The sequence below is a fragment of the Hominimerdicola alba 8 genome (genome assembly GCF_000178155.2).
Lineage (GTDB): Bacteria > Bacillota > Clostridia > Oscillospirales > Ruminococcaceae > Hominimerdicola > Hominimerdicola alba_C.
Map to the genome: position 1 here is coordinate 56,830 of NZ_ADKM02000122.1, position 180,091 is coordinate 236,920.

The 180,091-nt window shown below is 44.6% G+C and carries 161 protein-coding genes, 2 tRNA genes, 3 pseudogenes and 1 other annotated feature; of the genes and pseudogenes, 103 read left to right on the forward strand and 63 right to left on the reverse strand.

Going from position 1 to position 180,091, the window contains the following annotated elements:
• Nucleotides 1-116 precede the first annotated feature (116 nt).
• Nucleotides 117-548, forward strand: a complete 432-nt coding sequence (locus tag CUS_RS14420; RefSeq protein WP_002852129.1) for an NEAT domain-containing protein — start codon at nucleotides 117-119, stop codon at nucleotides 546-548.
• A 274-nt stretch (nucleotides 549-822) separates the two neighbouring features.
• On the opposite strand, the gene CUS_RS19915 is transcribed toward CUS_RS14420, so the two are convergent.
• The 5 genes and pseudogenes from CUS_RS19915 to CUS_RS14440 all read right to left on the reverse strand — a co-directional run bounded on the left by CUS_RS19915 (nucleotide 823) and on the right by CUS_RS14440 (nucleotide 2,634).
• A complete protein-coding gene (locus CUS_RS19915) occupies nucleotides 823-996 on the reverse strand; it encodes a hypothetical protein (protein WP_157769539.1) in 174 nt (57 codons plus the stop codon).
• Nucleotides 997-1,010: 14 nt separating this feature from the next.
• Nucleotides 1,011-1,199 carry a hypothetical protein gene (locus CUS_RS14425; RefSeq protein ID WP_002852361.1) on the reverse strand — a complete coding sequence of 63 codons (189 nt, stop codon included), beginning with the start codon at nucleotides 1,197-1,199 and terminating at the stop codon, nucleotides 1,011-1,013.
• Nucleotides 1,186-1,476, reverse strand: a pseudogene (locus CUS_RS14430) (sensor histidine kinase); the annotation flags it as partial. The gene CUS_RS14425 and the pseudogene CUS_RS14430, both read right to left, overlap by 14 nt.
• A 66-nt stretch (nucleotides 1,477-1,542) precedes the next feature.
• Nucleotides 1,543-2,148, reverse strand: a complete 606-nt coding sequence (locus CUS_RS14435) for a response regulator transcription factor (RefSeq protein WP_002851962.1) — start codon at nucleotides 2,146-2,148, stop codon at nucleotides 1,543-1,545.
• Between the two features lie 252 nt (nucleotides 2,149-2,400).
• On the reverse strand, nucleotides 2,401-2,634 hold the full coding sequence (locus tag CUS_RS14440; RefSeq protein ID WP_002852284.1) for a DUF6809 family protein: 234 nt from the start codon (nucleotides 2,632-2,634) through the stop codon (nucleotides 2,401-2,403).
• Nucleotides 2,635-2,720: 86 nt separating this feature from the next.
• Here CUS_RS14440 and CUS_RS14445 point away from each other — a divergent pair.
• Nucleotides 2,721-3,020, forward strand: a pseudogene (locus CUS_RS14445) (recombinase family protein); the annotation flags it as partial.
• Between the two features lie 310 nt (nucleotides 3,021-3,330).
• Here the strand turns inward: CUS_RS14445 and CUS_RS14450 are convergent.
• The 7 genes from CUS_RS14450 to CUS_RS14480 form a co-directional block, all read right to left on the reverse strand.
• The gene (locus tag CUS_RS14450; protein ID WP_157769540.1) at nucleotides 3,331-3,948 is read right to left on the reverse strand and encodes a CPBP family intramembrane glutamic endopeptidase; all 618 of its coding nucleotides are present in this window, start codon (nucleotides 3,946-3,948) and stop codon (nucleotides 3,331-3,333) included.
• 110 nt (nucleotides 3,949-4,058) lie between these two features.
• Nucleotides 4,059-4,289 carry a sensor histidine kinase gene (locus CUS_RS20515; protein WP_002852296.1) on the reverse strand — a complete coding sequence of 77 codons (231 nt, stop codon included), beginning with the start codon at nucleotides 4,287-4,289 and terminating at the stop codon, nucleotides 4,059-4,061.
• A 15-nt stretch (nucleotides 4,290-4,304) separates the two neighbouring features.
• A complete protein-coding gene (locus CUS_RS14455) occupies nucleotides 4,305-5,270 on the reverse strand; it encodes a sensor histidine kinase (RefSeq protein WP_002852017.1) in 966 nt (321 codons plus the stop codon).
• On the reverse strand, nucleotides 5,267-5,929 hold the full coding sequence (locus CUS_RS14460) for a response regulator transcription factor (RefSeq protein ID WP_002852183.1): 663 nt from the start codon (nucleotides 5,927-5,929) through the stop codon (nucleotides 5,267-5,269). The genes CUS_RS14455 and CUS_RS14460 overlap by 4 nt, the downstream gene beginning before the upstream one ends.
• Before the next feature lie 53 nt (nucleotides 5,930-5,982).
• Nucleotides 5,983-6,753 (reverse strand): ABC transporter ATP-binding protein, encoded by a 771-nt coding sequence (locus CUS_RS14465; protein ID WP_002851940.1) that lies wholly within the window; start codon nucleotides 6,751-6,753, stop codon nucleotides 5,983-5,985.
• A 13-nt stretch (nucleotides 6,754-6,766) separates the two neighbouring features.
• Nucleotides 6,767-9,148, reverse strand: a complete 2,382-nt coding sequence (locus CUS_RS14470; RefSeq protein ID WP_002852123.1) for an ABC transporter permease — start codon at nucleotides 9,146-9,148, stop codon at nucleotides 6,767-6,769.
• A 393-nt stretch (nucleotides 9,149-9,541) separates the two neighbouring features.
• Nucleotides 9,542-9,730, reverse strand: a complete 189-nt coding sequence (locus CUS_RS14480; protein WP_002852156.1) for a hypothetical protein — start codon at nucleotides 9,728-9,730, stop codon at nucleotides 9,542-9,544.
• 196 nt (nucleotides 9,731-9,926) lie between these two features.
• Here CUS_RS14480 and CUS_RS14485 point away from each other — a divergent pair, with 196 nt between their 5' ends.
• From CUS_RS14485 to glgA, 3 genes are all read left to right on the forward strand, one after another.
• Nucleotides 9,927-11,102, forward strand: coding sequence for a serine hydrolase domain-containing protein (locus tag CUS_RS14485; RefSeq protein WP_002852025.1), 1,176 nt, complete (start codon nucleotides 9,927-9,929; stop codon nucleotides 11,100-11,102).
• A 20-nt stretch (nucleotides 11,103-11,122) separates the two neighbouring features.
• Nucleotides 11,123-12,187 (forward strand): hypothetical protein, encoded by a 1,065-nt coding sequence (locus tag CUS_RS18815; protein WP_002852113.1) that lies wholly within the window; start codon nucleotides 11,123-11,125, stop codon nucleotides 12,185-12,187.
• A gap of 117 nt (nucleotides 12,188-12,304) precedes the next feature.
• Entirely contained in the window at nucleotides 12,305-13,747 is a 1,443-nt protein-coding gene (glgA, locus tag CUS_RS14495; protein ID WP_002852322.1) for a glycogen synthase GlgA, read from the forward strand.
• A gap of 43 nt (nucleotides 13,748-13,790) precedes the next feature.
• Here the strand turns inward: glgA and CUS_RS14500 are convergent, their stop codons facing one another.
• The 5 genes from CUS_RS14500 to nrdD form a co-directional block, all read right to left on the reverse strand.
• The gene (locus CUS_RS14500) at nucleotides 13,791-14,834 is read right to left on the reverse strand and encodes a TraB/GumN family protein (RefSeq protein ID WP_002852084.1); all 1,044 of its coding nucleotides are present in this window, start codon (nucleotides 14,832-14,834) and stop codon (nucleotides 13,791-13,793) included.
• Between the two features lie 15 nt (nucleotides 14,835-14,849).
• Complete coding sequence (locus tag CUS_RS14505) at nucleotides 14,850-15,944, reverse strand: sensor histidine kinase (protein WP_002852240.1); 1,095 nt, start codon at nucleotides 15,942-15,944, stop codon at nucleotides 14,850-14,852.
• Between the two features lie 224 nt (nucleotides 15,945-16,168).
• Nucleotides 16,169-17,488 (reverse strand): aspartate kinase, encoded by a 1,320-nt coding sequence (locus CUS_RS14510; protein WP_037277617.1) that lies wholly within the window; start codon nucleotides 17,486-17,488, stop codon nucleotides 16,169-16,171.
• 223 nt (nucleotides 17,489-17,711) lie between these two features.
• Nucleotides 17,712-18,236, reverse strand: coding sequence for an anaerobic ribonucleoside-triphosphate reductase activating protein (nrdG, locus tag CUS_RS14515; protein WP_002852124.1), 525 nt, complete (start codon nucleotides 18,234-18,236; stop codon nucleotides 17,712-17,714).
• A gap of 35 nt (nucleotides 18,237-18,271) precedes the next feature.
• Nucleotides 18,272-20,443, reverse strand: coding sequence for an anaerobic ribonucleoside-triphosphate reductase (gene nrdD, locus CUS_RS14520; RefSeq protein WP_002852343.1), 2,172 nt, complete (start codon nucleotides 20,441-20,443; stop codon nucleotides 18,272-18,274).
• Nucleotides 20,444-20,608: 165 nt separating this feature from the next.
• Between nrdD and CUS_RS14525 the strand changes: the two genes are divergently transcribed.
• Nucleotides 20,609-21,250 (forward strand): Crp/Fnr family transcriptional regulator, encoded by a 642-nt coding sequence (locus tag CUS_RS14525; protein ID WP_415753099.1) that lies wholly within the window; start codon nucleotides 20,609-20,611, stop codon nucleotides 21,248-21,250.
• A gap of 99 nt (nucleotides 21,251-21,349) precedes the next feature.
• On the opposite strand, the gene CUS_RS14530 is transcribed toward CUS_RS14525, so the two are convergent.
• On the reverse strand, nucleotides 21,350-22,642 hold the full coding sequence (locus tag CUS_RS14530) for an adenylosuccinate synthase (protein WP_002852300.1): 1,293 nt from the start codon (nucleotides 22,640-22,642) through the stop codon (nucleotides 21,350-21,352).
• Nucleotides 22,643-22,944: 302 nt separating this feature from the next.
• On the opposite strand from CUS_RS14530, the gene CUS_RS14535 reads away from it, so the two are divergent.
• The 16 genes from CUS_RS14535 (at nucleotide 22,945) to CUS_RS18820 (ending at nucleotide 44,622) form a co-directional block, all read left to right on the forward strand.
• The gene (locus CUS_RS14535; protein ID WP_002852143.1) at nucleotides 22,945-24,081 is read left to right on the forward strand and encodes a hypothetical protein; all 1,137 of its coding nucleotides are present in this window, start codon (nucleotides 22,945-22,947) and stop codon (nucleotides 24,079-24,081) included.
• A 173-nt stretch (nucleotides 24,082-24,254) separates the two neighbouring features.
• The gene (locus tag CUS_RS14540) at nucleotides 24,255-24,944 is read left to right on the forward strand and encodes a ClpP family protease (protein WP_002852230.1); all 690 of its coding nucleotides are present in this window, start codon (nucleotides 24,255-24,257) and stop codon (nucleotides 24,942-24,944) included.
• 13 nt (nucleotides 24,945-24,957) lie between these two features.
• Entirely contained in the window at nucleotides 24,958-25,842 is an 885-nt protein-coding gene (locus CUS_RS14545; protein ID WP_037277619.1) for an undecaprenyl-diphosphate phosphatase, read from the forward strand.
• 114 nt (nucleotides 25,843-25,956) lie between these two features.
• The gene (locus tag CUS_RS14550; RefSeq protein WP_002852103.1) at nucleotides 25,957-28,623 is read left to right on the forward strand and encodes a DNA translocase FtsK; all 2,667 of its coding nucleotides are present in this window, start codon (nucleotides 25,957-25,959) and stop codon (nucleotides 28,621-28,623) included.
• Nucleotides 28,596-29,615: a ComEC/Rec2 family competence protein gene (locus tag CUS_RS14555; protein WP_002852329.1), complete on the forward strand. Its 1,020-nt coding sequence runs from the start codon at nucleotides 28,596-28,598 to the stop codon at nucleotides 29,613-29,615. The genes CUS_RS14550 and CUS_RS14555 overlap by 28 nt, the downstream gene beginning before the upstream one ends.
• Nucleotides 29,594-29,827, forward strand: coding sequence for a DUF3006 domain-containing protein (locus tag CUS_RS14560; protein WP_227945477.1), 234 nt, complete (start codon nucleotides 29,594-29,596; stop codon nucleotides 29,825-29,827). The genes CUS_RS14555 and CUS_RS14560 overlap by 22 nt, the downstream gene beginning before the upstream one ends.
• Before the next feature lie 30 nt (nucleotides 29,828-29,857).
• Entirely contained in the window at nucleotides 29,858-30,754 is an 897-nt protein-coding gene (locus CUS_RS14565) for a MurR/RpiR family transcriptional regulator (RefSeq protein ID WP_002852374.1), read from the forward strand.
• A complete protein-coding gene (locus CUS_RS14570; RefSeq protein ID WP_227945500.1) occupies nucleotides 30,702-31,982 on the forward strand; it encodes an NAD(P)/FAD-dependent oxidoreductase in 1,281 nt (426 codons plus the stop codon). The genes CUS_RS14565 and CUS_RS14570 overlap by 53 nt, the downstream gene beginning before the upstream one ends.
• Nucleotides 31,983-32,027: 45 nt before the next feature.
• Nucleotides 32,028-33,392, forward strand: coding sequence for a (d)CMP kinase (gene cmk, locus CUS_RS20735; RefSeq protein ID WP_002852037.1), 1,365 nt, complete (start codon nucleotides 32,028-32,030; stop codon nucleotides 33,390-33,392).
• Entirely contained in the window at nucleotides 33,392-35,350 is a 1,959-nt protein-coding gene (locus CUS_RS14580; protein WP_037277622.1) for a bifunctional 4-hydroxy-3-methylbut-2-enyl diphosphate reductase/30S ribosomal protein S1, read from the forward strand. Before cmk ends, CUS_RS14580 begins: the two co-directional genes overlap by 1 nt.
• A gap of 364 nt (nucleotides 35,351-35,714) precedes the next feature.
• Nucleotides 35,715-37,775, forward strand: a complete 2,061-nt coding sequence (locus CUS_RS14585; RefSeq protein ID WP_227945478.1) for a transglycosylase domain-containing protein — start codon at nucleotides 35,715-35,717, stop codon at nucleotides 37,773-37,775.
• Between the two features lie 54 nt (nucleotides 37,776-37,829).
• The gene (locus CUS_RS14590) at nucleotides 37,830-38,945 is read left to right on the forward strand and encodes a THUMP domain-containing class I SAM-dependent RNA methyltransferase (RefSeq protein ID WP_002852096.1); all 1,116 of its coding nucleotides are present in this window, start codon (nucleotides 37,830-37,832) and stop codon (nucleotides 38,943-38,945) included.
• Nucleotides 38,946-39,090: 145 nt separating this feature from the next.
• Entirely contained in the window at nucleotides 39,091-39,762 is a 672-nt protein-coding gene (locus CUS_RS14595) for an HAD family hydrolase (protein WP_002852345.1), read from the forward strand.
• A 27-nt stretch (nucleotides 39,763-39,789) separates the two neighbouring features.
• On the forward strand, nucleotides 39,790-40,467 hold the full coding sequence (locus CUS_RS14600; protein ID WP_002852033.1) for a TIGR00266 family protein: 678 nt from the start codon (nucleotides 39,790-39,792) through the stop codon (nucleotides 40,465-40,467).
• 195 nt (nucleotides 40,468-40,662) lie between these two features.
• Nucleotides 40,663-41,271: a helix-turn-helix domain-containing protein gene (locus CUS_RS14605; protein WP_037277625.1), complete on the forward strand. Its 609-nt coding sequence runs from the start codon at nucleotides 40,663-40,665 to the stop codon at nucleotides 41,269-41,271.
• Between the two features lie 543 nt (nucleotides 41,272-41,814).
• A complete protein-coding gene (locus CUS_RS18820; protein ID WP_002852185.1) occupies nucleotides 41,815-44,622 on the forward strand; it encodes a DUF6055 domain-containing protein in 2,808 nt (935 codons plus the stop codon).
• Nucleotides 44,623-44,884: 262 nt separating this feature from the next.
• Here CUS_RS18820 and CUS_RS14615 read toward each other — a convergent pair whose 3' ends face one another.
• On the reverse strand, nucleotides 44,885-45,673 hold the full coding sequence (locus tag CUS_RS14615; RefSeq protein ID WP_002851946.1) for a helix-turn-helix transcriptional regulator: 789 nt from the start codon (nucleotides 45,671-45,673) through the stop codon (nucleotides 44,885-44,887).
• 301 nt (nucleotides 45,674-45,974) lie between these two features.
• On the opposite strand from CUS_RS14615, the gene CUS_RS14620 reads away from it, so the two are divergent.
• Nucleotides 45,975-48,239: a cellulase family glycosylhydrolase gene (locus tag CUS_RS14620; protein ID WP_002852224.1), complete on the forward strand. Its 2,265-nt coding sequence runs from the start codon at nucleotides 45,975-45,977 to the stop codon at nucleotides 48,237-48,239.
• Nucleotides 48,240-48,489: 250 nt separating this feature from the next.
• Here CUS_RS14620 and CUS_RS14625 read toward each other — a convergent pair whose 3' ends face one another.
• On the reverse strand, nucleotides 48,490-48,795 hold the full coding sequence (locus CUS_RS14625) for a hypothetical protein (protein WP_002852088.1): 306 nt from the start codon (nucleotides 48,793-48,795) through the stop codon (nucleotides 48,490-48,492).
• A gap of 324 nt (nucleotides 48,796-49,119) precedes the next feature.
• On the opposite strand from CUS_RS14625, the gene CUS_RS14630 reads away from it, so the two are divergent.
• The 14 genes from CUS_RS14630 (at nucleotide 49,120) to thrC (ending at nucleotide 67,612) form a co-directional block, all read left to right on the forward strand.
• Entirely contained in the window at nucleotides 49,120-49,809 is a 690-nt protein-coding gene (locus tag CUS_RS14630; protein ID WP_002852359.1) for a vitamin B12 dependent-methionine synthase activation domain-containing protein, read from the forward strand.
• Nucleotides 49,799-52,165 (forward strand): homocysteine S-methyltransferase family protein, encoded by a 2,367-nt coding sequence (locus CUS_RS14635; protein ID WP_002851957.1) that lies wholly within the window; start codon nucleotides 49,799-49,801, stop codon nucleotides 52,163-52,165. Before CUS_RS14630 ends, CUS_RS14635 begins: the two co-directional genes overlap by 11 nt.
• Nucleotides 52,166-52,224: 59 nt before the next feature.
• On the forward strand, nucleotides 52,225-52,458 hold the full coding sequence (locus tag CUS_RS14640) for a hypothetical protein (RefSeq protein WP_002852265.1): 234 nt from the start codon (nucleotides 52,225-52,227) through the stop codon (nucleotides 52,456-52,458).
• An 88-nt stretch (nucleotides 52,459-52,546) separates the two neighbouring features.
• The gene (locus CUS_RS14645) at nucleotides 52,547-55,894 is read left to right on the forward strand and encodes a PD-(D/E)XK nuclease family protein (protein WP_002851976.1); all 3,348 of its coding nucleotides are present in this window, start codon (nucleotides 52,547-52,549) and stop codon (nucleotides 55,892-55,894) included.
• Nucleotides 55,891-59,595, forward strand: a complete 3,705-nt coding sequence (locus CUS_RS14650) for a UvrD-helicase domain-containing protein (RefSeq protein WP_002852174.1) — start codon at nucleotides 55,891-55,893, stop codon at nucleotides 59,593-59,595. Before CUS_RS14645 ends, CUS_RS14650 begins: the two co-directional genes overlap by 4 nt.
• A gap of 104 nt (nucleotides 59,596-59,699) precedes the next feature.
• A complete protein-coding gene (locus tag CUS_RS14655; RefSeq protein ID WP_002852053.1) occupies nucleotides 59,700-61,565 on the forward strand; it encodes a TIGR03960 family B12-binding radical SAM protein in 1,866 nt (621 codons plus the stop codon).
• Nucleotides 61,540-62,247: a TIGR03936 family radical SAM-associated protein gene (locus tag CUS_RS14660; RefSeq protein ID WP_002852287.1), complete on the forward strand. Its 708-nt coding sequence runs from the start codon at nucleotides 61,540-61,542 to the stop codon at nucleotides 62,245-62,247. Before CUS_RS14655 ends, CUS_RS14660 begins: the two co-directional genes overlap by 26 nt.
• A gap of 178 nt (nucleotides 62,248-62,425) precedes the next feature.
• On the forward strand, nucleotides 62,426-62,767 hold the full coding sequence (gene rplS, locus CUS_RS14665; protein ID WP_002852304.1) for a 50S ribosomal protein L19: 342 nt from the start codon (nucleotides 62,426-62,428) through the stop codon (nucleotides 62,765-62,767).
• A gap of 175 nt (nucleotides 62,768-62,942) precedes the next feature.
• Nucleotides 62,943-63,602 carry a signal peptidase I gene (gene lepB, locus CUS_RS14670; RefSeq protein WP_002852273.1) on the forward strand — a complete coding sequence of 220 codons (660 nt, stop codon included), beginning with the start codon at nucleotides 62,943-62,945 and terminating at the stop codon, nucleotides 63,600-63,602.
• Nucleotides 63,603-63,604: 2 nt separating this feature from the next.
• The gene (gene lepB, locus CUS_RS14675) at nucleotides 63,605-64,192 is read left to right on the forward strand and encodes a signal peptidase I (protein ID WP_002852000.1); all 588 of its coding nucleotides are present in this window, start codon (nucleotides 63,605-63,607) and stop codon (nucleotides 64,190-64,192) included.
• Nucleotides 64,193-64,210: 18 nt separating this feature from the next.
• On the forward strand, nucleotides 64,211-65,104 hold the full coding sequence (gene ylqF, locus CUS_RS14680) for a ribosome biogenesis GTPase YlqF (RefSeq protein WP_002852231.1): 894 nt from the start codon (nucleotides 64,211-64,213) through the stop codon (nucleotides 65,102-65,104).
• A 4-nt stretch (nucleotides 65,105-65,108) separates the two neighbouring features.
• A complete protein-coding gene (locus CUS_RS14685) occupies nucleotides 65,109-65,723 on the forward strand; it encodes a ribonuclease HII (protein ID WP_002852371.1) in 615 nt (204 codons plus the stop codon).
• On the forward strand, nucleotides 65,698-66,075 hold the full coding sequence (locus CUS_RS14690; protein WP_037277627.1) for a YraN family protein: 378 nt from the start codon (nucleotides 65,698-65,700) through the stop codon (nucleotides 66,073-66,075). Before CUS_RS14685 ends, CUS_RS14690 begins: the two co-directional genes overlap by 26 nt.
• Before the next feature lie 43 nt (nucleotides 66,076-66,118).
• A complete protein-coding gene (gene thrC, locus CUS_RS14695; RefSeq protein ID WP_002852269.1) occupies nucleotides 66,119-67,612 on the forward strand; it encodes a threonine synthase in 1,494 nt (497 codons plus the stop codon).
• Between the two features lie 31 nt (nucleotides 67,613-67,643).
• On the opposite strand, the gene CUS_RS19350 is transcribed toward thrC, so the two are convergent.
• Nucleotides 67,644-67,817 (reverse strand): DUF1540 domain-containing protein, encoded by a 174-nt coding sequence (locus CUS_RS19350; protein ID WP_002852032.1) that lies wholly within the window; start codon nucleotides 67,815-67,817, stop codon nucleotides 67,644-67,646.
• A 95-nt stretch (nucleotides 67,818-67,912) separates the two neighbouring features.
• On the opposite strand from CUS_RS19350, the gene CUS_RS14700 reads away from it, so the two are divergent.
• The 4 genes from CUS_RS14700 (at nucleotide 67,913) to clpX (ending at nucleotide 71,976) form a co-directional block, all read left to right on the forward strand.
• The gene (locus tag CUS_RS14700) at nucleotides 67,913-68,623 is read left to right on the forward strand and encodes a metallophosphoesterase (RefSeq protein WP_002852107.1); all 711 of its coding nucleotides are present in this window, start codon (nucleotides 67,913-67,915) and stop codon (nucleotides 68,621-68,623) included.
• Nucleotides 68,624-68,695: 72 nt separating this feature from the next.
• Complete coding sequence (gene tig / locus CUS_RS14705; RefSeq protein ID WP_002852027.1) at nucleotides 68,696-69,976, forward strand: trigger factor; 1,281 nt, start codon at nucleotides 68,696-68,698, stop codon at nucleotides 69,974-69,976.
• A gap of 122 nt (nucleotides 69,977-70,098) precedes the next feature.
• Entirely contained in the window at nucleotides 70,099-70,689 is a 591-nt protein-coding gene (clpP, locus tag CUS_RS14710; RefSeq protein ID WP_002852191.1) for an ATP-dependent Clp endopeptidase proteolytic subunit ClpP, read from the forward strand.
• A gap of 12 nt (nucleotides 70,690-70,701) precedes the next feature.
• Nucleotides 70,702-71,976 (forward strand): ATP-dependent Clp protease ATP-binding subunit ClpX, encoded by a 1,275-nt coding sequence (gene clpX / locus CUS_RS14715; RefSeq protein ID WP_002851968.1) that lies wholly within the window; start codon nucleotides 70,702-70,704, stop codon nucleotides 71,974-71,976.
• Nucleotides 71,977-72,023: 47 nt separating this feature from the next.
• Here clpX and CUS_RS18825 read toward each other — a convergent pair whose 3' ends face one another.
• Nucleotides 72,024-73,091, reverse strand: coding sequence for a MerR family transcriptional regulator (locus CUS_RS18825; RefSeq protein ID WP_002852247.1), 1,068 nt, complete (start codon nucleotides 73,089-73,091; stop codon nucleotides 72,024-72,026).
• A 288-nt stretch (nucleotides 73,092-73,379) separates the two neighbouring features.
• Here CUS_RS18825 and CUS_RS14725 point away from each other — a divergent pair, with 288 nt between their 5' ends.
• The 33 genes from CUS_RS14725 (at nucleotide 73,380) to CUS_RS14885 (ending at nucleotide 102,994) form a co-directional block, all read left to right on the forward strand.
• Nucleotides 73,380-74,264, forward strand: a complete 885-nt coding sequence (locus CUS_RS14725) for a hypothetical protein (RefSeq protein WP_002852031.1) — start codon at nucleotides 73,380-73,382, stop codon at nucleotides 74,262-74,264.
• Nucleotides 74,249-74,722 (forward strand): stage III sporulation protein AB, encoded by a 474-nt coding sequence (locus tag CUS_RS14730; RefSeq protein ID WP_002852098.1) that lies wholly within the window; start codon nucleotides 74,249-74,251, stop codon nucleotides 74,720-74,722. Before CUS_RS14725 ends, CUS_RS14730 begins: the two co-directional genes overlap by 16 nt.
• A 9-nt stretch (nucleotides 74,723-74,731) precedes the next feature.
• Nucleotides 74,732-74,929, forward strand: a complete 198-nt coding sequence (gene spoIIIAC / locus CUS_RS14735; protein ID WP_002852282.1) for a stage III sporulation protein AC — start codon at nucleotides 74,732-74,734, stop codon at nucleotides 74,927-74,929.
• The gene (locus CUS_RS14740) at nucleotides 74,929-75,315 is read left to right on the forward strand and encodes a SpoIIIAC/SpoIIIAD family protein (RefSeq protein ID WP_002852040.1); all 387 of its coding nucleotides are present in this window, start codon (nucleotides 74,929-74,931) and stop codon (nucleotides 75,313-75,315) included. Before spoIIIAC ends, CUS_RS14740 begins: the two co-directional genes overlap by 1 nt.
• Before the next feature lie 9 nt (nucleotides 75,316-75,324).
• Nucleotides 75,325-76,455: a stage III sporulation protein AE gene (locus tag CUS_RS14745; protein ID WP_002852237.1), complete on the forward strand. Its 1,131-nt coding sequence runs from the start codon at nucleotides 75,325-75,327 to the stop codon at nucleotides 76,453-76,455.
• 1 nt (nucleotide 76,456) lies between these two features.
• Nucleotides 76,457-76,981, forward strand: a complete 525-nt coding sequence (locus tag CUS_RS14750) for a hypothetical protein (protein WP_002851954.1) — start codon at nucleotides 76,457-76,459, stop codon at nucleotides 76,979-76,981.
• Nucleotides 76,935-77,480, forward strand: a complete 546-nt coding sequence (locus CUS_RS14755) for a hypothetical protein (RefSeq protein ID WP_002852170.1) — start codon at nucleotides 76,935-76,937, stop codon at nucleotides 77,478-77,480. The genes CUS_RS14750 and CUS_RS14755 overlap by 47 nt, the downstream gene beginning before the upstream one ends.
• 16 nt (nucleotides 77,481-77,496) lie before the next feature.
• Nucleotides 77,497-78,042, forward strand: a complete 546-nt coding sequence (locus tag CUS_RS14760) for a SpoIIIAH-like family protein (RefSeq protein WP_002852068.1) — start codon at nucleotides 77,497-77,499, stop codon at nucleotides 78,040-78,042.
• Between the two features lie 206 nt (nucleotides 78,043-78,248).
• The gene (locus CUS_RS14765; protein ID WP_002852288.1) at nucleotides 78,249-78,599 is read left to right on the forward strand and encodes an Asp23/Gls24 family envelope stress response protein; all 351 of its coding nucleotides are present in this window, start codon (nucleotides 78,249-78,251) and stop codon (nucleotides 78,597-78,599) included.
• Between the two features lie 23 nt (nucleotides 78,600-78,622).
• The gene (nusB, locus tag CUS_RS14770; RefSeq protein WP_002851956.1) at nucleotides 78,623-79,036 is read left to right on the forward strand and encodes a transcription antitermination factor NusB; all 414 of its coding nucleotides are present in this window, start codon (nucleotides 78,623-78,625) and stop codon (nucleotides 79,034-79,036) included.
• Complete coding sequence (locus CUS_RS14775) at nucleotides 79,036-79,977, forward strand: peptidase M22 (protein WP_002852216.1); 942 nt, start codon at nucleotides 79,036-79,038, stop codon at nucleotides 79,975-79,977. Before nusB ends, CUS_RS14775 begins: the two co-directional genes overlap by 1 nt.
• Nucleotides 79,974-81,164: an exodeoxyribonuclease VII large subunit gene (xseA, locus tag CUS_RS14780; RefSeq protein WP_002852213.1), complete on the forward strand. Its 1,191-nt coding sequence runs from the start codon at nucleotides 79,974-79,976 to the stop codon at nucleotides 81,162-81,164. The genes CUS_RS14775 and xseA overlap by 4 nt, the downstream gene beginning before the upstream one ends.
• Before the next feature lie 63 nt (nucleotides 81,165-81,227).
• Entirely contained in the window at nucleotides 81,228-81,416 is a 189-nt protein-coding gene (xseB, locus tag CUS_RS14785) for an exodeoxyribonuclease VII small subunit (protein ID WP_002851958.1), read from the forward strand.
• Entirely contained in the window at nucleotides 81,409-82,302 is an 894-nt protein-coding gene (locus CUS_RS14790; protein WP_002852066.1) for a polyprenyl synthetase family protein, read from the forward strand. The genes xseB and CUS_RS14790 overlap by 8 nt, the downstream gene beginning before the upstream one ends.
• A gap of 24 nt (nucleotides 82,303-82,326) precedes the next feature.
• On the forward strand, nucleotides 82,327-84,177 hold the full coding sequence (gene dxs / locus CUS_RS14795) for a 1-deoxy-D-xylulose-5-phosphate synthase (protein WP_002852336.1): 1,851 nt from the start codon (nucleotides 82,327-82,329) through the stop codon (nucleotides 84,175-84,177).
• Nucleotides 84,167-84,958, forward strand: coding sequence for a TlyA family RNA methyltransferase (locus tag CUS_RS14800; protein ID WP_002852228.1), 792 nt, complete (start codon nucleotides 84,167-84,169; stop codon nucleotides 84,956-84,958). Before dxs ends, CUS_RS14800 begins: the two co-directional genes overlap by 11 nt.
• Nucleotide 84,959: 1 nt before the next feature.
• Nucleotides 84,960-85,823 (forward strand): NAD(+)/NADH kinase, encoded by an 864-nt coding sequence (locus CUS_RS14805; protein WP_002851983.1) that lies wholly within the window; start codon nucleotides 84,960-84,962, stop codon nucleotides 85,821-85,823.
• On the forward strand, nucleotides 85,823-86,299 hold the full coding sequence (gene argR, locus CUS_RS14810) for an arginine repressor (protein WP_227945480.1): 477 nt from the start codon (nucleotides 85,823-85,825) through the stop codon (nucleotides 86,297-86,299). Before CUS_RS14805 ends, argR begins: the two co-directional genes overlap by 1 nt.
• Nucleotides 86,300-87,967 (forward strand): DNA repair protein RecN, encoded by a 1,668-nt coding sequence (recN, locus tag CUS_RS14815; RefSeq protein ID WP_002852141.1) that lies wholly within the window; start codon nucleotides 86,300-86,302, stop codon nucleotides 87,965-87,967.
• A gap of 144 nt (nucleotides 87,968-88,111) precedes the next feature.
• The gene (gene thyX, locus CUS_RS14820; protein WP_002852347.1) at nucleotides 88,112-88,891 is read left to right on the forward strand and encodes an FAD-dependent thymidylate synthase; all 780 of its coding nucleotides are present in this window, start codon (nucleotides 88,112-88,114) and stop codon (nucleotides 88,889-88,891) included.
• Nucleotides 88,884-89,537, forward strand: a complete 654-nt coding sequence (locus CUS_RS14825; RefSeq protein WP_002852204.1) for a dTMP kinase — start codon at nucleotides 88,884-88,886, stop codon at nucleotides 89,535-89,537. Before thyX ends, CUS_RS14825 begins: the two co-directional genes overlap by 8 nt.
• Nucleotides 89,538-89,539: 2 nt before the next feature.
• Nucleotides 89,540-90,442, forward strand: a complete 903-nt coding sequence (locus tag CUS_RS14830; RefSeq protein ID WP_002852189.1) for a DUF2156 domain-containing protein — start codon at nucleotides 89,540-89,542, stop codon at nucleotides 90,440-90,442.
• 15 nt (nucleotides 90,443-90,457) lie between these two features.
• Complete coding sequence (locus CUS_RS14835; RefSeq protein WP_002851955.1) at nucleotides 90,458-91,003, forward strand: DJ-1 family glyoxalase III; 546 nt, start codon at nucleotides 90,458-90,460, stop codon at nucleotides 91,001-91,003.
• Nucleotides 90,991-91,608: a 5-formyltetrahydrofolate cyclo-ligase gene (locus CUS_RS14840; protein ID WP_002852360.1), complete on the forward strand. Its 618-nt coding sequence runs from the start codon at nucleotides 90,991-90,993 to the stop codon at nucleotides 91,606-91,608. The genes CUS_RS14835 and CUS_RS14840 overlap by 13 nt, the downstream gene beginning before the upstream one ends.
• Complete coding sequence (gene mltG, locus CUS_RS14845; protein WP_050792244.1) at nucleotides 91,608-93,188, forward strand: endolytic transglycosylase MltG; 1,581 nt, start codon at nucleotides 91,608-91,610, stop codon at nucleotides 93,186-93,188. The genes CUS_RS14840 and mltG overlap by 1 nt, the downstream gene beginning before the upstream one ends.
• A gap of 12 nt (nucleotides 93,189-93,200) precedes the next feature.
• Nucleotides 93,201-94,418, forward strand: coding sequence for a peptidase U32 family protein (locus CUS_RS14850; RefSeq protein WP_002852339.1), 1,218 nt, complete (start codon nucleotides 93,201-93,203; stop codon nucleotides 94,416-94,418).
• Between the two features lie 184 nt (nucleotides 94,419-94,602).
• On the forward strand, nucleotides 94,603-95,376 hold the full coding sequence (larB, locus tag CUS_RS14855; RefSeq protein ID WP_002852086.1) for a nickel pincer cofactor biosynthesis protein LarB: 774 nt from the start codon (nucleotides 94,603-94,605) through the stop codon (nucleotides 95,374-95,376).
• A complete protein-coding gene (gene larC / locus CUS_RS14860; protein ID WP_002852285.1) occupies nucleotides 95,357-96,589 on the forward strand; it encodes a nickel pincer cofactor biosynthesis protein LarC in 1,233 nt (410 codons plus the stop codon). The genes larB and larC overlap by 20 nt, the downstream gene beginning before the upstream one ends.
• A gap of 4 nt (nucleotides 96,590-96,593) precedes the next feature.
• A complete protein-coding gene (locus tag CUS_RS14865) occupies nucleotides 96,594-97,238 on the forward strand; it encodes a flavodoxin family protein (protein WP_002852044.1) in 645 nt (214 codons plus the stop codon).
• A 30-nt stretch (nucleotides 97,239-97,268) separates the two neighbouring features.
• On the forward strand, nucleotides 97,269-98,783 hold the full coding sequence (locus CUS_RS14870; protein ID WP_002852090.1) for a CotH kinase family protein: 1,515 nt from the start codon (nucleotides 97,269-97,271) through the stop codon (nucleotides 98,781-98,783).
• Nucleotides 98,784-98,863: 80 nt separating this feature from the next.
• Nucleotides 98,864-99,256, forward strand: coding sequence for a pyridoxamine 5'-phosphate oxidase family protein (locus tag CUS_RS14875; protein ID WP_002852338.1), 393 nt, complete (start codon nucleotides 98,864-98,866; stop codon nucleotides 99,254-99,256).
• 137 nt (nucleotides 99,257-99,393) lie between these two features.
• Nucleotides 99,394-101,217: an ABC transporter ATP-binding protein gene (locus CUS_RS14880; RefSeq protein ID WP_037277671.1), complete on the forward strand. Its 1,824-nt coding sequence runs from the start codon at nucleotides 99,394-99,396 to the stop codon at nucleotides 101,215-101,217.
• A complete protein-coding gene (locus CUS_RS14885) occupies nucleotides 101,189-102,994 on the forward strand; it encodes an ABC transporter ATP-binding protein (protein ID WP_100084600.1) in 1,806 nt (601 codons plus the stop codon). Before CUS_RS14880 ends, CUS_RS14885 begins: the two co-directional genes overlap by 29 nt.
• 119 nt (nucleotides 102,995-103,113) lie before the next feature.
• Here the strand turns inward: CUS_RS14885 and CUS_RS14890 are convergent, their stop codons facing one another.
• Together CUS_RS14890 and CUS_RS14895 are read right to left on the reverse strand one after the other, a co-directional pair.
• The gene (locus tag CUS_RS14890; protein WP_002852340.1) at nucleotides 103,114-103,743 is read right to left on the reverse strand and encodes a hypothetical protein; all 630 of its coding nucleotides are present in this window, start codon (nucleotides 103,741-103,743) and stop codon (nucleotides 103,114-103,116) included.
• A 161-nt stretch (nucleotides 103,744-103,904) separates the two neighbouring features.
• A complete protein-coding gene (locus tag CUS_RS14895) occupies nucleotides 103,905-104,360 on the reverse strand; it encodes a hypothetical protein (protein WP_157769541.1) in 456 nt (151 codons plus the stop codon).
• A 154-nt stretch (nucleotides 104,361-104,514) separates the two neighbouring features.
• Between CUS_RS14895 and CUS_RS18830 the strand changes: the two genes are divergently transcribed.
• The 4 genes from CUS_RS18830 (at nucleotide 104,515) to CUS_RS14915 (ending at nucleotide 108,197) form a co-directional block, all read left to right on the forward strand.
• A complete protein-coding gene (locus tag CUS_RS18830; RefSeq protein ID WP_050792245.1) occupies nucleotides 104,515-105,027 on the forward strand; it encodes a DUF3916 domain-containing protein in 513 nt (170 codons plus the stop codon).
• Between the two features lie 22 nt (nucleotides 105,028-105,049).
• Nucleotides 105,050-106,057, forward strand: a complete 1,008-nt coding sequence (locus CUS_RS18835) for a DUF6892 domain-containing protein (RefSeq protein WP_002852176.1) — start codon at nucleotides 105,050-105,052, stop codon at nucleotides 106,055-106,057.
• A gap of 41 nt (nucleotides 106,058-106,098) precedes the next feature.
• Complete coding sequence (locus CUS_RS14910) at nucleotides 106,099-106,488, forward strand: hypothetical protein (RefSeq protein ID WP_002852199.1); 390 nt, start codon at nucleotides 106,099-106,101, stop codon at nucleotides 106,486-106,488.
• Between the two features lie 200 nt (nucleotides 106,489-106,688).
• Nucleotides 106,689-108,197, forward strand: a complete 1,509-nt coding sequence (locus CUS_RS14915) for an SMI1/KNR4 family protein (RefSeq protein ID WP_002851997.1) — start codon at nucleotides 106,689-106,691, stop codon at nucleotides 108,195-108,197.
• 907 nt (nucleotides 108,198-109,104) lie between these two features.
• Here CUS_RS14915 and trpA read toward each other — a convergent pair.
• Genes trpA through trpE form a run of 5 tightly spaced genes read right to left on the reverse strand, consistent with a single transcriptional unit; the run spans nucleotide 109,105 to nucleotide 115,011 of the window.
• Entirely contained in the window at nucleotides 109,105-109,896 is a 792-nt protein-coding gene (trpA, locus tag CUS_RS14920) for a tryptophan synthase subunit alpha (protein ID WP_002852100.1), read from the reverse strand.
• Complete coding sequence (gene trpB / locus CUS_RS14925) at nucleotides 109,886-111,076, reverse strand: tryptophan synthase subunit beta (protein WP_002852303.1); 1,191 nt, start codon at nucleotides 111,074-111,076, stop codon at nucleotides 109,886-109,888. Before trpB ends, trpA begins: the two co-directional genes overlap by 11 nt.
• A gap of 11 nt (nucleotides 111,077-111,087) precedes the next feature.
• On the reverse strand, nucleotides 111,088-111,876 hold the full coding sequence (trpC, locus tag CUS_RS14930) for an indole-3-glycerol phosphate synthase TrpC (RefSeq protein ID WP_002852267.1): 789 nt from the start codon (nucleotides 111,874-111,876) through the stop codon (nucleotides 111,088-111,090).
• Nucleotides 111,877-111,880: 4 nt separating this feature from the next.
• The gene (locus tag CUS_RS14935; RefSeq protein ID WP_002851981.1) at nucleotides 111,881-113,515 is read right to left on the reverse strand and encodes a bifunctional anthranilate synthase component II/anthranilate phosphoribosyltransferase; all 1,635 of its coding nucleotides are present in this window, start codon (nucleotides 113,513-113,515) and stop codon (nucleotides 111,881-111,883) included.
• A gap of 20 nt (nucleotides 113,516-113,535) precedes the next feature.
• Complete coding sequence (trpE, locus tag CUS_RS14940) at nucleotides 113,536-115,011, reverse strand: anthranilate synthase component I (protein WP_002852358.1); 1,476 nt, start codon at nucleotides 115,009-115,011, stop codon at nucleotides 113,536-113,538.
• 79 nt (nucleotides 115,012-115,090) lie between these two features.
• Nucleotides 115,091-115,349: a binding site (T-box leader), on the reverse strand.
• 186 nt (nucleotides 115,350-115,535) lie between these two features.
• On the opposite strand from trpE, the gene CUS_RS14945 reads away from it, so the two are divergent.
• From CUS_RS14945 to CUS_RS14970, 6 genes are all read left to right on the forward strand, one after another.
• Nucleotides 115,536-116,855: an AI-2E family transporter gene (locus CUS_RS14945; protein WP_002852357.1), complete on the forward strand. Its 1,320-nt coding sequence runs from the start codon at nucleotides 115,536-115,538 to the stop codon at nucleotides 116,853-116,855.
• A gap of 145 nt (nucleotides 116,856-117,000) precedes the next feature.
• The gene (locus CUS_RS14950) at nucleotides 117,001-119,964 is read left to right on the forward strand and encodes an acyl-CoA dehydratase activase (RefSeq protein ID WP_002852055.1); all 2,964 of its coding nucleotides are present in this window, start codon (nucleotides 117,001-117,003) and stop codon (nucleotides 119,962-119,964) included.
• Nucleotides 119,965-119,983: 19 nt separating this feature from the next.
• Nucleotides 119,984-121,258: a 2-hydroxyacyl-CoA dehydratase gene (locus tag CUS_RS14955; protein ID WP_002851960.1), complete on the forward strand. Its 1,275-nt coding sequence runs from the start codon at nucleotides 119,984-119,986 to the stop codon at nucleotides 121,256-121,258.
• A 145-nt stretch (nucleotides 121,259-121,403) separates the two neighbouring features.
• Entirely contained in the window at nucleotides 121,404-123,308 is a 1,905-nt protein-coding gene (locus CUS_RS14960) for a GGDEF domain-containing protein (RefSeq protein WP_002852197.1), read from the forward strand.
• 12 nt (nucleotides 123,309-123,320) lie between these two features.
• Nucleotides 123,321-123,854: a nitroreductase family protein gene (locus tag CUS_RS14965; protein ID WP_002852301.1), complete on the forward strand. Its 534-nt coding sequence runs from the start codon at nucleotides 123,321-123,323 to the stop codon at nucleotides 123,852-123,854.
• 137 nt (nucleotides 123,855-123,991) lie between these two features.
• The gene (locus CUS_RS14970; RefSeq protein WP_037277637.1) at nucleotides 123,992-126,247 is read left to right on the forward strand and encodes an N-acetylmuramoyl-L-alanine amidase family protein; all 2,256 of its coding nucleotides are present in this window, start codon (nucleotides 123,992-123,994) and stop codon (nucleotides 126,245-126,247) included.
• Nucleotides 126,248-126,324: 77 nt separating this feature from the next.
• On the opposite strand, the gene CUS_RS20530 is transcribed toward CUS_RS14970, so the two are convergent.
• The 15 genes from CUS_RS20530 to CUS_RS15045 all read right to left on the reverse strand — a co-directional run bounded on the left by CUS_RS20530 (nucleotide 126,325) and on the right by CUS_RS15045 (nucleotide 140,298).
• On the reverse strand, nucleotides 126,325-127,191 hold the full coding sequence (locus tag CUS_RS20530) for a cyclophilin-like fold protein (RefSeq protein WP_002852162.1): 867 nt from the start codon (nucleotides 127,189-127,191) through the stop codon (nucleotides 126,325-126,327).
• A 127-nt stretch (nucleotides 127,192-127,318) separates the two neighbouring features.
• Nucleotides 127,319-128,236: an ornithine carbamoyltransferase gene (gene argF, locus CUS_RS14980; RefSeq protein WP_002852373.1), complete on the reverse strand. Its 918-nt coding sequence runs from the start codon at nucleotides 128,234-128,236 to the stop codon at nucleotides 127,319-127,321.
• Nucleotides 128,237-128,302: 66 nt separating this feature from the next.
• Nucleotides 128,303-129,484, reverse strand: coding sequence for an aspartate aminotransferase family protein (locus tag CUS_RS14985; RefSeq protein ID WP_002852051.1), 1,182 nt, complete (start codon nucleotides 129,482-129,484; stop codon nucleotides 128,303-128,305).
• A 19-nt stretch (nucleotides 129,485-129,503) separates the two neighbouring features.
• Entirely contained in the window at nucleotides 129,504-130,049 is a 546-nt protein-coding gene (locus tag CUS_RS14990; protein WP_002851966.1) for a YcxB family protein, read from the reverse strand.
• A 172-nt stretch (nucleotides 130,050-130,221) separates the two neighbouring features.
• On the reverse strand, nucleotides 130,222-131,085 hold the full coding sequence (argB, locus tag CUS_RS14995) for an acetylglutamate kinase (RefSeq protein ID WP_002852078.1): 864 nt from the start codon (nucleotides 131,083-131,085) through the stop codon (nucleotides 130,222-130,224).
• A 42-nt stretch (nucleotides 131,086-131,127) separates the two neighbouring features.
• Entirely contained in the window at nucleotides 131,128-131,757 is a 630-nt protein-coding gene (locus CUS_RS15000) for a GyrI-like domain-containing protein (RefSeq protein ID WP_002852350.1), read from the reverse strand.
• 14 nt (nucleotides 131,758-131,771) lie between these two features.
• Nucleotides 131,772-132,212: a GNAT family N-acetyltransferase gene (locus tag CUS_RS15005; protein WP_002852348.1), complete on the reverse strand. Its 441-nt coding sequence runs from the start codon at nucleotides 132,210-132,212 to the stop codon at nucleotides 131,772-131,774.
• A 9-nt stretch (nucleotides 132,213-132,221) separates the two neighbouring features.
• A complete protein-coding gene (locus CUS_RS15010) occupies nucleotides 132,222-132,968 on the reverse strand; it encodes a TraX family protein (protein ID WP_002852152.1) in 747 nt (248 codons plus the stop codon).
• Nucleotides 132,969-133,001: 33 nt separating this feature from the next.
• On the reverse strand, nucleotides 133,002-134,300 hold the full coding sequence (argJ, locus tag CUS_RS15015) for a bifunctional glutamate N-acetyltransferase/amino-acid acetyltransferase ArgJ (protein ID WP_002852290.1): 1,299 nt from the start codon (nucleotides 134,298-134,300) through the stop codon (nucleotides 133,002-133,004).
• Nucleotides 134,301-134,305: 5 nt separating this feature from the next.
• Nucleotides 134,306-135,592, reverse strand: a complete 1,287-nt coding sequence (locus tag CUS_RS15020; protein WP_002852013.1) for a glycoside hydrolase family 3 N-terminal domain-containing protein — start codon at nucleotides 135,590-135,592, stop codon at nucleotides 134,306-134,308.
• A 54-nt stretch (nucleotides 135,593-135,646) separates the two neighbouring features.
• A complete protein-coding gene (gene argC, locus CUS_RS15025; RefSeq protein WP_002852148.1) occupies nucleotides 135,647-136,600 on the reverse strand; it encodes an N-acetyl-gamma-glutamyl-phosphate reductase in 954 nt (317 codons plus the stop codon).
• Between the two features lie 12 nt (nucleotides 136,601-136,612).
• Entirely contained in the window at nucleotides 136,613-137,086 is a 474-nt protein-coding gene (locus CUS_RS15030; protein WP_037277638.1) for a hypothetical protein, read from the reverse strand.
• Complete coding sequence (argH, locus tag CUS_RS15035; protein ID WP_002852045.1) at nucleotides 137,067-138,440, reverse strand: argininosuccinate lyase; 1,374 nt, start codon at nucleotides 138,438-138,440, stop codon at nucleotides 137,067-137,069. Before argH ends, CUS_RS15030 begins: the two co-directional genes overlap by 20 nt.
• Before the next feature lie 158 nt (nucleotides 138,441-138,598).
• Nucleotides 138,599-139,030, reverse strand: a complete 432-nt coding sequence (locus CUS_RS15040; protein ID WP_002852242.1) for a pentapeptide repeat-containing protein — start codon at nucleotides 139,028-139,030, stop codon at nucleotides 138,599-138,601.
• 35 nt (nucleotides 139,031-139,065) lie between these two features.
• Nucleotides 139,066-140,298: an argininosuccinate synthase gene (locus tag CUS_RS15045; protein ID WP_002852294.1), complete on the reverse strand. Its 1,233-nt coding sequence runs from the start codon at nucleotides 140,296-140,298 to the stop codon at nucleotides 139,066-139,068.
• A gap of 365 nt (nucleotides 140,299-140,663) precedes the next feature.
• Here CUS_RS15045 and CUS_RS15050 point away from each other — a divergent pair, with 365 nt between their 5' ends.
• From CUS_RS15050 to CUS_RS15085, 8 genes are all read left to right on the forward strand, one after another.
• Entirely contained in the window at nucleotides 140,664-141,197 is a 534-nt protein-coding gene (locus CUS_RS15050; protein WP_002852102.1) for a flavin reductase, read from the forward strand.
• A 221-nt stretch (nucleotides 141,198-141,418) separates the two neighbouring features.
• Nucleotides 141,419-141,859, forward strand: a complete 441-nt coding sequence (locus CUS_RS15055) for an NfeD family protein (RefSeq protein ID WP_002851959.1) — start codon at nucleotides 141,419-141,421, stop codon at nucleotides 141,857-141,859.
• A gap of 84 nt (nucleotides 141,860-141,943) precedes the next feature.
• On the forward strand, nucleotides 141,944-142,906 hold the full coding sequence (locus CUS_RS15060) for an SPFH domain-containing protein (protein WP_002852049.1): 963 nt from the start codon (nucleotides 141,944-141,946) through the stop codon (nucleotides 142,904-142,906).
• A 97-nt stretch (nucleotides 142,907-143,003) separates the two neighbouring features.
• Nucleotides 143,004-143,606, forward strand: coding sequence for a pentapeptide repeat-containing protein (locus tag CUS_RS15065; RefSeq protein WP_002852039.1), 603 nt, complete (start codon nucleotides 143,004-143,006; stop codon nucleotides 143,604-143,606).
• 10 nt (nucleotides 143,607-143,616) lie between these two features.
• A complete protein-coding gene (locus CUS_RS15070) occupies nucleotides 143,617-144,447 on the forward strand; it encodes a TIGR02452 family protein (RefSeq protein WP_002852195.1) in 831 nt (276 codons plus the stop codon).
• Between the two features lie 137 nt (nucleotides 144,448-144,584).
• Nucleotides 144,585-146,681, forward strand: coding sequence for a glycogen debranching protein (locus tag CUS_RS15075; RefSeq protein ID WP_002852064.1), 2,097 nt, complete (start codon nucleotides 144,585-144,587; stop codon nucleotides 146,679-146,681).
• A 4-nt stretch (nucleotides 146,682-146,685) separates the two neighbouring features.
• Nucleotides 146,686-147,861 carry a DNA polymerase beta superfamily protein gene (locus CUS_RS15080; RefSeq protein WP_002852214.1) on the forward strand — a complete coding sequence of 392 codons (1,176 nt, stop codon included), beginning with the start codon at nucleotides 146,686-146,688 and terminating at the stop codon, nucleotides 147,859-147,861.
• An 11-nt stretch (nucleotides 147,862-147,872) separates the two neighbouring features.
• On the forward strand, nucleotides 147,873-148,361 hold the full coding sequence (locus CUS_RS15085; protein ID WP_002852298.1) for an acyl-CoA thioesterase: 489 nt from the start codon (nucleotides 147,873-147,875) through the stop codon (nucleotides 148,359-148,361).
• A 48-nt stretch (nucleotides 148,362-148,409) separates the two neighbouring features.
• Here CUS_RS15085 and CUS_RS15090 read toward each other — a convergent pair whose 3' ends face one another.
• Entirely contained in the window at nucleotides 148,410-149,342 is a 933-nt protein-coding gene (locus CUS_RS15090) for a hypothetical protein (RefSeq protein WP_002852034.1), read from the reverse strand.
• A 237-nt stretch (nucleotides 149,343-149,579) separates the two neighbouring features.
• Between CUS_RS15090 and CUS_RS15095 the strand changes: the two genes are divergently transcribed.
• Complete coding sequence (locus CUS_RS15095; RefSeq protein ID WP_050792246.1) at nucleotides 149,580-150,056, forward strand: DUF1810 family protein; 477 nt, start codon at nucleotides 149,580-149,582, stop codon at nucleotides 150,054-150,056.
• A 51-nt stretch (nucleotides 150,057-150,107) separates the two neighbouring features.
• Here the strand turns inward: CUS_RS15095 and CUS_RS15100 are convergent, their stop codons facing one another.
• The 7 genes from CUS_RS15100 to CUS_RS15130 form a co-directional block, all read right to left on the reverse strand.
• Nucleotides 150,108-150,332, reverse strand: coding sequence for a hypothetical protein (locus tag CUS_RS15100; protein ID WP_002851980.1), 225 nt, complete (start codon nucleotides 150,330-150,332; stop codon nucleotides 150,108-150,110).
• A gap of 24 nt (nucleotides 150,333-150,356) precedes the next feature.
• Nucleotides 150,357-150,791, reverse strand: coding sequence for a hypothetical protein (locus CUS_RS15105; protein ID WP_227945481.1), 435 nt, complete (start codon nucleotides 150,789-150,791; stop codon nucleotides 150,357-150,359).
• Nucleotides 150,781-153,768: a signal peptidase I gene (locus CUS_RS15110; protein ID WP_227945482.1), complete on the reverse strand. Its 2,988-nt coding sequence runs from the start codon at nucleotides 153,766-153,768 to the stop codon at nucleotides 150,781-150,783. The genes CUS_RS15105 and CUS_RS15110 overlap by 11 nt, the downstream gene beginning before the upstream one ends.
• Nucleotides 153,769-153,808: 40 nt before the next feature.
• Nucleotides 153,809-155,389: a hypothetical protein gene (locus tag CUS_RS15115; RefSeq protein WP_002852337.1), complete on the reverse strand. Its 1,581-nt coding sequence runs from the start codon at nucleotides 155,387-155,389 to the stop codon at nucleotides 153,809-153,811.
• Between the two features lie 47 nt (nucleotides 155,390-155,436).
• The gene (locus CUS_RS15120) at nucleotides 155,437-156,102 is read right to left on the reverse strand and encodes a signal peptidase I (RefSeq protein WP_002852101.1); all 666 of its coding nucleotides are present in this window, start codon (nucleotides 156,100-156,102) and stop codon (nucleotides 155,437-155,439) included.
• A 23-nt stretch (nucleotides 156,103-156,125) separates the two neighbouring features.
• Nucleotides 156,126-156,842, reverse strand: a complete 717-nt coding sequence (locus tag CUS_RS15125) for a hypothetical protein (RefSeq protein ID WP_037277640.1) — start codon at nucleotides 156,840-156,842, stop codon at nucleotides 156,126-156,128.
• Between the two features lie 72 nt (nucleotides 156,843-156,914).
• Entirely contained in the window at nucleotides 156,915-157,673 is a 759-nt protein-coding gene (locus CUS_RS15130; protein WP_002852263.1) for an EAL domain-containing protein, read from the reverse strand.
• Nucleotides 157,674-158,199: 526 nt separating this feature from the next.
• On the opposite strand from CUS_RS15130, the gene CUS_RS15135 reads away from it, so the two are divergent.
• The 7 genes from CUS_RS15135 to CUS_RS15165 all read left to right on the forward strand — a co-directional run bounded on the left by CUS_RS15135 (nucleotide 158,200) and on the right by CUS_RS15165 (nucleotide 163,875).
• Nucleotides 158,200-159,189, forward strand: a complete 990-nt coding sequence (locus CUS_RS15135; protein WP_002852072.1) for a hypothetical protein — start codon at nucleotides 158,200-158,202, stop codon at nucleotides 159,187-159,189.
• 345 nt (nucleotides 159,190-159,534) lie between these two features.
• Nucleotides 159,535-161,067 carry an asparagine synthetase B family protein gene (locus tag CUS_RS15140; protein ID WP_002852036.1) on the forward strand — a complete coding sequence of 511 codons (1,533 nt, stop codon included), beginning with the start codon at nucleotides 159,535-159,537 and terminating at the stop codon, nucleotides 161,065-161,067.
• A gap of 174 nt (nucleotides 161,068-161,241) precedes the next feature.
• A tRNA-Pro gene (locus CUS_RS15145) sits at nucleotides 161,242-161,314 on the forward strand.
• 48 nt (nucleotides 161,315-161,362) lie between these two features.
• Nucleotides 161,363-161,436, forward strand: a tRNA-Pro gene (locus CUS_RS15150).
• 56 nt (nucleotides 161,437-161,492) lie between these two features.
• Nucleotides 161,493-161,744: a DUF6171 family protein gene (locus tag CUS_RS15155; protein WP_002852042.1), complete on the forward strand. Its 252-nt coding sequence runs from the start codon at nucleotides 161,493-161,495 to the stop codon at nucleotides 161,742-161,744.
• Between the two features lie 87 nt (nucleotides 161,745-161,831).
• On the forward strand, nucleotides 161,832-162,392 hold the full coding sequence (locus CUS_RS15160) for a biotin transporter BioY (protein ID WP_002852280.1): 561 nt from the start codon (nucleotides 161,832-161,834) through the stop codon (nucleotides 162,390-162,392).
• A gap of 91 nt (nucleotides 162,393-162,483) precedes the next feature.
• Entirely contained in the window at nucleotides 162,484-163,875 is a 1,392-nt protein-coding gene (locus CUS_RS15165; protein WP_050792247.1) for a glycoside hydrolase family 3 protein, read from the forward strand.
• Nucleotides 163,876-164,062: 187 nt separating this feature from the next.
• On the opposite strand, the gene CUS_RS15170 is transcribed toward CUS_RS15165, so the two are convergent.
• The 7 genes from CUS_RS15170 to CUS_RS15200 all read right to left on the reverse strand — a co-directional run bounded on the left by CUS_RS15170 (nucleotide 164,063) and on the right by CUS_RS15200 (nucleotide 170,677).
• Nucleotides 164,063-165,322 carry a recombinase family protein gene (locus tag CUS_RS15170; RefSeq protein ID WP_002852344.1) on the reverse strand — a complete coding sequence of 420 codons (1,260 nt, stop codon included), beginning with the start codon at nucleotides 165,320-165,322 and terminating at the stop codon, nucleotides 164,063-164,065.
• 44 nt (nucleotides 165,323-165,366) lie between these two features.
• Complete coding sequence (locus CUS_RS15175; protein WP_002852059.1) at nucleotides 165,367-167,019, reverse strand: recombinase family protein; 1,653 nt, start codon at nucleotides 167,017-167,019, stop codon at nucleotides 165,367-165,369.
• A 90-nt stretch (nucleotides 167,020-167,109) separates the two neighbouring features.
• Nucleotides 167,110-167,310, reverse strand: coding sequence for a hypothetical protein (locus tag CUS_RS15180; RefSeq protein ID WP_002852080.1), 201 nt, complete (start codon nucleotides 167,308-167,310; stop codon nucleotides 167,110-167,112).
• A 176-nt stretch (nucleotides 167,311-167,486) separates the two neighbouring features.
• Nucleotides 167,487-167,804: a hypothetical protein gene (locus tag CUS_RS15185; protein WP_002852030.1), complete on the reverse strand. Its 318-nt coding sequence runs from the start codon at nucleotides 167,802-167,804 to the stop codon at nucleotides 167,487-167,489.
• Between the two features lie 460 nt (nucleotides 167,805-168,264).
• A complete protein-coding gene (locus CUS_RS15190; protein ID WP_002852077.1) occupies nucleotides 168,265-169,887 on the reverse strand; it encodes a recombinase family protein in 1,623 nt (540 codons plus the stop codon).
• Between the two features lie 92 nt (nucleotides 169,888-169,979).
• Complete coding sequence (locus tag CUS_RS15195; RefSeq protein WP_002852181.1) at nucleotides 169,980-170,216, reverse strand: hypothetical protein; 237 nt, start codon at nucleotides 170,214-170,216, stop codon at nucleotides 169,980-169,982.
• A gap of 152 nt (nucleotides 170,217-170,368) precedes the next feature.
• Nucleotides 170,369-170,677, reverse strand: coding sequence for a hypothetical protein (locus CUS_RS15200; protein ID WP_002852004.1), 309 nt, complete (start codon nucleotides 170,675-170,677; stop codon nucleotides 170,369-170,371).
• 677 nt (nucleotides 170,678-171,354) lie between these two features.
• On the opposite strand from CUS_RS15200, the gene CUS_RS20740 reads away from it, so the two are divergent.
• The 3 genes and pseudogenes from CUS_RS20740 to CUS_RS15215 all read left to right on the forward strand — a co-directional run bounded on the left by CUS_RS20740 (nucleotide 171,355) and on the right by CUS_RS15215 (nucleotide 173,975).
• On the forward strand, nucleotides 171,355-172,026 hold the full coding sequence (locus CUS_RS20740; RefSeq protein WP_002852160.1) for a plasmid mobilization protein: 672 nt from the start codon (nucleotides 171,355-171,357) through the stop codon (nucleotides 172,024-172,026).
• Nucleotides 171,942-173,510 (forward strand): annotated as a pseudogene (locus tag CUS_RS15210) (relaxase/mobilization nuclease domain-containing protein); the annotation flags it as partial. The gene CUS_RS20740 and the pseudogene CUS_RS15210, both read left to right, overlap by 85 nt.
• A 252-nt stretch (nucleotides 173,511-173,762) precedes the next feature.
• On the forward strand, nucleotides 173,763-173,975 hold the full coding sequence (locus tag CUS_RS15215) for a hypothetical protein (protein WP_002852007.1): 213 nt from the start codon (nucleotides 173,763-173,765) through the stop codon (nucleotides 173,973-173,975).
• Between the two features lie 42 nt (nucleotides 173,976-174,017).
• On the opposite strand, the gene CUS_RS15220 is transcribed toward CUS_RS15215, so the two are convergent.
• From CUS_RS15220 to CUS_RS15235, 4 genes are read right to left on the reverse strand one after another with little or no spacing between them, the layout of a single operon-like run.
• A complete protein-coding gene (locus tag CUS_RS15220) occupies nucleotides 174,018-175,685 on the reverse strand; it encodes an AIPR family protein (RefSeq protein ID WP_002852372.1) in 1,668 nt (555 codons plus the stop codon).
• A gap of 54 nt (nucleotides 175,686-175,739) precedes the next feature.
• Nucleotides 175,740-177,443 (reverse strand): AlwI family type II restriction endonuclease, encoded by a 1,704-nt coding sequence (locus tag CUS_RS15225; protein WP_002851991.1) that lies wholly within the window; start codon nucleotides 177,441-177,443, stop codon nucleotides 175,740-175,742.
• A gap of 14 nt (nucleotides 177,444-177,457) precedes the next feature.
• Nucleotides 177,458-179,338, reverse strand: a complete 1,881-nt coding sequence (locus CUS_RS15230) for a Dam family site-specific DNA-(adenine-N6)-methyltransferase (protein WP_002852355.1) — start codon at nucleotides 179,336-179,338, stop codon at nucleotides 177,458-177,460.
• Entirely contained in the window at nucleotides 179,338-179,565 is a 228-nt protein-coding gene (locus CUS_RS15235; RefSeq protein WP_002852076.1) for a helix-turn-helix domain-containing protein, read from the reverse strand. Before CUS_RS15235 ends, CUS_RS15230 begins: the two co-directional genes overlap by 1 nt.
• Between the last annotated feature and the right edge of the window lie 526 nt (nucleotides 179,566-180,091).

Consider the following 180,091-nt stretch of genomic DNA (forward strand, 5'->3'; position numbering starts at 1 on the left):
TTTTTGCCTTGTTAGTACCCGAATGATCTGTTCGGGTACATATCCGTGTTTCGGGTGCAGAATAACGTTCCCGAGATACGGATATGTAGAATTTAATCAAATTCAGGAGGTATATCATGAAAAAATTTGCAGCAATACTGGCGGCAATGGTGCTGACCCTCGGCGGAGCAGCCATGACAGTCACCGCCACGGACACCCAGATCCCGGATACTTCCGTTACGGCGGAGGAAGGCATCGCAGACGGCATTTACACCATGTCAGCCGAGATGATACAGCTGAACAAAACGGACAAGTCAATGGCTAACGAGGCTATCGACCACACAGTCATCTTAGAGGTCGAGAACGGCGAGTGCTACATAACAGTGACCTTCAAAAGCCTGAAATTTCTGGGACAGGAGGGCTATTTGCAGTCGCTGAGCTATTTTGACGCAGGCTATGAGATCAGTCAATATGGTAAGATCATTCTCCACCGCATAAAAATCACCCTCGTGCTCCTCATATCTTACCTTGAAATAAGGGTAGCGCTCTATTGCGAGAGCAAGCGCTGATTCCAGAGCACTGTGTTCCACATTGTCATTCATTCTTATCTCATATACTTCACTGGGGAGGCCGTTTTTTCTGTAAAGATAGGGCTGACCTGCTCTTACTTTTTCCGCTGTTACTATATTTTTCATAATATATTCCTCGCTTTCGGTTCGATGTTGTTTGTTTCTATGTCTGAGTATACTGCCCGACCGTTTGCGAGTTGTTTCAGAAATGTTTGAGAAATGTTAATGTGCACGCATAAGAAAACCGTCTGCCTTTTCAGACAGACGGTGATCGTCAATTTCCATTTTTGATCTTTTCACTCAGCGCAAGTATCTCATCACGGTATTTTTCACGGCTGCGTTTTGTGACTGCCTTGCTGACAGGCGTAGCCAATGCCGCCAGAATAAAACCAACTGCTCCCGCTGCTGCTCCTGCCGCAAAGTGCGAAAAGCTCAGGAGCAGTATCACACCGCCAGTCAGTATCAGAACACCGTAAGCCCCACAGCAATGCCTGCAAAGGTGCCGGGCAGCTCTGCCTTACGATCAAGTCGCTTTAGCCTGGCAAGATCGCTGTCGGGCTTTTTAGGAACTGAGATATATTTGGCAGCTATCCTGTCTGCCACGCTGCTTTTTGCGGGTGAATAGCTGTATGTAAATTTATCCTCGCTCATCGTCGTTACCTCCGCTCTCATTATGCAGTATCACCGTAAATGTGCTGCCCTTTCCCAACTCGGAGCTTACTGTTATCTCTCCGCCGATGATGTCGATGATCCTTTTGACAAGTGCAAGACCGAGACCGTTTCCTTTTGATGCATGGGAAGTGTCACCCTGATAGAACTTGTCGAAAATGTGTCTGCCCGTTTCGCTGTCAATGCCGCAGCCTGTGTCTGAAATGCTCACGGCTGCACCGCCGTTCATTCGCTTCACCGCAACCGACACACTGCCGCCCTTCACTTCAGCATCGCCTTGTAGCCTAAGCCGTGAACTGTGACGATTTCAAATTCATCACAGTTTTCAAACTTCTCTCAATTTTCGCATATATACATCCACCGAGTGCAAGCCCGAAGTTGCCTCGATATCCCAGAATTCTTTCATCAGCTGGGAGCGTGTGAAGGTTTTTTTGGGATTTGAGAGCAGTTTGAACAGAAAATTGAACTCACGAACTGTCAATGTGATCTCCTCGCCGTCATAGATACAGCTCTGCTCGTCTTCGTTCATGGTGAGACTGCTAATGGTCAGCAACTTGTTTGCACTGATATTGGCACGGCGGAGGATCGCACCTATTTTCAAAATCAGTTCCTCTAAATTGACAGGCTTCACGAGATAATCGTCAATACCGAGCTTGTAGCCCCTCTGCATCGAACGCATATCGTCCTTTGTGGTCATGAACAGAATCGGGATATCCTTGTTGAGCCCTCTTACTGTTTCAGCAAACTCAAAGCCGTCAATCTTCGGCATCATGATATCTGAAATGATCAAATCAAAGCTCGCACCATACATCTCATTATAGGCATCAACAGCATTCAGACATCCCACCGCTTCATAGCCATTCAGACACAGATATTTGCATACAGTTGCGTTCAGCTCCTTGTCACCCTCAACCACAAGGATCCGTATCATATCATCAGCTCTTTAGAGATATTCTGATTTTATTATACCACACCCGCCCTCTGATTTCAATATCTCTGCACTATTTTAACCTTTCTCAAACATTTTGTCTTTGCACTGTAGGCAGGAGAAATACAGATGAGCAGTACAGGTCAATACGAAACCATGTTGATCACAAATTAATGGGCATCTGAAAAGAAAAACAGAGCTATGCCTTCAGTACACGGTCATGGAGGACATAGCCCTTTCCTTATGCTATGATATTTATCTGTCCTGAATTTCCTGCATCATATTTGCCCCATCCTTGAAGCCGACCTTGTAGGCAGCTCTCATCTCAGCGGCGGCGGTATCGCTCACGCAGTCGAAGAGCTTGTGAAACACATCAATCTGCTCCTCGCTCAACGAATCTTCAAACGGTATGCAGAGTTTGTTAAACTCGTCAGAAAACTCAGCGGAGTGGATTTCACCCTGTCTGTAACCCAACATCGCATCAATCATTTGTATCTGCCCTTTCGGTTTTATTGCTGTAAAATCAACCGTCCAAACATAACCCAAATAATCGTTGTTAAGGTGTTGCTTACGGCACTCCTACGGGCAAATTCATGTTGACCGTGTTTGCCGCCCTCTCTCAGTTGAAGCGTGAGCAGCTCAAACAGCGTCAGCGTGAGGGCATCGAGATCGCTAAGGCACAGGGCAAGTACACAGGGCGAAAGCCTATCCCCACCGACTGGACAAGGTTCGGGCAGCTCTATGGGGAATTGAAGTCGAAGAATATCTCTGGCAGAGATTTTATGCGGAGAATGGATATGTCAGCAAACACATTCTACCGCCGTGTGCGTGAGTATGAAATCCGTCACGGCATCATCGAGCAGACCTCAGCTTGACCGTCTGGCGAACGGAAATGCCCCACAGCACCGTCTGAGCTTGCGGTTATTCAGTTCCAATAGGGTTTGTGCCTGTTGTGGTATGCTCCACAATTCTGATTATGACTTATGCGGAACGGAAAACAGGTGTGCCAGTAGGCTATGGTTTATTGCCATTACATCAAAATACCTGATTATTCTTCTGCAAAAAAGTCATATCATTTCTTTCTGCCATTGCCGAATTTTGCATAATACATCTCAGCACCTGACGAGAGCATTACTGTTTTATTTTTAGCATCATACATCCTACGATAACCTCCACTGTCTGCTCTTACTTCAGCATCATCAATAGACCAAAAGAGTTTGTGAGGATATGCGCTCCTATCGGTACACAGATATTCCTTGATCTTGCATAAAGAAAGGCGAAGATCAGCCCTGCTATGATATAGCCGGGCATATTTATAAGTTGAGCTGTATCTCCTCCCCATATACCGGCTTCGGCAACGTGCTGGAAAGCAAACAACAGAGAAGGTACAATATATGCTAAAAGCCTGTTCTTCCCATACAGCATTCCAAAAGCTGTATATCTATACAGAAGTTCCTCCAGCACCGGACCATAGATACAAGCCATGAATCCCATGAATATCGGAGATTTTTTTATCATCTCTGTAACATTGGTCGTATTAGCATTGTCTGCTGTGATACCAATGGCAGATCTTATTATGCCCATTATGATGTTGTCCCACAGGATACCCTGCAAGCCGACGATCATAACTGCACCGAGCGGGATAAGCAGCAGACTTTTCTTATTATCTCTAAATTTCTTCGCTTCACCTGCAATATCAGGAAGCATTACAATGACAAGAAGAATATTCAATATATCCCGTATAGTGTCTATAACAGGAATGCCAAGTGGTACGCTGATATTGCTGAAATAGAAAAACAGCATGATAAGGCAAAATATCTTCTTCCATTTTGCCGAAGTATTGAGTGTACTATGATCCATGATATATCATTCCCTGCTTGAACGTTTATTTGGTCAATTGGTTGAAATCGTGTTTACGCTAACTTTACCACCAGCGTTACACTAAAGCAATCCTCATGTATCTCTGCATAGACCTCTCCGCCCATGAGCGACATGAGGCGTTTGCAGATGAACAGTCCCAGACCGTTGCCTTGTATCTTATCGGCATTGCTGCCACGATGAAAACTCCCGAATATCTGCGGAAGTTCCTTTTCTTCAAGGGTACAGCCTGTGTTTGTCACTGTGATAAGCTCACAGCCGTCCATTTTATCATAATTTATTTATATACGTCTGCCGTCACCGTATTTGATTGCATTTTCGATCAGGTTTTGCAGACATTCAGCCAAGCGGTCAGCATCGCAGGAGAGGATACAGTCATCGTATTTGTGTATGACAAATTCTGTTCCCGAAATACCGAGCTGAGGTGCATACCTCGCATGGATCTTTGTGATGATGTGACTGAGGAACGCTTCACCCTGCGTGACCTCAAAGCTCATGAAGTCCTCACTTGCCGCTCTGGTGATCTCGCTGACAAATCGCTCGATCTCATCCGCGCGGGCATTGATACTCTCTGCGGCACTGCGGCGTTTTTCCTCGTCGCTGTATATTCCCTTTGCAAGCGCCTTTGCATTCAGCTTGATCGCAGAAAGGGGCGTTTTGATGTCATGAGAGAGGGAGAGCAGCAGCAGCTTTTTGTCACGCTGCATGGAAATCTCCTTCTTTCTGTCGTCCTCGATCTTTTCACGCAACAGATTTACACCCCATGTGAATTTCCCGAAGAAACGGCTTTTCTGTTCGGGTATCGGTACTGCAAGATTGCCCCTTGCAAGCTCCTGTGGGACATCGTTTAAGCTGCCAAAGGGTTGTATCACATTATGCCAGATATATGCAAATACACCGCATAACAGCAAAAACAGGACACCCAAAATACAATTTGCAGCGATCAATAAGCTATCATCGTTACCGAGCGAGTATTCCACACGGTACAGCGTTCCGTTTGCTTCTATGATGACATAGTGTTCATCGCTTTTGTAGAGATCATCGCCCGTATACACCCCTGTGAGATGGGGATAGTCTGCAAGGTCATAGCTGCCTGTTTCAGCTATCTCGTCCGCAAGACGTTTTGCTTCTACACGGTACCCACCGTCAGCATATTTCCGATTCTGTAACATGACGATATTCAGCACCGCCGCAAGTATCAGAAATATCGTAAGCACTGCAATACACAGCCTTTTGAACGTCCTCATACAAACTTATACCCCACGCCCCATACGGTCAGCAGACGCTTGGCATTTTTGGGATCATCGCCCAGCTTCTGCCGCAGACGGTTGATATGCACATGGAGAGTTTGAAGCTCCGAATCGCTGTCGCTGCCCCATACTGTCGAAAACAGGTACTCCTTTTTCAGAGCCTTGCCCTGATTCTCGATGAGGAGTGCCAATAAGTCAAATTCCTTTGCGGAAAGCTGTACAGGATTGCCGTCGATCTCTGCGGTCTTATTTGCAAGATTGAGCGTAACACCGCTTGCGGAGAGCATACTTCGCTGATACCTGCGCTTGAAAATGCCTTTGATCTTTGCAAGCAGAATATCTATATCATAGGGCTTCTCGATGTAATCGTCAGCCCCTAAGTCCAATCCGTTCAGCTTATCTTCCTTGTCTGTCCTTGCACTGACGATCAAAATCGGCGTATCGGCATTCTCACGCAGCTTGGAACATACGGCAAACCCATTCATATCAGGCAGATTGATGTCCAGCACCACAAGCCTTGTACCGTATCGCTCAAAAAGCTCCACGGCACGCTCACCGTTTTCCACCGCTGACACGGTATACCCCTCCGCACGGAGAAAATCCGTCAGCAGTGAGCTTAGTTCCTTATCGTCCTCAACGATCAGAATATCGGTCATAAAAAATCACCACCTACCACTATTGTACCATATCGGCGGCAATATTACAAGTATCACCAGCCCTGTTCCATCAGCCAGTTATTCAGTTCTCTTTCACGGTCACGCAGTTCCTTTTCTCCGCCGTCAAAGTGTCCCATTTCCTTTTCTCCCATGATTCCGCCGTCAACAATATACAGAATACGGCTGCATTTGGCGGCTACTTTGGGATCGTGTGTCACGCACATGATCGTTGTGCCATCACGGTTGAGGGACAAAAGCTCGTTCATGACCTCATCAGAGCTGGAACGGTTCAGCGCTCCTGTAGGTTCATCGGCAAAAATCATCTTCGGTGAATTTATCATACTGCGGCAGATACACGCCCTTTGAAGCTGACCGCCCGACACTTCGTTGATGTCATTATCTCCCACATCGTCAATGCCGAGCCTGCGCATGAGTTTACGCCCGCGCTCCTCAGTCTCCTTGCGGCTTTCGGTGTTTTTCTTGGATTTCACCGCAGGCAGAATGATGTTATCCAGCACCGAAAGATTTTTCATCATATACATCTGCTGGAAAATAAAGCCCATTTCATCGAGTCTGAGCCGTGCAAGCTCCTTGTCCGAGAGCTTTGCGGTTTCTTTGCCGTTGAAAACGACCTCGCCTGCGGTCACTCTGTCCATTCCCGAAACGCAGTACAGCAGCGTGGATTTTCCGGAGCCGGACGGTCCCATGATCGCTACCATTTCGCCCTCGAAAATAGTCAGGTCGATATTTTTCAGTACGTTGTTCTGACGCTTGTTCACTATATAAGTCTTGCAAAGTCCCTTTGTCTGTAAAACGGTATTCATGATAATATCCTCCTTATTCAATGGAAGCGGTATCGCTTGCCTTGATGGTTTTCGTATAAAGTGCGGTCAGAAACGTGCCAATTACTGTCACACCGATCAGAATGGCAGGACAAACGGCAAATATCTCCACTGCATCAAAAGCTATTCCTGTTGAAGAAACGCTTCCGATCTGAGCAAAAACAAATGTGAGAAGAGCCTTACTCATCGGAAGTACGATCACAGATGCGAGAATGACCGCAATGACCGCAGTCATAACAAACCGCAGAGTATGCTGTCCGATCACAGAGCCATTCTGAAAGCCCACCGCCTTCATCAGTGCGATTTCGCTCTTTTCCTTTGAGATGAAGCTGCGCTCCATGAGTATCACGATCAGCGCCGTTACGATCACAGTCATGAGCATCATCATCTGCTTGACGCTGTTCAGTGTGCCGGACATTTCGGTAAAGGTCTCTACCATCTGTGCATTGGAGTATATCTTTTCGGTACCTGTTACATCTTTGAGCTTTTCTATTCTTCTTCCGATCTCTTCCTCATTCGGTGAATCATCAAACTCTATCTGGATACCCATGTTATTATTGATCTTCTCCAGATTTAGCTCTGCATCTTCACAAAGGCGGGCAGCCAAGCCGCCCATCATAAAGGTAGAGAATGTTCCTGTAATGATAAGCTCTTCTTCTTTTCCGCCCGTATTGATCTTGATCCTGTCGCCAATTTTGGCATCCAGTTTTTCCATTGCAGCAGCGGTCAAAGCGACTTCATCGGGTTTCCTTGGAGCAGTGCCTTCATCGTAAATAAATTTGTCCGCAGGTGTGTTCCTTGTGACATGGTAGGAGATGCCGACACTTTTGTCACCGTGTACAGTGGTGTACAGACAGCTCATTGTTACGGTGGCTTTTCCCGGCATACCATTCTCATCAAGCATCTTTTCCGTTTCTTTCACAAGAGACTTCCAGCCGTCATTGGATGTGATAAATTCTCCAAGGGCTTGTTTGATCGCATCATTGCCGGAAATATCATTGTCAAGGATAGAAGCATCTGTTTCAACAGGAATACCAAACAGAAAGATCGGTTTGTCGCTGGACAGTGTATTTGCCATGTTGGACATGACGGTCATCATCAGTACGCACAGCGTGAACACCACTGTGATAATCGCAAACTGCTTCGGTGCGCTGAGAACGTCATTGAGAGCCATAAAGACCGTTGCAGGGAGCTTGGAGCGACCCAGATGTATCACGCTTCGTTTCCCGAAACGTTCTCCCGTCTGACCGCTGCGCACTGCATCAATTGGAGACATTTTATTGATTCCTCTTGTACAACCGTAGCTGAATAACAGTATCAGCACAATTACTGCGGCAGAACCGGCAATGCCGATCATGGTGTTGTTTCTGTTGAATACGATACTCCCTTGTACCGATTTCAGAAGATAACTGCTGAGGGGTATTGAGGCTGCATATCCGATAACTGAGCCTATCAAAGAGATCGCTGCATATTTTGTGATATAAATACTGCGGATACCGCTGTTCTGAATGCCCACCGCTTTCATAACGCCTATCTCACGAAATTCCTCCGATATCGTAAAGCCAATGGCAAAGCGGAGTGTCACAAACGCCGCTGCCATGAGGATCACACAAGCCGCCAGCAGTATGTAAGCTGTGATCATATCATACATGAAAATTTTTTTGAACGTATCCCTTGTGTAGCAGGAAATACCCTCCGTCTCAGCAGCCGCAGATATGACCGCATCCGGATCATTGGTCTTCACATACAGGATCTTTGCTTTCGTGAAAGCAGAAGCTGTTGCTGCCTTGTTCATTTTATCCCAGTCAGTGCCATTGAGTATAATATAGGGTGAGGAAGAATTATTAGTGTCAAGGGCGGCTGTTTTGTATATTCCCTCAAACCTGAGATCGAAAGTGCCTTCGTCTGTAGTGACAGTAAGGATATCTCCCTTTTTAAAAACAGCACCCTGAAGGAAATTCTTTGTGCAGTAGAAGCCGCCATCGGGAACGCCTGTTATTTCCCGATTCTCATCATCAAAATACTTGCAGCCAAATTCCTTGCCGGAAATAAAACCTGTTCCGGTGATAAGGTCTTTGTGCTTTTCACCGTTGAGCTTGAGATGATCCGAAGTAAGATAGAACATCTCCTCCACCTTCAAATGACCCACTTCAGGGAGAGTAATGAGTTCCTTGTCAAGCTCCTGGTCAAGCGGCATAATTATCATGACATCAGGCGCATCGGATATTTCAATGAAGTGTTCAATGCCGCCTGTTACTGCAATGATATTGTTCAGACTTGCAGCAGCAAGCATCGAACACAGTATCACGAACAGGAGTAAGATGATATTCATGGTTTTCTTGCGTTTCAGATCTTTTTTCAGTATTCTCCAAAACATAGTGCATTCCTCCGTATCTTGTATTGGTATCCTCTATGCTTTGATTATAGCACAGAAATTCTTAACAAGTCTTTAACTTTTGAAAAGCTGCCATAAAAAAGCAGACGCTCCATAAAAATGAAGCATCTGCCATAAAAGATTTTTACCATTTTCTGTATTCTTCAAAAACTCAAAGCATCTCGGGTATTTCTTTTCAATATCCTTAGTCAGACGGTTTTTCTTGACTCCCTCTATCGTATGGATAACGAGGAAAGCAAGAATATCAAGCACATCTGTCTGGTCAGTGATCCTCGGCACTAAGCCTGCAAAATGGACTGCACGGACTTTCAGCAGGAGCAGACTTTCTATTTTAGCGATATACAGAATGATATTGGACTAGCTGTTATCCGTTATCTACTCCAACCTGCCGATAATGTCCGTGACCTTTGGGAGACCGTAGGAATCATTATTGATCCAGTCCTCGTCAAGACCTTTTTCCTCAGCGACCTCACGGATCAGCTCCTGCACTTCTTCCGACATATCATTTGTTGCTGTATCTACGTCCATTGTATATCCGCCGCTGCGGAGCTTGTTGTAAAGCATTGCAAAACCGCCGATAGCCCTGATCTCAATGGTGATATGACGAGTTTTCAATTTTTCATTCTATGCTTCAAGTGCGTCTTTCAAATCATCGAGTGTACATTCAATTCCGATCATTATACACTGTATATAATTGACTTGAAATTAAGGCAGTATTATGATATAATATCAGTGGAATCGGACGAAAGGAAATGATCCTATGGATATAAAAACAAAGGCTGAAAAGCTGATATATCAGGCGGCTGAGCGCGGTGACATCGCGGGCGCGAATATACTTGTGCTGAAAAACGGCAGGGAAGTCCTCTATGCTGAGGGCGGTTTGCGGGATATCGAGAACAGCGTGCCGATGTCGCGCGATACTATTTTCAGGCTTTATTCGCAGACCAAGCCTGTAACGGCAGCGGCGGCAATACTTATGGCGAGCAGGGGAGATATAGACCTCGCCGCTGATATTGCAGATTATCTGCCTGAGTTTGCAGAGCAGTTCGTTATTAAGGACGGCGAGAAAAAGCCTGTCAGCAGGCGCATAACAGTGCGTGACCTGCTGAATATGACATCGGGACTGCCATACCCATTTGAGGGGCATCCCAGCGGTGAAAAATCGGGGGAAGTTTTCTGGAAGATGACCCGCAGTCTGTATGATGGCGAGCCGGTCACCACGAAAAAGTTTTGTGAGATGGCGGCTGAGATACCTTGCATGTTCGAGCCGGGAAGTGAATTTCAGTACGGCATCGGCGCTGACCTTATCGGCGGGCTGATCGAGCGTATCAGCGGAATGACCTTTGGGGAATATCTGAGAGAGAATTTTTTTGAACCGCTGGGCATGGAGGACACTGATTTTTATGTTCCCACTGAAAAGCAGTCAAGGCTTGCAAAGGTCTATGATTACAGTGAAAACGGTCTTAAAGAGAATAAGACCGACAATCTTTCGATGCGCTACATGCGTGAAGTAAAGCCTGCTTTTGAGTCGGGCGGTGCGGGGCTTTGTTCGACTCTTGATGACTACGGCAAATTCGCTTCGATGCTGATAAACGGGGGCGAATTTGAGGGAAAGCGCATAATGCCCGAATATGCAGTCGAATATCTTACGCGAGGCGGTATTTTGCCTGAACAGCGGGCAAATCTATGGTTCTGGTGGGACTGGATGCGCGGATACGGTTACGGTAATTTTATGCGCGTATGCGAGGACGAAAACAACACCACGCTGTTCTCGTCAAAGGGTGAATACGGTTGGGACGGCTGGCTGGGTACTTTTTTCTCAAACGAGCCGAAGTATGGTCTGACATTCCTGCTGGGTGTTCAGCAAACCGGTATAGGCAAGGCGGGTACACTGACCAGAAAGCTGAAAAATCTGGTAATGGGCGAGTTTGTCTGAGTGTACAGAAAAGGAGAAACGTGCGAAATTTTGAATTTGATGATATAGAAGAACACATCTACCATGACGGCATAGTCAGCACAGCGAAATGCGCTGTGTGGGGCGAATTTCCCGAAGAAGAAACAGAATTGAGCGGACTGAGATATTTTGATATGGTTTTTTCGCCGCGCCCCGAATGTGATGACGGGTCATATCTGCCGAAGCTGGAAGACTGTAGTTTGCTTGACTTTAGTATAACCAAAAGTGACGGCAGATATGAAGTTACGCTGAACTGCATAGACGATGGACGCGGCAGGAACGATTTTAGTCATCTGCATTTTTTCTGTGATGAAATCAGCGTCATGCTAAGCAGATACGAAGATTTTTCATATAAGAACATTTTTAGTGATGATATGCCCTCTGCTGAGGAAAGGGCTTATCTGAAAGACGAATGTCATCTGTCTTCGGAGGAATATGTGCTTGGTGACGGCATTACAGTAATATACGATATTTATGGTGAAGATGATGGCAGTCACTACATTTACAGCACTGCTAAGATAGCGCGGTGCAGTTATTTCAAAGACGGCATAAAGTTTTTTGAGCATTTATGTGACAGGCATCATCTTCGACCTGCAAAGGAATTGATACACCATGCGAACGGTCACAGTTATCTGCCGTATCATGTTGACCTGTATGGGCTGAGTATTCTGGAGATAGACACAGGCAGACATTATGACTATGTTCCCGAAGGAATGGAACATGATTTTCGCTTTTCGGCAGGGGAGTCGTTCATAGTTACAGATGTTCATTATGACCCGGAAAGCAGTCTGCTTGTCTGTGGGGGCTGTTACTGGGCTTGTCCCGATGAGGTGATGGTCATGGACTTTTCCGAACCGCTTCACTATGACCCTCGTATGGTAAAGCTGCATGATGAGATACCAATGGACTACGATGAATATGATGATATAGAATTTCTTCGCTGGGAAAAGGACAGCCTTATAGTAAAAGGCGAAGATGGGAACGAGTATGCAGTCACGAAAAAACGGCTGCGTGAGATGCTTAGTGAAAAGCGAAAGGAATATTCTTTGGAAGAATTTGATAAATAATTTCGTAAAAATCATGAATTTACTATTGACGAAAGCGACAAAACGTGTTATAATTAACTAAAATAGTTTGTCTACATTTGATTATAAAAAAATTCAAATAAGGAAGGGATCATAGCTATGAAAAAAGTATTATTTGCAGCTTCCGAAGTAGTTCCATTTATCAAGACGGGTGGTCTGGCTGATGTGGTCGGCTCTCTGCCGAAGTGCTTTGACAAGCGGTATTATGATGTACGTGTTATATTGCCTAAGTATGCCTGCATGGCTCAGAAATGGAAAGATCAGCTGGAGTATATCACAAACTTCTATATGGACTTTGCGGGTCAGAGCCGATATGTAGGTCTGCTGAAAATGGTATATGAGGGCGTGACATTCTATTTCATCGACAACGAGTATTATTTCAGCGGAGAAAAGCCTTACGGCGACTGGCACTGGGATATCGAAAAATTCATGTATTTTGACAGGGCTGTACTGTCTGCTCTGCCTGTGCTGGATTTCAGACCCGATGTTATCCACTGCCATGACTGGCAGACGGGTCTTATACCCGTGTATCTGCACGATTCGTTTCAGGGCGGCGAATTCTTCCGCGGCATAAAGACGGTAATGACGATACACAACCTGAAATTCCAGGGCAACGACAACGCGGCAAGGTTCATGGGATTATCGGGGCTGTCATCTTATTACATGACTTACGATAAGCTGCTCAAAGATGTTGACGGCAACATGCTCAAGGGCGGTCTGGTGTATGCTGATGCCATCACCACTGTTTCGGAGTCTTACGCTGAGGAGATAAAGACTGAGTTTTACGGCGAGGGTCTTGATGGTCTGATGCGCGCAAGAAAAAATGACCTGCGCGGTATCGTCAACGGTATCGACTATGACGACTATAATCCTGCCACCGACAAGATGATACCCTGCAACTATGACATAAACAGTGTGTTTGAGAGGAAGATAGAGAACAAGCGTGCGCTTCAGCAGGAACTTGGACTTTGCCGTGATGACAACAAGTTTATGATAGGCATTGTCAGCAGACTTACCGACCAGAAGGGCTTTGACCTTATCGCGTACATGATGGAAAGGCTTTGTCAGCAGGACGTGCAGATAGTTGTTCTCGGTACAGGTGAGCAGAAGTATGAGGATATGTTCCGTTACTTTGCTTGGAAGTTCCCTGACAAGGTATCGGCAAACATCTATTACAGCGAGGCTATGAGCCACAAGATATATGCGGCGTGTGATGCTTTCCTAATGCCGTCACTGTTTGAGCCTTGCGGTCTTTCTCAGCTTATGTCGCTGAGATACGGTACACTGCCTATCGTAAGGGAAACTGGCGGTCTGCGTGACACTGTACAGCCTTACAATCAGTTTGAAAAGACAGGCACAGGTTTCAGCTTTGCGAACTACAACGCACATGAAATGTACAACACTGTGATGTTTGCACACTACATCTATGTTGACAGGCGTGATGAATGGAACAGCATAGTTAAGCAGGCGATGTCAAAGGATTTTTCATGGCAGGCTTCTGCGAAGAAATATCAGGAGATGTACGACTGGCTCATCGGTTGATAAAAATATCGGCACAGTGCAGAAATGCGCTGTGCCGTTTGTTTTAGTATTCTATTCTTTCGACCGTATAGCCATCGTTTTCAAGCAGAGCGATTATACCTTTTTCACCGACAAAATGCGCTGCGCCCACGATAAAGAACACATCTTTGCCCTCGTTTATGAAATTTTCGGCTGCTTCTGTCATGACTTTGTTGCGGTCATAAAGAAATTGGTTAGAATATTCTTCCATCAAAGCTGCGTCAGTTTCACTGACCTCCTTTTCTTCGGAGTCTATCTTTTCAATAGTATCTGTGTCACCTGTTGCCCATGCTTCGTGAGTAGTCATAAGAAGTTCAAGCTGATCCTCTTTTGTCTTGCCTTTGTAGCCCCTGAACAGCATATCATAGATATCGTCCGAAAAATTCATCAGCAGATCCATCTGAAATTCTATGCCTTCTACTTCGAATATCTCCTTGCCGTCCTCGCGTGCTTTGTCGAGAAAATACCTGTCTATGCCTATATCTCCCGACAGTCCGCTTTCCTGCATAGCTATCGTGTCAGCGATATTTCCGACAGCCCACGGTCTTGTATGTTTGTACATTGAAAGGTCAAGTGAGAACTGAGCAAGATAATCACTTAACGCATCATAGGCTTCTTTGGAGATATGTTTATCAAGGCTGTCATCAGGGTCATCGTAATACATGCTTGCCAGCAAAGCAGACTGGAATGTTATCGAGTCGCCCGAAGCAAGGTCTGCTTCAACAGCGAGGATATCTGAATCATTAAAAGCATCCATCATTTTCTGCGGCAGAGGATAGTCGCTTTCTTCCAGCGCGTGCATTGAGCCGACAAGTGTTACAACTGCTCCGTTATCACAATTTACCTTCCACATGGCAGGTGTTATGTCTGACTCAGCTGTAGTTTCGCTGTCGGTGACGGAAATATCTGTTTCAGATGGTTCATCGGTTTCTGACGAAGCTGACTGTGCCGACTCAGATGATGATTTTTCTGTTTCAGAAGATTCAGCTTTGTCGTTTTGTCCGCAGGCGCACAAAGAACATGCAGCGATAGCAGCCGCGCACAATAATGAAAGTATTTTTTTATTCATTTTTTTCTCCTCACTTTACGTGTGCTTATAATAATCATCGTTATAATAGCCGAAGCACTTCGACAAGATACAGCCTGTATTGTCCATAGCAAAGATGATAGGCGGATAATACTGTCTGAATTCACGCGGCATCTCATAGCCAAGATCATCGAAAGTCAATGTTACTTTTGTATATTCGCCAACTTTGCTCTCGATGTCGTAAGTACCACCGAAACGTTGGCAATAAAGCATGACGATAGAAAGTCCCAATGATTCATTCATATCATCGAGAGTGAAATAATCCATTGGTTTTTTCAGCCTTTTGAGTTTTTCTTCGGGTATACCGTTGCCGTTATCGGTGACAGTCAACCTTATCTTTTTGCCATCTGATCTCAGTTCGATACTGCATTTTTTTTCAGGCTTTGAATTGTACATGTAAGAGTTGATGACCAGATTTGAGATAGCAGCTTCAAATCTGCCTACATTCATCTCGGCATGTATCATAGACTGAATATCACATTCAAATATATATCCGAATTTTTCTGCGCGGCATCTTATACGCTTTGCCAGATCATCAAGTACGACCGACATAAATTTCTTTTCCGCCTTGACATTTTCACTGAGATAAATACTTAGTTCTTCGTAGTTAGCGGTCGCTGACAATACTCCAAGTACTCTGTCCCTTGAAGTAGTTTCAAACTTAGTAAACAATTCTCCGGCCTCTGACATTTCTTCTTTGTTCAGGCTAAGCATAGTTGTGATGCTGGCTGCTCTAAATCTAATGGTATCGAGGTCTTTTCTGAGTCTGTCATTAAGCGTTGACTGCATGGCGAGCCTGTCCACCTCATGTTCGGTCATGCAGTGGAAAAGGTAGCCTACGGTAACTCCGTTTTCGGACATCGGAGTTATCTTAAGTGTTAGTTCATACTGTTCATCTTTGTATCGGCATATTGTGCTTTTTTTTATCGGAAAAGCTACAGGTTCGAAACGAGAGAGCATTATTTTGTCGGTGCGGAGAAATTCTGGTAAGTCATTACTATTTTTCCATAGTACTTTCAGGTAGCTGTCTGTATAAATAACTTTATCGGAATTGTTTTCATACAGAGTCTTAACTGCTTCAATGATCTCCATAACAGTCCTCCTGTGTATATATCAAATACAATTATACACCATTTAGAAATATTAGTCAACAGGTTTAACATGTATAAATATGTAATAATAATTCTATTGACAAATTATTATGTAGAAGACTGTTATGTGTGAATTGATATTAGAATGTGCTTGTTAAAAATATTCCCGCTGAATTATTATACAGCGGGAATATTTTACCTATACTTCGCAAAAATACGGAAAAATCAAAGTTTTGTTTCAACGAAAATATCGTAGATAGCGCGGTTAGCAGCCTCGAAGTCGCTTTCGCTGACACCTATGATGATATTAAGTTCGCTTGAACCCTGATCGATCATCTTAACATTTACATGAGCGTGTGCCAGTGCCGAGAAGATCCTGCCTGCGGTACCTCTGTTGGACTTCATGGCTCTGCCCACAACGGCGATCAGTGCCAGATCGGTTTCGATATCGATGGAATCCGGGTGGCAGTTGCGGTGGATACCTGCGAGTATCTCCTGTTCCTTTTCAGCGAATTCTTCCTGATGAACAACGATGGACATAGTATCGATACCCGAAGGCATATGCTCGAAGTTTACGCCGTTCTTCTCGAATACTTCCAGCACTCTTCTGCCGAAGCCCAACTCAGCGTTCATCATATCCTTCTCGATATTGATAACGGTGAAGCCCTTCTTGCCTGCGATACCTGTGATGGTATACTTAGGCTTCTGCGATGTGGACTCAACTATCAGTGTGCCGACATCTTCGGGCTTATTGGTGTTCTTGATATTTATCGGGATACCTGCTTTTCTGACAGGGAAGATAGCATCTTCATGCAGAACGGTCGCGCCCATGTAGGAAAGCTCTCTCAACTCCTTATAAGTGATGGTGGTGATAGGAGCGGGATCATCGATGATCCTGGGGTCACAGGTCAGGAAGCCCGAAACATCTGTCCAGTTCTCATAGAGGTCTGCATTTACAGCAGCAGCAACGATAGAGCCTGTTATATCAGAACCGCCTCTGGAGAAAGTCTTGATAGTGTCATTAGGCATAGAACCATAGAAACCGGGGATAACTGCGTTATCAAGTCCTTCCAGCTTTTCGCTGAGAGCCTTGTTGGTGTGTGCAGCATCGAATATGCCTCTTTCATCAAAATAGATAACATCAGCGGCATCGATGAAATTGTAACCTAAGAAGTTAGCCAGTACGATACCGTTGAGGAATTCACCTCTGGAAGCTGCATAATCTCTGCCTGCCTTACCGATGAAGCAAGCCTTGATGACATCGAACTCGCCGTCAAGCAAAAGGTCAAGACCAAGTTCGCTGATTATGCCGTTGTATCTTTCCTTGATAGCGTCGAACTCCTTAGTGAAGTCCTTGCCCTTAGCAGCCAGATCATAGCAGCCATAGAGCATATCTGTTACCTTTGTGTCAGCAGAAAATCTCTTGCCGGGTGCAGATGGAACTACGAACCTTCTGGAATCCTCAGCTGTGATTATATTCTTTACCTTGCGGAACTGCTCAGCGCTTGCCAGTGAACTGCCGCCGAATTTTACTACCTTAGTCATTACGTGATACCCCTTCTCAGATAAATAGTACACTGAAATAAGTTAAATTACCTTTTTTCAGCACCTTAAAAAGTATACCTAATTTCTCGAAATTAGTCAATAGTCAAATATACAAACTTTCCTAAAGATTTGAATGTGCGTTTGTGGAATACGCTTGTATTTCTGGGACGGACAAACATATAAAAACTCCCGACAAACGCCTTTTGCGCTTGTCGGGATGATATCAGTCAAGTTCAAGGACTCGTGTTCTGCCTTCTGAAAGAGTGCTTTTCAGGTCTATGATACGCTGATTGTCAGATCCTCTGAATGCCAGCGAGATATTCCGCTTTTCCAGTACGAATCGCCCGTCCACCAGCACATCTATCATTGAAAGCATCTCATCGGTTACTTCACAGCGCCACTGACTTTCGCCCAGAAGCTCGCTTTCAAGTACACAGCCTGTGTAGCACCATATGTTTTTATCAGGGAAATGCTCTCTGACCTTGTGCAGGAACGGCACAAGCACCCGCTGATTTTCAGGTTCAAAAGGTTCGCCGCCCAGAATCGTCAGACCGTTGATATAGTCGTGGTCAAGCATATGCAACAGCTGTTGCACCGTTGCCGAAGTAAATGGCTGACCGTATGAAAAATCCCATGTCATTTCATTGAAACAGCCCTTACAGCAATGTCTGCACCCCGAAACGAACAGGCTGACTCGCACGCCGACACCGTCAGCAATATCACAGTTTTTTATCTCACCGTAGAACATATCGGTCACCTTATAAAATGAAGTTGTTTTGCATATCAAAGATGCAGGACTCTGTCGCGGATCTCCTGTGTGCGCCCCTGATTCCAGTACTGAGTGCCGATGTAGCCGCATGTGCGTCTTGCGACGTTCATCTTATTTTGGTCACGGTTGTGGCACTGGGGACATTCCCATACCAGTTTGCCGTCGTCTTCGACTATCTGTATCTCACCGTCAAAGCCGCAGACCTGACAGTAATCGCTCTTGGTATTCAGTTCTGCATACATTATATTATCGTAAATGAACCTGATAACATTCAGCACAGCGGGAATATTCTTCTGCATATTGGGAACTTCAACATAGCTTATAGCACCGCCGGGAGAAAGATGCTGGAACTCGCTCTCGAATTTCAGCTTGGTGAAAGCGTCTATCTTTTCAGTTACATGTACGTGATAGCTGTTTGTAATATAACTCTTGTCTGTTATACCTTCTATTATGCCGAAACGCTTTTGCAGACATCTTGCGAACTTGTATGTGGTAGACTCCAGCGGAGTGCCGTAGATAGAGAAGTCGATGTTCTCTTTTTCCTTCCACTTCTTGCAGGCATCGTTCATGTACTGCATTATCTCCAGTGCGAAAGGTTTGGCTTCGGGGTCGGTGTGGCTTTTGCCCGTCATGTACTTCACGCATTCATACAGACCCGCATAGCCAAGCGAGATAGTAGAATAGCCGCCGTAGAGGAGTTTGTCTATCGGCTCGCCCTTTTTAAGCCTTGCCAGAGCGCCATACTGCCATAGTATCGGTGCGGCATCGGAGAGTGTGCCTTTCAGCCTTTCGTGTCTGCACATAAGTGCCTTATAGCAAAGCTGTAGTCTTTCATCGAACACTTTCCAGAATGTTTCAACATTTCTGCCGCTGGACAGTGCAACATCGACCAGATTGATAGTGACAACGCCCTGATTGAATCTGCCGTAATACTTTGGTTTGCCGTTCTCGTCAATATAAGGTGTCAGGAAACTTCTGCATCCCATGCAGGTATAGCAGTGACCCTCACCGTTCTTATCAACTTTCAGTTTAAGCATTACCTTTTCGGAGATATAATCGGGCACCATGCGTTTTGCGGTGCATTTTGCCGCCAGTTTTGTCAGGTAGAAATACGGTGTGCCTTCTTCAACATTGTCTTCTTCAAGAACATATATCAGCTTCGGAAATGCAGGTGTGACCCAAACGCCCGACTCATTCTTTACGCCTTCAGTTCGCTGTTTCAGCGTTTCCTCGATTATCATGGCGAGGTCTTTTTTCTCCTGCTCGTTCTTAGCTTCGTTGAGGTACATAAATACTGTCACGAACGGTGCCTGACCGTTGGTCGTCAGCAGTGTAACGACCTGATACTGAATGGTCTGTACGCCGCGAGTTATTTCTTTGCGGAGTCTTTCTTCGGTTATCATGTCGAGTTTTTCCTGTGTCGGGCTGACGCCCAGTTTAGCCATCTCGACTTCCAGTTCTTTCCTTATTTTCACCCTTGACACCTGTACAAAAGGTGCCAGATGTGCCAGACTTATGCTCTGACCGCCGTACTGGTTAGATGCGACCTGCGCGATTATCTGCGTTGCGATATTGCAGGCGGTAGAGAAACTGTGTGGCTTTTCTATCAGCGTTTCGCTGATAACTGTGCCGTTCTGGAGCATATCTTCGAGGTTGACAAGATCGCAGTTGTGCATATGCTGTGCATAATAGTCGGTATCATGGAAATGGATTATGCCCTGCTCATGAGCTTCAACTATATCCGGAGGCAGAAGAAGCCTTTTGGTGAGGTCACGGCTGACTTCGCCCGCCATGTAATCGCGCTGAACGCTGTTTACAGCGGGATTCTTGTTGGAATTTTCCTGCTTGACTTCTTCATTGGCACACTCGATAAGGCTGAGTATCTTGTTATCGGTGGTGTTCGACTTTCTTACCAGCGACCTTGTGTAGCGGTATCTTACATACCTCCTTGCCAGCTCGAAAGCGCCCTTTGCCATAAGCTGGTTTTCCACCATATCCTGTATCTCCTCGACGGATACGGCTCTGCCCAGCTTGTTGCACTTGTATTCAACGTAATCGGTCACATCTGCGATCTCTTCGTCACTGATACGACCTTTTTCACCTGCGAAATTAGCTTTTTTAACGGCATTGATTATCTTGCTCTGGTCAAATATCTCTTCCGCGCCGTTTCTCTTGATTATCTTCATTTACTTGCCCTCCGAAGTAGTTACATTCTCAAATTTTCTTTTCTCTTAAACTGTAATTTTGATTATACTACAAAAAGTTTCCGATGTCTGTTGCAAAAAGCACATTTTTGTGATATAATACAAGATATAGTATTTCTTTATAAATATGAACACATTATGGAGTGAGTGAACTTGAATAAACTTTTGGTCGAAAACGGCTTTTCTGACGAGCCTAAAGGCAGTGCCAACGCATGTTATATGGCACATACGCACAAATATGTAAAAGGTGAGATGTTTCTGCGGCATTTGCGTGACACCAACGAAACTGCCATCGTTCTGGAAGGGACAGTGCTTCTTGTGAATGTAAATGCCGATGGTCAGAAGAGCATACTTGATATCTGCCGTGAGGGTGATGCTTTCGGCGGGGGGATCTTCCCGGAGCAGGGGTTGGGGGCTTGTTATGCAGTTGCTAAGACGGCTTGTCTGATATCATATGTTGATTATGGCAGACTTATACACTGCTGCGAGAACAGTTGTGACAAACACGCCGACCTTATCGATTATCTGCTGGGGACAGCCGCCAGAAGAAGTGTCGCGCATATTGACATTCTCAGCCGCAGGAGCATTCGAGAAAAGCTGATGACCGCTTTCGGGTATCTGCTTGACCGTGACAACAACAGCGAGCAGACTTTGCCTCTGTCACTCTCTGAACTGGCAGACTATCTCTGCTGTGACCGCAGCGCCATGATGCGCGAACTGAAAAAGCTAAACTCAGAGGGGTTTATTCGTTCACACGGCAACAAGATAACTATCATCGAATTGAAGTAGGATCTTACTGACAGGGGAGCGCTTTGTGACTTATCACATAGAAAAAGATGATATACAATAAAAAACGGGACAGCCGCACGACTGTCCCGTAATATTTTATTATTTGCTCAGCTTGCTCTCTCTGAAAATGATATCCTCTCTCTTAGGACCATTTGATACCATTGTTATAGGGAAGCCTATCTTCTCCTCAACGAATTCGATGTACTTGCGGCAGTTCTCAGGAAGATCCTCATACTTGCGGATACCCTTGATGTCGCAGTTCCAGCCGTCCAGCACTTCCAGAACAGGCTTAGCTTTTTCTAGTTTCTGGGTGGTGGGGAAGTCAGTGGTAACTTCGCCGTCGATCTCATAGCCAACGCATACAGGTATCTTCTCAAGATAGCCCAGTGCATCAACAACAGTGAAAGCCACATCGGTGGTACCCTGAATGCGGCAGCCATACTTCGATGCCACACAGTCGAACCAGCCCATTCTTCTGGGTCTGCCTGTGGTAGCTCCGTACTCGCCCTTGTCACCGCCGCGCTTTCTCAGTTCCTCAGCTTCATCGCCAAATATCTCGGAAACGAATGCGCCTGCGCCTACTGCGGAAGAGTATGCCTTGCAGACAGTAACTATCTTCTTGATCTCATAAGGAGGTATACCAGCGCCGATAGCGCCGTAAGCCGCCAGAGTGGAGGAAGAAGTCACCATAGGATAGATGCCGTGATCGGGATCTTTCAGTGAACCCAGCTGACCTTCCAGCAGAATGTTCTTGCCTTCTTTGATAGCGTTCCACAGATAAGCGGAAACATCACATACGTAAGGCTCGACCATCTTTCTGTATTCCATCAGTGTGTTAAACAGCTGGTCTTCATCTATGGCAGGCTTGTTGTAGAGATATTTCAGCAGAATGTTCTTCTGCTCACAAACCCTGTGTATCTTTACTTTCAGTGCCTCTTCATCGAAAAGTTCCTGCACCTGGAAGCCTATCTTTGCATACTTGTCAGAGTAGAAAGGTGCGATGCCTGACTTGGTCGAACCAAAACTAGCCTTGCCCAGTCTTTCTTCCTCGAATTTATCAAAATCAACATGGTAAGGCATTATCATCTGCACTCTGTCAGAGATGAGCAGTTTGGGCATCGGCACGCCCTGAGAAGTGACCTCATTCAGTTCTTTGAAGAACTTGGGGATATCAAATGCCACGCCGTTGCCGATTATATTGGTGGTATGGTCATAGAAAATGCCGGAAGGGAGAGTGTGGAGTGCAAATCTGCCATAGTGGTTATGTATGGTGTGACCTGCATTTGCGCCGCCCTGAAATCTTATAACGATATCAGATTCCTGCGCCATCATGTCTGTGAGCTTGCCCTTGCCCTCGTCGCCCCAGTTTGCGCCAACAATTGCTCTTACCATTTGTAAATGTCCTCCTTGCTGTTAAGCAGAATAACTAAGTTGTGATGATTTAGCGTGGTGCTATGTGAAATTATTTCACACCAACACCAATATATTATAGCACACAAAATCAGTTTTGTAAACACCTTGAAAAATCTTTAACAATTTGATAACATTTATCACAAGACTTGATTTTAAAATGTTCTTAAGAAAACTTTTTGATATAAACCCCTTGAAAAATGCTGCGTATTATATTATAATAGTATTTGACAGTTTGCGGCGAACATATCAAAAAAAGCCGCATATCTTTTAAGGAGAGTAAAATGAGAGCAAACAGAATGGCGGTCCTGCTTATGACAGGCGCGATGGTTTTCTCGCTTTTCGGCTGTTCACAGAAAAATGACAGCGAAAGCGGGAAGGATACAGCTTCTTCGGGTAAAGAAACTAAGGCTGTGCCGGATAAGGTCGAACTAAAAAATTATAAATTTCCTGAGTTTTTGAAAGATATCAAACAGCCTGATGTGCTGAGCAGTCCTGTATATGTAAGTTTTGCAGAGTCAGATTACATAACGGGTATAGCAGAACAGCCATTTGAAGGCTATAACTGTTCTGCGATGATAGGCAATTCGCTCTATGTGTATGAGGATGGCAAGTTCAAGGGGCTTCTTGATACAAACGGCAAGGTCGTGCTGGCGGCAGACACATATACTTCGATCTCGCCATGCAGTAGGGGCACTCTTGTACTTTCGCGCGACAAAGAGTTGAATGCGCCAGATGACTATATGACATTTAACGGTCTGGGTATAGTAACGCTGATAGATCAGCCTGAGTTCAAGCAGGACAAGATATCTGTGGCGCAGGAAGTTAGATCTGTAAAGCCTGAGGACGATAAGCATGAAGAATCATATAATGTGCAAAATCTAAAGATATCTGAAAGTGAAGTTGTGGGTGAAGGTACTGTTTACTGTGACTGGGATAAGGTTGAGGCGGTATCTGCACAGTCGATAAATACTTTGCGGCCTTATAGTGCATACTACAGGGCTGAAAAAAACGGAGAGTTCTATTATATTTGTTTTGACAGATTTTACAATTATACCATTTACAACGGCGCATACGGTTATGTCAGGCTGAAAGTCGGTGAAGGCTATGGTGAATGCTATATCCTTGATTATGATGATTATACCGAATTGACAAAACTGATAGAGAGTTTTGGAGAAACAAGTTCTGTAAAAAGCCCAAGCAAGGACGAGAGCCTTGATTATATCCAGCTTGAAACAGGTTATGGCACAGAAGATGTTGTATCCATGACCATATCTGCTGATGGTTACTGTCTGACAGATCACACGGTCACAGGTGAACAGCAGACTAATAACAAATTTTTCTCCATTCTTGATAAGGAGAGCTTTGTAAGTCTTGTAAAATGGGTAGATCAGGTGCTTTCGACGGAATATGTAAGATAAATCATTATTTTGCAGGAAATTGCAGTATTTCCTGCAAAATTTTCTTTTTTTGGTCAAAATTATGATTGACAAGTACGTTTTTTAGTGCTATGATATATAAGTATAGTTGTGCGCTGAATAGTTTTGCTGTCTGTGCGTAAAATATCTTTATAGATGTTATGGAGGTGTTTTAGGTGGACGGTGAGATCGGAGAGGGCGCAATTACTTCTGAAAGACAGGATACAGATCTTGGCAGTATAACGCTGTCGGGTGACGGACATATCATTCATTGTCTTAATATCATCGGGCAGGTGGAGGGGCACTATATCCTTCCGCCATCGAACAAGACTACAAAGTATGAGCATATAATCCCGGCACTGGTGGCAGTTGAGCAGGACAGCGACATAGAGGGTCTGCTGATAGTGCTGAACACGGTGGGCGGTGATGTCGAGGCGGGGCTTGCGATAGCTGAACTTATCGCGGGCATGAGCACACCGACCGTTTCTCTGGTAGTGGGCGGCGGTCATTCGATAGGGGTGCCGCTGGCTGTATGTGCAGACAGGTCATTCATTGTACCGACTGCGACCATGACCATTCACCCTGTACGCATGAGCGGGACTGTTCTGGGAGTTCCGCAGACGATGTCGTACTTTTACAAGATGCAGGAGCGGATAGTGAGTTTTGTGTGCGGCAATTCATCGATAAAGCCCGAAAGATTCCGCGAACTGATGATGTCAACAGGTGAATTGATGACTGATATCGGTACGGTACTTGAAGGCGATGAGGCTGTAAAAGAAGGTCTTATAGACAGTTCTGGCGGGCTGGCAGATGCCATATCCTGCCTTTACGGACTTATAGATAAAAGCCGCATCAGCGGCGAGTAGTATGGAGGATAAAATGAGTTTTTTTGACGTTATCGCACAGGCTGTTCTGCAAGGTCTGACAGAGTTTCTGCCTGTTTCCAGTTCAGGTCACCTTTCGCTGTACCAGCATTTTACAGGCAACAGCGGTGAGGGTGCGCTGATGTTTTCAGCTATACTTCATCTGGGGACGCTTGTGGCGGTATTCATAGCATTCCGCAAAGACATACTTGCGCTTATAAAGGAACTGGGAAATATCTTCAAGGATATCTTCAAAAGGCAGTTCACCCTTAAGAACATGAATCCGGAACGCAGAATGATAGTTATGATAATACTGTCTTGCTTCTGCCTTGCACCGTTCGTTATTTTTAAGGACTGGTTCGAATCGATAGCAGAAGACGGCTCTGTCTTTGCAGAGGGACTTTGCTTTTTATATACTTCTGCCATACTGTTCATGTCTGACAGATGCACAAAAGGCGAGAAGAAAGCCGGTGACATAACCTATAAGGATTCCGTTACGGTGGGACTTTTTCAGGGTGTGGCACTGCTTCCCGGCGTTTCAAGGTCGGGTTCGACCATTTCGGCAGGATTGTTTTCGGGATTTTCGCGTGAAACTTCGGTGAAATATTCTTTCATACTGGGCATACCTGTAATATTCCTCAGTTGTCTGATGGAGATATTGGAATATTTCAAAAACACCATAGATTCAAATGTTGTGAATGATAAGTCTGTAGGATTTATGAACTGTTTTGTCGGTTTTGTGGTAGCGGCGGCAGTCGGCGTATTTGCGATAAAGCTGGTGAACTGGCTGGTCAAGACAGACAGATTCAAGGTATTTGCACTGTATACATTCGTGCTGGGCTGTGTTGTGCTGGTCGTCAGCTTCATAGAGTTCTGCATGGGTCATGCGATAACATTCTGATACAGCAAGTTACATATCGACAATAGAGCTTGGGTCGTGTATCCGGGCTTTTTGCGGTTTATCGATACTGATTTATAAGTATCATAAGAAAGTCAAGGAAAGGAAAGAGTTTCAATGGCGGCGGGTGCCACTAAGAACAAGACAGGCAGTAAAACGCCTTCTAAGTCAAATAATACTGCCAAAACAAGTCAGCCTAAGGTGAGCAAGGCTGCGCAGGATGCGCTGAGTGCTGCCAAAGAACGTGAAATAAGGCGTTTCTGGTCGTACATATTGTTTTTCTGGGGCATACTGGAACTGCTTATCACCTTCATCAAGGGTGACGGGCTATGGCGGTCGTTCCATAACTTTAATCGGGGAATGTTCGGTGTATCGGTTTTCCTTTTTGCTCCGATAATGATATATGTGGCGCTTATGATAGCTTCCAATACCAAGAAAAACACGGTTGTCGCCAAGTGTGTTGAAGGCGGTATGCTGATGCTGCTGGCGAGCGGCATGATACAGATATTGCAGGTCGGCTCGGTCGATGGCGGCAGCTTTTTCAAGAAGCTGCGCGGACTCTATGATGACGGTGTCGAACTGCGCGGCGGCGGGCTTGCCAGTGCTGTGCTGGGCTGGCCTCTGCTGGCTGCTTTCAAGAGAGTGGGTGCGGCTATCATCATATTTCTGATAGCTTTCTTGTTCATTCTCCTGCTTACTGACCTTACTTTGCCACAGTTTTTTAAGCTGATGACCAAACCGTTCGTGGTTTCTGTTGAAGCAGTCCATACCGACAGAGTCGAGCGTATCGCCGCAAGACAGGAGCGCGAGGAACGCATAGCGGCTGAAAGAAGAGAAAATACTACTGAACAGCGGAAGAAAAAAACTGTTCAGGAAGATTTCTGCGAACAGCTGTCTGAGCAGAAACAGCGCGTAGATTTTGCAAGATTTCTGCCTAAAAATGAGCAGACAGAAGAAAATGCTGAAACCGAAGAAGAGAAGGACATCATCGATGTTGAAGTCATTGAGCCTGTCATAGATGAAACTCCACGCAGCAACAAGCGGAAGAAAAAGTCTGAAAATGCAGAAAGTGAAGAACCAGCTGATGTGACAGAGGATATCGATGAAGAAAAGGAAAGTGCTGATGCAGACCTGAAAAAAATCATTGAGCAGGCTGTCAGCAGAAAAATGGCAGCTAGGACGCAGGAAAGCGAAGATGAATCTGATGCGGCTGCTGATGATGCGGAGAGCAACGGTCAGGATACGGCGTTTGAAGGTGATGAAGAGGCAGCCGTATACGTTTATCCTCCCATCGAACTGCTGCAATATCCCAAGAAAAAAATCGATAAAGATGTTATAGAAGCTGAGATACAGGAAAAATCGCAGAAACTGGTGGAAACTCTGGAAGTATACGGGGTCAAGACCCGCATAACGGGAATTTTCAGAGGTCCGTCTGTTACCAGATATGAATTGCAGCCTGCGGCGGGAGTTAAGGTATCAAAGATACTCAATCTTGCTGATGACATAGCACTTAATCTGGCGGCACTTAGCATACGTATAGAAGCGCCTGTTCCAGGAAAGCCATGTGTCGGTATCGAAGTGCCGAACGATGTGAGAGATCCTGTTTCTTTGCGTGAACTTATTGACAGTGACGAGTATCGAAAAGCAAAGGGTAAGCTGACATTTGCTGTCGGCAAGGACATCGAGGGCAAGATCGTTATAGGTAATATCGCCAAGATGCCTCATCTGCTGGTAGCAGGTACTACAGGTTCGGGTAAATCTGTATTTACGAACTCGATAATACTTAGTGTGCTGTATCATGCTGCGCCCGATGAAGTCAAGCTGATACTTATCGACCCGAAGATGGTCGAATTCAAGCCGTATAACAGCATACCGCATCTGCTGATACCTGTTGTCACAGATCCGCTTAAAGCCGCAGGTGCACTGGGCTGGGCGGTCAATGAGATGAACAAGCGCTATAAGCAGTTTGAGGCTAACAATGTTAAAAATCTTGAAGAGTTCAACGATATGCTTGCAAAGGAACAGGCAAAACCTGTGGATATGCAGGATCCTGTTTACACAAAGATGAAGCCGCTGCCGCAGATACTCATAGTTATAGACGAGTTTGCCGATCTTATGATGGTAGCAGGCAGTGAGGTCGAAGATTCGGTCATCAGATTGGGACAGCTGGCGCGTGCAGCGGGTATCCATATGATAATCGCAACGCAGTCGCCGCGAAAGGATGTTATCACGGGTCTTATCAAATCAAATATACCATCGCGCGTTTCGCTGAGTGTTTCAAGCAATATCGACTCGCGAGTTATCATGGATCAGGGCGGCGCTGAAAAACTGCTGGGTTACGGAGATATGCTGTACAAGCCTGTCGGTGTAAAAACGCCCATCAGAATACAGTCGGGTTATGCTGATACTAAGGAAATAGTTGAGATAGTCAAATTCCTTAAGAGTGAACACACTGCCGAATACAGTGAATCCGTCATGGCTGAGGTAGAAGAGAACATGCCGAAGCCTAAGGAAGATAAGAAGAACAGCGGCAATTCTGAAATGGAAGATGTCGTTGTCAACCCCGATGATGATCTTATTGATCAGGCGATAACCGTTATCGTCCGTACCGGAAATGCTTCTACCTCATATCTTCAGCGCAAGCTGAAACTCGGATTTTCACGCGCATCAAGGATAATGGATCAGATCGAGGAAATGGGGATAATCGGACCGCAGGACGGCGCTAAACCCAGAAAGATCAATCTTACGGAAGCTGAATGGCTGGAAATGCGGGCAAGAAGATAATGGCTGTATTCAAAAAAGCTAAAAAGCCTGCCAACACTCCGCCGCCGAAACCTGTCGGCGGCAAGAAGAAACTGAGCGTGAAGACTCGTTTTCAGCTTATATTGCTTGTTCTTGCTGCGTTTGCGGCAGGAGTCATATATCTGCTTAACTATACGGGTATAATGCCCTTTCAGGATATCCTTGTGCGGCTGGGACTTTCCGAAAGACCTGCCACCCGCGCTGACCTTGAAGTGCATTTTATAGATGTTGGTCAGGGGGACTGCGCGCTGATAATGTCGCAGGGTGAGGTAATGCTGATAGACAGTGGTGACAGGGATGAAAGCAATACGGTCGAAAGATACCTGATGAAACAGGGAGTAAAACGAATAAATTACCTTATCGCTACTCACCCGCACGCAGATCATATAGGAGAAATGGCAGAGATAATCGGGCAGTTTGAGGTCGATAACTTCATAATGCCGCGTTTTCCTGCTGAATACACACCCACCACGCAGGTGTATGAGAATATGCTGAACATGCTCAGTGCAAAAGATATGACTGTCACACCCGCAGAAGACAGTGAGTTCACGCTCGGCTTCTGTAAGGTGCAGCTTTATGCTTCGGGCATTAAGGATTCTGAAAATCTGAACGACTATTCGGTCATTGTAAGACTTGTTCACGGTGATAACAGTTTCCTGTTCACGGGTGACTGTGAAAATACAGAAGAGAAGGACCTGCTTTCGCGTGACCTTAAACTTGATGCTAAAGTACTCAAGGCAGGGCATCATGGCAGTTATACTTCCTCTTCAGCGGAATTTCTGGATGCTGTCAAGCCTGACTATGCAGTTATCTCATGCGGGCGTAACAATGATTATGGTCATCCGCATGATGCAACTCTTCGCAGGCTGAAAAAGTACGCGGATAACATTTACCTGACGCCGCGTGACGGCAATATCGTGTTTATTTCTGACGGGACGGGGCTGAGTGTGGAATGTTCAAAAGGAAAGAAATGATAGCTACAGTTGACAGAATGGAAGGCGGATATGCTGTTTGTGAGAAAGAAAATGGCAGTATGGTCAGGCTTCCGCTGGATAAACTGCCCGCTGATGTGAGAGCGGGGGATATATTGGTGTATGCTGATGGCGCTTATCATATCGATCGTGAGGCTGCTGAAGAGCGCCGAAAGAAGATCATCGCGCTGCAGGAAAGTCTGTGGAGCAAGTGAGGGCTGCACCATGAAATGGAGTGATTTTAGTTGAACAGAGATCTGTTTTCTGTAATTAAAGCAAAGCTGCCGAACCTTTCAAAGGGGCACAAGCTGATCGCAAACTACATACTCTCGCAGTATGACAAAGCTGCTTTCATGACGGCACAAAAGCTGGGGAAGACGGTGGGTGTAAGTGAATCGACTGTGGTGCGCTTTGCATCTGAGCTTGGTTATGACGGTTACCCCGAACTGCAAAGGCAGCTGCAGGATCTTATGCGAAACAAGCTGACGGCTGTTCAGCGTATCGAGGTAAGTTCTGAACAGATGAACAGTGAAGATGTTCTGCAGAGAGTGCTGAATCAGGATATCGATCGTATCAGGGCAACGCTAAATGCTACGAACAAAGATGATTTCAATCATGCAGTAGACCTTATAACCTCTGCCAACACAATATATATCATCGGTACAAGAAGTTCTGCGGCACTGGCGTATTTTCTGAATTATTATCTCAATCTGCTTTTTCCGCATGTCAAGCTGGTGCCCAGCACTACAACTTCTGAGCTGTTTGAACGTATCATGCGAATCGACAGCAATGATGTCATGATAGGTATATCTTTCCCGCGATATTCAAATCAGACAGTCAAAGCGCTCAAATACTCAAAGACCAACGGAGCAAGGGTGATAGCTATCACAGATTCCACCAGTTCACCGCTGGCTGATTATGCAGATGCTCTGCTGCTTGCCAAGAGCGATATGGCTTCATTTGCAGACTCTCTGGTCGCACCGCTAAGTCTGGTCAATGCGCTTATAGCAGCGATATCTATAAGAAATGTTGACCTTGTGACACAGACTTTCGGCAAGTTGGAAAAAGTCTGGGAAGACTTTGATGTATATGCGAAAAACACTGAAACTACTGAGCGTAACGAAGATGATGAAGATGTATGATGCTGTAATAGTCGGCGGCGGTGCCGCAGGACTTTTTTGCGGAGCGCAGTTGGGACTGCTTGGCAAAAGTGCTGTTATCATCGAGAAAAACGAACGTTTCGGGCGGAAGCTGCGCATAACAGGTAAGGGACGCTGTAATGTTACCAATAATTGTGATGCACAGACGGTAATGAAGAATATCACCAGAAACGAGCGTTTTATGTACTCTTCGCTGAGCCGATTTGCACCCGAAGATGTGATGGCTTTTTTTGAGGGGTTGGGTGTTGCGCTTAAGACTGAGCGCGGAAACAGGGTATTTCCTGTAAGTGACAGCGCGCATGACATTGCAGATGCACTGGTGAAGTGCTGTCTTGATTGTGGAACAGAACTGGTCAGCGGGGAAGTGACCGAACTGCTTGTTGAAGACGGCAAGGTTTTAGGTGCAAAGTGCGGTGTTAAAGAATATCACGGCGGAAGTGTTATAATCGCAACAGGCGGGCGTTCCTATCCAAAGACAGGTTCGGACGGATTTGGGTATAAGCTGGCTAAGTCGCTGGGGCATCATGTGACTCCGATAGTGCCGTCACTATGCCCGATAGTTACCGCCGAACGTGAAGAATGCGCAGAAATGATGGGATTGAGCCTTAAAAACTGCACCCTTTCGCTGCGGGAAGATAACAAGACCAAGCCTTTATATGAAGAACTTGGCGAGATGCTGTTCACACATTTCGGACTTTCGGGACCGCTGGTGCTTTCTGCCAGTGCACATATCGGTGATATCGATAAGCATAGCTATCACATCGATATAGACCTGAAACCCGCGCTTTCAAAAGAACAGCTCGATGCGCGGATATTGCGTGATCTCGGAGATTTTCCGAACCGCGAATTCGGCAATTCACTGGGAAAACTTCTGCCTGCTAAGATGATACCTGTTATCGTGAAACGGAGCGGGATACCATCTGATAAGCGGGTCAATCAGATAACGAAGGAAGAGCGCCGTGATCTGGTGGAACTGCTGAAAAAACTTACATACAAGGTTGACAGGCTGAGGTCGATAGATGAAGCTATAATAACACGCGGCGGTGTGGAAGTTTCCGAGATAGACCCTAAAACAATGGGTTCAAAGCTGTGCAAGGGTCTTTATTTTATCGGTGAGGTGCTTGACCTTGATGCCTACACGGGTGGTTTCAATTTGCAGATAGCGTGGTCTACCGCTTATGCGTGTGCGCAGGCTGTTGAATACCTTTGAAAAGGTGAATATATGAAATAAACTTTGAAAAAGGAGTTGTAATATATGGGAATAAATATTGCACTTGACGGACCGTCGGGAGCGGGAAAATCCACGATCGCTAAGGCTGTTGCGGCAAAAATGCAGTACGTATATGTGGATACAGGCGCTATGTATCGCTCGGTTGCCTGCTATATGGTAACAAATGGTGTTGACCTTGACAACACTGAGGAAATAATCAGCAAGCTGTCTGAGATAAGCATAAAGCTGGAGTATAAAGACGGCGCACAGCATGTAATACTGAACGGTGAAGATGTTTCCGATAAGATAAGAACGCCTGAGATATCTATGGCGGCATCGAAGACATCAGCTATACCTGAGGTAAGAGCATTTTTGTTTGATTTACAGCAGACGATGGCGAAAGAGAATAATATCATCATGGACGGAAGAGATATCGGCACAGTTGTTCTGCCGAATGCCGATGTGAAGATATTCCTGACCGCTTCAGCTGAGGCAAGGGCACAGCGCCGTTTAAAGGAACTACAGGAAAAGGGTGATCCATCGACTTTTGAGGAAGTTCTGAGAGATATCGAACAGCGTGATTACAACGATACCCACCGCGAAACAGCACCTCTTAAAAAGGCAGATGATGCGGTAGAAGTCGATACGACATCGCTTGATCTTCAGCAGTCTATTGACGAGATATGCAGGGTCATAAATGAGAAGCTGGGCGTAAAAAAAAACGATGATGACGGTGCGGTAAAAAAAGAGCGGACTCCCAGAGTGCTGATGGAAGTTCAGCCGATATCGAAAACTCACCATGTCAACCCGCTGAAAGTGCTGGTTTATGGGATCCTGAGGTGGGCAGTCATCGGTATTTATCATTTATATTATGATATCAGGTGGGAGGGTACAGAGAATGTTCCAAAGGACGGCGGAAACATTTTCGCATCAAATCACCGAAGCTATCAGGATCCTGTCTTTATAGCGCTCCATGCCCGCGTACCGTTGTCATATATGGCTAAGGAAGAGCTTTTTCAGGGAAATAAGGCTTTTAAATGGCTGATATCCAATCTTGGTGCGTTCCCTGTGACAAGAGGAAAGGGCGATACGGCTGTTATAGACACATCTATAGAAAAGCTGGAGAGCGGCAGAAATCTTGCCATATTCCCTGAGGGGACACGCTCTAAAGACGGCAAAGTCGGCAAGGGCAAGACAGGCGTTGCGCTGATCGCGGCAGTTGCTCAGACAAAGGTCATACCTGTAGGCATAACTTTTGAAGGGAAGCTGAAATTCCGCAGTAAAGTCATCGTGCGTTACGGTGAACCTATAGTGCCCGCCGAGATAGGTGCATCTAATACCGACAGCAAGTCGCTGAGGGTGCTTAAAAATAAAGTAATGGAAGAAATAACCAGTCTGGTGCATGAATAATGTTAACTAAATGTAAACTTTTTGTAGCTAAAAGCGCAGGTTTCTGTTTTGGTGTAGACAGAGCGATAAAAATGGTGTATAATGAATTGGATAACCGAAATAATATTGTGACGCTGGGTCCGATCATACACAATCAGAATGTTGTTGATGACCTAAAGTCTAAAGGTGTTTATCCTGTTGAACTTTCCGAAGTCAGGGAAGGACAGACTGTTATCATCAGATCACACGGAGTAGGAAAGGCTGTTTATGACACGCTGGACAAGCTGGGTGCAGAGGTGGTAGATGCAACTTGTCCTTTTGTGACGAAGATACACAATATCGCGAAGGAAAGATCAGCCGACGGATATACCGTCTTTATCGCAGGCGACAAGTCACATCCTGAGGTACAGGGCATCATGGGACACTGCACAGGTGAGTGTTTTGTGTTTGAAAACTGTGACGAGTTTGAAAATTTGGTGAAAAATAGAGATTTTTCGTCAAAAAAGCTTGCAATTTTGGCTCAAACAACGTATAATAAGAATATGTGGAAAGATTGTGTGCCGCTTTTCAGAAAGTATCTGCCGCAGGCTGAGATCTGCGAAACTATCTGCAATGCCACCAATATCCGTCAGAATGAGGCTGAAGAACTGGCTCAAAAGGCTGACCTTATGGTGATAGTGGGCGGAAGACACAGTTCAAATACACATAAGCTTAAGGCTATCTGCGAAAAGCACTGCAAATGTGTGCTCGTAGAAACAGCTGATGAATTAAAGAAGCTCGGTCTTGACCTGAGCGGCGCAAGATTTATCGGAATCTCTGCCGGTGCTTCGACACCCGGCTATATTATAAAGGAGGTACAGGACACTATGAGTGAACTGCTGAACAATGTTGACAATACTGTTGACGAAGAATTTAATCTGGAGGCGATCGATAAGACCCTCAAAAAAATATATCCGGGAGCGAAGGTTGAAGGCACTGTCGAATCTGTGAACGATACCGAGGTCATTGTTGACATCGGCACCAAGCACACCGGCTATGTTTCTCTGAACGAGCTGACTGATGATCCTACCAAGAAGCCCTCTGATATCGTAAGCGTTGGTGATACCATCGAACTGATCGTAATCAAGACCAGCGATACTGACGGTACCGTTCTCCTCTCCAAGAAGAGAGTTGACGCTGTTAAGAGTTTCCAGAAGATCAAGGATGCTGCTGAGAGCGGCGAGATACTGGAAGGCGTTGTTACCAATGTTGTAAAGGGCGGCGTACTGGTTTCTTCTGATGGCGTTAAGGTATTTGTACCTGCTTCACAGGCTGCACCCAGAAGAGATTATGACCTCAATGAACTGCTGAAGCAGACTGTTAAGTTCAAGATCCTTGAAGTTAACGACGCTAAGCAGAGAGCTGTTGGTTCTGTAAGAGCTGTAGCAAGAGAAGAAAAGGCTGCTGCACAGAGCAAGTTCTTTGAAACTGCTGTTCCCGGCACTGAGATGGAAGGCGTTGTTAAGTCTATCACTGACTACGGCGTATTCGTTGATCTTGGCGGCGTAGATGGTCTGGTAAGAAGAGCAGACCTCAGCTGGAACAGGATCAAGCATCCTTCTGATGTTGTTTCTATTGGTGACAAGGTAACTGTTACTATCAAGGATATCGATCCTGAAACTAAGAAGGTTTCTCTTACATACAAGAAGGATTCCGAAAATCCTTGGGAGATCTTTGTTAACAACTACAAAGAGGGTCAGGACGTTAAGGCAACTATCGTTTCCATCACTTCTTTCGGTGCATTCGCGCAGATCATTGATGGTATCGATGGTCTTATCCACATCTCTCAGATCGCAAATCAGAGAGTAAACAATGTGGCTGATATACTGGCTGTTGGTGATGTTGTTGATTGCCGCATCACTGAGATCGATTCTGAAAAGAAGAGGATCAGTCTGTCCAGAAGAGCTCTGCTCGATGACGAGGACGAGAGCGCTGAATAATCGGCATTTATCATGGGGACGATTATTCGTCCCCATTTTTTATTACAGAAAGATGAACCTGCAATGGTATTATTGTACTGTTTTAAGCGCCTGTCTGCGTCATAATTTGTGTGCGTTGGGGTTGCATTATTCTTAAAAATATGGTATAATAATATAAGTGTTGATGTTTGTGTGTTAATGCGCATACAATAACGAAAGGTCTGACTTTATGGAACAAAAAAGAAGAAATACAACAAGAACAAAGAAAAGACACGGCACCAGTCCTGTGGTGCACATTTTTAAGGCTTTTGGTACTTTACTGCTATCGATTTTTTTGATAGTTATTATCACGATGTCTATATTTGGCACCGTTTTGACGATATATGTGCTGAATTTTGCGGATACTACAACTACAGTAACACTTGAAAAGAATCCGCAGAGCAATATTAGCCGCTTTCTTTATGATAATCCTGATTATGATGAGGAAACTGATGACCCGATAGATCAGTATGTGCTTTACTATTCAATGAGAAATGAATATAAGCACTATATCTGGGTCGACCTTGAAGATATTCCGCAGGTAGTTCAGGACGCTTTTGTGTATACAGAGGACGAGCGTTTTTACAGCCATGACGGTGTTGACTTCAAGAGTACGTTTGCTGCATTTGTAAATATATTCCTGCCGAATAACAGAACAAGAGGTGGTTCGACCATCACCCAGCAGACTATAAAAAACCTGACAGGTGATGCTGCAACTGAAGGTGTTCAGGGTATTGAGCGTAAGATACGCGAAGTATTCCGCGCTATTAATGTTGAGAAAACCTATACTAAGGATGTAATTCTTGAAAGCTATCTGAACATCGTTCCTCAGGGTACTCAGAAGGAAGATATAATCGGCATTCAGGCAGCAGCTAATTTCTATTTTGGCAAAGATGTTTCCGAACTTGACCTTGCTGAGGCGGCTTGCCTTGCGGGTTTGAATAATGCTCCCGCGTACAACAATCCAATAGATAATATTGACAATAACAATATCAGACGTAAGTACTGCCTCAAAAAAATGTTTGATAACGGTGCTATCTCAGAGCAGGAGTACAACGAGGCGCTCCATGAAGAGCTCGAATTGGCAGGTAATTTCAATTACTCAAGTGAAACAGTTTATGATGGTGAACTTGAAGATCAGGGAATAACCGACTGGTATCTTGATGCTGCGATAGAAGAAGCTATCAGCAGGATAGCAGAAGAGGCAGGCTGCACATATGAAGATGCTCAGACGAGGCTCTATAATGGCGGTTATACTGTTTATACTAACGTTGATATAGACATGCAACGCCGTGTGGAAAAGTCGATGCAGGATGCAAGTAATTTTACGACTTATGATATGGATCCTGAAGAAGATACTCTTTGGTCTGCTTTTATTTGTATGGACTATAAGGGAAATGTCAGATCAGTCGTCAGCAGCCGTTCTGAAAAGACTGATATACGTGGCTACAATCAGGCAACACAAGGTTCACGATCACCGGGTTCGTGTATTAAACCGATAGCTTCTTACGCACCCGCGTTGGATCAGGATCTGATAACCATGTCATCGCTTTATAATGATAAACCTCTTATGGAAGTGGAGCAGGAAGACGGCACTAAATCACAGTGGCCTGTAAACTACTCTGAAGATGGTTTGTCGGGTAACTGGTCATATAAAGACCTTTTCACTTATCAGATGTTGCTCAAATCGCTCAATACTATGCCTGCACAGCTGGTAGACAAGCTGACTCCTGCTTACTGTTTTAATTTCCTCAAGACAAAGCTGGATGTCACATCGCTTCGTGATTCTGAATCTGACTACTCGGCTATGACTGTCGGAAGCCTGGGTATGAGCCTTGATGAACTTGTGGGCGCTTATATGATATTCGGTAACGGCGGCAGAAAATATGATGTCAGCTTCGTTTATAAGATCGAAGATTCTGCGGGCAAGGTCATTTACGAAAAGAATGACGGATATAAGCAGGCGATCTCTGACAGCACAGCTTATATAATGAACCGTATGATGCAGTACGTTATCAATGATAAGGAAGGTACAGGCAGATACGCAAAACTTAAGAAGACCGATCTGGTCGGCAAGACAGGTACTTCGGAAAAATGGGAGGATCTGAACTTTGTAGGCTGCACACCTGACTATGTTTCAGGTATATGGATAGGTTATGAGAACCCTGAAACGATACCGACAAATGATTATGAGAATATCGGTCAGATATGGAAAAATGTATTCGGTGATATTGCTGATTCGTCAGAACACAAGAGTTTTGATGAAACATTCCCGATGCCTGACACAGTTGTAAAACAAGATTTCTGTTCAAGAACAGGTCTGCTGGCATCAAATGGCTGCTCAAGCAGAACAACAGGATACTTTAAGACATCAAATACACCTGATTATTGCTACGGCGGACATTAAATTATCCGTGACCTCCGTACTGATGTGCGGAGGTCATTTTTTGAAAGGTTAAATATGAATAAATTAAGACTAGCTGTCCCATGTCATTTCGGACTGGAAAAAACGTTAAAATTCGAGGTCGAAAGGATAGGCGGAGAGAATATTACTGTGACTGATGGCAGAGTCAGCTTTGACGGTGACTTTGAAACTGTTGCAAAAGCAAACCTCTGGATATCAACAGGGGAGAGAGTTTTGATCGAACTGACCAGCTTTACAGCCAGAACATTTGAAGAAATGTTTCAGGGCGTTCAGAAGATACCGCTGGAGGAATTTATCGGCAAGTTCGATGCTTTCCCTGTTAAAGGGCATTCACTGGATTCACAGCTTCATTCAGTTCCCGACTGCCAGAAGATAATCAAAAAGGCTTGCGTCAAACGCCTTGAAAAAGTCTACGGTATTTCGTATTTTGAGGAAACAGGCGCTAAACATCAGCTTCAGTTCTCTCTTATCAAGGATGTTTTCACACTTTATCTAGATACATCGGGCGCAGGACTTCACAAGCGCGGCTACAGAAGAAATTCAAATGCGGCGCCGATAAAAGAAACTCTGGCTGCGGGTATAATCGATCTCGGAAGAGTAAGGGCGAATTCCATCGTTTGCGACCCAATGTGCGGTTCGGGTACTTTTCTGATCGAATCCGCTTATAAGGCGCTGAAAGTTGCACCCGGTATCAGGAGAAATTTTGCAGCCCAGCAGTGGGATCAGATACCTGATAAGATATGGCAGAATGCTCGAACCGAAGCGATGGATATGCTCGACAGAGAGGGAAGTTTTAAGGCATTTGGCTTTGATATCGATGATATCGCAGTAGAACTTAGCCGTGATAATGCTAAGAAGGCAGGTGTCGGCTCAAAGATAACTGTTAAGCAGCAGGATATCAGCAAATTTGTTCAGCCTGAGGAGTGCATCACTTTCTGCAACCCTCCTTATGGTGAGCGTCTGCTTGAAATACGCGATGCTGAAGAGTTATATAAGCGTCTTGGGGACAGGCTGCAGCCGTCAAGGGAAAGACCTTGCTATATAATCTCGCCACATGAAGAGTTCGAGAAATTCTTCGGTAAAAAGGCTGATAAAAAACGTAAGCTATACAACGGAATGATAAAATGTGACTTATACATGTATTTTAAATGATGAATATAGAAAAAGCAAAACAAATTTCGCCACATGACTCAGCTGTGCTTCACGGGCTGCCCGAAAATTACAGTTAACTTATCGAACAGCTTGAATATGCACAGATAATTTATCTTCGGAAAACAACTTGAAACAGGGAGATTAGATGTACACTTTAAAGAATATTGACGGCATCATCTTTGATATGGACGGTGTTATTTTCGATACGGAAGCGCTCAGCATGCGATGCTGGAAAAAGGTCGGTGAACGACATGGGCTTGAAAATGTCGAGGAGAATATCCGTCTATGTATCGGCAGAAGCACTAAGGATACTAAGCGTATAATCGAAGAGGCTTACGGTGATAAGGTCGATCTGGATGCTCTTTATGCTGAGTCCAGACAGGTCATACGCGAGGCTTTTGCACATGATGGGATACCGCTTAAGGCAGGCGCCAGAGAGGTGCTTGAGTGGCTGTATAACAGCGGTGTCAAGGTCGGACTTGCATCTTCGACCAGCTATGACACCGTTGTAAGTGAGATGAAAGAGGTCGGACTGATACATTGCTTTGATATCATCGTTGGCGGCGATATGATAGAGAATTCAAAGCCTGACCCTGAGATATATCTGTTGGCTTGTGACAAATTGGGAGTTGACCCTGAAAATACTCTGGCGGTGGAAGATTCGCGCAATGGTATTATCTCAGCAAGTGCGGCAGGAATGATACCTGTTCTTATACCCGATCTCATTGAACCTGATGCTGAAATGCTTACCAGATCACATGTCAAGTTAAAATGCTTGGCGGATTTTAAAGATAAATTGTTAAGTACAGGCATATAGCCTGACAAATAAAGGAGGTACAAAAATATGCGTTACGAGATCCAAGGAGAGCCGCTGCCCGTAGTTATCTGCTATCTGGCAAACGGCGAGGCTATCAAGTGCCAGCAGGGTGCTATGAGCTGGATGAGTCCCAACATGAACATGTCCACCAATGCAGGCGGCGGAATAGGAAAGGCTTTATCGAGAGCTTTCTCGGGTGAGTCTATTTTCCAGAATGTCTACACTGCCATGAATGGCGACGGCATGATCGCGATGGCATCTAATTTCCCGGGTTCTATCAAACCGATGGATGTTTCACAGATGCCGATCGTTGCTCAGAAATCAGCTTTTCTTGCCTCTGAGATGGGTGTCAACATGGAGATATTCTTCCAGAAGAGGTTTGGCGCGGGTTTCTTCGGCGGTGAAGGCTTCATTATGCAGAAGTTCTCAGGCAATGGCACAGTATTTCTTGAACTTGACGGTTCTATCATCGAATATCAGCTGGCTGCAGGTCAGTCGATGCTGGTTGACACAGGTTGTCTTGCAGCAATGGAGGCATCTTGCTCTATCGATATTGAACAGGTTTCAGGTCTGAAGAATATGTTCTTCGGCGGTGAGGGCTTCTTTAATACCAGAATTACAGGTCCGGGTCATGTTTGGCTCCAGACAATGCCTGTCAGCAATCTTGCAGGCGCTATCAGACCTTTTATACCTACGAGCGGCTAAAAGCAGTCTGCTCTGTTTTATGAGTGTTTTTGTCCCTGATCTTTTCGGTCGGGGACATTGTTTTGACTTTCCCAACCAACGGTTGAGTTGTCTGTAAATGCCCGATTTATCGGAATTTTTTGCAACTCAACCAACAGTTCGTGTACAAAAATGAAATTCTGTGCTATGATAGGCACAGAAAGGAGGATAAGGCGTATGGATCAGATAATGATAGGTAAATTCATAGCCGCTTGCAGAAAGGAAAAGAAAATGACACAGGCTCAGCTTGCTGAGAAACTCGGTATATCTGACCGCGCTGTTTCAAAATGGGAAACGGGCAAATGTATGCCTGATGCTTCGCTTATGCCTGAGCTTTGCGAACAGCTTGGCATAAGCATCAACGATCTGTTCAACGGAAGGAGAGTCACTATGGAGAACTATAAGGAAGCTGCTGAGGCAGCGATGCTGCAATTAAAGGAAAATGAAGAGAAGAAGAACCGTATGATGCTTGACCTTGAAATTGGGATGGGAATTCCGTCTGTGATCACGTTTGTGGTGCTTTTGGGTGTCGCGGCATATGCGGACATACCGAATGTGCTGAAAGCTGTTCTGTTGATCGTCGGCGCGGTGCAGTTTTTCTTTTACCTGTATCACGCGCTGAAGATCGAAACGGAAGCGGGTTATTACAAGTGCCAGAACTGCGGAAACACGTATGTTCCCGAGTTTAAGGACGTTGTGATGGCGATGCACAGCGGACGTTCAAGGAAAATGAAATGCCCTGCCTGCGGTGAGAAATGCTGGCACAAGAAAGTAATATACAAGTAACAATAAACGCTCACTGCATTTTACGGTGAGCGTTTATTGTTTGATCACTAACATCAGATCATATATCATAAATTTGTAGTCGGCTGTTTGCACCGTACAATATAGGCATTGAGTCGTTTTGTCGGGGAAGTGTTTTTGATCGCCAGATTCGTAAAAAAGGTCAAAACTCCCCGTATGTGCATACATAAAGTTTTTTACGGCAAATATGATCGGGGGATTAAACAACTTTGCTATTTTAGCGAAGTTGTTTCAGCTGTATGTTCAGGTTATAGTAAAAGCATGTTAAGCCATCTTATTTATATAAATTATTGTGCTGAATTACTATAAAAATGTCTGATTTTGAAATAAATATATCCACTTTTGTAATTGAAGCCAACTCTCTTTTAATGTATCATAAAAGTGGAATAGTATATATTTCTATGGCTATCACGCTGATATATCAAGCTAAACATCGTTTGAATGGCTGATATAGAAATGCGTCGGCTTTTCGTGGAGCATTAAATTTTGCAGCCATATAATCAAATTATTTAGGAGGAGATCCGAATGTCAAGTCTGTTCAAAAGAATAACCGCAATTGCATCAGCAGGTGCAATAATGTCAACGGCTCTTGCCGCTTTTCCCTACAGCTGTGTCGCGGAGGTCACTACATCTCTGAGTACACGCGACCCCTGGTGTGCGCGAGAGGATGTAAATCGCTGGGAGTCTGAACACTTTCAGTTCATCTGGGGCAAGACCGGTGCCGATTCAGGCAAGGTAACGCAGGCGTTCCTTGAGGAGAATGCGAAAAACCTTGAGGCATGCTGGGATGTTTACATGAATGAACTCCATATGGAGCCGCCTACGCAGTCCACCAACCGTTCGCTGCGTGACGGTAATCAGTATAAGGTAAATATATATATTTCCGGTACAGGTATCTCGAAATTCCCTGATGACTGGGCGTGGATGGGATATGATAATCAGGGATACGCTTTCATGTTCTGCTGTGTCGGTGCTATGCAGAATTCTCCAAACCCGTCATGGGTACTGCCTCATGAGTTCGGACATGTTGTTACAGCACATCAGATCGGTTGGAATAATAACAAGTATGTCGGCGCACTTTGGGAAGCGATAGGCAACTGGTTCCGTGAGCAGTTCCTTTACTCTGATTACTACAAGCAGTGGGGAAATGTTTCGGGTGTAACTGACTATTTTGAAACATACAGCAAAAATCTTTGCTTTACGCCCATTCTCGGACGTGACAATTATGCCGCATGGCTTTTCCTGCAATATCTGACAGAGAACCCCGATGGTCTTCAGGGCTATGGCAGCAGTTTTGTTAAAGATCTTATGCAGCAGGGCAAGGTCGATGAATATCCGTATCATGAGATCGAACGTCTTTCGGGTGCAGATATAAAGGATACGCTCGGACATTATGCTAAGCGTCTGGCTACACTTGATTTTAAGCACAAGCGCGATTATCTGAAACGTCAGGAAGAACTTTTTGATCGCGGTGAATGGAACTGGGGCGAGATATATACACTTCTCGAAAAAAGCACCGATACGGATAATTTTTATACCGTTCCGACCGAGCGTGCGCCTCAGCAGTTCGGTGTGAACGTTGTTCCCCTTGAAGTAACAGGAAATAAAATAAGTATAACACTCAAAGGTCTTACCGATATCAAGGGTGCTGACTGGCGTGCTTGTATCGCAGTGGAAGACATTAACGGCAATACGCGCTACTCTGACCTCTTCAAGTCGGGCGAGACTATGACTATGGACTACGGCAACAATGATTCCGCAGCATATCTTACAGTCACAGCCACTCCTGATTCTGATACATGGCAGCAATATGGCGTGCAGTATATGTTCAGCGAAGGTGAATTTGATGAAAATCACGCGCCGTTTCTTGGCAAGAACCGTTATCCTTACGGTGTGACGATAACAGGTGCAGGTATAAAGCAAGCCCGTGACAATTCATCTACAGCATATGGCAGAAGACATTCAAACGGCGGCGGTTTTGTGGCATATACTGCAAAGGTCGACGATTCTGTTTATGTTGGCGAGAATGCCAGAGTTCTCGGATATGCTACTGTCAAGGGCAATGCAAGGATAGAAGATCATGCGATCGTCACGGGTTCTGCTTCGGTTTCGGGAAATGCTATCGTAAAAGGTCATGCTGTCGTAGCTGAAAGAGCGACTGTTAAGGATAATGCAATAATCGCTGACTATGCAGGTGTAATGGGCAATTCCGTTATTTCTGACAATGCCCGTGTGATCGAAAGCGGACTTGTGTTCAATAACTATAATGTAAGCGGCAATGCAACAGTCAAAGGTGTTGCATACGGACTTGCAGGCGGCAGTGCCTCAGGTCAGGCTATTCCCGATGGTGATTACTATGATGACACGGGAAGAAATCTGCAAAAGGGTGCTATATACGGTTGGGCAAGCTATGAGGGATATGCTCTCAATCGTCCGTTCACTGACGGTCAGTATGCAGGACTTGAATTTAGTTCCGAAAGCAAGAATATTGCCGCTGATACTTATACATCAACTTACGCCATGAACTTCGGTACTCCCGAATGGAATAATAAACTTACAAGCGCAAATGGCGTTCTGACATTCAACAACAACAGTTATATGGTCGGTGACAGTTCCTATGCAGCTTTGCACGATGCGGATTATCAGACAGCGATACTGCTCAGGGATAACAGCAAAAACACTATCTTCCGTTTTGGTGATGATGAAAAGTATATGTCACTGACTGCCGAGAACGGAGATCTTACCTTTACAATCGACAACGGAAGCGGCGTGCAGTCGGTGAAGGCTGAAAATTCCTATAAAGTCGGACACTGGGCAACGGTAAGCGTGATACTGGACGGCGATAATGCAAAACTGGTTGTAAACGACGGAAGCGGAGCGAAATCTGTGTATGCGACAGTTACGGCGGATCCGATAGATATCGTCAGTGATGATGCTTCATACCTGATCGCTGACAAAATGAACGGTTCAATGGACTTTTTCAGAGTGAATTTCAAGGAAGTTGCTGAGCCGACTTACTATTATACCGAACATGAAGAGATAACTCCCGCAGTTGAGTATCCAAGAGTTACCAATATCATATACAACGAACAGTACCACCAGTTCAGAATGACATGGAGTCCTGTTGCCGGTGCTCAGAATTACGGCATCGCTGTATATCTTGCAGGCAAATGGAAAGTCCAGACCCAGACTATACCCGCAGGTACTACATATTTTACCTCGCCAAAGCTGAGAGCAGGACAGACTTACAAAGTAGTGGTTGCCGCTAAAGTCAATGGCAAGTGGGATATATCCTCACTCAACAGCAGGGCTGTTACCGTTACGATCAAATAAACATGATCACCGGTAAACGAGTTTACAGAAAGATCTTGATCTAAGCAAAAAATGTAGGATCAAACTATATAATTTGCTGATATTAAATCAAAATACTTCGTAACATATCGGTGATATGACCTTATATCTCCAATACCAAAAGACCCGCAGATGCAATTTGTATCCGCGGGTCTTGCTGTATTATTTGTGGAATGTTTTGTGCTGACATATGATACTGTGGAATATTCTTCACTTGTTCCAATGATCGGGAATTATGAATTTATCAATTCTGTGTTTTCATTCTGCGATATTCCAGCGGAGTTATGCCGCACCTTTCTTTGAACTGGCGAGCGAAGTGCTCATAGTTTCGATATCCGCATTTTTCTGAGATATCGTGGGCGTTCAGGTCGGTAGTCGTCAGAAGCATCATGGCATATTCAGTCTTGGCGTTGATGAAATCCTGTACGAATGTCACGCCAAAAGTCTTTTTGTAGTAGTATTGGAAAGATGCGGGACTCATGCGTATCTCATGTGCCGCCCATGTTATCGAGCGCGGAACATACGGCTCGGCATATATCTTGCGGCGTATCGTCAGCAGCATCTCATACTCAGGACCGTGTGCCTGAACTTGCGGCAGGTGAAGAAGATCGCTGACGCGGTTGAATATCAGCCACATATAATGCTGCATGTTCTCCTGTGCGTATGGCGAATGTGAGGCATATTCATCGGCTACAGCCTTTATGCACCAGCTGAGAAAACCAGCGTGAGTTGTTGTTATGCCCTGCGCGTATGGTATATCTCGTTTGAGAAACTCCTCTTCCTCGCCTTGACCGAATTGGAAATGCACCCAGTCGTTGGCAAATTCGTGCTTTGGTACGCATCTGTAAAACTGCGGCATTCCCTGCGGGTAAAGAAAGAACGAGTCTTTTGGGATAATAACATCTTTTCCGTCAAGCGTGAAGACAGCATCAGTCCTCAGTACCAACAGCAGAAAGTCACCACTGCCGCAGGGGCGTTCAATAAAGAAATCAGCATCGTGTTTGTGCCCATACCCTACATTGTTTATTTTCATTATATCCACCTGCCTGATAAGTATAGGAAAAATTGCCGTATTTTTTTCATATTGTTAGCAAAATGTAAAAAGGTGAGTTTTTTAAAAAACATCATCTAAGTTATATTATATATCATTGTAAAGCCCGATGTCAATAGTATATAATATTTTTGGCGGAACGGATAAATTATTATATACATTATCCACAAGCCGATGCTCACGGTCGGCACTGCTGTGAGCAATGATGAAGCAGTCTGCTGACACATCACCCAAAATTATCGGCAGACTCAGAACCAAAGTTTAATAATGAGGTGAACGTATCATGAAAACAAAAAGCAGAAGGGCACTGACACTTTCAACTGTTTGTGCTATGGCACTTTCATGTCTGGCTTTTGCTGAACCCACAAGGGCAGAAGCCGCTTTCGAGAAAGATGCCAAACAGACCGTCGCAGACATGGGGCTGGGCTGGAATCTCGGCAACTCGCTGGACAGCTATTCCGGCACGACCATAGGCGGCAACAGGGGAAGCACATCTTCCGAAACTGCATGGGGCAACCCTGCGACCACCAAAGCCATGATAGATATGGTCAGGGACTCGGGCGTCAAGACAGTGCGTGTACCTGTCACCTGGTATGAACACATGGATCCCAACACATACAAGATCGATGATGTCTGGATGAACAGAGTCGAGGAAGTTGTCAATTATGTACTCGAAGATGACATGTACTGCATACTGAATGTACACCATGACACAGGTGAGAATGGCTGGCTGAAAGCCAACAGCAACAATTTGCAGAACAAAGAAGCGATGTTCAGGTCTATCTGGGAGCAGATAAGCGAGAACTTTGCTGACTATGGCGATAAACTGGTGTTCGAGGGCTTCAACGAGATACTTGACGAAAGTTCAAACCAGTGGTGGAACCCAAGTTCGGAAGCCTGCCCCATTTCCAATGAACTCAACCAGATATTCGTTGATGTTGTAAGAAATTCGGGCGGCAACAATGCCAGAAGAAATCTTATCTGCAACACATACTGCGCAGGTGCAAATAATGAGATCACCAGTCAGTTCGTTCTGCCGAGAGATACCGTCAGCAACAGGCTGATAGTAGAAGCGCACGTTTACCAGCCATTTGAATTCACCCATGAGAGCTACCCTGAGATAACTACATGGACAAGCTCGCCGCTGGATATGGTGCTCAACAATCTCAACAGCACTTTCGTGCAGAGAGGAATACCCGTTATAGTCGGTGAATTCGGCTGTGCAAACAAGAACAACATGAGCGAGATAACTTCTTGGTCGAAGTACCTTGTCGAGAAATGCACCCGATATGGCATGGGCTGTATCTGGTGGGACAACGGTTCGCAGTACAAGATCTACAACCGCCGCACGCTGAAAATTTCTCAGCCCGAACTGCTCAATGCAATGTTGGAAGCATCAGGTTCGGCTATTCCTTCGACTTCGCAGAAGGTCATCGCAGGCGATGCAAACGGCAACGGCAAGCTGGACGAGAACGATGCAGAACTGATACAGGACTATGTGGTCAGAAAGATCTCGACCATCAGCCAGAATGCTGATATCGATCTGGACGGCAAAGTTACCATTATCGATCTGGTACATCTGAAACAGGCGCTTGCAAATCCCGACCCTGTAAATGACCCCGCAAATCTCTGCTCAAATGAAGATAACTGGACAAGCTGGACTGACACCTCCAACGGTGGTCAGGGCGAGATGTTCTATGTTGACAACGGCGTTTCCATGCAGGTAAACAGAGGCGGCAAGAACGAGTGGGATACACAGTTCTTCTATGAGGGCATCACCCTTGAACAGGGCGCAAAGTATCAGATATCCTTTGATTATGTCAGCGATAAACCTCAGACCACTGCTTTCATAGTAAATCAGGGTCACGATGATTATCTTCCCTATTTCAGCGAGAACCTCAGCTGGTCAACGAATGTTCAGCACTACAAAGCGACCTTTGACTACACTTCAAAGACCGACAACATGTGCCGCGTTACATTCAATCTGGGCGGCAGCAGCGTGAATGTTCCTTACAAGGCAACCGTCACCAACCTCTCGCTTATCAAGCTGAGCGGCGGTTCATCTTCGTCATCTTCCTCTTCTTCTTCTTCACAGAACGACCCGCCTGTATCGACAGGTACAAATCTTGCGGCTGATGTTTCTAAATACACAAGCTGGGCAAACACTGAGGGTGGTGCATCAGCATCGTTCAAGTCGCTTAACAACGGTCTTCAGATATCTGTAAACAGAGCAGGTTCGGAAGAATGGTATGTTCAGGGAATATACCCATCTGTTAAATTTGAAAAAGGCGCGACTTACGACATTTCATTCGACTATCAGGCAGACAGGAATGCGAAGTTCGGTTTCAAGATACAGCAGAACTACGAACCTTACGGTCAGTATTTCAACGAGTCTGTTTATGCTTCATCTCAGAAACAGCACTATTCCACAAAATTCACTATGACCGAACCGACAGATGACAACACAGCCTGCGTATTCAACTGCGGCGCTGTCGATGCACCTGTGAACATAACCATCACAGACTTGGTCATCACAAAGAGCAACTGATATATCAAACTAAGTCGTAGAAAAAATAGAAGCAAGACCTCCTGCGTTATCATCTCCCTGCGCAGGAGGTTTTTGCTGTACGGATATTATTCAGGGAGATTTTTTGGTATAAGCAAGACAAAAAGTTGCTTTATCGGATCCTGCCAAAAACTGCTTGAAAGATTCGGAATAGCAAAATTCGGGTTTCATGACAGTGCGCATAAGAAAATGATAACAGCCCTCTCCAACATGACAGGAAAGGGCTGATTTTTTAGTCAAATCTCAATGTTTTTCGTATCTCTTTGAAATGCTCAAATTCTTCGGTGAGATGGGCTAGACAGGCTTCAAGACCTTCAGCAGAATAATCTTCGCTGTACTGGGCGACAAGTTCTTCTGCCATATCAAAGCATTTTGTTCCGTACCAGACAGCCATTTTCAACTCACTTTTTTCATTGCTGTCTTTTTTTGCCTTTTTTGGAACTATTCGATAATTGAAATTTGTGTAAAGACTGCCTGACCAGATGTTGCCTTCTTCAAAGAAGTAAAAAGTCGGCAGGTCAAAATAACCATGAAGCATAATATCGACTCCTTGAACTGATGATCAACTTGATGATAATTATAACACATGTTTGATGATTTTGCAAGTGCATGTTCTAATAAACTGCGAAGATCATATTTCGGAAAACTAAGAAATACGAATAAGCGTAACGATGAGAAATCATGGCGTTGAATGTATTCCCCGCCTGCGGCGGGGAAGAATAGACAAAAATACAGCAATATTATGTCAAAATTTATTTCCGTGATAATAAACTAAAAAATAATGGTTAAATTTGGTCGATATGTATATTGGACAATGTTTTCAAATGTGATATAATAATTTGGATAGGGGGCGGTTTGTGCTATGAACGGTTATTTGCAGGTCTGTCTTGAAAAACTTGATAAAAGTGAAGCGCTGCGTTATATGGGTTATGGCAGGACTGTGCCTGATGAGCGCATTCTTTCGATGATGGATGAGTGCGAAAAGGTTCTGCTAGGTGTTATAAAGCCATGTGCCATATATCATGTTTTTGATATACAGCCGCTGGAAGATGGAGTTGCTGTATGCGGGACTTCTTTGGTGCTAAGGGGCAAGGCGATATCTGAACATCTTGCAGGGTGTGTGAAATGTGTATTGCTGGCGGCAACTCTTTCTGCACAGGCTGACAGGGTCATACGCCGTTATGAAGCAACAGATATGACACGCGCTGTTATGGCTGATTTTTTGGCAAGTGCAGCGGTCGAACAAATCTGTGATAAAGTGGACGAGCAGGTGCGTGGTGAGTTCGAGGAATTTTTTCAGACATGGAGGTTCTCTCCGGGATACGGAGATCTTCCGCTGGATATTCAGGGAGAATTTCTTGATATTTTGCAGGCGCAGAAGCGCATCGGGCTGAATGCAACAGAAAACAACATCTTAACGCCGAGAAAATCCGTAACTGCGGTGATAGGGCTTAGCGATCACGATATACCTAAGGGCAGACAGGGCTGTGCTGCGTGCAACATGCGTGAGGTCTGCCAATTCAGAAAACGAGGAGATCATTGTGGGATTTAGAGAACTTTTAAAACAGAAAGAATTTGTTATACTGGACGGTGCGATGGGTACCATGCTTCAGGCTAAAGGTCTGAAAATGGGTGAAACGCCTGAAGTAATGAATATTGAGAAACCAGAATGGCTGATGGATATCCACAGGCAGTACATTGAAGCGGGTTCTGATATTATATACGCCAACACCTTTGGTGCGAACAGACACAAGCTGGCAAAAAGCGGCTTTTCCGTTGATAAAATAATAGGTGAGGGCATAAAGCTGGCACGTAAAGCAGTCGAGGGTACAGACACACTGGTCGCGCTGGATATCGGTTCAATCGGGCAGATGCTTGAACCTACAGGCACGCTGACATTTGAGGAAGCCTACGACATTTTCAAAGAAATGGTCATAGCAGGCAGAGAAGCTGACCTTGTGGTATTTGAAACTATGACTGATCTTTATGAATTCAAGGCGGCAATACTTGCGGCTAAGGAAAACAGCGACCTGCCGATAATGTGTACCATGACTTTCGAGGAGAATATGCGTACTTTCACAGGCGTTGATATCAGCGCAATGTGCCTGACTGCTGAAGGTCTGGGCGTTGATGCTGTTGGCGTTAACTGCTCACTGGGACCAAAGGAACTTTATCCTGTTGTTGAGAAGATATGTCAATGGACGAACCTGCCTGTTGTGGTCAAGCCGAATGCAGGTCTGCCTGACCCTGTTACCAATGAATATAACTGTTCTGCCGAGGAATTTGCTGAGTTTGCCGAAGCACTGATACCGCTGGGCATAAAGGTCATTGGCGGCTGCTGCGGTACCGATCCCACTTATATAGCGTGCCTAAAAAAGATGCTCGATGGTAAAAAATGTGTACAGAGAAATGTACATATCCCCGCAGTGTGCTGTTCCGCGACTGATGTTGTGGTCATTGACCAGCCGCGCATAATCGGTGAGCGTATCAACCCTACAGGCAAAAAACGTTTCAAACAGGCACTTCTGGAGGGCGATATCGACTACATTCTTGGGCAGGCTATAGAGCAGATAGATGCGGGCGCTGATATACTTGATGTCAATGTTGGTCTGCCTGCGATAGATGAAAAAGCTATGATGGTCAAGGCGGTAAAGGCTTTGCAGGGGGTCGTTGATGTGCCGCTGCAGCTTGATTCGACCATACCTGAGGTCATGGAAGCTGCGTTGAGAGTCTACAACGGCAAGCCTATAGTCAATTCGGTCAATGCTGAGGAAAAGTCGCTGAATACCGTTCTGCCGCTGGTAAAAAAGTACGGCGCGGCTGTTGTCGGTCTGACACTTGATGAGAACGGCATACCAAAGACTGCCGATGAACGTTTCAACCTTGCTAAGAAGATACTTGACCGCGCTATGGCGATCGGGATACGCAAAGAAGATGTTTATATTGACTGCCTTACGCTGACTGCATCTGCCGAACAGGAAAACGTTATGCAGACAGTAAATGCTGTACGCCGTGTAAAGGAAGAACTGGGACTTAGAACAGTGCTGGGCGTTTCAAATATCAGCTTCGGTCTGCCAAGCAGAGAGATAGTGAACCATAACTTCCTTATGATGTGTCTTACAAGCGGTCTTGACCTGCCGATAATGAATCCGAATATCGCTTCGATGACTGCAACCGTAAGGACTTACAAGCTGCTGACAAATATCGACAAGAATTCGGTGGACTTCATCGCTCATTACGGGGGAGATACTTCTTCACCTATGCAAAAGGCTGAGAAAAAGTCAGATATCGACCTGCCGTATGCCATTGAGCATGGTCTTAAGGGTGAGGGTGCTGAGATAACTGCTAAACTCCTTGAAACTACTGATTCAATGGTCATAATCAACGAAATGCTGGTGCCTGCTCTCGATAAAGCGGGTGAGCAGTTTGAAAAGGGCAAGATATTCCTGCCGCAGCTGATACAGACCGCAGGTGTTGCGCAGGCATGTTTTGAAGTCATAAAGCAGAAAATGCTGGCTGACGGCGGCAACAGTGTTTCAAAGGGAAAGATAATCCTTGCGACAGTCAAGGGAGATATACATGACATCGGTAAAAATATCGTAAAGGTGCTGCTTGAAAATTACGGTTATGAAGTTATCGATCTCGGAAAGGATGTTGACTATCAGACAGTAGTTGATGCGGCTATCGAAAATGATGTGCATCTGGTCGGGCTTTCGGCGCTGATGACGACTACGCTTGTCAGCATGGAAGAAACCATCAAGCTGCTGAGGGCGAATAACGTTGACTGCAAGATAATGGTCGGCGGTGCGGTGGTCACGCCCGATTATGCCGAGCAGATAGGTGCAGACTTCTATTCTAAGGATGCAAAACAGTCAGTAGATATTGCAAGACAAGTTTTCGGAAACTGAATAAAACCTGAATACACTCCCATAATCAGTATGAAAATACTTTTGTGGGAGTGTTGTTTATGTCAAAATTTACACGTTTCAAACTATGTGCTGCCGCAGCACTTGTGTTTACTGCGATGTCTGACAGTTGTGAAAAACTTGAACTGCTAAAACAGAATACATTTTTTCCGTCACAGGCGCTGGAATTTGATGCAGAAGAAAAGTCGCCTCATGGCGAACTGGTAGTCATATCACCAAAAGGGAAGATCGAGATATCTTTCAAGATAGCAGAACTGCTTCAAAATTTGCTATAAGTACAGTAAAATGTACTTGCTGCGTTTGACAAAACTATCGAACGGTGCTATACTGTAGTAGAGTTTATTTACACAGGAGGCGCTGATAATGCTTGAGATACTCACAGGCGGTATAAAAAGCCGCAGGGAAGAACTTTTTATAGATAAGATATGTTCAGCGGCAGCGGAAGAAAAGGACGTGCTTGTGATCGTACCCGATCAGTTTTCATTTGAGTATGACAAGATGCTTTATGAAAGATTGGGCGCACAGCTGTTCAATAAGATAGAAACGAACGGCTTCAATCGTCTTGCAGAGGAGATAGTTGACGAATTCGGCAGCAAAGCTAAGGACTCAGCTAACGACAATGCGCAGATGATCCTTATGTACCGCGCTGTGAAGAAATTCAGCAGAGAGGGTGCGGTGAGGTATTATAAGAACAGTCTTAACAAGTCATCGTTCATAGCTGAACTTCTCAGACTTCTTCCGCAGCTAAGACAAAGCGGCATTACGCCTGAGGTCTTGCAGCTTGCAGGCGAAAGGCTTGAGGGTTCAGTATCGCTGAAACTTCTTGACCTTACTCAGATATTCACCTATTATCTTGAAGAACTTGAACGTGCGAATATGACCGACTCACTTTCTATAATGGAAGAAGCGGTAGAACTTGCTGATATCAACAATTTGTTTGACGGCAGACAGGTATTTGTTTCTGCATTCACAGACTTCTCTTATGATGAGCGCAGAATGCTTGAGATATGTGTGAGAAAGGCTGAGAAGCTGACTGTTTCGCTGCTGCTTGATGATAATTTTGTAAAGCGCTGCCGCACTCATCCGTTTGATGTGACTGTGGGTACTCAGCAAAAGCTGGTCGATATGGCAAAAGACCATAACAAAGAGATACGCTTTACCCATGCAGAAGATGCAGTATGCGAGTCGTGGGATATAATGCTGCTTTCAGAGCGCCTTTATGATCTTGACCGCAAAGAATACCATACTGCAAACGACAGCGTGCAGGTAATGGCGGCAGATGATATGTATGAAGAAGCTGACTACATCTGTGCTGAGATATGTCAGCTTGTCAGCAGCAAAAAATATGTTTACAATGATATAGTTGTGGCAGTGCGCGATATGAGCAATTTCGGCAGTGTCATAGCAAGCGCACTGGAAAAATACGATATACCTTATTTTCTTGACAAGCGCGACAGTGTTGATGCGTCAGCTATAGTTCATTATATCTGCAATATTTTCAAGACTGTCCTTACAAGAAAATTCAGGACGGAGAATATTCTTAAACTGATAAAATCGCCGCTGTTCGGTCTGCTTAACTACGAGATATGTGATCTTGAGGATTACTGTGTACGATGGGGCGTTGACGGCGACATGTGGCTTGAACCATTCACTGCTGAGCCTGATGGTGTCGGACTTGAAAGAATAAATGACCTGAGGGCTAAAGTCATAGAACCATTGATAAAATTCAAAAACGCCTGCAAAGATACCACCGCAGAACAGATCTCGCTGGCGTTTTATGAGTTGCTGGGCGAACTTAAGATCTCTGAGCAGACCTATTCACTGGTGAAAAGAGTTAGTACTTCTGACAACGAGAGCGACCTTGAAATGTCACGCGGACTTAAACAGCTGTGGACGATGAGCCTTTCTGCCGTAAAATCGATACATAATATACTCGGCAAGGAGAAAATCTCGCTTAGGTCATATTTTGATCTTTATGAACTTATGCTCTCACAGATGAAAGTATCTTCTCCGCCGCAGAAACTCGACTGTGTGCGTGTTATAGATGCAGGTCATTCGAGGATAGGCGAAGTGAGGGTCGTTTTTGCCGCAGAAGTAAATGATGGTATCTTCCCGTCATCGGTAAAGAACGGCGGACTGATGACAGAGCATGAAAAAAATCTGCTAAAGCTGAAAGAGAACATTCTGATAGAGTCAAATGCCCTGAGTGATCTTATGCACGAAAAACTTGCGGCATATTCTGTGCTGTGTGCGCCTGATGACAGGCTGTATGTCACCTATTCCCGCGCTGACCTGCTGGGCAACAGAAAAAGACCTTCTTCTCTTGTAAGGGAAGTCAAGGAAGTTCTGGGCGTAAAGGAAAAGAGCATAAACACTCTTCCTGTGGATTTCTTCTGCACTTCCATGAAGACTGCTTACAGCAAGTATATCGAACATTCGCGTGACAACACAGCGGCTGTAAGCAGTATCAGGGATTCACTGATGGTATCGCGTGAATACTATGAAAAGCTGTCTGCACTGAAACAGGCGAATGCCAAAGAACCTTTCAGGCTTTCAAAAGAGTCCGCTAAAGAAGCGTTTTTTGCAGGTGAAACAGCGGAAGTTTCTCCTACAAAGCTGGATAATTATTTCAAGTGTCCGTTTATGTACTTCTGCAACTACGGGCTTCACCTCAGCCGTTCAGAAAAGCTGGATATGGACGGGCTGAACAAGGGTCTTATGATACATGAAGTGCTTGAAAAAGCGATCAGCACAGAGAATATCACACCTGAAGAGAGCCGCAGGCAGTTCCTTGAAATGGATGAGGAAAAGATCACCGAACTTGTCGAGAACAGTTTCAACAACTACTACAGCGAAGTTTTCTGCGGCGATTTCGGCAAGACAAAAACATTTGTCTATCGCTTTGAATCTATGAAAAAGCAAGCATTCAACATAGTGAAATATGTTCAGAAAGAACTGGCGGCAGGCAGTTTTGCACCTGTTGTTACTGAATACAAACTGAAAAATGAAGAGGGTGAAGACCATCTTGACCTGACTTTGAAAGACGGCAGGCATATCGTACTGATAGGTACCATCGACCGCGCTGATATCCTGGAGGAAGACGGCAAAAAGTATGTGCGGATAATCGACTACAAATTCCGCAAACATGCTAAATTTGATCTTGGCGAACTTTACTGCGGACTAAATCTGCAAATGCTGATATACCTGTCGATACTGCTTGAAACAGGCAATCCGATCAACACGGATATGGAATTGCATCAGGCGGGCGTGTTCTACCTCAAACTTATCGGTGACGGCAGTGATTATTCTGCTGACAGGGAGATATCAGAAGACGAACTTTACAAGGCAGCCTGTGTTTCTGCGATCAATTCTTTCTCGCGAAAGGGCAGGATATCTGATGTGGCGGCGATCAATCAGAAGCTGGACAGTGAGATCGGCAAAACTGCACTGGGCAACCTGACTATGAGCGACCCGATGTTTACGGCAATGAGGATATTTGCAAAACGAAAGGTCATTGAGTATGGCGACAGGCTTTTAGACGGAGATATAAATGCCGACCCGCTGGAAGACATCTGCGGCTACTGCCGATATTCAGGTATTTGCGGCAGAGCTTTCCCCGATGAGCCGCGCAAGGGCAGTGCTGAGCAAATGAAAGAAGTTCTTGAAGATATAGTAAAGGAAAACGAAGATAAAGGGGAGGGAGAAGCATGAAAGTCAACTGGACAGAAGATCAGGAAAAAGCCATAAAATCTTTCGGCAGGGGAGTGACCGTTTCGGCGGCGGCAGGAAGCGGCAAGACGGCTGTTCTTATAGAGAGGATAATCCGCCTGCTGACCGACAAGGAAAAAAAGATACCTGCCGATAAACTGCTTGCTGTGACTTTTACCATAGATGCAGCCGCACAGATGCGTGACAAGCTGAATGCAGCCTTTGAGAAAAAACTCAGGGAAGATCCAAATGACACTTGGGTACTTCAGCAGCAGGAACTTGTTCAGCTGGCGCGTATCTCGACCATAGACTCCTTCTGTTTTGACATGGTAAAGGAAAACCTTAATCAGTTTGCGTTCACGGGAGGTCTGAAAATTCTGGGTGATGCTGAGCGTGAACTGGTATTCGATACAGCTTTTGAGCAGGCTGCAGAAGAACTATGCGGTGATGACCACGATACATATGCGTTTATAGACAATTATTTTTCTGTGGAAAAAGGCGAACTGAAAAGCGCTGTAAGATCGCTGTATGAACATTTGCAGTCGATATGTCACACCGATAAGTGGATAAGGGAAACTTCTGAGAAATACCACAGTGAAAGATATTTTGAAGAGTTATACAACAACGCTTTTGAGCGTTTTGATAAAAAACTTGCAGAAGCCAAAAGGCTGCTGGAAGATGCGAGATACTGCTTTAACTACACTGTAACTGCGGGTACTGATACTTTCCGTTTTTGCGATGCTTTCAAAGCTGCTGAAGAAAACTTTGTCAGATGCAGTGACCTGTACAGCGGTTATGAACTTGCAGCAAAGCACCGTGACGGTGAGGCTTTCGGAAAAATAGGATTTGACAAGTACAAACCTCTTCGGATATCAGGCAAACAGCCCGAAGATGTCAAAGCTATACTTACAGATGTAAAGGAACGATTCAAGCAGGATATAGGCGATGTTGCATCGATACTGCGTAGTGCAGCTTTCGGGCTTGATTTGTCAAAAGAACATCTCAGAGCAAGTCTTGATGAAGCTGAGAAGCTGTTCAGCGCAATGTGTGACCTTGAAAGGCGCGTTGAGGAGATATCATATGATATCAAGCTGGAGAGAAATGCAGTGGATTTCAGCGATATCGAACTGATGACTAAAAATCTTCTGGTAAAAGAAACAGAGGACGGTTTTGAGCGCACCGAACTTGCAGAGGAGATACGATCGGGTAATTTCTATGAGATAATTATGATCGATGAATATCAGGACGTCAACGACATACAGGAAATGATATTCAAGGCGGTATCTGATACTGACGATCTGCGTTTTATGGGCAAGAACACCTTTATAGTCGGTGATATGAAACAGGCTATATACGGCTTCCGCAAGACAAATCCGGAACTTTTCAAGACCTGCATCGAACTTGCACGCGACCATGCTGAGGAAAGGTCACTTGAACATATCAGTCTGCAAAAGAACTTCCGAAGCAGGAAAGAGGTCATTGCTCTGTCAAATTATCTCTTTGAAACGCTTATGAGCGAGGGCTGCGGTCAGGTGGACTACGACGATGGTGAGAGGCTCGAAGCAGGTGCAAAATACACCGAGCGTGATTGCCCGGCTGAGGTCATGCTGGTAGATGTGCCGGATGATAAGAGCGGCAGTATACCTGCGGAATTTGAGCGAGTGGCTGTGCGAATCAAAAAGATGATCGATAATGGCGATCCCGTTTGTGAAGATGGCGTAGACAGACCTTGCAGGCAGTCGGATTTCTGCATACTCGTCAATACAAACGACAATATCAGACAGGCGGCTGATGCGCTTTCTGCGGTCGGGCTGAGGGCTTTTTGCGAAGACACTGACGGTTACATAAAATCCCGTGAGATATCGCTGGCTCTTGATGTGCTGAGAAGTGTTGACAACCCGATGAACGACATAGCACTGGCAGCTGTGATGATGTCGCCAATAATGGGATTTACGCCTGATGACATGACAAGAGTGAGGATAAAGTGCCGTTCGGATAAAACAAAAAAACTCAACCACATTTATCAGATACTCAGTGGCGCTTCGAGAGAACCGAACACTGATGAAAAGTATGCCAAATACGTTGACATGGGCGATGAAGTACTTCAGGCAAAGTGCCGCGAAGCATTTGATATGATAGAATCGCTGCGTTACTGTTCGATGAGCATGAGCCTTGAAAGGCTGATAAGGCAGATCTTCGACAAGACCGACCTTATGGGTATCACCTCGCTTTATCTTGACTCGGCAAAAAAGCGTGCAAATCTTCGCCTGCTCCTACAGTACGCGGGTGATTACGAACGAAGCGGAAATGAGGGTGTGACAGGCTTTCTTCGGTTCATCGACTCGGTTTCGGGGAATGACAAAGCGTTCAAAAATGCCGTGTCTGTTACATCTGACGGTGATTCGGTAAACATAAAGACATACCACAAATCAAAGGGTCTGGAATACCCATTTGTGTTTCTGTGTACGCTTTCTAAAAAGCTGGTGCGTGATGATGCGCGCGGCGACATGATAAGGCTTCATAAATCCGAAGGCTGTGCGTTCAGGCTGAAAAACACAAGGCTCAACGTTGAACGTGTCAATCTCTACTATGACTACTTGACAGAACTGCTCGACCGTGAGCAGAAGAGCGAAAAAATGCGTCTTTTCTATGTGGGCTGCACAAGGGCAAAAGAGAAGCTGATACTTGTCTTCTCAAACGAAAAAACAGGCAGGACGAACCATGATAGGATAAGACAGATGTTATGTGATGCGGTCAGGGATTCTGAGATATTTGATAAGATCCCTGCCAATATTGCAGCTGAACAGGACAGTATGCTGGCGTGGGCAGTAATGGCTCTGGCTAAGCTGGACGGCTGCGGACATCTTGAAGAATGGCTGGGTATGGCGCTTGACGATGTAAAGAAAATATCACCGAAAGAGCAGGTCAGCCTGACATATTATGAAGATGATACAGAGGCAGTACGGAAAGGTGATGATGAGGAAGATGCTGAGGTCATCCGTGTGGGTGCTGACCCCGCTATAGTCGCTCGGCTGCTGAAAAAATATAAGACAGCATACAGCACATCAGAAAGTCTTCTCCCGGCAAAGCTGACAGTTACAGAGATAGTCACAGCTGAAAAGACAAAGGAATTTGGCAGTAAAAATCCCGAATTTTTCCCGAACCTGCCGAAATTGACAGAAGAACTTGACAAGCTGACAGCTGCCGAGCGCGGAACTTACACCCATAAGTTCATGGAACTTGCAGACTACAAAAAAGCGGCGGAAAATGTCAGGAACGAACTAGAAAGGCTCAAAAACATTGGCAGAATGACTGAGCGCGAAGCAAAGGGCGTTTATGTTGACAGGCTTGAAAAGTTTGTCAAGACAGATTTTTTTGCACGAATGATGGCTTCGTCGGATCTTCGCCGTGAGCAAAAATTCTTAGCTTCGGTAAAAGACTTGAAACTTGGCGATAAACTGAAAGACTATACGACTGAAAACGGCTACATACAGGGCATCGCTGACTGCATCTTCAAGGAAGAGGACGGCTGGGTGCTTGTAGATTACAAGACCGACAACTTCAAAGACAAAGATGACATGAGAAAGTACGGCACACAGCTTATGCTTTACAAGGCTGCGTTTGAACTGCTGTTCGGGGAACGTGTGAAGAGCAGTTATATCTATTCGTTCAAGCTGGGCGAGGGGCTTGAATTTGATCTTTAAATTTTTTCCGATGTTCTGTGGGGCATCGGAAATTTTTTTGTTGATTTTTGCGGACGGTCATGTTATAATATAATAAATATCTATCATAAGCGGGAGTGAGAAGTATGGAAGAGATCAAAAACAAACTTGAAAAGATACTGTTAAAAGCGAACAAACCAGCCCGCTATATTGGCGGTGAGATAGGCAGTGTCGTAAAAGACAGGGAAAAGGTAGATGTGCGCTTCGCATTCTGTTTTCCTGATACTTATGATGTCGGTATGTCGCATCTCGGTATGAAGATACTGTACGGTCTGAAAAATCAGGTGCCCAACTGGTGGTGTGAGCGCGTTTTTATGCCTGAAAAAGACTTTGAAATGCTGATGCGTGAGAACGATATCCCTCTCTATGGGCTGGAAAGCCTTGACCCTATAAAGGATTTTGACTTTATAGGCTTCACATTGCAGTATGAACTTTCTTATAATAATGTACTGCAAATGCTTGACCTTGCGGGACTTCCCGTACTTGCAAAAGAGAGGACTTCATTGACACCGCTTGTGGTGGGCGGAGGTCCTTGTGTCTGCAATCCTGAACCAATGACTGATTTCTTTGACCTGTTCATTCTGGGAGAGGGCGAAGAGGTCAACCTTGAACTGCTGAGATTATATGAAAAAATGAAGCCTTCATGTCCTACAAAAGAGGAATTCCTGCGGGAAGCTGCAAAAATAGAGGGCATTTATGTGCCGCGCTTTTACGATGTGGATTACAATGAAGACGGCACTGTAAAAAGCATAACACCAAATGTTCCCGAAACGCCTGCAAGGGTCAGAAAGCGCGTTATCGCTGACTTTGACAAGGTGTATTACCCTGACAGCTTTGTTGTGCCTTTCAGCGAGATAGTCCACGACCGCTCGGTAGTTGAGGTGCTTCGCGGCTGTATAAGAGGGTGTCGTTTCTGTCAGGCAGGATTTATTTACAGACCGTTTCGTGAAAAAAATATTGACACAATAAAAAATGAAACAAAGTCGCTGTGTGAGCAGACCGGTTATGAAGAAGTTTCGCTGTCATCACTTTCGACCAGTGACCACACAAAGATAAACGAACTGCTGACCAGTCTTTCCGAGTACACTGACGGTGAAAAAGTCAACCTTGCACTGCCGTCACTCAGACTTGACAGCTTCAATGAAGAACTTCTGGAAAGGATACAGGCTGTACGAAAAAGCGGACTGACTTTCGCACCTGAAGCGGGCACTCAGCGGCTTCGTGATGTCATCAACAAGAACATTACCGAAGAAGAGATAATGAGCACCTGCAAAATGGCTTTTGAGTGGGGGTATACGCAGGTAAAGCTGTATTTTATGATGGGGCAGCCCACCGAGACAGATGACGATATACGCGGAATAGCTGAACTTTCAGACAAAATATTGCAGCTATACTTTGAAACGCCTATGGAAAAGCGCGGGCGTTCGGTACAGATAGCGGTATCAACTGCTACTTTTGTGCCAAAGCCTTTTACGCCTTTTGAGTTTGAGCCGCAGGCAACGGAAGAACAGATACATCACAAGCAGGAAGTTCTTAAGTCTGCTGTACGCAGCAAGAAGATACGTCTGAGTCTGCATTATTCAAACACTTCGGTGCTGGAGGCGGTGCTTGCACGCGGCGACAGACGTGTCGGCAAGGCAATATACTCAGCGTGGAAAAAGGGCTGCTATATGGACAGCTGGGATGAGCATTTTCAGTTTGACAAATGGCTTGAGGCTTTTGCTGAAACAGGCATAGATACAGCTTTTTACGCAAACCGCACCAGAAGCTACGATGAGGTCGCACCGTGGTCGCACCTTGATTATCTGGTGTCGCACGAATTTCTTGTACGTGAGAATAAAAAGGCTCACCTTGCACAAACGACCCGCAACTGCAAAGAAGGCTGTTCGGGTTGTGGTGTAAGACCCGAATGCGGAGGTGTTTATTGTGGCAGACAAAAGACTTCAACCTAAAAATGTCAATCTGCGTCCCGACAGATTTGAGAGGCGGGTGGTATACGAAAAGTGCGGCAGAGCGAAATATATATCACACCTTGACCTGATGCGCGCGATGCAGAGAGCGATAAAGCGCTCAAAACTGCCCATCTGGTATACACAAGGATTCAATCCGCGCATATATATAATGTTCCCGCTGACCCTTTCGCTGGGATTTGAAAGCAAGGTGGAGGTAATGGATATCGCTCTGCTTGAAGATATTGATTTCGATGAAGTTGTGAAAGCACTGGATGCGCAGATGCCTGAGGGCATGAAGATAGTCAGCTGCGGAATACCTGTCCACAGCCATACCGAGATAACTTATGCTGAATACAGCATAAGAATGGTCACTGACAGGTCATCGGAAGAAACGATGGGACTTTTTGAAGACTTTCTGTCAAAGGATAAGATAGAAATAGAGAAGCGCAGCAAGAAAAAGACTGTCAATATCGTTGATATCAGACCATCTTTGGATGTAAAGGAAATGTCAGCTGATACCGATGGGTTCAGGCTGTCGATAAGGCTGCCCGCAGGCGGAAATTTTAACCTGAATGCAAATGTAGTGGCTGAAACATTTCTTGGCATGTATGGTCTTAACAATGAAGAGATTTGTATAGAACGCACAAAAATCCTTTTGGCTGATGGCGAAGATTTTTGCTGACAGACTCTTGAAAATCAAGCAGGAATATGATATAATATTTAAGCATTTGAATGACCGTCGGCATCCCCGACGAGAGTTAATGCCTGCCTAAGGGCAAGACATTGAAGAGGACGGTCCTCTGGCTGCATATGTTAATGGCAGCGAATGAACGTCTGTAAATTAAAGGAGGAATTTTAAAGTGGATGCTTTAAAGCAGATCGCACAGGCAAGCATGAAGAAAGACGCACCCGTAGTTAACGTAGGTGATACCGTTAAGGTACACGTACAGATCACTGAGGGTGACAAGTCCAGAATCCAGGTATTCGAGGGCACAGTTATTGCTAAGAAGCATGGCGGCATCAGCGAGACCTTCACTGTTAGAAGAGTAGCACACGGCTGCGGTATCGAGAGAGTATTCCCTGTACATTCGCCTGCTGTTGCTAAGGTTGAGGTAGTTAGAAGCGGTAAGGTTCGCAGAGCTAAGCTGTACTATCTCCGTGACAGAGTTGGTAAGGCTGCCAAGGTCAAGGAAGCAAGATAATTCTTCTTATAAAAGAGTCGGCGTATGTCGGCTCTTTTTGTTTATACGGAAAAGTTTAACAAAATAAGTATAAAAATCATTTTTTTTGAAAAAACACTTGTAATTTCTGTTTGGATTTGTTATAATGTAGTGTATATGAGTAATTTTGTATTCATACAGAAAAAGGAGAATTACTATGAGCGATAAGGTAGAAAAGACAAACGAAGAAGAGCAGAAGATAAATAAAGTTACCGAAGAAGAGATAGAGGCAGTTAAAAAGGCTGAACCCGATGACATAAAAGCGAAAGAGCCACTGGATATTAAGAACGAGATACTCGAATGGTTCGAGTCATTCGTGTTTGCCATGCTGATAGTTCAGTTGGTGTTCATATTCATTTTCAGGATCGTTATGGTAGACGGCAGGTCGATGAACAACACACTTTCTGACGGCGACAGACTGATAATGACCCATGTTAACTATACACCTGAACGAGATGATGTTGTAGTCGTTGACAGTGATGCAGCGGGTAAGATACTCATAAAGCGCGTTATAGGTATTGAGGGTGACAAAATAAAGATCGACTACACAAATAACCATGTATATGTAAACGGTCAGCAGATCTCCAACGAACATATCAAGGAGATAATGATAGATAACGGCTATTTTGACCGTACATACATGACCGAAAACGGCGTGTATGAATATGAAGTACCTGAAAACTGCGTTTTTGTTATGGGTGATAACAGAAATGACTCAAAAGACAGCAGAAGCATCGGTTATGTACCCGAAGAGTCTATAATGGGCAAGGCTGTTTTCAGGATATTCCCGCTGAACCAGCTGGGCAAAGTTGACTGATAATGCACTGCATTTCGGGCAGAAAGAATGAGGCGGCATCGCAGGCAGAAAGCAATTTTCTTGATCGGCTCACTGCTTTTGTGAATGCTGTGCTCGCTGTTATGCTGGTGTATTCTTTCCTGCTTGAACCCGTTAGAGTTGACGGCGTTTCTATGGAAGATACGCTCTTTGATAACGACAGGCTTATTATCAGAACGCTCTTTTACAAGCCGGCGAGGGGCGATGTCGTAGTCTGCCGGAGTGATATGCTGGGTGAACTGATAATAAAACGTGTTATCGCGCTGGGCGGTCAACGGGTGACTATAGACTATGAAGAAGGTGTAGTCACGGTGGACGGTGAGGCGATAGCTGAACCTTATGTAAAGTATCATTCCTTTGATGACAACGGCAGCTTTGATACGAAATATTATGACCCCGAAAGGGGAGTTTACGAATATGAAGTACCTGCGGGAAGCGTGTTCCTGATGGGTGATAATCGCAATCATTCAAATGACAGCAGAAAATTTGGTGCTGTCAGTGAAAGTGATGTGGTCGGCAAAGCTGTGTTCAGATTTTATTCGGAACGCGCTAAAACAGGTAAGATAAAGTGATGAAAGGAGGCGGCTGAGATGAGTGAAGCTGCTAAAGTGCAGTGGTTTCCGGGACACATGTCAAAGACCCGAAGAATAATGGCTTCAAATCTTAAGCTGGTAGATGCGGTGGTGGAGATCACCGATGCAAGGATACCTTATTCCAGCCGTAACCCTGAAATAAAGAAGATATGCGGCAGTAAGCCGAGAATGGTCTTGCTGAACAAGGCAGACTCGGCTGACCCTGATATAACTTCCATGTGGATAGAATATTATAAAAAACAGGGTGTTCCTGCATTGGCAACTGACTGCCGAAGCGGAAGGAATGTCAGCAAATTCTACCCCATGCTGAAAGAACTGCTGAGTGAACAGATAGAAAAATGGGATACTCGCGGTATGACGGGCAGACCTATCAGAATGATGATAGTCGGTATACCGAATGTGGGCAAGTCATCTTTTATAAACAGACTGGCAGGTGCAAAACTGGCAAAGGTCGAGGACAGACCGGGTGTCACACGCGGCAAACAATGGGTCGCACTTGATGAAGGTTTTGAGCTGCTGGATATGCCCGGCGTTCTTTGGCCAAAATTCGATGATAAGCTGGTGGGTGAGCGGTTGGCGTTCACAGGGGCAGTCAAGGACGTTATACTTGATACCGAGTATCTGGCTTGCAGGTTACTGGAATATCTTAATGATGATTATCCGGAACTGCTGACCGATCGTTATGGCATATCACTTGATGACCTGCCTGAACCTATGGACGAGATGCAGGGCTGTGTCAAAGGCTATGAACTGCTGGAGCGTGTTGGCAGAAAGCGCGGTTTTCTGATATCAGGCGGCGAGATAAATACCGAACGTGCAGCAAATACTGTACTTGATGAATTTCGCGGCGGAAAACTCGGCAGATTGTCACTTGAAAAGCCGAAGGGGTGATTATATGACACTCAATGAATTTGACAATACTTACCGCGATAAGTATGATGTGGTATGCGGCTGTGACGAAGCGGGCAGAGGACCTCTTGCGGGAGATGTTTTTGCAGCGGCGGTGGTCTTTGATAAGGACACTGTTATCGAAGGTATAAATGACAGCAAAAAGCTGACCGCCAAAAAGCGTGAAGAGTTATTTGAAGTCATAGTCGAAAAGGCGCTGGATTTTTCAATACAATGTGCAACAGTTGAAGAGATTGAAAAGTTCAATATACTCAACTGTGCAATGCTTGCCATGAAGCGCGCTGTCGAGAGCATGAAGATAAAGCCCGATGTCTGCCTGATAGACGGCAACAAAACTCCAGAACTTGAATGTGATGCGATAGCTGTTGTAAAGGGCGATGCACAGTCACAGGCGATAGCGGCGGCTTCGATACTTGCTAAGGTGGCAAGGGACAGATACATGCTTGAAATGGCAAAGAAGTTCCCTGAGTGGCAGTTTGAGAAGCACAAGGGCTACGGCACAAAGCTGCACTATCAGATGATAGACAAGTACGGTGAAAGTCCGATACACCGTCCCAGCTTTCTGAAAAAATATTATGCAAAACTTGCAGAGCAGCCGTAGCATCGGTGATATAGGCGAGGATTATGTCTGCGGTTTTCTCAAAGAGAACGGTTATGAGATACTCGCACGCAACTTCACAGTAAGGGGCGGCGAGATAGACATTATTGCCGCGCAAGGGAACAGGCTGGCTTTCGTTGAAGTCAAGACCCGAAAGGTCGGGGCACTGACCAGCGGTGAGTCGGCAATAACATATACAAAAAAGCAAAGACTCATCAAAACGGCAAGGGCTTATCTTTACAAAACTAAGATAAAAGCATATTGTCGGTTTGATGTAGCAGTGGTGCATCACGAAAACGGCAGAGTGGTATATTTCAAGTATTACCGCGCTGCGTTTGATGCGAGCAGTAAGTAGTTTCTACCCGAAAAGGGAAATATAACAGAAGGGTTGTTGTTTTATGTTTTACAGAAGTACAAGAAACAGCGGTGTAAATGTTACATCGGCACAGGCTATTGCACAGGGAATATCCGAGGACGGCGGTCTGTTCGTCCCCTCCGAGATACCCGCTATCTCGATGGACGATATAAAGAAGCTGGGTGAGATGTCCTACGCTGAGAGAGCGCTTTTTGTTTTCTCAAAGTTCCTGACAGACTACACTGAGGCTGAGATACGCTACTGTGTTGAGGGTGCCTACAACACCAAGAATTTTGATACGGAAAACATCGCAGAACTGGCACACCTGTTTGACGGCACTTATATGCTGGAACTCTGGCATGGTCCGACCTGCGCATTCAAGGATATGGCACTTCAGATACTGCCTTATCTGCTGACAACTGCCACCAAGAAGATAAACCTTGACAAGAAGGTAGTTATTCTTGTTGCTACTTCGGGCGACACAGGCAAAGCGGCACTGGAAGGATTCAAGGATGTTCCCGGTACCGAGATACTGGTATTCTATCCTGACAACGGCGTATCTGCTATGCAGAAGAAGCAGATGACTACTCAGGAAGGTCAGAATGTCGGCGTGTGCGCTATCAAGGGCAACTTTGATGATGCACAGAACGGCGTCAAGGCTATTTTTACTAATAAGGAGATAGGTGAAAAGCTGGCTGAGAACGGCATGATGTTCTCCTCTGCAAACTCCATCAACTGGGGCAGACTTGCACCTCAGATCATATACTATGTTTCCAGCTATGCACAGCTGCTCAAAGATGGCGAGATCGCTGAGGGCGACAAGATCAATATCGTTGTTCCTACAGGCAACTTCGGCAACATTCTGGCAGGATACTATGCTAAGAAGATGGGCGTGCCCGTTAACAAGCTGATCTGCGCTTCAAACGCAAACAATGTCCTGACTGATTTCATCAAGACAGGCGTTTATGATAGAAACAGACAGTTCTATGCGACTATCTCACCTTCGATGGATATACTCATCTCTTCAAATCTTGAAAGACTGCTATATCACCTCTGCGGCGAAAACGATGCTCAGATCAGAGAGTGGTTCGGCAAGCTGGCAAGCGAGGGCAGGTATGAAGTTACCGATGAGGTGAAGAAGATCCTGGCTGAAGAGTTCTACGCAGGCTGCTGCGATGACGAAAAGACTAAGGCTACGATCAAGGAGTACTATGACAAGTATTCTTATACCTGCGACACCCACACTGCTGTGGCTGTTTCAGTTTACGAGGAATATGTGAAAGCAACAGGCGACAAGACCAAGACCGTTATCGCTTCCACTGCAAGCCCATATAAGTTCAGCGGTTCTGTACTGAGCGCACTGGGCAAGGACAACGGCAGCGACGAGTTCACTCTGGTCGAGGAACTTGGCAAGGCTTCAGGCATGCCTATACCTGCATCGCTGGCATCACTTAAAGATAAGGAAATAAGGTTCTCTGAGGTCATCGCAAAGGACGAAATGAAAGACTTCGTATTCAGAGCGCTGAATGTAAAATAATATATGTACCGCCCGTATGGGGCGGCACAGTTCAGTGACAGCTGTCGCATGCCTTGAAGGTCTTGCAGACAGTTTCGTCACAGCAGTTTGGGTCGGAACAAGTGCTGCACACCTGTATCCTGCCTGCGGTGCATTCGCTGCCGTTCTGATTGTGAACGCAGTTTTCCACATCACAATGAATACCATAGATCTTATCCTTTTCCATGACTGTACACTCCTTTTCTTCGGGTAATGCTAGTGTACGCGGCTTCAGGCTGTTTATAACAGGAAAAATTTACCGATATAGAACAGGAGTATACAATGAAACTATACACGATCGCTGATCTGCATCTCTCGTTCGGTGTCGATAAGCCGATGAATATTTTCGGAGGCTGGGACGACCATGTTAACAGGATACAGCAGAACTGGCAGAAAAAGGTCAGACCTGAGGATATTGTGGTACTGCCCGGTGATCTGTCATGGGGCATGAATTTTGAGCAGACCGAGAAGGATCTTGATTTTCTCAATAAACTCAACGGCACTAAGATCATTTCAAAAGGCAATCATGATTACTGGTGGAGCACTGTGTCGAAAATGCAGAGATTTTTTGATGAAAAAGGCTTCAATACACTGAATATACTGCATAATAACCATTATGCTTTCGGCGGTATCGGCATTTGCGGAACGCGCGGATGGGTCAATGATAATAGTGAGCCTGCCAGTGCAAAAGTCATCGCCCGCGAGGCGATACGTTTGGAACTGTCAATAAAATCTGCAATAGCCGCCGGGCTAAGACCTGTAGTATTTCTGCATTATCCACCTGTATATGGAGAGAGCAGAAACTTTGAGATACTTGACGTTCTTTATAAGTACGGGATCAAAAGGGTCTTTTACGGACATTTGCATGGCAAAGCACATGGTTATGCAGTGAATGGTGTATACGATGGTATTAATTATCGCCTGATATCAAGTGATTTTTTGCATTTTGACCCATTGGATATTACTGAAATTGTGCAAAGTGACAATTTCTAAAAAAGTACTGGAAATAACAGCAAAAGTATGCTATAATATTAAAGATATATTTTTATTTGGAGGAATTCTAAAATGAGTTTAAAGGCTACAAATAATGTTGGAACTAACAGCTATGAGCTGGAGATCGAGATACCTGCAAAGGATTTTGAGGAAGCACTGCAGAAGGCATACCTCAGAGCAAGAAAGAATATTTCTATGCCCGGTTTCCGTAAGGGTAAGGCTCCCAGAAAGCTGATCGAGAAGGAGTACGGCGAGGAAGTATTCTATGAGGATGCTGTTAATCTGCTGTATGCACCTGTTGTTAACGGTGCTATCGATGAGTCAGGTCTTGACCTTGTTACTCAGCCTGAGGTCGAGGTAGTTGCGATCAGCAAGGAAGAGGGCGTTCAGCTTAAGGCTAAGTGCACCACCAGACCTGAGGTAGAAGTTAAGGACTACAAGGGTATAGAGGTTGAAAAAGTTGTCAATGCTGTAACTGATGAAGATGTTCAGAAGAAGCTCGACGAACTGAGAGAGAAGAATGTCAGGATCGTGACTGTTGATGACAGAGCTGCTGAGAACGGCGATACTGTAAAGATCGACTTTGAGGGCTTCAAGGACGATGTTGCATTTGAGGGCGGCAAGGCGGAAGACTTCGATCTTGAACTGGGCAGCGGTCAGTTCATCCCCGGTTTCGAGGATCAGATCGTTGGTCACAGTGCTGGTGAGTCTTTTGACATCAATGTTACTTTCCCTGAGGAGTATCAGGTAAAGGATCTTGCAGGCGCACCCGCAGTATTCAAGATCAATCTGAAGAGCATTTCAAAGAAGGAACTGCCTGAACTCGATGATGATATGGTAAAGGATTCTACCGATTTCGATACTGTTGACGAGTACAAGGCTGATATAAAGGCTAAGCTGGAAGAGGCTGCTGAAAAGGCTGCTGACGCTAAGGTCGAGGGTGACATCTTTGATAAGGTCATCGAGAACATGACTGCTGAGATACCGGAAGTAATGTATGATAACAGAGTTAACGAGATGGTTGCTGAGCTTGAGCAGAGAATGGCTCCTCAGGGCATTTCTCTGGATATGTACATGCAGTTCACAGGTCAGACTATCGATACTATCAAGAAGGGTTATGCTGAGCAGGCTGAGAAGCAGGTCAAGCTGAGACTGGCTCTCGAGAAGATCGCTGAACTGGAAAAGGTTGAGGTAACAGATGAGGAACTGGAGGAAGAGTTCAAGAATCTGTCCGAAACATACAAGATGGAAGTTGATCAGATCAAGGCTCTGATTCCCGCTGAGAATCTGAAGATGGATCTGTCCGTTGGCAAGGCTGTTGATATAATCAAGGAGTCTGCTGTTATCAAGTAAGAGATATATCGCCTGCATTCGTCGCCACGAAATGTGGACGGCTTTTGCGGGCGAATACTTATATTTATCCCGAACGCGTATCAAGGCGTTTAGGTATCAGATTTTGTTTAGGAGGCATTTTTATGGCACTTGTACCTTATGTAGTAGAACAGACCAGCAGGGGAGAACGCAGTATGGATATATTCTCCCGTCTGCTTAACGACAGGATAATAATGCTCTGTGAGCCTATAGACGATCATGTTGCCAGTCTCGTTACAGCTCAGCTGCTATTTCTGGAGAGTCAGGATCCGGAAAAGGATATCGATCTATATATAAACAGCCCAGGAGGTTCGGTCACCGCAGGTATGGCTATCTATGACACAATGAATTATATCAAGTGTGATGTCAACACGATCTGCATGGGCATGGCTGCTTCTATGGGCGCATTTCTGCTTTCCTGCGGTACTAAGGGCAAGCGTTTCTCTCTTCCTAACAGTGAGATAATGATCCATCAGCCTCTTATCGGCGGCGGCGGTATATCGGGTCAGTGTACAGATGTTAAGATCCATTCCGACCATCTGGTAGCTACAAGAGAAAAACTCAACAAAATACTTGCTGAGAATACCGGCAAGAGCATAGAGCAGATAGCCATAGATACTGAGCGTGACAACTACCTGTCTGCGCAGGAAGCTATGGAGTACGGCCTTATCGACAAGGTTATTTCAAAAAGATAGGTTGTGAGCTAAATGGCTAATGAAACACTCAAAAGATGCCTTTTTTGCGGAAAAACTGAAAATAAAGTCAGAAACATGTTTTCTGCGGGCAATAACCACATCTGCGATGAATGCGTTCTTTTCTGCTATGACATTCTGGAAGAGCAGGGAAGCGTTTCACCAAGAGTAAAAATGGCTGAGAAGCCCCCGAAAAAAGTTAAGACTGCATCTGCAGAAGACGGCATCACCCTTAAAAAGCCCGCTGAGATCAAGGCTGTGCTTGACGAATACGTTGTCGGTCAGGACGAAGCTAAGATCGCACTTTCTGTTGCGGTCTACAATCACTATAAGCGCATTCTGACGCTTGACGATGATTTTGATGATGTTGAGATACAGAAGAGCAATGTGCTGCTGCTGGGTCCTACAGGTACAGGTAAAACGCTGCTTGCTCAAACACTTGCAAGACTGCTGAATGTACCTTTCGCAATTGCCGATGCTACCACTCTTACAGAGGCGGGTTATGTCGGTGATGATGTTGAGAACGTACTGACAAGACTAATACAGGCTGCTAACTACAATGTTGAGGAAGCCTCTCACGGTATAATTTATATCGACGAGATAGATAAGATAGCAAGAAAGTCTGAAAACACTTCCATCACTCGTGATGTAAGCGGTGAAGGTGTGCAGCAGGCTCTGCTTAAGATAGTTGAGGGCACTGTTTCCAATGTTCCTCCGCAGGGCGGAAGAAAGCATCCCCATCAGGAGTTCATTCAGATCGACACCAAGAACATACTGTTCATCTGCGGCGGTGCTTTTGATGGACTCGAAGCTGTAATCAAAAAGCGTACAGACTCGTCGTCTATGGGCTTTGGCGGCACTGTTAAGAATAAGTCTTCCGACTTCAATGTGCTTAAAAAGGTCGTTCCGCACGATCTGGTCAAGTTCGGCATCGTACCTGAACTTGTTGGTCGTCTGCCTGTAATAACTGTTCTTGACGAGTTGGACGAAAGTGCGCTCTGCAAGATTCTTACAGAGCCTAAGAACTCGCTGATAAAGCAGTATACCAAACTGTTCAGACTGGACGATATTGATTTTGAGGTCACACCTGATGCGCTCACTGAGATAGCTAAGGTGACTATCGAGCAGAAGACCGGTGCAAGAGGTCTGCGATCGGTCGTTGAGAGGATACTCACAAAGCTGATGTTCGATGCACCGTCTGACAGCACTATCAAAGGTATCAAGATCACTGCTGAATGCGTTCGCGACGGCGCTGAGCCTGAGATAATAAGAGAAAAGGACACTGTTTAGATCTAATATATGAAAAGATCTCCGTATCATAGGTACGGAGATTTTTTTTATGCCCTGACCATCACATAGTAGTTGGTATCATATCCACCGAAACGGTAGTCACCGCTTTTCCATTCGATGATAAGGTATTCTATACCATCAAATGTTTTTATTTCGTATGCACAAGCACTGCTGTTATATTTGCGAAGCCAGAAGCCGCGTGTCCATGTGTGCAAGTCATCACCTGTAATAATCTCATCGCCCAGTATAGCTGTAACATGCCCGCCTTCGCTGAAGGTTATCTCTTTGAAGTAGTTCACATTGTATTCAGGACTTCCATCAGGCGGTACGATCTTTGGAATAAACTCCGAAGCATGAATTTCGGCAGTGTCAAGAAAACAATATGTTATCCATTTTCCGATAACTCTGCTGTCGGGAACGAATGGTTTGTTTATGTCGTCCCTTCGTGCTATCTGTCCTTTGGTGTAGTGAATATTGTCGATCTTGCGAAGTGCGATCGGTGTTATCTCACCTGTTTCAATATAGTCCTGTGACTTGTGGTCAATTATCATATACAGATCATCACCGTGTTGTTCAAGACGGCAGTCATCAGCAAATCGACTTTCTCCATCATCGTAGATCAGTTTTCCTTTAGTCCAACCATAGCACCAGTATCTCTCACCCTTTGGCAGAAAGTATATCATCTTCTTTTTGTCACCAAGTATTTCTTTGCCATTCTCGCTTACTATCAGCCACTTGCCTATCATTTGTTCATCGTTCTCAAATGTTATATCGATATCTTCGATCAATGGCTTGAATTTTGACTCCATTTTTGTACCTCCGTTGTTTATCAGTCTTTCGAGGTCATAAAGCTGCTTTTCAAGTGTTTTTTTGCGTGAATTGAATATTTCCTCAGTGTTCTTATCCGAGTATAGTATCTCGCAGATCTCTGTAAGAGAAAATCCTACCGTTTTCAACTCTGAAATACGCTCAAATACTGCGATCTGTGAGCGGTCATAGTAACGGTATTCTGTAAATCGGTCGATATATACGGGTCTTAACAGTCCCAGCTTGTCATAATGCCTCAGTACTGATATCCGTGTTCCGCATGCTTTTGCAAAGTCACCTATCTTCATGATCTCAACTCCTTTAATATTTTAAGGTACCTTATGTGAATATTATAAGCCTGAAGTAAGGTTAAGAGTCAATAGCTTCAGCAAATCAAGTTGCACACCATCTTAAAAGTTGGCGGAATATGCCACTTTATATATCTGCTATATGGCTTAATTATGATCTGTCAGCGTGATAGCCATAAATCATAATTAATGATACAGCATTTTCATACACATGTCAATAATTCTCAAGGCATTAAAACGTATGCGGCAGCATATTATTTATTAAGGACAAGCAAGGAGGGACATGGATTGGAAAAATCAAAAGGTCTTGAAAGCGTTTTCAGACTGCTGCCCGCATGTATCGCTGACAATATCAGAGGTATGGATCTGTCTTTTGACGAAATAAGACTGCGTATCGGCAGACCTGTGACGCTGACAACTTCATCCGGTCAGAAATCTGTCGGAGGGTATACTGTTACGGAAGATGACATCGAAATTGTCATGACAAGAGCGCTGAAAAATTCTGTACACAGTTCAGCAAAACAGCTGCGTGCAGGATATGTCAGCTTTGAAAACGGCTGCCGCGTAGGTTTTGCGGGAACATATGCGGAAAAAGATGGTGCTGTCACAAACATCAGGCTAATCAATTCTGTTTGTATACGTGTTCCGCGAGAAGTCAAAGGCTGTGCTTCTGATATCTTCTGTAAATGTTTTTCAGACAGACCTTCCTCTGTGCTTATATTTGGTGCGCCTTCTTCGGGCAAGACTACCATTCTGCGTGACCTGACAAGAATGTGCGGAATGGTCTACAGGACGACACTTATTGACGAACGCGGAGAACTAGCTGCTGTTTATCTCGGCAGACCGATGAATGATGTGGGGTTACTGACTGATGTCTTTGACAAATATCCACGCAAAAATGCTATTGAAACGGCAGTGCGGGTCATGTCCCCGCAGATAATCGTTTGTGATGAGATAGGTTCTTCAGAAGATGTTTTATCGCTGACTTATGCGCTTGATTCAGGCGTAAAGCTGGTATGCAGCTGTCATTGTGACAGCTTTGAGGAACTAAATTCAAAGGCAAATATCTGTGAACTTCTGAGTGCGGGTATATTTGACTATACGGTACACCTTGATAAAAACAGAAATATCAGCATAAAATGCAGAGGGCATCGGCAATGCTTAAATTTATAGGTGCCGTACTTGTTACGGCGGCGGGTGCTTTTGCGGGTGAAATGGAAGTATGCAGGCTGAAAGACCGCGTGATCCAGCTCACAGAACTTGTGGAACTTCTTGAACAGATACAGCTTTATCTGTCAGCTTACGGGGCATCGACAGAAGAACTTTTTAAGATGTTGTCTTCAAAGCAAGGTGAATATCACAGCTGTTTTCAGACAAGCAGCAGCGAACTGACACAGGAGGTCTGCGCTGCGCTGAGAGAAAGCAGCCTTGAAATGAAAGACGCTCTGGCAGACTATATATATGATTTCGGTAAAACGACTCTGGACGGTCAGCTGCAAAAGACGTCTATATTGATGTCTGATGTCAATGCGGTGCTTCGGTCTGTCAAGGAAAAATGCGAGAAAAACACAAAACTTTACAGGGCGGCAGGCTTTTCGATCGGAATGATGGCGGCTGTGCTGCTGATCTAGGTGAAATCGATGGATATTGATCTTATATTCAAAATAGCTGCGGTAGGAATTATCGTTGCTGTGCTCAATCAGCTTTTAAAGCGTGCCGAACGCGATGAACAGGCGATGATGACCACATTGGCAGGACTTGTTGTGGTACTTATGATGGTCGTCAGCAAGATCGGTGAACTTTTTGACACGATAAAGAACATTTTCGGGCTTTACTGATGGATATAGTCGGTATATGTGCTTTTGCGCTGACTGCGGTTTTTGTATGCAAGTCTGTTGAATCTGATGCGCGTGAGATAAAACTGCTGCTGGTGACAGTGGCTGCTGTGATAATATTTGTAAAAGCGGCGGGTTCGCTCGGCTCGATCTTTGCAGAGATCCGTTCGCTGTTTTATGAGGGAGATGCTGACCCGCAATATGTGAGGATATTGCTTAAAGCACTGGGGATATGCTATCTGACTGACTTCGCTTCGGGCATCTGCCGTGACAGCGGTGAGAACACACTCGCTTCGCAGACGCTTATGGCTGGCAAGACAGCACTGCTGATAACCTCACTGCCGATGCTGGAAGCACTTATAGGTGTGATAAAAACACTGCTTGTCTGAGGGATAGAAATGAAAAATATACTGACTGTTATAATAACATTTTTGATGGTGATAGTTTTCTGTCCGCACGTTTATGCTGAAATGAATAATAAACAGCTTGATGACCTGAAATATAAGATAGAAGAGCGAATAAGTTCGGCGCTTGATGATGATACTGAAAACGAACTGAGAGATGCAGGTATCACACCTACAGACATCGACAGTCTGACAGGGCTTGACCAGCGCAGTTTTTTCGCTTCACTATGGGATAAGTTCACCGAGATGCTGACAAAACCGCTCGTGATGTTGGGGCGTATACTGGCTGTTTCGCTTATATATTCGGCTATGAACATGCTGTGTACTGAAAACAGCGAACTTACTGATGTTTTCGGTACTTTGTGCGTTATCTGCGTGGTGACTGTTATGGCTGAAAGTCTTTCTGACAGCTTTGAGAGGCTGCAAAACTCGGTAAACAGTATCAATACCTTTATGATATCCTATATACCGATTTTTTCTGCTGTTACAACAGCAGGCGGTCATGCTGCGACTGCGGGTGTGTACAGCGCATCAACAGTACTTGTTTGCGAAGCTGCCGAGTTAATTTCTTCAAAGCTGCTTATACCGCTTTTATCGACCATAACAGCACTGTCAGTGGTTTCAGTGACCGACCCTAAACTTAAGATATCAGGATTTACTGATGCTTTACGCAAGCTGACAACATGGCTGCTTTCTACAGTGATGCTGGTTTTTGTCGGGCTGCTGACAATACAGGGGGTGACAGGCAAGGCGGCTGATGACCTTGTGTCACGTACATTGAGGTTCACAGCCTCCAGCTTTATACCTGTTATCGGCAGTTCTGTATCAGACGCATTCCTTGCGGTTAAAAGCGGTGCAGGGGTGATAAAAGCGGCAGTTGGCGGTTTCGGTATGATCGCCGTTTTTCTGATAGCTTTGCGTCCGTTCATGCTGATCATCTCAATGAAACTGACCATATGGGCTGGGCGGATCGCCAACGAACTTCTTGGTATACAGAGGACAGCAGAGTTCTTAAAGAATATAAACTCGGTACTGTCGATAGGGCTTAGCATTCTCATTGCCATAACAGCCGCTTTTTTGATAGCTACAGCGGCACTGATGGCTGTGATGACAGGGGGCGGCTAAAATGACTGCGATACGAACGGCAATTATGACAGCTTGTTTTATGGGGATAGTCAGTACAGTTTTGAATATCCTGTCACCTGTGAACAGTCTTAGGAAACACCTTATGTCGATACTCGGTTTGATATCGCTTCTGGCTGTGATAAGACCTTTTATGGCTGAGGGCTTTGAACTTTCGTTTGACGAGATAGATTTCGGGAACAGCATAAGGTCTGAAACGGAAAGTGTTGACCGCAGTTTTGAAGATATATTTCTGGAACAAGCTGAGGTGGAATACGATGAATATTTCTATGAACTGCTGAATAAGAATGATATCAGAACAGAAAAAGTCAGATGCACGCTCAGACTAAACGGTGATAATGAACTTGAACTTGTATCGGTGGAGATAAAAATAAGAGATATCTCTCAGCGTGAGAGCGCAAGATATCTGATAGAGAATGAAACATCTGGGACAGAGATAATAATATTACAGGCGGAAAACGATGGAACAGCTGAAATTACTGATAAACAAACTGAAGAACAGTCCTAACAAAATAAGGATAGCAATGGTGATGGGTATTGCAGGTATGATACTTATAATGATCTCGGAAGTCATACCTGACAAAAAGAGAGCACCTGAGCCTGAAAGCGGATCTGAAACGACTTCCGATGAAGCAGATACTTTCAGAAAAAGCACTGAGAATGAACTGAGATCACTTCTGGAAAAGATAGAAGGCGTTGGTGAGTGCGAGGTAATGGTGTCGGTTGAGGGTACTACAGAATATGTCTATGCTCAAAATATAAGCCGATATACTGATGAAGATGCCGACAGAAAAAGCGATAAACTTGACGAGAACATAGTCATAATTGAAAACAGCAGCGGCAGGCAGGCACTTGTCAGACGAGTAATTCGTCCGCAGATAAGCGGGGTAGTGGTAGTATGTGAGGGAGGAGGGGACATAAGGGTAAATGAGAGGGTGCTCAAAGCAGTATCGACCGCCCTGAACATTTCTTCGGGCAGGGTGTGTGTTGAATCTAAAAGCAAATAGAAAGAGGTACATATTTATGAGAAAGCCAAGTTTGGTAATAGGTAAGAAACAGATCGTACTTGCAGGCATGACACTGATGCTGGGCATAGCGGTGTATGCAAACTATGCAGTGTCTTCTTCGGGGGTGGATATCAAGGCTACGGACAAGATAGAACGCCAGAGCATAAATTACGGGGAAGCTGAACTTGTCAGCGCTGACAAGAACAGTGAGGACTATTTCTCGCAAGCGCGTATCGACCGAATGAATGCAAGAGATGAAGCAAAGGAAACGCTAAAGACCATAATCGGCGGCGGAGATGCCACTGAAGAAGAAAAGGCAGTCGCAGCAGAAGAAGCCGCAGCGATGACAGGTCTTATGGAGTCAGAGAATAAAATAGAGTCACTGGTGAAAGCGGCAGGTTTTACCGACTGTGTGTGCTACCTTGATGGCGACAACGCGAATATCGTAGTCAAGGCAGGTCCCGACGGACTTATCGCCAGCGAAGCCGCACAGATAAAAGATATCCTGTTAAGCGAAATAACTGTACCCACAGAAAATATACGTATTTTTGATGTTGCCTGAAAAGGTAAATACTCCTGAATACCCGCACCGACGATGATAATGTATCAGCGTGGTGCGGGGCTTTTTTTGCACAAAAATAAAAAATTGTTAACTTATAAAAAAAACACGTAAAAATACTTGTATCTATGAGAAAAATATGTTATAATAATCTCAAGTATACAGTTATAGGGTGCTGTGCCCTCAGCTTAATGACGGGAGGTCTAATTATGTCAGAAAATACCAATAAGGTCGAGAAAAGTCTTCACATAAATCAGGACGTTATCGCGCAGATAATTACCAACTCTATTACCGAGATAGACGGCGTTTACGGCGTTGCGCCTGTAATGAAGACCCCCAGACAGATCTGGCTCAGACAGGAGAGTATGGGAAATATAAGGATAGGTCTGGTCGATGATGTGCTTTCTGTTTCCATCGGCGTTATACTCAACAACGGTACTAATGCCATAGCTGCTGCTGAGCAGATACAGGAGCAGATCAAGAGTTCGGTGCAGACCATGCTGGGGCTCACTGTCGCAAAAGTCAATGTAACTGTTTGCGGTGTACATTTTACCGAATAATAAATTTTGTTAGGAGTGTTCGTGTGGCAAGTAGACATGATATAAGACAGGCTGCTTTTTTGCTGTCTTTTGAAAAACTCTTTTTAGACGAGGAGCTGGAATCTCTATTTGAAGGTGCTGAGGAACTTGGCGAATTTTTACTGTTGAATGACGATGTAAAGGATCTTGTTCGCTGTGTCTTCGATAAGCAGGAAGAACTTGATTCAATAATCTCAAAGTATTCCGACAAACGTGCGCTGAACCGTATACCTAAAGTTGATCTGGCTGTGCTTAGGATAGCTATATATGAGGCACTTTATGATGATAAAGTCCCGGTTAACGTGGCTATAAGTGAAGCTGTCAGCCTGACTGAGAAGTATGCGCTGGAACCGGATGTTTCATTCGTTAACGGTCTGTTGGGTGCTTTTTCAAAAGAACTTAAAAAGGACGAGGGCTGATGGGGCTCTATCTTGGGATAGATACAAGTAATTACAGGACAAGCTGTGCGCTGTATGACAGTGTTACAGGTGATAACAAGTCATGCAGAAGACTGTTGCCCGTAAAGCAAGGTGAACGCGGACTGCGTCAGAGCGACGCTGTTTTCCATCATACAAAACAGCTGCCCGAACTAATGGAAGAACTGTTTGAGGAGCGCCGTACTCTTACGGGGTGTGCATATTCGTATGCACCAAGAGAAGTTGAGGGTTCTTATATGCCATGTTTTCTTGTGGGCGAGAATGTTTGCAGAGCGGTGGCGGCAGCTGAATGTCTGCCAATAAGCTGCACATCTCACCAGAAAGGTCATGTACTGGCAGCACTCTATTCCTGCGGTAAGCTGGGGCTTCTTGATAATGACGAACCTTTTCTTGCATTTCATGTCAGCGGCGGCACGACAGATATGCTGCTTTGCAGACGGGATGAAGTAAAGGTCGTTTCTTTGACTGAGATAGGACATTCGTCTGACCTTAAGGCGGGGCAGTGCATAGACCGGCTTGCAGTAAGGCTCGGATTGCCGTTTCCCGGCGGCGAAGAACTTGAAAAACTCGCGCGAAACAGCAGCAGAGATTTTAAGATCAGACCTTCTGTAAAGGGGCTTGACTGCTCGCTGTCAGGTGTCGAGAACAAGTGCTGTAAGATGCTTGAAGCAGGTGAACCCCCCGAAGATGCTGCTAAATTCTGTCTGACATATATTTATGAAACGATACGCGCGATGACATCCGCGGGTATTGAAAAGTACGGCAGAATGCCTGTTATCTACGCGGGCGGAGTCATGGCAGACAGACTTATCGCTGATAAACTTGCAGAGCAGTTCGATGCTTATTTTGCATCTCCCGAACTGTCGGGCGACAATGCTGTCGGCATAGCAATATATGCGGCACTGAAAGGAAAAAAAGTATGAGCGTTCTGACAGTCAGCCAGCTAAACAAGCTGCTGGCGTTCAAAATAAAGCAAGAGTTGAAATTCAAAGGGGTTGCCGTCAAAGGCGAAATAGCTAATTTCAATGTGCATTACAAGACAGGTCACGCATTTTTCAGCATCAAGGACGAATCAAGTTCTATCAGATGTGTGATGTTTGCGGGTCGTGTAAAAAAACTTAAAGCGCTGCCTGCTGACGGAATGAGTGTGCTGGTGATGGGCGCCGCTGATGTATATGAACGTGACGGGATTTGTCAGATCAATGTGACGGATATCGCTGTTCTGGGTGACGAAGGCATAGTTCATGCACAGAATGAACTTGTCAAAGAAAAGCTGAAAAAACAGGGAGTTTTTGATCGATCACGCAAAAAGCCGATCCCGCTTGTGCCAAAGAAACTGGCGATAGTGACTTCACTTACAGGTGCGGCTTTACAGGATATACTGAATGTTGTCGGCAGGCGTTACCCTTTGTGCGTGGTGGAGGTCTATCCCGCAACAGTTCAGGGCGATACTGCACCCGAATCAGTTTGTAGGGCTTTGTATGCGGCTGATCTTAGCGGGGCAGATACGATAATATTGTCGCGCGGCGGCGGCTCTGCCGAAAGTCTTGAGGCGTTCAATGACGAGTCGGTAGTGCTGGCGGTAGCTGCCTGCAAAACGCCTGTCATTTCCGCTGTGGGGCATGAGATCAACACTACATTATCCGACTATGCAGCAGATATGCGTGCCCCAACGCCATCAGCGGCAGCTGAGATAGCTACGCCCGATATCAGTGAGATGTATTCGGCGCTGAGCGTTATGAGGGCGCGTCTTGACAGCAGTCTGGGCATTTATCTGCGCGGCAGGATGATAGATGTTGAAAGACTTGATACAAGGCTGAGATCTGTATCTCCTGCCAGAAGGGTCAACGAGTCCGAGAAGCGTCTGAGTGAGTTGGAAAAACATCTTAGAATGCTTATGGAAAACAGACTGAAAATATGCGATATGCGCCTTGAAAGAGGTGTATCTCAGCTTCAGATGCTAAGCCCTTTTAATGTTTTGAACAGGGGATATACACTGGTCGAGCGTGATGACAGGGCTGTCACGGCAGCATGTGAACTCAGTGATGGAGATGCCGTGAAAATCAGATTTGCTGACGGAAGTGTTGATGCTGTGATAAAAAAGAATTAGAAGATCTCCCAAGAAATGCGTTGAATGTACGCGTGAGATCTGTAGACCGAGAGGCTGATATAAATGACTTTTGAAGATAATCTTAAAAGACTTGACGAGATCGTCAGACAGCTTGAAAGTGACAAGCTGCCACTTGACGAAGCACTTGAACTCTACAAAGAGGGCGTAGGGTTGACGGTGGAGAGCAAAAAGGCTCTTGAAAACGCTAAGCTGACCGTAAAAACTATGAACGGAGATAACGAAAATGACTGAGAATAACAAGCTGCTGATGAAAGCATATGCTGATAAAGTCGATGAGCAGCTGCTGAAATTTACAGAAAATAAGCCCGAATTGCAGGGCGTTGTGCTCGAAGCTATGGAGTATTCACTGACAGCCGGCGGCAAGCGCTTAAGACCTATGCTGATGCTGGAATTTTATCGTATGTGCGGCGGCGAAGACCTTGATAAAATGTTGAAACTCGCATGTTCGGTCGAACTTATACACACCTATTCGCTGATACATGACGATCTGCCCTGTATGGACGATGATGATTACAGGCGCGGCAAACCATCGTGTCACAAGGCTTTTCCTGAGAATATCGCGCTGCTTGCCGGTGATGCACTGAACACCCTGGCATTTGAAGTTATCTCTGAATGTGCAATGGAAGGTACTATTTCTGCTGACAAGGCTGTTATGCTGATATCAGTGCTTTCCAAAGCCATCGGCACTGACGGCATGATCGGCGGTCAGGTCATCGATCTGCAAACTGAGAATGAGGAGATAAGCATAGAAACGCTGAACACTCTTCAGTCTTGCAAGACAGGTGCGCTGATAGAAGCTGCCTGCGTTATGGGTGTTATCGCAGCAGGAAGGCTTGACCTGATACCTGCGGCGGCAGACTATGCACAGGCTATGGGCAGGGCTTTTCAGATAGTTGATGATATCCTCGATGTCACAGGCACTTTTGAAGAGCTTGGCAAGCCGATCGGCAGCGACAGCGAACAGCACAAGAACACTTATGTTTCTTTGCTGGGTCTTGAAAGGTCAAAACAGGTAGCATCTCAGCTGACTGTTCAAGCGCTGGCACATATCAAAAAGTTTGATAATAGTGAATTTATGTATGAGCTGACACAGGAACTGCTTGACAGACGCTCATGATCTGTACGGAGGGATTTTAAGATTATGGCTGAAAACAAAGCAGATCTTTACAGATTGAAACTGCCGGAAGACCTGAAAAAGCTGAGTTTTGCGCAGTGTGATGATCTTTGCAGACAGATAAGGACACTGCTTATCAAGACCGTTTCAAAAAATGGCGGTCATCTTGCATCAAATCTTGGTACAGTTGAACTGACTGTTGCTCTGCACAGAGTATTTGAGTCACCTAAGGACAAGATAGTCTGGGATGTCGGGCATCAGGCATACACTCACAAGATAGTGACAGGCAGGCTCGACAAATTTGCCACACTCCGTCAGGAGGGAGGTATATCAGGTTTTTGCAGACCCGATGAATCTGAGCATGACGCATTTATCAGCGGTCACAGTTCAAATTCTATCTCAGCTGCACTGGGTATAGCTTATGCCAAAAAGCTGCAAGGTGACGAACATCATGCCATTGCTGTTCTGGGCGATGGCGCAATGTCTGGCGGATTGAGTTATGAAGGACTCAATAACGCGGGCAAAAGTGAAACAAACATTATCGTTATACTCAATTATAACGAGATGTCTATTTCACGCAACGTTGGCAGTATGGCAAAATATCTTTCGCAGATGCGCACAAAAAGTTCCTATTTAAAGACAAAGACTGCCGTTGAACGGGTACTTGATGTGACTCCTGTAGTGGGTCAGCCTGTAAAGAAAGTCGTGCGTTCGTCGAAGAACGCATTCAAGAACATGCTGCTTCACAGCACATTCTTTGAAGATATGGGCTTTGAGTTCATCGGACCTCTCGATGGTCACAACATTGAAGAACTTGAGGCAGGACTCAGGACAGCAAAAGCGATGCACAAGCCTGTTTTCGTGCATGTGAATACTGTCAAGGGCAAGGGCTATGCTCCTGCTGAAGCAAATCCGGGTGAGTTTCACGGAGTCGGTTCATTCGAGATATCAACAGGTAATCCTGATGTTGTCAGCGCCGACAGCTTTTCATCTGTAATGGGCAAAGAACTTTGCAGGCTGGCAAGAGCTGACAAGCACATTTGTGCTATAACTGCCGCAATGAAATACGGCACCGGTCTGCAATATTTTGCGAAAAATTTCCCGGAAAGATTTTTTGATGTAGGTATTGCTGAGGAACATGCAGTGACATTCTGCGGAGGACTCGCTTCTTCCGGTATGATACCTGTTTTTGCAGTCTACTCGACTTTTTTACAGCGCAGCTACGACCAGATCATACACGATCTCTCAATTGGAGGACTTCATGCCGTCATCTGTGTTGACCGCGCGGGTATAGTCGGAAGTGACGGCGAAACACATCAGGGTATTTTTGATATTTCTTACCTGACATCGATCCCGAATGTTACTGTTTATTCTCCGTCAAACTATGATGAACTTCGGCTTTGTCTAAAAAAGGCTGTACTGGAGGATAAGGCTATCTCTGTAGTCAGATATCCGCGCGGACGCGAGGCTTCAAACAAAGTGCTTGACAGTGCAGGTACGGGTCATGTTCATATAAAAAATGGCGGAAATTCGCTGATACTGACTTATGGCAGAATGTTTGATAATGTATCTGCCGCTGTCGGAAAGCTGGGCAAAGACGGCTTAAAATGTGATGTGCTCAAACTTGTAAAAATATTCCCTATAGAAGATGAGATCGTTAAGATAATCAAAGAGTATGATAAGGTATACTTCTTTGAAGAAGCCTATAAGTTCGGATCGTTATCTGAAAAAATTGCGGCAGAGTGCGGTAACATAGAAGCATTCGCTATCGGTGATTATGTTCATCATGGTGAAACGGCTGATCTGCTTGACGAACTTGGGCTGTCTGCTGAAAAGATCTATAGAGTGATGAAAGAGAGGTCAAGCCATGCGACTTGACATTTATCTGACCGAAAAAGGTCTGGCAAAGAGCCGTGAACGTGCAAAGACGATGATAAAAGCAGGTTGTGTAAAAGTAAGCGGAACTGTTTGCACAAAGCCGTCGGCTGATGTGGCTGATGGTGCTGAGATCGAAGTCGATGACAGTGATTTCGGCTATGTCGGGCGTGGGCTGATAAAGCTGGAAACTGCTTTTCAGGCATTTTCGCTTGATATAAGCAGGATGGTATGTGCTGATATAGGCGCTTCTACAGGCGGGTTTACACAGTGTATGCTCAGTCGCGGTGCAAGACTTGTATATGCGGTAGATGTAGGTCACGGTCAGCTTGACGAAAGCCTTGTCTGTGACGAACGGGTGGTCAATATGGAGGGTGTAAATGCAAGATACCTGACTGCTTCTGATTTCTCCGAACTTCCCGATCTTATCAGCGTTGACCTGTCATTTATCTCGCTGACACTTGTGATGCCTGCGCTGGCAGACTGCCTTAAGGTCGGCGGAAAGATGGCTGTACTTATAAAACCTCAGTTTGAAGCAGGCAAGTCAGCACTGAACAAAAAGGGTGTTGTCAAAGATAAAAAAGACCACATCAGGGTCATAAACTGCATGCTTTCACTTTTTGAACGCTGTGGACTTTCGGTGGCAGGAATTGTGCCGTCTGAGATAACAGGCGGCGATGGCAACAGGGAGTATCTGGCATGCCTTGAAAAGAACATCGATCTGAAAACGGCGGCGATTGACGTGAAAAAGCTGGTTGATAAGGCTTTTTTAGTAGGTGAGTAAAATGAAAGTTTTTTTATATCCAAATCTCGGTAAGACTAACTGCGGCGAATATACAGTCGAGGCTTGTAATGTGCTGCGAAGCTGTGGTATAGAATATTCTGTCAGCGAAAAGTACAAAGAGGTATTTGCTGATGTTCACGGAATGAACTTTGGTTCGACCGAAGAGTGTATGGACAATGCAGATATCATCATAGCCATCGGCGGCGATGGTACGATACTTAAGTGTGCGGGCAGGGCTTCAAAGCTGAAAACACCTATTCTCGGTATAAACTGCGGAAGGCTCGGCTTTATGGCTTCACTTGAACATTCGCAATTGCATCTGCTAAGAAATCTTACTGACGGCAATTACACAATCAGCAGACGAATGATGCTTAAAGCATCTGCCAGCGGCGGTGAAGAAATCTACACGGCACTTAACGATGTGGTCGTGTCACGCTCGGACGACTGTAAAATATCGGATTTTGAAGTCATAAAGGACGATCAGACAGTTTCGCTGCTGAGGGCAAATGGAGTTATATTCTCCACCGCCACAGGTGCGACTGCCTACTCAATGTCTGCCGGCGGACCTATAATCGAGCCTGAGATGGAGTGCATCGAATTTACACAGATATGCCCACACTCGCTTTTTGCACGTTCTATGATCTTCAAATCTGACAGTCAGATCACTGTCAGATGTCATACTGCCGACAACGCCCACGTTCACCTCAATGTGGACGGAAACATCGTATACAGGCTATCTGACGGTGACGAGATCAACATCAGCCGCGCAGATGAAAGTCTGGATATAATCGATATAAGCGGCGGCAGCTTTTTCTCGTCAGTCAATTCAAAACTGATGAGACCCCTTAAAGATACGGAGGGATAGTGTTGAAATCTAAAAGACATGAACTTATTCTCCAGCTTGTTCAGAACAGCTATATCGACACGCAGGAGAGTCTTCGGGCTGAACTTGAAAAGAGCGGAATGTTCGTTACACAGGCAACACTCTCCAGAGATATCAAAGAACTCTCGCTGATAAAGATAACCGACGATATGGGCAACAGCCGCTATGCAGTCCCAAAACTAAGAAAAGAGGGGCTTAAACGCGGAAACAGTGAAACTTTCAGTCTGCTGCATTCTGCAGTGGTAAGTGTAGACCATGCTATGAACACGGTGGTGATAAAGTGCCATGTGGGTATGGCACAGGCGGTATGTGCAAAGCTGGACGGAACGGATATCGAGAATTCTGTGGGTACTATTGCAGGAGATGACACTATCTTTATGCTCATGCGTACACAGAAGGACGCTGAACGGCTTGTACGTGAGCTGAATATTATTTTGTACAGCAAGGACGAAAAATAAATGTTAAGTGAACTTTATATCGAAAATCTTGCAGTTATTGAAAAAGCATCTATCGAATTTACATCGAGTTTCAACGCATTCACGGGCGAAACAGGTGCAGGTAAATCCATACTGATAAACGGCATAAATGCCATTCTCGGACAGCGTGTTACAAAGGATATCGTCAGGACCGGTGCCGATAAAGCAATAATTTCAGGGCTTTTTACCGATATCGGAAAGGATATCGCAGAGCATCTGGCAGAAATGGGTATAGATTGTGAAGAAGGACAGCTTTTCCTGACCCGTGAGATACGGTCTGACGGGGGAAGTGTTGCGCGGATAAATCAGCGTGCTGTGAATATTTCTCTGCTGAGAGATATAGGTGGCATGCTTGTGAATATTCATGGTCAGCATGACAATCAAATACTTATGGCACCTGAAAAGCACATAAATATCCTTGACAGTTATGCCGAAGCTGACGGGCTGATCGAGGATTACAGGCAGTCTTTCCACGAACTGCAAAATGTTGCAAAGCAGATCAACAGACTGAACAAAGAGCAAGGCAGGAAAGAGTTCAGGATAGCCGAACTGGAGGAGATCATCTCTGAGATAAACGCTCTGGATATCACCGATCCCGATGAAGAAAAACTTATTGCATCAGAACTGGAGATATCTAAAAACTCAGTCGCAATATCGGAGGCTGTCTATGCGGCAGACATGATGCTTTCGGGGGATGATGAAAATAAAGGTATATCAGAACTTGTCTCCGAATGCTCGGACAGGCTTGACGATTTTACTGATATAATGGCAGAACTGACACCGCTCTATGAACGACTCAACTCTGCTGCGATAGAACTTGATGATATCTCAAGAGAACTTTCAGGGATCCTTGACAGCCTTGATGTTGACCCAAAAAGATTTGATTGGCTCAATCAGCGTTCTGATGATCTGAGAAAGATTTGCAAAAAGTACGGACCTGAGCTTAGTGATGTCATGGAAACTCTGCGTAAAAGTGAAGAAGAACTTGCAGAACTGACAGGTTCCGAGCAAAGCATACAGGCGCTTGCTGACGAAAAGAATCGTCTGCTGACGGAAGTTTCACATAAAGCAAAGGTGCTTTCAGAATTCAGACGTGAGGCGGCAAAACGTTTTGTAAAACAGGTGACAGATGAACTGGAATTTTTGAATATGCCTAATGTCAGGCTGATAGTCAGCCAGGAAACAGGTAAACTTACCCTTAACGGAATGGACAGTGTAGAATTTCTGATCTCAGCAAACGTGGGAGAAGACCCGCGTCCGATAGCTAAGATCGCATCGGGCGGTGAACTCTCGCGTATTATGTTGGCACTTAAGAATGTCATCGCCGAGAAAGACTCTATCGATACGCTGATATTTGACGAGATAGACACAGGTGTCAGCGGGCGCGCAGCGCAAAAGATAGGTTTGAAACTGCGGCAGATCTCACGTCACAGACAGGTGCTTTGTGTAACTCATCTGGCGCAGATCGCTGTAATGGCAGATAATCACCTGCTGATCGAAAAAAATATTGTCGGTGACAGGACATCTACCAGCGTGAGAAAGCTGGATCACGAGGGCAGAAAGTACGAAATTGCCCGTATAATGGGCGGTGACAATATCACCGAACTTATGCTGGAAAACGCAGATGAATTGCTGAACAGTGTAAAATAAAAATGTTTTCATTCAAGCGGCAGAGTTTAACTGTCGCTTTTTTGTGTAATTTTCAGAAATTTTGACGCAAGTCACAATTTTAGTTGACTTAACACTGAAAAAGTGCTATAATAAAGTATCTATGAAATGAGGGGTGGAAGATTTATGAAGGTAATGCTGATAGCACATACGCCCGAACCTGAAAAAGTTATTGCTACTGCTGCAAAACTTTGTTATTCCAGCAGTGACATAGGTTCGCTGAAAGATGGGCTTGACGAGGAGAAGACTGCTGAATTTGTCAATATGCTGGCGATGATCGGGCATGAGAGCGTCATGGAACATGTCAGTTTCACCTTTGGTATAGAGGGTATATCCCGCGCATGTTCGCATCAGCTGGTGCGCCACAGGATAGCTTCCTATTCTCAGAAAAGTCAGCGTTATGTAAACGAGGACGGCTTTGATTTTATCATTCCGCCAGAGATAGAAGCCGTACCTGAGGCTAAGGCGATGTTTGAACAGTCTATGGCAGATGCGACTGCAAACTACAATAAGCTGGCTGATATACTTACTGAAAAACACAAAGCCGATCTAATTGCTATGGGGCAGGACGAGAAGACTGCATCAAGAAATGCTCGCAAAAAGGCAAATGAAGATGCAAGATTTGTTCTGCCGAACGCCTGCGAAACAAAGATAGTTGTAACAATGAATGTCAGAACGCTCTTCAATTTTTTTAAACACCGCTGCTGCAACCGCGCACAGTGGGAGATAAAAGCTGTAGCTGACGAGATGCTCAGACTTTGCTATGAAGCTGCACCAAATGTTTTCAGAAATGCAGGACCTTCATGTGTTATGACAGGACGATGTCCTGAAGGTAAAATGAGCTGCGGAAAAGTCAAGCAGATGCAGGAAGAATATAAAAATATGAAAGATGGTTTCAATGTCTGAATTGATAGTATTAGAAGGACTTGACGGCAGCGGAAAGTCCACTCAATTTGAAAAGCTGACGGAATATCTCAAAGGGAAAGACGTGAAGCTGAAAGCTATCAGCTTTCCTGATTATAATGATCCGTCTTCTACACTGGTACAGATGTATCTCAATGGTGAGATAGCAGGCAGTGCTGAGGCTGTTAATGCTTATGCGGCTTCCAGTTTCTATGCGGCAGACAGATATGTCAGCTACAAGAAATACTGGGAGAAGGATCACGCTGAGGGTAGTCTTATACTGGCGGCGAGGTATGTTACATCGAACTGTATCTATCAGATGACTAAGCTGCCCGAAGAACAGTGGGAGAGTTATCTCGAATGGCTGGAAGACTATGAGTATGAGAAACTCGGTCTGCCGAAGCCCACCAAAGTTATTTTTCTGGACATGCCTATCGAGATATCCCAGAAGCTTTTATCTGCCAGATATGACGGCGATGAGAGCAAAAAGGATATACACGAAAAGAATATAGAATTTCTTTATAAGTGCCGCAGTGCTGCACTTTTTACTGCCAAAAGACAGGGCTGGCATATCATTGAATGCGGCAGGGACGGCGAACCTCTCAGCATAGAGGAAATATTCGGTAAAATCATAGAATTGATAGGTTAAATATGTTTGATTTCAGAAAGATCAGGCTGTCAGACAGGGAAGAGGTAGTCAAAAGACTCAGTATATCCGACTTTAGAGGCTGTGAATACAGCTTTGCGAACAATTTCGCATGGCATCGGCTGAATGATTCTGTGGTCTGCATACATGGTGACTTTTACATTCTGATGGGTTTTGACAGCGGAGTACCGTATGTGATCTTCCCTGTGGGTGTAAGAAAAGATGATGATGGCAAAAAGCGTATAATAGCGCTCTTTGATGAACTTGAAGAGCACTTTGCATCAATGGGTCACAAGCTGATGATCTGTTCAGTGTCAGAGGAGGATATCCCTTGGCTCAAAGATGTTTATGGCGACAGAGTCAGTTTTGAATATGACAGAGGAAATTCCGATTACATCTACAAAGCGCAGGATCTTATAGAATTTGCAGGCAAGAGATTTCATGGTAAGCGAAACCACGTAAAGCGGTTTATGGATAATAACTGGAGTTTTGAAGCTATGACATCTGACAGCATAGATGAATGTGTGCTTTTTGCCGCAGAATTCTACAACAGCAGTGAAGATGAAAGCCGTTCTGCGGCGATAGAGCAGTTTGCAATACACAATTTTCTGATGAATTTTGATGAACTGGAACTTAAAGGCGGTATTCTCAGGGTCGATGGCAAGATCGTCGGTATGACCATTGGCGAACAGCTAAACAGTGATACCTTTGTGGTACATATCGAAAAGGCGAGAAGTGACATTAACGGTGCTTATCCAATGCTTTGCCAGCAGTTTGCCAGACTGAATGCGGCTGATCTAAGATATATAAACAGGGAAGAGGATATGGGCATCGAGGGACTCAGAAAGTCTAAAATGTCTTATCACCCTGAATTTTTGCTTAATAAGTATGTTGCGATCTTTAAATAGACGGAGGTTCAAATTATGGTATATGTTTTTCTTGCAAACGGTTTTGAAGAGTTGGAAGCTCTTGCTCCGATAGATATTCTCAGACGCGCAGGCGTTGAGGTGGTCACTGTCGGTGTTGACAGCACCGAGATAACTGCTTCGCATAAGGTTGTCTTTAACGCAGATACTACAGTTGACAAGATCACACTTGATGATAAGCTCGAAATGATAGTTTTGCCGGGCGGCATGCCGGGTACGCTGAACCTTGAAAACAATGACTATGTTCAGGCGGCGATAGACTACTGTGTAAAGAACGATAAATACGTATCAGCAATATGTGCGGCACCAAGCATACTGGGGCATAAAGGTCTGCTAAAAGGCAGAAAAGCTGTGTGCTTTCCGGGTTTTGAAAAGGATTTGGAAGGCGCTGAGATCGCTGAGATCGGTGTTGCTGAGGACGGAAAGTTCATTACAGCAAAGGGTGCAGGTGTCTGCATTGAGTTCGCACTGAAACTTGTTGAGAAGCTGGTATCTGCTGAAAAGGCTGATGAGATCAAAAGGGGGATACAATGTCAGAACTGACAAAAGCTGAATTGCGTGAATATTACAAAAAGATAAGAAAGAGCCTTACAAAAGAAGAGATGGATTACATCGAAAAAATGGTGTTCATCTGCTTTACTCAAAACGGACATTCCCATATTGACGGAGATAAATTGATCTATGTTTCAGGTGAGTTTGAGATAGGCACAAGGAAACTGATGGAGTTTTACCTGAAAGATGCTAAGCGCGGTTTGGGCAGAGTTCTTTGTCCGAGATGTGAAAAAGACTCTAATATAATGCACTTTTATGTCATAAACAGCTTTGATGATTTGGAAGTAGGCAGTTACGGGATCCTTGAACCGAAGTCTTACTGCGAACGTGTGGATGTATTTGATCGGCCGGTGTGCTTTGTGCCTGCGCTGAGTTGCGACAATAAAGGCTACAGACTGGGTTTCGGCAAAGGCTTTTATGACAGATTCCTTGCTGATTTCAAAGGCATTACTGTAGGTCTGTGCTGCGAACGCTGTGTAGCTGACGGAGAACTTCCTCATGATGAACATGATATCAATCTTGACTATGTTATCACTGAGCGTGGTTGGATAAAAGACCTGTGGACAAGATTAATAGAGAAAGGGTTACTAATATAATGAGTGATAAAAAGTTTGATATAGACGATCTTTTTAATGAGGATAACGACGACATTTCAAACAATAGCGAAAAAAAACATCAGAAGATCAGTTCTGATGAGATAGACGAACTGCTGGCATCTGTCAAAAAGAAGAACAGACCTTCTGAAATAAAAACTGATGAAGTTGTTGAGAACGTTATCGAAGAAACCGTCCCCGATGTTGCTGATAGTGAGTCTGATGTAGTTGCAGCAGTTCCTGTGATAGGTGATGAAAAGATACTGCCTGACGAAGCAAAGAAAGACAGTGAACTGAAAAAGCATTTCGGCAAAAACTCTGATGACGAAGAAGCTGAGGAAGAGGACGAAGACGAGGAGGAAACAAACAATACTCCCGTCAAAAAGGAAAACGAAAAGCATACCGATACCCCGAAAAAGAGAAAAAAACGTTCTAAAAAGGGCAGAAAGAAAAAGAAAAAAGGCGGTATAGGGTTCAATGGCTCTATATTTGGAGGTATAATCCTTGTTACCATAATACTGACTGTTTCGATGCTGCTGGCAGTTGGCGGTCTGACTGTAGGTATGGAATTCTATGGTATAGGTAAGGACGAGAACGATATCTCTTTCAATATACCCGAAGGTTCTACTAATGAGGAGATAGCGGATCTGCTTTTTGAGAACGGCATTATCAAGAACAAGGATCTTTTCCTAATGGCCGTAAAACTTATGAAGCCTAAGAAGATCTATCCCGGTGATATTACACTTAAACCTTCTATGTCTTACTCGGATATAATCGAGGAAATGGAAGTTCAGAGAGAACGTTATGAAACTGTAACACTGACATTTATCGAAGGTTCTTATCTTGTTGATATTGCCGATCAGCTGGAACAAGCCAACGTTTGCTCGGCTGATGACTTCCTGTTTGAATTCAAGAAGGATCTGGGCTATAAATTTGAAAGTTATATTACAGACAACGAGAATGCTTTCTATTCCAGAGAGGGCTATTGCTTCCCCGACACCTACGAGTTTTATGTTGGTGACACGGCATACAATATCACTAAGATACTGAGAGAACACTTTGACTCAAAGATAACCGACAGCATGTATACCAAGATGAACAGCATGGGTCTTACACTGAATGATACCATGACACTTGCTTCGATCGTTCAGCTTGAAGCGGCTAACGTTGATGAGATGCCGAGAATTGCTTCGGTATTCCTTAATCGTCTGAAAGATCCCGACACTTTCCCGATGCTTCAGACTGATACCACTTACAAGTATATAGATCAGGTCATCAAGAAGAAAGCAGGCAACGATGACATGGTCGCTCACTTTACCGAGTATTATGATACCTACGCCATTGAGGGTCTGCCGGCAGGTCCTATATGCAACCCCGGTATCGAGGCTATAAATGCTGTTCTTAATCCTGAGAAGACCAATTACTATTACTTCTGCAACAACCTTGAAACAGGTGAAACATTCTATGCTGAAACTCTTGAAGAGCATGAAGCAAACCAGATCAAGGCAGGTCTGATAGAAGCTGTTGAAAACGACGAGGATACCGAAGAAGACAACGGCGAAGAGTACAACGAGTATTATTAAAAGGAAGATACTATGTCTGGATTACTGGAAATTCTGTCGCCTGTAGGCGATATGGAAAGACTGTATGCTGCGCTTGATTATGGCGCAGATGCGGTCTATCTTGGAGGAACTGCCTTTGGCATGAGGGCAGCTTCGGCTAAATTTACTCCTGAACTTCTGGCACAGGGGTGTGCAGAAGCACACCGTCGCGGCAAGCGGGTATACCTTACCTGCAATACACTGCCAAGAAACAACGAGATACCGCAGTTTGAGGGCTTTGTAAAGGGAGCAGTAGATGCAGGTGTCGATGCACTGATAATCACCGATCTAGGGCTTTTGTCGCTGGCTAAGAAATTCGCGCCCGATACTGAGATACATATCTCTACACAAGCGGGAGTGGTGAATTATGTCACTACAAATGAGTTCTATAACATGGGCGCAAAAAGAGTGGTGCTGGCAAGAGAACTGACGCTTGAGGAAGTTGCAGAGATAAGAGCTAAAACGCCTGATGAGTTGGAGATAGAGTGCTTTGTTCACGGCGCGATGTGTGTCAGCTTTTCGGGAAGATGTCTGCTTTCGCAGTACCTTACAAACCGCGATGCCAATCGCGGCGAGTGCGCACAGCCCTGTCGGTGGGGATATCATCTTATGGAGGAAAAACGCCCCAATGAGTTTTATCCGATATTCGAGGACGAGCAGGGAACTTTCATACTGAACGCAAAAGATATGTGTCTTATCGAGCATCTCGACAAGCTGGCTAAGGCAGGTGTCAACAGCTTTAAGATTGAGGGGCGTGCAAAGTCGTCCTACTACGTTTCAGTCATAACCAATGCTTATCGCAAAGCAATGGATATCTACAAAGCTGACCCTGACAATTACGTTCTTCCTCAGTGGCTTAAGGACGAGGTCTTCAAGGTCAGTCACCGCGCTTACTGCACAGGTTTTTTCTTTGGTCACCCGAAAGAGAGCCAGTATTATGAGAACAGCGGATATGTCAGAGAATATGATGTCGTGGCAATAGTTGATAAGTGTGAGAACGGCAGGATATTCGCTGAGCAGCGAAACAAGTTCAATCTTGGCGATGAGGTAGAAGTCCTTTCTCCTGATGGTGAACCTGAAAAGTTTACTGTAACAGAAATGTTTGATGAATATGGAAACTCCATAGAAACTGCAAATCATGCAGCTATGAGTTTTTCGATAGCATCTGAAAGGGTCTACCCGAGGAATTCCATAATACGTATAAAGAAATAAGCAAAACACCCGTCAGCAATGGCGGGCGTTTTTTATAGGATATGTTAAATGCTTGCTGTGAATTGAAAAGCGTTTAGTTGCATTCGATAATAATCGCTTTTAATATTTGTATGTATTTCGCATTGAAAAACAAACTGCAATATGTTATACTGATTGTAAATTCATGCAAAAGGGAGGAGCGGCTTTGGAACAGAGTGAACTGCTCAGTGTGCTGGAAAAAGTGGCAAATGGTGATATCTCGGTTGAAAATGCCATGCTTAGATTGAAGCAGCAACCGTTTTCAGATATCGGATATGCTAAAGTTGACCATCATCGAGGGCTCAGGCAAGGCACAGGTGAGGTCATTTATGGTGCAGGTAAAACTCCTGAACAGATATGCGGCATCATCAGTTCTATGCTGAAACACGGTCAGCACCGTGTACTGATAACAAGGCTCACGGTGGATGCCGCCGCTGCTGTTTCAGAAAAGTACAGTATTGACTATCATCCTGACTGCGGCATAGCTGTCATAGGCGGAAACAGACCCGCTGACGGTATTGGCAGGGTAGTTATATCCACAGGCGGTACCAGTGATATCCCTGTTGCCGAAGAAGCTGCACTTACCGCTGAATTTCTGGGAAATGAAGTCGTAAGGCTATATGATGTCGGTGTTGCAGGTATTCATAGGCTTATGGCTCACCTCGAGGAGATAATGTCTGCCACTGTGATAATCGCAATCGCAGGCATGGAGGGTGCGCTGGCAAGCGTGGTAGGCGGTCTTGCAGACTGCCCTGTGATCGCAGTTCCTACAAGTGTGGGCTACGGCGCGAGTTTCGGCGGATTGTCTGCTCTGCTATCAATGCTGAATTCCTGCGCAAGCGGGGTCAGTGTAGTTAACATCGACAACGGATTTGGTGCTGCCTACCAAGCAAGTATGATAAACCATATCGGGAGGAAAAATGAAAACACTCTACCTTGAATGCAGAATGGGTGCTGCGGGCGATATGCTTACGGCGGCATTGCTCGAACTGCTGCCTGACCGTAAGGCTTTTTTGGATAAGATGAACGCTCTGGGACTTGAAGGTGTGGACATCACTGCCGAAAAAGCCGAGATGCAGGGAATATTCGGAACACGGATACATGTTCATATTCATGGAGAAGAAGAGATATCCGAGGATATACATGAGCACCATCATCATGAGCATGAACATCATCACGAACATCACCATGAGCACCATAAAGAGCATCACCATCACAGCAGTCTTCATGATATCGAGCATATTATCTCTAACATGCCCATATCTGAGAAAGTACGTGAAGATGCTAGAGCGGTCTACCGACTTATAGCTGATGCTGAAGCAGATGTTCATGGCAGGAAAGTTGATGAGATACACTTTCATGAGGTAGGTACACTTGATGCTGTCGTTGATGTTGTGGGTGTGTGTCTGCTTATGGAGATGCTCTCACCTGACAGGGTAGTTGTTTCGCCTGTTCATGTCGGCAGTGGATATGTGAGATGTGCTCACGGGATTCTTCCTGTACCTGCACCTGCGACTGCTTATATTCTGCGTGGTGTACCTAGTTACGGAGGTGAGATAGAGGGCGAACTCTGCACCCCTACAGGTGCGGCTCTGCTTAAATATTTTGCTGATGAATTCGGTACCATGCCTGTGATGAAAACGGAAGCAGTAGGGTATGGTATGGGTCACAAAGAGTTTTCAAGACTTAATTGTGTCCGCGCTTTTTTGGGAGAAACCGAAGACAAAACAGACCGTATCTGTGAACTGGTCTGCAATCTTGATGATATGACGGGCGAAGATATAGGCTTTGCTGTTGAAACATTGCTGGCGGCAGGGGCAGCAGATGTATTCACTACACCGATCTCAATGAAGAAAAACCGTCCTGCTGTAATGCTGACTGTGCTTTGCAGAGAGGAACAGTGTGAAGCAATTCTTCCGCTGATATTCAGACACACTTCTACTATAGGTGTGCGTGAAAAACTATGTGAGAGGTATGTACTTGAACGTGAAGAATGCACTGTTCACACAAAATTCGGTGATATCAGTGTGAAAAAGTCCGGCGGATACGGTGTCATAAGAATAAAACCGGAATATGATGATATCTCACGCATAGCGGCTGAGAATGGACTCAGCTTAGATGAAGTCAGAAAGCTGATAGATAAAACGAGGTGAAAATATGAATATTATCGCTATAAATGCAAGCCCCAGAAAGAACTGGAACACAGCACAGCTGGTACGTGCCGCAGCAGACGGTGCCGCTCAGTCGGGTGCTGAAACTGAGGTCATCGACCTGTATTCGTTGGAGAGATACACAGGCTGTATCTCCTGTTTTGGGTGCAAGACAGAAAAACACGCGGGCGAATGTATCTGCAATGATGCACTCAAACCTGTGCTGAAAAAGATAAGTGATTCTGATGGTCTGGTCATTGGCACACCTAATTATCTGGGCGAAGCCAGTGCATCTTTCAGGGCATTGTATGAACGACTTATCTTCCAGTACTTGACTTACAATAATGAAAAGCCAAGCTGCAATACAAGACAGATACCTGTTTTATTTATAATGACAAGCAACGCCGATGACTCTGCTTACGAACAAGGCGGTTTCTATCACGAAATGGTCAGCAACTATCAGAGTACACTTAGCCGCTTTGTCGGACCTACAAAGGTACTTATAGCGGCTGATACGGTTCAGGTAAAGGATTATTCACGCTTTAACTGGACAATGTTTGACGGAGATGCAAAACAGCGCAGACATGATGCTATTTTTGCTGACCTTCTTGAAGAAGCAAAAGCCATTGGTTGCGAGATGGCAGGAAAATAACGGAATAAAATGGGTGAAAGGGATATTTAAATGAAGAGATCAATTGCGCTGATATGTGCTGTCTGTCTTATCGCTGCTGTTTTTGGCGGCTGCGCATCAAACAAAGAGGAGAATGGAAAGGAAAGTTCAGTGATCTCTTCTGCAAAAAATGAAAGCAGTATTGCAGAAGAACATGCAGAGGATCCAACTTTTGTGCTTGATGACACCCCTGTGATGGTTACCGAAACGCCGATGCCCGATCTTACAGAAGTCAAAGCGCAGTATGCCGAAAAAGAAGCAGATATATCTGCCATGTTTGAAGAGATCTCTGCATTGAAAGATGCTCCGTGTATCAACATCACTACCGAGAGCGACTATCCTGTGATATCTAAAGACTCTTATGTTGCAGGCATGATAGATGTGTTCAACTGTGATGATGCTTTCAAAATGACTGCGGCAGGAGGCGTAAAAGTAAGGGGTAATTCTTCGGCTGATCAGGGTGATGAAAAGCCGTACCGCATAAAATTTGAGGAAGAGCAGAACATGCTTGGACTCCATGATGGGAATGCCTATAAAAGCTGGGTGCTGCTGCGTTCCTACTGGAATCTTGGCACCGATTATACCGCGCAGAAGCTGGCAAAGACCATCTTTGACGGTAAATATTATAACACTGATATCATGTTTGTAAATCTCTACATAAACGGTGAATACAAAGGCATATACGACCTTTGCGAGCAAAATCAGGCTGCTGTCGGCAGAGTTGATGTGCATGAACCCAAAAAAGACGATAACAGTACAGAAATCGGTTATCTGCTGGAAATAGACAACTACCCTGATGAAACTCACCCATTTTTCGTGATGGACTATGAAGGTGCTGAAGCAGAGGATATCTCAGGTCAAAAGCGAAAGTTCGTTTCGGCTGAATACAGCATAAAGAGCGATATAAATACTCAGGGACAGCTTGACTTTATCGGTAATTACACCGCAGGTGTCTTTAAGATACTATATGAAGCTGCTGAAAATGATATCGCGATGAAATTCGATACAGCGTATAATGTCGTCACAGCTGATGACATGACTCCGCAGGAAGCTGTCAGCGCTGTGATAGATCTTGGATCACTGGCGGATATGCTGATACTTGAAGAACTTGTCCACAACTACGATGTGGGCGAGGGCAGTTTCTACATGGCAAGGGACTTTTCAGCTGACAGTGTCTACGAAAAGCTGACATTTTTAGCGCCCTGGGATTTCAACTGGGCTTACGAAGGCAATGCTGATGGTTCGTACTACGCCTGCACTTTTCAGCCTGAAGTTGGCAAACAGGATCGTTCCAACCCCTGGTTCATAACTGCAATGAAAGCTGAATGGTTCAAAGATATAGTAAAGGCAAGATGGTCTGAATTGTCTGAAAGCGGCGCTCTTCGTGAAACTGCCAAAAATGTTATCGAAGATTCAGGCAAATTGGAAAATGATTTAGGTGAGGACGCATGGAAGATAGACAAAGTGGTGGATATTATCAGTTTTGTCTATGGCAGGATAGACTTTCTTGATGACTGCTGGAAGTAATTCGTACTTGCAATTTTCAGAATGCTGTGCTATAATGATAATGCGGTCTTGTACCGCAAAATAACGAAAGGAATGATATCATGAAAGAAATACTCGAATATCTGAAAAGCTGCGGTACTTTTTACATCGCCACATGCGATGGTGATCAGCCCCGTGTAAGACCTTTTGGTGCTGTCTGCGAGTTTGAAGGGAAACTCTATATCATCACCAGCAATAAGAAAGATGTCTACAAGCAGATAACCGCTGACCCTAAAGTTGAGATAAGCGGCATGAAAGGCGGCACATGGATACGCCTGTCAGGTGAACTTGAAGAGGATACCCGCCGTGAAGCGAGAGTGGCTATGCTTGAAGCATACCCCGAACTCGGAAACATGTACAACGTTGATGACGGTGTAATGACAGTTTTCTCGTTCAAGAGCGGCAAGGCTGATATCTGCTCTTTCACTGATGCGCCAAAAAGCTATACTCTTTAAATAATGCTGATATAAACAGGCAGTTCTCATCACGAGAAGCTGCCTGTTTTATATTTAGCAGTTGAAATATTTCAGGAGATATGTTATAATAATTGGGTATCAACTGCGGCAAACTACGCAGCAATCAGGGAGATAATATGAAAAAAACTGAAAACAGACCGAGATTTGCAGGTAAAGCCTCGTTTTTGCGGTACGAACTCAAAGGTTCGCTGGGATTTTTTGTTGCGACAATGCTTCTTTCAGCCGCTGCCGCTTTGACCGAGCTTATTAATCCACGCATAATCTCTTGTGTGATAGACTATGTTATCGGAAACGAAGTTCTGCCCGAAAACGGCATCGAAAGTTTTTTTATCAGATCGTTCGGCGGCACAGAGTATATAGGTAAACATATTTACATACCTGCACTGGCTGTCATAGGTGTGGGGCTTTTATCAGCGGGAATAAAATATCTCAGCGGTGCATCAAACTCGGCGGGTGCTGAAAAATTCGTGAAAAGACTGCGCAACACACTTTATGCTCACACTGATAAGCTGCCGATGGCGTGGCATCAGAAAAATCCCGCAGGGGACATGATACAACGCTGTACCTCAGATGTTGAAACGGTCAAGAACTTTGTTTCGGCACAACTGACATCATTTGTGAGGATAATCCTGCTGATAGTTCTCAGCATGTTTTTTATGTTGAAGATAAATGTCAGGCTGACACTTATTGCCGCAGGATTTATCCCGATAATAGTGGGATATTCGCTGTTCTTCCATTCGCGTATCGGTAAGACTTTTATGAAAGCTGACAACGAAGAGGGCGTAGTGTCCTCTATAGTTCAGGAAAACCTGACGGGTATCAGAGTAGTCAGGGCTTTCGGAAAAGAAGCCTATGAGTGCGACAGGTTTATCACTAAAAACGAGAACTATACTATGCTTTGGGTTCGTATAATGCGAATACTCAGCATATTCTGGTCAATGGGCGACTTCATATCGGGACTTCAGGTCATGCTGGTGGTCATACTTGGTGCGGTATTATGCGTAAAAGACGATATCACAGCAGGTAATTACATAGCATTTGTTTCATATAACGCTATGCTGACATGGCCTGTCAGAGAACTGGGCAGAACTATAGCCGACCTCAGCCGCGCCGGAGTTTCAATAGACAGGATAATGTATATCATGAATTCAGTACCCGAAGAACTTGATGCGGGAAGTAAGGAGTTCAAAGAGGAAAGCGATGCTCTTATAAGTTTTGAGAAAGTTTCATTTTCTTACAAAGACGGCACAGATGTACTGACTGATATCGACCTTGAAGTTAAAAAAGGCGAGAAGATAGGCATTATCGGCGGTACAGGTTCAGGTAAAAGCACCTTGACAGACCTTCTGACACGACTTTGCGATGAAGATCGCGTCAGAGGTGTGATAAAGTTTATGGGCAGGGATATCAGAGAATATTCGCTGACCGATTACAGGCGGCGTTTCTCGAAGGTTCAGCAGGAACCGTTCCTGTTTTCAGGAACTATTGCTGAAAATATAGGCATATCCTGCGAAAATATAAGCCGTGAGCAGATCGATTCTGCTGCCCGCGATGCTGCACTTGACGGTATTATCGATACCTTCACAAACGGGCTGGACACTTATGTAGGCGAGAGGGGTGTAACACTTTCAGGCGGACAGAAACAGCGCTGTGCTATCGCGGCAGGGCTTGTAAAGAATGCAGATGTGCTGATACTTGATGACTCTTTTTCAGCACTTGATGCTGAAACCGATGAGCGAATAAGAAAAACGCTTTATGAAAAGTACAGCGGCATGACCATGATAATAATCGCTCACCGCATAACGACCATAGCGGGCTGTGACAGAATATATGTGCTTGACAAAGGCCGCGTGACCGATCACGGAACGCATCAGGAACTTATTTTAAGAAAGGGAATATACAGAGATATTTATGAATTACAATCGGGCAGGCAGATCTGATACACTGTCAATGATGGTGGAAGTCAGTAAGCCGTACAGAAAGAAAATGATCATTATGATAGTCGCGGGATTTATATGCAGTGCCTGTGACTCGGTTTTCCCATTGTTCAACAGGTATGCCCTCGATCATTATGTTGCAGACAAAACGCTGGATACGCTGAAAAAGTTTATTTTTCTTTATGTCCTGCTGTTGGTGATTCAAGTGGCGGGTTCATATATCTCAGCCATTCTGTGCGGTATGATAGAAGTTTCGGTGAACCGTGACCTGCGAAACAGATCTTTCAGACATATTCAGAAACTTTCACTTTCATATTTCAACAGCAACAGTGTCGGCTCTATCCATTCAAGAATAATGAGTGATACTTCAAAGATCGGAGAAACCGTTGCATGGCGATTGATGGATATTGTCTGGAGCGGCGCTTATCTGGTAAGTATACTGTTTAATATGCTTGTGATCTCGCCATCGCTGTTTCTGGCAGTGTTTCTGCTTATTATTGCGGCAGCGGTTATCTCAATGGTTTTCCAGGGAAAACTTATCAAAATAAACAGGCTTATCAGAGAGCAAAATTCTGTTATAACAGGCGACCTGAATGAGATGGTCACAGGTGTGCGTACTATAAAGACCATGACCATCGAGAAAAGGATGGAAAAGAAGTTCTTTGAAGACACAGAAAAAATGCGCAGTGTTTCTGTGCGTTCAGGCAGATTGTCAGCGCTGTTTTCATCGACTGTCAGCTTTGTAAGTGCACTGGCACTGTCAGTAGTGCTGTGGAAGGGTGGAAGACTGACCATCGAAAATGCCATGCTTATTGGTAATCTGTCGGTGTTCATGTCTTATGCACTGGGCATGTTGGGACCTGTGCAGAGTATCGTCAACACACTCTCGCAGTTTATTGCAATAAGGGCGAACTGGGAGAGATACATAAAGCTGATGGAAGTCAGCCCGGATGTTTCGGATACACCCGAAGTCATTTCCAGATACGGCGACTCTTTTGCACCTAAACGTGAAAACTGGGAACCAATGAAGGGAGATATCTTCTTTGATAATGTATCTTTCAGATACCCAGATGGTGATACTGAAGTGCTTACGAACTTCACACTGGATATTCCGAAAGGCAGTATGGTGGCAATAGTCGGTGAAACAGGCGCAGGCAAGTCTACACTGGTAAATCTTGTTTGCCGATTTTATGAACCAACAAAGGGCAGAGTACTGCTGGACGGCAAAGACCTCCGTGAACGCTCGGTCATGTGGCTGCACAGTCATATCGGCTATGTTTTACAGACACCTCACCTGTTTTCGGGGACTATCCGCGAAAACCTCATGTACGGCAAACCTGATGCCACTGAAGAAGAGATATATTCAGCACTGAAAGCTGTTTACGCTTTCGATATAGTTGAAGAACTTGAGGGCGGTCTTGACAGTATTGTAGGCGAGGGCGGAAACTCGCTTTCAACAGGTCAGAAACAGTTGATATCTTTTGCAAGGGCGGTGCTTGCCGACCCTGATATCCTTATACTGGACGAAGCAACGGCATCTGTTGATACCATTACTGAGAAGAAGATACAGTCAGCTATAAAGACGCTGACTGCCAACAGAACGACCTTTGTTATAGCACACAGACTTTCCACAATTGTCGATGCAGACATGATAATCGCAGTCAACAACGGTAAGATAGCTGAGCAGGGAAGTCATGCTGAACTGATGGCAAAGAAAGGCTATTACTACAGCCTCTACACCCGCCAGCATGAAGATATCGATCGCGTTCTTACCGACTGATATTAAAGTGAAAAAGACCAGGCAGAGATCAGAATCTCATGCTTGGTCTTTTTGTCATCTGTACCAGCTTACGACGCTTGAGTAAATGTTCGCATCCGACTTACGCTTACACTGATATATCACGGATATTTACATTCTATAACACAATCAGGAAAACGTTCTTTAAGATAATTGAGGACTTCATCACTTGGTTTTACACAGAAGCTGACATATTCCAGCTGTGTAAAGTTCTTGTAATTATCCACATTACAATAATCAGCATATATTTCATCGCCTGATAATGCTGAACTGACATCTACGCCGCTTTCATAGATATGGATATCGTCCAGCGTCAGATATTCTAAATCAGAGTGTGCGCGGCTTATATCAGCAACAGAAATTAGAAGTCGGGTATGGTTTCTTGCACAATAAACGTCGCTGTCTGACATATAAAATACAACTTTAGCAGCATCTTTTATGATGAGAGCAACATCGTAGTTCCGGTATTTCTCATCATTGGCGACTATTTGTTTGCAATTAGTGTAGATGTTATTTATAGTATCGAACAGGTGGTCGTTGCCTGTTGAATGCTCAAAAGTGATCTCAATGGTATGATCTTTATTATCTATTTTGGCACTGTCAAAGTCAATTTCGAAAATATAACTGATATTACCAATAAATATCTTTCGCTCCAGTGAGTTATATCTTATAAAGAAAAAAGCTGTAAATGCTGACAGTATAACTGCCAGTACCTTCAATTTCTTTTTCATTTTGCGCTCCTATTTCTTTCGGATATACGGTTAATGTCAGCTGTACCAGCTACCTAAAAATTCACCGATAAATACTATATTTTCTTTTTATTGGGGTCATTTAGATCATATCGTGAGTTTTTGATCTTTATTTTTGTATCCCAACCTGTGATGTGTCATTGTCATTTACTATTATCAAACATTGAATCTGACTGCAATTTCTCAAGATACTCTTTCAAATAACAACTTGCATCTTCGTCTTCTTCAATTACACCGTTTAAATATTCGTACATATCGGCATCGTCTTCAGAATATGTTCCTAAAGTAATGATCCTGTTGTATTTTTGGATCCTACATATTTTCATATTGCTGAGTTCATAAACAGTTACGTTTTGAGTGTTACACAAAAGAATAATATCATCATCAGGTGTATAATCATGCACCGCAACATCAAAACAACATTTTTGATTTATTAGTCTTGTTTTATGAAACAAAGTTGTATCGGTTGAGATAATAAATTCATCTCCGACTTCTGCTATAACTGTTCGTGTATTCTCTTCCTCAATCTTTTCACGGTGATAGTTGATAAGGTAACTGATAAAGCCCGAATTTACGCTGAAATGTTCCTTGACAGTCAAACTGAAAAGTGCTATAATCAAGGGGAGCGGAAGGCAGCCGTTCCTGCCGAATCCATATCCTACAGAAAGAATGAGAGTTATGTTGAATGTAAAGCCTTATTACGCTCCGCAGAATAATTATTGATAGAAAAAATGATATGAAAGGTTAACGTCTATGTATTACGGAAAATCAAGGGGACAAAGGAGAAAATTTAAAAGACTATTGGAAAATATTGCTGAGATAGAGCCATATCAAGATATTGACGAAATAAATGAATGGGGATTTGAACATTTTCATGTGCCCGGCTCTGTATGGTTGGATATGCCAAAAACTTCGTCGAAGATAAAAACATTGTTTTGTAAAGCGTGGATAAGAAAAACAGAAGAAATACTCAAGGCAAAACCTGATGGATTGAAATTCTGCAAGGTTGTTTGCTTTTTATGTATTCCTGATCTATTTTGTTCCCAGATCATCATTTTTTATGGTCGGAAGTATTACGATTCTTTTTGGGATCGGCATAATGAATATCAGGATTGGTCGAGAATTACTAATGGTTCGTCACTTGCCAAAGAAAGAAATATTCATACAGATCTAAAAGAAGCAGGATTTAAAGAGACGATCCATGATGAGGATGAAACATATAATTCTTATCTTTGGTTTTATGGTGAATTGAGCGACAATATATAGCAGCAGTGAGAGGTATGAAAATATGAATTGTATAGATGTGTTAGATAACGCAGTAAGTATAAATGGACGGGTTCTGGAATTTCCGATGTCTTATGATGAAATAAAGGAACTGTTAGGAGAGGCGAGGATAGTTACAGATGGAGATGATGAAGCAGTTCATATAACTTACTATTATGATGAGCTAGGAATGGAATTTGAGGGGTCTCCGTCATATCTGAGTAATCTCAAAAGAAAGAAGGCTTATAAGGATAATGACCATAATATTGTTGGATTAACACTGTATGTGACCGGAGATAATGTATATGATTTTAAGAATGGAAAAAGTGAAAAGAATTACGTTGGAAATCTGACTGTTTTGGGAAAACAGATAGATAAAGAAGAAACATGGAAAAGTATATTGGGATATGGATATCAACCGCTTCTTGATCCCGGCAGTAAGGAGGAAAGAAATATTCAGGTTTCGACAACAATTTATACTGAAGATCAAGGTGCGTTTTATGATGGGGAGCGTCTTTTAAAAGACGTGATTATTACCTTTGAACCTGAGAGACCCAAATGTGAAGTGGATTATGATATTAAGAGCCCAATTGAAAAGTGCCTGGTGTTTGATACCTTTAATTTTAAATTGGCAGTTATAAATGAATTGATGTACAACCAAGAAGTTTTGAAACCATATTTTGATATTTATGATTATATGGCATATAAGAAGGCGCATTGGAATCTCGAAACAGATAAAAATATAAGAGCCGCGGTAAAATACTTTAAGGAACTGCCGATCCCGTCAAGGCTTGCAGATCATGTGACTGAAATAAATATGGATGGTTCAGACGAAATATATATGAACATTGCACCGGAATGGGATGGCAGAGATGAAAGATTTGATTTTAACAGTCTTTCTGAGGCTGAGCTTAAGCAATTTAAAAATTTGAAAAAGATACTTATATTTGGCAATGAAAAGGATGCGGCAAAATTACGAAAGATCTGCGATCCGTTAGGGATCATTGTCGAGCCGTTGTCTGCCATTGAGTAGAATGAAGTCTATTCCGGGATAATTAACTAAGGAGAACGGAAATGTATGAAAAACTAAAGGAACTTGAAGTAGAATTGGAGGGTGAGGAATACACCAACGGTGGAATTAGCTTTTATTTTGGATGCGATCTTATTCCAACAACCGAATCGATAAAGGAAATCCTCATTAAGAATAAAGTATTAGGAAAAGATGATAATGTTGAGTTAGTGAATATTGAGGACTGTGTATCAGATTTTGAGTCAATAAGTGGTGAATGGCATTTCAGCGAGCAGATGAAGAAAAGATTTCTGGACATTCTCGAAAAAGCAGATGCGTATTACGGTATTACAGCAGATGGATCATATGCATCTTGGGGATATTCGTGGAGTACTTGCAGAGTTATTAAAAAGGACGATCAACTTGTGCTTTTGGAATTCTATATAACTGATTAATGGAGTCGCAGTCGTTGTTATAGAATCCTGATTTTGATGTGTTTGAGAATTCGGATCACATTATAGAATTGGTTGCAGAGAGAAGAAACTGGAGCAAAGTACCTATTATTGAGGAAAGGTGCAGCAATGCAGATGTTATATTAAGGAAAATCGGAAGATAACGATGGGTTAAACAAATCGTGGCATATAAGGAGGTCAAAATGAAGAAACAGATCCCAAGTGAGGAAGAATTAAAGAAATACAGTCATAAGAAGATGACGCTGCCTTTGATGGAACACGCTTCTGATGATGTGAAGGAAGCTGTGTGGAAGCTCGTCAAAAGGTTATCGACTTATGCACGCACACCGGGTACGGTGGCAGATTATAAGAAAATGGCAGTGTTCGCCGAAAATGATGCGATCGTCGATGTTGTCCTGGACACACTAAAGGATATGAAATATCCTTTTAAAAACACGGACTTTATACCGGATAGCTCGGGTTATTATTATTTGATCGCACTGATATCACAAAGTATGCATAGAAGAGATGAAACGATAAAGCTCTTTAATGAACTTGTTGACTATGCGATAGATATCAAATCAGACAGTGCGCTTCCGCTTGCGAGAAATATGGATGTTTTGTCGAAGGAATATCCGGATCTGGCGGATCTGTTTGAAAAAGCAAGAATCATCTATAAAATTGATGCAATAGACAGCATTAAGACATGGGTGCCGATAAAGATAAACAGGATTTACCGGGGTTATATAAGTGCGGATAGAGTAGAAGCAGAATATATAAATGTTGAAAACCCTCAGGACGGTAAGGTGTTTGTCGAAGTGGATGAAAAAGAGTATGTCGTCAGGGTAGTGGAAAAGGGGAAAGATATTTTCACGAAAAAATTCAAGCACTACAGCTATGACATGATCGTGTATGCGGTAGTCAGGGATGTTTTGCTTAAGAAGCATATGGAGGAAATGCAGATCGACGATATGACCGATGCAGGAGTAGTCGAAGCCATGAGAAACGATCTTAAGCAATTGTACAGTGAGAACGAGATTTCGGCAAATAATAAGGAATTTGATTATATTATGGACGGGCATGAAACATACAATAATACTGCTTTGCCTCAGGATGTCCGGGACTATCTGGAAGAAATCTATAATGATCCAGACCTGAAGGATGCATTTTACTTCGATTGTGATATAGAAATCTATGACGAGGCAGGGGTGAAGGATATGGAGGAAGATACATCCTGGTTTGATGATATGATGGGACCCGGTGAATGCAGTTATAAGAATATTAAGCCTTTTGCCCGTGATGGTGTGGGTGGATTATGGGCAGTACTGGATGATGAAAAGATCGGATATATCGGTACAGAGGGGGAATGCGGGATCATAGCCCGAAATATAAATGAGTTTATGAATATATTAGCGGTATACAGAGGATATATAGATGATCTATGTGGTGTCGATATATTAAGATCCGAGGAAGCTTTTTTGAAGGTGTTTAAAGAGGAACGTGATTCGGATTACAACAAGGAATTTAACGGATTCATAAGGAAGCATCATTTTACGAAAAATCCAAAGAGATTATATGAGTATCTGATAAAAGGAGTCACGATGAAACCGTTCTTTCAGGTTACTGCTACTGACGATGAATATGTTGATTCCCGTTCAATACTTGGAGGGGGTGACGGACAGGAGATGCTGGAGTCGCTTATAAAGTTGTAATATCAACAATTAAATTTAACGAAAATGAGAGGACTACTGCATATGCAGTAGAATATGCAGTAAACTCTTTGGTTTTCTTTAAAAAAGAAAGCCGAAAGAGCAATAAAACAAATGACGGTTTTAATGTGGTCAAACTTAGGGATAATAGTTCATCTGATTGCACATAATAATGCTGCTTGCTAGACTCGCAGAAGGCAAAACAACCGATACAGATATGATTGTCGAAAATATCAGAAAAAACGTCGATGAATTGAAAAATTACACCGAAGATGACAACAAAAAAAGCATGTATCCTGACAGTATCCAAAAAAGTACAGACTCAAAGATATAAAACTCATCGCTGAGATGATAACAGCCTACGGATATAACCTACCTTAAGAAGTGTATCATATCCTCGACATCAAATAAGCATATTTTAAGAATTCCAATGATGATCAGCATATTCCACTGAAACAAAATAACAAGAAAACGAAAAAACGCTTCTCTGTTTTATTAGCTTTATATCTTTTCACCTCTAAACATAAAGGCGATGTGCAGAAACACATCGCCTTTGTTTAATTTATCTTACAGAACAGTTTCCAAACCCAGTAATTGATACTGACTCAGAACCCTTACTAGCTTTAGCGCTAATCCTGTATACATTAGTACCACAGTACATACTCATACTATTTCTCGGTCCATTATAACCTCCGGTCCAAAGGACTTGTCCTCGGCTTCCATAAAACCTAAGATAGGTAGTAATAAAACTATTTCCTCCAATGCCAGAAAAAGTCACGCCAACGATGATTGTAGAAATAGATATAATCATCAATAAGTTGTTTCGCTTCAGCAAATGTCTTGATCTTAGGGAGGCTTTTTTGTCATTGTACGTTTTTTATGGTTCGGTTCATAGCTGTCCGTTTTTTACTTATGAATCAAGCGCTTCTCTTACGCTCTTTACAAATTCGCCAACAGGCTGAATGCTGTCCTTGCCATATTTTTCGACAATATTCACGATAGCCGAACCGATGATACAGCCGTCGCAGTAGGAAGCCATTTTCTTAGCCTGTTCGCCGTTCGATATTCCGAAACCGATGCAGGCTGGGCAGTAATTGCCCTCTTTGAGCGGTGCGAGCAGTTTATCAAAGTCAGTGCTTATCTCGCTTCTTGTACCTGTAACACCCAGTGAAGAAACGATGTAGAGAAATCCCTTTGATTCCTCTGCTATCATCTTAACACGCTCTTTTGAAGTAGGTGCTACAAGATAAATGCTTCTGACACCTGTCTTTTCTGCGTATTCCTTGACTTCATCGCGCTCTTCAAAAGGCATATCGGGAATAATAACGCCGTCTATCTGCACCTTTTTGCAGTTGTCAAAGAATTTCTCTGTGCCGTAGCGGAACACTGTGTTTATATACATCATCAGAAGTATCGGCTTATCTGTGGTATCACGCAGACGGCTTAACATTTCAAATATCTGGTCGAGGTTGGTGTTGTGTTTCAGCGACCTCAGCGATGCCCTCTGAATAGTGCCGCCCTCAGCTATCGGGTCGGAGAAAGGCACACCTATCTCAACAAGGTCAGCGCCGCTGTCAAACATTTCAGTAACAAGATTTTCGGTCGTTGCGAGGTCGGGGTCACCTGCTGTAACGAAAGTAACAAGCGCCTTTCTGCCCTCGGCTTTAAGTGCTTCAAAGCACGCATCTATCCTATTTTTCATCTAACTCAACTCCTCTGTATCTTGCTATCGAATAAACGTCCTTGTCGCCTCTGCCAGAAAGGTTTATAACAACTATCTGGTCTTTATCCATTTCGGGGATCATCCTCATTGCTGCTGCGACAGCATGTGCGGACTCGATGGCAGGTATTATGCCTTCGGTCTTTGAGAGATACTCAAACGCATTGACTGCTTCTTCATCGGTTATGCTGTAATAATCAGCCCTGCCGATCGAATGCAGATAAGCGTGTTCAGGACCTATACCCGGATAGTCAAGACCAGCCGAGATGGAATAAACTTCATCGATCTGACCATACTCGTTCTGTAAGAACAGTGACTTCATACCATGAAAGATGCCTAAGTCACCCATAGCGACCGTTGCCGCATGGTCGGGTGTGTCGATGCCTCTGCCTGCGGCTTCCGCACCTATAAGACGAACTTCTTTGTTTTCGATGAAGTCATAGAAAGCGCCCATTGCGTTGGAACCGCCACCCACACATGCGACCACTGCATCAGGCAGTCTGCCTTCACGTTCCATGATCTGAGCTTTTATCTCTTCGCTGATTATCTTCTGGAAATCGCGTACCATTGTGGGATATGGGTGAGGTCCCATAACAGAACCTATGCAGTAGAAAGTGGTGTCGATATTTGAGCACCAGTCGCGGAAAGCCTCGTTTATAGCATCTTTCAGAGTAGCTGTTCCGCTGTTGACTCCTGTCACCTTAGCGCCCAGCAAATTCATTCTGTAAACGTTCAGCGACTGTCTTTCCATGTCGGTAGAACCCATGTAGATTTCACATTCAAGCCCCATCAGTGCGCATACAGTGGCAGTAGCAACACCATGCTGACCCGCACCTGTTTCAGCTATTATACGCTTTTTTCCCATCTTCTTTGCCAGCAAAAGCTGACCCAGCACGTTGTTTATCTTGTGTGCGCCTGTGTGGTTGAGATCTTCGCGCTTGATGTATACCTTTGCGCCGCCCAGATCTTTGGTCATCTTCTCGGCATAATACAGCATCGAAGGTCTGTTGGCATAATCGCGGTAAAGTTCTGCAAGTTCAGCTTTGAACTGCGGGTCGTCCTTGTATTTATCGTAAGCCGCTTCCAGTTCATGGACAGCAGTCATAACTGTTTCGGGGATATACTGTCCGCCGAAATCACCGAAACGTCCTATCTTGCTCATTTATTTTCCTCCTAAATATCTTTTCTGAGTTCTTTCAGCTTATCTGTTATGCTTTCGCTCCTCATAAGCGTTTCACCGATAAGCACTGCATCAGCCCCAAGACTGCGAACCATTTTCATGTCGTCATTGGTCTTTATGCCGCTTTCCGAAACGAAGACTGCGCCGTCGGGAGCATAAGGCTTTAGCTTCTGCACTGTGTCAAGGCTGACCTCAAAGGTCTTTAAATTGCGGTTGTTGACACCTATCACCATGCCCTCGCGTTCGAGAGCATACTCCTGCATCTCTTCAACGGTGTGCATCTCGCCCAGCACGCTCAGCCCCAGAGTTTTAGCCAGTTTGTAAAGCCTTTCAAAGTCAGGCAGTTCAAGCACCGCCGCTATCAGCAGCACAGCGTCCGCACCCAGAGCGGCAGCCTCGAATATCTGGTATTCATCGAAGATGAAATCCTTACGCAGTATCGGTATGCTGACCGCCTTGCGTATATCCGCAAGAAACTGCGAACTGCCCTGAAAATAATGCTCTTCCGTCAGGCAGCTTATGGCATTTGCGCCTGCGGCTTCGTATTCCTTTGCAAAGTCCACAGGGCGAAAGTCCTCGCGTATCAGTCCCTTGCTGGGCGATGCTTTTTTTACCTCGCAAATGCAGGATAGTGTATCTTTTTTGAGTGCTTCTGCCAGCGAAAGGGGAGTGCGCTCCGTCAGCTGTATCTCAGCCCTGCGCCGCATTTTGCTGAGCGGGCATTTCTCCTGCTCTCGTTTAAGCTGTATCCTGCGCTGTGCAACTATATCATCTAATATCATAGCATCAACCTCTGTTGGTGAACTCTATCAGCTTGTTCAGCTGTTCAAGTGCCGCACCGCTATCGATGGCTTCGCGTGCAAGTCTTACGCCTGCCTCGATGTTGTCAGCCTTGCCGCTGACATACAGCGCCGCACCTGCGTTGAAGAGAACTATATCGCGCTTTGCACCCTGTATCTCGCCGTTCAGTATACCGAGCGTTATTGCGGCATTTTCCAGTGCATCTCCGCCGACGATATCCTTCTTCTTTGCGGTGGTAAGTCCTACATCTTCGGGTGTGAGGGTAAATTTGTATATCTCACCGTTGTTTATCTCAGCTATCATTGTCGGCGCAGAGATAGAGATCTCGTCAAGACCGTCAGTTCCATAAACCACCAGCGAATGCTTTACGCCGAGATTTTTCAGAACATTGGCAACTATGTCTATCAGCCTTTCCTCGTACACACCTATTACATTATACTCCGCATTTGCAGGATTTGCAAGAGGTCCGAGTATATTGAACACAGTTCTTATGCCGCTCTGCGCTCTTACAGGGCCAACGAAACGCATCGCTTTGTGGTAACTCTGTGCAAACAGGAAGCATACGCCTACTTCGTCGATGCAGGCGGCGGCTTTTTCAGGTGTAGAAGCTATCTTCACGCCCAGCGCTTCAAGCACATCAGCAGCACCGCTTCTCGATGAAACGCTTCTGTTGCCGTGTTTTGCAACAGCCTGACCGACAGCAGATATAACAAATGAAGATGTGGTCGAAATATTGAAACTTTTAGCCATATCTCCGCCTGTACCGACTATTTCAAGCACTTCGCTGTTGTGCGGTACTCTCGCCATCTTATCACGCATGCCCTCAGCACAGCCTGTTATCTCGTCGATAGTTTCAACATTCATTCTCATTGCTGTCAGGAGTGCAGCAGTCTGTGCATTGGTCGCTCTGTCGCCCATGATTATATCGATCGCCGCGCGTGCCTCATCACGGGTGAGGTGCTGACCGTCCACAACTTTGGCAATGTAAGGTTTCAGTTCGGTACGTTCAGCATCAGGGATAACATTTATCTCAGCTGATGCTGTGTCTATGCCCGCCATTCTCAGGAAGTTTGCCAGTATAACAGAACCGTATTCGGTAAGAATGCTTTCTGGGTGGAACTGGAGTCCGTAAGTCATATGTTCCTTGTGCTTCAGCGCCATTATCTGACCCTTATCGTCTGTGCCTATTATTTCAAGGCAGTCGGGCAGAGTTTCTTTCTCAGCTATCAGAGAATGGTATCTCGCCGCAGATATTTTGTTTTTCAGTCCTTTGAAGATGGGCTGTGTGTTGTCGATGTCAATATCGGTCTGTTTGCCGTGAAGCTGTTCTGCGGCGTGTATTATCCTTCCGCCGAACGCTTCCGCTATCGACTGGTGACCAAGACATACGCCAAGTATCGGTATCTTTCCGCTGAAAGCTCTTATCGCCTCCACCGAGATGCCTGCATCTTTCGGATAGCAGGGACCCGGCGAGATGACAAGCGCCTGCGGGCTCAGCTTTTCGATCTCGTCAATGGTTATCTCATCGTTTCGTACCACCCTTATATCGGAGTTAAGCACACCGATCGCCTGATAAAGGTTATATGTGAAGCTATCGTAATTATCTATAAGAAGTATCATGATCTTTTCCTCCCCCGCTGTCAGAGTTTAGCTGCTTCCTTGACCGCATTGATAACAGCCAGTGCCTTGTTGCAGCTTTCCTCATACTCGTTTTCGGGAACAGAGTCTGCAACGACTCCGCCGCCTGCCTGAACGTAAGCCTTGTCATTCTTGAAAAGCACAGTCCTTATGGCTATGCAGGTATCCAGTGAACCGTCAAAGGCAAGATAGCCGACTGTTCCGCCATACAGACACCTTTTGGTTGTTTCCATCTCGTCGATTATCTCCATCGCCCTTACTTTAGGCGCACCCGAAAGTGTACCTGCGGGCAGAACTGCCATAAGTGCATCAAGTGGTTTCTTGTCAGCTTTCAGCTTGCCTTTGACATTTGAAACTATGTGCATGACCTTTGAATATCTCTCGATCACCATCAGGTCAGTGACTTCGACACTGCCAAATTCGCTGACTTTGCCGATATCATTTCTGCCAAGATCCACAAGCATAGTATGTTCGGCACGTTCCTTTGGGTCGTTTATGAGCTGCTGCTCGTTAGCAAGGTCTTCATCGTGTGTTTCGCCGCGCTTTATTGTGCCTGCGATAGGTCTTGTGACAACAGTGCCGTTCTCAACGCTCACCAGCATTTCGGGTGAAGCACCTGCAAATGCGTAGTCTGCATGCTTGAAATAGAACAGATACGGTGATGGATTTGTGCTTCTGAGCATTCTGTAAACATCAAAGCTGTCAGGCGGGTTGTCTATCTCAAAGCGCTGTGATGGAACTATCTGGAAAATGTCGCCGTCAGCGATATACTCCTTTGCCTTTCTGACATTTGCCATGTACTGATCTTTTGATATATTTGACCTGACCTCAAATTCTTCGGGCATGGGCTTTCTCTTTCTTATTTCGGGCTGATAGCTTTTCAGTGCAACGACTATATCCAGCGCAGTCTGTTCACATGCTGCATATTTTTCATCTATATCATCGCTTGCGTTGATGTTCAGTATTATTACAGCCTTATTGCTGAGGTGATCGTAAGCCACCAGCTTTTCAAACATGAACAGGTCTGCATCGGGCATGTTAAGGTCATCGTGTGGGATATTGGTCAGCTTTTTCTCGAAATATCTCACCATATCGTAAGCGAAATATCCCATCAGACCGCCTGTCAGCTTTGGGTAGTTGTTAAATCTTGGCGAACGGTGTTCCTCGATTATATTTGAAAGGAACTCTATCGGGTCATCAAGTTTCTGTGTGACTGGTGCTTTGCCTGCCTGCTTGATGGTCATAACATGGTCACGCAGTTCATATTCAGCCTTAGGGTCAATGCCAACATAGGAATAGCGCCCCCACTTGTCTTTGTTGTCCACCGATTCAAGTATAAAACAGTCTTCATACAGTTCGTGCAGGCAGTTGAATAGCTGGATAGGCGTGTAGTTGTCCATCAGCAGTTCGTAGAATACAGGGACAGTTTTGTAATCTTTCAAGTGCTTTCTGACGTCTTCAAGTTTTGGATACAGCATAATGTTTTCCTCCTTGGAATCGTTATCCCTAAGCAAAAATGGCAATAAAAAAAGCCCTATCAACACATGATCTTCAAGATCATGGGACGATAGAACCGTGGTGCCACCCATTTTCCCGACATAAAAGTCGGCTCAGTAAGGTACGCACTATCAGGCATAAGCCGTCAAGATCAATACCCCTCCACACTAACGTAGGGAACACGGCGGGAGATACTCGTAAAACTTTCGCTCCGCTCCTCACAAATCCATTCACTGCATGCCCTCGTACTGTCTCACACCGACCGACAGCTCTCTGAAACTACCTCATACAGCTACTTACTTTTGCTCACAGGATTTCAAATATCAAATTTTCTGTTTTACAGTATATTACATTTTCCCTGTTTTGTCAATAGGATTTTTTAAAGCCTAACTGTTAATTTTTCGTGAACAGGTAAACTCTATCGAAAAATATTTGTAAACCCTTGCAATTAAATGAAATATGAGTTATAATATATAGCAATACAAAGATAAAGAAAGGACAAACCATGAGATTTTATGCAAATAAAAAATATCAGACCATAGCAGTATATGCTGCTGCTGTTATAGCAGTGAACGTTTTGCTGGTGCTGGCTCTTTTCAATTTCGGAGAGATCTTTGACAGCATCAAGAACTTTTTTACAGTGATGGAACCTGTTACATGGGGGCTTGTTATTGCTTTCCTGACAAATCCTATCATGGAAAAGACAAGTGCGCTTTTACGAAAGTTTTATAAGACGGATGAACAGCGAACAAAGCGCAAAGGGTTCATCAAGATCATTTCGGTCATAATAACCGAACTCCTTTTTCTTGGCGTTATGACAGGTCTGGTCGCTATAGTAGTCCCCGAACTCATCAAGTCGGTGATGGAGATATTTGACAATACGGGTTCTATAGTTGCGAGTGTACAGAAATGGATAAACAAGTTCCTGCGTAATTATCCATCACTTGAACAGGCAGCCACTAAATGGCTGAGCGATTTCAACACAGATCTTGGCACCATATACGATAATGTAAAGCCAATGCTTGAGAATATCCTTACAGGCGCATGGGGCGTAGTTACAGTAGTTAAGAATTTCCTGCTGGGTCTGATAGTTTCTGTATATATGCTTTGCAGCAAGGAAAAACTGCTGGCGCAGATAAAGAAGATAATCATATCCATCACCAAAAAGCGTACCTGCCAGAAGATAATGTCTGTTTGTTCGCAGGCAAATACTGTATTTTCAGGTTTTATCACAGGCAAACTGATCGACTCAACTATAATCGGTCTTATCTGTTTTATAGGTCTGACGATCATGGGTATGCCATATTCTACGATGATAAGCGTTCTTATAGGTGTTACGAATATCATACCGTTTTTCGGTCCGCTGATAGGCGCTGTGCCTACCTCTTTGCTGATACTTCTGTTAGAACCTAAAAAGTGCATAATTTTTGTAATATTCATTATAGTGCTCCAGCAGTTTGACGGCAACATCTTAGGTCCGAAGATACTGGGCGATTCCACCGGTCTTCCGGGCTTCTGGGTCCTCATCTCGCTCCTTGTTTTCGGCGGTCTGTTCGGCTTTGTTGGAATGGTAATGGCAGTACCGACTTCGGCACTGGCTTACAGCTTCCTGCGCAGTTCTGTGGAAGAAAAACTCAGACGCAAAAATCTGCCCGTTTCGACCGATTATTATATGGACGATGTGGCACATCTCTATCAGAAACCGCCCGAGCGCACACCACTTTCGGCTGAACAGCTGATTAAGCTGGATATTCCCTCTATAAACGAGGCAAACGAGGTATCTTACGAAGAACAGCAGGAGGCTCTCAGGCAGCGGGAAAACTAATAAATACTATAAATTACCGTCGCTTCCGAAATATGGAAACGGCGGTTTTTGACAATTGTCTGAAAATTAATAAAATCGACTTGTAATTTGAATGCAAATATGTTATAATAAAGCTAATTTGTAATTTCTGCGGAGGTTTTTTCAGATGAGCAAGATCTATGATCTGGGTATCGACGTTGGTTCGACAACTGTCAAGACCGTTATTGTAGATGACGGTGAGTTTATATATAACAGATACGAACGGCATTTTTCACGTGTCCGTGAAACTGTGGCAGAACAGCTTAAGCTGATCCGCAAGAGTTATCCTGATGATAAATTTCGTATCGCCATAACAGGTTCTGCGGGGCTTGGTATTGCCGAAGCCTGCGGAATACCTTTCGTACAGGAGGTGTTTTCGGCATTCGTTGCTGTAAACAAGACTTATCCTGATGCTGATGTTGTGATCGAACTTGGCGGTGAAGATGCGAAGATAATTTTCCTGACAGGCGGCGTTGAACAGCGTATGAACGGTTCATGTGCCGGCGGTACAGGCGCATTTATCGATCAGATGGCAGGTCTGCTGGGTGTTACCCCTGATGATATGAACGATCTGGCAATGAAAGCTGAAAAGACCTACCCGATAGCTTCGCGCTGCGGCGTTTTTGCAAAGTCTGATATCCAGCCGCTGCTCAATCAGGGTGCCAAAAAGGAGGATATATCAGCTTCGATATTCCAAGCTGTTGTCGATCAGACTGTTTCAGGTCTGGCACAGGGCAGAAAGATCGAAGGCAAAGTGCTGTTTCTCGGCGGACCGCTCACATATCTCAGTGCGCTTCGCGAAACTTTCAAAAAGACACTTTCTCTGGAAGACGATAAGGCTATCCTGCCTGAAAGGTCTTCATGTTATATAGCTTACGGCGCTGCGCTCCATGCACATGATCTTGGCGAAGAAGTCACAATTGATGAAGCACTCGGCAAGATAGCCAATGAAAAGACAAATGACAATATCGTTGTCGGCAGAAGGCTGTTTGAATCTCAGGATGATTATGCCGAGTTCATAGAACGCCACAAGAAATCCGATCTTAAGTATGAAGATATAATGACCTATGAGGGCGATGCTTATCTTGGTATCGACGCAGGTTCTACTACAACAAAGCTGGTACTCATAACTCCTGAGGGCAAGCTGCTGTATCAGCACTACTGCTCAAATCAGGGTCAGCCGCTGGATATCATCGCATCTAAGCTGAAAGATATCTACAGACTGGCAGGTAAAAAACTGAATATCAAGGCTTCCGCAGTAACGGGTTACGGTGAGGAACTTATCAAGGCAGGACTTGGTGTCGATTACGGCATCGTTGAAACAGTCGCGCATTATAAAGCGGCAGCTTATTTCTGCCCTGATGTTGACTTTATCATCGATATAGGCGGTCAGGATATCAAGTGTTTCAAGATAAAAAATAATGCTATCGACAGTATCATGCTGAACGAGGCTTGTTCTTCGGGATGTGGTTCGTTTATTCAGACATTCGCAGGTGCGATGGGCTACGATATTGCCAATTTCGCTCAGCTTGGTCTTTTCGCAAAAGCACCTGTCGAACTCGGTTCGCGCTGTACTGTTTTTATGAACAGCTCTGTAAAACAGGCTCAGAAAGATGGTGCTACCGTTGAGGATATCTCCGCCGGTCTGTCAGCATCTATAATCAAGAATGCTGTCTATAAAGTTATCAGAGCAAAGTCCATCGATGAACTTGGTAAAAATATCGTAGTACAGGGCGGCACTTTCCTGAATGACGCTGTACTGCGCTCTTTTGAGCAGGAACTTGGCAGAAATGTTATCCGCCCCGCAATTGCCGGTCTGATGGGCGCGCTGGGCTGTGCCCTTTTTGCTAAGGAAAAATCAGCAGGTTCGCTGACAACTTCGGGACTTATAACCAAAGATGAACTTGATAATTTCACATACACCAGCCGCGCAGTACAGTGCGGCGGATGCGGTGCGCACTGCAATCTGACAGTGATACGCTTCAGCGACGGTCACCGTTTTATTTCAGGTAACCGCTGTGAAAAAGGTGCAGGCATCAAGATAACCGACCGCACTGAAAACATGATAGAATACAAATACAACTATATCAAGGAACTGGAAGAGAAAAAGCCTCGCATGAAACCTGTCGCCAGAGTAGGTCTGCCGCTGTGTCTTTCATATTACGACCTTATGCCGTTCTTTGCACAGCTTTTCATTGATCTGGGATTTGAAGTCGTATTCTCGGAGGAGTCTACAAGGGCGACCTACTACAAAGGTCAGCAGACCATACCATCTGATACTGTCTGCTATCCTGCAAAGCTGGCACACGGTCATATCGAAAGTCTGCTGGAAAAGGGTGTTGACTTCATATTTTACCCCTGCATGAGTTATAATATAGACGAGGGTGGTTCTGACAACCACTATAATTGTCCTGTAGTTGCGTATTATCCTGAACTACTTAAAGCTAACAACGATAAGCTGACAGAAGATAATTTCTTGGCGCCTTACATAGACTTGAACAATAAGAGTCATGTGGCTAAGGTCATGGCGAAAACATTGAAAAAATACGGCATAACCGCCAAGCAGGTCATGGCTCTGCTGAACAGGGCATATTCGTCACAGCTTGACTTCCGCCGCGATATAAAGGGCAAGGCGCAGGAGATAATGCGTGAAGCAAGGCGCAAGGGTCAGAAAATAATAGTTGTGGCTGGCAGACCTTACCACATCGATCCCGAAATAAATCACGGCATACATAAGCTGATAGCATCGCTCGGCTTTGCTGTCATTACTGAGGACAGTGTTGCAAGTCTGGTCGATACTCCCGCACTCGATGTGCTTAATCAGTGGACTTATCATTCAAGACTTTATCGTGCCGCGAAGTATGTTTGTGAACATGATGACATGCAGCTTGTTCAGCTGGTCAGCTTTGGCTGCGGCATCGATGCTGTCACTACTGACGAAGTAAGGGCTATACTGGAAGAACAGGGAAAGCTCTACACTCAGCTCAAGATCGACGAGATAACCAATCTCGGCGCAGCAAAGATAAGGCTGCGTTCACTGGCGGCGGCACTTGAAGAAAAAGACGCTCAGCTTGCCGCTAAAAGAGCATAGATAATTCGGAGGAATAGAAATGTCTGAAACGACTAACACATGTAATATACCCCATTCAGGCTCTGACAGAGTAAAAAAGTCATATTTTGACAAATCCAAAAAAGCTGACTATCTTGTGCTGGTACCCGATATGCTGCCTATTCATTTTAAGCTGATAATGGCTATTTATGAACAGTACGGTTATCGTATGGAACTTTTGCAGACCTCCACAAGAAGCGTTATCGACGAGGGTCTGAAAAATGTCCATAACGATACTTGCTACCCCGCACTGCTTGTTATAGGTCAGTTTCTTGACGCACTAAACAGCGGCAAGTATGACCCTGACCATACAGCACTTCTTATCTCACAGACAGGCGGCGGCTGCAGAGCCTCTAATTATATCCATCTGCTGAGAAAAGCGCTTTCTTCAACATATCCTCAGGTGCCTGTGCTTTCACTTAATTTCAGTGGACTGGAAAAAGATGCTTCGATAGAAGTTTCGCCCACCATCGCACTGAAACTGATATATGCTGTGCTTTACGGTGATATGCTCATGCTGCTGTACAACCAGTGCAAACCTTATGAGATAACCGAAAATTCCACTGATGAACTGCTGGCAAGATGGCAGCATCGTCTTGGCAAACTGTTCCATACAAAGCGCGATTATATGTCTACTGCAAGGATATACCGCGCCATGCTCAAAGATTTTGCAGCACTGCCGAGAACTAAAGTAAAGAAGCCGAAGGTCGGTATAGTAGGGGAGATATATGTCAAGTATTCTCCTTTGGCTAACAATCATCTTAACGAATTTCTTCTCAGCGAGGGCTGCGAACCTAACGTTCCCGGACTGCTTGACTTTGTTATGTACTGCGCATCTGACGCTGTAAACGACAGCAAACTTTATAATAACAGAAGCAAGAAGACTCTTATTTACGGCATCGGTTATGATGTGCTGTACAAATTCCAGAAACAGCAGATAAAGATAATCAACGAGCATGGAGTGTTCCAGCCTCCGCATGATTTTGAGCATCTTCGCGCCTGCGCTGACAAATATATCAATCAGGGCGTAAAGATGGGTGAAGGCTGGCTTATAACAGCTGAGATGGCGGCACTTGCTGAAACAGGCACGAAGAATATCATATGCACTCAGCCCTTTGGCTGTCTGCCAAATCACATAGTTGCAAAAGGAAGTGCGCGTGTGATCAAAAAGGCTTATCCTGATGCGAATATTGTTGCAATAGACTATGATCCCGGTGCTACCAAAGTCAATCAGGAAAACAGAATAAAGCTGATGCTTGCAAATGCTGTAATATAATGGCAAAAGGCGGAGAGATCCGCCTTTTTTTAATTTGTGAAACTTATCAAAAAGTTAAAATAGCTATTGCAATTGATTTCAAATTGTTGTATAATATAAGATATGGTTTTCCTTTAATTGTTTTTTTACGAGAGTAGGTGAACGCATGAAAAGAAAAACGATAGCATTGTGTGTGACAGGTTTTGACTGGGAAAAGGAAAGTCGCATCGTTGACGGTGTATGGCGCACCTGCCTTGATAAGGATATAAATCTGTTGATATTTGTCAATCTTCTGAGAAAACAGCCTGTCTATACCGAGCGACCATACTCAGAAAGCATACTTAACGGTGAATCTGAGATATTTGATCTTATAAATTATGATCTTGTAGACGGTGTGCTTATACTTGGTGACACTATGATCAGAGAAAGCATTATTGACGAAGTTGCAGATCGCGCAGAAGCCAAGAATGTACCTGTGATAAACGTCGCTGATCCCGATCACCCACTGGATCACAATATCTTGCTGAGCGACCGTAATGCAATGGAATTATGCGTGCGTCATCTGGTTGAAGAACATGGGCTGACAAAAATAAATTTCATTGGCGGTTTCCCGGGAAATTATGAAACAGAGATACGCCTTGCTGCATACAAAAAAGTTCTTGAAGAACATGGCATACCATTTGAAGAAAAACGTGTCGGTTATGGCAGGTTCTGGCGCAAGGCTTATGATGTGACAGAGGATTTCCTTAAAGAAGGGGATCTGCCGGAAGCTATTGCCTGTGCCAGTGATATGATGGCTTTTTTCTGTATGGATTGCCTGAAATCTCATGGTTACAGGATACCGGAAGATATTATTGTGACAGGTTTTGACGGCATAAAGGAAAGTGAGTTGTATTCGCCTACACTGACAACATCGCGCCATGCTTATGGCAGAGCGGGCGTTGAAGCAGTCAAAACACTGGAAAGGATCTGGGCTGGCGAAGAAGTCAGCAGAGATCTTTATGTTGAATCTGAACTTATCACCAGACAATCCTGTGGCTGTGTACCTAAAAAAGACAGGAATGAAGATTTCTATGGTGAGCAGATCGCTTTCCGTACCAGAAATCTGGAGTTCAACCATACCCTGATAGATATGAATACCAGACTTGCAGCGGCTGAAAATTCGGAAGAACTTTTTGCTGACTGTATCTCAGGGGCAGACTTTTTTTATATGAAGAATCTGTATGTCTGTATTTCTTCTTACTTTGAAAAGAGTGAGGACGATGGTATCTCAGCGGATACAACGCGCATTGCGGAAGATATGGTCTGTATGCTCGACAGACAAGGCAAAGTCCCTGTCAGGACTGAATTCAGGTCTAAAGACCTTGTGCCCATCAAGAACTTTCTGGACGGTGAAAAGATGGTCTTTATGGCTTTTTCGCCGCTCTATTACCGAGATGATATAATGGGCTATCTGGCTTATGAACCCAGCTATGTAGGCGGTTCAGGCGACTTGTTCACCACATGGGTGCTGAATATCGCAAATAATGCAGGCAGCTTCTACATGAAAAATCAGCTGAAATATGTGGTGAAAAAACTGGAAAATCTGTATGTGCGTGATCCTCTGACAGAACTTTATAATCGTCGCGGAATGAATAGCTTTGGTGAAGATCTGGTTGCTGATGCGGTAAGAAATAACAGTACTATCACAGTGTTTTCAGTAGATATTGATGACCTTAAGCCAATAAATGATAATTACGGTCACCAAAGCGGCGATAACGCGATATGCAGGGCTGCACTTTCTATTAAAACTGCCATGCCTGATGAGAGCGTTTGTTGCAGAACAGGCGGCGATGAGTTCGTGGTCATCAGTTCAAGACTTGAAAAGGGCATGGAAAAACAATATATCGAATCGATCGAAAAGGAACTAAACAGTTATAATAACGAGAGCGGCATGCCTTATAAAGTATCATGCAGCTGTGGTTTTTACACTGTTGACGGAAGCAAGTTTGAAAGTCTGGAAAAGATGATAACCCTTGCCGATATTGAAATGTATAAATCTAAAACTGCAAAAAAAGCAGGCAGATGTTAAGGAGTGTTTAAAATGGAATTTCAGCAGCTTATCGAAAGCAGAAGAAGTGTTAGAAAATACGCTGACAGGGAAGTGACTCGTGAGCAGATTGAAGAGATCATAAAAGCAGCTCAGCAGGCACCTTCATGGAAAAATCAGCAGACCAGCAAGTATTACTGTGTTCTTTCCAAAGAGAAGCGTGAGGCAGTCAGAACAACTTGTTTCCCGTCGTTCAATGAGCAGCGCTCTGTCAATGCAGCACTTATAGTAACTGCTTTTGAGAAGAACAATGTGGGCTTTAACGATGATGGTAAGCCTATAAACGAACTTGGTAACGGCTGGGGCTGCTATGACTTAGGTCTTCACAACATGCTTTTCCTTCTCAAAGCTAAAGAGATGGGGCTTGATACGCTGGTAATGGGTATAAGGGACGCACAGAAGCTTCGTGAGGTACTTGATATCCCTGAAAATGAGGAGATAGGAGCTGTGCTTGCTTTGGGTTATGCCGATGAAGAGCCTAAAAAGCCACGCCGCCGCGAACTTGATGATATAGCAAAATTTTATTGATACAGAAAGTCGTGTGCGCCCGACTTTTTTGTTTGCTTGTCTGAAAATCGGGTGAAGATTTGGTTAAAATGGTTGCATTGAATGATAAAATGTGGTATACTATTAAGGTAATATTTTAGGAAAGGAATTGTCCCTGCATGAGTACCAATGGCTTGGAAAATGGATTTATCCGTGATAAGACCCGCAGGATAGCGCATTACAGAAGTGTCAGAAATACTATCGCGGCACTTGTCAGCACAGCTGTCGTGGGACTTTGTTTCACAGGCTATCTGGTGTATCAGTCGTTCTATTCTGTCGGCTGGCATACCCATGCGGAGGGCACTTATTATATTTCCCCTGAAACTAATGAGCGTGTGACAGGTTATCAGATAATCGACAATTCCTGTTACCTTTTTGATGATAACGGTATAATATTGCCTCCGGGCTGGCACGATTTTCGTGGTGACACCTATTATATCGGCAGTGATGGCATAATACAGCGCGGCACAGTCGAGGTCGATGGGGTAAAATATTACTTCTCCACTGAATCAGGTGTTTTCAGAACAGGGCTGGTAAACATTAATGGTGACGAATATTACTTTGATGAACACGGCTTCCCAAGTTCAGGTTTTTCGGGAAATTCATATTTCGATGACAACGGCAAACAGTATCGCGGCTGGGTGAATGTGGGCGGCTCTCAGTATTATTTCAAGAGTGACGGCGAAATGGCTGTCGGCTTCTATGAGATAGAGGGCGAAGTATATTATTTCGACAGCGACGGTAAAATGGCTAACGATTGGAAAGTCATAAGCGGCGAGCGCTATCTTTTCAATGAAAATGGCGTTATGCACCGAGGTTGGATAGAAAAAGACGGCAATTATTTCTATGCTGACGATGAAACAGGCGCTTGTGTTAAAGGTTTTTATGAGATAGATGGCAATACCTACTATTTTGATGATAAGTCTGAGATGATAAAAAGCTGGAAGAAGATAGACGGTAACATGTACCATTTTTCTTCTGATGGCATAATGACAGTCGGCTGGTATGAGGAAAAGGACGCAAAGTTCTATTTCAATGAAAAGGGTCAGGCTGCGAAAGGCTTTGTTCTTATCGGTGAGGACTATTATTATTTCGATGATGAGTACAAGCTAAAAGACGGCTGGCAGACCATAGATGGTTTGAAATACTATTTCGGACGCGGCGGTGTTGTCGCAAGCGGCTGGACTGAACTTCCGGGAAAAGAGCTTATACCTTACACTCAGGAACCTGTCATGCTGAAATACTATTTCTATCCTGAAACACATGAAGCTGCTTACGGCTGGGCTTCAATAGGCAGCGCCGCAGCTGATGTCAAGCTGTTCAAGAAAGATATGTCAGACCTGCGCAAATTTGCAAAACTTTCTGATGAAGATAAACGCGCACTGACAGGTGATGATAAGGTTCGTTATGACGAACTTGAAGAAAAGTACAAAGATGAAACGATCGGTAAATTCCAGAAAGATGTCTATGATAAATTCGGCAGTGAGGTGCTGGGTGACTACTATTTTTACAGTGACTATACGCTGGCATACGGCTGGATAAAAGTTGGCGACTATCGCTTTCATTTTGACGAAGAAACAGGCAAAAAGACCATCGGCTGGGCAACTATTGACGGCAAGCGCTATTATTTCGGAGAAACAGGTGCAGCCTGCACAGGCGAGTTCAAGGGCAATGAAGAGAACTATGTTTTTTCGGCAGACGGCGTGCTGTCTGATGGTATCGTAAAGCTGGACGGTCAGATAAAGTATAAAAAAGGCGATGAAGACTGGCTTACAGATTCGTTCCACACCGAAGAGGGCAAGACTTATTATTTTGACGAAGAAGGAAATGCTGCCATCGGGTGGACTGATATTTATGACAAGCGCTATTTCTTTGATGAAGAAGGCGTTATGAAAAAAGGCATCTACAATGATGACGGCAAGATATACTACCTGAGTGAAGATGGCGCAGTATCCAACAAATGGGTCAATTTTGACAACAACAAGACCTACTATTTCGGTGCCGATCATACTGCTTCAAAGGGGTGGAACAAGATCGGCGGTATCGACTATTATTTTGGTGATGACTGCACATTGCAGGAAGGCTGGAAGACCATAGAAGATAAGCGATATTACCTCGAACACGGAGTTATGGTGAAAGGTCCGATCAACTATAATGGTGAATACTACATTGTTGGAGAAAACGGATATCTTACAGAAGGCTGGGTAAGCTGGAGCGGTGATAAGTACTATGCTCTCAGCGGCGGAAAAGTTGCTATCGGCTGGCTCGATATCGATGGCAAGCAGTATTATTTCGATTATGACGGTGTCATGCTCAGCGATGCTGAGATAGACGGCATTAAACTCGGTGCAGATGGTGCAGCTGTGATAGAGTAGATAGTTTGATGTCCTTTCGTTTGCAGAATATCACTGTGAATAGAAAAAGCAGAGCTTTTATGCTCTGCTTTTTTGATTTATTCAGTCATCTCAACGCTTATCCTTACCTCTGTTTCGCCATCGCCAAAGGCTTCAAGCAGTTCTTCACGGCTGGCATCAATGTGACCCAGCTTTGTGAAATTCCATGTGTTTTCGCCATAATAAACAGTTATCTTGTTTCCCTGATAAAGTATCACATCACCGGGAACAGTGGTTATGTCTGTGTCATTTGTAGTCAGTTCAAATGGAAGATCACCGACCTTTTCAAATCCGCCGTAGTCTGACATTGTTATCTCGATACCGCTGACAGGCATTTTACTTATCAGGTCATCAACAGAGGAGTTATCTTCAAGTTTTGCCAGAAATGTCCTGTCCCCCACATCGAAAGCAAGCACAGGGTAAGGGTCAGTAGTGATGTCAGCAAATTCGCTGTCATTCTCAGAACACTCAGAAATGGTTATCGGAGTTTCGTCAGTCGTACTGCTAACATTGTCTTCAGTCACTACCTCACCGGTCCAGTCGATTATACCGCCGAACTCATAAATATTTGTGTATCCCATATCAACAAGTTTTTGCGCAGCCTGCTTGCTTCTGTTGCCGCTGCGGCAGTAGATCAGTATTATCTGTTCAAGGTCAGGAAGTTCTGCGGGCTTCATTTTGTCGATCGTTTCATTCGGTATGCAGACTGCATCGGGTATATGTCCCGCTGCAAATTCGTCCTGCCGCCTCACATCAACGATGATATGCCCATCGTCCTGCGCCATCATATCTTTTGCTTCTTCCTGCGTTATCTGCTTATAGCCGCTATACTCGCCTGTGTTTTCTGTTAAAGTGCTTTTCGCAGCACAGCCTATCAGAAAACCGGCGGCTGCTGCAACAAGTACAGCGATAATATATCTTTTCATGTTTGACCTCCTTTATGCTTTTGAAGACATCTGCCCATAAGAACATTATACCACATTTCTTATGATTTTTCAACCGCAAAAAAGTCCGCAAGAACTTCAACTGCTCTTACGGACTTTATTACTATGCTTACTTCTTGTCGCCGCCCATAACCTTTACCATGACAGCCTTCTGTGCATGGAGCCTGTTCTCGGCTTCCTCGAATATCTCGTTAGCGTGAGCCTCAAAAACCTTCTCGGTTATCTCTTCTTCACGGTGAGCAGGCAGGCAGTGCTGAACCATAGCATCAGGCTTAGCCACAGCAATTATATCATCGTTTATCTGATAGCCTGCAAATGCGACTTTACGCTTCTCGGTTTCGGCTTCTTCGCCCATTGAAGTCCATACATCGGTGAACAGAACATCTGCGTCCTTAGCAGCCTCTGCGGGCTTGTCAGTCATAAAGAACTTGTCACCGTACTGCTTTGCAAATTCCAGCACCTTAGGGTCGGGACGATAGCCCTCAGGGCAAGCGATAGAAACGCTCATGCCGACTTTAAGACCGCCTACGATCAGCGAATTTGCCATGTTGTTGCCATCACCGATATAGCACATTTTCAGACCTTCAAACTGACCCTTGAACTCACGGATAGTCATAAGATCAGCCAATACCTGACAAGGGTGGCAGAAATCGGTCAGACCATTGATTATCGGTATCGAACCGTATTCAGCCAGATCCTCGACTTCCTTCTGTTCAAAAGTACGTATCATGATGCCGTCAAGATAGCGTGAGAGTACCCTTGCAGTGTCCTGCACAGGTTCACCTCTGCCTATCTGAAGATCACGGTTAGAGAGGAAGAGCGCCTGACCACCCAGCTGATACATGCCTGTTTCAAAAGAAACTCTTGTACGTGTTGAGGACTTCTGGAAGATCATGCCCAGTGTCTTTCCCTTTAACACCTTATGCTCGATGCCGTTTTTGTTTTCGTATTTGAGCTGATCTGCAAGGTTGAGTATATCGATTATCTCTTCCTTTGAGAGATCAAGCATTTTAAGAAGATGGTTCATAGTGTACCTCCGTTATTTCTGAAATGATAAATTATATTATATACCGTTTTTGTGCTTTTGTCAAGCTCATTCAGCAAGTATCTTTTCAAGTATTGCAATGCCCTTGTCGATCTCTTCATAGCTGATGTTCAGAGGCGGCAGGAAACGCAGTTTATCCTTTGCAGTGAGTATCAGCAGACCGTTATCAAGACAAGCCTTGCATACATCGCCCGCAGACTTTGTTTTAAGGCTGACACCCATCATCAGACCCAGACCGCTTATGCCTGTTACCTCAGGGTTGTTTATCAACTTCTGCCAGATGTAGTAACCCTTCTGAACTACCTCGTCAAGGAATCCCTCAGAACTTACCTTGTTCAGTACAGCAAGACCACCTGCACATACAACAGGGTTGCCGCCAAATGTCGAACCGTGTGTACCCTTAGTGAGAACGTCCTTGCACTTATCATTAGCAAGGCAAACACCTATCGGCAGACCGCCTGCCAGACCCTTTGCCATTGTTACGACATCAGGCTTTACGCCGAAATTCTCGCACGCAAGGAATTTGCCTGTCCTGCCCACACCCGTCTGAACTTCATCGCAGATGGTGAGTATATCGTTCTTTTCAGCTTCTTCAAATATTACCTTGACAAAAGCCGCGTCCAGTCCGATAACGCCGCCCTCGCCCTGAATGCACTCAAACATTATTGCGCAGACTTTGCCGTCATTTTCAGCCAGAACCTTTTTAAGGTCGTCGATATCGTTTGCTTTTACATTTACAAAACCTGGCAGGAAAGGGAAGAAGTAGTTGTGGAACACATCCTGACCTGTTGCTGAAAGTGTGCCCATAGTCCTGCCGTGAAAGCTGTTTACCAGTGTGATTATGATATTGCGCTCAGCTTCCTTGCCATACTTGTCGAAGCTGTACTTCCTGGCCAACTTGATTGCACATTCATTTGCCTCAGCGCCGGAGTTTCCGAAAAACATTTTGCTGTAGCCTGTTATCTCACAGAGTTTTGCCGCGAAATCTGCCTGCACCTTTGTGTAATAGTAGTTAGATGTATGCTGTATCTTGTGTGCCTGTTCACAGACTGCATTCACCCAGTCTTCGTTGCAGTAGCCAAGACTGTTTGTGCCGATGCCGGACCCGAAGTCTATATACTCCTTGCCCTCTTCGCTGACAGCAGTCTGCTTTTCGCCCTTGTCTAAAACCAGATCATACCTACCGTATGTCGGCATGACATGTTCGTTAAAATGTTCTATAGTATTCATTTTAAATTTCCTTTCATTATCAGTTTCCGTATTCAACACCGATGGTCTTGCCGTTGTTCATCATCAGCCTTTCAAACTCACTGATGTTTGTGGTAAAGCCGTTTTTATCCAGCTGATACTTGTAACCCATGTAGTATATGTAGTAGTGATATGGGTTCTGGGTCACTCTGTCGATGGCGTTGTAAGGTATGTTCATGGACTCAAAATCCTGAACTATCATTATCTTGTCCTCGGTGAAGTTATATGTGTAAGTCTTTGGTGGTGTTATTACCATACCAGTACCTGCACCGTTGCCGTACTTGCTTTTCACGACCATCTCAGCAGGTAAGTAGCCTATCACAAGGCAAATAAATCCGACTGCCAGCATTGTTGCGTAATTTGTATATGCTGCTGGTATCAGGAAAAAGTAGATTATCACGAAAAGCGGTATGCCGATGGCACCTGTAACGGTGTATCTCAGCTTTTTCTTCTCTCTGCCCAGTGCATTGTTTGCCTGCATGATCTCAAGGTCTGACATGTTGCTCTCAGATCTGGTCGTGGTAGTGTTTGAAAATAAGATGTTCATTTTTTGATCTCCTTTTCTGCCGCTGCGCATCTTTGGTGTTCACGGCATCTGTTGTCTTTTTATATAGTAAACTGTTACCCCATTTTGCCGAAGCTGTTTGTCTGAATTCTATATTTCTCGATATAAGTAATACGGGGTCATTGCAAACGGCTGTCTGTATGCTGTTTGTGGTTTAGTTGAACTGTGTGCCGATACCTTCGTTTGTCAGCAGTTCTATCAGTATAGAGTGCGGCACTCTGCCGTCGATTATGGAAGTCCTCTTGACACCGCGTCTGACTGCCTCCACGCAGCAATCTATCTTTGGTATCATACCGCCGCTGATGATGCCCGACTTTTTCAGGAAAGGCACTTCGCTGACATTTACCTGCGGTATAAGTGTGCTGTCATCGTCCTTGTCTTTAAGCAGACCAACGATGTCAGTCATAAGTATCAGTTTTTCTGCACGCAGGCATGAAGCTATCCTCGATGCCGCTGTATCTGCATTTATATTATATGACTGTCCGTCATCACCGATGCCCACAGTTGAGATTATCGGCACATATCCGCCGTTTAGCGCATCAAGTATCGGCTTTGTGGTGACTTTTCTTATCTCGCCCACATAACCATAATCTTCGCCGTCATCACGTTCCAGCTTGTCAGCGATTATCATTCTGCCATCACATCCGCAAAGACCCAGCGCGTTGCCGCCGTGAAGCTGAAGTGCCGAAACGAGTTCCTTGTTCAGTTTACCGCAGAGCACCATCTTGACTATATCCATAGTTTCTTTGTCTGTATAACGCAGACCATTGATGAACTTGCTTTCGATGCCCACTCTTTTCAGCATAGCGTTTATCTCAGGACCGCCGCCGTGAACCAGTACGACCTTGATACCGACCTCGCTCAGCAGTACTATGTCGCTCATAACCGCTTCTTTAAGTGCCTCGTTTGTCATAGCGTTTCCGCCGTATTTTACAACTACCACTTTGTTGTGATATTTCTGTATGTACGGCAGAGCGTCGCTTAAGATCTGACTTCTGATACTGTTTGAAATGTCCATTTTACATCTTCCTTTATTTTACCCCAAACGGGGAAGTATTTACTAAGCCTTTTTTATCGGGTGTCTTATCACTGTCTTCCACTTTTCGGGAGGACTTTTTCGCGGATCGGATAAGTAGATCTCATGGTGTAGCCGCTGACCCATATCGATGACATATCCCTGTTCTTTCGCGAAATTTTCCATCAGTAAAACACTTTCAGGCTCGTCATCGTAGGGACCTATGTGCATTATCTGTACGCACAGCCCCTCCTCCAATGTAAGAAACTCTGCTTTTGTGCAATCCAGCTTTTTCTTCTTCTCAGCCGTTTCCACTGCCCATCGGAAATCTTCTTCTGTGATGAAATCCGGCAGTCTTATAACTGATATCCATTCCAGAGAACTCTTGTCAGCATAGTCCATTTCAGAATTATCGCCCTGTTTCCAGAACCCTTCCAGCGGCGGCACAACATATTCGTAAAAGCCCTCAAATTTATGGTCAGTCTTGTAACTCATTTTCAGAGTGTAAGCAACAGCATACAGCACCTCGATGGCTTTTTGGTAATCGCCGTCTTCTTCGTTTGGGTCGCCTTTTCCACTGACCGCGATATAATTTGTTTTCGTCACATCGACAATTGACGGCTTCCTGCCCGGCATGTAGAATTCTTTGTATTCCTTTTTAAAATCAAATGGCATGCTTAGCACCTCCGTCAGGTATCGATCCTTTTAAGTTCTTTAAGTGCCATGTTTCTGTAAACCAGATCATCACGTTCTGTAAAGCCCTTAGCCTCCCAGAAACCGTTGCCAATATCATTTCTCTCAAAGACGACCAGCGCACACTTACTTATCTTCTCTTTTCCGAGAGCCTCCATCGCAAGCCTTACCAACTCGCCGCCAATGCCCTGCCTTCGTCTGTTTTCCTTTACAGCAGTGTGGTGTATATAACCACGTCTGCCATCATTGCCGCACAGTATTACACCGATGATCTCATCATTATCCTCACATACAAAGCAAGTAGAGGGATTTCTTCTCAGATATCGCTCTATGCCTTCCCGTGAATCATCGACATCATTAAGACCCATACCTTTGGTACCAAGCCATAAGGCATAGACCTTGTCATAGTCATCTATCAGCATATTCCTGTATTTCATGAAACCGCCTCAGAAAACATACCATTTAAGTATGCCGAGTATTATCAGATGAAGCGGATAAAAAACATAGAAAAACCACTTGTTGAAAGCGCTCTTGCTGCCGCCCTTGCCGTTGTAGCAGTACACTATCATGATCGGCACCAACAGTACCCCAAGATTATACCAGCCGGCAACAAAAACAAGAAGCAGATTTGGCAGATACACCAGCGTCACGGCGATGTATTTTTTCTTTTTATCGTTTCTGTATATGTAGAGGACAAGTGGTCCGAGAACGTCCATCACAGGCCAGTCACCTATGGACGAAAGCAAGCACAGCACTACTATCAAAACTATTTTATCACTTTTTTTCAGCTTGCTGCTGTCCCATATCCTCAGCGCTGTAATGCCGAGAAACAAAGTGAAAATCACGCTTTGCTGAAGCAGGAAAAAGGGACGTTCCAATAGCTTGTCGATGCCTGATTCAAAAAACACGAACGGCAGCCACGATATTATCGCAAATATCCCAAGCCTTTTCTGATACCTGTTAACATCCCTTGTGTGAACATAGCCTTCATACAAAAAGTATGCCATCGTAGGACCTGTCAGTCTGCCCACAAAGTGGAACAGGTTTGTCACAATCAGTGGAAGACTGCTTTCAAATCCCCATGCCACATGGTCAAGCACCATAGTCACAATGACTATGTACTTAAGTGCATTTCTGTCAAGAAATCCACTTTCTTTACGAACACATAAGGTATCCGCAGGTGTATTTCCCATATTCAGTTGTCCTCTCTTTTGTATATATTTCTTTTAGCTTCTGTAATCGCCGTTTATCTTTACATAATCATAGGTCAGGTCGCAGCCCCAGGCAGTTGCTTTACCATCGCCGTCACCTACACAAACATTTATGAATATCTCGTCTTCCAGCAATATTTTCTTTGCTTCTTCCTCTGAGAAAGGCACGCCCGCACCATTTTCGCAGACATGTATCTCGCCCTGTTTCGATGCTATCTTAACATCTACCTTGTTGATATCAAATTCAGCATTTGCGTAACCTACCGCGCAAAGAATACGCCCCCAGTTCGCATCAGCACCGAACATAGCACACTTGAACAGCGGTGAGCAAATAACGCTCTTAGCAATTATAATTGCATCGTCCTGATCTTTAGCACCGCATACGTTGCATTCCAGCAGTTTTGTCGCACCCTCGCCGTCCTTAGCCAGCATTTTTGTGATATTGCTCATTATTATGAAAAGTCCTTGCTTGAAAGCATCATAATCCTTGCCCTCAGCAGTTATCTCGGCGTTGCCTGCAAGACCGTTAGCCATAACAGCGCATGTGTCGTTGGTTGACTGGTCGCCGTCGACCGAAAGACAGTTATAAGTGACCTTAACAATATCTGTAAGCGCCTTTTTGAGCATTTCTGCACTGATAGCACAATCGGTGGTGATGACATTCAGTGTGGTCGCCATGTTGGGGTGTATCATTCCGCTGCCCTTGCCCATGCCGCCTATGTGACATGTCTTTCCGCCAATATCAAACTCAACAGCAACTTCTTTCTTTACAGTATCGGTGGTCATTATCGCTATGGCTGCCTTTTCATTACCGTCATAAGCAAGACCGCTGTACAGGGTATCCATAGCCTTTTCAACAGGCTCTATCGGCATTATCTGACCGATAACACCTGTCTGTGCGATAAGCATCTCTTCAGTCTTGATACCCAGTTTAGCCGCAGCCAGTTCGCACATCTTTATAGCCTTTTCTTCGCCGTCGGCATTGCAGGTGTTGGCATTTTTCGAGTTCAGGATAAAACCCTGTGCCTTACCTCCTGTTGCCGCAAGATGCTTTTGCGAAACAGTGACAGGCGCACCCTTTACCTTGTTCTGTGTGAAAACTGCTGCTGCATTGCACATCACATCAGCTGCCACCAGACAAAGGTCAGGCTTTTCATTTGAAAGGGGACTTTCATTTCCGTCAGTTTTTTCAGCTGCGTCCATTGCCTTTTTTATACCACAGTAAAGACCGTTAGCTTTGAAACCCTTTGCAGCACAAACGCCGCCATCTATATATTTGTAGCCGTCATAGACTACCTTGTTTATCTCTTTCATAGTTATTACTCCTTAGTTTCTATATCGTCAAACAGTCCGTTCTCAGCTTTAAGGGTGAGTATTCTCCTTACGCTGCCGTTTATCCTGCTTTTAGTTATTTTACCGTCCTCTGCGGCTTTGAGTACTGCTCTGTATGCCTTGTCAAGGTCATATGGAGTCAGAACGATATCTGCACCGGCTATTATGGCTTCAACTGCACAGTCACCCTGCATATAGTTTTGGGTGATCGAACTTGCAGCCATCGAATCTGTCATTATAACACCTTTGTACTCAAGTTCATCTCTGATCTTATCCTGTATGAACTGCTGTGACATCGATGCGGGATACTCGTCATCTGTAACAGCAGGCAGTTCGATATGACCCACAAGCAGCAGATCTGTTTTGTCGAGCGAATCAACAAAAGGTGCAGCATCTCTTTCAAGGATAGTTTCCCAAAGGCTTCCATTATAGAAGATATTGTCGCCGTCAGCATTTGAGTCTGCATAACCTGGAAAGTGGTTTACAGCAGCCATTACTCCTGCTTTATGCAGACCGTCTATCTCAGCAGATACCATATTTGAAACAATGCCTGCATCAGCAGAGAAATTTTTGTCGATCACTTTATCACTGTTCAATGAAATATCAGCACATGGCGCGATATCCACATTAACGCCGTAGCTTGCCAGATACTTGCCTATCTCATTGCCGAGGATTTCAGCTTTATCAGCATCACCCGAAGCACCTATCAGGTTCATATTGTCGAAAAGTTTGACGTTGAAGTTCACATTGTTTGCGATAGGTGCATACTCTCCACCGAGTTCTTTCACACCGATGAACAGCGGCACATCAGCCGTATCCTGCAATTCAGAAGTAAACTCTGTAAGCTGTTCGGGGTCGATGATATTCTTCTCATAAAGCATTATTCCGCCAACATGATATTTTTCCATAGCTTTTCTCATCATGCCGTCAACGTAGGTCACGCCGCCCAGATCATCGTTGTTTACAACACTGTTTTCAAAGCCGGTTTCAAGTGCATCAGCCCTTACAAAAAACAGCTGACCGACCTTTTCTTCAAGGGTCATTCCATCGAGTATCTCTTCCACTAAAGCGGCAGTATCGCCGTCTTTTGAAGTTCCTTCTTTGCTTTTGTCGTTTTCAGCTGTCGTGGTATTATCTTCCGCAGCGGTAGTTGATCTGTCATCGCTGCCGTACTTCTTAGTCACTGTCTTTCCCGACGGTTTGCCAAGACTCCCACAGGCGGCTGCCGAGAAAGTCATGAAAATTGCCAGTGCTGCGATTGCTGTTTTCTTCATAAGTTCTCCTCAGTGATCTGTAAGTTTTGGATCATATGGTAAGTATAGTTGAGTTTATTCCAGACCTATCGTTTCATCAATTCCAAGCATTATGTTCATATTCTGCAATGCAGCGCCGCTTGCGCCCTTGCCAAGATTGTCAAATCTTGAACAAAGCAGTATTTGATCGTCATTACCGAATACAAATATCTGCATGTTGTTCGTATCAGCCAGTGTGTTAGCTGCAAGGAAACCATCGGGAAGTGTTTCTTCACCGCCAAGTTCCATCACCTTGACAAAGTGCTGACCTGCATAGTGTGCAGTCATTATCTCGTGTATCTCGGCAGGAGTATATTTCTTGTTCAGGCATCTGCTTACAAGCGGTACCGAAACGACCATTCCGCTGAAATAATCATCAACTATAGGGTTGAACATCGGCGGGTACTTCATGCCGCATACAGCCTGCATCTCAGGCAGATGCTTATGATGCTGTGCCAGTGCATACTGTCTGGGTGAGTTCATCTCGAATGTCTTGTCAGCGCCTTCAATAGCATCTATCATCTTGTTTCCGCCGCCGCTGTAACCTGAAACTGCGTGGCATGTAACAGGGTAGTCCTCAGGAAGAACGCCTGCCTGTATCAGAGGATATACCAGTGAGATGAAGCCGCTGGCATAGCATCCGGGGTTCGCAACTCTCTTTGACTTTCTTATATTCTCCCTGTGCTTTTCGGAAAGCTCAGGAAAACCGTAATCCCATGCGGGGTCTGTTCTGTGAGCTGTCGAAGCGTCGATTATCCTTGTATCGGGGTTTGTACACAGCTTGACAGCTTCAACAGCCGCCGCATCAGGCAGACACAGGAAAACAATGTCAGCGCTGTTTATAAGTCTTGCTCTCTCATCAGTGTCCTTGCGCTTGTCTTCATCTATAAGCAGTATCTCGATATCATCGCGCTTGCCAAGTCTTTCATATATCTTAAGACCTGTCGTACCTGCTTTACCGTCTATAAATACCTTGAATTTATTGCTCATTTATTTCACGTCCTATTTATTATTCTTGGATCTTTTGTCAGCTGAACTGTCGATTATAGAAGTGTAAGGTTTATCTTCACCAAGTTTTTTCATTCTGCGCTGTTCACGATACGCCCTGACCGCTTCTTTGTCAGCAAAACAGCTGCCCAGTCCGCAGCCAAAAAGCAGACATAATATCGTCATGACTATCATGTTCGGGATTATTGCCCGATAAGTTCCCCAGCTTATATACATCAGTACCGAAGCCGCTATTACCGCAGCAGGGAAGTACCACATAACTCCGTGTCGCCTGCAAAGCCTGAAAAACATGAACAGACAGCCTGCCGGATATATGAACCCGAATGACAGCATCAGCATAAGTGCGCTCGGCAGTACCTTGTCTACAAACAGCACCAGAAATATCCCGAAGACAAGCCATGCCCCAAATATGGTCAGTGCGCTTAGCTCTTCACTTTTTCTGATCTTATCAAATCTTTTCACGGACATATGCTATCTGTGCCTTTACCGATTCAGGTGCAGGACCGCCTGCCGCCTTACGCTGCATAACGCAGGTATCAAGGCTTATGGCATCGTAAACATCCTCATCAAAGTTTTCGGTAAGTTTCTTATATTCTTCCAGCGGCAGCGTTTCCAGCGTACAGCCGAGTTCGATACAGGTGTGTACCAGTGTACCCGTTATCTTGTAAGCATCTCTGAAAGGCATGCCCTTTTTAACGAGATAGTCGGCGCAGTCGGTAGCATTGATAAAGCCCTTAGCTGCCGCATTTCTCATGTTATCCTTAAGTACTGTCATGGTGTCGAGCATCGGAATGAAAGTCTTAAGGCACAGCTTTACTGTATCTATAGCGTCAAAGATAGCTTCCTTGTCTTCCTGCATATCTTTGTTGTAAGCCAGCGGTATGCCCTTCATCATCACCAGCAGAGTGTTGAGGTCGCCGTATACTCTGCCTGTCTTGCCGCGTATAAGCTCGGTAACATCGGGATTTTTCTTCTGCGGCATTATCGATGAACCTGTAGCATAAGCATCGTCCAGTTCAACAAATTTGAATTCCCACGAGCACCACATGATTATCTCTTCGGAAAATCTTGAAAGGTGCATCATCAATATAGAAATAGCCGAAGCCAGTTCAATACAGAAATCTCTGTCAGAAACGCCGTCAAGCGAATTCTGTGTTATCTCATCAAAACCCAGCAGATCGCAGACGCGCTGTCTGTTGATCGGATATGTGGTCGAAGCCAGTGCGCCGCTGCCGAGAGGCATGATATTGAGGCGCTTTTTGCAGTCATCCAGTCTGCCGAGATCTCTCAGCAGCATATTTGCATAAGCCATCAGGTGATGTGCAAAAGTTATCGGCTGTGCCCTCTGCATATGTGTGTAGCCGGGCATTACAGTGGAAAGATGCTTTTCAGCCATGTTCAGAATGGTGTTCTCAAGCTCCTTGACGAGTGCTATTATTTCGTCAGCCTCGACTTTGAGGTTCATTCTGATGTCCAGTGCCACCTGATCGTTTCTCGACCTGGCAGTGTGTAGTCGTTTGCCTGTGTCGCCAAGCCTTGCGGTAAGTTCAGCCTCAACGAACATGTGAACATCCTCCGCTGTCGGGTCAAACTCTAACTTGCCGCTGTCTATATCAGCGAGGATACCTTTCAGACCTTCAACGATCTTCTTGCTTTCTTCAATATCGATGATACCGCATTCGCCCAGCATGGTTGCATGAGCCATTGATCCTTCGATATCCTGTTTATACATTCTGTGGTCAAAAGAGATCGAAGAGTTGAAATCATTTACTCTCTCGTCTACCTCTTTAGTGAAGCGTCCTGCCCACATTTTTCCTGCCATGTTATTTACCGTCCTTTATGTCATTATTTTCAATAATCAGCCTGCTTATACAAACCGCCCTTATTCAGAGCGATCTGTATAAACAGGTATGGGCAAAATAACCCGTAAGTGAGAGTTATCCTGCCCCAAACCTGCGATCAGTCTGTCAAAACAGACTGTTATTCCTTTTCGTGCTGTTCCAGAAGTTTCTGGATATCGATGCCGTTGATCTTAAGCCCGTCGATCTTGCAGTCGCTTATCTCAACACCTGTAAGGTCACAGTGTATGAACTGAGAATTCTTCAGATCTGGGTTCTTGAACTCGACATTGTTCATGATAGAGCAACCAAAACGCGAACCGCTGATATTTACACCAAGAAAACGTGAGTTTACCATGTACATATCAGTGAACCTGGTGCTCTGCATGCTAATGTTGTCGAAAACGGTATCGTCCATATTAACATCCTCGAAGTTAGAACCTTTCAGGTTAACATTCTTGAACGTAGCCTCGCCCAGATTAACATCTTCAAAAGAAGAATTGGGCAGGTTGTCGTAGGATATCTCGACCTTCTTGTCGAAACCGGGTTCAAAGTAGGAATTATTGTCTGACATACTATGACCTCCTGTTAATAAATTTTTGCAGAATATTACTTCTGCTGATTTCTCTTCTGCTCGAGCTTAGCGCGTACCTTGATCGGCAGACCGAACAGGTTGATGAAGCCTGCGGAATCAGCCTGATTGTAAACATCGTCCTCATCGAAAGTAGCAACTTCCTCGTCATACAGGGTGTAAGGAGAAGTAACGCCCGCGTTGATGATATTGCCCTTGTACAGCTTCAGCTTAACATCACCTGTAACAGTCTTCTGTGTTTCGGTAACGAATGCGCTCATAGCTTCTCTCAGAGGTGTGAACCACTGACCGTTGTATACGATGTCAGCAAACTTGATGCTAAGATACTGCTTGATACGTGCAGTTTCCTTGTCGATGGTGATGGTTTCCAGAACTTCGTGAGCCTTGTACAGTATAGTTCCGCCGGGAGTTTCATAAACGCCTCTCGACTTCATGCCTACCAGTCTGTTCTCTACCAGGTCAGCCAGACCGATACCGTTAGCGCCGCCCAGTTCGTTGAGCTTGCTTACCAGTTCCTTGCCGCCCATCTCAACACCGTCGATAGCTGTAGGGATACCCTTTTCAAAGTGGATAGTCACATAAGTGGGCTTGTCGGGTGCCTGCAGAGGAGATACGCCCAGCTCCAGGAAACCGGGCTTCTCATACTGAGGCTCATTTGCAGGATCTTCAAGATCCAGACCCTCGTGAGAAAGATGCCAAAGGTTCTTATCCTTAGAGTAGTTGGTCTCTCTGTTGATTTTCAGAGGAATGTTGTGTGCCTCAGCATAGTCGATCTCCTGATCTCTGGACTTGATGTCCCAGATCCTCCAGGGAGCGATTATCTGCATGTCAGGTGCGAAAGCCTTGATAGCCAGCTCAAATCTTACCTGATCGTTGCCCTTGCCTGTGCAGCCGTGGCAGATAGCGTCAGCGCCTTCCTTGATGGCGATCTCAGCGATCCTCTTTGCGATGATAGGTCTAGCAAAAGAGGTGCCCAGCAGATACTGGTTCTCATAAACTGCGCCTGCCTGTACGGTAGGATAAACGTAGTCGGTGATGAACTCTTCGGTCAGATCCTCGATGTACAGCTTGGAAGCACCTGTCTTGATAGCCTTCTCCTCCAGACCATCAAGCTCGGTACCCTGACCAACGTCACCGGAAACTGCGATAACTTCACAGTTATTGTAGTTTTCTTTCAGCCACGGAATGATGATCGAAGTATCAAGTCCGCCCGAGTAAGCGAGTACAACTTTTTTGATTTCTTTAGCCATGATGTGTTTCCTCCAAAAAAAGTAAAATTTCAGGCATTGGGTGTATAGTATGTCAAACAATATACATATTATACACCTTTCTTCGGATTTGTCAAGGGGGTAAACGCATAAAATTTATAAAATATGCAAAATTTTTGTTTATATATTGCATACCGTGCGATATTATACAAGAATTGATACATATTATGTAAGATTTATCCGTTTGCCGACCACAATATATATGACCGCAGTGCCCTATATATAGTTATTATATCACAATTTGCTAAAAAAAGCAATTACAAAATGGTTGCATTTTCAAAAAATATAGAGTATAATATTATTGTGTCAGAAGACACATCAAATTTACGCGAAAGGCGGAATGAAAAATGAGTACATTGGTCGAGAAATACGGTTTTAAAGAGGTAGACCCTCAGGCGCTTGGTGATATGGAGTTCAATCCTTATAAGAAGATCGACAAGGAATGGTTCTTAGTCACCGCAGGAGATGAGAGCGGCTACAACACCATGACTGCTTCGTGGGGATTTGCAGGTATAATGTGGGGTAAACAGACTTTTACAACAGTTATCAGACCTCAGCGCTATACTAAGTCTTTCATTGACAAGTCCGATACCTTTACTATCTGCTTCTTTGATGAAAGCGAAAGAAAAGCATTGCAGTTTTGTGGCTCACACAGCGGAAAAGATCACGACAAAGCAGCCGAAACAGGGCTTGTACCCGTGTTTACCGATGGTACCACTGCTTTTGAACAGGCTAAACTTGTTCTTGTATGCGAAAAAGCATATGTTCAGCCGATGGAGGGCGGCTGCTATCAGGATAGAACGCTGCTTGATAAATTTTATGCAGCGGGTGATCACCATGTTCAATATATAGGCATAATCAAAAAAGTATATGTAAAGTAGATCGCTTTTACATTATATCAGCTTGTAAAGTGCAACCACTTTTCAGTGCTTAAAACTGTTTTCGGGTCGTTTTTCACCGATCTGTCAGACAAATTTTATCTGTTAGCCAAGTCAAAACTATTGAAAAAAATGTAATAATGTGCTATAATATCAGTATAGTGAAGCAAGTGCTTCGCTGAGAGAAATAACAGATAAAAGAACAGGAAAGGAGCTGATTTGTCATGACTGCTACTGCATGTATAATCGTATGGGCTGTCGCATTCGTATTTTTTGTTGTCGTTGAGATCGCCAATGGTGCGGGTCTGCTGAGCATATGGTTTGCACTGGGTTCGCTGGCAGCCATGTTCTGTGCTATTGCGAAGCTCCCGTTCGTGGCGCAGTTTGCGGTATTCGTACTGATGTCGATCATATTCCTCATCGCTACAAGACCTCTGGCAAGAAAAGTTCAGAAAACTGCGATACCTACGAACTTTGAGCTTGATGTCGGCAAGACGGCACAGGTAATTGAAGGCGTTGACAACAGTCAGAACAAGGGCAGAGTAAAGCTGGACGGCACAGACTGGTCTGCTGTATCGGCAGACGGCAGCAAGATACCCGTCGGTGCAATAGTTCGTGTAGTCGAAGTGTCAGGTGCCAAGCTGATCGTTGAGCAGCAGAAGTAAGCATATTCGGCGGTAAAGTATTGTCCGTACTGCTTGAAAAAAAGGAAACAAAATGTATTACGTATTTTATGGAGGTAAACAAATATGAGTCCCGTTATTATCGTGCTGATCGTGATCGCAATCATTGTGCTGATCATAGCAACAAATATCAAGATCGTTCCGCAGGCATATGTATATGTCGTTGAAAGGCTGGGTACTTTCCATGCTGCGTGGGGTACAGGTCTTCATGTAATGGTGCCTATCATCGACAGAGTCGCTAAGAGAGTTTCCATCAAGGAACAGGTCGTTGACTTCAAGCCGCAGTCTGTTATCACAAAGGATAACGTTACGATGCAGATAGACACCGTTGTATTCTTCCAGATAACCAATGCTATGCAATTTACATACGGCGTTGAAAGACCTATCTCCGCTATAGAGAACCTGACAGCTACAACACTGAGAAACATCGTTGGTGACCTCGACCTTGAAGCTACACTGACTTCCCGTGATATCATCAATACCCGCATCACTGCGATACTTGATGAAGCCACAGACCGTTGGGGCATCAAGGTACAGCGAGTTGAACTGAAAAACATTCTTCCGCCCCGTGAGATACAGGACGCGATGGAAAAGCAGATGAAGGCTGACCGTGAAAGGCGTGAGAAGGTAATTCAGGCTGAGGCTGAAAAGAAGTCCCAGATACTTGTGGCAGAAGGTGAGAAGGAGTCAAAGATACTCAGAGCGCAGGCTGACAAGGAGTCGCAGATACTCGCCGCTGAAGCTGAAAAGCAGTCAATGATACTCAGGGCAGACGCCGTTAAGGAACAGAAGATACTTGAAGCAGAAGGTGAAGCGCAGGCTATCGAGATGGTACAGCGTGCAATGGCTGACAGTATCGTGAAGCTGAATGCAGCTAATCCTAATGATGCAGTTATCCAGCTCAAGAGTCTTGAAGCGTTCAGCAAAGCTGCTGACGGCAAGGCTACCAAGATCATTATCCCCAGCGAGATCCAGTCGTTGGCAGGTCTTGCAACAGGTCTTAAAGAGATCGTCAAGGATAATAAATGATAATTTCAGAACCGTCCTCTTGCAGGACGGTTCTTTTTGTCTTGATTTTGCGCCGAAGATATGATATACTGTTAAAAAACGTGAAAGGAACTATAACATGTTTTCGGAAGATATTGAAACAGTCCGCGATGTTGACTGTGAGATAAAGGATAAAACTTATGATAAGGAAGTCATTGCTGATGTCGATTGCTATGGCTATGAATTTCAGTCGGTGGTGTTCACGGGGTGCAGATTTATCAGCTGCGATATGACAAAGACGAGCTTCTATCGATGCAGATTTGAAAAGTGCGATCTTTCAAACTGCAAATTCATTGATGGATATTTCAAAGAGTGCGAATTTTCTCACTGCAAGGCGAACGGAGCGAATTTCGGGAGAGGCGTCATAAAACAGTCTGTATTTAAAAGCACTTCACTGACATACGGGCTGTTCTCTGAAACAAATTTTGACGACTGTAAGTTTGCAGACTGCGATATGTCGGGTGTACTGCTGTCACAAAGCGTTATCAAACGCACCGAACTGAAAGATGTGAAACTGATCGGCGCAGAACTTTTTCATGCGAGCATTCGCGGACTTGACCTGTCGAAGTGTGATATCTCAGGCATTGTTCTTTCACGCGAACTAAGCGAACTCAGGGGCGTTACAGTCAATTTTGAGCAAGCAGCCGACCTTGCAAAGCTGCTTGGCGTTATAGTTAAGTGAGGTGAGATCAATGCAGTTTTCTGATAAAACAGAACTTATCACAATATTTCAAGATACTTTGGAAAGATGCCAAAATGATGTCACACTGTCTTCGGCTGTGGAAAACTCACTGAACATGCAATATGTGCTGAAAGACGGCGAAGAGGTCGATCTTGATGCAGTTTTGTATGATAAGCCCGCAGATATCACAGTTTCAATGCGCCGTACTATCGAAGCGGCAGAATATTATAAAGACAGCAAGGTCTGTGTGCTGAATTTTGCTTCTTCTAAAAATCCGGGCGGCGGTGTAGCTAACGGTGCGCGTGCGCAGGAAGAGTGCATCTGCCGTGTTTCAACGCTTTATCCATGCCTGTCATCTGAGAGGATAATGAACGGATTTTATCTTCCTCACAGATCGATGTTCAGCGATACCCTCTATAATGATGACCTTATCTTCACGCCGAAAGTATTCTGCATCAAGACTGATACCACAAGACCTGTGATACGTGACCGCAAAGAATGGTTCACGGTCGATGTCATCACCTGCGCATCGCCTAATCTCAGCGCTTACACCCGCATCGGTGATGAACAGCTGGAAAAGATACAGCAAAAACGCCTTGAACGAGTTTTTCTTACTGCTATAAAAGAAGGGACAGAAACACTTATTCTCGGTGCGTTCGGATGCGGCGCATTCAGAAATCCGCCTGAAGTCGTGGCGCGGGTGATGAAAGCGCTTTGCGACAAGTATTCACATTATTTCAAGACTATTGAATTTGCGGTCTACTGCACTAAGAAAAATCCTCGCAATTACGAAGTTTTCTGCGATGTTTTCGGTGTCGAACCCAACTGTGTCCTTAAATGACCTCACTGCCAAAAGTTGAAGTCTTTTTTTATACGATAATATACTTGAAATTAATTCTAAAATAGTATATAATAGATAATAATAGTGCTTATTCGATAAATGCTGATGAGCAAAATACCATTTAAGGCTGTGATAAAATGAAAAATTCTTCGACTTACAAGGCTACTGACATTATCGCGGGTTTTGAGTGCCGTCCCGGTATATATACGCTGAACGGTGCTTCTGCGATGCTAAAAGCAGTCAACTTCACCATTCATTCCGCCAACGCCACAGGCTGTTCGGTGGTGCTTTTTAAACGCGGCGAAACTGAACCTTTTGCAATTATACCAATTCCTGACAGCTATCGGATCGGTGATACGTGGTCTATAATGATCTACGGACTGGACATCTACGAGATAGAGTACTGCTACCGCTTTTCAGGAGAGTATGCGCCTGAGAAAGGACACCTTTTTGATAACAAGACCAATATACTCGACCCATACGCAAGGGCTGTCACCGGGCAGAGTGTCTGGGGTGTCAAGTCAAACAAGTCGGGCGGGTATCACGGAAGGATAACGACCGATAAATTTGACTGGGGAACTTTTGTAAAGCGAAATATCCCATTCTCCGACCTTGTTATCTATGAACTTCATGTGCGCGGCTTTACAAACAGCATTACTTCGGGAGTAAAGCATCCGGGTACTTTTGACGGTGTTATCGAGAAGATACCGTATCTCAAAAAGCTGGGCATCAACGCCATCGAACTCATGCCTGTTTTTGAGTTTGACGAGCTTTATGAAGAGCGTCGTCACAACGGCGACCTGCTTATGAATTACTGGGGCTACAACACTACCTGCTTTTTTGCCCCAAACACCAGCTACGCTTCGGGGATAGAGTATAACCACGAGGGTGACGAACTTAAAAATCTTATACGCACCTGCAACGAGAATGGCATTCAGGTATTCCTTGATGTGGTTTTCAACCATACTTCCGAAGGCAACGAGGACGGACCTGTTTTCTCGTTCAAGGGACTTGACAACAGTGTTTACTACATGCTCACCCCTGACGGCAAGTATGTAAATTTCAGCGGGTGCGGCAATACGATGAACTGCAATCACCCCGTAGTTCAGCAGTTTATTATAGACTGTCTGCGCTACTGGGTCATCGAATACCGCGTTGACGGCTTCCGTTTTGACCTTGCATCTATTCTCGGCAGAAGTGAAGACGGCACTCCGATGGAGAACCCGCCGCTGCTTAAAACCATCGCCTATGACCCTATACTGCGCGGTGTCAAGCTGATAGCCGAAGCATGGGACGCGGGCGGACTTTATCAGGTCGGCAGTTTCCCCAGCTGGAACAGGTGGGCTGAGTGGAACGGGCGTTTTCGCGATGACCTGCGCTGTTTTCTTAAAGGCGATAACGGCATGGCATGGGCGGCAGTACAGAGGATAACAGGTTCGGCTGACCTATACCCGCCCGAACGCTGGCATAACGCTTCGGTGAATTTCCTCACCTGTCATGACGGTTTCACCATGTATGACCTCTATTCATACAATGTCAAACACAATGAAGCAAACGGCTGGAACAATACCGATGGCGATAACAGCGTAACAAGCTGGAACTGCGGCACTGAGGGAGAAACTGATGACCCCGAGATAAACGGTCTGCGAATGCGTATGATAAAGAATGCCTTTGCAACACTATTTTTCAGCAGAGGAGCGGTAATGTTCTATGCGGGTGATGAATTTTGCAACACGCAGTTCGGCAACAACAATGCCTACTGTCAGGATAACGAAGTTTCGTGGCTGGACTGGACAAGGCTGAAAAAATACCGCGAGATACACGATTTTGTACGCGATATGATTGCTTTCCGCAAAAACCACGAGGTCATACGCCACGCCACCGCACCCAGCGGTTTTGGCTTTCCCGATACCAGCATACACAATTCGCTGGCATGGAATGACAAGTTCAACGACCATGACCATGTGGTAGGCGTTATGTTCGCGGGGCGTGACAAAAAGGGCAGGGAAGATGCCGTGTTCATCGGCATAAACAGCTATTGGGAGGAATGTCCCATTGAACTTCCCGCACTCCCCGAAGGTTATGACTGGAACATAGATTTTTACACATATGCGCCCTACAAAAAGGGCACAGACTACAATGCACTCATATACCGCAGCGGCAACACTTACCACGTCAAGCCGCGAAGTGTTATCGTTGCATCAGCAATATCAAAACAGGGACTTTACAGGTGAACTAATGGATATAAACAAAGTGATATCTGCCCGCGAGTATGATTTTCTTCGCGAGCACCCAAGACTGGGCGATAATATCGCTCTGCTGACTTTTGGCGGCAGTATAGCTTATGGTCTTAACACGCCGGGATCTGACATTGATGTGCGAGGCATAATAATGCCCGACCCCGATGACCTGCTGGCTCAGGGGCTTGCAAAGGGCGATGCGGGGGACGAGCATCTTATCTACGGCAACTATGGTTTTGAACAGTATATTGACCGTGTAACTGATACAAATCTATACGTACTGGGAAAAATATTCGGACTGCTCTACAAGTGCAATCCCAATACCATCGAGATACTGGGCTGTAAGCCCGAACATTATGCGATGGTCAGCGAATACGGAAAGATGCTCCTCGATAACAGGGAAGTCTTTTTAAGCAAGCTGGCATACGGCTCTTTTGCGGGATATGCAAGAGGTCAGTTCCAACGGCTTAAAAACGCCATTGGCAAAGACAACGGCTCTAATGTTTTCAAGTGTATAAGCCTTGCAGATTCTATCGAACGAATACAGCGACATCTTGAAGAAAGTTGTCCGAGTTATAAGCGTGAGTCGCTGAAAATGTTCATTACCGACCATAACGGTGAACCGATAACTGTAAACGGCAATCCTGTCGATGCCTATGATGTCGGTGTGTTGTTCAATGAAGAAATAAGCGAACTGACAGTAGGCGGAAAGCCGATCTCTGATGAAGATGTTCAGCTGAGTTTCTGCGTTGATCTCGATATGATCCCCGCCAACGAGTTCAATGTGGTGACAAACGAGATAACTTCAGGCATCAAGGAGTTCAATAAGCATCTGGGACACCGCAACCACAAAAAGGACATCTACCACCTGAACAAGCACGCCATGCACCTTGTAAGGCTGTATCTTATGGCTGAGGATATACTCACACGCGGCGAGATAGTGACCTACCGCGAAAAAGAGCATGACCTGCTAATGACCATAAAGACAGGCGGTTATTTCAATGAAGAACAGAACAGCCTCAACACGGAATTTTTTGATATGGTGACAGCATTTGACAAGCGTATGCTTAAAGCATACGAGAACAGCAGTCTGCCTGAAAGACCCGATATGGCAAAAGTCAGCGGTCTGCTGAGGGAGATACATCTGAAATATCTGTCATCGCTTATGAAGTAAGGAGGAAAATGATGGCATACCCAAAGGGAGAAAAATTAAGTTCAGACTCCATTACCGAGATCACAAAGCTGATCCAGTATCGCGATATAAACGGTCAGAACAGGCTTTTTGGCGGTCGTCTGATGGAGTGGATAGATGAAGCGGCAGGCGTTGCGGCGATGCGTCACTGCGGCGGCGATGCTGTTACGCTCATGGTGGACAGCCTTAAATTCAAACACGGTGCATTTATCAATGATATCGTTGTGCTTATCGCAAAGGTCACCTACGTGGGCAGAACTTCGATGGAAGTCCGCGTTGATACTTACGTGGAGGAAAAAGCCACAGGTCTGCGGCGCGCGATAAATCACGCTTATCTTACTTGTGTACATGTCGATGACAAAGGCAGACCAAAACCCATCGAATTCGGCTTAAAGCCTGTAGGCATTACCGAACAGGCAGAATGGGAGGGCGCACAGAAGCGAATAGCCATCCGCAAACAGCGCAATGCTGAGGGGTATTGAACACCAAAAAAGACCATCGATACACCACCGATGGTCTTAAAATTTTTCTTATACAGGTATCTTACCATTGAGTTTGTCAATTATAGTCGGCAGTTCAGCATCTATCTTGTCATTATCAAGCTGACATGTACCTGCATTTGCATGACCGCCGCCGCCATAAGAAAGGCAAAGCTGACCTATATCGAACTGCGAACTTCTGTTGATGATAGACTTGCCGATCATTACCGCCGTATTCTGCTTTTTGAAGCCCCATGCAACATGCACTGACAACTCTATCTCAGGCCACATAGCATAGACCATGAAACGATTGCCTGCATATATGACATCTTCCTTGCGAAGGTCGATAACTGCGACTTTATCATGTATCTGTGTGATCTCTTTCAGCTGTTCCTTGAACTTGTCCTGCTGTTCAAAATAGAGGTCAACGCGCTCTTTTACATCAGGAAGTTTCAGCACATCTTCTATCGAATGATCAACACAGAAATCTATCAGCTTCATCATCAATTCATAGTTCGATATGCGGAAGTTGTGAAATCTGCCAAGACCCGTTCTTGCGTCCATCAGGAAATTCATAAGCACCCAGCCTGATGGATTTAAAATCTCTTCCTCGGTAAAATCAGCGCTGTCGCCCTTGTCTACTGCGTCCATTATTTCTTCCGAAACGCCATGAAATACCAGTTCACCGCCGTAATAGTCATAAACTACACGCGCCGCAGATTTAGCATTGCCGTCAATTATGTACTTGCCGAGATAGTCTTCAAGTTTGTTTCTTCTAAGCTCACTCTCATGGTGGTCAAAAGCCAGTCCGACCCGTTTGTCAAATGGCAGATTTGTGGTTATATCGTTCTCGTTAAGCTCTATCTTGCCGTCCTGAACATCTTTTGGGTGAACGAATTTTATCTCATCGATTATACCGATCTCCTTGAGCAGCATAGCGCAAACCAAGCCGTCAAAGTCACTTCTTGTAACAAGTCTTCTCATGTTTGCCTCCATATTATTCTTAAATTATCGCAGTTTTTGCGAACTGCGAACCGAACAATCTTAACCTATATACATTATATCAAATTTACATGTTAATGTCAATAGGTATTTGCTTAAAAATGACTAATTTTTGCAGATTATTTTTGTTATAGTATAAAAATAGTCATTCTTTATGCTAAAAAAATTATTAAGTTGATTTTTTTAACGGGATATGTTATAATTATTGCATAAAAGTCCATGAGAAGGTTTGTTATAGTATTCCAGTTGAAAGGCGTGGTATATACGGACAAGGATATCTTTATAAATGCTCAGAACGACAATGCAAACAATTATCGTTCTGCACTTAGCGAGATCGCCGCAGGCAGAAAGCGAAGCTGCTGGATCTGGTATGTTTTTCCTATCCTTAAAGAAGAAGAACTTATGGTTGATTTTTACAGCAGATATTTCGCATTTGAAAGTCTTGATGATGCAAAAGCATATGCGGCTGACAGTTTGCTAATGGAACGCCTTGCAGAGATCACCGAAGCTATTCTCGTTCACGACAGACCTATTGCCGAAATAATGGGTTCTGCGATAGATGTTGATAAACTGCATGCTTGTATGACGCTTTTTCAGGCGATCGCCCCTGAAAACAACTGTTTTGAACGTGTGCTGAACAAGTACTATAACGGTAAGCCGCGCCGATCTACCCTGAAATTGATAGAACAAATATAAAAAGCCGCAGAACGTTCTGCGGCTTTTGCTGTTATCCCGAAAGGGAAGTGCTCAAAGCGAGTTGAGTTTCTTCTGCAATTCGATCATGTGGTTGCGACAGGCGGTTATCTCACCTGTGTACTTGTTGAACCACTCGACATCATTTTCATCAGGCTCTTCCTGCAACAGCACCGCCTGCACCAGTGCCGACTGAGATCTTGAACGCTTTCGTTCGATCTCCTCGATCGTCTGCCTGCATATTTTTATCTCACGTTTGAGTTTTCTTTTTTCGTTCATTTTTATCACCTCATTTATCTGTTGTCATCGACCCATCTTATCGACCGAGTCCACAACAGCCTTTGCTTCTTCATAACCCTTATCAAGATTTGCATATATGTCGTCAAATGATTTTTTCAGATCTTCCATCCTTTCGGACATCTGCTCAGGGTATTTTATCAGGCAGGTCGTCACCTCGTTGAAGATTATCTGCTTATCGGAAGTTTCGTTCATCAGGAAAAGAAAAGAGTTTGCACATGTCACAAAACTCGTGATACGTTTGTATCTCTCCTCCACATCTCCCTGATGTGCCACATACAGTTCTATCTCTCTCGATGCGTGGTTTATCTCCGTCATATACTGCTTGCGGTATGTTTCCTGCACACGATGAGTTTCGTCTATATATAACCCGATAAATACAAGAAGCGCGACCAGCGTTATCCCAAAAAGAACGAACGCAGTTATCATTCTACGTTTCATTATCTTCTCTTGGTTCAACCGCTGTCACCTCCTCTTCTTCGGGCTGCCAGCCTTCCTCCGCCAGCCTTTGTTTTTCCTTTTCGATAGCTTCTCTTATTAGCTGCTGCTTGTATTCAGCGGCTTCTTCCTGCTTTTTCCTGCTGACTTCACGGCTGAGTTTTGCAAGCGTCCTGAGTTCATATATACTCACCAGACCTATCGGTATCATCACACATATCAGCAGTATCTTTTTGGGGTCTGCAAAAGAGTTGACCCATATAAAAAATCTTGCTTTGCCTGTGTATCTGCCGACTATTCGCTCAGGTCTGACCTCAACACTGTCATTGACAGGATTTGCATCGCCCCTTGTAATGAACGTGTGGTCATCGGTTATCCCGGCGATCCTGTGTGTAACCAGCATTCCGTAAATATCAGACTGTTCTGAGTAGAAAGATATCACATCTCCGACAGCGAGTTTGTCAGTATCGGTCTTTTCTACCATAATGTAATCGCCAACATGTATCGATGGTTCCATACTGCCTGTGACGACTCTCAGCACGCACTTTCCAAAAACATCGACCGCCTTGTTCCTTGCAGCGCATATCATCACATAAGCTGTGAATATTATAGCTGCCACCAGTATGACTGTAGTGATGATATTGGCTATCCTACTTGACTTCTTTTCGATATCGACGGTGTTTTCAGGTATGTCAGCATCTTTGTTCTCGATCTTTGCGATGAGTTTCCGCTCTTCTTCGGCACGTTTGTTGCTGTGGCTGAGGTCATATAATCTGCGCTGTTCCTCAAACCATCTGCCGATCTTTGTGGCAATGCTTACATGATACTCCTTATACAGCCGCTTCATCTCAGTGTCTATCGCAAGCTGTTCTTCGGGAGTTCTGTTAGGCGGCACGAATACAGGCTTTGGTTTGCCCTTCATCTGTGCCTTTTTACGTTTCTTGAACTTGTAATTGTCTATGCTTCGCAGTAAACGGTACTTGAAGGTCTGTGCGTATTTCTTGTAGTAGACCTCCATTGCGTTGCGCTTTTCCAGTTCCTCTGCTTTCTGACGCTTTTTCTCCTCGCGCTCTGCAAGTCTGCGCTTGAGATCGGGGTCGTCTGTGTCTTTTGGTATGATGCCGAATATCACAGCCAGCAGATACCGTATAAGGCGCGGTATAGCATATATCGGGTTGCGCGAATATTCCTTGTATATCGTTCGGAACGGTTTGTTCTCGAAATACTCGCGCTCAGCTTTGAGTCTTTGTGCCCGTTCTGCTTCACGCCGCTCTTTTTCCTTGCGCTGCTGTTCCAGTTTGAGCCTTGCCGCCACTGCTCTCGGATCCTCGAATTCTTTTTCTTCTTCGGATTCCTCAGCCTGCTCTTCCATAGCCTCTCTGACCTGATTTACCTCTTCTTCGGTAACTTCTTCGTAGGCTTGTTTTTGCAGTTCTTCTTCGGTAGGCTCGTTGTTTATCTCGTCTTTGTCAAGACCCTCGGCTTCGCCCAGTTCATTGCGGACGTTGCTCTTGTTCTGATTTATGCGCTCACGCTCAGCGGCGATACGCTCTTCTTCCTCGCGGCGCTTTCGTTCTTCTTCCTCACGCCGCCGCATATCTTCAAGCCTTGCCTGACGCTCAGCTTCTTCGCGCTCACGCTGTTTATCGGCTTCCTCCTGCTCTCTCCGTTTCTGTTCGAGCATTTCTTTGAGCCGTCGTTCTTCTTCTTCCTTTCGCTGACGTATCTTTTCCAGTTCTTTACGCCGTTCTTCTTCGATACGCCGCTGTTCTTCCTGACGCTTTTCTTCTTCAAGCCGCTGTAGTTCAGCTTTTTTACGCTCTTCCTCCATCTGCTTGATGAATTCACGCTCAACATCAATGACGATGTTTACCTCGTCAAAGACCTTTCTTATATCTTCGGGCAGATTCTTCTTTATCTTGAAATCGGCTTCGCTTGCCACATATCCTGCAACGCCCTCAGCGACAACACTGTAGTCGCCTGAAAGTTCACCATTGAAGCGTTTCACGACCTTAGGCGTGATATTCCTGCCGCGAGGTTTGCTGACTTCGACCAGGCGCTTAGCCTTTTCATCATCTTCCGTATAATTTCTGAATAGCAGAAGATTTAAAACCACCAGTTTATAAAAGTCTTCTATGTACTTAGCTTCAGGCTGAACAGCCGTGTCCTTTACGTTGATCTCGTACCCGACCTTTTCATAACTCTCAATATATTGCCAGAGCATCAGACATGCTTTGAGATCAACGTTTTTCATTATCGCATTGGTACGCATTATAGGCGGTCTGACATAGGTGTTGCCAAGCGCCTGACAAAGTTCCGAACCCTTGTAACCCTCAATGGCTTTTTTCAGCTTCTCGACCCTCTGCCAGACTGTGTAGCCGCTCTTGTTATAGCTGTCAAGGCTTGAAGTAGTTTCCAGCTTGACTTCAATTTTCATTCTGCCGCCCGCGCCGTCATCTATAGAGGTATCGTAACCCAGCGTAAAAACTTCTTCATCACGCGACACCTGCGCGAGTTTTTCGTATCTGGTCGAAATGAATATATACAGCCTGTCTACCAGTGTATTGATGAACTTGTTCTCATATGTTGCAAGGCTTTCTTCCTTATGTACATTGAGTACTTTTGATGGTGTTATCTTCTTTGTCTTTGCGTCGAAACTTTGTATAAGGTCTGTGTGCTGTGCCAGGTGCTTGACCGATTCAACAGTTATTTTCCTTGAAAGTGCTATCGGCACTATCTCCTCAACATCTTCGATAGTCCGTCTGGGATTTCTCAGCACGTTATCCAGATGCACCAGACCATTCTCGATGGCTTCTACCCAGCTTACATCTATAGCTTTAGCCATCAGCTTTCGGTTCATCGCGAATGTGTTTTTGCTTGAATGCAGCAGCTGATCCAGCGATCCGAACAGCTCATCATCTTCAAAAAGCCCTGTAGACTGCTTAAAATCCTCGTACCATTTGCCGTACAAGCTATCCAATCGCCTCACCTGCCTTTTTTATTATTGACTGCAATAAATATCAGAACAGTTTTTGCAGTCTTTCAAGATATTCGATGGATTCCTTCATCTTGTTCTTGCCGAAGGATTTGTTCATGTAGACTACAAGTTCTCTGAGTTCATCTCTCAGCATAGCAAGGTTCAGCGACTCGAATTTTCTGAATATCTTAGTCGCCAGAACATAGTCTATACCCTCAAGTTCCTCACCGCCGCAGGCAACGTAAACAGGTACGAACAGACCCATCTGCTTAAGTATACGGTTACCGAAAGCCACACGCAGCTTTTCAATTACCCAGAGGTCAAGCTGCTGTATCTTTTTCAGATTTTCCTGTGATATAGGATACTTGTCGAACGCTTCCTTGAAAAGCATATCCAGATGATCATAGCCCAGGTTGACAGGACCGGTATCGGGTGCGTCGAAAGCGATACCCTTTGCATCAAGATTGATAGGCTGTGCTCGGTCGTATACCTTATCCGAGATAGCATAAGTCGAGTCATCGTTGTTTGCAGTACCGATGTACCATATATTCTGCGGTATGCGCAGCTTGCCTCTGTCGAGATTGATAGGGTCTGTGCTCCATACATTGGGCACCAGATCGAGTTCCCACTCATCAGCATTCGGCATTTCGAGTATTGACAGCATCTCAGCGAAATAATACTCGATACGTGCTATGTTCATCTCATCGAGCAGTATAAGGTTGATGTCGTTGTTGTAGCTTGAAGAATAGATCCTCTTGAGAACTTCGGTCTCATTGAAGTTCTTGGTGAATTCGTTGAAGTAACCGAAAAGCTCTGTTCTGTCACGCCACGAAGGCTGAACAGAAGCAATGGTCGTATCGTTCTGCAAAAACTTACCAAACGAGTAGGGAAGCGAGGTTTTACCTGTACCCGATATACCCTGCAGGATTATGAGCTTTGTGGAAGCCATGCCCGCGATGAAAAGCCGGATAGTCTTAGGTTCATAGAACAGGTGCATGCGCGAGCAAGCAAAGTTTCTGTAGGTATCGCAAAGTCCTGCCAGAGTGATGCCGTTATCATACTCAGGCGGAGTGTAGGTCTTGTAGAAGTTATCAACTTCCATAAGGCGTGAAAATCTTCTGTCTGCGGTCTGGATAACGCCGTCTTCTGCTACCTCACCCTCGACAACAGGCACACCGTTCTCACCCTCTGCAACAGCCGAAGGAACGTTCGCACCAGCCAGTGACAGCGCACCCGAAGTTGGTATACCCATCTGAGATACCTTCATTGCCATTATCTCGTCCTTTTCCTTAGTCATTTTCAGCACTTGCCGCTGAAGATCGGCTATCTCCTCCAGCAGATCTTCATTGCTGACGATAGAGTGTCTGAAACGGATATATTTACGTGCAGCCAGCACTATCATAAGCCCTATCAGCACGTAGACTGCAACGACAAGTATCACTGCAAGCACAGCGAGTATCCAGCCAAGAGCGCCAAAATCTGTGGAATAGGTCTTGAAAATATCTATGTAATTTTTGATGTTGAATATCTGTTTTATCCCATGCCACAGACCGCTGAAGATCGTAGCAAAGCCTTTCAGCATTTCAGAGATGAAAACAAAAAACCATTTGAGAAATCCGTTCATAGTCTTCTCCTGTTTTAATGAAGCCGCCGCTAAATGGGGCTTAAATACTACGCTTCGTTTTCGGGAACTTTATCGGAACTGTCGCCGCTCTGTTCCTTTTTCTGCTGAGCAAGGTATTCTTCGATGGCTCGCTTCTTGATCTCTTCCTCGTCTTCTTCACTAAGTTCAGGCTTTTTAAGTTCTATCAGAGTTACGATGAACTTGTAAAGTTCTACCAGGAAGAAAACCGCCATCGGGATAACTATACATATGAAGAATCCCTTTTTCGTTCTCAGAAAATTCATTACCTTGCCAAAACCGCCGATCTTGAACTCTGTCCATTTGCCGATTACATCACCGGGCAGGACCGGTATAGTATCATCGATCTGGTTGTTGTCGCCTCGTGTCACGAAACTTCTGGAACCATCAATTTCTGTTATATCAACAATACGGTGAGTGTTCTTGACTTTCTGACCATCGATTATCGTCCAGAATGTTATGACATCGCCTTTCTGCAGGGAATAAACATCATCGATCTCTTTGCACATTATAAGATCATCTTTTGCAAATGTGGGCTTCATCGAATCAGACTCAACGGTCATCGGGATATAGCCCAGAAGATTTGCCACACCGTTGTTCCTGCCTGACGAGAATACAATAATGGTGATAAGCAGTGCCAAAATAAGCACTATCCACACCAACACATTCGCAATTACTTTTACCACTGTTTTCATACGTATATCTCCTTAACCTTTTTTTAAGTAGTTTCAACTATCTTGAAATCCATTCCCAGCTTGAGCGTGCCGCCAATAAGAGCATCGGTACAGTCGGGGTCATTGCCCTCAAGCCAGATGACAACGGTGTATTTATCGCGTGCCTGCGGTTCAAAGCCCTTGTGATCGGTAGTCATAACGACTGTTGATGAAGTAAATTCGCTGTCACAGTCGCTCTCTTTTCCTGCACCATTTGACTTGGTCTTGCCGTACACAGTCTTTTCGCCGTTTTTATAGACTGCCACACGTACTGCTTCATCAACATTGTTTGTGACATTTTCTATAGACATTACACCTTCATAGCTTATCGTGTCATCACCGGCATTAATAAGGTAGAAGGTGTAAGCGATATAACTTTCGCCGTTGTGACTGCCGTTTATCATGTCAAGATTATCGGGAAGGTCTTCTCCGCTGATATTTGTCATGTCATAAACGATATTTGCGTTCAGTACTGAATTAGTCTTGTCATATTCCGGGACCTCCGACAAAGTCAGTCCTTGACGCATCATGTCATATTTATTGATCTTAACTGTAAAGCTGCCGTACTTGTCGTAGAAATATGATATAGCATATGCGATGGCGATGACCGCAACAAGCAATATGACTAAAAGCCCTAAAACACGCATTACAACTACATGCCGTTTAGTTTCCTTGGCAGTACGTCTTAACTCCAGAACATCAATTACTCTAGTTTCTGCCAAATCAGATTCTTCCTTTCATACATTCTTATCAGATCGTTATATCGATCACTTGACAAGCATATTTACTTGTCATTAATTCTCTTTACTTATCGGTCTTATAAATCTCTCAGCTTTGTAACTTCCTGCCAGTGAACCTGCACAGTATTCGCACTCAAATTCATAAAGCGATTCAGCTTGACGCACGTTTGAAATGCCGTCAGCAATCGGTTCAGCACCAAGACCGGATACAAAATCGATCAGCGACTTCACAGCGCTGTCAGAACGTTCGTCCTTGCCGAGATACTGTGTTATCTCGGGTGAAAGCATCACATAATCCACCTCAAATTCAGACAGCTTCATTATAGGTGAACTTATGCTGCCAAAATCGGTCAGCATGAAGTGAAATCCGCGATTTCGCAGTTTTTTTATATTTTCTGCGACCTCTATCTCGCTTTCTTCAAACAGTTTTTCAGACAGCGAAAAGCATACCTGAGTAGTTTTTACCTCCATTTTTTCGGTAAGATCGACCAGCTTGTTCTCTGCGCTGATATCACGAAGATATTTTGCGGGCATGTACACCGACAGCCAATTGAACATCAGATCACGTTCGTTAAAAGTACTGATAGCTTCAAGTGCCTGAATGATCTCCAGTTCAAACAGGTTTATACACTGCTGAGTTATCTCACTGACATCTCTGAAATTTTCAGGCATCAGTGTACCCAGACCGGGAGTGTTCAGCCTTGTCTGAGATTGGTAAAACGCTGTATTTCCCGCAGAGATATTGCGTATTGCTCTGAAATACAGTTCTACAGCACGCAGACCGCCGACTGTGCTTTTATCGTTTAGCTTCAAGACCAGTCCTCCTCTCAGTGTATTTTTACTCTACTATATTATACAACATTCTTTTGTTAATGTCAATCCAAATTGGCTATTTTTTAAAATTTTATCTAAATGTGGCTATTATTGCCAGAATGTTCAGCTTTTAGGCACTTCAAATTCATATTATCAAATATTTAAACAAAAAAAGTCAGAATATGAAAATTAATTGACTTCAAAATATTGTGTTTAACATTTTGCTCACCCTCAACATATACCGATCAAAGACTTGTTTTTATGTTGAAATATATAACTTTTGGCTAATAGGTTTGATAATTTTAAAATTAACTAGCAAAATTGCACAATGGCATTTCTCTGATTTGTGCAGTTGACTGATTTTGGTTGTTAAAAATATGAATAAAATCCTAAACTATTGACACTGAAAACAAAATACTGTATAATTATGTCAAGTTAAAGAAAACCACTCCACAGTGGTAACATTCGTGGAAGATTTGAATGATCGGCTACGCGAGCCGAAATCCATTATGAAAGGAAAATGACTATGAAAGCTAATACTAAGAAAAAGGGTAATCCCATGAAGAAGTTAGTGCCCGCAGCCGGTATGCTCGCGATCTCTGCTACAATGTTGGCTACCTCTACATATGCTTGGTTCACCATGAATAAGGAAGTTACAGTTCAGAATCTTGCTGTACAGGCAAAAGCAGAAGGTGGACTGCTGATTTCTGAAACACAGGGTTACGCTGCAACTGATATTTGGGATGATTCCGCAAACACAACTGCTGAATTAGCAGCAGCTAAGGTTGCTCTGTATCCTACTTCAACAGCAAACACTGGTACATGGTATCATGCAACAAGTAAGACTGCAAATGATGCGGCGAATGCAGAAGCTGGCTCTGCATCCACCTACAAGAACGATGGATATACAGCACTCACATTAACTTCCAGTGAATTACAGGCTGCTGCAGCTGGAACAAACGGTAAGAAGGATGTATATTTTGCAGATTCTGGTACATCTGGTTATGATGCCGATGATGCTAAATACTATCTGAAGTATACTTACTACCTCAAGACATCTACCGAAGGAACAACAACTTTAGGCTTGGCTAATGGAGATCAGAATCTCAATATTTCTGTTGTTAATGTTACCGGAAGCTCAGTATCTACCGAACTTAATAAGTCACTTAGAGTTGGTATAGAGATTGGTGGAAAATTCTACATCTTTGCTCCTGTTTCTGGTGCAACGGGTACTTATTATGTAAATGCTTCTTCAACTGCTACCAATGCAATTGACAGCTCGGCAAGCACACACGATGCTCCTATGACTGTTGCTACAGGACTTACTTCGCTTCCTGGTGTTAAGCAGAACGGAACTCCGGTATATGTTTATATGTGGTATGAAGGTGAAGATGCTGCTTGTAAATCTGAAAACGTTACAGCTACACTTGATGAACTGACAGTTAATCTTGAGTTCAAACTTACAACTCTTAGTGCTGCAGCAACTGATAGTGGCGTTGCAGTTCCTACTCCGTAATCCAAACACAGTATTATTAACAACTAACTAAACAACCACATTCCCAAATCTCATAAAATAGAAATATTAACCCCTATCATTAAATAAAACCCTCTTTCACCCCCACCCAGGTGGGGGCTTTTTTTCTTGACTGCGACCGGGCGGGGTGAGAGAGATAAAAAGACAGACGGCAGACATGAGTGGAGGCTCGTGGGAGCCGTCTTTTTTTGTTTGCAAATTCATGTGTCAAATAGCAATGGCAAATGATAGGTGACACACATCTCACAAAACAAATCCCCGACCCTTGCATTTATCTGCGCTTTATGCTATAATATATAGTAATATATTTTAGTGAGGTGTACTTGAATGACAGAGTTAAAAGAATACAGAGGTCATATCCGCAACTGGCGCGGGCTTTGTGAAGAGTTGGGCGTTGATGCGGGGCTGGCACGCGCTGAACGTGAACGTGCGATCATCGTCAAGGCATATGAAAAGTGGGGCAGGGAAGTCGCTGACCATCTTTACGGCATGTTCGCTTTCGCGATAGAAACCGATGGTGAGATCTTCTGCGTGCGCGATCAGTTCGGCACAAAGCCTTTTTACTATTACGAAACGGCTGACGGCAAACTGCTGTACGGCACAACTATCCGCCGCATCATGGAGCAGGAGGGCTTCGTCAAAGAACTCAATGAGAAGATGCTCCAGATATACATGACACTGACTTACGTTGCGGGCGAAGATACTTTCTTTAAGGGTGTCAAAAAGCTGATGCCGGGTCATTATCTTGTCCACAAAAACGGCAAGACCGAGATCACCCGCTACTGGCACCCCGAATTTCATGCAGATGAAAGCAAGTCACTTGAAGAATGGGCTGACGAGATACACACTACCATTCAGAATATAATGCCCGAAGTTAAGGAGGACGGCGAAACTGCTGAAAGTTTCCTGTCAGGCGGTGTTGACTCTTCTTATGTGCTGGCGATGTCCGACGCGCAGGTGACAGATTCCTGTGGTTATGATGACGAGCGTTTTGACGAATCGGGTCTTGCAAAGCAGACTGCTGATATCCTCGGCAGAAAGAATAACCGATGCAAGATAACTCCGGAACAGTATTTCGATATCGTGCCTTACGTTATGTATAATATGGAACAGCCTTTGGGTGATGCTTCAGCCATCGTGTTTGCGATAGCCTGCAAAGCCACCGCTGAGCATACCAAACTCTGCTATTCCGGCGAGGGTGCAGACGAATTTTTCGGCGGCTATAACATGTACAGAAATGCTGAACGCTACGGCGATAACCTCAAAACTTTCTATGTCGGCAATACCAATATTATGAAAGAGGACGAGAAACAGCGTATTTTAAAGCACTATGACCCGAATTATCTGCCAATCGATCTGGTAAAGTACATTTATGATGAAACCGAAGGTCTTGACCCGCTGACTAAAATGTCAGATGTTGATATTCAGATATGGCTTGAGGGCGACATTTATCTGAACGTTGATAAGATGAGCGAGGCTGCGGGTCTGGAGATAAGAATGCCCCTGACCGACCGCCGCGTGTTTGATATAGCTTCCCGCCTGCCATCACGCTTCAAGGTGAACGCCGAGCAGAACAAAGTCGCTTTTCGTACTGCTGCTGCTAAAGTTCTGCCCGAAGAGATAGCATTCCGCAAGAAGCTGGGCTTCATAGTTCCTATCCGCATATGGCTGGCTGACGAACGCTACAATGCTGATGTCCGCGCAAAGTTCAACAGCGATATGGCAGCAAAATTCTTTGACCTTGACGAGATCAATGCCATATTTGCAGATTATATCAGCGGAAATTCCGATAACTGGCGCAAGATATGGACGATATACACCTTCCTTGTATGGTATGAAGAGTATTTCGTGAAGAGATAACAAGGTTACTTTGTATTTGATTTTAAAACAATTTGCGAACGTTTTGTTAAGATGCAGAACGTTCGCGGGCTTTTGCCCGAAATCACTTGATTTCAGAGCTAAAAAAATTTTTTGAGAAATTTCAAAAAAACTCTTGACAAATCAGTACCCTTATGCTATAATAGATACTGTCATCGGGGTGTGGCGCAGGTGGTAGCGCGCTACCTTGGGGTGGTAGAGGCCGTGGGTTCAAGTCCCGTCACTCCGACTAGACAAAGAGGAAAACCGTCCGATCTACGGGCGGTTTTCTATTATCCGAGGTGTGGCTCAGCTTGGTAGAGCGCTACGTTCGGGACGTAGAAGTCGCGTGTTCAAATCACGTCACCTCGACTATCATTATCAGCAGTCCTACGGGGCTGCTTTTTTATTGATCGTGAGGTACACCTATGAAGATAGTATGCAAAAGATGTCTGTTGGCAGAGATCGACCGCGATGCCTATACCGAAAAGCTGATGGAGTACATTGCTGCTGTACCGGAAGACAAGCGCGTTGACGAAGACGAGTATCAGCGCAGGCTTGAACTCTGCCGCAGCTGCGAACAGCTTGCGAACGGCATGTGCGCTGTCTGCGGGTGTTATGTGGAACTCAGAGCGCTAAAACCCAACTCTCACTGTCCGGGCTCAGGGAAATTTTGGTGAACGATAGTATACAATTAAAACTAATGGTTGACAATTCTGTAAAAATGTGCTATAATGTATACCATTGATAGAAATGAGGTAAACAATATGAGCGATAATAAAAGTACAGAAGCATTCCTGTCAACCAAAGATCTTGCGCTGACAGGAATGTTCGCGGTGGTGATAGCAGTCTGCTCTTGGATATCTATCCCGACTGCTGTGCCTTTTACTTTACAGACATTTGCGGTTTTCAGCGCGTTGGGTCTGCTGGGCGGAAAACGCGGCTTTTTTGCGGCGTTGGTTTATATGCTTCTCGGCGCGGTAGGTCTGCCTGTATTTGCAGGTTTTAAGAGCGGCGTTGCCGTACTTGTGGGTTCAACAGGCGGATATATCGTTGGATTTCTTATAATTGCAGGCGTTTACTGGGTCGCTGAGGTATTCATTGGCAAACAAATTATTGTCAGAATAATTTCGATGGTGATCGGTCTGGTGCTCTGCTACCTGTTCGGTACAGTCTGGTTCGTTACAGTGTTCACCCGCACTAACGGCGATATCAGCCTTTTTAAAGCGTTGCAGATGTGTGTGATACCATTTGTTATTTGGGATCTGTTGAAAATGGCTTTAGCGCTTTCTGTCACTTCGGCGGTCGGAAAACGCATAAAGATATGATCTTAAGACCTGCGCTCGCAGGTCTTTTTTGTTGACATATCAGGCGATAGGTGGTATAATATCTGTTGAAATTAATATAAGGAGAATCATGATGTCGAAGAAAAAGAAAGTCAAACACAGCAATATACCTCTTTTGCTGATACTTCTGCTTATAACAGGTGCTTGCAGTATAGCAGCTGTTTACCAATATCTGAAAAACCGTCCTGCCGAAAATGTAACTGCCGCACCACAGAATGTAAGGCGTGAAAGCGAAAAAACATCTGTTTCAAACGGCAAGCAGGGAAGTCCTGATGAGAAGAATGCCTCTTCCGAAAAGAACAATGGTGCAGAAACAACTCAGGTTGATCCAGAAGTAAAGCCCGCAGAAAACGCCGCACCATCAGATGAAATATCGGACACAAAACAGGATAATTCCGAAACAGAGGAAGCATCTGTCAGCGCTGACCCGCAGATAAATGAACTTATGGCTAATATGACACTGCATGATAAGATCTGCCAGATGTTCATTGTCACCCCCGAAAGTCTGACAGGCTACGACCTTGTGACACAGTCGGGTACAGCAACGCTGGACAGTCTGCAAAAATACCCTGTCGGCGGTCTTATATACTTTGCTCAGAATCTTGAAGACAAGGCGCAGACTAAGGAAATGATATCTGCCACCCAGTCGAGCAATTCTGTGGTTTCTGATATCCCTCTTTTCATATCGGTCGATGAAGAGGGCGGTATTGTAGCAAGGTGTGCCGAAAAACTGGGAACGACCGACTTCGACCCCATGTATACCTACCGCGCCGAAGGTGCTGAAAAAGCCTACAGCAACGCCTACACAATAGCACAGGATATAGCATCTCTCGGCTTCAATCTTGATTTTGCGCCTGTTGCGGATACGTGGTCGAACCCCGACAATACTGTTATCGGCACACGCGCCTACAGCGATGATTTTTCCGAAACTGCTACTTTGGTAGCATCAGCAGTAAAGGGCTTCAACGATGGCGGAGTTGCCTGCACCATCAAACATTTTCCCGGTCACGGCGACACTGCTGAGGACTCTCACGTAGGCATGGCTTGTTCTTATAAAACGATAGCTGAACTTGAAAAGCAGGAGTATCTCGCCTTTGAGAGTGGTATCGCCGCAGGTGCGGATATGGTCATGGTGGGACATATCACAATGGTAAATGTTGACAATATCCCATCGTCACTGTCAAAGACTTTCATGACAGACGAACTTCGCGGCAAATTGGGCTTTAAGGGATTGATAATCACAGATGCACTTGGCATGGGCGCTTTGTCGAATTATTACAGCAGTGATGAGATAGCAGTAGAGGTCATCAAGGCGGGCGGAGATATCCTGCTTATGCCGGCAGACCTTTCACAGGCTGTCACAGGCGTGGAAAATGCCGTTACAAACGGTGAGATAACCGAACAGCGCATCAATGAAAGCGTCATCAGGATACTCGAACTAAAAAAGAAGAGAGGTATCCTCTGACAGGGATATAGCAATCCGCCCTAAAATTCAGACAAAATCCAGTCACAAAATCCATAGATCCGAGCTTTTGCGACTGGATTTTGTGAATTTAAATAGTTGGATTGCTATAGTATCAAAACGTCTGCGTTAGTGCGGCGCACATAAAGCAGTTTATGTGATTTGAAGATAAGGTTGCGTAACATCGCAGTTACGCAGCCTTTTTCTTTTTGCCGTATTCTTTGCTGTCAGCAATAGCCGTAGCGACAGCAACATCAAAGCGGAAGAGTATCTCAATCTGCTGAGTACGATGACCATCGCTCTTATCCGGAGCGTGAACGATGATCTTCTCGATAAGCTCATGCATGATCTCAGGCGTAAGCTCCGTGATATGCTCATACTTCTGCACAACCTTTATAAAGGAGTTCACATCGGCACACTTCTGCTCTGCTGTTTCAATAAAAGCAGTAAGCTCTGATGCTTTCGCTTTCAATTTCTTCTGCTCGTCCTCGTAACCTGCGGACAGTACGGCAAAACGCTCGTCAGAGATCTTGCCTGAGATGTTGTCCTCATAGAGCCTTGCGAAAAGCCTGTCAAGTTCAGCAATACGTTTTTCAGCCTGATTGAGAGCTTTCTTTGCCTTAAATACATCAGAGGAATGCTTTGACGCAGAGTTGTCCATGGCTGTCTGCACAAACTCAGCTTCATTGTCTTTAACACTATCAAGGAGCTTGTTCAGAGCATTTAAAACCAACTCTTTCAGAACGACAGTCCTGATGTAATGGGCTGAACAGCTATCCTTATCAGCTGAATGCGTGGAGCATTTCAGATGCTCCTGATCTTCACTAAGACTTCTTGAACGGCACAGGTATAGCTTTTTACCGCAGTCAGCACAGTAACAGATGCCCGAAAACGGATTTACAGTTTCCTGCTTCTGATTTCTTCGCTTATTCTTACGCATCTCCTGAACAAGATCAAACTCCTGCTGTGTGACGATAGGCTCATGGGTATTCTCAAAGATGAGCCAGTCCTCTTTCGGATTTTCAATCTTACGCTTGTTCTTGTAGGACTTGCGGCGTGTACGAAAGTTCACCGTATGACCGATGTATTCGGGGTGCTCTAAAATGTCAATGACAGTTTCAGTACACCAGCGGTCAAGCCTTGAATTCTTGTTGGCTGGGTTTCTTCCCTGCGATATAGCGTAAGCCGTTGGATTGGGGATACCTTCCTCTGTCAGCTTACGGGCAATCTGAGTCGGACCGTAGCCGCTGATGCAGAGCTTGTATATTTTGCGGACAACCGCTGCAGGCTCATCATTAATGATCCACTTGTGCTTATTTTCCTCAGATGCCTTGTACCCGTAAATAGGCAGAGAAAGCGGTTTGCCTGACTGACCCTTTGCCTTGAATACAGCACGAATCTTTTTCGACGTATCTCTGGCATACCAGTCATTAAAAATTGTCAGTGTCACAAATGGATACGCATCTATTCTTCAAACAAAATAACCAGTAAGTATCAATCTTCTGATGCATCAACTCGCCCTATATGGGCATTTTTTCTGTCCTTTAGCGGTTTGTCGATCAGCTTGTAATAGACATGAATATCACGGACAGCCTTCTTGTCATTCGGGTTCTCATCAATGGTGATGTACTCGATAAGTTCCAATGCCATCTGACGGGTGAGCTGTTCTGCTCCTGCATAGGATCTCAGACGGCGGATATATTCGTCCACATCTGCTTCGTCCTGCTGTTCGGTTTGAGTGCGCTGATGAAGTTCATCGTATTCCGCTGTCAGCGTATCTTTTTCTGCCTGATATTTTTCAAGGAGCGGGATACAAACCTTTTCGGGAACTCTGCCGAGCGCCCTGTCCTCATAAGCTGTTTCAATTAGCCTGTCAAGCTCACCTAAGCGTTTTGTTATATCTTGCAAGCGTTTCCTGTCAGCATTCTCTTGTAAATTGTTCAGTCCACGCTTTCTTGCAAGATACTTTTCTCGAGCCTTATCATCATTCATCACAAAGTCGATCTGACGCTGAATATCAGCAAGCACAACACTTTCAAGTGCTTTTAGAGTTATGAAGTGTGTGTTGCAATACTGCTTACCAAATCTGGCGTACAGACCGCAGGTGTAGTTTTGAGGTGTCTTGCCTGTCATGGAAGATGTAAATTTCATCTTCGTACCGCAAGTGCTGCAATAGCACATACCCGACAAAGGTTTGACCTCACCTGTTTTTGTGGACTTGCCTGTACTCACCGAATCCTCCAGCTCACGAACCTTATCCCATAACTCCTTAGAGATGATCGCTTCATGGTTGTTCTCATGAACGATCCAGTCGCTTTCATCACGCTTGATGACCTTATGGTTCTTGTAGCTGACAGTAGTCATTTTCATTCGTGCGAGCGTACCGATATAGATCGGGTTGTGCAGGATACGTTTTACCGCCTGCGTACTCCACAGGTGATGAGAATACAACGGAGTTGCTTTGCCTGCTTTTGTGTAGTGATAATCGGCAGGTGAAAGAATACCATCATCATTCAAAGCCATAGCGATCTTGCGGAGATTTGCCCCCGAAGCCCTCATCTCAAAAATACGGCGTACTATCGGAGCGGTCTCAGGATCGATCACAGGCGTTCTGTTTTCATCTTCGCCCTTATCATATCCGTATGCGGCGAAGGTTGTTTTGTACTTGCCTGCCTTAGCGTTAGTTTCTATGACAGCACGCAGTTTTTTCGACGTATTTGCTGCGTACCACTCATTAAAAACATTTACTATCGGAAGCATCTCCATACTTGCACTGTTATTGTTCGCCGTATCAATGTTATCCGTCAGAGCGATAAAACGAATATTGTACATTGGAAAGATATAATCCACATACTGACCCACAGCGATATAGTTTCTTCCGAAACGGCTCATGTCCTTGCAGATGATAAGATTGATCTTTCCGTTTTTGGCATCTTCGAGCAAACGCTGTACACCTGGGCGTTCAAAACTTGTTCCCGAATAACCATCGTCAACATACTCGTCGTAAAGAGTCCAGCCCTGTTCATTGATATAATTGGTCAGGACTTTTCTCTGGTTTTCTATCGAAAGGGATTCACCCGAACGCTCATCGTCCTTTGATAAGCGAAGGTACATTCCCACATTGTAATTGGTCTGCTTTGGTAACATAACAACTCCTTTCTCCCAAAGCGACCTTTTACCGCTAAGACTATTATAGCGCGCCTTAGCGGAAAAGGCAATATCTTTTGAGAAAAAGTTTTAAGCTGTTTTAGGGACGATACCGAGCATCTCGCTCATCGCCCTGTCCTCAGCGTAATGATACATTACGTCATTGATGTCCTTATCTCCGATGAAGTGGCTATGCACTCTGTAAGTGCGTCCGTCCACCACATATGTGTTGATCTGAACGGGGCAGTCCTTGTACTGCTCGTTCATCTCCTGCATTGTTCTGTTTTTCATAGCTTGTTACTCCTTTAGCTTCTCTATCTCTATGCTTATAGAGCGAGGGGATCGCTTTCTCTATCTGCCCCTCTTTTGGTTTGTGTGTGATATAGCTGTGCGGAACGGCAAACGCCGTCCCGTTTACAGCTATCGTAAGCGAGTTGCGTAGCAACTTGCGGTTGTCGGATATATATTTAATCCGAGTAAGGATCATTCTTCTCAAAGAACGAAGTCTGACCGAGCATTTCTTCCTCGTCAGCGTCATTATCATAGCTGTTATCCGACACAGGTTCATCATCAGCACCGGACATAGCCGCCTGCTCGTGTTCTCTTGCAATCATGTCAGCGAGAGCCTGCCCCTCACAGCTATACTGTCTGCACAGCGACTGATAGATCAGCAGAGCTTTCTGCTCACTCAGCTTTTCGCATTCTGCCGTATCGGTCTTGATGCGCTCTTTCAGCTTGCTGATCTTCTCATCGAGTTTTGTCAGCTTCTTAGCGATGTCAGCCATATCATCACCACCGTTCGTTTCAAATTTCGGGAGGATACCCGATGATAATATTATAGCGCGCAATACCGTACTTTGTCTATTGGCAGTGCGCATGAAATTTGCTGTGTCAATTGAGTTTTGCGTTCGACAATTTGTTATGGGGAATTTATTTTGACAGCAAAATCACACCGCTGAGATACTGCTTTCAAGCATCGGAAACAGGATTATTCAATACAAGTCGCATAGCTCCAAACGCTCTGATGAGCGCCTGAGCGACTAAGAGAGTTCGCTCAGAAATATTTTCACGCAAACGATGAAAATAAACCAATCCGACCTTAACGGTCGGAAGAATATCAAAATCAACCCCAGCAAGCTCTGCATATTGTGTACACAAGTTCACAATATGCGCTGGCTTTCAAACCCAGCAAGCACGGTAACTATCCCAAATGGATAAAAACGATTTTTAATGTATGCCCTGACATTACGTCAGGGCAAGTCTGTTTTTGTTGGTAAGCGGTTTGTCTATCAGCTTGTAATAGACGTGTATCACACGAGGACGGTCTTTGTGACCTTTGTTGTTCTCATCGACTGTTGCATACTCGATCAGGTCAAGGCACATCTCACGGGTAAGCTCCGTTGCTCCTGCATAGCGTTTCAGACGGCTGATGAACTCCGCCACATCTTCCTCGTCCTGTCTGTCAGCTTCGGAACGGGCTGTCATTTCATCATACTCAGCTTTCAGCGTTTTCTTTTCAGCCTGATACTTGTCGAGCATATCAAACGCCATATCCTGCTCGATCCTGCCTGCGACCTTATCTTCATACACACTCTGAATGAGCTTGTCAAGCTCTGCAAGGCGGTTGCCGACGGTCTTCATACGCTTGTTATCGGAAATGTTCTGAATGTCAATAAACGCTCTCTTGTGTTTGAGAAACTCTGCTGTCGCAGTCTTTTCATCTTTGGCAAGCTCACACATCTCCTGAATATCCGCAAGAATGATTCCCTCTAAGAGTTTCCGATTGATTGAATGTGTGCTGCAGTAGTTCTTTCCGAAGCGGTTATGGTATCCGCAGATGTAACTTGTACCGCTGCCGCTTCCTTTACGCATCTTCCAACCGCAGCCGTCACAGAAAAGCAATCCCGAAAGAGGACTAAGCTCTCCCTTTTTGTCACGCTTTCCTCTGCTGACAGATCTTTCGATCTCCCTCACCTTATCCCAAATCTCCTTTGAAATGATAGGCTCATGGTTGTTTTCAATTACCGCCCATTCAGATTCATCACGATTGATGCGCTTGTGATTCTTGTAGCTCACAGTTGTTGTACGGAGCTGAGCGAGCGTTCCGAGATAGATCGGATTTTTCAGGATGTTTTCGAGATTCCTGCTGCTCCACAGATGTGAGTTGTTGTAAGGATTCGGTTTGCCGATACGCTTGTAATAGTAGTCGAACGGTGTCAGCACACCTTCTTCATTCAGCATCGTTGCGATATGTAAAGGCTTGACTCCCGATGCTCTCATTTCAAAGATACGGCGGACGATGCCTGCGGCATACGGATCAATGATCGGAGTACGCATTTCATCATCACTCTTAACATAACCGTATGGGCAATAGGGAATCATCATCTTCCCTGCTTTTGCGTTTGATGCGATGACAGCACGCACCTTCTTTGATGTGTTGGCGGCGTGCCATTCGTTAAAAACATTTCGGATAGGCATCATATCCATATCTGCACTATCGGAATTGAGCGTATCAATGCCGTCATTCAGTGCGATGAAACGAATATTGTACATCGGAAAAATATAGTCCGTGTACTGACCTACCTGAATGTAATTGCGTCCGAAACGGGACAGGTCTTTGCAGATAATAAGGTTGATCTTGCCGTTCTTGGCATCGTCAAGCATTCTCTGCACACCCGGTCTGTCGAAACTTGTTCCGCTGATGCCGTCATCGACGTACTCATCATAGATCGTCCAGCCCTGTTCACGGACATAGTTTGTGAGAATTCTTCTCTGGTTTTCTATGGAAAGGGATTCGCCTGCTCGCTCATCATCTTTTGAAAGTCTCAGGTATATCCCCACGATATAATCAGTCTGCTTTGCTAACATTACTACTCCTTTCCTCCAAAGCAGCCTAATTCAACATTGCTATAAGTATAGCGCGCAATGCCGAAAAAAGCAAGTACCTTTCGGAAATTTTTTCAGGTCGTCTGAGGTCTGCGGTGCATAGCCATCACCTCGGAAAACGCTCTTTCAAATGCGTTATGATAAAGCACTTCATTGAGGTCTTTATCTCCGCAGTAGTGACGCACAACGACACACCTCTGTTTACCGATCAGGTACTCGTGCGTTTCGGTCTTGCATTCCTTATACTTCTCGTTCAGTTCAAAAGCCAGTCCTGCCTTATCTTTCTCTACGGCAGTATTATTGTTATTCATAGCTGTATCTCCTTAGCTTCTCTTTTTCTATGCTTTTAGAGCGAGGGGATCGCTTTCTCTATCTGCCCCTCTTTTCGTTGTGTGTGATATAGCTGTGCGGAACGGCAAGTGCCGTCCCGTTTACAGCTATCGTTTTGTTGTCGGAATATATGTTACTCCGAATAGGAATTATTGCTTTCAGTAAAACTCATCTGCTTGCCGTACTTGTCAGCAGAGCTATCCACAAGTCCCTCAATGTCGGCATAAGACATACCGCTGTCGGTAAACTTCTGGATAAGACCGTGTTCGGCAGTCACAGCATCGACAAGCTCCTGCCCGTCCTTGCCGTAAAGCTCAGCAAGCATATCATAAGCGATCTGCTTGCTCTGCATAATGATCTTACGCTTGCGTTCAAGGGCAGCTCTCACCGCCTTGTCAGCGTTGTCGATCTTAGCCTGGTTGTCGTTCAGATTTCCACGCATTCATTTCACCACCTGTCTATGTTTGGATTTCAGGATAACACCTGATGATAATATTATAGCGCGCAACGAAAGCGTTTGTCTATTCGCAGTGCGCATGAACTTTGAGTATTTTTTCAGAATTCCCCAGTGTAAAATGGCGGCACTCTTACAGCCAGTGACCGCAGGAGAATAACGCTCTCCTACATATCAATACCAAATTTTACAGCCATTCGTTAAGTACCGCTGAGATATTCTCCGTTATGCACAAACAGGCTATCACAAATTCAGAAATAGTTTTCGCAGACTATGCTTAACGAAGTCGTGATTATTATGGTAATAACTATTGAGAAGGATTTTCACCAGATTGCCGCAATCCCAGCACGATAACTGCGCCGTACCAGTTTACAATTTCAAGTGTGATGATATAAAGAGCATCACGCAGGAGCGTGAGCGAGATAAATATAAGTCGCATAGCTCCAAATTCGCTGACGGAGCATCGAAAGCCTGCGTGATATGCAAATCCCACAGGCTGGAAAATAGCGCTACAGCGCAACAAAAATAACAAGCATTGTATTTTGCGCCGCACAGCGAGCGAAAATACCAAATGCTTGTTGGGGACACCCCAAGCCCCGAAATGACCGCACAGCGGTCAAAAAAATATCGGCTTACGCCGAAATAGAAACAAAGGAGACACCAATATGGAAACCGAGAAAAAGAAGCGTGGCAGACCGCCCAAGCGCAAGGCTATGGAGTTCGAGGGCATGACCTATGAGGGAGCTATCAATAATGCTCTGGACAAAGAGGTCAAAGCCGACCTTGACAAGAGCCTTGCCGACAAGGACGAGAGCCAGCTTAAGGACGATGAACGCAAGTACCTGAAACGCAAGAGGGAGAATAAGTCCTACACGCTGAATGTTCGCTTTACGGAATCAGAAATGCAGGATATTCTTGCTAAGTGTGAGCAGTACGGTTACAAGAACAAGACGGAGTATATCCGTGACTGCGTTCGGGCAAGGGTTGATCTTGTACCCGATACCACCGACATATCCGAGTGTAACCGTCTGATGAAACGCATTGGAGCAAACATCAACCAGATACTTGTCCGACTTTACAGCACAGGTCACATCTATGCCGAGGATATTACCGAGATAAAGAAAGGGGTAAACGAGATTTGGCATACACTTCTATCCATACGATCAGGGCAACAGTCAGCGCAGCGATCGCTTACATCACAAACGGAGATAAGACCATCGACGGTTTATATGTCAACTCTTATGCTTGCCGAGCCGACAGTGCAGGAGCAAGCGAGGACTTCCGAGCTGTCCGAGACACAGGAACAGGGCGAACACAGATCCTTGCCTACCACATGATACAGAGCTTTGCCCCCGGTGAAGTCACGCCCGAACAGGCTATGCAGATCGGAGAGGAGCTTTGCGACCGCTATCTGAAAGGTGATTATCAGTATGTCATTGCTGTCCACCATGATAAGTCGCATCTGCATTGCCACATCATTTTCAATAACACAAATCTGTATAACGGACTGAGTTTCACCACCGAGCATAATCAGGGCAGGAAGTCAGAAAGAGCGTGGGCAGAGCTGCGTGAGATTTCGGACGAGATATGTGCCGAACACGGCATATCCGTTATTGAACCGATTGGTAAGGGTGTATCACATTACGAGAATGAAATGCAGAAAGAGGGCAAGTCGTGGAAAGAAAAGCTCCGTGTTCGTATTGCAGAGGTCATGCTTTACAGCCGTGACTTTGCTGATTTTCTCCGCAACTGTACCGCCAGCGGCATCGAGTATGTTTACACTCCGCATAACAAGTACAAGCTGAAATTCAAGCTGTCGGGTGACGGTCAGCAGAGGTTCACAAGAGCCGAAACGCTGGGCGAGGGATTCACCGTCGAAAGCATCACCGAGCAGATAGTGGAGATACAAGAGAAGCTGTCAGCGGCGAATGTCACTCCCGATATGCTTATCGAACCGCCGAAGCCTGTTGCTGTTCCCAAGCCTGAGCCGAAGCCGACACAGACAGTCACCGCACCGACAAAACCGAAACAATCAGCCGAGCCTGAAACTATCACGGAAACGAGTGAAACCGCAAAGAGGAAAGCTGCTGCGGAACAGGTTGAGAAGTTCTTTGCAGCCCGTCGGGCAAGACGGCAGGCACAGCTTGATATGCTTAACGCAACTGCTATCAATCCGAAGCCTGAACCGTCTGCCCCGACACCACAGCCCACACCTGCCGAGAGCAAAGCACCTGAAAAGGAAAAAGATGCGTGGGCAGAGATCAGGGGTATGCGTGACAGCGATGAGATGATCGCCGACCTTGAAGCTGGCGGTATCACATCGCTTGACGATCTCAGGGGTTTCTTCTGGAATTTCAAGCACCCTGATGACCACACGGACGAGCTTGCCAAGCTTAGAGCAAAGATAGAGCCGATAGACAAGCTCATTGCGATGATGGAACAGCATTCTCAGAACTATGCTATATACAAGGAGTATCAGGAACGGTCAGCGTTTACGCAAAAGCATTTCCGCAAGAAAAATGCTGACGCTATCGACGCTTTTGAAGAAGCCGACAAGTATATTGCCGAGCATATCAAGCCTTACTACATCAAAGGGAAAATGCCTAAGCAGAGCGATTTGCAGGCGAAGTCCACCAAGCTGAAAGAGAAATACAATGCTCTGTTGCCTGAGCATAATGCCTTTGTCACTAAGCGTGACACGGCTCACAAGTACACCCGACAGGTGCGTAACTACCTTCAAAACAAGGAACAGCAGGAGCGTAACAGGCAGTACCAAGAGAAAAAGCGCACTCAGCAGAGAAAGAAAGACACACTCGAATAATAACAAGCTCTCTGCCGAACGGAATAGTCCCTCTGAGCCGTCTGTGATGGTTATGGGGAAAGTTATACTCCTGAAACAGCAAACGCTCCCTGAGCGTTCAGAGAGCGTTTTGCAACATAAGGCATATTGCACCGAGGAAAAATGTGATATTGCTGCGCCTTTCATAAGAATTATTACAATTATTCCAATATGCTGGACTCCGAGAGCATTGTAGGCTATAATATGGTTACTATGAAATTGGAGGTGCGGTATATGTTAGCAATACCCGAATTGGCAATGCCGAGAACACGCAAGGTCACGACCGTCTGCAACGGCAAGCGTGAGGCCTGGACGGACTATGAGGAAGCAAAGGCTTATTTCCTTGAACTTATGATGTCTACAGAGGGCGAGGAGCATGACAGAGCGGAATGCGTTTACATTCAGCTCCTACACGGGCTGGAGGAGTGCAGTGACGAGGACGAATAAATAGAAATGGGCATTGTTTTGAATGACAATGCCCGTTTTTTATTATAATAATGCTTTGATTCGTCCGACATTTTTAAATATGTGTGCAGGATAAGAATCTGGAAAGTGTTGCTCCATCGCTTCATATACTCTCTCCCAGATACCTACAAAAATACCTTCTGTCTTTTCCTGAATATCATTTGACGATAGATATTTATCATTGAATCCTTCACACTCTTTAAAATTGTTCAATATTAAATGCAACAGGAACCGGTTTCCATGAACGAGAACTAATCGTTTTCTTTGCGATACTGTTGGCTCATATTGTTTAATACAACTTTCAACAGCACGAAGTACTTGAACTCCATTATAAAGAGAAAAACTGTTTGTCGAACCATTAAATAAAAGTTTATAAGGTGCCTTTTCAATGTTTTCGGTTAGCGCACCTATATTTCTCTTAACTAACGCAACAATAGATAGATCTGAACATAAACAAGCTTGGGATACTATTGCTTCATCAAATGTTATTTGATGTTCAGGATCGTCAATTTTAGAGCCTGTTTTATATAAATACTGTATTCCCCCAAGACTTAGCTCCATACGAAGTCTTTCTTGTGTAGGATCCAAAGATGCAAAGTCTTTTCCTTCAATTTTATTCTGTGTGTTGGATAATTTAGTTATCTGAACAGCTTGCTTGCTATCGGCATCTCCAATATCAATCATTTGAATATAAATACGAGCATCTGATATAGCTTCTGGAGAATTCATATATACTGAGCCTATAACACCAGTTGTTTGAGCACCGTTAACCACTGAAACCCCTTCGAGCGCAAACAATCCCACTTCTCTTCCCGTACTGTATGCCGCTTTTTTCGTAATTCGTTGACAGAGAATTTTAATTCCATTGTTGTAATAAAAAAACTTTTCAGGTTCGTTGATTAATACATCTTTAATACCTTGATTAACGTCTGTGCTGCCTTTATAATACCTAATATTTTTAGCAAAAAGGCGGTTGCCATATTGTTTAAACCATTCTCCAATTGCAGAAACAGGAATAGTACCATAGTACGCTTTATATGGATTATCTACAATTCCCCAATTGCTAATCAATACATCATCAAGAATAATATTGTCCGAGGTTTGTCCATTGGCTAAATAATCATATATGTCTTGTAGTTTTAATTCTGTGAAAATTAGTAAATCAGTTGAATCATCCTCATTAACGCTATTTAAGAGCTCTTTAATTGGACGAAGAGCATATTCATTAGCCGCTTGATTTCCAGTATGACAGAAAATCATTTCAATCTGATAGTCCATATCTCTAATTGCATCTGATATTTCTTGTTTTTTGGCTTGAAGCTTCTTATTGCAGCCTTCAAAATCAAAATTCAAACATCTTCTTACTCCTTCTACAAAAGTACTGCTTTCCTCCTGTGTAATACCTCCATTACCATCAGAACGCCATTTACTTTGTATAAGGAATAATTTCTTTTGAGCTGAGTCATTATACACTGCATCAATTCCCATATCATGATAACCATCTGTAATATTTTGCGAAGCAATATCACAATCTAAACCGCATTTTTGAACTATAGATAAAGCAGCAATGGCACGTGTAAGATACTTGTTTGTTTTTTCATTATCGGACTTAGCATCACTAAGATCGATAAGACCATTAAAAAGCTCTTCTATCTTATTTTGTATCCTAACTATTTTAAGATTGTTTGGCATATATTTACACCTCCGTTATTATATTATTGCGAATTATTTACATCTTTATTCATTTTAATTACTAAAGCTTTGAACCCTTTGAGCTACAACTTTTTCAATATGTTTCATCCAAGCCGGAGCTTCAAGATTATCACGCTCAGTCTCGCACTGGAGTATCAAATCCCTCAAATGTTCAGGACGAGCCTGCTTGCCCTCGAACATGGAAACGAAGTGTCTGCGGAACTGCTCCAAAGAAAGGGGAACAATATCAAGTCTCTGCTTAACATTGCCTTTGGCATACCAGATACCGTGGCGGAATGTTTCAGCGGTGTTGGTATCAATTCTGATTGCAAGAAAAAGACCATACACAGGCTTATTATAATTCAATACAGCATCGGAAACATGACGGCGCACAGGTTCGCCCTCCATTGCTTCCTGCCTTGAAGATGTGGACATTGTAACCTCTGTCAGTATCATGAAGTCCTCAAATTCACAGTAAAGATCGCCTTTACCACCGCCTGCTGCGGTTACGGGCAAGAAGTCAGAATCAAGTCGGAAACCACGAACCTCATAAGGCTTGTTGACCATGTGATCTATCGCAAGCGCAGCTCTCCAAAGTGTCCACTCAAAGTATGCAGGAGTTTCGTCTTTCGGTATTTCGATAGCGTTATCTTCATCGTAAACGAGCTTTCCACCGCCCTTAATAAGCAGAGACATATAATCGGCAATTTCCTGCCACTGATTGCACTGATCGTTAGCATACTGTATCTCGTCAGTTTTGGCGAGTGTATCCTCTAAACGCTGTCTTGCTATATTGATCTCGGCAGGAGTATCAAGAGGCAGATCGGAAATATCATAAACGATATGACGTTCCTTCATTTGCTTTTTGAGATCTTCAAGCAATGTTTTGGCTACGTCTATATTGTCAGTCGGCAGAGGCGCGCCCGAACACAACTGCTTGTATGCTTTCATTAGAGGTTCCGAAGTTGCTGTATCTTTTGCGAGCTTCTCAGCGAGTAAATGCTTTGCAGGCACGATCATAATACCTCTGCCCTTACGCTGAAACATTCCCGAAATGCGGAGATAACGCATATTCATGTCACTATAATCAAGGAAGTTGTCAGCTTTTTTATCGTAATGCTTCCCACGCTCCTTAATCTCATTTTTATCAAAGGTACGCTTTGCAGGTGCTTTAGCTCTGCGCTTCCTGAGATTAAGAATACGGTCAACAACCTCCGAGAGATCATAACTCGGATTTGTAGTGTGTCCCCAAAGGGCAAACTCAATACGGCTCATTTCCGTAGAGCCTGTCCGCTTCTCCAGTTCCAACATGATAGCGAGCATCCAGCGGAGCGGAGAGAAGTAGGTTGTCTTATCGGGCATTTCAAACTGCTCAACGCTCATAGCTCTGAGGAAACACTCTTGTACAGCAGGAAAAGTATCTGCTTTAAGAAATGTTCTGCCAAACGGAGTTATATCGTCCATAGCTCCAAGATCGTCCTGATTGCCGTCCTTCTTGCTTACCTGTGGAAAAATGTACCCGTTCTTCGCAAACATTAAGCGCCATTTACGAGCATGACTGCCTGATTCATCTTTACCGCTTTCATTCTGGATAATGCCTTCCTTGTTCAGCAGGTTCATAAAACCGATCTCATTATCCCTGCCGTGCAGCTTTCCGACAAATGCGGACTTGGCGTATACTGCAAGACCTTCCTGTATTCTGTTAGGATTTCTCAAGCCAGTGTTACCTACAAGCCATATTTTAATGTTTTCTTCCATAGTGATTTCTCCTATCAATACCCGATAAACAGGTACTCCTGAACAGAATTTCTATGTGTTTTAGCGTCAGCCTGATTGCCGAACGCATATTTATAGTCTACGGGAACTACTTCAACGTGTTCCTTGTATTTCTTCATCAATGCTACCATATCCTCTTGCGTAGGCAAGCTGTTGGAGGAGTATGAAACAATAAGGATACTGTCGGAGAATTTGCTAAACAGCTTATCGAAGGCTTCATACGCTCCGTTTTTCGTTGAAAAAGGTGTAGGATATGATTTGAATTTCTTTGTTTTTGTATGCTCTTGTATTTCTACGCCCTTCCAGTCACGGGCAAGTCCCTCGATAAAATGGTATCTCCGCACATATTCATTGTCTGATAACGGCGAATAGTATGGGGGATCTATATATACAAGATCGGGCTTTTCAACATCTAAAGCCATTGCATCGCCATTTACAGACTTATTCGCCTTATGATTATCAAAGACAGCATTATTAACCGCTTCTACTGCCTCAAGAAACTGTTGCGACAGCGTTTTCTGCAAGTCTTTTCGACCGTCATCATACCTATGACCTGTATATGTAAAAATACCACGAGGTCTTTTTTTCGTGCAGGCACGGATAAGAGCAGTCATCGCAATAGCTTTCTTATACTGATCGTCTATTGCAGCTATGTTTGTGCGAAGTATATCTATCAGCTCATTTTCATCATCGGTATAATACAAATCCTTGAATGTGTCAGATACGAAATGATCTACTTCTCCTTGCTTTATCAATAGCTTCTCCGCTTCTGCAATGGGGAGTGTTACGGTATTATTCTCAACCATAGCTTTTGTAAATGTCGCTGACATAGCCATATAATCGTTGCTAATTACGGTTTTACCATGAGATTTGAACATATAGCCTACAATACCTGAACCCGAAAACAGATCGACAACGGTATCAAATTCAAAACGTGAAGCGACATTCCATATTTCACCGAGCAGTTTCCTCTTGGAACCCATAAAGCGAGTCGGCGGATATAACGATACCTGATCGGAGAGAGGTTCACTCTTAACCATCTTTTTCTTTTCAGGCGGTATAGTTACGATAACATCTTCACCTTTTCTGGTATCTCCATGACAGGAGATATGTCTCTTAGTCTGGATAACCTCTATCTTGTACCGTTCATAAAGCTGGTGGACAAGGGGGTGATTGGAATTAGTGAGGATAACGTAGCATCCTCGCTCATGAAGTGTACCTATCATCTTTGCAAGCTCAACATGATCGTCCTCATAAAACTGTTCTTTGGTATATCTCTTGAAATCCGAGTTTTCGGATATGGGGAGATAAGGCGGATCCAAAAATACAAAATCGCCTGGTTGAGCGTAATGTTCAAGAACAAGTATATAATCGCCGCAAAGTATTTCAGCCTTACGCAGTGCTTCGGAAGCAAGTCGCAGAGCATCAATATCACATATCTTCGGATTCTTATACTTGCCAAACGGTGTATTGAACTGCCCACTCCTGTTTACACGGTACAAGCCATTAAAACAAGTTTTGTTCAGATAGATCGTTCTTGCTGCAGCTTCGGCTTTCGGAAGCGTCTGCCAGTCAAGAGAACGAACCTCATAAAACATCTCGCTTGTATTCTCATATTTCTGCAAGCACTCAATAACATCATCAACATGATGTGCGACCTGGAGATACATATTTATCAGCTCAGGGTTGCTGTCAGCTATGATAGCGTTCTCAGGCTTCAAAGAAAAGAATAAAGCTCCACCGCCGAAAAAAGGCTCAATATATCTGCCATACGTTTTCGGAACTCTCGGCATAAGCTCACCGAGCATCTGCGTTTTACCGCCAGCCCACTTTAGAATAGGCTTTGCCACAGGAGCCTTTGTTGTTTTAACGCTCATCACTCTGCATCCTTTCGATCAGTTGTTTCAGGCACCATTTCCATAATATCTCCAATATCGCATTGCAGAGCATTGCATATCTTTACAAGCACATCCGTTGTAACATTCTCATTCTTGCCGAGCTTCGCCATAGAAGCATGACTTATTCCTGCTGCAACACAAAGGTCCTTTTTCTTCATGTCTTTGTCTATCAGCATTTTCCACAGCTTTTTATAACTTATCGCCATTGGGATAACACTCCATCATTGAACTTTCTGTCTTCTATTGCAGAACTAAAATCTGCAATCGCTGAATTACATATATAGTATAGCATATCTTGTGTTGTTTTTCAAGAGCAATTTTGAAATAAGCGCAAAAAATATAAAAGAGAGTATAATCGGTTAAGAATCACACTCTCTTAGCTATAATGTTGATATTAGGCTGTTCCGGACTTTTATCCATTTAGGAAAGCTACTACGGTATTCATGGGGTACATTTTGAAAAATGACCACCCTGAATACAACAGCTTGTTAGAGGGTTTTGCACCCCTAAGACCCCGCTTGAAAAATGAAAGAAAAAGTGATATAATGGATATTGAAAATGGGCGAATACTATTATTTTGGAGGTTTGTCTATGAATGTAAAATCAGACGAGGAACGGAAGTCTAAAGTGCTGAAAGTCCGCTTGAACGACAAGGAGTTTGCCAAGCTGAAACAGTACACCGAGGAAAGCGGTCTGCGCTCAATGTCGGAATATATTTACAATTCGATTTTT

What these genes read in the sequence shown, in the direction of transcription:
- CUS_RS14420 (WP_002852129.1), top strand. Translation starts at nt 117, where the DNA reads ATGAAAAAATTTGCAGCAATACTGGCGGCAATGGTGCTGACCCTCGGC.
- CUS_RS14425 (WP_002852361.1), bottom strand. Translation starts at nt 1,199, where the DNA reads ATGAGCGAGGATAAATTTACATACAGCTATTCACCCGCAAAAAGCAGC.
- CUS_RS14435 (WP_002851962.1), bottom strand. Translation starts at nt 2,148, where the DNA reads ATGATACGGATCCTTGTGGTTGAGGGTGACAAGGAGCTGAACGCAACT.
- CUS_RS14440 (WP_002852284.1), bottom strand. Translation starts at nt 2,634, where the DNA reads ATGATTGATGCGATGTTGGGTTACAGACAGGGTGAAATCCACTCCGCT.
- CUS_RS14450 (WP_157769540.1), bottom strand. Translation starts at nt 3,948, where the DNA reads ATGCTGTTTTTCTATTTCAGCAATATCAGCGTACCACTTGGCATTCCT.
- CUS_RS20515 (WP_002852296.1), bottom strand. Translation starts at nt 4,289, where the DNA reads ATGGACGGCTGTGAGCTTATCACAGTGACAAACACAGGCTGTACCCTT.
- CUS_RS14455 (WP_002852017.1), bottom strand. Translation starts at nt 5,270, where the DNA reads ATGAGGACGTTCAAAAGGCTGTGTATTGCAGTGCTTACGATATTTCTG.
- CUS_RS14460 (WP_002852183.1), bottom strand. Translation starts at nt 5,929, where the DNA reads ATGACCGATATTCTGATCGTTGAGGACGATAAGGAACTAAGCTCACTG.
- CUS_RS14465 (WP_002851940.1), bottom strand. Translation starts at nt 6,753, where the DNA reads ATGAATACCGTTTTACAGACAAAGGGACTTTGCAAGACTTATATAGTG.
- CUS_RS14470 (WP_002852123.1), bottom strand. Translation starts at nt 9,148, where the DNA reads ATGTTTTGGAGAATACTGAAAAAAGATCTGAAACGCAAGAAAACCATG.
- CUS_RS14480 (WP_002852156.1), bottom strand. Translation starts at nt 9,730, where the DNA reads ATGCTTTACAACAAGCTCCGCAGCGGCGGATATACAATGGACGTAGAT.
- CUS_RS14485 (WP_002852025.1), top strand. Translation starts at nt 9,927, where the DNA reads ATGGATATAAAAACAAAGGCTGAAAAGCTGATATATCAGGCGGCTGAG.
- glgA (WP_002852322.1), top strand. Translation starts at nt 12,305, where the DNA reads ATGAAAAAAGTATTATTTGCAGCTTCCGAAGTAGTTCCATTTATCAAG.
- CUS_RS14500 (WP_002852084.1), bottom strand. Translation starts at nt 14,834, where the DNA reads ATGAATAAAAAAATACTTTCATTATTGTGCGCGGCTGCTATCGCTGCA.
- CUS_RS14505 (WP_002852240.1), bottom strand. Translation starts at nt 15,944, where the DNA reads ATGGAGATCATTGAAGCAGTTAAGACTCTGTATGAAAACAATTCCGAT.
- CUS_RS14510 (WP_037277617.1), bottom strand. Translation starts at nt 17,488, where the DNA reads ATGACTAAGGTAGTAAAATTCGGCGGCAGTTCACTGGCAAGCGCTGAG.
- nrdG (WP_002852124.1), bottom strand. Translation starts at nt 18,236, where the DNA reads ATGTTCTACGGTGAGATAAAAAACTGTGATATTGCTGACGGTGTCGGC.
- nrdD (WP_002852343.1), bottom strand. Translation starts at nt 20,443, where the DNA reads ATGAAGATAATCAAGAGAAACGGCGCGGAAGAGATATTTGACCAGAGC.
- CUS_RS14530 (WP_002852300.1), bottom strand. Translation starts at nt 22,642, where the DNA reads ATGGTAAGAGCAATTGTTGGCGCAAACTGGGGCGACGAGGGCAAGGGC.
- CUS_RS14535 (WP_002852143.1), top strand. Translation starts at nt 22,945, where the DNA reads ATGAGAGCAAACAGAATGGCGGTCCTGCTTATGACAGGCGCGATGGTT.
- CUS_RS14545 (WP_037277619.1), top strand. Translation starts at nt 24,958, where the DNA reads ATGAGTTTTTTTGACGTTATCGCACAGGCTGTTCTGCAAGGTCTGACA.
- CUS_RS14550 (WP_002852103.1), top strand. Translation starts at nt 25,957, where the DNA reads ATGGCGGCGGGTGCCACTAAGAACAAGACAGGCAGTAAAACGCCTTCT.
- CUS_RS14555 (WP_002852329.1), top strand. Translation starts at nt 28,596, where the DNA reads ATGGCTGGAAATGCGGGCAAGAAGATAATGGCTGTATTCAAAAAAGCT.
- CUS_RS14560 (WP_227945477.1), top strand. Translation starts at nt 29,594, where the DNA reads ATGTTCAAAAGGAAAGAAATGATAGCTACAGTTGACAGAATGGAAGGC.
- CUS_RS14570 (WP_227945500.1), top strand. Translation starts at nt 30,702, where the DNA reads ATGCGAAAAACACTGAAACTACTGAGCGTAACGAAGATGATGAAGATG.
- cmk (WP_002852037.1), top strand. Translation starts at nt 32,028, where the DNA reads ATGGGAATAAATATTGCACTTGACGGACCGTCGGGAGCGGGAAAATCC.
- CUS_RS14580 (WP_037277622.1), top strand. Translation starts at nt 33,392, where the DNA reads ATGTTAACTAAATGTAAACTTTTTGTAGCTAAAAGCGCAGGTTTCTGT.
- CUS_RS14590 (WP_002852096.1), top strand. Translation starts at nt 37,830, where the DNA reads ATGAATAAATTAAGACTAGCTGTCCCATGTCATTTCGGACTGGAAAAA.
- CUS_RS14595 (WP_002852345.1), top strand. Translation starts at nt 39,091, where the DNA reads ATGTACACTTTAAAGAATATTGACGGCATCATCTTTGATATGGACGGT.
- CUS_RS14600 (WP_002852033.1), top strand. Translation starts at nt 39,790, where the DNA reads ATGCGTTACGAGATCCAAGGAGAGCCGCTGCCCGTAGTTATCTGCTAT.
- CUS_RS14605 (WP_037277625.1), top strand. Translation starts at nt 40,663, where the DNA reads ATGGATCAGATAATGATAGGTAAATTCATAGCCGCTTGCAGAAAGGAA.
- CUS_RS18820 (WP_002852185.1), top strand. Translation starts at nt 41,815, where the DNA reads ATGTCAAGTCTGTTCAAAAGAATAACCGCAATTGCATCAGCAGGTGCA.
- CUS_RS14615 (WP_002851946.1), bottom strand. Translation starts at nt 45,673, where the DNA reads ATGAAAATAAACAATGTAGGGTATGGGCACAAACACGATGCTGATTTC.
- CUS_RS14620 (WP_002852224.1), top strand. Translation starts at nt 45,975, where the DNA reads ATGAAAACAAAAAGCAGAAGGGCACTGACACTTTCAACTGTTTGTGCT.
- CUS_RS14625 (WP_002852088.1), bottom strand. Translation starts at nt 48,795, where the DNA reads ATGCTTCATGGTTATTTTGACCTGCCGACTTTTTACTTCTTTGAAGAA.
- CUS_RS14630 (WP_002852359.1), top strand. Translation starts at nt 49,120, where the DNA reads ATGAACGGTTATTTGCAGGTCTGTCTTGAAAAACTTGATAAAAGTGAA.
- CUS_RS14640 (WP_002852265.1), top strand. Translation starts at nt 52,225, where the DNA reads ATGTCAAAATTTACACGTTTCAAACTATGTGCTGCCGCAGCACTTGTG.
- CUS_RS14645 (WP_002851976.1), top strand. Translation starts at nt 52,547, where the DNA reads ATGCTTGAGATACTCACAGGCGGTATAAAAAGCCGCAGGGAAGAACTT.
- CUS_RS14650 (WP_002852174.1), top strand. Translation starts at nt 55,891, where the DNA reads ATGAAAGTCAACTGGACAGAAGATCAGGAAAAAGCCATAAAATCTTTC.
- CUS_RS14655 (WP_002852053.1), top strand. Translation starts at nt 59,700, where the DNA reads ATGGAAGAGATCAAAAACAAACTTGAAAAGATACTGTTAAAAGCGAAC.
- lepB (WP_002852273.1), top strand. Translation starts at nt 62,943, where the DNA reads ATGAGCGATAAGGTAGAAAAGACAAACGAAGAAGAGCAGAAGATAAAT.
- lepB (WP_002852000.1), top strand. Translation starts at nt 63,605, where the DNA reads ATGCACTGCATTTCGGGCAGAAAGAATGAGGCGGCATCGCAGGCAGAA.
- ylqF (WP_002852231.1), top strand. Translation starts at nt 64,211, where the DNA reads ATGAGTGAAGCTGCTAAAGTGCAGTGGTTTCCGGGACACATGTCAAAG.
- CUS_RS14685 (WP_002852371.1), top strand. Translation starts at nt 65,109, where the DNA reads ATGACACTCAATGAATTTGACAATACTTACCGCGATAAGTATGATGTG.
- CUS_RS14690 (WP_037277627.1), top strand. Translation starts at nt 65,698, where the DNA reads ATGCAAAACTTGCAGAGCAGCCGTAGCATCGGTGATATAGGCGAGGAT.
- thrC (WP_002852269.1), top strand. Translation starts at nt 66,119, where the DNA reads ATGTTTTACAGAAGTACAAGAAACAGCGGTGTAAATGTTACATCGGCA.
- CUS_RS19350 (WP_002852032.1), bottom strand. Translation starts at nt 67,817, where the DNA reads ATGGAAAAGGATAAGATCTATGGTATTCATTGTGATGTGGAAAACTGC.
- CUS_RS14700 (WP_002852107.1), top strand. Translation starts at nt 67,913, where the DNA reads ATGAAACTATACACGATCGCTGATCTGCATCTCTCGTTCGGTGTCGAT.
- tig (WP_002852027.1), top strand. Translation starts at nt 68,696, where the DNA reads ATGAGTTTAAAGGCTACAAATAATGTTGGAACTAACAGCTATGAGCTG.
- clpP (WP_002852191.1), top strand. Translation starts at nt 70,099, where the DNA reads ATGGCACTTGTACCTTATGTAGTAGAACAGACCAGCAGGGGAGAACGC.
- clpX (WP_002851968.1), top strand. Translation starts at nt 70,702, where the DNA reads ATGGCTAATGAAACACTCAAAAGATGCCTTTTTTGCGGAAAAACTGAA.
- CUS_RS18825 (WP_002852247.1), bottom strand. Translation starts at nt 73,091, where the DNA reads ATGAAGATAGGTGACTTTGCAAAAGCATGCGGAACACGGATATCAGTA.
- CUS_RS14730 (WP_002852098.1), top strand. Translation starts at nt 74,249, where the DNA reads ATGCTTAAATTTATAGGTGCCGTACTTGTTACGGCGGCGGGTGCTTTT.
- spoIIIAC (WP_002852282.1), top strand. Translation starts at nt 74,732, where the DNA reads ATGGATATTGATCTTATATTCAAAATAGCTGCGGTAGGAATTATCGTT.
- CUS_RS14740 (WP_002852040.1), top strand. Translation starts at nt 74,929, where the DNA reads ATGGATATAGTCGGTATATGTGCTTTTGCGCTGACTGCGGTTTTTGTA.
- CUS_RS14745 (WP_002852237.1), top strand. Translation starts at nt 75,325, where the DNA reads ATGAAAAATATACTGACTGTTATAATAACATTTTTGATGGTGATAGTT.
- CUS_RS14750 (WP_002851954.1), top strand. Translation starts at nt 76,457, where the DNA reads ATGACTGCGATACGAACGGCAATTATGACAGCTTGTTTTATGGGGATA.
- CUS_RS14755 (WP_002852170.1), top strand. Translation starts at nt 76,935, where the DNA reads ATGGAACAGCTGAAATTACTGATAAACAAACTGAAGAACAGTCCTAAC.
- CUS_RS14760 (WP_002852068.1), top strand. Translation starts at nt 77,497, where the DNA reads ATGAGAAAGCCAAGTTTGGTAATAGGTAAGAAACAGATCGTACTTGCA.
- CUS_RS14765 (WP_002852288.1), top strand. Translation starts at nt 78,249, where the DNA reads ATGTCAGAAAATACCAATAAGGTCGAGAAAAGTCTTCACATAAATCAG.
- CUS_RS14775 (WP_002852216.1), top strand. Translation starts at nt 79,036, where the DNA reads ATGGGGCTCTATCTTGGGATAGATACAAGTAATTACAGGACAAGCTGT.
- xseA (WP_002852213.1), top strand. Translation starts at nt 79,974, where the DNA reads ATGAGCGTTCTGACAGTCAGCCAGCTAAACAAGCTGCTGGCGTTCAAA.
- xseB (WP_002851958.1), top strand. Translation starts at nt 81,228, where the DNA reads ATGACTTTTGAAGATAATCTTAAAAGACTTGACGAGATCGTCAGACAG.
- CUS_RS14790 (WP_002852066.1), top strand. Translation starts at nt 81,409, where the DNA reads ATGACTGAGAATAACAAGCTGCTGATGAAAGCATATGCTGATAAAGTC.
- dxs (WP_002852336.1), top strand. Translation starts at nt 82,327, where the DNA reads ATGGCTGAAAACAAAGCAGATCTTTACAGATTGAAACTGCCGGAAGAC.
- CUS_RS14800 (WP_002852228.1), top strand. Translation starts at nt 84,167, where the DNA reads ATGCGACTTGACATTTATCTGACCGAAAAAGGTCTGGCAAAGAGCCGT.
- CUS_RS14805 (WP_002851983.1), top strand. Translation starts at nt 84,960, where the DNA reads ATGAAAGTTTTTTTATATCCAAATCTCGGTAAGACTAACTGCGGCGAA.
- recN (WP_002852141.1), top strand. Translation starts at nt 86,300, where the DNA reads ATGTTAAGTGAACTTTATATCGAAAATCTTGCAGTTATTGAAAAAGCA.
- thyX (WP_002852347.1), top strand. Translation starts at nt 88,112, where the DNA reads ATGAAGGTAATGCTGATAGCACATACGCCCGAACCTGAAAAAGTTATT.
- CUS_RS14825 (WP_002852204.1), top strand. Translation starts at nt 88,884, where the DNA reads ATGTCTGAATTGATAGTATTAGAAGGACTTGACGGCAGCGGAAAGTCC.
- CUS_RS14830 (WP_002852189.1), top strand. Translation starts at nt 89,540, where the DNA reads ATGTTTGATTTCAGAAAGATCAGGCTGTCAGACAGGGAAGAGGTAGTC.
- CUS_RS14835 (WP_002851955.1), top strand. Translation starts at nt 90,458, where the DNA reads ATGGTATATGTTTTTCTTGCAAACGGTTTTGAAGAGTTGGAAGCTCTT.
- CUS_RS14840 (WP_002852360.1), top strand. Translation starts at nt 90,991, where the DNA reads ATGTCAGAACTGACAAAAGCTGAATTGCGTGAATATTACAAAAAGATA.
- mltG (WP_050792244.1), top strand. Translation starts at nt 91,608, where the DNA reads ATGAGTGATAAAAAGTTTGATATAGACGATCTTTTTAATGAGGATAAC.
- CUS_RS14850 (WP_002852339.1), top strand. Translation starts at nt 93,201, where the DNA reads ATGTCTGGATTACTGGAAATTCTGTCGCCTGTAGGCGATATGGAAAGA.
- larC (WP_002852285.1), top strand. Translation starts at nt 95,357, where the DNA reads ATGAAAACACTCTACCTTGAATGCAGAATGGGTGCTGCGGGCGATATG.
- CUS_RS14865 (WP_002852044.1), top strand. Translation starts at nt 96,594, where the DNA reads ATGAATATTATCGCTATAAATGCAAGCCCCAGAAAGAACTGGAACACA.
- CUS_RS14870 (WP_002852090.1), top strand. Translation starts at nt 97,269, where the DNA reads ATGAAGAGATCAATTGCGCTGATATGTGCTGTCTGTCTTATCGCTGCT.
- CUS_RS14875 (WP_002852338.1), top strand. Translation starts at nt 98,864, where the DNA reads ATGAAAGAAATACTCGAATATCTGAAAAGCTGCGGTACTTTTTACATC.
- CUS_RS14880 (WP_037277671.1), top strand. Translation starts at nt 99,394, where the DNA reads ATGAAAAAAACTGAAAACAGACCGAGATTTGCAGGTAAAGCCTCGTTT.
- CUS_RS14885 (WP_100084600.1), top strand. Translation starts at nt 101,189, where the DNA reads ATGAATTACAATCGGGCAGGCAGATCTGATACACTGTCAATGATGGTG.
- CUS_RS14890 (WP_002852340.1), bottom strand. Translation starts at nt 103,743, where the DNA reads ATGAAAAAGAAATTGAAGGTACTGGCAGTTATACTGTCAGCATTTACA.
- CUS_RS18830 (WP_050792245.1), top strand. Translation starts at nt 104,515, where the DNA reads ATGTATTACGGAAAATCAAGGGGACAAAGGAGAAAATTTAAAAGACTA.
- CUS_RS18835 (WP_002852176.1), top strand. Translation starts at nt 105,050, where the DNA reads ATGAATTGTATAGATGTGTTAGATAACGCAGTAAGTATAAATGGACGG.
- CUS_RS14910 (WP_002852199.1), top strand. Translation starts at nt 106,099, where the DNA reads ATGTATGAAAAACTAAAGGAACTTGAAGTAGAATTGGAGGGTGAGGAA.
- CUS_RS14915 (WP_002851997.1), top strand. Translation starts at nt 106,689, where the DNA reads ATGAAGAAACAGATCCCAAGTGAGGAAGAATTAAAGAAATACAGTCAT.
- trpA (WP_002852100.1), bottom strand. Translation starts at nt 109,896, where the DNA reads ATGAAAAATAGGATAGATGCGTGCTTTGAAGCACTTAAAGCCGAGGGC.
- trpB (WP_002852303.1), bottom strand. Translation starts at nt 111,076, where the DNA reads ATGAGCAAGATAGGACGTTTCGGTGATTTCGGCGGACAGTATATCCCC.
- trpC (WP_002852267.1), bottom strand. Translation starts at nt 111,876, where the DNA reads ATGATATTAGATGATATAGTTGCACAGCGCAGGATACAGCTTAAACGA.
- CUS_RS14935 (WP_002851981.1), bottom strand. Translation starts at nt 113,515, where the DNA reads ATGATACTTCTTATAGATAATTACGATAGCTTCACATATAACCTTTAT.
- trpE (WP_002852358.1), bottom strand. Translation starts at nt 115,011, where the DNA reads ATGCTGTATCCAAAACTTGAAGACGTCAGAAAGCACTTGAAAGATTAC.
- CUS_RS14945 (WP_002852357.1), top strand. Translation starts at nt 115,536, where the DNA reads ATGAGATTTTATGCAAATAAAAAATATCAGACCATAGCAGTATATGCT.
- CUS_RS14950 (WP_002852055.1), top strand. Translation starts at nt 117,001, where the DNA reads ATGAGCAAGATCTATGATCTGGGTATCGACGTTGGTTCGACAACTGTC.
- CUS_RS14955 (WP_002851960.1), top strand. Translation starts at nt 119,984, where the DNA reads ATGTCTGAAACGACTAACACATGTAATATACCCCATTCAGGCTCTGAC.
- CUS_RS14960 (WP_002852197.1), top strand. Translation starts at nt 121,404, where the DNA reads ATGAAAAGAAAAACGATAGCATTGTGTGTGACAGGTTTTGACTGGGAA.
- CUS_RS14965 (WP_002852301.1), top strand. Translation starts at nt 123,321, where the DNA reads ATGGAATTTCAGCAGCTTATCGAAAGCAGAAGAAGTGTTAGAAAATAC.
- CUS_RS14970 (WP_037277637.1), top strand. Translation starts at nt 123,992, where the DNA reads ATGAGTACCAATGGCTTGGAAAATGGATTTATCCGTGATAAGACCCGC.
- CUS_RS20530 (WP_002852162.1), bottom strand. Translation starts at nt 127,191, where the DNA reads ATGAAAAGATATATTATCGCTGTACTTGTTGCAGCAGCCGCCGGTTTT.
- argF (WP_002852373.1), bottom strand. Translation starts at nt 128,236, where the DNA reads ATGAACCATCTTCTTAAAATGCTTGATCTCTCAAAGGAAGAGATAATC.
- CUS_RS14985 (WP_002852051.1), bottom strand. Translation starts at nt 129,484, where the DNA reads ATGAATACTATAGAACATTTTAACGAACATGTCATGCCGACATACGGT.
- CUS_RS14990 (WP_002851966.1), bottom strand. Translation starts at nt 130,049, where the DNA reads ATGAACATCTTATTTTCAAACACTACCACGACCAGATCTGAGAGCAAC.
- argB (WP_002852078.1), bottom strand. Translation starts at nt 131,085, where the DNA reads ATGGACATTTCAAACAGTATCAGAAGTCAGATCTTAAGCGACGCTCTG.
- CUS_RS15000 (WP_002852350.1), bottom strand. Translation starts at nt 131,757, where the DNA reads ATGCCATTTGATTTTAAAAAGGAATACAAAGAATTCTACATGCCGGGC.
- CUS_RS15005 (WP_002852348.1), bottom strand. Translation starts at nt 132,212, where the DNA reads ATGAAATACAGGAATATGCTGATAGATGACTATGACAAGGTCTATGCC.
- CUS_RS15010 (WP_002852152.1), bottom strand. Translation starts at nt 132,968, where the DNA reads ATGGGAAATACACCTGCGGATACCTTATGTGTTCGTAAAGAAAGTGGA.
- argJ (WP_002852290.1), bottom strand. Translation starts at nt 134,300, where the DNA reads ATGAAAGAGATAAACAAGGTAGTCTATGACGGCTACAAATATATAGAT.
- CUS_RS15020 (WP_002852013.1), bottom strand. Translation starts at nt 135,592, where the DNA reads ATGAAGAAAACAGCAATCGCAGCACTGGCAATTTTCATGACTTTCTCG.
- argC (WP_002852148.1), bottom strand. Translation starts at nt 136,600, where the DNA reads ATGAGCAATAAATTCAAGGTATTTATAGACGGTAAAGCAGGTACGACA.
- CUS_RS15030 (WP_037277638.1), bottom strand. Translation starts at nt 137,086, where the DNA reads ATGTCCGTGAAAAGATTTGATAAGATCAGAAAAAGTGAAGAGCTAAGC.
- argH (WP_002852045.1), bottom strand. Translation starts at nt 138,440, where the DNA reads ATGGCAGGAAAAATGTGGGCAGGACGCTTCACTAAAGAGGTAGACGAG.
- CUS_RS15040 (WP_002852242.1), bottom strand. Translation starts at nt 139,030, where the DNA reads ATGTCAGACAATAATTCCTACTTTGAACCCGGTTTCGACAAGAAGGTC.
- CUS_RS15045 (WP_002852294.1), bottom strand. Translation starts at nt 140,298, where the DNA reads ATGGCTAAAGAAATCAAAAAAGTTGTACTCGCTTACTCGGGCGGACTT.
- CUS_RS15050 (WP_002852102.1), top strand. Translation starts at nt 140,664, where the DNA reads ATGAGTACATTGGTCGAGAAATACGGTTTTAAAGAGGTAGACCCTCAG.
- CUS_RS15055 (WP_002851959.1), top strand. Translation starts at nt 141,419, where the DNA reads ATGACTGCTACTGCATGTATAATCGTATGGGCTGTCGCATTCGTATTT.
- CUS_RS15060 (WP_002852049.1), top strand. Translation starts at nt 141,944, where the DNA reads ATGAGTCCCGTTATTATCGTGCTGATCGTGATCGCAATCATTGTGCTG.
- CUS_RS15065 (WP_002852039.1), top strand. Translation starts at nt 143,004, where the DNA reads ATGTTTTCGGAAGATATTGAAACAGTCCGCGATGTTGACTGTGAGATA.
- CUS_RS15070 (WP_002852195.1), top strand. Translation starts at nt 143,617, where the DNA reads ATGCAGTTTTCTGATAAAACAGAACTTATCACAATATTTCAAGATACT.
- CUS_RS15075 (WP_002852064.1), top strand. Translation starts at nt 144,585, where the DNA reads ATGAAAAATTCTTCGACTTACAAGGCTACTGACATTATCGCGGGTTTT.
- CUS_RS15080 (WP_002852214.1), top strand. Translation starts at nt 146,686, where the DNA reads ATGGATATAAACAAAGTGATATCTGCCCGCGAGTATGATTTTCTTCGC.
- CUS_RS15085 (WP_002852298.1), top strand. Translation starts at nt 147,873, where the DNA reads ATGGCATACCCAAAGGGAGAAAAATTAAGTTCAGACTCCATTACCGAG.
- CUS_RS15090 (WP_002852034.1), bottom strand. Translation starts at nt 149,342, where the DNA reads ATGAGAAGACTTGTTACAAGAAGTGACTTTGACGGCTTGGTTTGCGCT.
- CUS_RS15095 (WP_050792246.1), top strand. Translation starts at nt 149,580, where the DNA reads ATGAGAAGGTTTGTTATAGTATTCCAGTTGAAAGGCGTGGTATATACG.
- CUS_RS15100 (WP_002851980.1), bottom strand. Translation starts at nt 150,332, where the DNA reads ATGAACGAAAAAAGAAAACTCAAACGTGAGATAAAAATATGCAGGCAG.
- CUS_RS15105 (WP_227945481.1), bottom strand. Translation starts at nt 150,791, where the DNA reads ATGAAACGTAGAATGATAACTGCGTTCGTTCTTTTTGGGATAACGCTG.
- CUS_RS15115 (WP_002852337.1), bottom strand. Translation starts at nt 155,389, where the DNA reads ATGAACGGATTTCTCAAATGGTTTTTTGTTTTCATCTCTGAAATGCTG.
- CUS_RS15120 (WP_002852101.1), bottom strand. Translation starts at nt 156,102, where the DNA reads ATGAAAACAGTGGTAAAAGTAATTGCGAATGTGTTGGTGTGGATAGTG.
- CUS_RS15135 (WP_002852072.1), top strand. Translation starts at nt 158,200, where the DNA reads ATGAAAGCTAATACTAAGAAAAAGGGTAATCCCATGAAGAAGTTAGTG.
- CUS_RS15140 (WP_002852036.1), top strand. Translation starts at nt 159,535, where the DNA reads ATGACAGAGTTAAAAGAATACAGAGGTCATATCCGCAACTGGCGCGGG.
- CUS_RS15155 (WP_002852042.1), top strand. Translation starts at nt 161,493, where the DNA reads ATGAAGATAGTATGCAAAAGATGTCTGTTGGCAGAGATCGACCGCGAT.
- CUS_RS15160 (WP_002852280.1), top strand. Translation starts at nt 161,832, where the DNA reads ATGAGCGATAATAAAAGTACAGAAGCATTCCTGTCAACCAAAGATCTT.
- CUS_RS15165 (WP_050792247.1), top strand. Translation starts at nt 162,484, where the DNA reads ATGTCGAAGAAAAAGAAAGTCAAACACAGCAATATACCTCTTTTGCTG.
- CUS_RS15175 (WP_002852059.1), bottom strand. Translation starts at nt 167,019, where the DNA reads ATGTTACCAAAGCAGACCAATTACAATGTGGGAATGTACCTTCGCTTA.
- CUS_RS15180 (WP_002852080.1), bottom strand. Translation starts at nt 167,310, where the DNA reads ATGAAAAACAGAACAATGCAGGAGATGAACGAGCAGTACAAGGACTGC.
- CUS_RS15185 (WP_002852030.1), bottom strand. Translation starts at nt 167,804, where the DNA reads ATGGCTGACATCGCTAAGAAGCTGACAAAACTCGATGAGAAGATCAGC.
- CUS_RS15190 (WP_002852077.1), bottom strand. Translation starts at nt 169,887, where the DNA reads ATGTTAGCAAAGCAGACTGATTATATCGTGGGGATATACCTGAGACTT.
- CUS_RS15195 (WP_002852181.1), bottom strand. Translation starts at nt 170,216, where the DNA reads ATGAATAACAATAATACTGCCGTAGAGAAAGATAAGGCAGGACTGGCT.
- CUS_RS15200 (WP_002852004.1), bottom strand. Translation starts at nt 170,677, where the DNA reads ATGCGTGGAAATCTGAACGACAACCAGGCTAAGATCGACAACGCTGAC.
- CUS_RS20740 (WP_002852160.1), top strand. Translation starts at nt 171,355, where the DNA reads ATGGAAACCGAGAAAAAGAAGCGTGGCAGACCGCCCAAGCGCAAGGCT.
- CUS_RS15215 (WP_002852007.1), top strand. Translation starts at nt 173,763, where the DNA reads ATGTTAGCAATACCCGAATTGGCAATGCCGAGAACACGCAAGGTCACG.
- CUS_RS15220 (WP_002852372.1), bottom strand. Translation starts at nt 175,685, where the DNA reads ATGCCAAACAATCTTAAAATAGTTAGGATACAAAATAAGATAGAAGAG.
- CUS_RS15225 (WP_002851991.1), bottom strand. Translation starts at nt 177,443, where the DNA reads ATGGAAGAAAACATTAAAATATGGCTTGTAGGTAACACTGGCTTGAGA.
- CUS_RS15230 (WP_002852355.1), bottom strand. Translation starts at nt 179,338, where the DNA reads ATGAGCGTTAAAACAACAAAGGCTCCTGTGGCAAAGCCTATTCTAAAG.
- CUS_RS15235 (WP_002852076.1), bottom strand. Translation starts at nt 179,565, where the DNA reads ATGGCGATAAGTTATAAAAAGCTGTGGAAAATGCTGATAGACAAAGAC.